This is a genomic window from Labilibaculum manganireducens (assembly GCF_963665805.2).
GTDB classification, from domain to species: domain Bacteria; phylum Bacteroidota; class Bacteroidia; order Bacteroidales; family Marinifilaceae; genus Labilibaculum; species Labilibaculum manganireducens.
On sequence record NZ_CAXXEE010000003.1, the window covers coordinates 2,768,236 to 2,998,921 of the forward strand.

The window sequence follows — 230,686 nt, forward strand, 5'->3', positions numbered from 1 at the left end:
TTTCTGAAAAAACAGGCATCAAGGTCCAAAAGGGTGGATTTGTAAATGTTACCCCTTCTACCCTTACATTGGTACAATTATATGGCATAAATAAAGGTGGTCGCAAAAAACTCCCCATGCTTTGCAGATATTCATTCGTTTTAAGCATCTCTGCATTTTCCTTTTTAAATATTGCTTCCCATTTGGTATTGGTTTTCTCTCCTTCTCTTATGCGTGACCATAAATCCCACCATTTCTTACCATTGCCATCTATCAGGCCCCGTCCCTTAATTGTAACATTATTTGCATTATGAGAATAAATACAGGATTTAAAATTCCTCACCCGAACTCCTTCCCATCTTGAATCAATCATTGGAAGGTACGCATCAAAATCATCTGAAAATTTAAGAACAGCTCCCGATCCTATATTAAGGGTTATATTACTTTTTAATTCTATTGGCCCGCTTAAATAAACTCCTGATGGAATATAAACCTCTCCACCTCCCTGTTCACTCAATTCTGCAACAATTTTATTAATAATAGGCGAGCAGTTTACCAAACCCTTACTATCCGCACCTGCATCTTTTAAATCCACAACACTATTCTGCCCAAAAGTTAATTGAGAAACGAAAAGAAGAAAAACACAAAATAATTTCATACTTATTAATTTAATACTTACTAATTTCAAATACAATTTATAAACGACCTGCAATAGTCAGCTTTAACTTTTTCCTCTCTATCAGAGCGACTAAACATTGGGCATTTACAACGTTTGCAAAATATGTTCTTTTATTTAAACTTATAGATTACATTTTATCTAAAATACGGTGTCAAATCATCAGACTGCAACGGAGACAAATCATCTATACATTCACTATCAACCTATTATGAAATTGAAATTATTGCCTAAATCTTAAAAAATGTAAAAAAACTCATTAAATTATTATATTTGTATGAACAAGAAAAAACATATGCATCAACTAAGAATACTGACAATTATAATCCTCTCTCTTTTGCAAAGTCTTTGTGCTTTATCTCAAGATATTTATAGGTTTGAACATTTTAATTCAGAAAATGGACTTTCTCAAAATACCATATCCAGTTTACTATGCGACAGAAAAGGATTTTTATGGATTGGAACAATGAATGGTTTAAATCGTTATGATGGTTATCGATTTAAAATTTACAAGAGCAAGAAAGGGGATAGTAATGTTTTTACAAACAATAGGGTTATAGATCTATGGGAAGATTACCAAGGTTTTATCTGGATGAAAACCTATGATGGATACTATCATTACCTGAACCCGGAATTAGAATTATTTAAAACCATACCTGAATACGTTGAAATTAAAAGTACCAAAAAATCTATGGCAACTTGTTTTTTACAGTATTCTCCTGAAGAAATTTGGGTAGGTACCACAAACGAAGGTGTCCTTTATTTAAAATACAATTCCAAATTAAATAATTACACTCAATCAAAACACAGCGATAAAGGAAGATACAGCATTACAAACAAAGAAGTTCGCTTCATTGTTTCGGGTAAGGATTCTTCAGTTTGGGTGGGCACAAAAAAGGGGGTTAATCTTCTTACAAAAAAGGATCTTAATGCCGGAATATTTAATTTTCAACATCTTTTTATCAATTATTCCTTTAATTCGGCTATCGAACTAAATGATGAGATTTGGCTTGGTACCGATAATCACGGCATAATCAAGTACAACAAAAATGAATCATCGTTCAGATTTCTGGACATGTCCAACACCTCTAGCTTTGAGTCAAATCAAATTTCCAATCTATATCAATCAAAAGATGGAATAATCTTAGCGACTTTCGTAAATAAGGGTGTATTAGCATTTAACCCTGACTCTAATAAATGGACCAAACTAAAAATTCATGGCGATGAAATTTTGAATGTTTATTTTGATAAAAAAAACAATGCCTGGATAACAGCAACAGAATTTGGAATTACCAAAATTGAACTAAGCACACTTAAGTCGAAATATTACGAACTGACAACTAAAAACCAGAGAGTTATAACAGATCTGGAGCGACATGTGTTTTATGAAGATCTGGATTCAAATTTATGGATTGGGCTGCACGGAGGAGCTTTAACATATTATAATAGTGAAAAAGACAAGTTTATTCACTATCAAAACAATCCTTCAAATCCCAATTCCATCTCGTCGAGTATTGTACACTGCATAGCGGAAGATTTATCCGGGCAAATGTGGCTTGGAACCGGTCAATACAAAGGTGGTCTTGAAAAAATAATTAAACGGGATCCTGCTTTCACACAAATTCTACCAATTCCTGAATTTAATCAAATTACTGATAATGTTGTCCGTTCCATTTGTCAGGATAAAAACGGTTATATTTGGTTTGGTACCAAAGCTGGTGATTTGCATATCTACTCACCTAGTTTAAAAAAACTGAGCACAATTCAGTCCTTTCACCCAACAAAAAATGATCCTTATAAGGATAATATATATAGCATTTTTATCGACCATCAGAATTATTTATGGTTGGGAACTAAAGGAAAAGGTTTATTAATAAGCCAAACTCCAATTCCAAATAATCCGGCAGAGTATACTAAAATCAAGTTCAATTCATATCTGAATAATCCAAAGGATTCTACCTCATTAGCAGGCAATAATATTTATTCGATTTCTCAGGATCAAAGGGGAAATATATGGATTGGTACATTTGGAAATGGAATCTGCAAAACCAATACCGATCATTCCAGGCCTTTAGTCTTCCAATCCTATTCAACAAGCAACAGTCAATTATCAAGCGATTTAGTAAGATGTATCTACAGTGATTCTGATTCCAACCTTTGGGTCGCCACCTCGTTTGGTTTGAATCTGGTAAAAGCCAATGACCTGAAACAAAACAATATCATCTTTCAAAACTTTTATTATTCAGCCGAGAAACCAAACAGTATTAATTACAATGATGTAGTTGAGGTTTTTGAAGATTCTAAAAAACAAGTATGGTTTGGCACTTTTGGCGGAGGTGTTAATAAACTAAGCTTACCCATTGTTGATACAATTCAATTTTCATCCGTAACATCAGAGTCAGGACTCTCAAATGATGTGATATTTGGAATTAAAGAAGACAATTCAAACCATTTGTGGTTTAGTTCTGAAAACGGATTAAGCCGCTACGACGAATCAAATAAAAGCATTCAAATCTATAATGAATCGAATGGACTGGCTTTCAATAATTTCGCAGAAAATACTTGTTATACATTAGCCGATGGAAGAATTCTATTTGGCGGTTCAAACGGAATAGAAGTTGTTCGGCCCGGGTTAATAAAACCATCTAAACAGACCAACTTTATCGAACTTACTAATTTTCAGCTGTTTAATAAAGATGTAATTGTTGGCGCACCAAAATCTCCATTAAAAAAGAATATCTCATATACGAACGATATAACATTACTAAGCAGTCAATCAAGTTTCAGTATTGAATATTCAGCTCTTAACCTATCCGATCCGAAAAAAAATCAATACGCCTATCTACTGGAGAATTTTGATACTGATTGGAATTATGTTGGCAATCAAACCAAAGCAACTTATACAAACCTCGCTCCCGGGGAATATAAGTTTAAGGTGAAAAGCACAACCAGAACCGGTTTTTGGAATGAAAATGAACGTGTATTAAGAATAACCATTTCACCGGCTTGGTGGCAAACCAAACTCGCATTTTTTGCTTATTTGTTATTCTCTATTGGTTTAATCATTTTCAGTAGATATATAATTAAACGAATGAATAAGTTTCGCAATGATTTAACCATTGAAAAAACTATTAATGAACTAAAACTAAGGTTCTTCACAAATATTTCACACGAAATACGAACTCCTCTCACACTAATTCTAGGACCTATTGAAGACCTGCTGCAGCAAGACAATCTGGATGCCGCTCCAACAAAAAAGCTGCGGATTATTCGTAAAAATGCAAAACGCATGTTGCAGCTTGTCAATCAATTACTAGACTTCAGAAAAGTTCAGAACAATAAAATGCAATTAAAAATACAGGAAGTAGACCTGAACGAATTCACAAAAGACATTTTTGAAAGTTTCATCCCCTTAGCAAATCACAAACAAATTTTTTATTCATTTCAAAATTCAAGCACACCAATTAACATTTGGGGAGACCGGTCAAAATTAGATTCAATAATTTACAATCTAATTTCAAATGCTATCAAATTTACACCAAAAGGGAAAAAAGTAATTGTTAGTGTGAAAATTAATTCATCCAAAAATAAAGCTGAAGTTTTTGTTACTGATGAAGGCCCTGGAATTCCGGAAAAGAACATCTCCGAAATATTTAATCGATACACTATACTCAGCAACCACGATTTCGCGGGTACAGGAATAGGATTGTCATTAGCTCACGAATTGGCTATTCTGCATCATGGAAGTATTGAACTGTCATCTACAGTAGGAGAAGGCAGCGTTTTTTGTTTTTCAATGCCTTTGGATAAAGAAAAATTAATGCAGTCGCCTAACATACAGGCAATAAGCGACGAATCCCAGCAACCAATTTATCATCATGTAGAAATAGAAGATGATAATAATGTTACAGAAACCAGTGCTGATAATACAAATGATCAGGTGATACTTATTGTTGAAGATAATGAAGAGATTTTGGCATATACCAAAGATTCTCTGTCTTCACTGTATTCATGTATTGTTGCAAATAACGGAAAAGAAGGGCTTCGATTGGCACAAATTCATAATCCTGATGTTATTATTACGGATATCATGATGCCGGAAATGGATGGCATTGAGATGACACGACTGTTAAAAGAAAATTTTACTACTTGTCACATACCAATTGTTATGATGACCGCAAAAGTAGATGTACAAGATAAAATTACTGGTTTTGAAACGGGAGCAGAAGCTTACATCACAAAACCGCTTCAAATGGCTTACTTAAAGGCTGTTCTAAAAACATTGATTACTCAAAGAAAATTGGTTATTTCAAAATACCGGGATAATAAAACCATTGATCCAAAAACATTAAAGGTTAACTCAAAAGACGAAGACTTTTTGAAACAGTTAGTTACATACATAGAGACAAATTACGCAACAGAATTAAGTGTTGACAGTCTCTCTGGCTTTTGTTGTGTAAGCCGAACTGTATTTTACAATAAAATTAAAGGTTTAACAGGACTAAGTCCTCTGGAATTTATTAGGGAAATTAAACTGAAAATTGCCATGCAGTTTTTAGAAAAAGGCTTTTCGGTTTCCGAAGTTGCCCATAAAATAGGCTATACTGATGTAAAATATTTCTCGAAACAATTTAGCTCTCAATATGGTTATCCGCCAAGTAAACTAAAGAAAATTAATAAATCCAAATCAGAAGGGACAGAATAATTCATAATTCAAAACAGAACTAAGATGGATTATAAACTTACTTAAAAAACTCGCCCAATTCTTTTTCCAATTGAAAGAAGGTTTGAGGTACAGCTGCAGTTTTTAAGGATGGATCGATTAGAAACATGCTGGGTGTAACGTAAATATTAAACAGATTTGCAGTTGTACCGTTTAATCCATCGGTATCGCAGGCATTTATCCAAGGGTAATAGTTTTGCGAAACCATTTCGTTCCAAAAGCCAAGGTTACTATCTAAGGATACGGCAACAACCTCTAAACCCAACTCATGATATTCAGGATACAAATCCTTAATGCGTTCCAACATTTCTCTGCTGTGAACACAACTCCCCGACCAAATTATCAGCAGCGTTAAATCACTGTTAACATCAGATAATGATTGTATTTTGCCATCAAGGCAATGATTTAATTCTACATCGGGAACCAACCAACCTGTGTTATTTGCATGCGAATTTTGCATTCGGTTTTGTATGATTTTATTCCCCATTACATATTCGCAGGTATTCAGAACCTTATATGCATCAACAATCAAATGATATATTTCAGGAAGCTTTTGTTCCGGGTATCGGTTCATTAAATAGTTCGCCAGATATTTTTGTGAGCTTGGATCCAGTTCTGTTAGCCAAAACAGATTACTTATCACATCATTTATCTTCGTATAATTTTCCGCTTTTATCAGATCTTCAATATAATTAGCTTTTAAGTATTTCCCTATTTTTTCATAATAGACAGGTGTAGCTTGCAATACTGAATCTGAAAAGGCAAAATAATCAAAAAAATGCTTTTGATAATAGTCATCGTAATTCTTCCCTTTTAATTTTAAATCCGGTTCCAACTCTTGTTTGGCCAGAGCCATGCGCGCCGGCCATGAATCAATATGAGATCTCCATAATTCTTTCAATAATATCTTCTTCTCTTTTTGCACCAGCTTAAATTGAGCGTGCAATTCTTTATAGGAAGAATCTTTCTCATTTAAATTCACCAGAGTTTCCCTCAAAGTTCCAATTTTTTGATTCAATACATTAAATTCTGAGAGGTAATAATGGAACTGATTATTTTCATCCTTATCCGGAAAACGAAGCTCTCCAAGCACTGGCTTGCCATCCAGCGAAAAATGAAAGTCAGGATTTGAAATCAGAAAATCAATATTTCCTAATTCACCGGCAAGTCTGTAAAAACCGTAATTACCTTCCCACGAAAAAGAAAGGATTCCATTATCACCTACTTTTGCCTGTCCCACTACAAATGAACCACCTTCATCGCCTCTCACCAGCAGAAATTGTTCCTGCTTACAATCGGGCATCTGCACAGTTAATTTAAGTTGTATTTGTCCAAATACAGTCTGCGAAATCAACAAAAATACAAATGCAAGAATTTTATTATTCATGAATCTCATGCTCCTGTTTATATGATATAAGTACCAAAGTGTGTCGTAAAGGTACATATTCTTGTTATGGATAGCCAAACCCATCCATTTAATTAACAAATTTGATTAACCATTGAATTAAAATGAATTTTTCCCGTTCTAAAATTTTATTGTAAATTTAATATCCTAAATAAAAAGATTCCTTAGCTCAGCTGGTAGAGCACATCACTTTTAATGATGGGGTCCTGGGTTCGAGCCCCAGAGGGATCACAAATAAACCGTCAAATAAGTTTGATGGTTTTTCTATTTTACAGCGATAAACAAAAGCCTGCTTTCTTTAAACATTTTGCTTATATTTAATGGAATAATTTCAATATACATGCAACGCATGATTTCCGCATTCGTCATTAGAATAGAAATTGATTAATGAGCTCATTGTACAAGAACATTCACCAGGACCTAATTGAGCTTTGCGGAAAAAATGACCCCAAAGCCCAATTCAAAATCTACAAGTTATACTACAAAGCAATGTATAACTCATCTTTACGGATAGTAAAGGATGTTGCGGAAGCTGAAGATATCATGCAGGAATCATTTCTTGCTGCATTCCGAAACATTAAAAAATACAAGGGAGAGGTTAGTTTTGGTGCATGGTTAAAAAGAATAGTGGTAAACCGTTCTTTGGATAGTTTAAAAAAGAAAAAAGTGGAATTATTTCCTATCGACAGTGAGCTGTATAAATTATCAGAGGAAGTAGATAACCATAACATTGAATATTCAGAAGAACAAATTGCTATATTAAAAAAAGGAATAGACCTGCTGCCAACAGGCTATCGAATTATCCTGAACCTGTATTTAATTGAAGGCTACGATCATGAAGAAATAGGAAGTATTCTTAACATTACCTCCTCCACTTCCCGATCACAATTCCTAAGAGCAAAGAAAAAACTGATTCAGATAATTTCGGAAAAAGAAAACCAAAAAATGCTATGAACCCTTCTCTTACTTTTATAAACATTAATAGCTCTCAATTTTTGAGCTTAATTAATTGAAGAAGATAAAAATGAAAAGAAGGTTACATACTACAATCAATGAAAATTTGTAAGTATGAAAGACTTAGAAAAAATTTTACGAGATCATAAAGATCAATTCGATGATTATGAACCACAGGATGGTCATTTCGAAAATTTTCTTGAAAAACTAAACCATCAAAAGAAAAGAAATGCATTCGAAAGCATCCCAAACTTTTTAAAAGTGGCTGTAATAATTACTTTTGTAATCTTTTCGGGACTGGTTGGATATCAGATTCGAAATATTCAGGGCGATCGTTTAGGCTTGGGAGCAGTATCACCTGAATACAAGGAAGTTGAAGCATTTTACACTGCAAACATCAACAATCAGCTAGGTATGCTTAAACAACTTGGCAGTTTTGATAAGAAACAGCACCAAAGCATACTGAGTGAAGAATTAAAAGATATGGATGAACGATATTCACAGCTAAAAAAGGAACTTAAATTGCATCCCGATGACGATAGAATTATTCAGGCAATGATTGAATATTATCAGGTGAAGACGAGTATTTTAAATCGTATAATCGAACAATTATATCTGATTAAAAAACAAAACAGAAACAACCTGAATACAGCAGTATAATTAAGACAATATCACAAAATACAAAAAAATACACCCTAAATAAAAAGACTATGAAGACATTAAAATTCAAATTTTCCGCTCTCTTATTTGTTGTACTTCTTGCTTTTACAACAAATGCCTTTGCATTAGATGACTTCGAGAAACAGATTAAAGAAGTATTCTCTGCTGCAGAAGGCACAGAATTCAGCATCAATAACAAATACGGCGATGTTAACATTAAAAATTGGGATCGTGATTCCGTATCCATTAATGTTGTCATCACATTAGAAACCTCGAGTGAAGAAAAAGCCAAATTACTCTTTAAGAGTATCGACATAAAACTTAATAAAACGGGGAATGAAATAACCGCCGTAACCGAAATGTCGCATCAATTCAAAACAGGTAACAAATTCAGTATCGATTACGAAATATTTATGCCTGCATATGTCAAGCTGGATATTTCAAATAAGTTTGGTAACATTTACATCAATACTTTGCGTGCGAAAGCAAATATTAATTTAAGCTACGGAAACCTTCAAGGCGAAAGTTTTCTTTATCCGGAAGATAAACCTGTTAGTACTATTAATCTGAGTTATGCTAAAGCAACAATAAATGAGTGCAACCGAACCAAATTAACTCTTAAGTATTCGAAAATGAATATTGGTACAAGTAAGGCTTTGGTTGTGGTTAGCCGTTACTCAAAATTACATCTTGATAACAATGAAACCGTTCTTGCTGATAGTAAATACGATGCTTTCGATATTGTAAACACCAATACTTTTATAGTTACAATGGGACAATATTCCGATTTCAAAATTGAAAATGTAAATCGGGATTTGGAATTGAATCTTCGTTACGGAAATTGTAAAATTGAAAATGTTTCTAAAGAATTTGAATCAATTAAAGTTGACAATCAATATGTTGCCAGCAAAATTGCGATTGAAGAAGGAGCAAACTACACACTGGACGCTGAAACAAAATATTGTGGCATAAGCTATCCTGAAGATGCTCAAGTGATTCAAAAAATTGTTAATAACTCAGAAACTTCACTAAAAGTTGTTGTAGGAAAGTCTGCATCACCAAAAGGAAAAGTTATCATTAACAGCCAGTACGGCAATGTGAGTCTTAAATAGTTAACCAACAAGTCATACATCGTCCCTCTTTGCCAGGCAAAGAGGGATTTTTTCATTAAAAGAACCTAAAACAGTAAAAAATATACCTGATTTTCACCCGATATAATTCATAATATTGTAATTTTAGCGTGTAAACAACTATAAACCCAAAAATGACTGTTGCTGAGAGAGTAAGCGCTTTGCGTTCTTTATTGCATGAAAAAAATATTCATGCCTATATTATTACCAGTACCGATCCTCATATGAGTGAATACGTTCCAGACAGATGGACAACCCGTCAATGGTTATCTGGATTTACCGGCTCGGCAGGAACACTTATCATCACCCAGGAAAAAGCTGGACTTTGGACAGATTCCAGATATTTTCTGCAAGCGGAGACCCAATTAGCAGGAAGTGGAATTGAGCTTTTTAAAATGGGAACGGCAGGAACTCCTACTCAAAACGAATGGTTATCCGGCGAACTACCTATTAATCCGAATGTTGGATTTGACGGAACTTGTTTTTCTGTGGCACAAACCAGAGAATTAAAAAACAAATTAGGTGATTTGGGCATTAATATCATTGAAGAATTCGATCTGGTTAATGAAATCTGGGAAAGTCGTCCCAAATTGCCAAACCAATCAATTTTCGATCATGAAGTTTCCTACTCCGGCCAAACCAGATATAGTAAATTGCTGCAAATCCGCAAAAAAATGAAAGGATGCGAATGCAATTTTCATTTTGTGGGCAGCTTGGATGACGTGGCCTGGATCTTCAATATCAGAGGAAATGATATAGATTACAATCCCCTTGCCTTGGCCTATGCCGTAATAGGAATCGAATCGGCAACTCTTTATTTGGGCGAAGATCAAATCTCCAATGATTTGATTCAAAAATTAACCGAAGATGAGATTTACATTGCAGATTACGGTCAGATATTTAACGACTTGGATAAAATTCCGGGATCTGCAAGTGTTCTGCTTGATGTAAACCGAACCAATTTAAATGCATTTTACTCGATAAGTGCCAATATCGTTGAAAGAGAAAACCCTTCTCAACTGCTGAAAAGTATAAAAAATGACGTTGAAATAGACGGAATGAAAAATGCCATGAAGAAGGATGGAGTTGCCCTTACTCAATTCTACTATTGGCTCGAAGAAAATATTGGCAAAACTAAAATTACCGAATTTACGGTAATGGGTAAACTGAAAGAATTCAGATCTCTTCAGAAAAATTTTAAAGGAGAAAGCTTTGGAAGTATTGTTGGGTACAAAGATCACGGTGCTCATCCTCACTATTCTACCACACCCGAATCGGATGTGGAGATTAAAGCTGAAGGGCTGCTTCTTATTGATTCGGGCGGACAATATTTGGATGGTACTACAGACATAACCCGAACCATTCCGATGGGCGAGCTAAACGAAGAGGAAAAAACTGATTTCACTTTGGTTTTAAAAGGAATGATTCAATTGGCAATGGCTAAATTTCCGAAAGGAACGCGCGGCTGCAATCTGGATATTTTAGCTCGTCAGGCATTATGGAACAGAGGTAAAAATTACGGCCACGGAACCGGGCATGGTGTTGGATGTTTTATGAATGTTCACGAAGGGCCGCAAAGTATCCGACAGGAAATTAAAGATCAGGCCTTATTACCTGGAATGATAACTTCTGATGAACCAGGATTTTATCGCGAAGGATTCTACGGCATCAGACATGAAAATCTTATTCTATGCTGTCAGGAAGAAACAACTCAATTTGGTGAGTTTCTAAGCTTTGAAACGATCACTTTGTGCCATTTCGAAACGAAAGGAATTATCTGCGAACTTCTTACTCCGGAAGAAAAACAATGGTTGAATAATTATCATCAGAAAGTTTACGATATATTGTCTCCCGAACTGGATGAAAGTCATCAGAACTGGTTAAAAGAAAAAACCAAAGCGATATAAAATAAGGAACGCCTCAATTATGAGGCGTTTTTCATTTACGAATATATAGTAACAACCAACTTTCTTCTGCCACCTCTATTTCTAAACTCGCAAAGATAAATCCCTTGCCAGGTTCCCATGTTTAACTGATGATTCGTGATTGGAATTGTAAGTTCCGGACCAATTAGCGAGGTTTTCACATGTGCAGGCATATCGTCTGAGCCTTCCAAAGTATGAGTATAGAAAGATTGGTTTTCGGGCACAATTTTGTTCATGATTGATTCAAAATCATCGCGGACCGAAGGATCGGCATTTTCATTTATACTTAAGGCCGCTGAGGTATGTTTCAGAAATAAATGAAGGATTCCTGTTTTTGGCAAATTGCTTAAGTGCCCGGCAATCTCAGAATCGATAAGGTGATATCCCCTGCCATAAGCCGGTAATGTGATTTCTAATTGTTGAATCATAGATTTGCTATTGTACCAAATTAATATCAAAACCTTTAAACTATTCGTTTTTATAAAGATACTGCCGATATTAAATTGGCAACTGTAATTTAACACAAGATAGTGTATTCAGCACAATCCTCAAAAAAAGCAGATTCCTATAACCGGAGCTCTAAACGATCCAATTACAGGAACTGCCTAATAATTCTTATACTAAATAACTAATGACGAATACGAACATTCACCTTAATAGGCTTCTGATCGAACACTTTTTTAACGCAGGCAATCATTTGTTTTTCAGATATATGATCTTCCGACTCGATTTTACGAATGCGGTCTTTAAGAACCGGCTCTTTGCTTATGTGTTTAGCAAGATGCACCTTAGTTTCGGCTGGACCAAACAGATAAATTTCTTCTGCGTCGGATAAATGATCGGTAATACTTTCAAAATAATGTTTCAATTGATGACGTCTTTTATGTGTTATTTTGGTTGCAGGATTGATAAACTGATTGCCCATACGGGAATAAGCTTTTGTTTCTCCCTTGAAACGCAATCGGGATTCAATTTCTGATTCAATTTTATCAACTCTGGCTCCATTATCCTCAATGGTAATAATGTAGGCTTTTTCGGTATCTAACCAAACTCCAATGTTTTTTTTCATTTTCGTTTTCTTTTAATAAATAGAATTTAAACTAGTTTGAAACAGTTCGTAAAGGGCAGGTATAAGAGAAGTGTGATCTGAATTGATGGAACAAGGTTCTTACCATATTATAAATATGAACTATCATATCACGTTTAGGATTAACAAGCGTATGTTCTTCTTATTTGATCTTATCTAAATTTACGAAATTTACAGTCTCTTGTCAAGATTAAAGATTAGTCACCACCACTATTCATACAATACCAAATCAACAACTTACACGTATACTACTCATTAATAATCTCATCAAAAACTACAATCAACAAATGAAAAATAAAGTTGAGATGAAACCAAACCTGCCAAAACAGGGAGGCCTGAAAACAAAAACGGGATTCATTTCTGAATCCCGTTGTATATTTAAATCTGCGTTAAGCTTTCTCTATTCAAAAAAACTACACTCTTATCACTTATCAATAAAATGTCATATTCTATTCTACAATCTGAAAATTATCCTGAACAAAACTAAAACAGATATCATCTACAGCATTGCAAACTGCATTATAGGCTTGTAATCTGACATTTTCCTCTCCTTCCACATTCGCTGGATCAGGCAGTTCAAACAACAAAACTTTAGGATTTCCATTGAGTACAGGAACTTTATTTTCAACTTCTTTATCGAAACACAACACAAAATCAAAAGTATTCTGATTAAGTTCATCAAGTGCTTTCGACTTATATTCAGGGATATCCATTATTGCTTCGGCCATTGCTTTTTGAGCCAATACCTGAATAGATCCTTTTTCAAGTCCTGCACTCCATACCTCTATATGTCTTTTACCATAATAGTTCAGCCACTTTTCAGCCATTTGCGAGCGGGCCACATTTTTATCGCTTAACACCAATACTTTCTTCACCATTCAATTTTTTAATATTTTCATGACAAATTTAAAAATTTGTGCACAAATAGAATAAGCTGCATAACAGCAGGAGATCTAATTCAATGCCATTTTATTATTCCCGGCATATTCCTCTACCTCCTTAAAAACACGCATAAAGTTTCCACCCCAAATTTTAGCAATTTCTTCTTCGGAATAGTTTCTCCTCAACAGTTCTTTCGTAATATTCATCATTTGGCTCACATCGGCACAATCTTTTAGGCCTCCTCCACCATCAAAATCAGTGCCTATTCCTACATAATCAATTCCAATTAAATTCACGATATGATCGATATGATCAACAGCATCAGCCACAGTAGGTTTATCCTTGGGATAATCAATTTGAATCTGACGCCATTCATTCCAGATTTTATTTTCTTCCTCTATCGATCTTTTTCCTGAATTTTTATGCCTGACACGTAGTTCCATCTCCTTTTTATAGCCGATAGTAGTAGTATCCGGAGCCTTAACGTAATCATCCAAAATGCACATTTGTATTACACCACCATTTTTAGCCAAAGCCTTAAGCATCTTATCCGATAAGTTTCTTGGATTATCGCATACTGCTCTTGCACAGGAATGTGATGCGATAACCGGAGTTTTAGAAAGTTTCAAAACATCAAAAAATGAACTGTCCGAAATGTGCGATACATCAATTATTATTCCCAAATCATTCATTTTGGGAACCACTTGCTCTCCAAAAGCACTCAATCCGTTAAATTCAGCTCCATTTTTGTCGGTAGATGAATCGCAAATATCATTATTGGATGTGTGGCACAAAGTAATGTAACGAACTCCTTTTTCAAAATACCTTTCTACTTCAGAAATTTCATTTCCCAAAGGAAAACCATTCTCCATTCCAATATAGATAGCTCTTTTTCCTTCCTTCTCTAATCGATAACCATCCTCAACACTCAATGCCACCTCAGCGATATTCTCATTTTTCTGACATACAGAATAAACAGAATCTATCAATTCATCTGCTTTGGCACGGGCAGCAAGTATATTCTCCGGAGTTCTTTCTCTTTGCAAAGTAAAAGCAGCAAAAAAGATTCCATCCAAACCACCTTCTTTCATTCTCGGAAAATCAACACAACTTCCTCCATTTACATAAGGATGAGCAACCGCAATATCAAAATCTTTTTCCAACAACTGATACGGCGTATCCACATGGGTATCAACAGTAAATGCATGATTGTGAATCCTGGCGGCTTTTTGATCCAGACTTTCGCAGGATGACAAAACTGTTATTAGGGTAATAAACAGACCTGTCCAACAAATATTTTTCATATTTTATTCAATTTTGGGTTAGATAATCTGTAAAGATAAACTCATAATCTATAAAAAAGTAGAATATTGATTTTTTTATATTTTATGGAAACTATTCCTTTATTTAGAATTGCTTTGTATCTTGGTGTTTTAGTAATTCTCAATATTTTATCTGACATCAGAACTTAACAGGCTGTATACCATTATGGTTCAATCAACGTATCGATTAATTCTTTTACTTTGCTTATTGCTTCCCTTACAATTAAAAGCGCAGCAGAATGCTGTTATTAAAGGAAAAATTACTGACAACAAGCGGAACGAAATTGCAGGCGCACATATTCAAATTGAACCGATTTCACTATATACAATCAGCGATACAAATGGAAATTACTCCATTAAAGTCCCCTCAAATAGTACATTTACCTTAAAAATATCACACATTAGTTACCAAAACAGTGAGGTAAATTTCCAATTACAGCCTGGGGAAATAAAATTGTTCAATCCTATATTAATGATAAAACAGGAACAGTTAAGAGAGGTTACTGTCGATTCAAAAAAAGCCATAACAGATAAAAACATTAGTATCAGCACCAAGCAACTGGAACAACTTCCTGTAACAGGAAATGGTGCTGTAGAACAAATAATTAAAACCCTGCCCGGTGTAAGTTCCAATAACGAATTAAGCTCTCAGTATTCGGTTCGAGGGGGTAATTTCGATGAAAATCTTGTATACATTAACGAGGTAGAAATTTACCGTCCTAATTTGGTTCGGTCAGGTCAGCAGGAAGGATTGAGTGTTATTAATCCCGATTTAGTCTCATCCATTCAGTTTTCTTCAGGAGGATATGATGCAAAATACGGAGATAAGCTTTCTTCCGTTTTGGATGTAAAATACAAAACACCAAATAAATTTGAAGCTTCTGCTGAAGCTAGTTTGCTGGGGAGTTCTTTTCACTTTGCCAACAGCAGTAAAAACAACAAGCTAACCTATTTAGCTGGTATCCGATACAAAACAAATGCATATCTGCTAAATTCTTTGGACACAAAAGGGGAATACAAACCAAATTACACAGATGTTCAGGCAATGGTAAATTATCGTTTTTCCTCATCGTTCAGCATGCATCTGTGGGGAAGTTTAAGCCGGAACAATTACAATTTTAAGCCGGAAACCAGAAATACATCTTTTGGAACAATCAGTGAGGCACTGCAACTTAAAATCTATTTCGATGGCAAGGAGAAGGACAAATACGAAACTAATATTCAGGCACTCACATTAAAATTCCATCCGAACAGCAAGTCTTTGTACCGTGTTATAGCCAGCAGATACGAAACTACAGAAAAAGAAACTTTCGATATCATGGGACAATATTATCTCAGCGATTTATTTGTATCGCAAGGTGGAAGTTCATCGGAAAGCTTAGAGAATCTGGGTGTAGGAACTTTTATCGATCACGCAAGAAATAAACTGAGTAAAAAAGTGAGCACAATTGATATAAAGGGTGATCACAAAAAAAATAATTTATTTATTCAATGGGGAATTGGCGGAAAACATGAAGGAGTCGATGATCAGATTAACGAATGGCAATATCAGGATTCAGCAGGTTATTCAATTCCCGTTTCAGATTCTGAAGTATCGCTTGCATACACGAAAAATGCAATTAATAAAATCAGCAGCAATCACATCACTTCATTTGCCCAAGGCACCTATGTTTTTCAAAACAACAAAGGAGAGTTTCAGATAACCGGAGGGCTGAGGTATCATTTTTGGGATTACAATACTGAAAGCTTCTGCTCTCCCCGGGCATCTGTCAACTACATTCCCAACTGGGAAAAGAAAGTTAAATTTCGTTTTGCCACCGGTTACTACCAGCAAACGCCGTCGTACCGCGAAATGCTGACTAACAATGGTCAGATTAGCACCAATGTGAATCTGCAAAAATCAATTCATTATGTTTTAGGTCAGGAATATTACTTTAAAGCTTGGAACCGCCCGTTCAAATTCTCAAGCGAATTGTACTATAAAGATCTTAAATCATTAACCCCTTATGACATTGAAAATGTTCGGATTCGATACTATGGTGACAAAAAATCTAAAGGCTATGCCACTGGTCTGGATGTAAGAATTAATGGTGAATTTGTTCCGGGAACTGAATCATGGGCGAGTTTATCAATAATGAAAACGGAAGAAGATATTATAGGTGATGAACTTGGTTATTTACCCAGACCAACAGACGAACGGGTAAATTTCTCGATGTTTTTTCAAGATTATTTACCAAACAACCCATCCTATAAAATGCATTTAAGTCTATTCTACGGAGGAAAACTACCAGTTTGGACTCCTAAAAAAGGAAAGAATGGTGAGAGTTTTAGAATGCCTAATTACAGAAGGATTGATTTGGGTTTTTCGAAAATATTGCTCGATGAGAATACCAAATACAAAACTGGTTTATTAAAATATTTTAAATCGATGTGGATAAGTCTGGAAGTTTTCAATGTTTTGGATATAAATAATACAATATCCTATTTATGGATTAACGATGTATCGGGGAATCAATATGCAATTCCAAATTACCTTACATCAAGAAAAATTAACTTGAAGCTTACTGCTAAATTCTAGCCAATAGCTTATCATCAATCAGTAATTTAGTGTAACGATAAAAACAAAGCTTAAATATGTTTCATTTTTTACATCCAGAGGTTCTTTGGGCTCTATTAGCCCTTCTACTTCCTATTATTATACATCTTTTTAATTTCAAGAGATTTAAGAAAATATATTTCAGCAATTTAAAGTTTCTTAAAAACCTGAATATTGAAAATAAGCGCCGGTCGAAAGTGAAAAAATGGTTACTTCTCCTGCTTAGACTTCTTGCCTTGGCCTGCATTATTATTGCCTTTTCACAACCTTACATCCCCAACGAAAACAATCAAAATAAGGGACTGCAGCAAAACGAATACTTTACGATTTATATCGACAATTCATTTAGTATGAATGCCGAAACAGAAAGTGGCAATGCTTTAGAGGCAGCAAAAAATAAAGCTGTCGAATTAATTAACAGCTACCCCAACTATTCTAAAATTAGAATTTACAGTAATAATTTTTTCCCCTTCACTTCAAATTTAAACAAGCAACAAGCGATAGCCAGGGTTATGGACATAAACCCTTCGCCAATCCCCGTTTTACTTTCAGAACAAATTAAGAAGATACAAATTAATAATGCCGGTAATAATTACCACCTCTACGTGTTCTCCGATTTTCAAAAAACGCAAAGCGATATTGAAAACATAAAAGTTGACAGTACAAATTCTATCACCTTCCTACCTCTTTCGGTACAGCGATCAAATAATTTACTAATTGATTCCTGTTGGTTTGACAAGCCTTATCATCAAATAAAGCAAAGTCAGGAACTCTTTATCAGAGTTGTAAATACTTCGAATCAAAACTATCAAAAAATACCTGTTAAACTAAGTATCAACGACAGTACAAAATCGGTTTCCAGTTTTGATATTGATAAAAATTCAAAGAAAATTATCAGCCTGAAATATGTAAATCACAAATCAGGAATTTATCAGGGAATGGTTGAAATCAGTGACTTTCCTATCACCTACGACAACAAATTCTATTTCTCTTATTCAATTAATGATAAGATTCAAATCGTATCTATAAATCAGAATGACCCCAACAAATATCTGAACAAATTATTTTCAGGCGCAGAAATATTTGAATTTAAAAACCATGACAAATCCAGTATTTTCAATGAAAATCTGGATAATTATCAACTGCTTATTTTGAATGAAATTCAAGAAATTGAAAGTGGTTTCAGTCAAACCATCAAAAATTACCTGTCTAACGGAGGACATGTCCTGTTTATTCCAAGCAGTGAGCCTGATCAGTCAGTAAATGCATTCCTTGATGAAATTTCGGCTCCTCAATTAATAGAAATTGATTCAAGCAAACAAAAGCTGTCAATTATTGAACTAAACTCTGAGCTTTACCAAAATGTATTCAAAGAAATTAAGACTGATGCCAGACTACCGGATATTTACAAGCATTACAAATTAGGTCAGTCAAAAAATAATTTAGCGGAGAATATTTGGCGGACTCAGGCCGGCGACAATCTATTACTAAAAATAAAATATGGAAACGGTTATTTCTATCAGCTTACCATGCAGTTAAACCCAGAATGGACCAATTTAATTACACATCCAATTTTCGTACCTACAGTTATTAATTTAACCCGTAACAGTAGTAACAATCATTCTTTGTACTACACTTTGGGCAACAAAACGCCTGTCAGAATCAATTCATTTGAGCATAACTTATCCAACGAATCGTTTCATATCATCAATAAAAAGAATCAGACAGATATCATCCCCGATCAAGAAAATAACTTTGATAAAGGAACGCTTCTCTACACACGTGAACAAATTACTCTGGCCGATAACTATTTGATATCCAGAAATGATTCAATAATATATTCCTGCTCTTTTAATTACTCAAGAACAGAATCAGATCCTGAATATTTCACACCAGATGAACTAAAATCACAAATAAAGTCACAATTATTGCCCATTTCGCTTAATTTTCCCGAAAAAATGAAACTATCTGACATTTATAACGAACAAAGTAATGGAAAGCAATATTGGAAACATTTTGTTCTGCTTTGTATTTTACTTATTGTTTCAGAAAGCTTGTTGCATCGAATAAATTTAACACAACAATCATAACCTTTCAGCAAAACACATCGTAACAAACAACTACAAAACACAATACCAGCACAAACATTGACATAATTACTAAATTAATTTAATCAGCATGAAACTTGATACTTCTATACAAATTAGGCAACTAGAAAAAATTCATCGGATTGCAGGTATTGGCTATTGGATCTACACTTATAACTCAAATGAAATGTGGTGGTCAAACATCACCTATTCTATTTTAGGCTACGATACCTCAAACTTTACACCTAACAGACAAAATTTAATTAAACACATCCATCCTGAAGATCTCGAGTTCTTTTTAGTCTCACTGCAGCAAATGGCAAAGCAAACAATAGAGATTGAATTTCGATTTTTTAAAAATGGAGAACTAAGACTTGGTAAAATAACCGGAGAAGTATATAATGACAATCTGGAAGGCCTAATAGAAGAAGTTCTTTTCCAAGATATTACCGAAACTAAAATAAAAGAGTTTGAAATTGCAAAAGCCTGGAGCAAAGCTCTTGATGCCGAAAATCTAAAAAATTCTTTTTTGGCAAATATGAGCCATGAACTAAGAACACCTTTAAACTCGATTATTGGTTTTTCTGAACTATTGGAAACAAGCAATGAAAAGGACAACGTTAGTAAATTTGCAACCGCAATAAAAACATCAGGCTTACAACTGCTGCGCATTATTGAAGACCTATTAAAAGTATCGATGCTTGAAAGTCGTGTATCAAAACCAATTAAGAGAAATTTTCATCTCAACCAAATGCTTTTGGACATAAAAGAGAACAGCCTAAACCTGCTGAAAGAAAACAACAAAGAACATATTGACCTAATTTTTAATTTTGATCTTGATTCCACAAACGATGTGATAAAGTCAGATCAGATTAAAATCAGAAGTATATTTAAAAACCTAATACACAACGCAATAAAGTTTACAGAAACAGGAAGCATTACATGTTCCTACAAAATAATAAAAGACACAATTCACTTTTCGGTTACCGATACCGGAGTTGGTATTCCTTCCAAATATGAAAACCGCGTATTTAAAAGATTCAGACAAGTTGATGAATCAGGACAAAAATATTATGGCGGCACTGGTTTAGGCATGTATATTTCACGATTGGAACTGGAATTGCTAGGCGGAAAGATTTGGTTTGTTTCTGAAAACAATTTAGGAACAACAATTAACTTTACAATTCCAAACATCTTAACTTCTGACAACCAGCACGAAGAAGATCACTCTCTGGAGTCTTACAACTGGGAAAACTACACCGTTATTATTGCCGAAGATCAAACCACTAATTTTAAAATACTTGAAGCTTATCTTCAAAGAACAAACATTAATATTCTATGGGCAAAAAACGGACAGGAAGTAATTAATTCGTGCCTGCAAAATCCTGAGATAAACATTGTATTAATGGACATTAACCTACCACAAATAAATGGATTAGAGGCCACTGCAATCATCAAAGAAAAAAGACCTAACCTAATTGTTATTGCACAAACAGCCTACGCACTTATTGGGGACAAAGAAAAATCAATTCAAGCAGGCTGTTCCGACCACCTATCAAAACCGATTAAAAAAGGAGATTTACTGGAATCAATGGCAAAATTCCTCCCATAAATCAAACTGACTGTTTTCATTGGGAGAACAGCTCTAACTCCTAATCATAAAATCAGACGCATTTTAATAAATGGCCTTATGATAAGAGTATTCTTTCAAATTAATTTTATTGGAGAGATTAAAAAACATCTCAAAAGTATTGGTTTATAAAAAAATAATTGCAAATTTGGCATGCTGGATTGCGAGAACTCAATCCAAACAAACAAATCTTTTAAACATTGTAATTATGACAAATGCAACAACATCCATGACTGCGAAAGATTACATGGAGAAGGAATCCAAATTTGGTGCTCACAACTATCATCCACTTCCAGTAGTTCTTGAACGTGGAGAAGGTGTTTATGTTTGGGATACTGACGGGAAAAGATATTTTGATTTTTTGTCTGCATATTCTGCCGTTAATCAAGGTCACTGTCATCCAAAGATTGTGAACGCTTTAATTGAACAAGCTCAAAAACTGACTCTTACCTCCCGCGCTTTTTACAGCAACAACTTAGGTAAATACGAAGAATTTGTAACTAAATATTTTGGATACGACAAGGTATTGCCAATGAATACCGGTGCCGAAGCCGACGAAACTGCACTTAAATTAGTGCGTCGCTGGGGATATGATGTAAAAGGTATTCCTGACAACGAAGCAAAAATTATTGTATGCGACGGGAACTTCCACGGACGTACAATTACTATAATTTCAATGTCGACCGATCCGGATTCATACAAAGGTTTCGGGCCTTTTACGCCGGGTTTTGTTGTAATTCCTTACAACGACATTGAAGCTCTTGAAAAAGAATTGAAAGATCCAAATGTATGTGCATTCCTTGTTGAACCAATTCAAGGCGAAGCCGGAGTTTACGTTCCTGAGGATGGTTTCTTGAAAAAAGCATCAGATCTTTGTAAAGCAAATAATGTACTATTTGTTGCCGATGAAGTTCAAACCGGTATTGCCAGAACAGGTAAATTATTAGCGGTTGATCATGAAGGTGTTCGTCCTGATGTATTAATTCTAGGAAAAGCAATCTCAGGTGGTGTTGTGCCGGTATCTGCGGTATTGGCTGATGATGAAATCATGCTATGCATCAAACCAGGTGAGCACGGTTCTACATTTGGTGGTAACCCAATCGCCTGCGAAGTAGCAATGGCGGCATTAACCGTTGTTAAAGAAGAAAAATTAGCTGAAAATGCTGAAGCAATGGGTAAAATCTTCCGTGAAGAACTGCAAGCGGTTAAATCGGATATGATTGAACTTGTTCGTGGTAAAGGATTACTTAACGCAGTTGTTATTAAACCTAAAGATGGAAAAACCGCTTGGGATGTTTGCATTCGCTTACGCGACAACGGTATGCTTGCAAAACCAACTCATGGTCATATTATCCGTTTTGCTCCTCCATTGACAATTAACGAAGAACAATTGAGAGAAGCTATTGATATCATTAAGAAAACAATGGCTGAATTCGAATAAGCAATTTGACCTATTAGTTTTCTATGCATTACTCCGATCACCGGACAAGTAGTAGTCCGATCACCGGACAAGCAGTAGTCCGATCACCGGACAAGCAGTAGTCCGATCACTGGACAAGCAGTAGTCCGATCACTGGACTAGTAGTGGTCCGATCACTGGACAAGCAGTAGTCCGATTGTTAGATTTTAAAAAACGGGCTTTCCAAATTGGAAAGCCCGTTTCTATTTTATTGAATAATCAGTTTCGTTCGTACAACTTTATCAGGATACTGAATGGTTAAGAAATAGATACCTCCCGTCAGATTTTTCAGATCGAAAGCCATTCTATTTGCACGAAGGCCATTCTCAATATTGCGGACAGCAACCAATTTCCCCGCCTGATCGAATATTCTCAAAATTCCATCCTGATCAGAATTTGAAATCTCGATGAAAAATTCTCCCCGACTTGGATTTGGATAAACCACCACTCCGGTTTCTGCTATTAAATCCTCAATGCCAGTTGTAATGAACACCTGCTGCGATTTTTTACTATCAGGACATGCATCGTTGGAGGCCGTTAGGCTCACCACGTATCCCGATCCATTTGCATTATCCAAAACAAAGGAATGGCTTGGCTCAAACTCACTGCTAATGGTTCCGTCACCAAAGTCCCAAACTATATTTGTTGCATTAACACTTAAGTTTGTAAAATCAACCCGATTGTAATCAATATTGAATGTGAAATCGGCTAAAGGCGGCTCAATTGGACTCACACTTACAGAATTAGAGTATTGAGTTGTAAAACCATCTTTCGAAACCATTGCTCTGTATCTGGCATTCTGAACCACTTCATCGGATATGAAAATCTCAGAAGTTTCGCCGGCAACATCTTCGTAAATATCATTCAATTCATCGTACTTTTGCCACTGAATAAGGCCATCAAAACCAACAAGTGTGATACTTGAACTGGTACCATAACAAACCAATTCAGGATTTGCTTTGGCTTCGCCAGCCCTATTGACCTGCGGTTCCGGAATTGTAAACGACTGAGATAATTTAGGAATTATTCCCGTACCTTCAAACTCCAAACGCGCTCCTTCCACCTCCCTTTCACTTGTTGCAGCTAGATCTGTAAATTTAACAAGACCATCAACAGCAATTTGAGTAAAAGTTCCCGCCAGTGACCAATCTCCATTGTCACCTTTTTTAACAGCTACAGGCGTTTCATTATCGGTAACACAATTATTTCGAAACTGATCCTGCAACTTAAGCTGTGGTTGTCTGAGCAACAACTCTCCATTTTTGAGTGGCGCAGATGGCTCTTTCACAATTACCAGGTATTTCGATTTCCCATGATGTATGGTTTGTTCAAACCGCACAGTGTCATAGTTACCCGAATAAATATACATCGAATCAACTCCTGATTTTTGAAGGATAGAAGTCACGGTTGGATCAAAAATAATTTTCCCTGGTTCAGAGATATTGTAATTTCCCTCCAAACTTCTTATTCCGTATCGGATATCAAAAATCAGCGACCGCCATGTTTTGTTATCGGTAAATTCCACAAAGAAACTTCCATCAATAGTAGCATCAACAGCTCCCACAATAGCCGGCGGTGGTGGAATTACAATATCAAAACTATCAGAAACAACATTCGGCAATGCATCGGAAGTAAACAGCAATCGCGCTCCTTCTACCCGATTTTCACTGGTTGCAGTTAAATTCAGATAAGTTACCAAACCTCCAACAGCAGTTATGGTTTTGGTTCCACCTAAATCCCACAAATCCACTACGTCTGTCTCTGAACCATCGGAATATTTAGAAGCCAAAATTTGAGTTGCATTGTCTTTTTCACAATTGTTTTTATATTGATCCATCAACTGCAGTTTGGGTTGTCTGGCGAGAGTATCTCCATTATTCTCAGGACCAATAGGTTGATCAACAATTACCATCTCCGTGGATATTCCATGTCCAATTTCCTGTTCAATTATAGCGTTGGCATATCCATTGGCAATTACAATTAATGTGTCTGTTCTTGCAATCTGTAATATCGAATCCCTATCTGGATAGAAAGTAATACCTCCGGCTTCGATCAAGTAAGAAGTATCAACTAAAGTTTCACCTGCAAATGATATGGCCGATATTGAATCTCTCCAACTGGCGTTGTCACTTGCTTGTATTGTGAATTCATTATCCACTGTCACATTTACTGCTGCAGTCAGCTCAATAACCGGAACAGGAATTTTAAACAAAGCAGAAATCACCGTGTCTTTATCAAATGAAAACTGAAGGTAAGCTGAGTCGATGGCAATTTCACTTGTCGCAGTTAAATCAGTAAAACTAACCACACCACTTACCGATTGAGCTTGAAGAGTGCCTGATAAAGTCCAGGCTTTCTGATCATATTTAGCCACATTTACCTGCGTAAGATTATCTGCAGTACAATTATTTAGGTATTGATCACTTAATTGTAATACAGGTTGCTGCGATAATAATTCACCATTATTGGCAGGATCTGATGGCTGAGTTGTGATCTGTAAACTATCTGCTATACCGTGATTGATCTCCTGCTGAACTGTATCGTGAGCAAACCCACGGGATTGCACAATAACCTGGAACGATCCGTTTTTTTGCAGAAACTCCGATTCAGAAGGAATCAACTCCAACGCTCCGGCCTGACCCGCATTATAACTCGCAGCACTCAATACACTGTCGTTAACAGTCACTACATTAATACGGCTTCTCCAAACAGAATCCTCAGTAAAAGTAATTTTAAACGGATTATCAACAGTTGCACCAATAGCAGCACTTAGAACCGGAGAACTACTAACATCAGGAATATCAAAAGGTGCAGAAACAACTGCAGTTAAATCCGCAGCAATAAATTTCAATTCAGCACCACTTACCGGAGCCGTGCTGTAGGCCGATAAATCAGTAAATGTAACAATTCCATTTGTTGCTGTTTGCTCAACAGTTCCAGCCAAATTCCAGTCTCCTGTATCATTCTTTTCAACAGCAATACTCTTTTGAATTTCTGATGTGCATACATTGGCATACTGATCCAAAAATTGCAAAACAGGCTGCTGATCAAGAGCATCACCATTGGTTAATGGAGCTAATGGTTGCTGGGTTATCTCCATACCTGCAACTGCTCCGTGCCCAACCTCCTGTTCTACTATTACATTCGTATAACCCAAAGAATGGATAGCAATAGTGAATGTTCCTGCTTTTTGCAGCAATGCTTCCTGTGAAATATGAAAAGTAATTGATTCCGTATCTATCGCATAAGCCGAAGAAGGTAAGGTATCTCCCTCGTAGGTGATGGTCGTAATGCTGTTTTTCCAGGCATCATCAATGGCAAAAAAGTTTAATGTAAAATCAGCATCAACAGTTACAAGAAATGCAGGATTAATAGTAGGCGGATTTAACAGCTCTACAATATCGAAAGGATCTGAGTTCACTGAAGCCACTCCTGCACCGGAAAATTTCAGAAAAGCTCCGGTAATTGCAGTCACACTTGAAGCACTTAAATCGCTAAAAGTAAGCACACCTGATGAAACAGTTTGAGTTAAAGTTCCTCTTAATGTCCAGGCCTGTGCATCTCCATTTTCGACAGAAATCTCAAATGTACTGTTGCTTGAACAACTATTGTTGTACTGATCCCGAAGTGAAACCCTTGGCTGTGTATCTAAATTACCACCATTCACTAAGGGTGCTGTTGGCTGTCTGTCAATAAAAACAGTATCCGGAATACCATGTTTAATTTCCTGATTGACTGCTGTATTTTGATATCCTCTTGAATAAACTAAAACTTCTTTCGTTCCAGTCACTTGCAATTCAGTACTTTTTGAAGGATCAAAAATTAGTTTCCCTGCTTGACTTTTGTCATAAACATCAGTTGCCAGCAAGTTTCCTCCATAAGAAATTGAATCAATTTCTCCCTGCCAGGCGGCATTTTCCGAGAAAGTAACATCAAACAATGAATCAACAGTTGCAGTTGTTGAGGCAATAAGAGATGGAGCAATAAGAGGTGCTGGAATAATAAATGTCGCCGACTCCTGGCTTGTTAGTCCTGTGCCAGAAAAAGTGATTGTTGCATCAGTTACCAGATCCGTACTTCTGGCGGTTAAATCGGTAAAATCAACAATCCCATTAGTTACCATTAACGAAGTAGTTCCCTCTACTACCCAGCTTCCTCCTGTTGCATTTGCATTAATTGTTTGTACACTGTTCGTAGTACAATCGTTTAAATATTGATCTTGTATTTTAATTCCTGGTTGAGTTTGCAGCAAACCGGCATTTCTCGCAGGTTGTTGTGGTTGAGTTGTTATTGCAATAGATTTTGCTGCACCATGTCCAATTGCCTGCAGAACAGAATCTTTCAGGAATGATGTAGAAGTAATAAAAATATATTCACTGGCTGCAGTCTGCAAAACAGCCGACTCAGCGGGCTTAAATGTTATTACTCCTGCTGTTGAAGTATCGTATGCTCCTGCCGGCAACACTTGAGTTCCGTATCTAATTTCAGTAATCTGACTTCTCCAGGCCGCATTATCAGTAAAAGTAATGTCGAAATCTGAATCAACGGTAACAGCATCTGCAGCAGTTAATACCGGTGAAGCACTTAAATCAGGAATGTTAAAAGTGTTTGAATTTACGGTTGCTAATCCGGTTGTTGAAAAAGCAATAAAGGCTCCTGTAACAGCTGCATTACTTGATGCTGTCAGATCAGTAAAACTAACTGAACCATTGGTTACTTTTTTCACCAACGTTCCTCCTAAAGTCCAAACATTTGCATCCCCTTTTGCCACAGTTATTTCAATTGTATTTTCACTCGTACAATCATTCGCATACTGATCCCGAAGTGTTAACACTGGTTGATTCGCCAATAAAGCTCCATTTTCAACCGGAGCTGATGGTTGAAGCACTACGACTATTTCATTGGCAACACCGTGTTTAATTTCTTGAGATACGCCGGCATTTTCATATCCTCCGGCATAAACTATCATATCAGCTGTTCCCGAAATCTGTAAATCAGAATCTAATGCCGGATCGAAAATAATCTTCCCGGATTGAGTTTTATCATAAGCACTTGCTGCTATTAAATTCCCATTGTACTTAATCGAATCAATGGCAAGCTGCCAAGTGGCATTTGCACCAAAACTTATTTCAAAAACTGCATCTACTGTTGCTGTTGAAGAAGCAAGCAGTGTTGGTGATGAATCCAAAGAGGGAATTGTAAATGCAGCAGATACAACATCGGTTAAAGCTCCTGATGAAAAAGTAATACTGGCTGTAGTCAGTTCAACACTACTACCTGCAGTTAAATCTGTATAAGTAAATACTCCTGAACCGGCAGTTAATCCCGTTGTTCCTCCCAACGTCCAGGTTCCACCGCTGGTTGTTTCCGAAATAGTACTTGTATTATCCGTAGTACAAATATTTGCGTATTGATCCCGCAATTGAACTACCGGCTGGACAGTAAGCTGACCTCCATTGCCCGAAGGACCAACTGGCTGTGTAAACATGAAAAGCTCATCAGCAACTCCATGCCCAAGCATCTGACTTAAAGTATCATTAGCAAATCCACTGGAAATTACAATGATTTCTTTTGTGCCTGCAGTTTGTAATATATTTGATTCAACAGGCTTAAAAATAATTCGGGTAGCATTCGTGGCATCATAGGCTGCTGCCGGAATAGAATTACCATCAAATGTAATATCAGTTATACTTCCCCTCCATGTTGCATCATCTGTAAAAGTGATCTGAAATTCTCCATCAACCGTAGCATTATTTGCGGGAGAAAGAGCAGGTGAAGCATTTACAGGAATATCGAAAGTTGCCGAATTAACATCCGCAAAACTACCAGATGAAAAAGATAAATAGGCTCCAATAACCGGTGCATCACTTGTAGCCGACAAATCTGTATATGTAAATGATCCTCCCGCTAATGTATGATTGGGTGAGCCACCCAATGACCAGCTTCCCGCATCACCCTTCACAACAGATATTGCTGTTGCATTATCCGAAGTGCATGAATTAAGATATTGATCCTGACTAATAACAACTGGTTGCTGTACCAATAAACCACCATTGCTTGTTGGTGATGTTGGTTCAACATTCACTTTAATTGATGTAGGTACACCATGACCGATCGTTTGTGATAAAGCTGCATTTGAGAATCCTGCAGCAATAAAAACAAAATCTTGTGTTCCTGCAGTTTGCAATGCTGGTGATAAGGACGGATCAAATATTATTTGTCCACTTGTTAGTTTATTGTAGGCCGAAGCATCAATCTCAACACCATCATAGCTAATACTACTGATTTTACTTTGCCAACTGTTTTCATCCACAAAAGTTACCGTAAATGCACCATCAACGGTCACACCTGCAGCTGCTGATAATACAGGAGGTGAATTTAATCCCAGATCGAATGTTGCCGAAGCTACTCCTGTTAAACCGGATGCTGTAAAAGAAATATAAGCTCCTGTAACTACAGCATCGCTGCCGGCAGATAAGTCGGTGTAATTTAATACTCCAGACGAAACAGTGCCCGTTGGAGTTCCACCCAAAGTCCAGTTAACAGGATCATTTTCACCAGCAGTAATGGAAACAGTACTATTCGAAGTACAGATGTTATTGTATTGATCCTGAATAGCAACAACAGGCTGTGTTGTAAATAAGCTTCCATTCACACCGGACGGTACAGGTTCTGTTTGTACAACAATATTGGTTGCTGCACCATGTCCTATATTTTGAGTTACACTGGCAGGACTGTAAGTGTCAACAAAAATTTCCAAGCTGGCAGATACAGCAGTTTGCAGTGAAACATCTGCCGAAGGTGTAAAAACAATTTTATTCGTTGTTGAATTTAAAGAATATGCACTTGCAGAAATGGTTGTTCCATTAAATTGAATCGAATCAATACTTGATTCCCAGCCTGAGTCATCTGAATATGAAATTTCAAAAACATCATCAACAGTTGCTCCTGTTGCTGCTGTAAGTGTTGGAGGAGCATTCACAGGAATATCAAAAGAAGCAGAATTAAGCGTTGGTAAAATCCCTGATGAAAAAACCAAATATGCCCCACTAACAACCAAATTACTACTTCCCGTAAGTCCGGAAAACGCAGCAGTTCCTCCTACCGAAGTAACAGTAGTACCTATCCCTCCCAAAATCCAATCTCCGGAAGCATCAGCGGCAGCAGTTACCTGTGTTGCACCATCACCCGTACAGTCATTACCATACTGATCCTGCAATTTAACCACAGGCTGTGTTCCCAATAAACCTCCATTGGAAGCCGGAGCTGTTGGTTGAGTAACCATTACAATATTGGCTGCAGCGCCGTGCTTCATCTCCAAAGATTCAACAGCATCTGCATATCCACTGGATACAATGGTCAGATTCTTTGTTCCGGGAGTTTGCAAAAATCCTGACTGAGACGGCTTAATGGTGATCGCATCCGCACTTGTCTTATCATAGGCTCCAGCAGGAAGAACATCGGTGCCATATCGAATTTCCGTAATGCCGTTTCGCCAGACTGCATCATCTGTAAAAGTAATGTTAAAATCAGAATCAACAGTAGCATCTGTTGGTACTGAAAGTGCTGGATGAGCATTTACAGGAATATCAAATGAATTGGAGACCAGGGAAAATCCATCCAACGAAAAAGTGATTGCAGCTCCGGTAACAGCAACAGCACTGCTTCCTGTTAAACCAGAAAAAGTCACGACTCCCGATGATGCTGTTTGAGGCGTTGTTCCGCCCAATATCCAACTTGCCCCACTGGCGACAACTCCCACAGAACTTGTTCCATCGCTTGTACAAGTATTGCTATACTGATCCTGCAGGCTTACTGCAGGCTGTGTTCCCAAAACTCCGCCATTGGAAGCCGGAGCAGCCGGCTGAGTAGTTATGACAAATTTTGTGGCAGCGCCGTGCTTAATTTCCAAAGACTCAACAGCATCTGCATATCCACTGGATACAATGGTCAGATTCTTTGTACCTGAAACCTGCAAAAATCCTGACTGAGATGGCTTAATGGTGATCGCATCCGCACTTGTCTTATCATAGGCTCCAGCAGGAAGAACATCGGTGCCATATCGAATTTCGCTGATGCCGGTTCGCCATGTTGCATCATCCGTAAAAGTAATATCAAAATCAGAATCAACAGTAGCATCTGTTGGCACTGAAAGTGCTGGATGAGCATTTACAGGAATATCAAATGAATTGGAAACCAAGGAAAATCCATCCAACGAAAAAGTGATTGCAGCTCCAGTAACAGCTACAGCACTACTTCCTGTTAAACCAGAAAAAGTCACGACTCCCGATGATGCTGTTTGAGACGTTGTTCCGCCCAAAATCCAACTTGCCCCACTGGCGACAACTCCCACAGAACTTGTTCCATCGCTTGTACATGCATTACTAAACTGATCCTGCAGGCTTACTACAGGCTGAGTTCCCAAAACTCCGCCATTGGAAGCCGGAGCAGCCGGCTGAGTAGTTATGACAAATTTTGTGGCAGCGCCATGGCCTATCGTTTGTGAAAATACACCATCAAAGTAAGTTCCATCTGTTACAATAGTAATATTTAAGGTTGTGTCATTTTGAAAATAAACACTTGCCGAAGGAGTAAAAACAATTTCTCCCGAAGTTGTACCTGCATCGTACGCAGACGGATCAACAACATCATCTCCATATCGTATTTCAGAAATCAGACTTTGCCATGTACCATCATCAGTAAATAACAAAGTAAAAGGATTATCAACCGTAACTCCCGATACTGAATTTAAGATTGGCGGTGCAGTTTGAGCTTGTACAATAATGACTGAGGTAACCCATAGGAATCCCAAGAGTAGATATTTTTTCATAATTACAGGACTTTAGATAACTAACACATAGTTAGAACCAAAGTGCGTACCACAGCCCTCAACAAGCTCACATCCTGACTTATACGACAAATCTGCAAATTCTCACATACCTACGATATTGGATAAAAGCTCAAACAAATAAAAAAAAGTCAGTAAATACACGACTTTTCTCCCTATTAAAAAAAGACATCCTATTGTGGATGATTTATCCGTATTCGGATAAAAAAAGCCGAATCTAAGTGATTCGGCTCCCAATTTTAAATTTAATTACCCTATTCGGATACGTTAAAAGTATTTTGAAATTTAGGAATGGAATGTCTTATCTTAAAATCCCGCGAATAATTTACAAGATGAACACCCTGATTTTCGAGTCCTCCAAACGCATTTACTCTTTTAAAATGGTAATTTGATTGTAACAAATCCAATTTCAGTTCATTCAAATGATCAGGAAAACTATGCCCATACCTACTTACAGCCTTGGAGAAATATCGACACAAATCAAATGCCCGAAAACTAAAATCATTCGGTTCACATTTAAATTTCTCTCTAAAATCTGAAACAAACAAATCAACTTTAGCCTCCTTATAATCAATATTGTATGGAGTTATTACACTTAGATTTAAATTGTAGAACAGCTCGGCATCCAAACTATTAAATCGCTGCCATACAGGAAAACCCATTAAGCGAATATCAAAGCGCTGACTTAAAACATTTAAATTGGAAATGATATTTTCAACATATGGCTGTTTGGTAGAAGGCACCAGAATTACATTTTCGCATGTATCACTCAGCATACGTTCAATTCCAAAAAGTCCATATTCATCAAATGAAATCTTCTTATAAGTCATATCACCATTTTCCCAGTACTTTCCTTTTTCAAACATATTCCGTTCTATGTCTGTAACCAACTGGAATTCATTTAAATGTTCATAACGATCAGGATGAACAACGACTAAATTTCTTGTATCCAATTCGAAGCAAACAAAATCGGATATCTTCCCACAAATCGACTGGATAGAAGTATTCAATTGAATCACGAACGGATTTGTTGTGAGCTCTGAATTCTTTGGCGAAAGAGGTGAAATAACAGGGATTCGTCTTTTTTGGGCAAAATCTGCCACAATCGAGAATGTATTTTGATATACCGGTCCTATCATAAAATCCAGTTCAGTATACTGCAGTCCAGCTATAATTCGTTGAACTCGTTCAGGACTTTTTTCGGTATCAAAAACATGAAGATCTACCGATAAGCCCTCTTTTTGGAGAGAATCAACAGCCAAAATAATACCTTGGTAGAAACGAATGAAATCATGGGATTTACTGTATAAAATCCGTGGATTTCTCTCCGTAATAATTTCAATAGTATCCTTATAGGAAATACTTCTGTTTATGGAATCATTCGCATCCAAATACAAAGGCAAAAACAATGCTATCCGTATTTTATTCTGACTTAGAGGTTTTAAATCAACTGTAGGAACAACAGTATCTACAACCTGATATTTTTTTGCGATTGTATCCTTTTGTTCTTCCTTCTCCACAAAATATTCCGGAGGAACCAAATACCTTGGAATCCGAACCCAATCGCCAATCTTTAAAGCCGTACTTTTCAGTTTTGGATTTAACTTTTTGAATTTTCGCAGATTCATAAAAAACTGACGAGATATAGAAGACTCCGTATCCCCCTGTTTTATCACATAATAGTAATAATTCTTATCGTGTTTAGGAACAGTATTAAGCTGTGGCTTTTTAACAATCTTAGGAATTTTAACAATTGTACCCAAACGTAAACTGTCCCCCATCTCTGGATTTGAGGCCTTTATTAAAGCCATCTCAACAGCATATTTTTTATACAAAGAAAATAATGTGTCTCCCTTTTTTACTATGTGATAAAAGAATTTCTCATCTTCCTTTTTCACTAAAACAGGAGAAAGGACAGTTTCTGAATCTACAACCGGAATTCTTAAAACCTCACCAACATTAACTGTTGCTTCCGTTTTTCGATTCACCTGCAAAATAACAGCAAGGTCAACACCATATGCCCTACTAATAGAAAATAAGGTTTGCTTTTCTTTTACAAGATGTAAAAAACAGGTTTGACCACCTACAACAACCTTATTATTAGACAACTCAACATTTGCAGTTTGAGCTTTCGTAAAATTTACTGCTCCAATAAGGAGACATATCAGAAGGATACTTCGAAAAAAATAATGCATTAATTATCTGTATTTCAAACATTTATAGTTCACTAACAATAGCTAACAAAAATACTAAAGTCCGCTTGGAAAACAAAATATCTACAATAATTGAACCGTAAAAAAGCAAAATCGAAATTCTTCTCCTGAATTTCGATTTTATCATACGTCAAAATAACAATTCCTCATTACTGTTTTTTGAATCAATTCTCTACTAAAATATGTTCGTCATATTCTATTTCAAATTTCAATTTTTGTCGTGCCTCATCATTAGCCAAAGCCAAAAAAGCTTCTCTACACTCCGCATTAACCGCACTCTCCGCCATATTCAAGTAAAATTTAAATTTTGCTTTTTCTTTTTTCATAGCAATAATCAGTGCGTCCTGATAGGTCAAATCATTTCTGGTGTGATCTACATCCTCAAGACTACCAGTAATTTTCATATCCTTAATTTCATCCAGGTTCAATTCCGGTTTCGCATCCTTCATCTTCTCCAGTCGAAGCATTCTGGCTGTTTTCTCTAAAGCAATATCCCAAAAAAGTCCCTTCACATGTTTCCTGTCCATTCGACTTGCAACCTCTGAGTAAAACTCAACTTCATCCATCTCCTTATCGATTGCATAATCAATAATTTCTTCAAATGTCCTAAAAATTTTCATCCTTTATTTTTTGTTAATTTATAATCTCATACGAATCAAAAACCAATTTTAAATTGGTGCGTTTTTTCTTTTCAGCTTGACCATATAAGTTACAAAATAGTAACAATCAATGCAAATGAATTTTTAAGCACAGACTTTGATTTTCCTCGTTGGATGTGTTAAAGACTTCACCATCCAAACATTTTTGCCTTTCAGTTTTCATTTCATTCGTTTTTGAAATTCAAAAATAGAGAAGAACAGCCGATTATTTTTTCATCTATCTTAAAATCATCCATTCGCCCGTATGGTACTTAAATGTTGTTGGGTCATTCCCAAATAAGAAGCAATATATCCCAAATTTACCCGGCTAAATAGATCAGGATTTTCGTTGTAAAACTTTTCGTAGCGTGCTTTTGATGATAAGCTTAACCGGTCGATACGCAGGTTCTGCATTTTCAGCAATACTTCCTGATGAATGGTCCGGGACCAATTGGCAATGTCGATGTTCGTTTTGTACAAATCATTTAAAGCGTCAATCGGCAGGCTAAATACGCACGAATCTTCCAGAAGCTCCACAAAATCGAATCCCGGGGTTCGGTGATACATTGAATTTGAAGAAAAGGTAATATCACCTTCCCGGCTAAACCAATTGGTAATTTCTTTCCCGTCAACCAAAAAGTAAGTCCGCATACACCCTTGTTCAATAAAGTATACAAAATTGTCTTTAACCCCTGCTTTGGTCAGTAAATGATGTTTGGGCAGATGCGTTTCGGTTAATAAACCAGCCAGTGTTTCAATCGAATCATCAGATACGGGATAATACCGTCTGATCCCTTTAATAATATTTTCAATTTTATTTAGTTCCATTTATTTCATAAAAAAAGCATCGGACAATAGCCGGTTACGCGCATTGTGCCCACCGATAATTTACATCTAATTAATTGTTGGGATAAGGACTCCAGCCATCAAGAACAAAAAGTGGATTGGAATAGTTTTCAATCAATTCTTTATCTGTATCCAAACGTAACTGATGCGAAAAATCAGCCCGCTGAGAAAGGTCAACTGGTTTTCCATCATCTATATTGGTGCTGTTATATTCCCAGTAATGCATATTTTTTGTTTCTTCGCCAACTGTACCCCAGCCTTTAGGCAGAATGTTTTTAAGAGAACAGTTAATGAACACGCATTCGCTGTATGGATAACCAAAACCTTTATTAACAGGAGCCCTGGCCAATGTACTTCCATTAGGATTTGTACCGGTGAAACGGCAATTCAGAAATACATTCCCATGATTGGCTTTGGTATTTCTTGTCCACATAAAAGGTCCGGGAGAATAAAAATCGCAATCTTTAAAAAATGCAGGCCCCCGTCCAAGTATCATATCACCGCCACCGTCAATCCTCACATCATCGAAGCAGGCCGAACCATTGGTTTGTAATGCATCTCCTGAGCCCACAATATGTACTCCTTTAACAAATATTTCACTTCCATTAATCAGTAATCCTTCCGCCTGCCCTTGCAGTAAAGTTTTAACTGTTAAATTTAACAACTGAATATTTGTACAGTTATCAATCGCAAAAGCGGCTCTTCTTGAAGGAAAAGTACCCGGCCATTCATTGGTTTTTACATTCCAGGGATGGGGATTGAACACTTCATTGTTTGCATATTGAATTACTGTTTTTTCCTTGTCTTCACCTTTGATGATGATATTCGATTTATTCCTGAAATAGATCAGCTCTTCATACAAACCGTTCCTGATGAAAATCTCAACTGTGTCTTTGTAATTATTGGGAATGTAATCAAGGGCTCCCTGCAAAGTAGAAAAGTCACCATTCCCTTTATTGTCCACTATAATTTTTTTAGACCTTAAGTCAGGAGGATTCTTACTAGTGCTGAACCGCCACACATTTTTGTTATAAATCCCTTTAAAGCTTCCCTTAGCCGAAGAGACCACACTACTGTCAATTAAAACATAGTAGTCTTTATTGTACTCCAAAAGATTATGGTGCAAAGAAATAATGGCAGTGTTTTCATGAACAATTATGGGATAAAAATGAAAAGCATCAGTAAAACTGCCAATAATGGTCAACTGAAATGTATCTGCAGTTGGTAAGGCTGTTCCTGAAGGTGTGCCCGGTTTGGTATTGGCATTGGTAAACTTACCGGGCAAATATTGATAAGGGATGCTTGTATAAGTCGCTTCCGGGTTTTTGACAGATTTGGTCGGCCCTGCCGGAATACTCATATCAATTAGATCGACCAAAGAATCGGTCTGACTTTCAAATACCCATATTTTACCCGTACTTCCAACAATAGGTTGGCTGGCAAATGTAATTTTAAGATGAGTATCCGGATGAATGTCTTTTTCTTGGTTTTCAGGATAAATTGTATAATTGCCTGATATTTCTGCTGATGTACAGGATGCCAACAAGGCAATGCCTGCACAGCACAAATAATTTTTTACTATTTTATGTTTCTCCATTGTTAATAAGTTTTATATTATTTGCTCTGCAACAAGTTCATAATAACACCCAATTACATTTTGTCCCCGAATCTACGAAACAATAATTACGTAACAAAAAAATAATCGGGATGAAACAAAAATGCCAAAACGTTTACGGGTCTTCAACACTGTCAGGATGTGGCAAATCACCAAAAGAATATTTCTGTACTCATCCGCAATAACTTAATTGCCCGTAGTTTTCCGTCTGCCTATCAGCGATGTGAAAATTCCGATCACACACAAAACTGTAAAGCTGATTACAATCACTCTCATGCTTAGTATGAATGAATCAAGATTGCCGGCATGAATTTTAGCATCGCCTAAAAACACATGTACCGAAAGAGCTGCAACAGCCATGCTGAACATCATACCAGTGGTTCGCATGGTAGCAACTGTTGCCGATGCAAGTCCTAAAAAGCGTTTTTCTACCGAACTCATAACTGAATTTGTATTGGGTGATGAAAACAATCCAAATCCAAATCCTAAAATCAGTAAAGCAAAAACAATATAGGCATAGGGCGTTTCCTTGCTGATAAAAGTGAGCAGCAACAGCCCCGCTGCACTTATTCCCATTCCTATTGATGCCAAAATCCGCGGGTCTTTTGTATCCGACAATTTCCCCGAGAAGGATGCAACTACAGCCATCACTACAGGTTGTGCAATTAAAACAAAACCAGCCTCTTTGGGCGATAAACCTTTCACATATTGCAGATACAAACTAAAAACGAATGTGATGGCAAAGGTGGCTGCATAGTTAATAAAAGCCGATAAATTGGAGAAAGCAAACAACTTGTTTTTGAAGAACAGCTGCATTTCGAAAACCGGGTTTTGGTGTTTTAACTCGTATCTGACAAAAATAAGCAAGCCGGTAATTCCCAATAAAGTGAATACAATTGCTTCCGTTTTTGGTAGATGCGAAAACCCATACATCAATCCCGAAACGGAAAACATATAAATTAAAGTTCCCTTATAGTCGAATTTCGCCTTGTCTGGAACTGCCCATTCGGCCTTAATTTTTGTGAGTATTGCCATTATTATCAGCAAGACTGCTCCTGCATTAATAAAGAACAAGGAACGCCAACCTAAAGATTCTGTTAGAATGCCGCCCAAAACCGGAGCAATGGATAAGCCTACGTAAACGGCCATCACGTTTAATCCAATCATTTTACCTCTTTCGTGTGGTTCGAAAGCCGATATTACAATGGCCATGTTCGAGGCAAATATGCCTGCAGCGCCTATCCCCTGCAACAAACGCCCCATTAGTAATGTTTCGGACGAAAAAGAAAAGGCGCAGAATAAAGTGGCAAAACCAAATAATACATTGCTGTACAGGAACATTTTTACACGTCCCCAATTGTCGCTTATTTTACCAAAAGGGACTAAAAATACCGACGAAGCCAGCAAAAAGGACATACTCACCCAACTTAAACCCACGGCCGACATCGATAATTCTTCCCCAATTCGGGGTAAAGCCACATTAACGGCCGCTCCCATTAAGGGATTCAGAAAATTGGATGCCATGGTAACAGCCAGCAGAATCGTTTTATTCAAATTTGGATTTGTTTCTATCATCATTCTCTTTCTTGTGTGTGCAGCAACCTAAATTTAGCTGTTTTTTGCGGAATCGGTACTTTTGTTTTTCTACCGTTTTTTAGGAGGATAAAATAGTGTGCCTATAGAATTAAGTCATACCCTGACAAGTTGATATTTTAAGCAGGATTTTGAAATTAAATGGGTATAAGTACTATATGGACTGCACCAAGTTTAAGATTGTTTTACATCTCAGAATACAAGCAAAATACTTCAGACTGTATTATCTTATCTTTTATCGCTTATGCAACGATTGGATACTTGTAAAAACAATTGCCGATAATGTAATCCCAAAGAAGTTTGCATCCAAACCAAAAGGCAATGTGGCTTCGGTTAAAATAAGAATTAAAGTAGTTCCTCCTCCCAAAAGCATAGCATACATTGCGGCCTTTGCCGATGGATTTTTCAAAAACAGAAACCCCAAAACAGGAACAAACAATCCGGAAACCATAAAGGCATACGAGTATAACATTAAATCGAGTACATTCTGCATTTTGGTAGCCAGAAAAATTGCCAGTATCCCAATCACTAATGTTGCCAATTGCGAATAGCGTATACTCTTGATGTTTTGCTTTGAAAGCCGTAAAATATCGGTTGTGAAATTACCTGATGCTGCCATTAAACAAGAATCGGCCGTTGACATGATGGCCGAAAAATAAGACGACATGAGCAGTCCCATCAAGCCAATTGGGAAAATGTGCGTTAAGAGCAAAGGCAAACCAATTTCCGGATCGATAACACTTCCCGGAGCATATCCAAATTCGGTAAACATGCCTTGTTCGAAGGCAACCCGGCCTAATAATCCAAGAATAATTCCCATAAATGCCATTACAGGCCATTCGAACAAGCCAGCTATGAACCAAGCTTTTTTTGCTGTTTTCTCATCTTTCGAAGCATAAATTCGTTGGTACAGAGTCATGCCAACAAACCAAATGGGAACAATTGTAATCAGCCAGTTAATAAATTGAACAAAACCAACATTGGTGAGACTTTGAAAGTTATCCGGCAAATAAATGCGAAGAGCTTCCCAGCCTCCCACTTTTACAAAACCCAATGGAATACCGATTACGATCAGGCCAAACATGAGTATGATCCATTGAATGGTATCAGTAAAAATAACAGCCTTCAACCCGCCCAGTACGGTATAACCGATCACCACAATTCCCATTAGTAATACGGCATCGACAATGGTGATGGAAGGAAAAGTTGCTGCCGCTAATTTGGCTCCTGCCAATACCTGCGAACTGGTAAATCCGATATAACCAATCAGAGAGATTATGCCTGCAATAATGGCCACTTTTCGATCGTAGAAGTGATTTAGAATTTCGGGGAAACTCAAAAAATTGTGTTTCCGTGCCAGAGGATAGATAATCGGAATCAGAAAAACAGCACTGATCCACGCTCCAATAATGCCTGTAAACAGCATCCAACTACCCGAAAGACCAATTAAAAAGCCCAAACCACCTAATCCTATGGAAAATCCACCACCAACATCTGTAGCAACAACCGATAAGCCTATGTGAAAGGAAGTCATTTCCCGACCTCCCACATAGTAGTCTTCCTGCGATTTATTGCGTTTCATAAAATAGAGGCCGACACCAAGCATGCCGAGCATATAGATTACAAATATTAAAATGTCGATAATGTGCATAATTTGATTTTTTGTTACAGAAATAAATTTCGCAGCCTACGAAATCATTTTTATTGAGGGATGAAAATCTTATTTTTCAAATGGAAAGCAAACTCAGTTTGGCTAAAACCCGATTAAAATACTCAATTGAATTTTAAAGATAAAAACTTTAAGCACAGATAAAAAATGAATGCAAAATAGATAGACAAAAATGTATATCTGCCGGATTTACAAAACAAACATTGATTATCAAAAGAAATTGTCAAATCTGGTCAGCGCAGAAAATCGGTAAGAATTTTGGAAGTGAAATGGATAGGAAGTCTGTTCAGATATTAGCGTGCATAGAGCGTGCGGATTCATTTGAAAGCTCTCATTTCATATAGGGAGGCACTCTTCAATCATTTGATGACTTAGTGAAGTTCAGGAACGACTTTGTAATTTCATTTGATGACTTGGTGAAGTTCTAGAACGACTTGGTGAAATCATTTTAATGCTTGGTGAAGTTCAAGGACGACTTGATGAAGTCATTTTAATGCTTGGTGAAGTTCAAGGACGACTTGGTGAAGTCATTTTACTGCTTGATGAAGTTCAGGAACGACTTTGTAATTTCATTTGACGACTTGATGAAGTTCAGGAACGACTTGGTGAAGTCATTTTAATGCTTGGTGAAGTTCAGGAATGACTTTGTAATTTCATTTGATGACTTGATGAAGTTCAGGAACGACTGACAGTGTTGTCTTTTAAAAAGCAGGAAGGAATTTGTATTAATTAGCTAAACAATTGGCAGATTAGTCCAAAGCTTAGTTTGCATAGTATTCTATTTTATGTGGCTAAAGCCTATTTACTAAGTTCATGTTATCAGTTGGCTAAAGCCAAACTGCAATAAATGTTTTGCTAAGTAGCAGTTTATTTCTTCAATCATTTTAATTTCTTGTTGTCTATTGATTAAAAGCAAAGCAATAGATACTCAGCCTTGCTCCTTGCATCAGGAAATGCTTTGTGGTTTTTTATTCATTGCAGTTCGGCTTTAGCCAACTGAATTTAAAAGATGATAAACTACTTGGTCTATTTCTCTTTAATGAAATTCCATCCATATTTTTTCATAAATACATCTATTTCGTCCGTAAAAGACTGCTTCGAATGATGTGCTTCTTGATTGTGAATATACTTCCTGACCGAGTCAAGATGACTTTCGCTTACACCGACAACCCAGTAATCATCTTGCCAAATAAATTTTTCTGTTGTCAATTTTTGTTGATTGATCCAAAATGATGATTCTCCTTTTATTAGCTGTGCAACTTTACTAATGCTTTGCTCTTTACCAAGAGAAAGTAAGCAATGAACATGATCTTGATGTCCATTTACACTGTCAAGCCAAATTTCCTTTTCTTCTGCATTTTTTTTGATGTGCTGAAATAAATTTTTCCTTAATTCTGATGAATTCAAAAAAGGCTCTCTGTTTTTTGTAGAGAATACCATGTGCATATATACTCTTACCCAACTCATATTATTTGTTTTATGTGGCTAAAGCCTATTTTACTAAGTTCATGTTATCAGTTGGCTAAAGCCGAACTGCAATAAATGTTTTGCTAAGTATCATTTGGTTTCTTCAATCATTCTAATTTCTTGTTACCTGTTGTTTGAAAAACAACAGCAATAGCTACTCAGCCTTGCTCCTTGCATCAGGAAATGCTCTGTGTTTTTTATCCATTGCAGTTCGGCTTTAGCCAACTGAATTTGAAATATTTCAATCTTTTGCTTTAGCATCATTTTCATTTCTGATAATTCAGAAAATGAATCTACAAAACAATAAATCCTCAACAAAAAAATATTATAGTTATTTTACATGCCATTATAAAATAGGATTAAAAAATATTGTTGCCTTTTAAAAAGCAGGAAGAAATTTGTATTGGTAAACTAAGCAATTGGCAAATTAGTCCAAACCTTATTTTGCCTATTACTCTCATTATATTTTATGTGGCTAAAGCCTATATTACTAAGTTCATGTTATCAGTTGGCTAAAGCCGAACTGCAATAGATGTTTTGCTAAGTATCATTTGGTTTCTTCAATCATTTTAATTTCTTGTTATCTGTTGTTTTGAAAAACAACAGCAATAGCTACTCAGCCTTGCTCCTTACATCAGTGACTACTTTGTTTTTTTATCCATTGCAGTTTGGCTTTAGCCAACTGAATTTAGAAGTTTCTAGTCTTTGCTTTAGCATCATTTTCATTTCTGATAATTCAGAAAATGAAATTTTTATTAGTTAGCTAACTAATTGGCAGATTAGTCCAAACCTTAGTTCGCATATTGCTCCCATTATATTTTATGCGGCTAAAGCCTATTTTAGTAATATAATGTTATCAGTTGCTTAAAAGCAACTGCAATAGATGCTCAGCCTTGCTCCTTGCATCAGTAACTACTTTGTTTTTATCCATTGCAGTTCGGCTTTAGCCAACTGAATTTAGAAGTTTCTAGTCTTTTGCTTTAGCATCATTTTCATTTCTGATAATTCAGAAAATGAATCTACAAAACAATAAAGCCTCAACAAAAAAATATTATAGTTATTTTACATGCCATTATAAAATAGGATTAAAAAATATTGTTGCCTTTTAAAAAGCAGGAAGGAATTTGTATTAATTAGCTAACTAATTGGCAGATTAGTCCAAACCTTAGTTCGCATATTGCTCCTATTGTATTTTATGCGGCTAAAGCCAATTTATTAGTTGCCTGTTATCAGTTGCTTAAAAGCAACTGCAATAGATGCTCAACTTTTCTCCTTACATCAGTAACTACTTTGTTTTTTTATCCATTGCAGTTTGGCTTTAGCCAACTGAATTTAGAAGTTTCTAGTCTTTTGCTTTAGCATCATTTTCATTTCTGATAATTCAGAAAATGAAATTTTTATTAGTTAACTAACTAATTGGCAGATTAGTCCAAACCTTAGTTCGCATATTGCTCCCATTATATTTTATGCGGCTAAAGCCTATTTTAGTAATATAATGTTATCAGTTGCTTAAAAGCAACTGCAATAGATGCTCAGCCTTGCTCCTTGCATCAGTAACTACTTTGTTTTTATCCATTGCAGTTTGGCTTTAGCCAACTGAATTTAGAAGTTTCTAGTCTTTTGCTTTAGCATCATTTTCATTTCTTATAATTCAGAAAATGAATCTACAAAACAATAAAGCCTCAACAAAAAAATATTATAGTTATTTTACATGCCATTATAAAATAGGATTAAAAAATATTGTTGCCTTTTAAAAAGCAGGAAGGAATTTGTATTGGTAAACTAAGCAATTGGCAGATTAGTCCAAAGCTTATAATGTTATCTGCTGGCAATTCCATCCCTTTTTTTATTAAAGCGGAAACAATAAAAAAAGTGGAAGAATCTCTACTCCCACTTTTATAGTTTATCCTAAAACCAGGCTATTTGTATTCTTTGGCAATAAAAGGTTCTTCTGCCCGTACATATCTACCAATAAAAATAATCCCATTCGTCTTATTGTCAACAATCATAAAAGTAAATGGATGGTCAGCTTTAAATTTCTTAGGTTTGGGCATTGAGCCTCCAGTTGAACCATCCATCATCTCAACAATTGTTGCTGCCCCCGCCTCTGTTTTTTCTTCGTTAATCTCAATATAAGCTTTATGATTTACTTTATTTATCAGTAAAGGTACTTCACTTGTGATCCCGGAAAAATCTGCATGACGAGTGAAGGCTTTTTCAAGTCCGAGTTTTATTAACGGCTCTTTGAGTGAATACGTTGTTTCCAATTTAAATTTTGGAATGGATAGCTTTACTTCCAAATAACCCGTATTGTGCAGTATAGTATCTAATGTTGAGTTGGTAAAAATATTCTCTATGTCAATCAATCCGTATCTGCTTTTGGGAAGAAGAATACAGAATGATTTATCATTGCCTTCATATGGCTTTGAAATAAACTGAAAATCCTTGTTCTCATAATACTGCAAGTATTCCGTTTTATTCATGAAATCAACGTCTGATTTTTCTTTATTTATTGAATAAAAATAATCAGAGTTGGTCAATCCCTTGTTGAATTCATCCCGCCATTTCCCAATAAAACATATTGTATTTAAGATGATTAACCGAGTATCTGTATTTATTTCTTTAGGGCAAATAATGTCTTTAATAAGTCCATTTGTTTTATTTGTCACCCAATTATTTATTTCGTTTGAAGCACTAATCTTTTGCTTGAAATCAACCGTTTTTAAATCGGAAGAATATTTTTCAATGATTTGATTTTTATAATCCTCTATCACTGAAAAATCTTTTTGTATCCAAATGGCATTAGAAATATTCAAATAGTTTGAACTGTCTCTCAAAGAAATTAAATTCTCAGAAAAGTCTTTACAATTTGTGAGGCTCTCAGAATTATCAATATGCAGCACTTTCTCAAATTCCGCCTTTGTCTCATTTTTTGCTCCTTCATGCGCAACCAGCAAAGCATAATAAGTACTTAGTGGAGAAACGAATAGATTTTCATTGTCAGTCTTAATCTGACCGTACAAATCAAACGAATAAGCATTTAATGACTTTGTTAATCTATCAACCTGTGAATAAGTTGAGAAAGTTGTTAAGAGTAATATTATCAAGAATGTATAATGCTTCATATCTTTGGTTTTGTACTGACTAACGTTTTATAGTATCAAGGCTCTTTACATGTACATGGTGCATTCATGTTGTTTTCGCCCCCGAATCTACTAAACAATACGCTCCACACAAAGCATTCAAACTGATATTTTACAAGGCTTTATAGAAAATCATATCCAATATTTCATCATTTTCATAATTAACTAATTCTGTTTCGTTCATTTTGCGACAATAAAGTATTATTTTTGAAGTTTAATTTGAGTAACAAACTGGTGTATTTAATAAACAAATAAAACTAGCCTGCCAAAGTGATTTTGCCCCACAAAGGCATGATTATTGATGATGGTAAGCTTCTCCCGAAACAAGTTTGGGACAGGCCATATAACAACTGAAAAAACAAATAATAAGCATATGAAACGACCCTGCAAACAATATTACACACAGGAAAATAAGTGTAATTGGGGAGTTCTCCCGATAAATTCGGGACAGGCTATATAGCAACTAAAAAACAAATAATAAGCATATGAAACGGATCACATTACTTTTTTTAACCATTGCTTCAGCAGCACTTTTCTCAACCTCATGTACTGAAGAAGAAGTTCACCCCAGTTTTGATCAGTCATTAATTATTGGCACATGGGAAAGTGGTACATGGCAAAGTAGTACATGGCAAAGTGATTCAATATTTGAAAGATACGACCGTGGCAATACAGGTGCTACTTGGGATGTTAAGGATGATGTTACAGAGGCAGAAGCTCAGAAATTTACCTGGACCATAGAAAAAGATGTGTTGGAGCAAATTCACATCATCGAAAATGGTGGTGTATCACCAAGAGTTTATACTATTACTGTGCTAACGGCATCAACATTAGAGTATAAAGATGAAAAATCAGGTACAACAACATCATTTATCAAACAATAGTAAAATGCGGATAGTAAAAAAGGTTGGAATAGCTTTACTGGTATTAATTTTTGTAGTAACAATAGCTGCGGCAATAGCCTTGTGGACTATTTTTACGCCGGAAAAATTAACACCAATAGTTAATAAACAGGCAAAAAATTATTTAGCCTGCCATACGGTCATCGAAAAAGTTGAACCCACTTTTTTTAGTACCTATCCGTTTTTTGGCATTGAGCTAACGAATCTCTGTTTAACCGGGAATAATAATTCTGTAAAAACAGATACCCTCTTATACGCTCAAAAATGCTTTGCCTCGCTAAATGTTAAGTCGTATTTATTCGACGGCAATATAAAGCTTAACCCGTTTTTGGTTGAAAATGGGTATTTGAATTTTAAAACAGACTCATCCGGGCAGTCTAATTTCGATATTTTTAAAAGCAGTTCCGATGCTGCAGATGCTGATTCTGAAGCCTCTTCATTGGGTGATATCGACATCAGCAATGTAGAATTTACAAATTTTAATGCCGATTATGCGGATGAGACTACATTTAGAAAGGCTGCTGTTATCAACGGAAATGCTGCGCTCGGGTTTGTATATACCAAGGGGAAACAATCTTTTGATTTGGACCTGCAAGTCAACCGATTGCTGTTTACAACATCCGACTCGATGGCTCTTCGTATTGATGCCAAAAACTGTGATCTGAAAATGACAGGGAAGGCAACGGACAAAAACCGTTTCAATTCTGATGCAAAACTTGTTTGTAAGGAATTGTCTCTTGCTATGGCTGGCGATACTATTTTATCTAAGCTAAAATTGGACACTCACCTGCCTTGTACTGTAAACATCGCCGAAAACAGTTTTGATTTAAAAGAGGCAAAACTGATTGTGAACAATGAGCAGGAAGTATCATGCAATGGGATTGTAAAAATACAGTCTGATAATTCGATTGCCACCAACCTAAACTACGCAACCAACGAATTGGATGTAGAAAAAATTATGGCTCTCGTTCCCAAAGCCTATTCGGCTCCCTTAAAAGATATCAGGGCTAAAGGTTATGCACAACTATCCGGATCGGTTACAGGTCTGTATTCGGACACAAGCTATCCTCTTGTAAGCACAAACATAGAGTACAATAAGGGAGAAATTAACTATGCCGCTTATCCAAAAGTGAAGGATATCAAATTATCGATGTCGGCGAAGGTGGATGTAAATAAAAACCAGACTTCAGATATTACTGTACACAGCAGTTCGTCCAAAATACTAAACAGCAGAATTTCTGTTACAGGAAATATCTCGGACATTTTGGAAATACCCCGCTACGACATCTATTCGAAGGGTGATGTTAACCTGTCCGATTTTCAGTCGTTTGTACCCAAAGGTCAGAATGTAATTGTTCGGGGTTGGGTAAATGGAAATCTGCATACCCGGTTTTCTCAGGCTGATTTGGATCAGGAGGCATATCACCGTATCTATTTAACCGGCGATTTCAATACCCGCGATTTTGATGCCGTTTATAACGACACAACAAAGGTAAACCTCCCTTCGGCAAAAATTAAGCTTACTTTACCGAGCCAAGCCAGAGCAGATAAAAACCTTCTGTTTGCAAACATCAAAATGAATGCACCAAACTTTACCATGCACCTATCTCCTGCCATGAGTGCGGTGACTGAGAATCTTGAGCTTTCTGTGTCCATCAATCATCCGGCAAAAGGAGCCCCGGCACCCATAACGTCGTGTATTTTTAAATTGGGCAGTCTTACTGCTGTGTCCGATACTTTATCGGTTAGCGCAAGCAATGCAAACGGACGATTCGAATACGTTCCAGGCCTTAACGGAAAACAAGAGATTGCGTTGATTAATTCTACAATTTACAGTGATGAAATTGCAGCTGCCGGCAAAGACTCTATTCTGTTTGATGCTAAAAACCTATATGCAAAAACGAATCTGAAGTACGACGACTCGCAAAATAATATCATTCTTAAATGGCAGCCCGAAATGGCAATCAGTTTCTCCGATGCAATTTATAATTTGAGTGAACAGCTAAAGGGTAAAATTCCCAACATCTCGTTTACACTTAATCAAGACAGTATGGAGATTCAAAAAGCGGCTTTAACTTTGGGTAATTCCGACTTTAGCCTTACGGGTCAGCTTACCAACATCTCCAACTATCTAAACGATCAGGCATTGCTGAAAGGAAACTTTAATTTGGTCTCTAAAAATACCGATGTATATCAGCTGATGGACATTTTTAACGGCGTGGGCAGTCAGGATTCTACTCTTGCCGGCAATAAAGATGTTTCGCCCGAAGACGATCCGTTTATGGTGCCAAAAGGTGTCGAAATTCGATTGAACACAACAATTGCCAAAACTGTAGTAAATAATAATGTAATCGAAAACATTAAAGGAGGACTTACTGTAAAAGATGGTACCCTTATTCTCGATCAGATGGGTTTCACCAGCCGGGCTGCCAACATGCAGTTAACGGCAATGTACCGTTCCGACAGAAAAAACCACCTCTTTAGCGGCATCGACTTTCATCTTTTAGATATTGATATTGCTGAATTAATTGCTCTGATTCCTTCTGTTGACTCAATGATTCCCATGCTGAAATCATTCAAAGGGAAAGGCGAATTTCATTTGGCCGGAGAAACCTATCTTAAGAGCGATTATTCTCTTAAACAATCTACAATTCGTGGTGCGGCAGCTTTCCAGGGACAGGAACTAACCCTTATGGATACCGAAACATTCGACATGATTGCCAAAAAATTACTGTTTAAGAAAAAAACAGCAAATGTGATAGACAGCCTTAGTGTTGAAATGACTCTGTTTAAAGACGAAATTGATCTGTATCCTTTCCTTATTGTAATGGACAAGTACAAAGCAGTTATTTCGGGACGTCATAATATGGATAACAGCTTTAACTATCACATATCGGTAACAGATACTCCTCTACCCGTTCGATTGGGACTAAATGTGACCGGAACAATAGATAACCTGAAATACGACCTTGTGGAGTGCAAGTACAAACACTTGTACAATCCACAAAAACAAGGGGCACTGGAGGAGCAAACCTTACGTTTGAAAAAGCTGATTTCGGAATCGCTTAAAGAAAATGTTAAGGAGATTAAATAGAGTGTTACAAGGAGAAAAAGGAACAAGGAACAAGGAACAAGAAACAAGGAAAAAGGAGAAAAGAACAAGGAGAAAGGAACAAGGAGAAAGGAACAAGGAGAAAGGAGAAAGGAACAAGAAAACCAGCAAACAGCCAGCCGTGATCAATTCGTTGACTTTATTGATTACACAATCGTAATTTAGGGCTTAGTTTACAGAGAAATATAAAAATCCTGACAGTAGAAATGCTTGTCAGGTTTTTTTTATTGTAGAATACAATTAGGTCCGGCAGAATACATTGATGCATCCTGCCGGACCTTGTTTGTGTGTTGCTGTATAAATTATAAACTGTTTATTTTAATGAATTTTTCGGAGCCGGTCATTGAAATACCACAACGTTCAGAAGGTGTTTGGTCGTAGGTGTTTCCGCAGGTAGGACATATATAGTAAACCTTGGGTAATTCATTCACGGTGTTGTTATTAAGTGCGAGTAAAGCATTCCTGTACATTGCCTGATGTTTTTTCTCCACCTCGAAGGCGTAATTAAAACTTATTTGTGCCAATTGGGTTTTCGAGTTGGCCGCATCCTGCAAAAAATCAGGATACATAGTGGTCACCTCATACGATTCCCCTTCAATAGCATCCTGCAGATTCTCGCCGGTTGTTTTTACCGTAAATTCAGGTGTGATGTTTGGAACTGCTCCTCCTAATTCCACGATAACAGATTTATGATTATTGGCATGTACCTTTTCGGCCTTCGATGCGGCTGCAAACAGCAAAGCGATGTTATGATTTCCCTCCTGCTCCGCTTTTTTAGAATAAGCTGCATATTTGGCTGATGCCGTGGTTTCCCCTTTAAATGCATCCTGCAGATCTGCCATTGTTTTTGCCTTGGCTTCGTTAGGTGCTATCTGCTTTTCTTTACTTTCGGCAGCTACGGGGTTTTGTAATTTTGCTTCTTTTTTGTTTCCTGTGTTACATGAACTGAGGATGCCGATAACTACGGCTAATGCTGATAAGGATAAAAGCTTTTTCATTTTTATTCTTTTTTTTGTTTTAATTAATAATATACAATGCAAATATGGCACGTATACCATTAAAGCTTCCTTTAGCCTTTCTTAAAATCAGCTTAAAAATTATCCATTAAAATGGAGATGGAATTGAGTTCCCCGGTTTATCTGACTGTCTGCCTGTATTTGTATTCCCTGAATACCGGCGAGCATTTTAACAATGTACAATCCCAATCCGGTACTTTGCACCAAAGTACTTCCGGGAACGTCTACCCGGTAAAAACGATTAAAAATATGGGGCAAATGTTCCTGAGGAATACCAGGTCCGTTGTCGCTAATCGATAAAATTCCGGTATCGGCCTGCCAGTTACAAACCAACTGCCCCTGTTTGTATCCGTATTTAACAGCATTGCTAACCAGGTTCTCCATAATCATTTCAAGCAATCCAAAATCCGCTTGAACCACTGTGTCCTCCGGAATATCCAATTTCAGAATCATCTGCTTGCTGTTCATCTGCAGGCGCCATCTGTTTTTAACAGCAAGCAACATATCATACAGATTAACAGGTTTCTTAACAATTGAAAGATTTCCCGAATCCAACCGGGCTAAATAAAGCAACTGGTTAATAATATGATTTATAGAATCAACTTCGTGAATTACCTGCCTCACTTTTTCCTCGTATTGCTGCGGCTCCCGTGTTTTGCGAATAAGTACTTCCAGGGTTCCTTTAATACTGGTAAGCGGCGTGCGCAGTTCGTGCGAAATATCTGCTGTAATCTGCTTCTCACGGCTGCGTCCGGTTTCAATTCGTTCCAACAGGGCATTAATAGTGGTCGTAAGATGGTAAATTTCGTCGTGATGAACCGGCAAAGGTAAACGTGGATCAATATTGTTATAATTCATTTTTTCAGCGTAAGCAATCAACTGCTTAACAGGAGCTATACTTCGAGATGCCACCAGCGATGTTACCCCGTAAAAAAACAATAACATCAGCGGAAACGCTGCAAAAAAGGTATTCCGCAGATTGGTAAGAATTAATATGGAATCGACCTGGGAAATTCCAATATCTAGTTGTCCGATTATTTTACCACCTTCAGTTTTGATGGGAAATTGTCCTTGTCGGATCTTTTTCCCATTGAACTCTACATTAAAAAACAACTCCTCAGTCAGGGAATCAGCAAACTGTAACTTATCGTTCTCTAAATTCCGCGAATGAAAGATCACAGTTCCCCGGTCATCCACCATCTGTAAAAAAATGGGATCCACTTCTGCTCTATTGTGTTCCATCTCTTCCCACTCGGCATTCAGACTAAACACCAGAGAATCACCAACAGTGCTTATCTGCGAAAACAATTCCCCCTTTTCTTCCAGGATATTACTATCGAGGTGCCGGTACGTAGTAATGTAAACCACAGCATACACGGCAGCGAATACCACCAACATGGTAATGGCTGCTGCAACGGTATTAAAAAGGGCTATTCGGTTTTTAAAATGCAGGTTCATGCTTCCTCATTTATACGGTATCCAACTCCCCGAATGGTTTCAATAAACGATTCGCTGTTTTTATCATCGAGTTTTTTGCGGAGTGCATTGATGTACACATCAATTACCGAGGTATCATAATCGAAATGTATATCCCACACTTTCTCGATGATGCGGGTGCGCCGACTTACTTTTCCCTTGTTGCGCAGTAAAAATTCAAGCAAGGCAAATTCCTTTTGAGTCAGTTCCACATTTTCATCGGCTTTACTTACACGGTGCGAATCTACATCGAGAATGATCTCCTTGTATCGAAAGACCGAATTTTCTCCGCTTTTTCCGCGCATCAGTACCCGAATTCGGGCTAGTAATTCGTCAAAAGCAAAAGGTTTCCGAATGTAATCATTGGCTCCGGCTTCAAGCCCAAAAACAGCATCGTCGGTGGTATCACGCGCGGTAAGAAAAATAACCGGTACCGCGTGACTCTCTTTACGAATATTCCGGCATATTTCTATTCCGCTCATACCTGGCAGCATCCAATCAAGAATTATGGTATCATATTCTTCCAGATTATCCAGAGCTAATTGCAGACCTGTTTTTCCATTATCGGCCACATCAACGGCAAAACCCTCCTCTTCCAACCCATCTTTAAGGAAATTGGAAATGGAGGTTTCGTCTTCGACTAATAAAATTCGCATATGTTTTGTTTAAATATTACACATTATTCTTCATTTTCATCAACGTGTTCTACCAAAATGACCTAATCATCATCCTCATCGTTCTGTAAGGAATCAAAATTACCAATACCTAATTCCACACCTGCGGCATGTTTAAACACCAGCTGACCTCCCAAATAACCTGTACGGGCAACACTACCGGCAGAGGCGAACAACAAAGTAAAAGCCAGAATTTTTAGCCAGCGCATTTCATTTTTAATATAATAGAGAACAATTTTTACTCCCGCCGCTGCCATGGTTAACCATAGAGTAAAGGCTGCAGATTCTTCATGAGCCTCCAGTGCCCGTTGTAAAGAACCTCCATCCATACCATCGCCGGCAGCATCGCCCGTAAGATAGGCTGCAACAGCCCCTAAGCCTGCCAATACTATAATATAAAACGAAACCTGAAGATAAAATTGTTTCTTAAATATAATTCCAATTAGTTCCGATACAAATGCCACCAATACCAAGGCAACCGGAAAATGAACAATCATTGCATGTAAATGTGTCGCTGTAAACATCGTTTCAGTTTTTAAAAGTTTATACAAATATTAGTACTTCCCCTTTTAAATTGGCTTAAGCAAAACTTAAAATCAGCTTAAAATTTCAGTTTAGAATCTACCATTGTCTGTTTAATTGGGCGGACAACGGCAGATTACACAGTCATTTTCCTTCAATCTGCAATGAAATCCAGACGAACTGCAAAGATTGACATTCCACGCTTCCTACACCATTCCTTACACAAAATGTCAGGCTAAGTTTTTATTAACCTGTTCGTTAAAAAAGTCTTTTAATTTGTGTTTCCCGTATTGTGGTGCCTGCATATCCATTCCCATTACTGTCATAAAAAATTCAATAGGCCCGTATGTTTTTGAGTTAGTAACTGCTCGAACAGCACAAAGAGCAAATTTTCTTATCCAATCTGAAAGATGGACGATTTTTACCGGCTTCGAATAAGCTTTCAGCGCCAATTCTGCAATTTCATTTTGTGAAAGTATATCGGGACCTCCAACATTAATTTCTTTTGTTGCCTGATTTATTGCACCCACCACTATTTTTGCTAAATCCTCACCGTGAATTGGATTTAGTTTTAGTTTCCCATTGCCAAAGAGATAAACCTTTCCTCCTTTTGCCATTTTTAAAAAATCACCCATATCAGAGAAAAATCCGTTTGGTCTGATGATGCAAAAATCCAATCCCGAAGATTTCAAATAATCGCCTAATTTTTCTTTGGCTTCACAAATTTTTAAGTTCCTAAGCTTTTCTCCGTTTAAAACCGATATATAAATGAATTTTTTTGCTCCGCTTTTTTTGGCTTCATCAATTAAGTTTGCATTTGCCTGGTAATCGACATCCATATAGGTAAGGCCATCTTTTTGACGGGTAATTCCAACAGCACTAATTACAATATCTATGTCGTTACAAATACCTTTTAATGTTTCAGAATTAGTTATTTGGGCCTCTACTATTTTCAAATTATCATGCTCCAATTGAATCTTTGTCTTATCGCGAACAATAATGCTTGTATCATATCCATCTGATACTAATTTTTTGGTTATGTATTGCCCCAGATAGCCTGTTGCTCCAGCTAATAATATTCTTTGCTTTTCCATAATTTATTTTTTTCAAAAATATAGAATGAGCATTTTTTTGCTCTTGACATTCGTCAAGAATTTCCTTTAGATAGTACTCTTTTTTTTATCCTGCTTAACGTTTCAGGTGAAACGCCCAAAAAAGAAGCGATGTATTGCTGCGGAACACGTTGAAATAATTCCCCATTAGTCTCCAAAAGTTCAATATACCTTTCTTCGGCCGATTTTGTAACAAATGATGCAATAATCCGTTGACAGACTATCAATTCATTTTCAGTGGCAATTCGGGCAATTAACTCAAATTTTGAAGATACTTCCAATAATTTTTCAATATTGGCTTTATCGAAAACATAGATCTCAGTTTTTTCTATTGCCTGATAATTTTCTCTTGCCGGAACATTGTATGTATAACTCTCTCCTGCACAAATAAATTGACCATCGGTGTAAAAGAAAGCAGTCCGGTCTTTCCCATCAACATTATAAAATAAACGAACACAGCCTTTGGTTACAAAGTATATTTCATTTGCTATTTTTCCTTCGGTAAACATTATTTCGTTTTTCTCAAAATGTCTCTTTTTTACGAAAAGCAGCATGTTTTCTTTTTCATACTCGCTTAACTTGGCGTAATCTTCAATATGTCTGATTAAATATTCCATTAATTGTTCGTATCTGCTAAAATTTTGCCTAACGGTAAATTAAGTGCTGCGTTGCGGATTGCGTGGTACTTTCCTTTCATGTTACGAAAAACAAAGCCGACTGCTACCGTTGAATTTACAGCTATTTCGATTATTGTTTCGATATATTGATTACGAGCTTTTTTTACTTTTCACTATTTTTACAATACGATTGTATACAATTTCCGCTAAATTCCAGTCGTATCCATCAAAGTTGGTTGTATTATTAAACTGAATGACAACTGTATCAATGTCTTTGTAGTATTTGGCAATACTCTGATAGCCAACAAGCAGACCTGTATGTTCGTACACGTAAATGGAGGAATAGATTTCCTGTTCCCCTTCATTAAACACTGAACCATCATTTAAAGCTCTTAAAAATTTACCCACATCCTCTGCAGTTGCCAGCATTAAACCTGTATATTCTGTTTTTAGATCCTCTTCAACTCCAACATAATAGCCACTCATCACATCGTCTATATCCACATCATGAAGCGAACCGAAGGTATTGTTAAGTTTGAGAGGAATCAAAATTTCTTCCTTTATATATTGCTGATGACTATAACCAAGCACTTTATCAATAAGATCCTCAATCAACATATAGTTGGTATTTGAATAACCATAATCTTCACCCGGTTCAAAGTCTGCGGGTAAATCCAGTGCGTATTCAAGTGTTTCCTGTCTGTTTTTGGGCGGTTTTTTCCAATAATCAGGATGGTCTACAAAATTGGGAATGCCACTTCGATGCTGCACCATCATTCTCAAAGTAATTTTATCAGCATTTTCAATTCTTCCCGCAAGTTCCGGAAAATAATCAGCGAGTGTTTTATCCAAGGACAAACGTCCTGCTTTAACTAATTTAGCAACAGCAACTGCGACATATAGCTTGGTAATGCTGGCAATCTTGAATAATGCCTGCGGGTAGGCAGGAATTTTGTTTTTTCGGTCATGCCAGCCTGCGGCATAAAATTCAGGTGGCTTCCCGGCTTGATCTACATAAACAATCATTCCATCAAATCCATGATCAATGGCTTCATTTATTTGTTCCTGAACCGTATCAGGCAATGGCAAAATCCAAGCCTTTACCAAAATCCATGGTACGAACCACAATGAGGATATGCTTGCAAGAATAAATGCAATTCTGAGTATTCTTTTTATTTGTTTCTTCGTCATAATATCATATTTTTCAGAACAATGCTCTTCATATCATTTATCTGTTGTTATTCGTTACTAATTCCACATAAATGACTTTTGATTTTTACATGAGATCTTTCACTTCTTCAAGCGTAAATTCTAATTAAAGGTGATAATTAGTTTCGTCTTCTTCTACTGTTCCAGTAGTTGATGTAATGATCTTGTGAAATTAAGCCAATGGAACCGGTATAGATTCCGCCTCCCTGTGTGGCGTCGTAAACACGCACAACAATTCTGTTAGCTCCTTTTTTAATCAGATTTACAGGCAGATAATAACCTCTTAGCTGCTGATAAGTATTTGAATAATGCTGCACCGTTGAAGGATCAAATTCACCGGATTGGCCAACCAACACTCCGTTTACAATTACCTGATCGAGATCATCAATTTTGCCCAAAACAAGAACCATTCTCTCTGCCAAAAACTTATCATTGGCATTAAAATCGAGAACGTAACAGGCATATCCATCGTAATTTTTATAACCCTGATTCTCCCAAAATCCAGGAACAATAATGTCATCCCAATTTACTACATTTTGCAGATCTTCATGGGCATAACGCCCCGTTTTAAACTTCCATTTGCCTTGTAAATCAATATCAACAGGTATTGCACTTCGGTCGATAACTACTGAAATATCACCACGGATGATGCCTCCTTCTCCCAAATCATCGTAAACACGAACGGCTACCACATTCTTTTCGCGCAGGTAGGCCGAAGGAATATTGTACACCCGGTTCGAATTGTAAGCTGTAGAATAATGGGGAGGAAAACTGCCCGATTGTCCGATTCGTATTCCATTCACAAAAACTTCATCCACATCATCAATATTTCCCAATTTAAGAAACAGACTCTGACCTTTTAACGAAGCTGAATAGCTAAAACTGGTTCTGTACCATGCAAATCCATCGTAACCATGAAATCCCTGATTCTCCCATGCCGAGGGAACATCAACCCGTTCCCAGTTGGAGTCATCATAATTAGGATCGGCCCATTTCGAATTGTCTCCAATTGAGAATTCCCAACGACCGTTTAAGTCAACCACTTTTTGATAATCCTGCGCTGAAATTTCACTGCCAAATACACAAACACACAGCATTACAAAAAGAAACTTCATCCATTGAATTATATGCTCACCCATTCTTATCATATCTTCTATATTGCACATTTACAAAACAGTTAGGGCTGTAAGTACAGCCCAGGAATTATTGCGGTAACTAATCAAACCAATAATCAATAAACTTTTCAAAACCCGAACGGTTGTCCTTGTACTCTCTTTTCACCATTTCCTCAGCCAGTTCGATATCGGCAATGCCGATTGGCCCCCGATAAATTCCACCTGGTCCGGTATAATCTTTAACCATCACCTCTATTACATTTACACCACTACTTTTCAGTAAGCCCTTTGGAATTTCGTAGGCCCGAAAAGTCAAATGATACGCATTATCATACCAATTACTACCTCTTTTGTACCCCATCCATATGATTCTCTCTCCATTTAAATACACCTCGTCCTCATCATCAATCACTCCAAGAATTAAAGCTTTTCCTGAAGTGTTCAAATCCGACGGATAGTTGAATTCTTTGGTATATTTGGCTTTTCCGTCTAAATCATTATAACCCCGGGCTTCCCAAAATCCGGGAACAAATATTTTTCCTTTTCGATAAGTTACACACTTTAAATTTCCTTGATCAACAGAGTTTCCGCATTCAAAATCCCAATAGCCCGTTAGGTCTATATCCATTCTCTCCTGATCTTTATCAATAAAAATACCTACTGGTCCTTGTGTAATTCCTCCATTTTGAATTTCATCATAGACTCTCACTGCAATTATGTTAGCGCCTCCTTTACGAAGCAAATTTGCTGGCACAGGATACATTCTTGGGATATCGTATGCTGTTCTCATTCTTGGCGGAAAATTACCCGATGCGCCTATTAGTTTCCCGTTCAGGTACACCTCATCCACATCATCAATATAACCCATGTATAAATAAAGGTACTCTCGGTTAAAAGCCTCCCTTATTTGAAAACTTTTACGATACCAGGCAAAACCATTGTAATCTTCATAGCCATTATCCTCCCAACTGTTAGGAACAAATACATTTTGCCAATCGGAATCATCGTAATCAGGGATGGCCCTTGCAGGGTCATCCCCAATTGAAAATTTCCAGTTTCCTTCCAGATTCACCAAACTTTTCAGATTCTCGGATTGTATCTTACCCACTTGAAAAATCAAGTACAAAAGTAGAATACTTACCTTCCAAGTTTGGTTTTTACAGATCACTCTATTCATTTCTTATCTCCTCTAATTTATACAAACACTTCCGGTCTACCATCTCAGCATTTTAAATTTAACCTTAAGGGCTAATTCTTCTCCAACCAGACCGGGAATCGCCTTAATTTTTGCATCCTCCATTGTTTTGCGAACGGCTTTTTTCAGTTCTTCATTAAAACCAATTACTTTACTCACCACAACCCGGTTATTTTCATTTATTGTACAACGCAAAACTATTAGTTCAGATTCTCCAAGATCAATAATATCTGCAAAATTTGTTTGCGATACTGATTTGTGGATTTTATCCAGTAAAATACTTTTCTCTTTCTCTATTTTTTGTTGATCGGGAGTTGTTGCCATTCCCAAATTTGCAGCTAACAGTAAACATACCAATGCGAAAAATGCTGTTCTTATTGTTTTCATCATCCTAATTTTTAAGTTACCAATCAATTTTAAGTTTTTAAAAGAGAATGGAGTCGTACGCCCACCATTCAATCTATCTTAACTTTCTATTGGTAAAATTAGGCTACTGAAAAATCATTTGTGTCACCCCCAGGTTATAAGATGTCATCAATTGTCACCTACCTAAGTAAAAAGCTCAAAGTAATAAGGATAAAGGTTTTGATGATTAAATCAATAGTAACTTCTCAAACTCCCATTCCCTGTCGAATCCGAGAAATCTACCGGAATCCATAAAAATGGGAAATCTTAAACTAAACCCCGAGCTAAAGCACAGGCAATGAATTTTTTCACTTGATACTTGATTCTTGTTACTTTGTACTTGTTCCTTTCGACTTTCAGCTTTTTGACCTTTCCAGACCTTTCGACCTTTCAAGACCTTTCCAGACCCTTCCAGACTTTCTATACCACCAAGCGATAACCAACACCATGCACGGTTAATATTATTTTTGCATGATTTGGATCCTGCTCAATCTTGTGTCTTAGCTTCAAAATAAAATTATCTATTGTTCGGGATGTTGGCTGATATTCCGTTCCCCAGATATGATCCAAAAGATCATCGCGACTAACAATCGTATTCTTGTTGTTCCACAGATAATTCAATATTTCAACCTCTTTGTGCGACATTTTCACTTCCTGCTGATCGACAAATCCTTCGAAAGAAGAAAAATTGATAGACAAATTTCCGATCTCAACTGAAGTATCGGCTTTGCCTTCTGTCCTGTTTTCTGTACGCCTTAACACTGCACGTATTCGGGCTAATAATTCGCGCAAGCTAAATGGTTTGGTTATGTAATCATCAGCGCCAAACTCCAATCCCAATACTTTATCGATCTCCTCGCCTCTTGCCGTCAGCAAAATTATTGGAGTAGAGATTCCCTTTTTGCGAGCTTGCTTACAAATATCAAATCCAGAAATTTTCGGAAGCATTACATCCAAGAGTACCAGAGAATATGCATTTCCCAAGATTTTATCCAGTCCAATTTCGCCATCCTCTGCAACATCCACCTGATATCCCTCAAACTCCAGATTATCTTTTAGTCCCATTAACATGCCGGGCTCGTCTTCCACAATTAGTATTGGTTTCATCTTTTATAATTTTATATCTCTTTTGTTTTTCTATTTCAGAGGAAAACTTAGCGTAAAACAAGTTCCGTTCTCTTTTGAGCTTTGAACAGTTATCCTTCCATTGTGCGCATCCATAATGTGCCTTACAATGCTCAAACCAATTCCCGAACCTTTTACTTTGTTTGCCAAATCACCCGAGCTTACTCTATAGAATTTATCGAAAATCAAGGGCTGATCTTTTTTAGAAATCCCTATTCCAAAATCGATCACATTGATGTTGGCAAACTCCAAGTCGGTATTGCATGCAATCTCAATCCTCCTGGTCTCCCCACTGTATTTCACGGCATTATCAATCAAGTTGATAATTGCTTCGGAAACAGCTTCTTTGTCAATAATTAGCTTTGGCAACTCATCAAAAGCTTCAAATTTAATTTCAAAGCCTTTTTTATGAAGGTGCTGTCCGTAATTTTCGAGAATTGTTTCTATTTCCGCATTAATATCCGCTTCCTTAAAATGGTATTCCCGTTTACCGCTTTCAATTTTACTGAAATTAAGGATATTATTCACCATGTTCGACAAACGGTTGGCTTCGGTGTTAATCACCTTATAATATTCCTTCTTTTTTTCTTCGGATGGCAGGCGTCCCATTTCCAAGGTCTCCGAATACATATTTATCAGTGCCAACGGCGTTCTTATTTCGTGCGATACATTCGATATGAAATCCGATTTTAATTGGGTCAGCTTCATTTGTTGTCGGATGTTCCGATAAACAAACCAGGCGCCCAACAAAAGAATCAGATCCATCACAATCAGCATAATTATATTGGTATTTGTTCTTTCCCGCACCAAATCCTCAATGGTATTTCCTTTCATCTGAATACCTAAATCGTAAGCAGGGAACAGCCAAATCTGTCTGCGTTGCTGAATATTCTTTTCACCTTCATCGAAAACAACATTGGAATAAATTTCAGCATTTAACTTTTTATCAATCACCGAAATAAAAAACTGATCTTGTGCAATTCCCTGAATTTTCGGGCCCAAATTTTCTTTAATAAACTTCTTGGTATCTATAAGCAGTAGAACCGTTTCCACGGATAAAGAATCAACAGTTCGTGCAAATGCAAACAGACTTTTCCCTTTCCTGTTAAAGTCCAGAACCTCTATTTTCTGATAACCGCTTTTAATGTATTCTTGTAATCTTTCAATATTGCCCGCATTATTGGTAAAAGCATTTTCCAGATTCCTTTTGAGAATCGTGATGCTGTCTTCAGGAATTTTTTCTTTCGCGAAGAGTTGATGTTTTAAAGAATCGATCAGAAAAAAAGCATCTATCGAATAATTTTTAGACACTAATAATTTTATTTCTGTTTCGACACCATATTTTCCTTTATCGAGCTGATTGGCCCAACCACTGATAACATCGTCGGAATACTGATTGACAGAAAACAGAATGGACTCTAACTGACTGGAATAAACAGAATCAATAACTGCCTCATTTTGATTGATGTTACTGATCTCGTATGCAGAGAAAAACAAGGAAGGCAAAACCAATATAAGGGTAAGGAGTATGCCGATTTTCAATCCAGGCTTAATCATATAATTGTTTTTTGTATTTCAAATATAAGGAATATTACTCATTGTATTCAATATGATCAAAGCATAAAAAAAGTCACGGTTCCATACGAGCCGTGACTTTTTTTTATTGATAAGATTTTGTTAATTATCAGCACACTTAACAACATCTATTTTCCCTTTATAGTACTTATCTTTTAATCTCAGCGAAACATTTACCAAGGCGATTAATACAGGCACCTCAACCAGCGGCCCAATAACTGCGGCAAATGCAACACCCGAATCTATCCCAAAAACGGCAATAGCTACTGCGATGGCCAATTCAAAATTGTTACTGGCTGCTGTAAACGATAAACTAGCTGTTTTGGCATATCCTGCTTTAAATTTCTTTCCCATAAAAAAGGAAATTACAAACATGATCACAAAATAAATCACCAGCGGAATTGCAATCCGAACCACATCAAACGGCAGCTGAACAATGTATTCTCCTTTTAACGAGAACATCACAAAAATGGTAAACAACAAAGCAAATAAGGTAAGAGGACTTATTTTAGGTATAAATTTCTTCTGATACCAATCCTTGCCTTTTGCTTTAATTCCAAAGTATCGGGTAATCATTCCGGCGAAAAATGGAATTCCCAGATAAATCATTACGCTTTCCGCAATATCTCCCATGGAAACATCAACAACAGAACCTTCCAAACCAAAATATCCAGGCAATACAGTAATGAACACATAGGCATAAACAGAGAAAAACAATACCTGAAAGATGCTGTTAAAGGCGACTAAACCGGCGGCATATTCAGGATCTCCTTTTGCCAAATCATTCCAGACAATTACCATCGCAATACATCTGGCCAAACCTATCAATATCAATCCTGTCATGTATTCCGGATAATCCTGAAGAAAAATAATAGCCAAAGCAAACATCAAAGTTGGTCCCAAGATCCAATTCTGTACTAAAGAGAGAATCAATATCTTCCGGTTTTTGAAAACATCCTTTAGTTCTTCATATTTTACTTTTGCAAGTGGTGGATACATCATGATTACCAATCCGATGGCAATTGGAACATTTGTGGTTCCAACCGATAATTTGTTCCAAAATCCAGACATGGCAGGAAAAAAATACCCCATTCCAACACCAATTGCCATCGCCGCAAATATCCATACGGTAAGATATCTGTCTAAAAACGATAATTTCTTATTTAAAGCTCCCATGTTTTATTTTTTTAGGATGTATTCCTCATTAAATTTTGCGAAATCCCTGCGGATTTCATCACGCACTCTTCTAAATACATTGAAAATTTCTTCTTCAGTTCCCTCTGCATAAGCCGGATCGTCGAATCCAATGTGTAACCGGGTTCCAACTGGTCCAGTAAATGCAGGACAAGCATCTTTTGCTCCACCACACACTGAGATTAAAAAATCAACTCCATCTTTCAAGAATTCATCGACCATTTTTGGGCGAAATGAGCTAATATCAACTCCAATTTCAGCCATAGCTTTCACTGCCAAAGGATGTACCCGATCTGCAATTTTAGTACCTGCCGAAACAACTTCCAATTCAGGGTTAATTTCACGTAAAATTGCTTCACCCATTTGACTTCTGCACGAATTTCCGGTACACAAAACCAATACTTTCATATAATTTGTTTTTTAGTTGCTATATAGCCTGTCCCGAATTTATCGGGAGAACTCCCAAATTACACTCACTCTCCTGTGTGCAACTCTTATATAAGGTCGTTTCATTTTTCTTCTTTAAATATGAAATGCGAAGACTTAGTTATGGGCACATTGCAGCACTCCACCTGCTCTTTTCACATTCTGATTTATATTACTTATTTATAAACAATTATTTTCTTCTTCAGGAGTTATTTCCTCCAAAAGATCACCAAATAATTGCTTCATTTTTTCAATCCCTTTTTTGTTCAAACAATACTTGATTTTTAAACCTTCAACTTCTCCCTTTATTAAACCGGCATGTTTTAAGTCTTTTAAATGCTGAGAAACAGTAGTTCTGCTCAGCGGTAGAAAGTCAGAAATATCACCTGAGATACAAGTTGGTGTTGCAGCTAAAAACTGCAGAATTGCAATTCGTGCCGGATGTGACATTACTTTTGCAATTGCAGCTATTTCTTGCTGGCCTTTTTCGAATAAATCTAATTTCCTCATAGTTTCAATATTTCTAATGACGCAAACATACGACATAGACTTACAAATAAAAAATTAATGAAAAAAAATTAATGTTTTAATAACATTAAAAGCTGAAAAAACGCGGAATAGATCTCAATTCAAAATTGAACACTTCATATAGTGCGATATTCAATTTTAGAATAGATGATTATTTATGTTTATATCGGGGTGAAAAACTTAAACCGATATTATATGCTGATTTTTAATTATGCGTTCTCTGTATTTTCAAGTCAAAAACCGCATACATACTTTAATTATTATCTTTAAGCAGAACTACTACCTTCAACAAGTGCCCCGGTTCTGATTCTTTTCATTTTATAAAGCTTCTAAAAAAATCAACAACTTCAATTCATTAAAATATTATCAATTGTTTTGCTTATTTTTCCATCTACATCACCTTCTGTCACTTGTGATTTTAAACTTAATAATTCCTCTACAATTTGCTTCTTATCCATAACTGATTGTTCTTTCTTTTTAATTTCAGATGTTTTATCATCTTCCTCTTTAGAAGTTTGACCAACCAATAAAGTTTCAACAGTAACTACCATTCTATTCATTATTCGATAGAAAAGAGATGCAGAAAAACCTCCAAGCATTGCAATTAGAGGTACCGTAAAGAAACGCATATCTGAATTTTGCTGCGTTTCCAAAGTTACAAAATCAGGAAATAAAATGGCCAACATTAAACCTGCTATAAGTCCTAAAACAAAACGAATCCAATATGAACTTTCATATTTCGGATCATAATTTCCTTGAATGATGTATTTATTGGCCTGAAATAGATTGCTAAAACATGCGCCAAGCGCTGCCGCTGATAGAAAAAAAATAATATTAAGCAACAACTCCCATCCATGATCATCTAAAATTCCCTTTAGAACAGAATCAGAATTAACACTTGGTGATAAACCTACAATAATGAAACAAGCCAAAGATAATATTGTAGTTAACATCAAACGTCTTATGAGCCCCACAGGACCAAACAAACGGAACAAACTCTTTTTTTGAGCTTCACGATAAAGCAGACTAATTGCTTTTGGTTGAGCGGGATATACTTTTGCCGATAAATGATTGTGCAATTCCAAAATCTCCTTATTTTCCAGTTTAAGACTCTTGCCATTTTCTGAATTTTGATTCATTAATTTTGTTACATCTGATGGCATTAATAATCCTTCACCTGCAAGATACTTTACCATTGCTGCACATTCTTCCAAGAGAAAATTTTCGATGTTTTCAAAGTTATTTGTTTCCATTATCCCTTTAATTTTAACGGTAGATTATTTTTCTTTCGACATGTCTCAATATTCACAACACTCACTTAATCATTTAATTTACAACATTCACATAAAAAAACAATACAATTGTCAATATTCATATATTAAAACTTACTCATCTCATTTTTTTCTAGAAACAAAGATATAGCCGCAGAGCCATCGAAATAAATCACAAACTTAGAACCTCCAAAGAGAATCTGATGAATGATAAACATCTAAAACACAGGAACAAAAGACTTGAAAAACCTAAAGCTGTATTTGGATAAATAAAATAAGGGTTTTTATAAACTTGCAATGAAAGGATGAAATAGTGTAAACCTTGAATTTGGCTTATATGCAACAGGCTTCTGTTTGACTAAAATTGCCGGAAAAATCAAGACTCCTTATAAAAATAAAATTTTCACTCATGAGGTAAAGCAATTTTTGACTTGTTTAAATCATTGTAAATTTGAATTAGCAGTAGTCTGCTAAAAAAAATCTTTTTGAACTTATAAACCAAAAAGAGGATGTCCTTAATTTGGACACCCTCTTACTCATATTTATAATATTGCTTTAAACCATACAATGTGAATTATATGGAGTTATTATAATCTAGATACAAGAATTTCAGCAACATCCTTTACCTCAACATCAGGAAGCATGCCAACAAAACCTCTTTCTTCGAAACGGTTGGCAATAACATCAATACTATCCTGTCCCACATTGTGTTCGTTCAAACGGGTTTTAATTCCAACCTGATTGAAGAATGCCTCTGTTTTATCAATTGCCAGAGTCTTTTTCTCCTCATCAGAACCTTCGGTAATGTTCCAAACCCTTTCGGCATACTGAAGCAATTTTTCACTTCGCTTTTCTTTTAATTGAGTCAGTAATCCCGGCAAAACAATAGCCAAAGTCACGGCATGATCAATACCATGGAAAGCGGTCAGCTCATGACCAATCATATGAGTTGCCCAATCGCTTTTCACACCCATTCCAATCAAACCATTTAAAGCCATAGTAGCAGCCCACATTAAATTAGCTCTATTCTCATAATCAGGAGTATCCGAGGCCAATGCTTTTGGTCCTTCTTCCAACAAAGTGAGAAGTATTCCCTCTGCAAAGCGATCCTGAACAGGAGAATTTACCGGATAAGTGAGATATTGCTCCATTACATGAACATAGGCATCTACAATACCATTAGTGACTTGTCTCTTCGGCAATGAATAAGTTGTTTCAGGGTCTAAAACTGAAAATTTTGGAAACAGCAATGTATTTCCAAATGCCTTTTTTTCCTTTGTTGCTGCCTTTGTAACAACACCACCATTATTCATTTCGGAACCTGTTGCGGCCAATGTTAAAACTGCACCTAACTCAACAGCCTTGGCAATTGGTGCCCGCTTGGCCAAAATATCCCATGCATCGCCTTCAAAGTAGGTCGCAGCCGCAATAAATTTTGTTCCATCCAAAACAGATCCGCCACCAACGGCAAGAAGAAAATCTATCTTTTCAGATTTTACGATTTCAACAGCTTTCATTAAAGTTTCGAAATGAGGATTAGGTTCAATCCCTCCAAATTCTATAATCTCATACCCTTTTAAGGCGTTCACAACCTGATCGTAAACACCATTTTTCTTAATGCTGCCACCACCATAAGTCATTAAAATCTTAGCACCTTTAGAAATGTGCTTGTTTATTTCTGCAATTTTTCCTTTTCCAAAAAGGATGTTTACCGGATTGTAAAAATCAAAATTTTCCATCTTATTTTGTTGTATTAGTTAATCTATTTTTTCCTTTAATAATTTCACCAGTTCTTTCGCCATTTCTAAGTCAGAAGCAGGGTTTTGTCCTGTGATTAATCTGCCGTCAACCACCACATATTGCTGCCAATTTGCAGCACAAGAATAATTAGCGCCCTTTTCAACCAAGGCTGTCTCTAATAGAAAAGGCACTTTTTGATCCGTTCCTATTGCTTCCTCTTCTTTATTGCTAAAAGCAGTCAGGTTTTTACCATCAATCAAAAAAGAACCATCGGCTAACTTTACATTGAGTAATCCTGCTCCACCATGACAAACCGCACAGACAACCCCGCCTTTATCGTAGATTTCTCCGGCTATTTTTGCAATTGTTTCGCAATTTGGCAAATCAAAAGCAACGCCATGTCCTCCCGGAAAATAAATCGCATCATAGTCATTTGAGTCAATTTCCTCAGGAACTTTTGAAGAGTAAAATTTTTCGCTTGCTGTTTTATCTGCAAAAAAAGATTTCACTTTAGCGGCATCCAAATCGCATTGCTTTGCAGGAACAACTCCTCCTTTAGGAGAAACAAAATCAATTTCCACTCCATTTTTCAGCAAATAAAAATACGGAACTGCAACTTCCAATACATAGCAACCGGATTCCCAACCGGAAGCATCTTTAAAATGGCTGGTTACTGCGAATAAAACTCTACTCATGGTTCTTATTTATTATTTAGACAAAGTTAAAGTCTGTTCTTCTATAAAAAAAGTTATTCTTTTTATACATTTATATAAAATAATTTATATCATATGTTGAATCTGGAATGGTACCGAACCTTTAAAGCAATCTATGAACGCGGCACCTTAACCGGCGCCGCAGAAAGTTTGCTGATTACCCAACCAGGTGTTAGTCAGCAACTTTCTTCGCTGGAAGCTTATATGGGAGTTAAGCTGTTTGAGCGAAAACCACGAAGAATGCTTCCTACCCCCAATGGAATTCAATTGTATAATCAGATTGAAGAGGCAATTATTCAACTTGAAAAAACCGAAGAGAATTTTAAGCGAAAAACCCTGTTAAACAGACCTAAAATAAAGGTTGGAATGTACTTGGAAGTATTCCACTATGCCTTTGCCCCAATTTTAAACCAACTTGAAATGGATGTAGAATTTCTTTTTGGTGAAACAGAAGAATTGCAGGATAAATTGTTTCGAAAACAACTTGATTTACTCATCACTACAGATCAAAGTAATTATAAGGATATAAGATACGCTCCATTCTGCAAAGAAGAATTACTTCTTATCAGCAGTAAAAATTTAGATACCATTCCTTTTAATCAATTCGTATATGAAAGAAAGATGGATGAAGCCGAAAAGTGGCTCTCCGAGCAAGATTGGTATTCTTATTCTCACAAAATGGAAACCATAAAATCATTTTGGGCTGATAATTTTAAGAAGCATCCTTATTTCAGACCAAGATACGTAATCCCTAATTTGAATGCCATTCTCGATGCCATTCAACACAACAATGGATTGTGTTTACTGCCTTTTAGTATGTGTAAAGATTTAATTGAGAAAAAAGAAATTAAAGAAGTGTGGCAGGGAGTAAAAACGACTTATTCCACAAAATACTTTGCCTTACAAATGCAAAGTAAAAACCTAAAGCAGGCAGAAGAAATAATTCAGATTATTACCAATAACACAAATCAGTAACAATATAAACTAAGACTATGAGAAAAATATACCATCTATCAAGTTGTTCAACTTGTAAGAGAATCATTAAAGAACTAAATCCGGATGCCGGTTTTATACTACAGGATATAAAAACAGAAAAAATAACTGAAGAACAGCTAAATCTGATGGCCGAATTATCCGGCAGTTACGAAAGCTTGTTCAGTCGCAGGGCAATTAAATACAAAGAACTCAATTTAAAAGATAAGAATCTAAGCGAAGAAGAATACAAAAATTATATATTGAACGAGTACACATTTTTAAAAAGACCAGTTCTAATTATTGGAAAGAAAATTTTTGTAGGAAACTCTAAAAAAGTAGTAGAAAGTGCTGAAAAAGAGCTGCAAAAAAAATAGAAAAGCATTTCCCTAATTTTGTAATTCTCTTATTTAATAATAACTTAAGCGTCCCAACCAAGTTTTTTTTCTTGATAAATTAATACTCATCAGTTATTATTCACGAGTAATTTTAATCTTAAAACTTTTAGCTATGCCTTATTTAAAAGTTCAGACAAACAAGAGCTTTTCAAGCAAAAAACAACAAATTTTCCTAAAAGAATGCTCAACTTTAATATCGATGGAATTAAGTAAACCTGAGAAATATGTAATGACTGCATTTGCTCCAAAAGTTGAAATGACTCTTGGCGGAAGTGAAGAACCTTCTCTGTTTCTGCAATTAAAAAGTATTGGTTTGCCGGATACTAAAACAAAAGATCTATCCAATAAGTTTGCTTGTTTGGCTGCCGAAAAGTTAGAGATAGCAAAAGACCGGGTTTATATTGAATTTATGGATGTTCCCAGAGGTTTCTGGGGCTGGAATGGGATCTTGTTTTAGTGTAATTATTTCTTTATTAGTTAATATTTTAACAAATTGAATAATTTCAATTGGATTAATAAATAATTTTACACAACTTTACCCCGTCAAATAAAAAAAGAAATAAATGATGGCAATTGCATTAAAATACAAGAAGCATTATAAACGCAATAAACGTTTTTGACGTTGTATGATGTGAATTGATGTAAAGCTATCGGATAAGAGATATAAGCCTGCAGAAATTCTGCAGGCTTTTTTTGAGAAAAATAAAAGAACCACAAGCTGAAAGTATTGTCTTTAGCTTAAACATCATCCATTTCCGAAAGAAATGGCAAAACTAAAATTATTAATCAATGAAAGTTTTAAAATTTGGTGGTACCTCGGTAGGATCGCCCGAAAGAATTAAAAATCTTGCGCAACTGGTTCAAAGTGATGAATCCAGAATCATAGTTCTGTCAGCCATGGCCGGAACAACAAATTCTCTGGTTGAGATAGCCGATCTTTTGTATAAACGCGAGATGGAACAGGCAGATGAAAAAATCACGGAGCTGGAAGCAAAATACAGAGTGCGAATTGAGGAACTATTCACAAGCAAAAATGGAAAAGACAAGGGAAATGAGCTAATCACATCTCATTTCAATTACATTCGCAACTTTGTTTACCGCAGTTTTACGGCACTTCAGGAAAAAGCAATTCTTGCACAAGGTGAATTAATTTCAACCGCATTTTTTCATTACTATTTAACTGAAATTGGTGTTAATTCAGTATTTCTTCCTGCACTTAATTTCATGCGGATTGATAAGGACGGAGAACCTGATTCATACTATATCAAAGAAAATCTGGAACGTGAACTCGCTCAATATCCCAATCAAAAACTTTTTATTACTCAAGGCTTTATCTGTAGAAATACGTATGGTGAAGTTGATAATTTAAAGCGTGGAGGAAGTGATTATTCTGCCTCTTTAATTGGTGCTGCCCTGCAATCGGAAGAGGTTCAAATATGGACCGATATAGATGGTTTTCACAATAACGATCCCCGCTTTGTTGAAAATACCAGAGCTCTTAAACAATTGTCTTTTGACGAAGCTGCCGAGCTTGCTTATTTTGGGGCTAAAATTATGCACCCTTCAAGCATCATGCCATGCAAGCAATTTAGTATTCCTGTTCGTTTAAAAAACACACTGAGTCCATCGGACGAAGGAACTCTAATTACCGACGATTTGGTTGGAAAAGGAATTAAGGCAATTGCTGCAAAAGATGGGATTACGGCAGTAAAAATTAAATCGGGAAGGATGCTTTTAGCTTATGGATTTTTGCGTAAAGTGTTCGAGATATTCGAGATATACAAGACTCCAATTGACATGATTACAACCTCGGAGGTAGCCATTTCTCTCACAATAGATGATGATGCTCATCTCTCTGAAATAGAATCGGAATTATTGAAGTTTGGTATTGTAGAGATAGATCAGGATCAATCGATAATTTGTATTGTTGGTGATTTTATATCCGAATCGGCAGGCAGTGCTAAAAAAGTACTGGAAGCACTTGAGTCTATCCCATTGCGAATGATTTCCTACGGAGGCAGCAAACACAATATTTCCGTTTTGGTAGATCAAAAGAATAAAGTAGCAGCCCTTCAGGCATTAAGTAATCATTTATTTTAGTTGTTGTTTCCACAATTTTTTTATCATGTTTAACAGCTCAAGAATCAACGAATTCTCAAACATACCTACTCCGTTCTACTATTACGATATGGAGATTCTTCAAAACACTTTGGAGATTGTTAAAAGAGAGTCATCCAAATATGGATATCATGTTCATTATGCAGTAAAAGCGAATGCTAATCCGAAAATTATGACCAAAATTCAGTCGTATGGATTTGGTGCCGATTGCGTAAGTGGAAATGAAATAAAGAGATCTTTGGAATCAGGATATCCACAGAATAAAATTGTATATGCCGGTGTTGGTAAATCCGATCAGGAAATTCAAACCGCATTAGATTCCGATATTTTCTGTTTTAACTGCGAATCGATTCCCGAAATGGAATTGATTAATGAAATGGCTGCAAAAGCCAATAAAATTGCAAAAATTGCAATTCGTATCAACCCAAATGTTAATGCAAATACGCATCATTACATCACAACAGGGGTTGAAGAGAATAAATTTGGTATCAGCCGATGGGAATTTGACAGTGTTCTGGAAGGTCTGGCATCCTATAAAAACATAGAGTTAATTGGCCTGCACTTTCACATTGGATCTCAAATTACCGATTTGAGTGTATTCAAAGGCTTATGTCTTCGTATCAATGAAATTAAGCAGTGGTTTTCGGACCGACAAATTTTTGTAGAACACATCAATGTGGGAGGTGGTTTTGGTGTAGACTACAAGCATCCTGATGAGAATCCGATACCTGATTTTGTTGCCTTTTTCGGCATTTTCGATGAGTTTCTAGATCTGGAAGCAAATCAGGAACTTCATTTTGAATTGGGAAGATCAATGGTAGCACAATGCGGCAGCTTAATTTCCAAAGTTTTATACGTTAAAAATGGTGTAAAAACCAAATTTGCAATTTTAGATGCCGGTATGACTGAATTGCTGCGCCCGGCTCTTTATCAGGCTTATCACAAAATCGAAAACTTAAGTTCGAATGGTGAAACTGAAAATTATGATGTGGTTGGACCTATTTGTGAATCATCCGATTGCTTTGGTAAATTAGTCAGCTTGCCGGCTACAAAAAGAAACGATTTAATTGCAATTCGCACCACCGGTGCTTATGGAGAAGCAATGGCATCCAGATATAATTTAAGAGATATCGCACCATCGATATTTTCGAATGAACTAAACTAAACGATGAGGGCGGTATTTTTACTAATTTTAGACCTGGCAGAAAGAATGCCGCCCTTTAGTTTTCTATATTCCCTTATTTTAAGCCAAGACGTTTCAGAAGTGTTTTTGAGGGCACGATAAATACTGAGAAATTGTAAAAAACTCCTCCTCCAACGGATGAATCTATGATACTGTTCTTATTGGTCAATTTGCTTCCAGACAGACTAAATCCATGATTACTATTGGTAACATCAAAATTAATATTGGTTCGGTAACCACATTCAAAAGAAGTCCACAACCAGTCTGCAATTCCCTTTTCTATTTCCAGTGAAAAGTTCAAATCAGCTCTTCTTAATTCCAATGTCTTAAAATCATTCAATTCAGGATCGTTAAAATGAATGCTGTAACTACCACCCTGCAATCTTGCTTTTGCATTGATAAAACAAAGTTTTGATGGTTGATACCGCAATTTTATCCTGGCAGGAAGTAAAGCTTCAACACCCCATTTATCAGCAAAAGAATGATTGTAAACAAAAACAGGAAACAGCAATGGATCGCCAAAAGTATAGGAATAAGCCAAACCAACACCCCATGATTTTTTAGAATTCACTTTCCACCCAATTATAGGCGACACCTCCATTTTCAGAAAAGTATACTTACTCACATCACCAATGTGTTCTTTCCAGTAATCACCTTTTAATCTGGCATTGAAACGAAACATGAAAAACATATTCCTTTTTAATTGTGCAGTAAGATAAAGACTGCCTCCAACACTCTTCAGATTTTTATCATTCAGACTTTTATACAAAGGGTAATCATTATTAGAAATATCATCAAAATGGAATTCTTCATCACTATACTCTATACTACCGGCAATTTTCAATTTCTGATTAAGAAATATCGGAAAGCGTAACTTTGCTGTGAAAACACGATTGTAATCAATTTCAGATTTCCCGTTTCCATATACATCTGAAGACGATCGGATGTTATAATTTGTATTTGCATGATAAGACATTTCCAGACCACGAACCGGACCCGCTCCTATTATTCCAGGATTCCAGCCACACTTTAAAGTATCACCCATATTCTGACCAAACACTTCAATTGAAGTACTGCAAAAAAGAACCGCTAAAAACAAAATACTTTTATTCATAAAATCAGGTTTACCAGTCAGTAAAGTAATAAGATTGAACTTATAAAACCTTAAAATTAAGGCTGATGATCGATTAAAACCAAAAGCCTAAATTCACATAGTTTGAAATACCATTTTTCTTATCAGAATACATCAACGAAAATTCTATCGGGCCAATTAAACTATTGTACGAATATGTTAATCCTATTCCTCTAATCCATTCTCCTTGGGTTAATGCATCATTGACATCTTCAACCAATTTACCGGCATTGGTTTTAAGAATTAAATAATTATTCCGAAATAATTCATATTGAAAATCGGCTCGGAAAACAAAAGAATTTATTGACGCCAACTCCATACGTTCCAAACCAACAAAAGGCATTTGAATATCAAAATAATCTGTTTGATCGATTCCTCCCGTATATGACATATAAAAATTAGGTATATTTTTACCCCATACTACCCTGCCATAAAATTTTGGATAAACCGTAAATGCAGAACTTACACTAATTGCCTTTTGAAATTTAAGATAAGCCACCGACGCCGGTCGGTTCATACCATCAAGTTTAAATCCATTATTTGTCACTAACTTATACTCTCCATAAAGACTCATTCCGGTCTTTGGATAATAAGCCTTATCATGGGAATCCAGATTTAGAAATGCATAATAAGTAAAGTAATAATCTTCATCTCTGGAATCCAGTAAATCAAGAGTCGTGAATTCTGAATTAATGTTGTAATATTCAATCTTCCCTCCTAAACCAAAAGAATATGATTCCCGAAATATAGAATGTGTATTTACATCAAATTTCAGATAATTAAAGTCATAACTTGCAAGTTTTTTACCATCCTCAAAAGCATCTACCTGAGAATCATTAAATTCAGCTTCCACATTCAAGCCCGGCTTCAAACCATTATCAACAGTATAAGTCGTTTTAAATCTCGGATTTTCTGCTAGTTTTAAATCAAACGATAAACGGGATCCACTTTTTAGTTTATTCCGAAATGTTGTATTTAGTAATACGGCAGCATTATTATCGCTGTCGTAATGAAGTCCGACATTAAATCTCTTGGTGGTTCGCTCCTTCACATTTACAATAAGAGTCTTTTCTTCCTCTCCTTTCATTTGAAAATCTACACGATCGAAGTACCGGCTGCCATACACACGATTAATCCCATCCTGTAATTTGTATAAACTAACATTACTATTCATCTCCAAATTCAGCTTACCATACAACAACGAATAACTCACTTCATTTAACCCATTAACCTCCACATCTTTAATGAAATAAGTGGATGAATCACATGGAGGCACATATGCTTTCAATTTTTTCTTTTCCAGATTATATTTCTTCTTTAAATCGAGTAAAGTTGGAATAAATGTTTGTGCAATTGCTTCTCCTCTATGAATTAATGAATCCGCATCCTGAAAACTCCCAACTGTGTATTCATCTATTTTAGGTTTAATATAGATATCGCAGTATTTCAGATTGTCTTTAAAATTATTCAATGCCATTAATGAAACCGTCTGATTCATTATATCCAAAATAGACTTTAATTCTTTTTTGGATTTAACACCAGACTGTACATCTACTCCAATAATAATATCGGCGCCCATATTAATTAATTCCTTTACCGGAAAATTATTAATCATTCCCCCATCAGCTAATAATTTGCCATCTATCTCTACCGGAGAGAAAAAGGTTGGAATAGCCATACTGGCTCGCATAGCCAGAGGCAGATAGCCTTTATCCAGAACTACAGCCTTCCCTGTTTCCAAATCAGTAGCAATACATAGGAAAGGAATGGGTAATTTATTAAAATCCGTCTGGTCATGATATTCTATCGTTAACCGTTCAAATAAATTGATCACGTTTTGTCCCCCAACAATACCACTAGGCAATTGAATTCCTTTCGGTTTAATCGGAAATGACAGGATATATCTTTCAAAATCCTTTTTCTCATAAATAGGTACAAATTTTCGTGAAACATTATCTGAGAGGAGATTTTCCCAATTCTGACTCAAGATCATTTTCTCAATATCAACAGCGGAATATCCAATTGCATAAAAACCACCTATAAGGCCTCCCATACTAGTACCCGCGATATAGTCAATCGGAATACCCAATTCGTCAATAACCTTAAGAACACCAACATGAGCAAATCCTTTTGCACCACCACCGCTTAAAACAAGTCCTATTTTTGGACGAGCCTTATCGGGCAAACTATCTGTTGCCAATTGAGCAAAATTCAAGAAACTTATTGTGGATAAAACCAGGCTAAGACATAAAGATTTAAATTGCATAAATTTATTCTACTTGTATTCTATTTTAATTTTTTTAAGATTATTGGCAACATAAACTATTCATTCAGCTTCAATTCCTTAGCAACAGTAAGCACTTCATTCTGTTCTTCACCGTTCTTAATTTGAACTCTTAGCGCTCTTAAGCCATACACTCCTTGTAAATCTTCCAACTCCAAATGTTCAATATTGTTCTCGAAGTAGCCCTTCGCTGCCAAATACTCCAAATACCTCTGATACTCTGCCATTTCAGATTCCTGACTAAATATTACGGCTAATTTTTCAGGCTGAGTAAGGCGCTCACTGGTTCCTTTTATTACTGCCTTATCAATCCTTTTTTTAACAATCTCATAACGAATATTGTAAGCTCCATCTACATCAAATTTTTTCTCATCTTGTCTGAACCTTATTGCCAAAGGTTGGCTATGTACTAAAATTAAACCTGTGGTTTCCAGTTCAATTGGCAATGAACTTTTTAAAGCACCTGTTTTCCGGGCTAATTCAGCACTTACAATTAACTGCCACAAGCGAAGATTCTTTAAATAGATTCGATCAAATGTTTTTTGTGCTGAAATACTTTGTCCGATATAAATATTATGCTCTACGCCATCTGTACGGTATTTTTCAAAATAATGAGGGAACATCTTCTGCGCTTTTTCTTCCTCTTTTTCAAGATAAGAGATAACGCAATCATTAATCATCGCTAAACTATCCTCAAAATCTTTTCTCTGCTTGTAAACGATATTTAAGTCTGGATCAATATTTTTATTGTATTCTGCAATCGCAGCATTTATTGCAGATCCATTCTCTTTAAAATGTGGAAAAAGGGATTCTACATCATGGCGGATAAAACGAAGAACGTTCATTTCATCACCCGAAGAAAGTCCTTTCTCAATTGCGTCAATAAAATAATCAATTTTGTATATTAACTGATCGTATACTGGCATTTTACAATCCAAAAATGCCTCTCTCAAAACCTCTCGTGCCAATTGCAATTGCTCTACCAAATCATCTTGAATTGTCCGGTTTCGAATCACCGAAGAATGACGAATATCAATCGCTCCGTACAATGGATATACTTCCCGAAAAACGATTTCTTCCATTTGCACCTGATCATCCAAATCTCTTTTGGCTAACAAATTGCTGGCCGCCTGCTGAAACCTCCACTCCACACTTGGATGTATTGCTGTACATTCTTCTTTAATTGTAGCCTCTATTCTATTTTTTAATTCCTCGCTCGTCCGCTGAACTGCAATAGAAAATACTGGAATGATGTCTTTTATCACACGCAGTTTTGTGAAATTGATATCAAAAGCCTTTGTTGAACCCAATTCCATCATCCCCACCAACTCCCCTTCGTAATAAAGAGGAATGATACTAATATTCTTAATACCCTGATTTAACAACTCTTGTTCCACAGGTTTTAAATTCTCTATTCTCGTAAGGTCATTAATCAAAACAGGATAACCGGATAACCCCGCCTCTTGATATATTGTTCCCTGATATGCATCGCACTTGTATTTATTAGGATCAATGAATCCATGCCAAAAATTAGAAGGATTTTCAACATTTCCCTTAATCATGCTCAAAGCAAGTACACCTAAATTCAAATTTGGCAATGCTAATAATGAGCGAATATTCTGTTCGAGAGCATTAAAATTATTCCGGTTAATTATTGAAGATTTTTCCAGCAATTGAGACTTTAATGATGAGATTACTTCAATCTGAGTAACATCTACATATTTGAATGACATAAATCCACAAAAAGTAAAATTATCCAAAGGAATCGTCTTCATCCAAAAATCCATATTCATTGGATCGTTAATCATTTCTCTAATGTCCTCCTCCGAGGCTTCCGGCGGCTTCCCATTAGAAGTAACTTCTATACATGACTCATCATACTCCAATTTATAATACTTCACCAAACCATTCAATTTATCTGTCATACGATACAAAAACAGATAATCCATATCCAATTGAAAATTATAGAATTTGGGAAGAATCATTAGATAAGCATATATTAACTTCGTAAAAGTCTGATAACAATCATCCTGATTCTTCTGCTCAACATGTTCAATTTCAATATTCTGATCATTATAAATTTTTAAATAATTTGGAGTGAAATAAAAATTCTGATCGTCGAACGGACTTGCTGCAACAGCTATATCTTTTTTGTATTGAGATGGTGTGAAAAAATACGACATTATTGTATGAATCTCATCCTCATACTTACTGACATCCTCAATATTAAAATCGGTTTTTGCTAAATCAGGATTCCTTTTAACTACATCCAAAATAATTTTGGCAAGAGAATCATTTCCGGCTCCATTTCTTTGTTCACTCTTTAATTTATTAATTAAAGGAAGAAAACTCAATGATTTTTTGAATGGAATATGATCTATATTTAATTTCAACTGATCCAACTTCATATATTTGTTTTTAGCCATGTACTGTTAAGAACTACTAAAGTAGTTGTTTTTAAATCTACATAAAAATTAAAGCGTGCCAGATAGCTGACAATTAAAGGAATTTTAACAAAATTATCCGATTTACGATACGAAAGTGCGGGAAGACATTCCCAAAGGATGATCAACCCGCACACAATTCAAGTAAAATTTCTTGAAATTCTATTTTTTCAATGATACAATTAGAATTCAGACACGAATTCAATCGCCTTTTCTTTTGCTAATTTTTCAATCTCAGGAATATCCAGTCCCATTGCAATTCCTTCAACAGGAACAAATTTCAATTCTGATATTCCAATAAATCCCAAAACTGATTTTAAATAACGATGCGAAAAATCCATTTCACTTCCCGCCCCATTTGAATAAACTCCTCCTGATGCTTGAATGTGAACAGCCTTCTTTCCTTTCATTAATCCTTCCGGACCATTTTCTGTATAGTGAAATGTTTTTCCTGCCTGCAATATGACATCAATATAGGCTTTAAGTACGGGAGGAATAGAAAAATTCCACATCGGGTTAACAAACGCATAGGCATCAGCTTCCATAAATTGTTCCAAAAGTTGATTTAGATTTTCAATCTGCTGCATCTGCTCTTGATCCAAATCGTTTAAACTGCCACCATTCTGCAACTTCGAAAAACCATCAAAAACCAGAGCATTTAAATAGGGAACATCTGTTTTAAACAAATTAAGTTCTGTAACCTGGTGATTGGGATTTTGCTTTTTGTATTGCTCAATAAAAGCTCTCCCTACCTTTAAGCTATATGAATCCTTTTCTTCTTTTGGGTTTGCGCTAACATATAAAAATTTCTTACTCATATCTTTTTACTATTAATTCAACACATTTACTATTTCTTATTCAACAAAGCTAGGAAAGCAAAACTCATTCATAAATGGATAAAACAAAGGTATTCTTGTACTTTTTATTTTTTATACCTGCGACTAAAATTGATGAGAAAAAATAAAAACTGGAAGTGAATCAAAAAGATTCTCTGAGATTTTAGATCTGAAAAATATAGCTAAGGCATTCATTAACGGATCATTCAACTAATCTGTTGAATAAAATAACTGGTATAGCAAGACAGAATCTCTTCGCTCAAAGTGCAGGAAATAGATGAAAGCGAAATCTATTTCCTACTTTTACGCAATGATCTCAACACAACATATTCTGCTTTGTATATTTCTATTGTTATGGTGCTTTTTTCACAGCAGTTTAATTTCGAATCAGTTCATCAGCTATATAAAACCTAAACTTGGCAGACAATTCAGAACCTACCGGATTCTCTACAATCTATTTTCGCTAATTACATTCTTACCACTGATTTGGTATTCCAATTCAATAAAAAGCGAGGTGATTTTTATCTGGCCCGGTAATTTTATGATTGTGCGTGTTTTGATTCTCCTATTCAGCTTTTACTTGTTTTTTGCCGGTTCCCGTACATACGATCTATCGTCCTTTTTAGGCTTTCGCCAGATTCAGCAAAAAGAACATCACAAAACCATATCTGATGATGGAAATATAAATACTTCCGGAATTCTTGGTGTAATCCGCCATCCTTGGTATACTGCAACTTTCTTATTTATATGGGCAGGAAATTTAAATACCAGCTCATTGATCGTGAATGTAATTCTTAGTATTTATTTGGTTATTGGCTGTCTTTTAGAAGAAAAAAAACTAGTTTTAGAATACGGTGAGCAGTACCGGATTTATCAAAAAAATGTATCAATACTGTTCCCATGGAAATGGTTGAAAACAAAACTAAAAGGATAAGACATGGATTATCGGGACGAAGTATTTATTGCTGTGGCAGAAAACCTAAATTTCTCGAAAGCCGCCGAAGAACTGTTCATCAGCCAGCCTGCAGTTACCAAACACATTAAAGAATTGGAAAGTAAATTAAATACCGCGCTTTTCGAACGAAAAGGAAACAAAGTTTATTTAACCAAGTCCGGTAAATTGGTGTATCGCAGTCTTAAACAAATCAAACAGCAGTATCGTGATTTGGAATATGAATTGGGCAGATTAAATGAGGCTTTTAATGGTTCTTTGCGAATTGGTGCCAGTTCTACCATTTCCCAATACCTTATTCCATCGGTAATTGCATCCTTTCATAAACGATATCCCAAAATCAAACTCGATTTATTCAACGGCAATTCTTTTGAAATGGAGCAAAAACTGCTCGATAATGAAATAGATTTGGCTCTGGTAGAAAATGAAGCGTCCAATTCCAACATCAAATACATGGATTTTCTGGATGATGAAATTATTGCCGTTACAGGAACACAAAGTGTATATGCAAAACGCAAAAACATTAAACTAACCGACATTCTGGAAATACCATTGGTGCTGCGGGAAAAAGGTTCCGGAACATTGCAGGTTATTCAGAAAACACTCGCTAAGCAAAATATAGATCTGGAAAAACTAAACATTCTGATTCATCTGGGAAGTACCGAAGCAATTAAAAATTTTCTTTGTGATTTTGATGGTATTGCCCTGATATCCGAAAAGTCTGTTAAGAAGGAAATGCAACTGAAAAGTCTTTGCAAACTAAATGTAAGTGAATTAAATATTCATAGGAAACTAAGACTGGCATCGCGTCAGGGCTCTGAGTTAAAAATCCCCGGTTTATTTATAGACCTACTTCATCATTATAACTTTTAGTTATATATAATAATAATTTACAATTTCCATAAGCTATTCATACATCGTATTTTTGTTCCTGAAATCAAAGAACAAAACAAATGTATCAATTCTCTAAAAAAACCAGCTACTTATTTTTCATCGGCATTGCACTTTGCTTTATGCCCGGCTTTTCACCAGCTATTGCTCTAATCACCGGACTCTTCTTTTCTATGTTTGGGATTAAAACCGCCCGGTTTACCAAATACACATCTTCTGTTTTACAGGCATCCATCATTCTAATGGGTTTTGGCATGAATCTGACTCTGGTAATAGAAGCTTCTAAATCAGGTTTTGGTTTTACGGCCATGTCGGTAATATCAACCATCAGTATTGGTTTGTTACTCGGTAAACTTTTTAAGGTGGAAAAAGCCACAAGCATATTAATTGCTGCAGGAACTGCTATTTGCGGAGGCAGTGCCATTGCTGCTGTTGCACCGGTTATTAATGCAAAAAACAAGCAGGTTTTGTTTGCAATGGCTGTTGTTTTTGTGCTAAACTCTGTCGCATTGATCTTATTTCCTATCATCGGACATTATTTTGAAATGAGTCAGGAAACATTTGGTTTTTGGTCGGCAATCGCGATTCACGATACCAGTTCTGTAGTGGGTGCTTCATCTGCATATGGTGAAAAAGCTTTGGAAATTGCGACTACGGTTAAACTAACCCGAGCCCTTTGGATCATTCCTGTTTCAATTGTATTTGCAATTTTCAACAAAAACACAGAATCCGGTAAAATAAAAATACCTTGGTTCATCGGCGTATTTGTATTGGCAATTATTACAGCTCACTTAGTTCCACAATGGCACGATGGTTTTGCAATCTTAAATTGGTTGGGCAAAAAAGGAATGATCATCGCCCTACTATTTATAGGTTCAAGTATTTTTGTTTCTGAAATCAGGGAAACCGGCAGCAATGCTTTTATCATGGGAATTCTACTTTGGATTTTCATTGGAACAACATCGCTGTATTTACTACTAACTCATGTTTAGTTATTCAGCTCAATAAATCAAATTCTGAACAAACACTAATCTCTAATTTTTCCAAAGAGACAAGTACAAGTAATGAATGTAAAATAATAGGAAGCATCCTGTTAAAGATTTTTAGTGCTGTCTCCTAATTTATCATGAGGGTGTCCAAAAAGCATAGTTCCATTGTCATTCTGATCCCGATGAATCGGGACGAAGAATCTTTCACTTAGAAAAACAGATGTTTCGACTTCAACATGACAATCCATTACAAAATATTCCTTTTTGGACACTCTCTTTTAATTTATTAATGTCAGCTTATCTGAAATAAATCACAACATACAATATTGCTTTCTGACATTTTGAAATTATCATAAAATTTCGTAATTTAGATGGAACTATCCGAATTGGGTATAAATACGATGATTTTGATGATAAAAAAATTGCTATGAAAACAGACATCACACATACAAATGAACGGTTTAGCGAACTGAGCAAATCGAGTGAATTTTTAAATCTGATTCTAAATAACATTAGTTCGTGTATTATGCTATTGGATAAGGATCTTAAATTACGGGCTTATAACGATCCATTGCTAAGCATATTTTCCAATAAAAAAAATGAAAATTTACTATATCGAAAATGTGGTGAAGTAATAGGCTGTGCATATCAAATAGACGAACAGGAACTATGTGGTAATACGAGCATGTGCAGAGCCTGTGAATTACGAATCTCGGCACTTAAATCTTATGCAAGTAATGAGGCTGTTTTCAACGAAAAAATTACGAAACCATTTTTTAATTTTGAAGGTGTAAAGGTTGACAAACATTTACAGTTTTCAACACGCCTGTTTCCCTATCAAAAAGAAAAATACATCATTATGATTCTGGAAGACATAACAGAATTAGTTTGTATCAAAGAAGAGATAAATCATCTCACAGAAAATCATGCATAAAAGTAAAAACTACTCCTACCAAATAAACACAGACTAATTTCAATTGAAAAAAGGAACATCACAATGGTGTTCCTTTTTCGTATTTTGAATTATCTAGATCAATTCAATTCCCAATAAACCACAGGCCAATTGTAGTTTCTCAAGCTGATTCCCTTGTAAAATCAGATGATGATTTCCTAAAGGATTTTCTTTTAATTTAGTGATTGCTGCTTGTGGAAGCTTTACCTCAATTTGCGTGCGGCATGCTGTTGCATATCCCGGACGATCCAAAACTTCACCTGTGGTGATAAAAGCCTTGTTTAATTCGCTGTTGAAACGAAAAACAGTAATGTCATTGTAACGGTACATTCCCTGAATCGCAGTTCCCAAACCTGTTTCAAAATGGGTCGTTACTTTATAATCCGACAATAAATTGGTTCCGATTGTACAATGAGCAAATAAAGCAGCTTCTTCAGATATTTTAGCAACATTTGCCATCCACGGAATTGAACCGGAAATTTCTTTGGCAAACATCATTCCCACAATACTGGCCAAATCGCCTTCGCAGCCCGCAGGTATTTGCTGATCGTTAAAAAGAGACAACGCCAGACAGGCAGTTACCGATTTTTGACGGACCAAAGGAAAACACTCAACGGTTAAGGCATCCAATTTCTCATTTTCAACGCAATCTTTCAGGATATTGTAAATTTTCGAAGCATTCAGTTTCTCCTGATGATCTGTATATTCAAATTTGCTTAAAAAATCATTGTTAATTTCAGCATCCTCGAAGCTGCAAAGGCTTTTCCAATCAATTTGTTTCAAATTGATTCCCAACTTACTCATCAAGACATTCTTCTCAACACTTGAAGCAATCAGCCAATCGGAAACATTGCCAATTAAACCCAGCTGCTTTCCCTTTAGAGCTTCAATAGCCGAAGTTACTTCTATGTACTTTGACATATACGCTTTCATTTCCTCCGGATTCGAAAGCAATACAGAACTTATCCCTTCGCGATTCATCCACGCTTTAATTTCCAGAGCCGCTGCATTCGAATTGTCCAATTCATTCGACAGAATAATATAAAATCTGTTTTTTTCTGCCAATAATTTAGCGGCTTGTTCGCTCCCGCCACTCAAAATAAATAAAATATCCGCATCATCTTCAACAAATTGAATATTTGCTTCAAGATCGGGAAGCATGTCCGAAAATCTTTTCTTGCCCAGTTCAATGTATTTGGCCTCAGCCTCCTTAAAGGCCATAATTTTTACTCGTAATTGAATCATTAGAATTGTTTAAAGTTTTGATTTGTTTCAACGGACTTGAATGGCATTCAAAAATACAAAATATATGATCTTCTCAAAGATTCCGCATTCTAAAATAGTTCCGCCATACAAATTTCAGGGACTTAAAACTCAAAATAAAAACATGGAAGGGCTTCTGTTTCAAAAGACAAAAAATCCCTATCTTGCGTAGCTAATTAGCATTGAAATGCACATATCAAACCAGACAAAATGAAGAATTCAGATACTAAAATAATACGTTGGGGAATATTGGGTTGCGGTGATGTAACCGAAGTTAAAAGCGGCCCGGCTTATCAAAAAACAGACGGATTCGAAATTAGGGCTGTTATGCGCCGCGATGCAGACAAAGTGCAGGATTATGCAAAAAGACATCATATTACTAAGTTCTATACCAATGCTGACGAATTAATTAATGACAATGAAATTGATGCTATATATATTGCTACACCTCCTGATTCGCACAAATATTACGCTCTAAAAGTTGCTGAAGCAGGGAAAATTTGCTGCATAGAAAAACCACTGGCTCCAAGTCATCAGGACTGTCTGGAAATCTGTGAAGCATTTAAAATAAAAAGTCTCCCCTTATTTGCAGCTTACTACCGCCGTTCCCTGCCTCGTTTTCAGCAAGTAAAAACATGGCTTGAAAATGATTCAATTGGAGAAGTAAGACATATCCGATGGCATTTGAGTAAGCCGGCAAACGAAATGGATTTGTCTGGCAAATACAATTGGCGAACCGATTCGAAAATAGCACCAGGTGGCTACTTCGACGATTTAGCCAGCCATGGAATCGACTTGTTTATTTATTTGCTGGGAAATATAAAAACAGTAGCTGGCCTCAGTACGAACCAGCAAGGCCTGTATGATGCAAAAGATGCTGTAACAGCTTGTTGGCTGCACGAAAATGGCATTGCCGGAACAGGAAGCTGGAATTTTGGCTGCAGCCAAAGAGAAGATCGAGTGGAAATATTTGGCAGCAGAGGTAAAATTGAATTTTCTATTTTCGACGATGCCCCACTCTTGCTGACAAACGAAAATGGCACAAAGGAACTATTCATCGAAAATCCGGAAAACATTCAGATTTATCATGTTGAAAATATGAAAGAAGATCTTTTAGGCTACAGCAAACACCCATCTACCGGAGAAACTGCAGCCCATACCAGTTGGGTTATGGATAAAATACTTGGTAATTTGTAAACCGTATCGGTAAGCTGTCCTAATACACCTCAACCACACGATTTTATCAAAGCCTGTGAAATCTCTCTCGGATTGCAAAATTTATAATTACGGCTCGTACCCGCATTTATTATTTTACTTATCATACGGTACAAGAGTGAGGTAGCGGGGATAAAACAAATTTGTTTCAATTCATAGTCTGAAACCCTAGTTGATAACAATCAGAAAAGTGATAGCCGGTAATTGGTAACCGATTTTTGCTGTCGAAAATGCTAATCGAATCTTCTCACAACCTAATCCCGATCATTCGGGACTGTATATGCAGGGGAAAGCCTTCAAAAATACCTGATGTTAAAAATTATTTATATACAAACCCACATAGCCTATGTAAATCTTGTGAAGTGTCTGGTGTGAGAAATTTTCTACTAAACTAATAGCTTAGTGCAACCTACGATTGTATACTGGCCGTTTATCAATCCATCAATTATGAATTTTATTTTGCAGTCTCATCATTCTTTCCTGTCTTGGAACGCAACGAACTAAAGGCTCTTTCCAAAAATGTGGTTTGCGTGCTGGTATAGAGCGTTTACAGCATGTGCCTAGATGCGAAGGGATAATGTGCTAAAATTAATATTTTTTCTTATCGTTTTTTCAATATTTCTTTTTACATTTGCATCATTGTTGCAATTAAAACACATCTGCATTTATGAAAGCTGTTGATATACTAAACAGGTACAATCTAAAACGAACAAGTTGCCGAGAGGGAATTATTGATGTAATAACAGCAGCTAACCAAGCTCTGTCTGAAAATGAAATCAGAGAACAATTGGTTGGTAATTACGACCGAACTACTTTTTACCGCTCTTTCAAAACACTTGAAGAGCATAAAATAATCCATAAAATTATTGTAGATAATCAATTGGTCAAGTATGCTCTGGATAATACTGTAACACAAAAAGATGAACATGCCCATTTTTATTGCAATGAATGTAATACTGTAAAATGTATGAATGATGTTCCTGTACAAAAATATCAATTACCAGATGGTTATTCTGATGTTGAAACAGAGGTTTTAATAAAAGGGATTTGTTCAAATTGTAAAAATCAAAAAAACAATTGATAAAGCTTAGAAAACATATTGCTTTCATATTGTTTGTAATTTTCTTTTTTCCAATTACATTTCAATCGGTTCATATCGTATGGCATCATGCGCATGGTTATAAATGCGAACATCACCTTTGTCATGCAGAATCATCTGATAAGAATTCCCATACGAGTACTGAAAATTTATCGGAAAAAGAAAACGCATGTCCAATATGTGAATATCAATTTTCAATAAATAATTTACCTGAACTTTCCGTTATAAAATCAGAAATTCCTGTATTGGCCTACTCTTACAATCAAGTAGCTGCAGTACAGCAATACGTACAAGTATTCACCAATAAAACTCCAAGAGCACCACCCATTCTTGTCTCATAGAATAATTTTCTTCTAATTTTCAGGTGGTTAAACTCTCAATAAATTTTATATGAGCAAATTTTTCATGCTTTTTTTGAGCATGAGCATGTTATGTAGTTTTTTGTATGGGCAAACATTTTTTGAACTTAAAGGTATCGTTGTTGATGAAAACAATGAACCATTAACAGGTGCTTCTTTGTTTCTATTTCCTATAAAAAAAGGTACGGTAACTGATGCTAAAGGTAATTTTACCATTGATAATTTATCAAAAGGTAAATATGAACTGGAAATCTCATTTGTTGGTTACAAAACTCTTGTTGATACTATTTCTCTAACAGGAAATAAAACATACAATGTACAATTAAATGTTTCTGCACTTAACCTGCAAGAGGTCGTCGTAACCAATAATTATTCCGAAACACGTAAAAAAGAAGAATCACTCAATATTGAAATTGTAAATGACGATTATCTGAAACAAAACCTTGGCGGTAGTCTTATGAACTCGCTTGAAAGGTTGCCGGGTATAACAAGCATTGATATTGGTTCAGGACAATCGAAGCCTGTAATTCGCGGGCTTGGGTTTAACCGTGTTGTGGTGGTTGAAAACAATATCAAGCATGAAGCTCAGCAATGGGGCGCAGACCATGGGCTTGAAATTGACCAATATGCTGTTGATAATATTGAGGTAATAAAAGGCCCTGCTTCCCTTATGTATGGCTCTGATGCTATTGGTGGTGTTATAGACATGAAAAACAGAAAAATACCTGTTAATAATTCCTTTGGCGGAACAATTGATTTGTCAGGCAAAGCGAATAATGATTTTCTGGGAACATCCATTTCATTATATGGCAGAAAAAAATGGTTCTATGCAGATGTGCGTGCAACCATACTTGATTACGGTGATTATAAAGTTCCTGCTGACAGTGTGGATATTTATTCATATCGGGCAGCATTGTATAAAAACCATTTGCGGAATACAGCTGGTAATGAAAAAGACATCCATTTATTTTTTGGGATTCTGCAAAAAAGGTATCAAAGCAAATTTTATGTAAGCAGTGTAAATAGTAAAAATGGATTTTTTGCCAACGCACATGGTTTGGAACCCCGCAATGTAGATGCCGAATTGCATGATAAGTCAAACAGGGATATTCATTACCCATATCAGACAGTAAATCATTTAAAGGTCACGAATTCAAGTAATTTCCAGTGGAAACAATTGAAATTTGATCTGGATTTGGGTTTTCAGCGTAATTTCAGGAAGGAATGGAGTCAATACGTTAATCATGGTTATATGCCACCAATTTTCCCTGACACATTAAATTTTAATCCCGACCTTGAACGACAATTTGAAAAATATGTGTATTCGGGGAATCTAAAGTTATCCTATCAATGGAGTGATAAAACACAATTTAATTTTGGAATAAACAGTGAACATCAGGACAACCGTATTGATGGCCGTGGTTTTATAATTCCGGCTTATCAGCTGATGCAAATAGGTGGTTTTGTTTTTGCAAAACATTCAATTTCAGACAAAAGTATGGTTCAATTGGGTATTCGTTATGACCATGGTCATATAATTACCGACGAATATTTTGATTGGTTTCCATCCCCGGTTGTTGAAAGTGGTAGTACGAGCATGCCGTATTTGCAAAGAGCAGGAAATATTCACCGTAGTTTTTCAAATCTAACATGGTCTGTTGGGTATAATTACAATTCCGGGAAGTGGTCATATAAAACCAATATTGGTAAAAGTTTCCGCATGCCAATTGCTAAAGAATTGGCTGCAAATGGTGTCAATTACCATCATTTTAGTTACGAGGTGGGTAAGGCTGATTTATCTCCTGAAATATCATATCAACTTGATGCAGGCATAGAATATAGTTCAGAGAAATTTGCAGTTGAAACCACACCTTTTCTAAATTATTTTTCCAATTACATTTATTTGAACCCTAGTTCGGAACACGACAGACTTTACGGCAACGGAAACCAGATTTATTTTTACACCCAGGCTAAGGTTTTTAGATATGGTGCCGAAATACATGCACACTACGAATTATTTAAATCCCTGCAATTCGGCATTATCGGCGAATATGTTTATTCAGAGCAGCTTTCAGGTGAAAAAAAAGGCTTTACCCTGCCTTTTTCACCACCTCCTTCTGGTATTTTCAATATCAAATATCACAGGGATAAAATAAAGTTTGTTGAACAAGCCTATTTATCCATTGATTACAGGATTACAGCAGCTCAAAATAATATTGTGCCACCAGAAAAAACTACCGATGGGTATCAGGTAGTTAATATTGGATTTGGGGGAGATATTGCAATAAAAAAACAAAAAGTAACTATTTCATTACAGATTCAAAACTTATTAAACACTAAGTATTTTAATCACACCAGCTATTATCGGCTGATAAATGTGCCTGAACCAGGAAGAAATTTTATTGCGAATATTTCCATTCCCTTTTCAGGAAAAATAAAAAACAAATAGATATGTTAAACACATTTAGAATTATGAACACAAGAGTATTTTTGATTGTAATTGCTTTCGCGGCAGGTTTATTTTTTACCTCATGTGAAAAAGATGATGATGTAGCTCCAAAACCTATTATCAATAATTTAGAATTAGGTATCGGTAACAGCCATGTAGCATACATTGGCGCTGATTTACATATTGAAGCAGAAATTGTTGCTGAAGGGAAAATAGACAAAATAACAGTCGAAATTCATCAGGAGGAAGGCAGCACCGATGAAATTGTAGTTGGATATGATGAGTTTGCCGGGCTCAAAAACACTACGTTTCATAAGCATGTTGATATTCCTGCCACAACGGTTGCCGGCACATACCATTGCCACATTACTGTAACCGACATGGATGGCAACTCGACAACGGTAGAAGAAGAAGTATCAATTGAGGCAATGGTTGATGATAAAGCTCCGGTAATAACCATTTCATCATCACCGGAAAATGGAAAGAACTTTGCTAATGGTGAAACAATTTCCATTTCAGGTTCAATTACCGATAATATTTCATTGGCTGGTTTGGTAGTAGCTTTGGTTTATGAAACAGACAATATTGCTGATACTGATGTTTCAGGCATCACCAATACTAAGGCAATTGTAATGCTTCATACCCATGATTTTGAAGATCCTGATGAAACTGATTTCTCAGCCAGTATCAAAGTGGGTGCCGTAAACGACAACAATATGACTCCTGTTGCCATTCAGGGAGATAATGCATGGAAATCCGGCAACTACTATATCCTTGTAAAAAGCAAAGATGCAATGGGAAACTGGGCATTTTCAAATCATTATCCAATAGTAATAAATCTTTAAAATTATTAGAGGGTGTCCAAAAAGTATCATTCTATTGTCATTCTGAGCTGGTCGAAGAATCTTTCACTTTGAAAAACGGATGTTTCGACTTCGCGCAATATGACAATCCAATACAAATTATTCCTTTTTGGACACCCTCTTTACTATAAATCCGGCATGAAAAATTTAACAACTATATTTATCCTTCTTTTTCTGCTCATGATTTTTAACTCTTGTGAGAAAGATGAAGAAATAGACAAAGAAAAACCAACAATTAATTTGACAATTCAGGATGCATTTCCGTTAAGTTGTGATACCATCTATTTTGGAGAATCGTTTGAGCTGAAAGCTTTATTCTCCGATAATGTTGAATTGGGTTCATTCAGTATTGACATACATAACAATTTCGACCACCATTCGCATAGCACCGAAGTTACGGAATGCAATCTTGACCCAATCAAAAGTCCGGTTACTCCATTTTTATTTATTAATGATTATGATATTCCAACAGGCTTAAAACAATATGAAACCAACTTAGAAATAAATATTCCATTGAGTAATGAAAATGGAATATTTGACGATGGTGATTATCATTTTTTTATAAGTCTTACCGACAAAGAAGGATGGTCAGAACAAAAAGGACTAAGTATCAAAATGCTACATCATTAATCAGGGTGTGTATATTGGCAAAAAGTAATGTGTGTGGCTGCAAATGGATGTTTTACAGCCACACACTCCTGCTTTTGCAGGCTGGATTTTCCTTTTTTCAAATATGCAATCATGTTACTGCTGTGTTGTTTATTCCTCTTGAATACAAAGCAAAAGTATTTTATCCTTTTGTTTTTTAAAATTAACAAAACATTATTTATAAAACTGATTTCAGATTCTGAGAATAATTCTAAAAGAAAAATTAGGTCTAAATGACTTGTTTTTCACCTTAGTTCTTTGCTAGCTGTAGTTTTCATTCCAAATATTTTTCTGTGTCAACAATTTTTATTGTCGGGTGTACTTCCAAATAATTCTTTAGTGCTTTTATATGTCCAACTCCAATTAAAACTAAAACACGTTTGGGCTTAGTTTTCAGAATATCTTGAATTATATTTTGATAAATATTCACATTTCTAATCATATTATTTTGACTCCAAAACACATTCATATTATACTTGTCTATATCTAAAAATGATGTGATATTGGTGTAAAACATTTCGTTTAAATAACTTTTAGAATTTAGTTTGCGATAAACATCAATTAATTCCAAATCAGCCATACTTTTAGTAAAGTCTTTTACTTTTTGAATAATTTCTTTTTCATATTTTGATTGCGGTTCGTCATCGGGGATGTTATTTTGCGAGTAGTAGTTATTCATAGAATCAAACAGTTTTATATATTCTTTTTCCGCAAAAGTTTTTTCTGGTTTAATGTGCCAATCAACACAAGTCGCTCCGTGATTGAGGTTTAATTTCACAGCTAATTTTGTTGCAATTTGAAAAAGTTCATTTTTTATTTTAATATCTGTTCCGTTTTTATATTCGGTAAAAATACTATCCCAAAATACCTGTTGAATAGGTTCGTTTTCTATATAAATTTCATCTGGTTTAAATTTTTCCAATTTATTTAAGACAATATCAATTTCTTTCTGTTTCTTTTTTCCAAGGATATTATCATTTATTACTTTCACGGAATCAGTAGTATTTCCTCCAAAATGGTAAGTTCCCAACAATAAAACTTCTGTTTTTTCTTGTGCTTGCCCGTAAAAACAAAATGTTAATAGAAAAATCGTCAAAAGTATTTTGTTCATATTTCGTTTTTTTCAAATTACAGCTAACAGCAGTTTGTCTAAAAACCAATCAAACTGCTCAATTCGATTTTAAATATAGCGGTTTTATGGATATCTGAAAATTGAAAATCCTTTTATTTGGAAATAGAATTGAGGTTCTTATTTGAGGCACTTTTAACTCTAACTGTCCCCACTGCCCCACGATTTTATCATCTGCTTACTACATCAACACAATCACGCACAGGAAACACACCCAGGCGCTGGGTGGTGAGAGAGCTTTTTCCGCTAAGCTAATAACCTAGTGGCTGGCTACCAGATCACATCCACACACTGCATTTTCAACAGATTAATTGTTAATCTATATGGATTCATTTCGCAAAATACGATTGAACTAATGATAATAATATATTTGGATTGATGGGTTTTGAAATATAATTGTTACAACCTGAGCCTATGGCTTTTTCCTTATCTCCTTCAAGGGCAAAAGCCGTTTGGGCAATAATAATTACTTCTTTATTAAACTCCCTTATTTCCCGGGCAGCTTCATAGCCGTTCATGTCAGGTATTTGAATATCCATTAACACCAAATCAATGTCAGGATTAATGAGGCAGGTTTCAACGGCATGTCTTCCCGTGTTTACCTTCAGTATTTCCCTGCTAAATTTCTCCAGCTCTATCGAAATTAACATTTCAGAGGCCTTATCGTCTTCGGCAATTAATACTTTTAATCCCAAATTTTCAGGAATTACATTCTTTTCTTCGGCAGCAGGATGAACAACAGCAGTGATTTTGACTTTTTTATCTATATCAATATTACAGGGAAGTGTAAAAAAGAAAGTTGAGCCCTTGGATTCTTCGCTATCTACCCAGATTTTACCACCCAACATTTCTACGTAAGCCTTTGAAATGGCTAATCCTAATCCTGCTCCTTGCCGTGCCATTTTATCGGCAATATCAGCTTGAATAAAACGTTCAAAAATGATTTCAACCTTTTCTTTTGGAATTCCTATCCCTGTATCCTTTACATAGAATTCCATTTTTTCTCCTTTTACTGCATATCCAAACTCTACCGTTCCCTTGTCGGTATATTTTATGGCATTTTTAACCAGGTTTGAAAGTACCCCATAGAACTTTTCACTATCAGTGACTGTAATAGATTTATATTCAGGTAATTCACAAACAAAGGAGAGTTTGAGTTTTTTATGATAGGCATCGAGTTTTAAAGAATCGTAAACAAATTGCAACTGGTTGTTTATGTTTGTTTCGGAAAGGTGAATGTCAATTATTCCTGATTCTATTTTGGAAATATTAATAATGTCGTTTAATATGTTGAGCATGCGCTCACCACTTTCCTCGATAATTCGAATGTACTCTTTTTGTTTCTCACCAGATAATTCCGGCTCTTTAAGCAGGCCGGCGAAGCCTAAAATACCGTTCATAGGTGTACGGATTTCATGACTCATATTGGCCAGGAAGGCTGATTTTAACCGGTCGCTTTCTTCGGCTTTTTCTTTGGCTTTTAGTAATTCAGACTCTGCTTTCTTTCGGTCAGTAATATCTAACCCAACCCCTACAATACCAGCCCGGTTATCAGACATTGACATAGGATTAACTATGCTCAAATAGTGTACTTCGTTAACATCTAATTCAAAAATAGCAGACTCACCTGACAACGCTTTATTTATTGCTTCTATTGTTTTGGGAGAGTCTTTGTATAAATCAAAAACAGATTGCCCAACTACCTGATTGGGCAACAAGCCCAGACCTTTAAGACCTGCCCCAATGGAAAGATTGAAGATGCCATCTTTGTCTATCAAATAAAATACAATTGGCAGATTGTCAACAGCAGCACTAATTAAAGCTTCGTTCCTGATTAATTCCTGTTGTGCTTTTTTACGCTGGGTAATATCCCTGCCAATTCCTAATACACCCATAAATGTTCCATCATTCTCGTATATAGGTGTTTTTATTGTTTCTAATATTTCCTTATGTCCATCGGCAAAAGTCAATTCTTCCTCATTTATGCTTGGTTTACCTGCAACAGCGGCTTCGTTATCCTTTTGCCTGAAAAAGTCGGCCAATTCTTTGTTCACGAAGTGATAATCAGTTTTTCCTACAATTTCTTTTTCTGCAGCTCCATATAATTGCTCAAACCGATGATTGCATTGCAAATAAACTCCATGTGGATCCTTTACCCAAACAAGATCGGGGAGAGTATCGATTAGTGCCCGTAAACGACTTTTACTTATTTTAAGTTCTTCTTCAGTCTGTTTAAAGTCAGTAATATCCTTTCTTATGCCAACCATACGTTTAATTCTGCCTTGGTTGTCTTTTTCAATAATATGACCTATAACCTGGAGCCATCGGTAACTTCCATCAGCGTGTAATATCCGGGCTTCATAAATATAACGATCTTCTTTATAAGCCAACACATCCTTTATTTTAGCCCGAACATATTCCCTGTCATCGGGATGTATTCTGGCAAGCCAAACCCTTCGGTCCGATGGTTCGGCTACCGGCTCATATCCAAGCATCGTATAATATATGGGCGAGGCATACCAAATATCATTTTTTACATCCCAATCCCAATTTCCAATCTCTGTAGCTTCCAGAGTTACACGGAAGCGTTCCTCTCCAATATACAATGCTTCTTCAACCAATTTGCGATCCGTAAAATCAATAAGTGTTCCGCTAATGGCAGGCTTTCCTTTATAGGATATTAAATTTCCAAGAGCTTTTATCCATACTATACTTCCGTCTTTCTTTACTCCACGAAACTCATACTCCATCGATTTTGATTCTTTGGAAATTAGTTTTCTAATATTTTCTTTCACAATATTTTTATCACTTCCGAAAGCAAAAGATACAGGGCTTCTTTTTTCCACAATATCCTTGTATGAGTATCCGAAAATCTCACAGAATTTTTTATTACCGTATCTAAAATAATCATCCTGAATGATATATACTCCAACAAGTGAATGTTCTACTATTTCACGATATTTTACTTCGGAATCCAAACAGGGCTGGTCTTTCTTCTTTTTGAAAAGAAAGTGTAGGTTTCGCAATGAATTGAAATTAACCATATTTCGATTTTTTTAGTTATCTCCTATACCCCTGAAGTTCAATGCGCAATAAAAATAACGAAAATAGGATAGCTTTAATTTTTTTTACTGAAAGTAAAATTTATTTAAAATATTCAAATAAATATTAATTAGTTATCCCATAATTCGCATAGTATATCGTCTAATTGTAAAAATCTATCAATAGAGCAAGTGCAGTTAGATATTTGTTTTTATGTTTCCAGTCAAATTAGCTGCATCATATTGTTGTTTGGTCAAATCCATTTTTGATTCTTACTGTCGAATTATTTGCAACCTCTCAGCAGTGGCTATAACGTCAGTTTATCTAAAAACTTATCAATCTGCTCAACTCAATTTTAAATATAGCTGTTTTATGGATACATAAAAATTGAAAATCCTTTTATTTGGAAATAGAATTGAGGTTCTTGTTTGGGACACTTTTAACTCTAACTGTCCCCACTACCCCACAATTTTATCATCTGCTTACTACATCACCACAATCACGCCTGGGAAACACATCCAGGCATTCTATACAGAAAACCAACGAAATAAACTCTCCGCAGACCTGTAATTCAATTTTAATTACTAAAACTTATTGTTTTGATTACTTACCACCCAATAAAAATGTGCGGCAGTGGGATTCAATGTTCAGAAGTAAAAAACTCCTGCATTACAGTTCTAGGCTTAAGCCTGAAACTGTAATGCAGGAGCAGAAAAAAGAATCTTTGACAGTAAAGAACAGGAAGAAGATTCTAATAACTTTGTTTAATCGCAGATAGATTAAAAAACAATACGACGATCAAAAATTAAGTAATAATCTGTCAAGTTATTTCAAGACAAGATATAATTATTTTCTGCACAACTCATATTCCTCATCTGTCACCTTTTCGTACCAAATAACACCTCCTTTACTTAGTTGGGTACTCACACCTAAATGTGCAAATTCCAATTTTGGTGCTGCACCATGCCAATGCACAATATTTGGCTTTATTTCAACCACATGGCCGGCCTTTAAATGCTGAACAGGCTTTCCTTTTTCCTGATAGCAACCTTCACCCGATGTACAATACAATATTTGGCCACCCGGATGTGAATGCCAATAGGTTCGGCTTCCCGGAGCAAATGTTACATTGTAACTCATGGCATCAAAGTTTGCACCATCCACAGTCAGCATCTGTACATGGGTTTCGCCTGTGAAATTCTCTGTTGCTTTTTGTCCTTTCGGAAATATTATATTTTCGTTCATAGTATTGTTTTTTGTATTACACGACATTAAAGTTAATGCCACACCAACCGCTATTAATTGCCATTTCATTGCCAAACTATTTTAAATTCTCTTTAAAAAATGTCTCTAACTTTTCAAATGGTATGATATCTACCTTGTCATACAAATCCACATGAACGGCATTCGGAATAATCATTAATTCTTTGGGTTCATTCGCTGCTTTGTACGCGTCTTCGCTGAAATAACGCGAGTGTGCGTTTTCTCCAGCAATTATCAAAACCGGACGAGGCGAAATTTCACTGATGTATGTAAGCAAAGGCATGTTCATAAATGAAATTGAATTAGTTGCTGTCCATGCGCCATTTGAATTGATGGAACGTTCGTGAAAACCTCTTTTCGTTTTGTAATAATCGTAATATTCTTTTACAAATTGGGGTGAGTCTTCGTTGGTCTGTCCCAATCCATTTTCGGGGTATTTTGGTGTTCCGTTCTCTGCATCAACCCAGCGTTGTGCGCTCAATTGTTCTAACATTTGTGTGCGTTGCTCAAGTGTCATACTATCAAAATAGCCTTTTGATGTAACACGAGACATATCATACATACTTAGAACAGCAACAGCTTTTACACGCTTATCCACTGCCGTTGCATTTAGAGCAAAACCGCCAAAACCACAAATACCGATGATGCCAAGTTTATTTCGGTCAACTTTTTTGTGTAAGCCAAGAAAATCTATTGCAGCGCTGAAATCTTCGGTATTGATGTCAGGCGATGCCACATTTCTTGGTTCGCCACTACTTTCGCCCGTGTATGAAGGGTCGAATGCCAAAGCTATAAAACCGCGTTCTGCCATTTGGTTGGCGTACAATCCCGACGATTGTTCTTTTACTGCTCCAAAAGGCCCGCTAATGGCAATGGCGGCTAACGTTTCTTCGCCTACATTTTTGGGAATGTATAAATCTCCCGTAAGGGTAATACCATATCGGTTTTTGAATGTAACCTTTTCACGGGTAACTTTATTGCTTAATTCAAAAGTATAGTGTTCTGTATTGTTCATTGTTTCATGCTCTTTCGTTTGCACATCTGTTTTTGTATTACAAGCTTGCCCTATAAACATTAGGACTGTACCCGCCAATATAATTGCTCTTTTCATTTTATTTCAGTTTTAAATTGTTTTAATAATTTTTGCAGGAATTCCTCCTACCACCGTATTATCAGGCACATCTTTCGAAACTACCGCACCCGCTGCCACTACCGCATTTTCACCAATAGTAACCCCTTGTAATATTGTGGCGCTTGCACCAATCCATGCATTTTGTTTGATGTGAATAGCTTGTGGCACAAGCGAATGTCTTTCTTGGGGCGAAATGGGATGCCCTTCCGAAAGCAAGCTGACTTTTGGCCCAATCAGTACATTATCCTCTATGGTGATACCCCCTAAATCAAGGAAAACACAATCAAAATTGATGAACACATTTCTACCGATTTTGGTAAACTTACCGTAGTTGATGTGCAAAGGCGTAAAGATTGCTACACTTTCATCAATTTCTGATGCAGTGATTTGACTCAACAAACCCCTTACTTCAGAAGGGTCAGAAGTGCTGTTCATCTGTAACAGCAGTTTTTTCGTGCTGTAAGATGCCTCACGCATTTTATAGGCCTGTGGGTCGCTGGGTGAAATGATTTCGCCTGCTTGCAATCGTTTAAAAATATCGCTTGCCATCAGATTACTTTGCTTTTTCAAGAACTGACAATACCATCTCTTTCGTATAATACTCACTACCCAACCAAAACTTTGCAATAGCCATTAACTTTTCTACAAGCACAGGAATATCTCCTTCAGGTATGTTACCTTCTTTTAACGTTACCGGCGTACCTATTTTCTGATACCAGTTAATCAAAGCTTCAATTCCTGAATCGGCACTTTTCAAGCCAAAAACTTTATCTGCAAAACGTTCAAAACGCTCAGGTAGAAATTGTTTTTGATATTTCATCCATGCCGGAACAATAATAGATAATCCTGCGCCATGCGGAATGTTGTATTCTGCCGAAAGGGTGTGTTCTAAAAAGTGGGTATCGTATCGGTTTCCTTCGATACCGGTAAATGTGCTTTGGTTCAATGCCTGCGTTGCTGCCCATGCAAACTCACCTCTTGCATTATAATCATCGGGATTGTCAAGTAAAACTTCGGTTGTACGAATTACGGTAGTAAGGATATTTTCGGTATGCGCTGCGATAAACTCCGGTAAATAAGAAGCTGAGAAATACATATCCAAACTGTGTGCAAAAATATCGGAAGCTGAATATGCGAGATAATCGGAAGTTACCGTAGCCTGTAATTCAGGATTAATCACCGAAACCGTTGGGAATGTAGTTAAACCACCCATACCCAGTTTTTCTTTCGTTTTTTCATTAGTAACTACGCCACTTGGATTCATTTCGCTACCCGTTGCAGCTAAAGTGATGATATCGAAAATCTTAAGCGCTTTAGTAACCGATGCTTTTCCTATAAATAAATCCCAGGCATCGCCTTCATACAATGTTCCGGCAGCAATGGCTTTTGTTGAATCGAGTACAGAACCACCGCCCACGGCTAAAACTGCATCTACTTTGCTTGCTTTTGCCAGTTCAATACCATCATAAACCTTACTCATTACAGGATTGCTCACAATGCCACCCAGTTGCTCATATGCAATACCTTTGTCGGTAAGCGATTTTGCAACCGTATCAAACAGTCCACTTTTTTTGATGCGTTCAGAACCGTAAATGATGAGTACTTTCTTTACACCATATTCAGCGATGTATTGACCTATGTTTTTTTCTTTTCCTGCTCCGAATTCTATTCGTGTCGGATTATAATAACTGAAATTTTTCATTGCATCGTTTTTTAATTACGATACAAAGATAGAATGTCATTAGACGTGCTAAATAATAACAATCAAACCAAAACTTATAAAATTCAAACTTTTCTTACAATCGAAACGAAGTTGGTGTTTTTCCGGTGTGTTTTTTAAAGAAGTTGTTAAAGTAGGTTGGGTATTCAAAACCTAATGCAAAGGCCACTTCCGATATATTCCAATCGGAATGTTGCAAGATAGCTTTTGCTTCGCCGGCAATTCGTTCTGAAATATGAATGCTGGTTGGTTTCCCCGTTACTTCCTTTATTGTTCTGTTCAGATAATTAACATGAACCGCCAGGTAATCGGCATAATCTTTTGCGCTTTTCATTTGCAATGGCCTATCCGGACTTTCAATGGGAAATTGTCGCTCCAATAACTCTAAAAACACAGAAGTTAGACGTGAAGCTGCATTTTTATCCTGATTGTATTTTTCGGAAGGCCTCAGTTTTATTGACTCATGCAAAATCAGGTTGATGTAATTGCGAATCAAGTCGTCTTTAAATTGATAATCTGACTGTTGCTCTTCAATCATTTTGCCAAAAATCTGGTTCAGAAAATCACGTTGTTTCGTATCAATTTCAAGTATTGGCGTGCCGCTTAGTTTAAACAATGGCGATTGTTGCAAACTCTCGGAACGGTTATGTGGGTCGAGAAAATCCTCAGAAAAAAGGCATGTGTAACCCACATAGGTGCTCGATAAGGTTTCCCATGAATAAGGAATATGCGGATTTCCAAAAAACAAAATTGTCCCATCAGCTTCAAATGTCCGGTCAGCATAATGAATTTTGCTTTTACCTGTAGTCAGACAAATTTTATAGAATTCCTTTCGGCTGTATATTTTTGTTGCATTTCCATCTTCCTCTATTTGAAATGCATTAAATCCTTTCAGTTTGAGTTCTGAATTAAAATCAGAAACCGACCTTCTTATTTTTTCTTTCATGCGGCGAAGTTAAGAAAATCAAACCATTCCAGCAATAAGACGTTTTTTAAAGCTCTTAATTTCAACGAAGCTGGTGCGCTGGCAATAAAACAACTCTTTTGCAAACATTGGTTTGTGGAGTTTGCAAATGTGCTGTTTTGTGCGGTGGGGGCTCAATTGGTTGTGCAACGGTTACTTTTGTTAACAGCTGATTTATATAAACTATTTTTTCAGAACTCCATTTTTTACGCTTTCGTTTATGAGTCCCTCAGCAAATCCCCAAATTGACTTAGAGCCTTCTTTTATAAGCTTCTTTTTGTCGTAAACACTTTCATATTTAACATTAAATTCAGACCAAGTCCCACCATTGTTAGAGGTGTTTTGTAATAGTGGCTCAAATCTATCCATTGCCCTTGCAAATTTGGCTTCATTGGTTTCGCCTTCTTCAAATTCCACCCAAATCGCCATAAACTCTTGTGCTTGTTTAGTGGGCAGCATCCCAAAAATTCTTTTCGCCGCTTTCAGTTCTTCTTTTGTGTTAGAGTGATTCTTAACAGAATCATAAATAAAGGTATCTCCAGCATCTATTTCAACAATATCATGGATCAAAACCATTTTTAATACTTTCAATACGTCTATTTGCTCATTTGCATACTCCGACAGAACAATAGTCATCATAGCCAGATGCCAACTATGCTCAGCGTCATTTTCATGTCTGTCGCTATTGAATAGTTTTGTTTTTCGTTGGATGTATTTGATCTTATCAATTTCTTTAATGAATTCGACTTGCTTAAGTAGGTTATCAATTTTCATAATTATTTGATGTCTTCTATTTTGTGAACGTTAAATTGTATAAGCAGTGGCATATTTGCAGGCTGCTTTCCAATCAAACCGCTATTCAGTTTGAGCTCTGTCGTGCATTACTTGTTATTGTGTAGGTTAATAGTATTTGTCAATACCTCCAAAGCCTGAAATAAGTTTGTTGTCCTGTGTTTTTTGAATAAAATTTGTCAGTCGTTTGGTAAATTCTTCAGGCCGCTTTCTTGCACTATCAATGTATGCAATTCGTATTCGTTTGTAGCAGTCTGAAAAATCTCTAAAGTTTTCCCAAGCTGTTTTGTCTTTTTTTATTTCATCTAAAATATCCAAAGGAAAAACATACTCTTTTGAAATAATTTCCTGAACCGTTTTAAGAAAGGAATGATGAATCAGATTTTTTTCAGCCAACCATTTCAGCCGTTCTTTATTGGGCTGTGAATAACTGCTCTTTGATTGTCTGGGAGTAAACCGCTGAATTGTGTGGTCTTTGTCAAGGGTTTTATTTGTACTGTCAATCCAACCAAAACAGAGAGCTTCTTCAACCGCATCATTGTATTGAATGCGTTGTTCACCGGTTGACTTTTTAGCGTAAACCAACCAAACTTCGTTCTCTATGTTGAAATTTTGCTGAAGCCAATTTCTCCATTCAGTCCTTGTTTTTATGTGTAGTATCTTGTCTGCTTTCAAGTTGCTGATTTATTTCATTTACAAAGTTATTCAAAATTTCACTCAATTCTTTCGGTTTACTTATCAAGGGCAAATGTCCACTATCGAGTGTTACTGCTTTTTGTGTGTTTAAATTTCTTATCATTTTGCCTTGTAACTGCACAGTTGACGCTCGTCTTCAGTCAGTTTTATATTCAGCGTTTTTGTGGATATCTGAGAATTCTTTTATTTGAAAATAGAATAGAGGCTTTTGTTTGGGGAACTTTTAACGACTAAAACTTATTGTTTTTATTACTTACCACCCGATAAAATTGCGCGGCAGCGGAATCAAATTTTCAGAACAACTATTACTCAGGAAAGGTTGCGGAAACGCGGTTATGAATCGATGCTCGACATCTACAAACAAATCACGCCAAATAGACGTGATTCCTTATTCCATAACTTAATCCCGATTTTTCGGGACCGTATACGAGACCCGTACGTACTGTGTGAGAGGTGTATCCCGGCTATTCTAGTCGGGACCATCTACTCGATTGGCAACTGGGCTTTTTACAAACGAACACCATTTAATACTACAAACAGAATTTATTAGTGTAAAAATAATTATCATGTTATAATTAACAAGAAGTATAAAAACTCACATGACATAATCAAGAACAGTTTGCTTAACAGTGCTATAATAATTGATTAACCTTCACACCCATTCTTGCCAATTTAGAACGATAATGTTGATATAAAATATCATATACCACTAATTCATGAATTCTTTGCTTTGATTTAAACAACCTATTATTTAACATATGCAAATAACTCCACATTAACTCATTTAATGGTTTTTCCAATTTATTATCGTTTTTAATTTTTAATATTTCTTCAATTATTGATTTGTTCATAAATGAACGATATTTTAATAAATCAAATAATGAATATAATTCGTTAGAGTTTTCACGTTCACAATTTAACATATTCTCAATGAACAATTTATTTTTTCGGTATTTATCACTTAATTGCGTTCTTAAATTATGTTCAACATTAAATTCTTTCACGAAACTGTCTCTCATATATGATAACAATTTAAATTTTTCCTCTAATGAATAATTAAAATCATTAATAAATTCATCAATCGAACGTAACCCAATACCCCATCTAATTATCTCACCTGAGTCACCTTCAATCATTGAAAGAATATTTAATGATAGCACACTGTCATTAAAAAACAAACTTTCAGATAAATGAATTGTATTAATTCCATATCTTTCAATTTCTCTTTTGTATGTATCTATCATTACATTCCATACCAAACCAGAAGAAACAAATCGTTGAAGATTTTCATTCATTAATTTTATTAATGTATAAATATAATCTGGTTTTGTTAATAAGAAACGAACCCGTAAATGATTTTCGGGATCACCATATCTTATAAAAAACCATTTCTCTATTATTTCTTTCTCTAACATATCATCAGATACAAATTTAATAACTTCGACTAAAATTTTATCTGATGTTTTATATCCACAATATATTTTATAATAGAGCCACCTGTCTCCGATAAAAAAATCTCGCTTTAAATCCATTGTATTTATTAATTTTCTTCTTTATAAAATGAAAAGACAAACTCATTACAAAAAACTTTCTCTTTTTCATCTTTTACTATACCATTCTTGCTTGAAAATAGAAACTCCTTCAATCTAAAATGCGACTTGTTTTTTATTAAGGATAATAACATCTTAATACTCATAATGTTTTTAAAATCAACATATATCTTGTTGTCGCCTTCAACTAATATCACTTCGTCAGGAAGATTTCTGTGTGTTTTAAACTTTGTGAATTCATCAAATACTTCATTATCATATATCAATTCTAATATATCTTTTATTTCCTCCTTGCTAACTAGCCATGTTGCTGTCGACAAAATTATATTCTTATATACAACTCTGGGGAAATAATCAAATCCTGACAAAAGTGAGCCAAGTGAAAACTTTATACCTTTACGTTTTAGATTAGAAATTTGAATATTAGTTAAGAATTGATATATAGGTAAAGAATTATAGGAGAAATTATGAGCACAACTTAAACGAGGAACTACTTCTTTATTTAATTTTTTTGACCGTAAGACAATTCTATCATTTTTAACTGATACTAATAAATCTTCAATTGGAATTTGATTTTCATATTGAAGGGATGATGAAGCTAAATATGGAATTTCAAATTTTCTAAAATTCGGGCGGATTAGAATATTCCCTACTCTACCTTCTGGCAAATGAACAATTTCAGCATAAATCACATTTTTTTCTTGAGCTTCTTCTTTTTCTATTATTTCCTCAATAAATTTATGTATACTAGTATCAGCATATGCAAAACGCCCCAACAAATTAACAGCACTTGACCCTCCAGTACTATCCATTACTATTTTAAAATCCCCTTCCAAATAAACAACTTCTGTTATCACAGATAGTGTATTTGGCAAATCTTTCCAATTTTCTTCAAAATTCTTAACATCTTCATCAGTTATTTCTATATAAGATTTTTTTTCTTCATTATTTGCAATATACTTCTTCAATAAAAGACTTTGTTTGTCATCCCATTCAATATTACGTGAAATATTTGTCCTTTTAAATACAGGCATTGATAAATCATCAACTAATGGAGTATTATCATTGGCAGAACCATAATTATTTTGCAAAAAACCAATACCCGCTTCGGTATCTAGTGCCAGAAATAAAGATATTTCTCTATCTCCATACCTCTTGCAGAAAGAATCTTTAAACTTATCTAAATTTGTTTCACTTGGATGAACAGTAAGTTTATTTATAATTGACAAACCCATTTTCACCTCATTTACGAGCTTTTGGTCTATTGTGTTTTTCTTTGTTTGAAATATAGTGTCAGTTTGAAGAAAATCCTTCCCGTTAAATTCAAAAGGAATTTCTTTCATTTTATTTGAAATTATTGAATAATAATCAACACCAGTACCTATAGGCATTTTATCTATCTCAACAATTAGATTACTAATATCAATTAATATATCTTTCAATTTTTCATTGAAAGATATATTTTTAATTTTTTCAATTAACGAGTTAAACAATTCTTCTCCAGTAAGAATTGGAGCAATTGAAGATGTAAGAACCTGATTATCTATCAATTGATTAATGTATGTATTGGCTTGTTCAAAACTAATGTCATCAGAGGTTAGCTCATTAATAAGTTCATTTATTGTAGCACCATACTTTGCTTTATTTAAAACGTTTTGTATATAAATATTATACTGCGATCCTGTTATTTGATGTTTTCTTTTGCCATCTTGAATATAAAATTCCACAAATCTTATTTTATCATCAAGAACGTATAAACTATTATTTGTAAAATAAGTTAGCTGGCATCTAATTTCTGGTATTTTTTCCAAATATTGAATTAATGAACATACAAAATCCATATCTAAACGTGAATGCGGATGGTGTTTTGATTTATCCGACAAAATCACATTACTTTCATCAGATATATCTCCAACACATAAACCTGCAAATAGGCCATAAGGAGTACATCTCATGCACGAACGCGTATAATATTTTAACATTGAATAATATAAGCGTTCTTCATCTTTTTTATTTTTTAATTCATTATTACTCCACTTTAGATAGGTATTATACAAGGAAGGTGAAGCCAAAGCAATTGACTGCATTAGTTCATTATGTTTGCCAAAAAAACTCAAATCAATTTTAATGTTTTTTATTCCTTCAAGAGGATTTATTGGTGCTCTTAAAATTATTGTAATTCATCTTTTTCTTTGAATATCTTGAATACTAAAATAGAAGTCAAATAACCTAATATAATTGCAATTATATCTAATATATCAAATGTGCGATCAGTCCAATATTGTTCCATTTCATATATTAATAAACCCAAAACAACAAATCCCATGGTTTTAATATGTTGTTTTTTTACTATAATCAAAGGAAGCATGCATAATCCTGTTGTGGCAAAAAAACTGGGCAAACAATTAAGCAAATCACTTATTATATCCATTTGGAAAAGTGAACATTGACTAAATCTCAATATTTTTATTAATACACCAAAAATAACTGACAATAAAAATATTATTATGTGATACTTAGATTTATTTAACATGCTATTTTCTTTTATTTTTTTCTAACCATTCAAATATTGTTGTTGCAAGTGCTATTCTTTTATCAGAAAATGAATGGTCACTAGATTCAATAAGATGACAACTATTGTGATTTTGCATTTCACAATCATTCTGGAAATTAACATTATCTGTATTATTACTAAAAATGTGTATGATTGGAAGTTGATATTTATTTAAAACATTTTTTAAATCCAAATCGGCATCGTTTAAAATATCAGAAACAAATTTTTCTATGGATGCGATTTTTATACATGGACGTTGTTTTAACTCATTTATATATGAAGCCAAGTCTTTTTCATTTTTATGCTTAAGTGTTGAGTATCCATTCCAAGGATCTATAGAAATAACACCTCTAAAATCTTTATCATTGAAACCACCAAATATTGCAATATCAGCTCCCATACTAAAACCCAACAAATAAATTTGTTCTGGGTCAACCATATATTGTTTTGAATTATCAATAATAAACTTCTTTATAGAAAGAACATCATTGAGGCTTTTCTTATAACTAAAATCTCCCTCATTTCCCCATGTACCTGAATATGAAAAAAAGACAGTATTATACCCACCTCTTCTTAACATTTGTCCCAAATCCTCATTTTTCTCAAAGCCTGGGTTTCCATGTAGAAAAATTATTGTTGGTTTTAATTCGTTGCCATGAGCCATTAATATTCTTCCTGCTAACATATTGCTATCAGAATAAAAGATAAATGGCTTACTTTGCGGTGTTTTTCCAAAACGACTAACGGATTGATCAGTATTTAATATTTTATTAATACCATTATCAACCGTTCTATTTTTACTACACCCATAAAAGATGTAAATAAAAAGCAACAACAAATAGATATATTTTTTCTCCATAGTTTACGAATTATTTCTTGTTAATAGTATTATCAAGATATAAATTGAATGATAATTAATGCAGTAAAAAAACGAAAAAGAGAACCTTTAATGAGTTGTATTACAAACATACATCATCAAAGATTCTCAGTTAAGTTAGCTACGACATACCTCCTGTAGTTCCTTCCGCTATACATACATCAGAAAAATGCTCTATAATTACATCGACAAGTTTGCCAGTAAGATAACCTGTTAGAGCCCAGCAAAAATTAGAAGAGCCTCCTTTTACATTGTTAAGTTCTTCAACATTTAATTTTGAAAATGTTTCCTTTTGGAAACTTAATTCAAAGCTTTTGTTTTTCATTATCATAAAAATTTACACCAACTTTATTATTAGGTGTTGGAAAACCCGAAAAACTAATTATTGGTTTTTCGGTACAAACATAATCTGCTTCAATGTCATTATATGACAACGCAAATATTTTTTCCAAAAAACCTCCCTTAATCTTGTGAAGTTCTGACTTATCAATAGGATCAAACTTAATAAGTAGTTTACCGGGGTATTCGTAACTATAACTACGATAATCTTTATTAAATATTATTGGACATCCTATCTCCTTTAAATCTTTTATAGTTCTACTTATTGTACTTTTGGATGCACCAAATTTTTCCGCTAACTCTTCAAGATTACCAGTTGCTTTTAATCTAATTAATTGATCTAATCTTTCTAATTTTTCTTTGTCATCAATAAAACTCATATCTGTGTATTTTTCTTGCCTTGTTGCCAACGTTTGATGGGTCGAGTAGGCAAAGGGAGTCTCACCCTAAGCCTCTCACAGAACCGTGCTTGATAGTCTCCCACCATACGGCTCTTGTCGTATATAAATCGAATTACAAGTTAAATAGAAAAATTCAGTTTCCAATGATAAAACAAATAGGGAAACTGTATTTTTATCCGTTTAAGCCAAGCATAAACACGGCAGATACTCGTTTTGTAACATTTGTACTTTCGTCGCATAACATACTTTGCGACTTTTGACAGAATATTGCCACTTCCCGACACCTCTTCAGTGGTTCACTGGATGTTTAGCCTGAGCTTGACGAAGGGTTCATCTCTTCTATTAATACCTGCTATACTCTTGGTATAGATTTTACTCACAAAAATTAACACGGGTGTTCGTGATTGCTTCGCAATTCCTAAACGCTCAATACCATGGCTCTTTACCACAGCACCTTTAAGTGGTTTAGTTCGTAAATTGTTTATTTCAAAAGCACTCATGATTTACGCTTCGCTTCAATTGATGCCCCTTCCTGTAAAACGACATCGGTGGGTCAAGCTTACAATTGCTTTCCACCATCTCAAATAAAGCATGCTGCACGGTTTTATGCCAATGTGCAGCTTCTTGGCACACTATGAGTAGTGGCAGGTTGCGTGGTAATTTCCTGTCAAACCGCTACGCTGTTTGAGCGGGATACAAACCTTGATATTTAGCACTTTGCCTGCCATTACTTATACAAAATGTTGGCAAACGTTTTTTTTATTCTTACCTTTGAATACAGTTTGACTTAAATGAAATTAAAAATACAGGTCAGGTCAGACCAATGATATTGTTAAGTCTTTGACTTGCATGTTTGTCGGCGGTGCCTGATCTTTTTATTGTTTAAAATATTTATTCTTATTTTTTACAAAATTCAAATACTCTGTGAATAAACTTTTTTGAATCTTAGTATTACTTTTTTCACTTAACTTATTCAAATAAATTTCTCTCTTTCTAACTATTTTGTATTTAGGATCATAATGTTCGATTAAGCACGCTACAATTATTCCGAAAACTAAAAACCTTTGTCTTATCACTTTATCCGAACTGCTATTGAGTTTATCTTCTAAAAGTTTAATCCATTTATTTAAGTTCGAATCTTTCTTTTGTGTCTCATTGGCAAATGTAGATAAACTCATTATTTTAAAAGTTCCACCAGAGTCTTCAATGAGAGTTTCTCCAATAATTCTTTGTATAGATCTATCTAAAAGTCTAAATTCCCTTGATTCGTATGTTTCAATAAAACGCAACAACTGTTTTCCTTTTTTTATTCGTGCTAAGGAATAGTATTGACTACTCATTCTGATATATTCTATTTGAGCCCAAAACTGCGAAAAAAGATAACAAACATATAATCGATTTTGGCTAACATCTGATGCAATTGAATTATTCTCATTTATAAAAGTTGAAAAATCCTCTTTTGCAAGAGATATAATCTTACCAAATAGCTCATCTGATGCTTTTAACATAGGGTCAAGATTGTCGTAAAGATTTTTCTTAGCCTTATAATAATTATCTAAAAACCTCTTAAGTTCAGGATATATAAATTTGAAACCTTCCCATAGCACTCCGCCTGTTATTGCTGCTATAATACTTTTAATCAAGTCATCCATATTCCTTAATATTATTGAAAACTCTCAGGCTTCCAATTAGTTGTTAAATGTTTGCCAACGTTAAGTATATGAAAAGTAGGCGACTCAGTCGCACTTTCCTATCAAGTTACACAAAAGTTGAAGCGGGCTACAATCCTTGAACTTACTGCTATCTCGGCTATTATTTTTATACATTGTTACCAGCTTTTTGTTAAGCTCTATTTCGAGTAATAAAATCCTGAATTCCTGCAATTAATAAATCTACTTGCTCTTTAGTATATTCTTCATAATTGCCATGAGCAGCCTTATTTCTCAAATCTAACCATGCAGTAATATTCTTCTGATCTAAAAGCCCATAAACGTCTGACTTTGTTAAGTCTGCATTTAGTTTATTAGCTTTTATTGGCCTATCATCTTTTTCAACTTCTATTGAATTCTTTAAAGCCAATTTTCTTAAATGACTTTCTAATGTCGAACCAGCAAGAACAGCAGATGAATCTTTGTATCCACTATTATTTAAATGTCTTGCCATATCTAAGAAATCTGAAAATATTTCCGAATGAACAATTTCAACCAAACTTTGAATGTAACCAAGTTCTAAGTCTTCCTTTAAAGCTTGTGTAATACCAATAATGGATGAAGTATGTTTGTGAATACTTGGCAAGGCTTCTAGTATTCTTTCAATTTCTTTACTATAAGTAGAATTTACGCCTGTAACTCGATGAATTGAAGCTATTGCCCTAGTTACCAAACTTTGTCTATCTGCTTTCGGTAAATCACTTAAATCATCATATTGTGAATTTTGAACCATCAATTTGTGAGATGCAATAATTGCTTCTAATTGAGCTATATATAGTTTAATATCCATAAAATGTAATTACCAAGGTAAGTTTACTTCAATCGGTGTTCTATCTGGAAACCGTTCTCCAACTAATGGGTTTAATGTATCTGCAAGATATTTCTCAACACCCTCCATCTGATTCCCATTAACTTGAGCCCAAGTAACCATCAAGTTATTGTAAGCTAATATTTCAGGATTTTCACGATGTTCTTTTAATCTATTTTGAATAATTCCACTGCCAATTCTAACAGTTTTATCTCCAGACCAGATAATATACACTCCTTTTAATTCACTAAAAACTTCATGATCTAAATTTAGATTTAGTAATCCACACCAAGAATTGTTTGGATTGCATTTTCCCCAATTTATGTTTATTGCCATAATTATTTTATTAAAGATTTATAATTTTATTCTCAGTTGTCTATGTCTTTTTTTAATTGCTGGTAACGTAAAAGTGTTTTATCCTTTCGTTTTTTAAAATTAACAAAACATTATTTAGAACACTGATTTTTACTTCTCAGAATAGTTCCAAATAAAGGATAAAACATAGTTGGACAATGCCGCCGGAGCTATGGGTATTTAATTGTTTTGTTTTTTCGCAAGAGGTTTCGGACCTTCTGTTTGCTGTGTAAGTTAGGAAACCAGAGTGTTTCATAAGGATTTTTTGCTTTGAATAATGCATAGTTTACCCTTTTAGCTAATGCTATTAAATTTACTTTTTAAAATTCAAAGAACTTTTTGATCACCCAATCGATCAGGTTTCTGGTTTTGGCAAAGCTCTGCATAAAATTCTGCCTTTTTTACATTTTGGGCAATGGCTTACGTCTTTCCCTGTGAGTAAAGAGTAAACTTCAATGGCTGATAATCCTTCGTATTCCGGGATTGGCACACAGGTTTCCATAAGAGCAGCAATCTGCTCTTTTTTGGTTTTGGAATTTGCCGATGAAAGGATTCCGTAATACCTGATTTTGTAAAAGTTGTGGGGCAGAACATGAAGCATAAACCTTCGGATAAATTCCATGGTGTTGAGCTGCATTGTTTTTGAAACAAGTCTTTTTCTGTCTTTATACCTGAAGTAAACTTTTCCATTTTCAACACTTGTAATTCGGGAATTGCTGATTGCCACCCTATTGGTATATCCACCCAGATATTTTACAACTGCCTGAATTCCTGCCATTGGTTTTTCAATATTCACATTCCAGCTTGTTTTATAGAGAACATTCTTAATCCTGTTCCATTGAAAATGCTCAGGAATATTAAGCTGTTTTTGTTCTATCGCCTGATTTATACTCTGGCACAGTATGCCCCGAAACAAACTGCTGATTACCTTTTTGGGAGCTAAGAAGTTGTTCTTACATGGCACCCATTCCATCTGATCATCAGATAATCCACCTGAAGGGATGATCATATGAATGTGCGGATGCTGATTCAGTGTTTGTGTCCAGGTATGCAGAACAGCAACAGCTCCAGTCTGAGCTCCTAAAAATTTTGGATTGCCTGAGGCCTTACTCACAGCCTGCCATGCAGCTTGAAATAGTGCATCATACAATTTCTTTTGGTTCAGATAAACCAGCCCGTTCAACTGATGTGGAATGGTCAGCACCAAATGAAAGTGTTTGCAATCCAGTAGCTTTGATTGTAATTTATCTACCCACTTTGCCTGTTTGGTAAACTGGCACTTGGGACAATGTTTGTTTCTGCACGAGTTGTAGGCCTGCCTCTGATAATTGCAGGAATTACAGCAGCAGCTGTGCCCGCCCAGTTCACTTGTTCTGCATGCGCAGATATCCCGGAAAGCCTTTCTTTGCTGCTCAAACAGGTTGTAAGTGTTTAAGTATTGCCTGTTCTCCCTTAAAATAGCTGCCAGCTCGTACCGGGTTCTTCTATTTTCGATTTTATCCATGAGTTTCGTTTGTTTTGATTTCCAGTAAATCAGGTACAGGTATTGAGCAGGTATCGGCAACATGCAGGTAAATGGAAGTTGTTTTCATGGCATTATGCCCTAAGATCAACTGCAGCTGTTTCAGGTTTATCCCCTGTTCCAACATGTGAGTGGCAAAACTGTGCCGAAGAGTATGGGGAGTGACTCTTTTGTTTACTTTACTCTTTAGAGCCGCTTTACGCAGAATATTACGAAATGAGGTAGGTGAGTACTGCATATCAGGCCTGTAACCTTCAAATAAAAACCTGGCAGGCCTGTACTTTTTATAGTATTTCCGCAGAATGTTGAGAAGTGAGTTTTTTATGGGGATTTGTCTCTGTTTGCCGCCTTTTCCTTGACGTACGATGATAACACTCCTGGCTGAATCGATATCTTCAATCTTGAGCCCTAAAATTTCATTCCTTCTCATTCCTGTCGCGTAAGCCAATGCGATTAAAGCATGGTGCTTAACATTGGAAATAGATGATAATAAGGCTGAAACCTGAGATGGAGAGAGTACTTCCGGTATTTTTTTCTTACTTCTGGGGCGCTTTACCTTAAAGTCCGTCCATTCATGCCTTAGAATATCACATTGCAGAATGCGCCATGCACCTATGGCTTGGTTGATTGTAGAATTGGAAATCTTATCTGCAGCAATTCTTTCCGACAAATAATCTTTAAACTGCTCAAGGCTGAGCAAATCCGGGGATAAGTGATAATGTAAACTAAGGCGTGTTAGGCTGGAGATGTAACTGCTGATGGTTCGTGGACTGTAATTGCGAATCTGCATCTCCGCAATCATCCGTTCTCTAAGACTTTTTTTTCATGACTAAATTTTTAATGAATAAATATTCAATCAAGTTACGAGCTTATTTCTTAACTACCGCCATAGGCGGTTTTTGTTCAACTCCTAAATAAAGCAATGGGCTTTATTTCGTTTATATTTTTTAAAAAAAATGTATTTACCGACCCATATCGGGCAGTAACGTACACATATTATTTTTTAATCTTAATTTGCCGGTTTTATCCATCTTTCCGAAAACACAGGCAGTAAGGCCTATTTTAATTGAACTCATTTTTCAATAGTCTGAATAGATGTTTAGGCCTAAAATACATCCTAAATTAGTTTCCAGTAAGAATATGGTTCTTACACCTCCAAACAGCAACACAAGTTTGTAATTATTTATAATTACTAGAAACCGAATGTAGCCATCTTTTTTTAATTGTAACAGACAATCATAAAAAAAAGGTTTACACTATTTTGTATTTTGATGTTTCAGGGAAATTCCATCAGAAACGATCCATTGCATTTTAATCTGGCTCTCAGGAAACTTTCAAATGACATGTTGGGAGTTTCAAATGACATGTTGGGAGTTTCAAAATGCATTTTGCGATTTGTCCTTGACAAAAATGGGCACAATTTGGCTCATTTGAAACACCAAAAATGCCAAAATTAACTTCTAAAACGTCTTTTGCAAATTGCAACGGGTCATTTGAAACTCCCAACGGGTCATTTGCAAATTGCTGCATGATACAATTTGTTCGAAAAATTACTTACACGCCATAATTTTCACAAAAACAAAATTTACAGCAAACAGGCAATAAACACAGGCATTTCAAATCAAACACTACACGCATAATAACTAACAAAACAAATTAAATACAGCAAAACGTCATTTTTTTAGTCTTTTGCTGAAAGCATAGATAACAACCTGTTTATTAAATGGTAACAATTCAAAATAAAAGCGGTTATTTTTTGCACTTCGCCCTGTTTAGGTTTTTTGGAAACTTAACCATATATTATTTTGCTTTTTGGTTTATAAAAAAACATTCAAAATTCAGTAGCAAACACTCTGTCAATACAATAAATTTTCATCCTGCAAGTCCAGTATTTTGGGGATGTTAAGTAGTCTGCACAAAAAAAATCATAAAAAATATATTTATACAAAAAAATCTTTCCTAGCTTTAGTTCAGGATCCTGAAGAATATGTTTAATCATAAAAAATTAGCAGCATGGTACAGATAATCATTTAAAAAAATATGGAATACAATGAGACTGGTTTTGCCCGAAAAAAGAGACAATTTTTTGGCCAAAGTGCCTCAGTTGAGATGAAAAAAACTGTGTTTTAGCAATAAAAAACGGGCTTTGCAATTTCAATTCACCTTAAGCCTCTCACAGCAAGCATTTCACCATTTTTCGCCTCCTCATTTGTTTTTTGTTTCGCGTTCGAATCTTATTTAACTTTAGTTGATCATATTATCAATCAAAAGCAACAGAACCCACACCGAAAGATTTACGGGAACAATTGGCTTCGCTTTATCCTTAATATGGGAACAGATTGCCGAAAGTGTTTGGGGAGTCGTTAGGCAGATAGGTGCTCTTTTTTAAGCTTACTATTCTAAAAGTTAAAAAACTCAACAATCAAAAAAATAAAATTCGTAATAAATTCAATTTCGATTTGGAATAGCTTATTGAACTTAGGATAATAAAAGCAATAAAAGCCAATGAATACCCTTTAACCGGCCTCGTAAGAATTTATAGCCTCTTTGCTTCAGGGTTTTTACTGTATTCACAGAAACACCTAAATCTGCAGCAATTTCTGGATTGGTCAAGCCATTCATGGTCATAACAATCACTTTTCTTGATTGTGGTGATAAATCTTTAATGGCCTCGTAAATTTGAGAATGAACTTCCTCCTCAATAATAGAATCTTCCAAATACCATTGGGAAGATAAAGCAATAATATCTGCTTCACTTTTATCTTTTACAGATTGGTGGCGCAAATAATTTAAACAAGCATTTCGAACAGAAGAATACAAATAACTTTTTATCGCATTAATGTTGGAAATTTCAGCTCTTTTTTTCCATAGGCAAAAAAAAGATTCCTGCACAATATCATCACAAACATCACTGTCTGTAATAAATTTTCTGGCAAATCCACACAATGGATGATAGTGATTCTCGAATATGCTCTTGAATACCGATCGATTTCCTTCCGCAAATTGCTTTATCAACAGACTGTTATTTCCCATTGAGAATCAAAATTAGAAATAGAAATGGGATTTCCAAAAAAGAAAGAGGATTCACAAAAAACAAGTCTGCCCTTTTCTATTGCGCAGCAAGAATCATAAAAACATAAAAAACAACACCCTTGTTTATTACCTGATATTGTTTCAATAAATACCTATACTAAATATTGGCCATTACACTTTTCTTCATCTCTCATGCTTTTTTACTTGGATTGCTTAGGGAAACATATTAACCGGCTAAAATCTATTTCTTTTACTCATAAAAAAGCACCTCCAAAATGGAGGTGCTTTAAACGTATTGCCTACGTATTGGTAAAAAATAAGTCTGCTTACTGAAAAAGTTCTTCCAGTTTCTGATCCAATGCTTCTCCTCTCAGTTTATCATCCATTACTTTTCCGGTTGATGCATCCACTAAAAATATGGCAGGAATTGTTTTCACAAAATAAAGATCATCTACTCCCTTTTCGTTCAATAAATTTGGCCATGCCATTTTTTCTTTGTCTAAAGCTTTTAGCCAGGCAGCTCTGTCTTCATCTCTGGAAATACTAATAATTTGCAGCCCTTTCGAAGCATACAATTCGTACATGTGTTTCAAATTTGGGATCTCTCTTCGGCAAGGACCACACCACGATGCCCAAAAATCAATCAAGATGTATTTTTTGCCTTCTATTAATTCTGAGGAGTTAAAAGTTTTTCCTTCCCGGTCGGCCAAGGTAAACTCCGGAGCTTGTTTATTTACAACTCTTTCCGGATAAAGTTCCTTTTTCACCAATTGCCCGTAGTAAGAATTTTTAGCGGCCTCCGAAAATTGTTCATACAAGGGAATTTGTTCATCAGTAAAATAACTCATCGACTCCAACATCACCAAAGGTCCCCACCAAGAATCTTTGTTTGCCAAAATAGCCTCATTACTAGTTTTCTCTACACTAGTAAAAAAGTCTTTTTCTGCTTGAGCAAAAGCTTTGTAATCATCTGTATTTCTTAACGAATCTGCAATAGCTTTACTTTTAGCATTTCTTACGGCGGCTAATATCGCATCATGATCTTTGTAATATTTTTCGTGTAGTGCACCGAATTTACTTTTAAATGCCAATTTCTCCATATAAAAATCATTTGCCTTTGAACCACTTACCTGAACATCAGAAAAATCAACAAAAATTCCATTATTACTTTCCTCGAAAACAGCCTTTGCTTTTAAGCTGATCTTTGAATTTTCAAGCATAATGCTTAAACTACCATAATGATCAGCTACTTTAAGATAAAATAAACGAGGTTCTTCCAGTTTACCTGAAAATTCAAATTTTCCGTTGGTCGCAATTGCACTGGCAACAGGTTCTTCTTCATTATGTGTTGCAGCAGGTACCAATTCTACTTTTGTTCCCTCTTTCAGTCCGCTTATTTCACCACTTAAGGTATAGTTTGCATCAGTTTGCGCACAGGCTGTGGTCATTAAAACACACAGAACAACAATTACTCCCAAAATACTTCGTTTCATTTGTTTTTATTTAAATTATTTAAATACTAAAGCTGATCCTTAATTTCAAAACCATTACAAATTATCTATGATTTGTAAGCTTAATCAATCAGCAAATTTAAAACCTATTGTCTTAAGGTTTTAAATTTATTCTTAGTGTTTTTTTGTAGAAAGTCCAATCATACCAGAGGGTGTCCAAAAAGGAATATTTTGTATTGGATTGTCATGTTGAGCGAAGTCGAAACATCTGTTTTTCAAAATGAAAGATTCTTCGTCCCGATTCATCGGGATCAGAATGACATTAAAATTCTGCTTTTAGGACACCCTCAGGTTAGATACTACCTATTTTAACGGGGAGTGTTTTGCACCAATGTTCCATTTCCCGGATTACTGGTAGCTCCCATTGGGAAAGGCATTATCCACATGTGCGAATCAGGTGACAATTCCAAACTTTGATTGTTGAAAACTTTGGTTAAAGTTTGTGCATAATTCACATCCTTATTAAAACGTCTCATGTCCCAAAATGGGATGGCTGTCTGCACGTATTCATTTGCTTTATCTTTGCGGATATAAGCGATTGCCTCAGCTGTTGAGGAAGCTGTTAAATCAGCATATTTATCGCCGAAAATTCTGGTTTTACGAACTGTATTTAAGCTTAGCATGGCTTCATCCAAATTGGCTTGTCCGCCTTTACGGGCCAAACACTCTGCTTTGATGTAGTACATTTCGGGAGTTGTAATTCCCCCGGCATTAAATTTATCGGATCGTATGCCAATGTAAATGCTATCCGGAGCCTGATACTTTTTCTTCCACTTTGAGGCAAAACGGGCATCACCATCTTCAAATTGTGCCGCTCTCACTATGGTAAGCGCTGCATTTGTTCCCGATTGTCCAGAATTTTTATAGGTACTGGAACCATATCTGAAAATGTAATTCTCAGGACTGTTCATGGTTTTGGAAGGATAACTTGTTGACCAATCGCCTTCTTTTTCAATCTGCTCTTTGTTTTCAGCGTAGTATTCCTTCCAATTAAACAATTGATTGTTTTGATCCAAAGCATTCTGTGCATACTTCAGAGCACTATCATAGTCTCCCATCTGCAAATAAACCCTTGCCAGCATTGCATACCCACAAGCTAAATTCGGGTGCAGCAAAGTTGCACTCTCAATAGGTAGATTGGCAATTGCATCTGTTAAATCGGTCAAAATGAATTCGTACATTTTTGCAATGCTAATCTGCTCCGAAGGTGCTCCCATTTCGGCACTGGTAATTAAGGGAACAGATAATTTTGTTGCAGCCGATGCTTCATCATACTGTTCTGAATAATAATTGGTCAGATGAAAGTAATTCATTGCCCGCAACACCTTAGCCTGAGCAATCAATTCCAGCTTTTCGGCATCGCTTGCCTCGGTTGCATCAGGAACATTATTGATAATTAAATTCCAATATGAAATGGCCTCGTAAGAATAATAGTAAGCAGCTTCATCCGAATTGTTCTGAATAATACGATCCTCATTTCCCAACCAATTGTAATTGATGGAAGTCAAAGAAATGTAACTCAAATCACTTGGCCGCTTGTAGACATCATTCAACAGATTAATGGCTTGTGCCGCATCATTTAAATGATTGTATTCATTACGAATAAATGCCTCATAATCAGCTAAACTTGTGGGTATTTTCTCTCCTTTGGGCAACACGTCCAGGTAATTGTCGCAAGACGAGAACAGCATGGATACTAAAAGGCTGACAATTGCGATGTATGATATTTTAAATTTCATAATTCTCTTGTTTTAACTGTTAAAAACTTAAATACACTCCTCCTACAAATGTGGGTCTTTCCTTAGCACCCAACATATATTCGGCTTTCTTCTCGAAAGCAAAAGTCTTTAGATTTTCTACATTAAACTGAACTCTTGCACTCCCTAATTTTAATTTATTGCACCATTCTGAAGGCAGGTGATAAGCCAATGAGATGTTGTTTATCTTCACATAAGAGGCATCCAACACATGAATATCAGAATAATTGTATAACGACTCGCGATAATAATTATAGTCCGTATGATTGCCTGAAAAAAGCAAACGGGGAACATCGGTACTGTTTTCATCTCCTGCTTGTTTCCATCTGTTGCGAATGTCTTTGCTGGTTACTCCCATTCCATTGTTAATTGTAGGTACATTTGTATTGCGAAGCTTATGTCCTCCAGCGTAAAGTAACAAAACAGAAAGATCAAAATTCTTGTACGAAAAACGATTCATGATGGAACCACTATACTTAGGAACTGTGGTTCCACTGAAATGAATGTTATCCATATTGGTGTAATCGGTAGACGTTTTATTTCCCTCTGCATCGTAAATCTGAGGCTCTCCCTGTTCATTCAATCCTGCCCATTTGTAGGCATAAATTCCATTATAAGCAAAATCTACTTTTGGGAAAGCCTGAGGGTAATCCAGTTGCAAAAAATAAACAGGTGCTTCCACATTAATTTTGGTCACCTTGTTTTTATTGTATCCCAAAAGAAAACCTGCATTCCAGCTAAAATCTTTTCCTTGTATGATATCTCCCTGTAAATTTACTTCGAATCCCTTATTCTCCATTGATCCATTGTTAAAGGCAAGTGTACTGTATCCAAAACCTTCGGTAGGTATTCCTTGCTGATTGGCTAACAAATCCACACTCTTCTTTTTATAAACATCAACAGAACCCGATAATCGATTGTTCAACAATGAAAAATCAACCCCGGCATTAATCGTTGTGGTTTTTTCCCATCGCAAATTTGGGTTTGGCGGTGAGGAAATGTTACCATAAATACCCCCAACTAAAGAACTGGTATAATAATTTGCAGTTAGGTAAGGTGCAGCATCTTTTGCAATGTTCCCTCCAATACCATACGAGGTTCTTAGTTTCAGCATGTTTACCCATTCTACATCAAAGAAATCTTCTTTGTTCACGTTCCAATTGGCTCCAACCGACCACAATGGTTTGTTCTGGTACTTGGAGTTGGTTCCCCATAGATTGGAACGGTCCCAACGAATACTACCCGATAAGGTATATTTATTATTGTAGCTGTAGGCTGCATTCGAATAAAAAGAAACAAACCGGTTAACCAACTCTTGTTGGCTGGCCAGATCACTATTATTTAAATAAGCCCATGAATTCATCAGACCGGAAAAGCCGCCTGTCAGTAAAGGTTGGTTCAAATACTGAGAAGTCAGCATATCTGAGTCATAACCATAACGCGTTTGATCACTATATTCCAGTTTGCTGTGTCTTGTCTCCGATCCTACAATCCATGTAATTTGATGTTGTTCCTGAAAAGTTTTGTTCAAATTCAATTGTTGTCTGAAATTGTATGAATTTGAGAAATGATTGCGATCGTAGTAAATGTCTCCTTTGGGTAGGTTATAAACAGCAGTTCCATTTGAATTGCTTGCAAATTTATTAATGGTTGTGCGGGTTGAATAGGATTCCAGTTCATTTAAACGATGATAACGACTTACTCCATATTCGTACTGAAACATCGTGTTATAACTTAACCAAGGTGTTAATTTCACATCTAATTTGGCGTAGGTTCTGTTGCTAAACTCTTTTCTTTTCCCAAGCTTTCTACCCAATTCATCAAGTGGAGTCAAGTCCAAACTGTATAACCCGTAATTCGCAACATTATCTCGAACGGTTTTATTCACTTGCGAAGTTACTGTTGCAGGATTTCCATTATCGTCAACCAAACGATCATAAGGAGAAGCTGTGAATCCAGCATAATAGGATGAAAATAAATCGTATGTTTGCTCGGTCGCATTTTTGTAATTGATATAGACACCAACATCTGCTTTCAGCCATGAAGTAATTTGTAAAGAATTCATGATGTTTAATCCGAGCTGATCACTTTTGGAATAAATATCCTCTTCTCTGTTCTTTTTATAAGTTGCCGAAAGTTTAAAATTATTCTTTTCTGTAGCTTTACCTACACTTAAGTTGTACTGCTGATAGAACATATCGCATTTAGCGTATTTGGCAACATCGTCGTAGAACTGAAAGCCTCTTGATGCAAGTTCTGATAACTTCGCATTGGCATCACTTTCTGAAATTGCACCTGAATACATATCCAACAGAACATCTACCCCTGCACTTGGCCATTTGTAATTGTTCCGACGATTGTCAGCTTCTGCCTGAGCGCGAGCCAGCCCATTATTTAATTCCGGATTAGAGGCTGCCCATTCTTTTTCCAACTCAATAACATCAGCCGAATTGGTTAAATTTCCAGTATAATAATCGTAAGGTTTCCAAGTAACTGTACTGGAAAAATCAACCTGAACTTTTCCTTTTTGAGCTTTTTTGGTTACAATAACCACCACTCCATTGGCAGCTCTGGCTCCGTAAATCGAAGCTGCTGCTGCATCCTTCAAAATGGTAATGCTCTCAATATCTTCAATATTAAGGTCTGGTGTATTTTCTGTAACATTTCCATAATTATCAATGCTTGTATTCTCAACGGGAAAACCATCAATTACATATAAGGGAGAAGCCATAGCATTCATGGTCGATACACCACGAATAATTCCATCGGAATACCCAGCGATCTGACCTTCCAAAACATCAGCCAGGCTATTCAATCTTCTACTCTCAAGAGTTTTACTGGTCACCTTTGCAAAAGATCCTGTAGAGCGCTCTTTGGAAATGGTTTGATAACCTGTTACTACAACTTCATCCATTTGCTCTGAGTCTGCCTGAAGTGTAATATTCAGTAATACTTGTCCATTGTAAGCAAGCTCCTGTGGAAGCATTCCTACAAAAGAATATACCAAAACAACATCCTCATTATCAAAAGAAATTGTATAGTTACCATCAATATCAGTAGCTGCACCAATTGTGGTTCCTTTGATAACAACAGATACTCCTGGTAGAGGAGTGCCATTTTCATCGGTAACAGTACCATGTACCTCCTTCTCCTGCGCAGATTCATCAAGATTGGGTTTTGGAGGTGCCGGCATCAGAAGAATTACTTTATCTTCAATTTTGTAAGTAATTTTCGTTCCTTTCAAACATTCGTTTAGAATTTCTTCTACATGCGATCCGTAAAATTCAGTATTGTTAATTTTAACGCCTTCAATTTCATCATCCGAATAAAGAAAATCAAATTCACTGTTGTTTTTAACTTCCTGCATCATATCATAAATGTCCGCATCTTTAAACTCAACCGTAAAAGTAGTTTGCTGAGAATATACACTTGCAGAAATCTGCAAACTGGCTGTTAAAATTAAAAAACCGGTGATTTTCATAATGCGAATTAATTTCCGAAGCTCTTCCCCGAGAGGAAAAACTTTGTACAAGACTAATTTTTTCATAAATTTGTTTTGGTTAGATTAAACATTGTATTCCAATGGAATACTTTATTTGATTTTAAGACAGGGGATGTTGCCGCACTCCCTGTTTTTTTTTCATTTCGGGTTTTAGGGTTTACTTCTTTTTAATTTGAATAATATTATTTTTTATATCAAAGTTAATATTTGTTGTTTGCTGCATTTTCTCCAAAATATCATTGATATTGCCGTATCTGTCAATTCTGGCGCTAAAACGCATATTTTTCAGCTCATTACTTTGGAAGAACACTTTAATATCATACCAGCGCTCTAACTTTCTCATAATATCGTTTAAACTCTCTTTTTCGAAAACAAACTTTCCGTTTTTCCAGGCAATAAACCTGTCAACATCTACTTCTCTGGTTTCAACACTTTTTGAAAAGCGATCGTAATCGGCCTGCCGGCCAGGACTCAAACCCACTGATGTGGTTTTTCCAGATAATTCTTTTGCTTTTAGGCTTACAGCACCTTCAACAAGGGTCGTTTGTATGCTTCTCTCGTCGGGATAGGCCATAATATTGAATTGTGTTCCTAAAACTTTTACCTCAACATCGTTTGCATCAACAATAAAAGGTTTTCCTGCATCTTTAGCCACCTTAAAGTACACCTCCCCCGAAATTTTCACTTTTCTGGTATTGCCAATAAACCGAACAGGATAACGAATTTCAGACTTTGCATTCATCCAGACTTTTGTTCCGTCGGACAGGGTTAACTGATATTCACCTCCTACCGGAGTTACTACCACATTTTCAGCAATACTTTCCGGTTCGGTATCAAGAGTATTGGTCTGATAATTTAAACCCAGACTGTCTTTTTCGATTACAGAACCGTCAGTCTCTCTTATTAAGTCCTTCTGCTGCTTCTCTAAATCTACAATTCTTCCATCTGAAAGATACAACTGAGCCTTTGTTTCTCCTGGTTTAATTTCAATAGCTGCCTGCCCCAGTCCATCTGGTTGGGTAACATCAGTTAAATACAACATGTATACTGCAAGAGCTAACGGCAAAGCTAGTATGGCGGCATAACGAAGTATTGTTGTGAAATTTATTTTCTTGCTTTTTTGTCTGAATTGAATCTTCCAGTCTACCTTTTTACGGGCTTCTTCCAAATTAAAAGTCTGATACCTCTCCAAGCGGTTAAAATCAATTCCTTTTTCTCTTACCGATGAAAGGATCTCATTTTTATCTTCCTCTTTTTCGAAAAGTATCAATTGTTTTATTTCAGCATCAGACAATTCACCGACAAATTGTTTTGCAAGTAGTTGAGCTAGTTTAATATGTTCCTGTGTGTTCTTCATTTCTTCTTCTTGTATAAATTAGAACACCCAACTTAAAAAAGAGGGTGAAGAATGATTAAGAAAAAGATACAAAAATTTACATCCACATGATATACATTACGATATCGAAGATATTTTGAAGTTTGGAACGGAGTGTTTTGTAAGCAATACGTTTTTGTGTTTTTACCGAATTTACAGAAATCCCAAGGTCATCAGCAATTTCCTGATTTTTTAAACCCTGCATGCTTAATTGTAATATTTTCTTACACTGCGGAGGAAGCTCATCAATAGAATTGGCAATAATACGACTTGTCTCTTCTTCTACCACCTGCTTCAAAAAATAGGTTTCCGATTCAACTTGATGAACCTGCTCGGCCTCGTACTTTCGTTTTACCTTTTCGTGACGTATGGAATTCAAGCAAGCATTTCTGGTAGCCTGATATAAATATGCTTTAATGGCATTTAAGGAATCAAAATCATCAAATTTAGCCCACAATTTCACAAATACTTCCTGAACCAAATCTTCTCCTTCACTCGAAACTATCAAAAACCGCTCGGAGAATAAACAAAGCCCGGCGTACATTTCATTAAATAATGAATTGTAGCTTAGTGATTCATTATTATCGATAATAATAATTTTATCAGGGGATTGGTTCATTGTGTGGTTATTTTAGCAACAAATTAATATTAATTTTTTAGTCTTTCCAAGTCCCCTTCTTCTTTTCCCATTTGCAAACACCTGTTTATGTTCTGTTTTTATATACATAACACAAACATCACATATCCTAATAATTATATAAAAAAGCGAGCTTGTTTACCCGTTTCACAGGCAAAGAAAAAGGATCGTCAACTGGGTGGTTTTCGCTGCAATTTAAAATATGATTCAGCTAAAATTATTTACATAAGAGAACTACCTTTCACCCTGATATCCCGGAGTATTATTCATCTCTTTAATTTCAAAATAAATTCGAAAAAGGAGAACAAACTTATCATTCTTTAAAAATCTATAACAAAACCAATGGTGGGAATTGGCCGCCCATCTTTCTTTCCAACCTGAACCAGATGATGAGGCTCAGTTACATTTCCCATATCATTTCTTTGAAGAACGTATTCGGGAGCCTCCGGTGAATTACGCATCAGCAGGTTTTGTATTTCAAAAAACAACTCCAACGAAAGTTCTTTAAAATTCCACTTTTTATCGATTCGCACATCCAGCTGACTGAATACGCCCAATTTTTCTTCCCCCAACCGGTTGTAATCCAAAACAATATCCGGGTAACGGACAGTCGTTTCCTCGATATTTGTTGGAACAATTGGGGTTTCGCCTGCGAATCGATAACGAGCACTTACTTCCCAGTTTTTCCTGAGTTTGTATCCTCCTGTAAAAGAAACCAAATGCCGGCTGTCCCACACCGATGGTAAATACTTACTTCTATCGAAGCCGGTAAATTCGCTGTAGAAAAAAGTATAGGAGAAAATACCATAAAAACGATGGCTCAACTTCTGCTGAAACAAAAACTCCAGACCATAACTTCTCCCTTTACCAACTGATTTTACCTCTTCGTTTCCCAGCACATTAAAATCGGCTCCTTTATTTGCCAATGAAACCTGATCGCGAACTGAAACGGGATAATCTTCGTAACGTTTGTAAAATCCTTCCACACTAATATTTGAAGAAGGCCCAAAAATTCGCTCGAAACCCAACACATAATGATCGCTTCGGGTATAATCAATATCCTTATTTGAGAATACTTCATTTTGCTTATAGCCTAAAATGGTATAGGGTGGTAACTTGAAATAACGGCCTGCACTTGCCTTGATCTTCCAATCGTCGGCAAATTCGAAGGACAAAGCCAAACGAGGCGAAAATGTGGAAAGCAAATCATTGTCCTGCGTAAAACTATCACCATCGGTTCTAAAACCAAATGAGAAATCAAGTTTCTGATCGAAAAACGATTTAGTGGCATTGGCAAACAAACCGTACTTCAAAAAATCAATTTTGGAATTGTATTGAAAACCTTCATTACTATCGATGGTCTTATTTTCGTAATCGCTTCTCTGCACATTAAAACCACCACTTAGTCTCCATTCCTTAATATAATAGGTTAAACTGTAACGCAGTTTGGTTTCCATTTCGCGCGAATCATTCTTAAAATACAAATCCTTCTGATTTTCATTGTCCTTGTATCTTGAAAAATCATTGACCAATAAGTTGTTGCTTATGGTAGTTTGCATGAAACCTTTCCTACTCTTAAAGCGATTCTTCCAGCTAATTCCTATTGTATTGGTACGTTGTTCAATGAAAGGTGTTTGGTCTAATGAAGACTGTTCATTTTCATCAATAGTTCCGGAGGCATCAATTGCAAAATCGTCAATAGAGCCCAAGCCAATTAAATTAACTGTATTATACTGATCTATTTTATGAGTGATTTTGTACTGATAATCCCAATAATCGGGACGAATAGGAAGACCGATGAGCTTAAATAAAAATTGTAAATACGATCGGCGTGCAGAAATTAGATAACTCGTTTTGCTCTCCTTGTTTTTTCCTTTAAAAAGAGGCCCTTCGTGAGTTAAAGCGGCCTCGCTGGCACTCAAGCGAAAGTTAGTATTGTGTTTTAGGTTGTTTCCCTCCCGTTGTTCAAACTGAAGCACCCCTGAAAGCGGATTATCATATTGACTGCCAAAAGCAGATGTTGCCAAATTTACATTATCAATAAAGGATACATTTAAAATCCCCACCGGACCACCTGAACTACCTTGAGTGCTAAAGTGATTGATATTGGGAATCTCTACTCCATCCAAATAGTAAACTGATTCGTTGGGTGCGCCTCCGCGAATAATTAAATCGTTGCGAAAACCACCTGGTGAGGGTGAAATTCCAGGAAGCGACTGCGCAACACGAACAACATCGTTATTTCCTCCGGGATAAGTTGCAATTTCTACTGCACTAAGCGTTTGAGTAGAAAGCGGTGTTTCGCGGGGTCGTGTTACTTTATTTTTATTGGATATAATTACTTCGGATAAATTTTGACTTTGTTCCAAAAGGGTAAAATTGTACAATTGATTTCCTACCGATTTCACTTCAATATTATAGCGGGTTTGACTATCATAACCCAGATAGCTTACCACCAAATTATAAGTACCCGGTTTTATATTCTCGATTTTATAGTACCCGTTGACATCGGAAGTAGCTCCATTGGTAGTATTTTCGAGATACACCGAAGCTCCAATCAAAGGAAAATCCATTTTGTCTTTTACGTATCCGGTGATTTCAGTTGTAACTTGCGCTTGAACTGAAATGGCCAATAAAACCAGGTAAAGTATAATAAGTTTCTTCATTAAATCATTGTTCGTGACATCATCTGAAATATCAAATAAAAATAACATCCCAAATAAAAAATTAATTTCATCCTTAGAAGATAAGTACTTTTATTGTTTTTCTATATTCGCCTACACCATAAAACCAGATAATGCTAAATATTTAGACGTATAATCACATACAATTCCTTACCTTAGTCGTACTATTAATTACAAAAAATTATGAACGAAACTAATGATTTGAACCTTGCGGTTCTGATTGATGCCGATAATATTCCCTATTCGAACATTAAAGGAATGCTTGATGAAATAGCCAAATTAGGCACTCCAAGCATCAAACGCATTTACGGCGATTGGACAAAACCTACTGTTGCGGGCTGGAAACCTGCCTTACTGGAACATGCAATTACTCCTATTCAGCAATACTCCTACACCACCGGAAAAAATGCCACCGATTCGGCAATGATTATTGATGCCATGGACATTTTGCACAATGGCAAAGTAGACGGTTTTTGTCTGGTATCAAGCGATAGTGATTTTACCCGGCTGGCTACAAGGCTCAGAGAATCCAGAATGCTTGTTATTGGCATTGGCGAAAAGAAAACGCCAAATCCTTTTATTGTTGCCTGCGATAAATTCATTTATATCGAAATTATTAGTGGCAAAAAGATTCGCGAGAAGAAAAAAGAAGCCGCTGCAAGTCCTGCCGAAACTCAGAAATTTGATAAAATAGACAAGCAGTTTCTTAACCTTCTGATCAATTCGATTGAAGACATTGCCGACGACGATGGCTGGGCTTTTCTTGCAGAACTTGGTTCTTTAATTAACAAGAAGAAACCTGATTTTGATCCCAGGAACTACGGATTCAACAAACTCACCCCTTTGCTTAAATCGATGCAGCAACAGTTCGAAATTGACGAACGGGATAGTGGCAAACGAAATATCAAACATATTTTCGTGCGGATTAGAGAGTAATAATTCTTATAGAAGATTTACAGCGAATTGAATCATAAGCTATTCTGAAAACGAAATGAACATTAAAAAAAACTCCTTTGACCAAATCAAAGGAGTTTTTTAATAATATTGTACTAATGGATGTTATCATTAGTCATAGTTACTTTTTCTCATTTTAAGCCCTTCTACTCTTTTCTTATAATAATCACTGCCACTTAATTCAAAAGCTTTGGTTACATATTTTACCGCATTGGTTAAGTCCCCTTTTGTCTCATAATATTCAGCCATAGAATCGAAGGCATTCGCACTTTCGGGATAATATTCTATGGCAAGTTCAAAATACATTTTTGTTTTTTCGAGCTGTTCCATCTCCATATTCATATAGCCTGACATATTTAAAAGTTCTTCCGGATAAGGAGGTTCAAAATATCCAAAATGGTCTTTGAGCTTCTTTTCCCTGTATTTTATTATGCTGAGAAGCTCTTCTTTTGACGTGTCAAATGAGTTTATTTTATCGGTATTTTCCATTTGGTACCATTCAAAAAGCGAAATCAAACCATCCATAATAGAGGGAAAGGGAATTGTGCCATGCAAATCTCCGGGATAAAATTTCCATTCGAAAGACAGTCCGTTTTTAGCATTTTGCCTTAGCTCGTTTGAAAAGGCAATATTCGAACGGGCAAACAAAGTGAATTCTGTTGTGTCTTGCATTACATTGTCCAAAGTAATCTTTGAATTTTGCATGTGCAATTGTCCCCCTAAAGACATAAATAAAGATTTGTTTTTATATGTCTGAGTGGCAAGTAATCCTTGTGCTTCTTTCAATAGTTTTTGATCGTCCCAATCCAGGCTTGGGTCTATGGCTAAGTAGTTGGTAAACAAATTTGGATGATGAATTAGTGCATTAATGGCAAACAAACCTCCATACGAATGACCAATTAATGTTCTAAAATTGGTAACAGGATATTTATTCTCGATAAAAGGAATAAGTTCCTTTTCAAAAAACTCGACAAAATGATCAGCCTCTCCATTTTCATCGTTAAACGGCATTCCATATTTTGTTGATATAGTTGAGGTCGTTAAATCTCTTATCCTGTTTTTAGCATTGGAAATTCCTATTAGTACCATTTCAGGTGTAAAGCCTCCGCTATAATAGTTTTGCACATCACTAAGCGTAGGTAGAAATATTTCTCCGTCTAAAATAAAAACTACGGGATATTTTTGATTTTTCTCAGGATTGTAACTGACTGGTAGTTGTATGTAAATCGTTCTCGACTCGTTTAGTATTTGGGAATAAAGACTATCTACAACACCTACTTGCTGTAAAAACTGTTGATTTTGATTTGCCTGAGCTTTTACAAATTGTTGAAAGAAAACAACGAATCCTACTGCCAATCCTATTTTTAATCCACTTATCATTTTGTTGTTCTTAATCATTCCTATTTTTTTTTAATTGAGATTAATAGCTGATGTGAATTTTTGCAGCGGACTCTCCATACGACTTTTTGTCCGATAGTACCGGAAATCTGATGCGGGACTCTGTCCTCCGAAAACCACGATACACGCTATGAAATTTACACATTATTGGCTGTAGTTTTTAATTTTTCATTTCTAAATTCCAAGCAATATTCTTTTCCGTTATTTTCAATAATTGCTTCAAAAGGCTCAGGTTTTATTATTATTGAAGTAGGAAACCAAATTTCTTTTAATTTGTAATTGGGTAATAAGAAAATTCCTTCTTGAGAACCGTTGGTCCCGAATCTCTTTAAATCACCTTTCCAAAATTTTGTTCCTAACTCTGTTTTAAGTTGGTGGTTTATTTCCTGAACATCTTTAGTAGCTACACCTATTTCATTAATTCCTAAAACTTTCGAAATATCAAATTCAGACTCGTCATTATTTTTTAAATCATATCTGACTATAAATTCGGCAACGTTTCCACTTGCATCATAGAAATAGAATGAATCAGCATTCCAACTTTTAAAATTTTCAATTTTTCTACCATCTTCTATATCTATAACCTTAGTTCTTCTTTCCATCCATTCCAGTGCTTGATTCAATTTATTAGCTGGAATTAAGAAACAATAATGATATTTGTGTTCTATTTCAGATTGTTCGAACGATAATTCACTCCAACCAATTTCTAAAGAAAAAAAATTAGAATTTTCGTCTAAAATCTTAAATCCTAAAATCTCCGAATAGAACCTCTTCTCTAATTCAAGCTTATTTGTGTAAAGTTTTAATTTCTTAAATTTCATTTTAATACTTTTTTGGTTTAAATAACGCTAACGGCAGTCTGTCTAATAACCTCAAGCAACTCACTTAGATTCTAATATTTCTTCACTTTTAGAGACAACTACCAAAATAAATGACCGCCTGTTATCATCTATTAAACTATTAACACTACTCATAATCGATCACTTAAGCTTTGATGTAAAAATAATTGATCTTAAAACATACCCAATACATCCTCATATTAGTGTATTGGGTAGCTTTTCTCAGAATAGCTCCCCTAATCTACCAAATCTCAATTAAAATTACTTCCTGAAAATAATTTAATGTTCAAAAAAACTGTCCGGAATGGAAATGAAAATCCTCGAAAGAGAAAAAGCTTTGCAGAAAGTTATTTTTTATTCACATATCAATATAACAGCACTTTAGGACGGATCAATTCCTAAATTCATCTGCAAATTTAATACTCAGTTACAGCGTTCTAAAACATTTATTTTTTAATTCCAAAGAGAAGCACATATTCTCAATTTTGTTATATTTAATCTTTCTAAACAGAAAGATTTGTGCGCTGTTGCACATACTTCTCTGTGAATAACATTCAAATGCAGGAAATAGAAAACATTGAATTATCCTTCTTAAGTTTAGATGATTATCAGGAACTTAAAAAAGCCATGATTGAGTCGTACACAAGTATGCCCAATTCATATTGGAGAGAACATCAAATCAAAACATTAATTGATAATTTCCCTGACGGTCAGGTTGTGATTAAAGTCAATAATCACATAGCAGGATGCGCTTTATCGATTATTGTTGACTATAGTAAGTTTGACGATAAGCATACCTACAAAGAAATAACGGGAAACTATACTTTCTCGACACACAATACGGATGGAGATGTTTTGTACGGAATCGATGTTTTTATTAAACCGGAGTTTCGTGGCTTACGATTGGGCCGGCGATTGTACGATTACCGAAAAGAATTGAGTGAGCGTTTGAATCTAAAAGGAGTTGCTTTTGGCGGACGAATACCAAACTATCACAAATATGCCGATCAATTATCACCGAAAGAATACATTGAAAAGGTTAGAAGAAAAGAAATTCACGATCCTGTTTTGAATTTTCAGGTTTCGAATGATTTTCATCCGGCCAAAATTCTGAAAAACTATTTGGAAGGTGATGAAGATTCTAACGACTATGCAGTACTTCTTGAATGGGATAATATTTACTATGAGAAAAAGAACAAGAAACCCAGCACTATAAAAAAAGTGGTTCGTCTTGGCCTGATTCAATGGCAAATGCGTTCCTATAATAATTTGGATGAGTTAATGCATCAGGCCGAGTATTTTGTGGATGCTGTTTCGGGTTACCGATCGGATTTTGCCTTGTTTCCGGAATTTTTTAATGCTCCTCTCATGGCCAAAGACAATCATTTATCGGAACCTGAGGCAATCAGAAAATTGGCAGAGCATACCGAAACCATCGTTCAAAAGTTTTCGGAACTGGCCATTTCTTACAACATCAATATTATTAGTGGCAGTCTGCCTGAAATTAAGGATGATCGATTGTATAATGCCGGTTATCTGTGCAAACGTGATGGAAGTGTTGAGCGTTATGAGAAACTTCACGTAACACCGGACGAGGCGAAAGTTTGGGGGATGCAAAAAGGATCGGAACTGAAAGTTTTTGATACCGATTGCGGAAAAATTGGCATCCTGATTTGTTACGATGTTGAATTTCCTGAATTGAGCCGTTTGCTTGCCGACGAAGGAATGGATATTTTGTTTGTACCCTTCTTAACGGATACACAAAACGGCTATTCCCGGGTTCGGAATTGTGCTCAGGCCAGAGCCATCGAAAATGAATGCTACGTTGCCATTGCTGGTAGTGTTGGCAACTTGCCTAAGGTACACAACATGGATATTCAGTATGCTCAATCGATGGTATTTACCCCCTGCGACTTTGCTTTTCCGGCCAATGGAATTAAAGCCGAAGCAACGCCAAATACCGAAATGATTCTAATTGCTGATGTAGATATCGACCTACTTCGCGAATTGAATCAGTTTGGCAGCGTACGAAATTTGCGAGACCGTAGAAATGACATATATGAATTAAAAAAGATGTAATTAAATTCGGGAGTCTTACCTGAAGTAAGGCTTCCGAATTAATTTTATTACCTGCCAAAGTCTGATAAGTACAGCCTTTACTCGAATATCCAATTAACATCAAAGCTTTCCTTGCTATTCAATTTACGGTTCCTATTTTCGTGAATTATCAGACTACCATTGATCCGGTATCCGGACTACTGTTAGTCCAATGTCAGAACCACTACTAGTCCGCAAGCAAGACTGGTAGTAGTCTGATTTCATTCAAAACATTTCCACAATATCTAATAGAAAACATGGCTAATACCGAAAAGGATTTCAGTAAAAAAAATACACTTTTTATTGCATGAAAATTACTCAGAATGGCGAATAAAAGATCATTTTTTCGTAAATTCAGAATCGATTTAAATGAACGAAATAAACTTCCATGATAGATAAACTTCTCATCACCCCATTCCAGAAATTTGTTAAAATAGAAAGCTTTAGCGGAATTCTGCTTTTTATTGCCACCCTGCTTGCACTAATTTGGGCAAACTCTCCTCTGGCTCATTTATACGATTCATTATGGCAATATAAAATTGGGATAACAACATCTGATTTCGAACTGAATAAACCAATAATACTTTGGATTAATGATGGCTTAATGGCTGTTTTCTTTTTCCTGATTGGACTGGAAATTAAACGTGAACTTTTAATAGGCGAACTAAATACGGTTCGAAAAGCAAGTTTTCCATTTTTTGCGGCTTTGGGTGGAATGTTGGTTCCTGTGGCGATGTTCTTTTTACTCAATAACAATCAAAGCACATCAAATGCATGGGGAGTTCCTATGGCAACCGATATTGCATTTTCTTTAGCTATTCTTAAACTTCTTGGTAAAAGAATTCCTTTGGGCTTGAAAGTATTCCTAACCGCCTTTGCCATTGTCGATGATTTGATTGCGGTATTGGTAATCGCAATATTTTATAGTGGAAATATCGAGTGGATATTATTAGGATATGCTGCCATTCCTATCCTAATATTAGTCTTTTTATCTTATCGGAAAATCTATTTTCCTTATTTCGTTTTTATTATGGGCGTACTTGTTTGGTATCTGTTTTTAAAATCAGGAATACATCCCACTGTTGCCGGTGTGTTAATGGCATTTACCATTCCAATCAGGCAAAAAATTGATATTAAAACGTATTCTCGCAAATTAATGGGCATTGCTAAGGATATTGAAGAAACATGCGAAAAACCAATCCTCTCCGATCGTCAGATTGAACAAATCGACAATTTGGAAGATTGGACCAGTCAGGTACAATCCCCATTGCAGCATTTAGAACACAAGCTGCACAACTGGGTTGCTTTTTTTATTATGCCGGTATTTGCCCTATCCAATGCAGGAATCAAGTTTGGTGCAGATATAAATCTGGAAATGCCTTTGGTCATCAACATTGCACTTTGTTTAATCATTGGAAATAGTGTTGGCGTATCCTTGATATCCTTTATCGGCATTAAACTAAAATTGGCTGAATTGCCGCAAGGAGTGAAAGCCATTCAGGTGGTAGGAATATCATTTCTGGCTGGAATAGGATTTACAATGGCAATATTTATTGCCAATCTGGCTTTTATTACCAATCCTGAATTTATCGATTCGGCTAAAATTGGTATCTTGATTGGCTCGTTTACTTCTGGAATTATTGGCTATTTGGTTCTAAGAATTGGGAGTAAAGCAAATTTAGCGCATCAAAGCTAAGAACTATTCCTTACTTCGAAAGCAATGAAAACCAATCTTAGGAAATCTTTCAAAATCAGCGATTCTTAAGATACAATCTCATATTTTTCGAGTAATTTAGGTGTTCTTATAAATAATTCATCAAACATGGAACCTATACTATTAAAAAATACAATATGCACTGAAGATATCGACCATTTGATTCTGAAAGGTGTACATGATATGGATATCAATCAGGATAAAAGAGATGAAATAGAATCGGAATCTAAAAAACTATCCGACAATTTTGTAAAAATAATAGATTACCATATGCACAATGGTGAAAATCCTGACGCTTCCTATACTTTCCGAATCGCAGTTAATTTCAATAATTTCACAGAGCAATACCGACAGGCATTTGTCGAAAATTACAAAAAGGATGTTTTGATTGGCTTTGGTATAAGTGCAATTTGGATGGGTATTTTAAATGGTCTGGATGCCGAGAGTGGAATTATGCCCAATCATCCGTTAAAAAGAGAAATTGCAGCCTGCCTGCGGACAATTAGTGAAATTTTAGACAATAAAGGATAAAAACAAGTGTAAAGGCGAAAGAAATAAGGTGAAAGTAATATCACTTCTTTAATAGAGAAATTGACTCAAACTTCACAAAATTTACAGTTTAATTATTTTTGATCTCCTTGTCACAAATGATGATAAAAAATCCCCGTTTGGAATTATTTTCAAACGGGGATTTTGATGTATAATAACTGAGTTTTGACTATCTGTTTTCTTGCGAGAACTTACGTCCTGCATGAAGTGCCTTAATATTCATATCTACTACTTCTTCTCCTTTTCTCGCGAAAATTTTACGAATTCCTTCTTCCAAATATTCGAATGGAACATCGATAAAAGGAGATGCCGCCCCCAACATTACAAAGTTAAAAGCACGTGCAGAACCAACTTCTTCCTTTGCGATTCTATCTGCATCAATCAATACATAATTAGGCAAAGCTTTAATGGTTGCTTCCAATTTTTCCTGCTCAGGATAATCAGTAATATTGATAAAAGGAGTTGAATTAGTTACCACATAACCACCTTTTTTTAAGTAAGGAAGGTAACGCAATGCTTCCATAGGCTCAACTGATAAAATAATATCAGCACCACCTTTAGGAATTAAATCGGAATAAATTGGCTTATCAGAAATTCTCATAAATGACTGAACATCACCACCTCGCTGACTCATGCCATGAGTTTCAGCTTGTTTCATATATAAATCGTTGTCTAGTGCAGCAGAACCTAAAGCAGCAGCAATGGATAAAATCCCTTGACCACCAACACCTGCTATAACCATATCTGTTTTCATCTGTTTACTTTTTTCAGGTTAGTATTTGATTAAGCTTTAGCTGCTTTTGCCATACTTGCTTTCTTTATTTTTTGATCACGAACATTCTTCTGTACACATACTCTTCGGGGAATAATTACAGAAACTCCTTTGTATTCAAACTCCTTACGGAAGATTTCCTTAATCTCATCATGTTTCTTAGGCACAGGAAGTAATACATGAATGTGCTCCTTCTCTACTCCTAAACCTTCGCAAATTGATTCCAACTTGCCTTTGGCAGATGATTTCTGACCTCCGGTCATTGAGATCGATTCATTATCAGAAATGATTACTGTAATTGGAGTCTTTTCATTAACAGCATCCAATAAACCAGTCATGCCCGAGTGTGTAAAAGTTGAATCCCCAATAACGGCTACCGAAGGAATTAATCCGGCATCAGCAGCACCTTTAGCCATAGTGATTGATGCTCCCATATCCACGCAAGAGTTAATTGCATTAAAAGGAGGCAAAGCACCCAAAGTATAACAACCTATATCAGCAAACACACGACCTTCGCCATATTCAGCAATCACCTCATTCAATGCTTTGTACACATCAATATGACTGCACCCAACACACAATGCAGGCGGACGGGCAGCTACAATATCTGGTATTTCAAGACTTTCTTCAATTTTAAATCCAAGAGCTCTGCCAACCATATCCGGAGTTAACTCACCATCACGGGAAAGAGTTCCATCCAAACGGCCAATAACAGCTTCCTTTTCCAAATATCCTTTCAGGATTTCCTCAATCACAGGATAACCTTCTTCCAAAACCAATACTTTACTGCACTCGCCGGTGATTTTTTTAATCATGGTACGGGGAATTGGGTACTGGCTGATCTTAACAACAGGATATGGACAATCTCCATCAGGATAATTTTCCATTAAGTAATTATATCCTAAACCACAAGCAATGATACCCATTGACTTATCTGCAGCATCGGTATATGCATTATAAGCAGAATCTTCTGATGCGGCTTCGAATTTCTCCTGATTACTTAACAATTTCTTATAACGCTTACGCGCGATAGCTGGAAGTAATACGAATTGAACCTTATCTTCAGGAAGTTTCAATTCATTTTGTACCATTACCTCAGCAGATCTTGCAACACCGGCACGGGAATGAGCCAAACGAGTCGTAATTCTCATTAAAACAGGAATCTCAAATGCTTCTGACAATTCGAAACCGAAACGAGCCATATCGTATGCTTCCTGTTGGTTTGACGGCTCTAAAACCGGCATCATGGCGAACTTACCGTATACCCGGGAATCCTGCTCATTTTGAGAAGAGTGCATAGATGGATCATCTGCAACTACGATCAACATTCCTCCGTTTGCTCCTGTAATGGCAGCATTCATAAAACAATCGGCAGCTACGTTCAATCCAACGTGCTTCATACAAACCATTGCTCTTTTTCCTGCATAAGACATACCGAGAGCTGATTCCATGGCTGTTTTTTCATTCGCAGCCCAATCGCTGTGAATGTTTAATTCTTTTGCTTGTTTCGAATGTTGTATGTATTCGGTAATTTCAGTAGACGGAGTTCCCGGGTACGCATAAACTCCGGACATTCCACCATCAATTGCCCCTTGAGCAATGGCTTCAACGCCTAATAATAAAGACTTTTGCATGTTGTATTTGTTTAACTATTTTGATTAATCTATAAGTTACAACACTTAGAAAAAAAAAGTGCCTAATTATAAAATTATTGATGCACTAAAACATCAATTACATTTACTCAAAAAATAGAATAGAAAATTGATCACAAGGATCGAGGTAGGGAATGGATTTTATAGTCCGCCAAACATTTCAAGGTAACTTACCAAGTAGGCGCAAACGTAAAAATAAATTTCAAGAAAATCCATATTTTTGCTTGTGAATTGGAATTAAAACAAGTCTTGTTTTTAATATTCGGCACTAAAATACCAATATTTGGTTTAAAATCAACAAAAGAGAAACCAAAGCAGGAAGTTTAGAATTATTTCAAATAACGAAAACGGTTGCGCAAAAACAAACTACGAAGCTTATGTATTGATATTAAACACAATAACAAAAACACCTTACAAACTGGCGGGGGATACTATTTCTTAAATAAATTGGCTTTAATTCGTCCAAAAGAGTCGAATGCAAAACGATTTGCCAGAAGAATACTAAGCATTAGATTTATAGAACAACCAACAAATATGGCAAGCATAATTAATATCTGATATTTTATGGCGACCATAGGAGAACTTCCACCTAAAATCTGTCCTGTCATCATCCCGGGTAAGGAGATTAAACCAATAACAGACATGGTAGCTATTAACGGATTTAAACCACTTTTTATGGCCGAGCGGATAAATGGTGCCAGTGAATTCTTTCTGCTATCTCCGTTCACCAAAAGAAAATAATACAAATCCTGTTCCTTAGCTAACCTGCCAAAATAATTGCTGATACCAACAATGTTATGATTTAAAGCATTTCCCAACACCATCCCCGATATAGGAATAAAATAACGGGCATCAAAAACATAGTCGAGATGAATAACAAAACCTAGAAAGAAAGCATCCAAAATTAGAATACTTATAAATCCTGAAATTGCAAACGGAAGGATGAAAAACCGATAGGTAAGCCCTGCCCTCTTAATTGTTGTAAAAGCACCAACCAAAATCATTACACAAACCCAAATTACATTTACCCAGGCATTGTTCCATGCAAAAATATATTCCAGATAAAAGGCGACCAAAGAAAGTTGTATCACCATCCGAATTAAAGCAATAACAGTTTCCTTAACAATTTTCACTTTAAAATAGATGAAGCCTGCAATGGGAATAATCATGAGCAAAAATCCCAAGGCCAAACTCCCTATTCCTATGTCAACAATTTCTTTCATAACTCAATTGTTCTGTTGCAATAGTCAATCCATTTCTTGTTATGGGAAGTTGAAACTATTGTTTTGTTAGGCAAAGAATTCAATGTAGCAAAGAGAAGATCGATGGAATAATCATCAAGAGCGGAAACTGGTTCATCTAAAAGGATAATTGATCTATCAAGACTTAAACATGCAGCCAAAACTATCCTTTGCTTTTGGCCACCGCTAATTTCTGCAAAACTTTTATCGTCGCCGCATTCCCTAACTCCCAACTGATCCTGAAACTGTTGAAATCTTTCTACTTGTTTTGCATTCATTTGAAGTAAATCAGATAGCTCATTGGCTGAATCAACAGGTAAATTACTATTTTGCGGCAACCAGATCATTTTGTTTCGAATCGCTGCAATCGTATCACTATTCAACTCTAAACCGTCAATTTGAATATTCCCGGATTGTGGTGTAATAAATCCCATTAATACTTTTAATAATGAAGATTTGCCCTTACCCGATGGTCCGCTAAAACATATTGACTCACCTGCAAAAACCTCGAAACTAAGATCTTTGCATATGAATTGCTTAGGAAAACTTAAATTAATTTTTTCACATTTTATCATATTCCACATCTATACTATAAAGAAAATAATATTATCTCAATTGTTCCCAATGCTAATCACATTTCTTTAGCAGAGATGAATAATGTTTGTTAAACGACTCTTATAATGAGAATATTCTCTCATAATTGTTTTCAATATCATCACAAACAATTTATTAAGTACTCTTTATCAGACAGTTTAATCAATGCAATCGATTTAATATGCTGAGCAACATATTAAAAACCCACATTGCATTAGTGATAAATTTTTCTGAAAGATTACTTTTGTATGATAGATATGTGGATATCTACATATGATGATTACAATAAAATAACTTTTAGAATATATAACAATGGCAAAATACTTAATAGTTGGTGGTGTAGCAGGAGGAGCAACAACTGCGGCTCGTTTACGCAGAATGGATGAATCGGCAGAGATAATCATGTTCGAAAGAGGCGAACATATTTCGTATGCAAATTGTGGTTTACCATACTATGTTGGTGATGTTATTACAGAGAGGGAAAATCTATTGCTGCAAACTCCTGAAAGCTTCAAAAAAAGATTAAATGTTGATGTTCGGATTAAAAACGAAGTCGTTCGAATTGACCGCGAAAATAAATTAGTAGAAATCAACGACCTCATCAATAATACAAGCTATACTGAAACATTTGATAAATTGGTTGTTTCGCCAGGTGCAGAACCAATAAAACCACCAATTCCCGGCATAAAAGACAAAGCAATTTTCACAGTTCGAAATGTAAACGACACAGACAAAATTAAAGCTTACATCAACGAAAAAAAGCCAAAGAAAGCTGTAGTTGTTGGAGCGGGATTTATTGGTTTGGAAATGGCTGAAAACCTTCATCACCTAGGTATGATGGTTACAATTATTGAAATGGCCGAACAAGTAATGACGCCTCTTGATTACGAAATGGCAGCTGTTGTACATCAACATTTGAAGACAAAAAATGTTGAATTTTATCTAAACGACGGCGTTAGCCAGTTCAAAAGAGATGCCGATCATCTTGAGATTCATTTGCAATCGGGCAGAAAAGTGGACGCTGATATGGTTATTCTTTCTATCGGTGTTAAACCGGAAACTAAATTAATTAAAGAAGCGGGTATTGAATTGGCTCCCAACGGAGGAATTAAAGTAAACGAATACCTTCAAACCAGCGATCCTAATGTATATGCCTTAGGCGATGCTATCGCTTTTCCACATCCTATTACCGGTAAATACACCAATGCATACCTTGCAGGCCCGGCGAACAAGCAAGGTAGAATTTTAGCAAACAATTTGGTTCTGGGACACAAACAAACTTATAAAGGTTCAATTGCAACTGCCATAGCCAAAGTATTTGATCTCACCATTGGATCGACAGGATTGGCCGAAAAGGTTCTTAAAAAGGAAGGCATTTCTTTTGTCTCTAATATTACTCATGGAGGATCGCATGCAGGATATTATCCCGGAGCAATGCCTACAAGCATAAAAATCACTTTCGATCCAAAAAATGGAAAATTATATGGTGCTCAAATAATTGGATATGCAGGTGTAGATAAGAGAACCGATTTAATTGCAACAGTTCTTAAAAAAGGTGGAACAATTTACGATTTACAGGAAATCGAACATGCTTATGCTCCCCCCTACTCATCGGCGAAAGATCCTGTAAATCAGGCAGGATTTACTGCAGGAAATATTATTGAAGGTTTAGTGAATATTATTCATTGGGATGAATTGAACCAATTGCATGCAGCCAACAATTTTATATTAGATGTTCGTACTCCTGACGAATTTGAACTGGGTCAAATTGAAGATGCTGTAAATATTGAAGTAGATCAGATCAGAAATCGCCTGGACGAAATACCGAGAGATAAAAAAATAATTATCTATTGCGGAGTTGGTTTACGCGGCTATTTTGCTGCAAGAATATTAATGCAAAACGGGTTTTCGGACGTTTTCAATTTAAGTGGTGGTTATAAAACCTACGAACACGCAACCTGCAAACAAAGTAACGAGGATATTTTTGAATCCAGTTATGTGGCCAAAGACAGTCATATCTATAGAAAAAAAACAAGCTCCGAAGAAAAAGAAATTCAGTCTGAGAAAAAAATCATTGAGGTAGATGCTTGTGGATTACAATGTCCGGGACCAATCATCAAACTAAAAAAGGAAATTGACAAATTAGAGAACGGTGACCGATTGCTACAAAAAGTTACTGACCAGGGATTTATGAAAGATGTTGCATCATGGTGTAACATGACGGGAAATAAATTAATTTCTCTTGATTCTGATAAAGGAATTATATCTGCAGTTATCGAAAAACAGAAAAAAGATGAACAATGTTCTGTTTTAAACAATGGCATAGCCAAGAATAAAACCATGGTTATTTTTTCTGATGAATTGGATCGGGCTTTGGCATCACTCGTTATTGCCAATGGAGCTGCTGCCACTGGAAATAAAGTAACCCTCTTCTTTACTTTTTGGGGCTTGAATGTGATTAAAAAAGCAAACAAACCAAAAGTTCAAAAAGATTTGATGGGCAAGATGTTTAGCAAAATGATGGCAAACAGCGCAGATGATTTAAAACTGTCAAAAATGAACATGATGGGTTTAGGTTCTAAAATGATGAAAAAAAGAATGATGGCGAAAAAAGTAGACTCTCTTGAGGATTTACTAAAAACCGCTATGGAGAATGGTGTTGAAATGATTGCTTGTCAAATGTCAATGGATGTAATGGGAGTTGATAAGGATGAATTACTTGAAGGTGTTTCTATTGGAGGCGTAGCAACCTATCTTGAAGAAGCTGAAAAATCCAATATTAATCTATTCATATAAAACAGTAGTGTCACTGTAAAACAAAAGGGTTGTTTCAGTATGGAAACAACCCTTTTTTTGTATCCTGAGATGTAGGAATTCCAACAACAGGTTTCATTGTAAATAACAAAAGAAATTTTTTGGATTAGTATTCCTTAAACCTCACATTTTTCCAGATAAAACTTCCTAATTTACTGGACATTGCTTCTTTAATTTTGTAATTTGAATACTCAATTAACACAAAGGAAATTCTATTCCAAAACGATCCTCACCCTCTCAAATTTCAAAAGAAAATTGATTCAATATTCCCCTCAACCGAATTCAACAAATTTAGACCCAATGATGCTAATTGATTAAATTAGAAAAAACTAAGTTGGTTTCTCTCTGGAAGTAGAGAAAAACCATTAGTGGTTAGTGGTTGACTGAAATAGCAGGATTCCGTATAGTCCCTTAATTTATAGAATTCTGCTATTTCTTTCAACATTGGAGAATGAGAATACATTCAATTCAAAAAAGGCGGTAAAATCAAAATACATGATTTTACCGCCTTCTGTAATTATTTTATTTCTGGCAGAAATAAACGGCTAAACGTCTATTCATCATCCATATCATCGTCATCATCGGCAATGTTATCCACTTCCTCATCATCGTCTGACATTAAAAAATCGGAATCAGAATCGGAGTATTTATCTTCATACGATTCCTTCTTGCTATCCAGCAGATTTCCATCATCGTCAAAATCGTCATCATCTTCGATAAGTTCCTGAGCTTTACGAATTGACATACGAACCATGTAGATTTTATCCTCAGTCTCAAATGGCAAGGCACTTACTAATTCATTTTTATGATTTCTGAACTCAATCAAATTATCCATATATCCCTCAGGATAATACAATTTTATTTGTTCCTGTATCTCCTGGCTAAGCTTTTCATAGCTCTGGATTACTCTCGGTTTATTGCTGCTCTTCATACAATAATATGTTTATCGAAAAAATGGAAATATATTTGGCTTATTATTAATTACCAACCTAGTAGATATGCAAAAACCAAGGGCGCCACAATTGTAGCATCTGATTCAATAATGAATTTAGGCGTTTCAATACCTAACTTACCCCAAGTGATTTTCTCGTTCGGAACAGCGCCCGAATACGATCCGTAACTTGTCGTAGAATCAGAAATTTGACAGAAATAACTCCAAAAAGGAGTGTTTGTTCTTTCCATATCCTGATACAACATAGGAACTACACATATTGGGAAATCTCCTGATATACCACCACCAATCTGGAAAAATCCGATGCCTTGGTCTCCTGCGGTATTGGTATAATAATCAGCCAGCCAAGTCATGTATTCAATTCCAGATTTCATAGTTGACGCCTTCAATTCTCCTTTTAAGCAGTAGGACGCAAAAATATTTCCCATGGTAGAATCTTCCCAGCCAGGAACTACAATCGGAAGGTTTTTCTTTGCCGCTTCCAACATCCAGCTGTTTTTAGGATCAATTTCATAATATTGTTCCAACACTCCTGAAAGTAACAGTTTATACATAAACTCGTGTGGAAAATATCTTTCACCCTTATCTTCAGCGTCTTTCCAAATATTATAAACGTGTTTCTGTAATCTTCTAAAAGCTTCCTCTTCCGGAATACATGTATCTGTTACTCTGTTTAAACCTTTCTCCAGCAAAGCCCATTCGTCATGTGGCGTTAAGTCTCTGTAATTAGGTACTCTTTCGTAATGTGAATGAGCAACCAAATTCATGATATCTTCCTCAAGATTTGCTCCGGTACAAGTGATAATATGAACTTTATCCTGACGAATCATTTCAGCCAAAGACCGACCTAACTCAGCAGTACTCATAGCACCTCCAAGGGTAATCATCATCTTCTTCCCTTCCGCTAAATGCTTTTCGTAAGCAACGGCAGCATCTACCAAAGCAGCTGAGTTGAAATGTCTGTAATGTTCCAATATAAATTTAGTAACGGGTCCTTTAGTTTGCATGATTTTATAATTTATAGCAAAGCATTTTAATAATACTATCTGGCAATTAAAAATTTGAGATTTTCGTCTCTCTTGCAGTGCCAATTCTGCAATTTTATTTGTAATACAATTACTTCTTTACTTTTTGTATCCTAAAAGTTTAAACATCTCATCGGCAGATTGTTCGTTTCGGTAAACGTAATCGAAAAAATTGCCTTTTTCATCTCTGTCAATTATTACATGTTTTGGAGATGGAATCAAACAATGCTTAATGCCTCCATATCCGCTGATTGCATCCTGATAAGCTCCGGTATGGAAAAAACCAATATACAATGGTTCCTTTTCATCATTGGAATAACTCGGCAGCAAAACCTCTTGATTTAAATCTTCAGAATTGTAATAATCCGAGTGATCGCAGCTAATTCCGCCAATATTTACACGTTTGTATTCATTTTTCCATTTGTTGATTGGCAATAGAATAAATTTTTCGTGAATAGACCATGCATCAGGAATGGTATTCATTAAACTATTATCAATCAAATACCAAGACTCTGTGTCATTTTGTTGTTTCTGTTCCAGCACTTTAAATATGATTGCACCACTTTCTCCAACTGTATATTTACCAAATTCAGTATAGATGTTTGGCTCTGGAATTTCATCCTTAATGCAGGCATCCTTAATGTTGGAAATAATTTCATTAATCATGTATTCATATTGGTATTCGAACCCCAGATGATTACGTATTGGAAAACCACCACCTAAATTAAATGAATCAAGAGTTTCACTATCCTTTTTTAATTCGGAATAAACCTTTAATGCCTTCTGAAATTCACCCCAATAATACAAACTATCCTTAATTCCTGAATCTACAAAAAAATGAAGCATTTTAAGCTCAAACTTAGGATTATTCTTGATTCTATCGTGATAAAAATTAATGATTTCATTACTGCGAATACCCATTCTTGAAGTGTAATAGGCAGATTGAGATTCCTCATTAATAGCCATTCGCAAACCAATTTTCACTACCCGATCCTTTGCCAGTATTTCCAAACGATCCAATTCCTGTACACTATCAAAAATGATGATGCTGTTCTTGAATCCAACCTCCTGCATATCCAGAATTTTTTTCAAATATTCATCCGTTTTGTAACCATTATGAATAATAATTCTGTTGAAATCAATTTTTTTATCTCTGTAAAGATTCAAAATCAAATCAATATCAAAAGCTGAAGAAGTCTCAAGATTAACATTGTGTTTTAATGCTTCGCCAATTACATGCGCAAAGTGATTGCACTTTGTACAATAACAATACTCATAAGAACCTGCGTAATTATTTTTCTTGATTGCCTTGTTAAAAAGATTCCGGGCTTTTTTTATTTGATCTCCTATTCGGGGAAGGTAAAAGAATCTAAACGGAGTACCATGCTTTTCTATAAGATACTTCATAGAGATCCCCTGAAAAGTAAGGTAATCATCGCGTAAGTCAAAGCCTTCCTGTGGAAAATAATAGCTCTGCTCAATCAAATCAAAATAGGTGTTTTTCATTTACGTAATCATAAAATATTTTTGTTGTTATTAACTGCCTCAATTTGCAAATAAAACCATTTTTTCAAAGAAATATCCACTTCATAAAAAAAAAATCACACAAGAACTTATTTTTTTTGCATAATCTTCCGAAACCCCAACAAAATCAACCAGTTCAAGATTCTTGCCCGTTCCATAACAGTCACAAAAATCATTGTATAACTTCATTCTCTGCATCTTGATCTTCGGGTTTAGCTTTTTTAAATCCTTCAACCAACGTATAAACCAGCCCCATTACACTTATAAAGCCCAACAACTTAATGTATTGTTTAAGTATTGACTTTGATTCTACAGTCCAATCATAAGTTAGATCAGGGAAGCCATTAATAACCAAAACACTACTAACCGAGAGAAATAAAATTACTGACAGGACAACAACCACAATTGTTTTTTTATTCATTATCAACTTCTTATATTACAAATTAAAAACTCTTCTAAGTTAAGAGCCACGTTAAATATACATGGTAATATAATAAAATATCATTCCAATCAAGACTACTTCTCTTTTTCCTTTGTCTGTTTTTTTAATTGAGAAATTTCAAAAAACAAATATTGGGCAATGAATACAGAATTTCATATATTGAGATATGTAGATTTAAACTTTAACCAAATTTTACAGCACATGATAGATAAGATTAGTACTCTGGGCGGATACATCCATGAATATCAGAAGAGTGTGACTAAACCGGAAGAATTCTGGAGTCGAATTGCAGAGAGTTTTTTTTGGAGAAAAAAATGGAATAAAATATTGGACTGGAATTTTTCTGAGCCAAAAATTAATTGGTTCGTTAATGGAAAAGTGAATATTACTGAAAATATTTTTGAGCGGCATCTTTTCACCCGGGGAAATCAACCGGCAATAATTTGGGAACCTAATGAACCAAATGATGAAAATAGGGTTCTAACCTATAATGAACTGTTTAAAGAGGTAAAGAAATTTTCCAATGTTCTTCTTCAACACGGAATTAAAAAGGGCGATCGCATTGCCTTTTATATGCCTATGATTCCTGAATTAGCAATTGCCATGTTGGCATGTGCCAGAATTGGTGCGATCCACTCCATCGTATTTGCAGGATTCTCTGCGAATTCTCTCACTGACAGAATTATTGATGCTGAAGCTAAGATGGTTATAACTTCGGATGGTAGCTATCGGGGCAGTAAAATTATCCCTGTTAAGGAAATTGTAGATGAAGCAGTATCAACTTGTTCAACGGTAGAAAAGGTGATAGTGGTTCAACGAACTAATTCAGAAATTGCTTTCGACGATAAAATAGATTTATGGTGGCACGAATGCATGGCTGGTGCTGAAGAGTATCATGAAGCCGAAACAATGGATGCTGAAGACACCTTATTCATTCTGTACACTTCGGGTTCGACCGATAAACCAAAAGGAATTGTTCACACTTGTGGCGGCTACATGGTTTACACCGCTTATACGTTTAAAAATGTTTTCCAGTACAGCGATGGTGATATCTATTTTTGTTCTGCTGATATTGGTTGGATTACCGGGCACTCTTACATTGTTTACGGCCCTTTGCTAAATGGTGCTACCACAATGATGTTCGAAGGAATACCAACTTACCCTGATGCAGGCAGATATTGGGACATTGTAAGTAAATATAACATTTCGCAATTTTACACCGCCCCTACGGCCATTCGATCGTTGATGTCGAAGGGTCAGGAATATGTTGAAAACAAAGATCTCTCGTCATTAAAAGTTCTTGGAACGGTTGGAGAACCAATTAACGAAGAAGCCTGGCACTGGTATCACGATCATATTGGTAAAAACCGATGTCCTATTGTTGATACCTGGTGGCAGACTGAAACCGGTGGAATTGCAATCAGCCCGATTGCAGGAATCATACCAACAAAACCTTCCTTTGCAACTTTACCTCTGCCAGGCATTCAACCCATAATTGTTGATGCCGAAGGAAAAGAATTATCAGAAAAGAGCGTGGAAGGAAATTTGTGCATTAAATATCCCTGGCCCGGAATGCTTAGAACAATTTGGGGCGATCATGAACGATTTAAAAAAACCTATTTCAGCACTTACGAAAATCTATATTTTACGGGAGATGGTGTTAAACGTGATGAAGATGGCTACTATAGAATATTAGGGCGCGTTGATGATGTTATTAATGTATCGGGGCACCGAATGGGAACTGCCGAAGTAGAAAATGCAATTAATGAACATCCACTGGTAAACGAATCGGCTGTTGTTGGCTTCCCTCACGATATTAAAGGACAAGGCATCTATGCTTTTGTTGTTTGCGGAGAGCTGTCAACCGGTGGTGAAGAAGGGATCAAAACCAGTATCCGAAAAGGCGTTACCAAAATTATTGGCCCAATTGCAAAACCAGACCGAATACAACTTGTGAGAAGCTTACCTAAAACCCGGTCGGGCAAAATCATGCGACGCATTCTTCGAAAAATTGCTGAAGGAGACTATTCCAATTTTGGCGATATTTCTACTCTTCTTGATACCTCGGTTGTTGATGAAATAATAAAGGGAGCCTTAGAAAATGTAAACAAGTAACAGGCAGAGAGCTTATCAAAATCGATAAGCTCTCTTTTTAAATAAAAAAACGAAATTAAAATAGATAAATCAGAATCAAATGAGTAATTTATGGATTGATAAATTCAGTTCTGAAACACGATATTCTTAACACACTATTTTAGGCGTAATCAATCGATATGAAAAAACAATTTTTAGGTCTGCGAACTACTATTTACAAAACAAATGAGCTTTCAAAAGCAAAACTTTGGTACTCCAGAGCTTTTGAGACTTCTCCATATTTTGATGAGGATTTCTACGTTGGATTCAATATCGGCGGATTTGAATTAGGCCTTTTGCCTGAGACAGATTCAAACGCTTCAAAAACAGATAATGTTTTATCATACTGGGGAGTTGATGATATTAACAAAACATTTTCACATTTAATAGAAGTGGGTGCTGCAGTTCACGAACAGCCTACAAATGTAGGAGGAGAACTTTGGGTAGCAAGTGTAAAAGATCCATGGGGAAATGTTATTGGTATCATATACAATCCGGAATTTAAAGCCCAGTAATTAATGAGAATAGGAATAGCATTAGGTGGTGGCGGCGTTCGGGGCTTCGCTCATATTGGAGTATTAAAAGCACTCGAGGAAAAAGGAATTCGTCCTGATATAATTTCTGGTGTTAGTGCAGGAGCAATAGTTGGTGCCTTTATAGCCTCCGGCTATACCTATGAAAAAACGCTGAAGATTCTAAAAAACAAGAGTCTAATGGCCTACTCAAAATTGCATTATCCCAAATATGGATTATTTGGCTTGAATGGCTTAAAAGAAGACATTCAAAAACACATTAAAATCAAGGAAATTGAAAATTTAAAAATTCCGTTATTTATTACAGTATCGAATTTAAACGATGGCAGGGTTGAATATATTAAGGAAGGAGATTTAAGCACTTATCTTTTAGCATCGGCTAGTATTCCTGTACTCTTTGCTCCTGTTCTGATTGATGGCAAAATGTATTCTGATGGTGGACTATTCGACAACCTTCCCATCTCTCCCTTATTGCAAAAATGTGATGTGATTATTGCTGTAAATGTGAGCCCTGTTCATAAAATTGAAAAGTTTGACAACCTGGTTCAGGTGGCATCCCGAACTTTTCAGTTAGGAGTTCACTCAAATATTATTCGTCACAAAGAAAAATGCTCTTTATTTATAGAGCCAACCGGCTTACGTGAATATGAAATACTAAATGGAAATCACGCTCAGGAGATTTTTGAATTGGGATACAATTACACAAAAAATTTAGAAATAGCTCCATTTGAATGAATGACAAATAGAGATTGTTCCAAAATAATAATTTAATTACATTTAAGCTCCAACAAAGAAAATATTGCATTGCAAATTCAATCAAAACCACTCTCATGAATTCAAAAGCAACTCAGGCTTTAGAGGCTTTTCAATCGGGAATGAATTGTGCCCAATCGGTGCTGTTACCATATTCTACCGACTATAATTTTGACGATAATTTAGCTTACCAAATCTCAAGCGGATTTGGTGGCGGTATGGGACGACTTCAAAAAACCTGCGGTGCTGTTACCGGTGCATTTATGGTTTTGGGAATTCATAACTGCAAAAAATACAGCAATCATCAACTCCAAACAGACAACAATCGAATTTTAATTCAGGAATTTAACCGCAAATTTGTACTAGAGCACAATTCTACAAATTGTGATGAACTAATAACATGTAATCTGAATACAGAAGAAGGACAAGCTTATGCTGAAAAAAATAAAGTGAAAGAGAAGATTTGTGAAAAATGCATCATCGATGCGATCGAAATTATAGAATCACTAATAAAATAGGCACCGATAAAATACCAATAAAAAAGCAGGCTTTTAGCCTGCTTTTTTTTATATTATTTCTGAAGATTCTATTTTAAAGAGCTTCTCCAACACCTCTTTTAGCGAATCAAGTTCAGGATTAATGTCGAAGACATGAGATGGTTTCAGATAGCAAACCTCTTTTTCTCTTTTAAAACGTTCTTCTCCTCCTCCGGTTATATTCAGCATGATGCAAGCTTTTTTATTAATATTTCCTTCCTGCACATATTTAATTAAACTAGCTACAGCAACAGCAGAAGCAGGGTGAATATCATTTCCTTCAGTCTCTTCAAATATTTTGGACGCTTCCATTGCTTCATCGTTGGTCGCTTTCAAAACATCACCACCGGCATCCTTTATCGCATCAAACATTCCTCCAACAATTGAATAAGGAGGTTTGCGATTCGACAACACCTTAGCTACGATTTCTTCCACTTGCTTTCTCGCCAAATTATCGTCTAGCGGCAATATTTCTCTCGAATCTGCTTTCCATGCATCATACATTGGCAGGAATGGCGTATTCTGAGACACCATCAATTTCATTTTGTTGGAACCAAAACGGCCATCTTCAATAAAACGAAGATTAGCTTCCCATGCCGCAATTGCACCTGTTCCACTGCCAACAGCCTGAAAATAGTAATCAGGAATTTTACCAATCTCTGTTACCGCAGAAAGAACTGTAGTTCCCATTCCATCTCTTCGTGCAACATTTTTAGCTCCGCCTTCTGCAATGAAACCGTCTAACTGACAGGCCAGATTCGATAAATGAATGGCGTCAAAATAATCGCTTCCCGATTTTGTTGCAATCAATCTAACATTCTCTTTAATCGGTTCATCGAACCAAAGAGCATTAATATTATCCTCGGGAACACAAAGTAACAAAGGAATATTATTATCGGAACACACTCTTGCAAATGCACGTGCAGTATTTCCTGCAGATGCAACCACAAGGATCTGTCCTGTATCACTCAATCTGCCACTTACCGAAAAAGCCTCAGTTTCTTTGAACGAACAGGTTCTGAAATTTGCTCCCTTCTCAGGCCAGTACCCGCTAAATGTGATATATAAATTTTCTAATCCCAAATATTTAGACAACCCTTCACTTTTATATGTTGCCGGAGCAGATGATCCTTCCAATGTTCTGTGAATAGGTAACCAATCGGCAAACTTATAAATCCCCATAGAACTATCCTTAAGCTCAAGCTGCTTTTTTTGATATTTCGTTCTTATTAAACAAGCTTTTTCTTCAGCAGGAGCATCCAAAGTCCACCCTTCATCTTCAAATTTCTTTCCTGTCTGTAAAGACTCAAGAATATATTCAGTAGCTCGAAAATCTATAGCCATTCTTTTATGTTTTGATTTTGAAAGCGTAAAAATAGACATTTTGAATGGCTTGGTAAACTTTTTTCAGCTATTTAGAAACATTTCCTCTAAGTTTCCCAATCAATTTACTAAGAACAGAAAGAGGCAAGAGAATATAATTAGAGATGATATTCAACAGGTTAGTAAAAAAAAACAGAATACTCAACTCCGACCTGCAATTGATTTTATTATTAAAAAACACATTCAAACAATACTGCTTTTCATTTCACTTTTTGGAACAAAAGCTTATATTTAACAATCAGAAAATTTATATCCGAATCCTGTTTTTTCAAAAGAATTCGTTTTTATATTCTTTTGAATAAAACATCAGGTAAACACATGTTTTTATGACTATTAAATGGGGAATTTTAGGTGCAGGCAGAATTGCGAAGAAATTTGCAGAAGATTTTAAAGTTGTGAACAATGGGACAATTATTGCTGTTGCCTCAAGATCGCAAGACAGATCCACAGAATTTGCTCATGAATTTGAAATTCCGAAGGCATATTCTTCTTACGAAGAAATGGTGAAAAATTCAGATATTGATGTTGTGTACATTGCTACGCCTCACAATTTTCATTTGGAGCATGCCAGACTTTGTCTGAACAATGGAAAATCTGTTTTGTGCGAAAAACCGGTTACTGTAAACTCTGCAGAGTTTGAACTTCTTCAAAATCTGGCCAAAGAAAAGAATTTATTTTTCATGGAAGCGCTGTGGACCTATTACCTGCCGGCCATTATCGAAGCCATGAATTGGATTCGGGAAGGTAAAATAGGCGAAGTTAAACAAGTACAGGTAAGTTTTGGCTATGCTGGTAATATGGATGAAAAAATTCGTTTGGCAAATCCGGATTTGGCGGGTGGCGCTTTATTGGATATTGGAGTATATGGTATTGCAATGGCTGAATTGGTGTTTGGTGAAGAAATTGAAGACATACAGGCAATGGCTCATTTTTCTAAAACAGGAATTGATGATTACAACAGCATCCAATTAAAATATATAAGTGGCGGAATGGCACAAATTTCAAGTTCTTTGGTTTCCGAACTTAAAAATGAGGCCGTAATTTGTGGTACCAAAGGACGCATAGAAATCCCTCAATTTTGGATGGCTAAAAAAGCATTTTTAATAAGTCCTGATGAAAAATTAGAGTTTATCAATAAAGAATTGCAACTTGGGTATAATCATGAAGCTTTTGCTGTAAATGAATTGCTGAAAAAAGGAGCAGTTGAAAGTTCTGTAATACCTTTACTAAAAAGCAAAAAAATATTATCAATAATGGATCAAGTAAGAGAACAAATAGGTTTAAAATATCCATTCGAAAAGTAATTGTATGAATAAAAACGACATCATATTGGGTAAAGGTATCTTAGGAATTAAATTTGGCATGCAACCTGCCGAAGTTGAAAAAATACTTGGAAACGCAGATGATGTTGGAGAATACTCCCTTTCTCCGGATGAAGTAAGTGTCACACTTTTATACATTGACAAAGGACTTAGCTTTACATTCGAATCTATTGATCAGAACAGACTCAGCTACATTTCGGTTCTGAATGAGCAATACAGTATTTTTCAATTCATTAAGGTTGGTTTAAGTAAAAAAATGCTGCTGGCTGAACTTGAACTTTTTCAACTTGGAAAACCGGAATTTGAGGACGTTGGTTCAGAGGAATTTCCAACTCATGAATTGATATTTTTTCCAAACGAAAATCTGCATCTTTGGCTTGACAACAATCAAATTTCAGAAATTCAATTTGGCCCCTTTTTTGATGATTTTAAAACAATTGTATGGGAAGATTAATAATCTTCCTTTTTTTTGCTGATCATTTTATAGAATTAAACCGAAACTGTTTTAAGGTGAAATACTTAATTCAATATCCCGGGAATAGGTTCTATTATCCCGGTTATATTTGTTGTCCGCTAAAATATTTTTTATAAATTGCGCCCATATTAAAACAAGGAGCTACGGCTCCATCACAACTTTTATTACTTCCTAATCAAAAAAGTTTAGCCGGTTCCGGTTAACTGCAGAAAGATGGTTTTCAATTGTTAATTGATGTATTACAGATAATCACATCACGGGTTAATTGTGTTCAATTGGCTCATTTATACATAAAAGAATGAACAAACTATCTTACGAGCACGGAAGCTCGAATTTGCCTCTTTTAGGCGAAACAATTATTGAACGACTTCGCAAAACGGTTGAATTATTTGGCGATAGAGATGCCTTAATTGTTCCTTATCAAAATTACAAAGCAACATATCTTGAATTTTGGCAACAGATTGAAGAAGTAGCAAAAGGATTACTTGCATTTGGAGTTGGAAAAGGAGATCGGGTTGGAATATGGTCGCCGAACAGACACGAATGGGTAATTGTTCAATTTGCCACAGCTCGAATAGGTGCTATTTTGGTAAATGTTAATCCGGCCTATAAATCAGCAGAACTTAAATTTGCCCTTCGTCAATCAGAAATTAGTCTTTTAATTATGTCGGAAGGATTTCGAAAAACCAACTACTTCGAAATTATTCAGGAGGTAAGACAATCCTGCATTCATCTAAAACAAATTGTAATTTTAGATCGGGACTGGCATGCATTAATTGAGGCAGGCAAGAGAATTTCTACATCTCAAATAGAAGAAATAGAATCTCAGCTTCAGTTTGATGATCCGATCAATATTCAATACACTTCGGGAACAACAGGTTTTCCAAAGGGAGCAACCCTAACCCATCACAACATTTTGAACAACGGTTACTTTATTGGTGAGCGTTTGCATTACAATGAAACAGACCGGGTTTGTATTCCGGTGCCGTTTTATCACTGCTTTGGTATGGTATTGGGCAATTTGGCATGCATTACACATGGATCTGCAATGGTGATTCCAGGTGAAGCTTTCGAAGCTGAAACTGTACTAAAAACTGTTCAAGATGAGAAATGCACTTCACTTTACGGAGTGCCTTTGATGTTTATTGCTGAATTGGAACATCCTAATTTTGAAAAATACGATTTAAGCAGTTTACGTACCGGAATTATGGCAGGCGCATCTTGCCCTGAGAAAGCGATGCTTGAGGTTCAGGAAAAAATGAACATGAAAGAAGTAGCCATTTGCTATGGCATGACAGAAACCTCTCCTGTTTCAACTCAAACTTTTGTAAACGACGAACTTAGTAAACGGGTAGGAACGGTTGGCCGGGTTCATCCTCATCAGGAAATTAAGATTATTGATCCGGAAACGGGAAAGATTGTTGCACGTGGCGAAGGTGGTGAATTTTGTACCCGAGGATACTCTGTAATGCTTAAATACTGGAACAATGAAGAAGCTACCAAATCGGTTATTGATAATGCCGGATGGATGCATACAGGTGATTTGGCCAGCATGGACGAGGAGGGTTACGTTACTATAACGGGTAGAATAAAAGATCTGATTATTCGCGGCGGCGAAAATATTTCTCCATTCGAAATTGAAGAATTCTTCCATTCTCACAAAAGCATCAGCGAAGTATATGTAATTGGTGTGCCCGACTACAAATACGGCGAAGTTGTAATGGCCTGGATAAAATTTAAAGAAGGAAAATCGGCCACCGAAGAAGAACTTAGAGATTATTGCAAAGGACAAATCGCTACTTACAAAATTCCTAAGTATTTTAAATTCACAAGCGAATTTCCAACCACGGTAACCGGGAAAATCCGTAAAGTTGAAATGAGAGATATTTCGAGTAAAGAATTGGAGTTGATTGGACGATAAAATATTCCCAATTGCAAAAAAAGAAACAATCCTTATGCCTTTAATTGCATAAGGATTGTTTTTTGGAGCCTTCCCTCCTCTTTTTCAGACCTTTTAATATCATTTCCGCACAATCAAAATTCTATTTTCCCTGCAAAAAAGTTTCTTATCTCTTAATTATCACAAGCTTACAGATTTCAAAACAAAAACACAACCTAAAAGCATGTTTTATAACTACTTAGATAGAGTACTGGTCTCTTGATCTAATTGCTAGTTTTGCGATCTGAAAAATCAGAATAAATATATAAAGATGAGCAACGTAAAATTAGGTAATCCGGCTGTAGTCGGACTTGGTGGGTTTGGATTGACAACCCTTTTATTGCAGTTTCATAACATCGGATTGTGTGGATTAGGTCCTGTTGTTGCAATGGGATTTGTTTTTGGTGGACTGGCACAGCTTATGGCTGGTATGCTCGAGCACAAAAACGGCAACAATTTCGGCTTTGCAGCATTCTCCGGTTACGGTTCATTTTGGATTGGTTTAGGTGTTATCTGGCTGATGAATTTTTACGGGGTATACAAATCATCGACCACTGATGTTGGATATTACCTTGTTGCATGGACATTGTTTACTGCTATTTTATGGATAGCATCATTCTTTATTCATGCTGCAATGGCTACCACTTTTACTACATTACTTATTGGTTTCATCCTTCTGGACTTAGGGCACTTCGGATTTCCAATTTTAGATGAGGTAGCTGGATACGAATTGATTATTTGTGCATTATGCGCCTGGTACATGATGGCTGCTATCATTATTAACGACGTTGCTGGTCGTACAATTTTGAAAGTGGGTCAGCCATGGATCAAAGCGAATTAATATTCTCTTAAATTCAACTCTTTTCGAGTAGAGTTTAACTGAACTAAAAAGAGGTAAACCGAAATTTTCTCAAATCAGATCGGTTTGCCTCTTTTTCTTTTTCTTTTTCTGCAACAAATTTTTACCACAAAGAACAGCAAGAACTTCACAAAGTTTACTTCTTTCCTTTTTTTACTTTGTGGTTAAACCATGCTACTTTAATATCTCCTTGTGCAGGCTCACATCAAACTCCTTTACGTGATCTGGTTTGCCATCATTAAAAAAGTCAGTAATATATTTTTGACTGCAATGCTCATCGAAGGTTTTCTGATCGTAAAACTTCTCTACAAAAGTAATTACATGCGGATTATCGATGCTCTGATTTAGTTCGTAACGAATGCAGCCACCTTCCTGATGTGTCGGCAATAATAAAGCATGTAAATTTTTGATTAACTGATCGGCCTCGCCCTCATTCGCAATAAATCTGGCAATACAAACCAACTGAGTTTCATTTTTTCTAATTTCCATATCTGTTTTTTATGTTTTGATTCTTTCGAAATTCAAACTTAAGGAAAATTTCAGAAACGATCATCACCTCTGCCAAGGGATTGTGAGGGAATAAATTGACTGATTAAAGCGACGTGATTTTGTTCTTTAAGAAGTTGCAAAAATTGCCAATAGCGGGCTATTAAATGTTTTTGCAAGGAACTTAATGGGCAAAAGGGCAAGCTTAAAGCGTCAAGTTATTTCGAAACATTTCCTAAGAACAAAAGGCCATTGATATTGCATCAACAGCCTTTATTTTCGGGATTACCCTACAATCTTTCTAAACCCGGAAAATCAATTCCATCCATTTCCGTTCCCTTTACGGTTTCTGTATTTATTTTGATAATCATTCAAACAACCATTACCGCGTTCGGTATCCGAATTAATGATCTCATTAAAATGATCATCACTTAAAACTGTTGGCTGATAAACTACTCCATAAGTACTTAACACCCGAACAAAAGCCCGTAAATGATTTCGTGAACCTCTCTGCAAATTATCATACACCAAAAGAATATCCTCATTCTCAGTTTCAGCCATCAAATCCTCTAAATCTTTAATATCCGCTTCCTCGATGAATGCACCGGCCTTTAAGGCTTCTTCTACTGATAATTTCCCTTTTTCGCTTACTTCATCATACAAAGCCTGCAGTGTCTCATTATTGTATTCCCCCGCAATTCCGGTTGCCTGATCCTCAATTCCGAACAAATCCAACAAAGTTAATACTGCTGCAGCATGAGTTGATTCCGAACGGGTAATATTGCTGAAAATCCTTACATCATACAAATCAGCAAACAAACTGTATGTATCATGAGCCAGCAACTCTTCTTCGCGCATTAGCAGCAATCCCTCCTGCTCACTTTCAGCCGCAACTGTTGTATCTATACTCAATACCGTTTTTAAGTTCGCCGTAATGATATCGGTGTATCCATCGGCCGAAACTTCAACCAAGGGCAAATTTGCCAAAGCTTCCGTTCCTCCATCCTCACTGTCGCAGGCAAAAAAGCCAAAACTCAGTGCAAAAGCGATTAAAAATTTTGTCATTCTATTTTTCATCTGTTTATAATTTTAAGTTTTTGTCCGATGGAACTTACCATATAATCATTTCCCTGTGTATAGAAAGCTTTATACATGGACGTTTCATGATTTCTGAATTTTGTTTTCAATTTTAAAATTCCTTACCTGTTTCCACGACCTTGTCCACCTCTGCCTCTTCGACCTTGTCCACAACCATTACCACAAGCTCTTCCTCTTCTGCCTTTTTTCGCAAAAGACTGTGCATTCGAATTTTTGTTTTGCAGATATTGCTCACGCTGTTCAGTAGTAAGCACTGCACTTACTGCATTGGTATGTTTGCTCAGCTCTGTCTGCATTTTTTCTCTCACATTTGCTCTGTCGCTGTCACTTACAGCAGCCCTTCTTTCGGCACGTAAAGCGTCCATCACTTTCAAATGATCTGCTCTCAAATCATTCAATTGTTTGTTCTGTTCAACCGTTAAATTTGAAATTTGACTGCAATCATTCCTACTGCGTCTGTTTTGTGCCTGGCTATCGGCGGCAGGAATTGCAAACACGATTACCATTAGCAGTAATCCAAAGTTTTTCAATAATTTTTGTGTTTTCATGATCTCTTTTTTAATTATTTTTTTGACATACTTCTCCCGGGATGCAATACAAATCACTTCCTAAAAAGAATATTTACAATAAAACGCTATTGATTTCTACCGCCGGGACCATTGCCGTGTCCCCAGCCTCTTCTTCTGCCTTTTGGTGTTTTCGCCTCATCATCATTTTGCAGCAAACGGCTAAACAAATCGTATAGTTTGGCCTGCTGCTCTTCGTTCAATTCACTCTTCATATCCAAATAAAACTGAACGGTTGCCAATTTCAACTCCTTATGCATCTCGCCTATTTCACCGGCAATATTTTTCAGTTCCAGAGTATCGCAATTCTTGTTTCCCAATTGCTGCACCATCTCGCTTCGCAAAGCACTCAACCGATTCATAATCTGGTTTGCATCCTGATTGTAGTTCCTGTTTAATGATCGGAATATCATCTTCTCCTCTTCATTTAAGCCCAATTGATCTTTCAGAAACCTGGTTCTGAATTCATCCGGCATCTCCACCTTATTTTCTTCCACGATTCTTTCCTGCTGCATATGATACCAAAACGAGCCAATCGTTGACAAATTAACTGCCAATAAAATTAAAGCAAGCCACATCCAAATTTTATTCGCTTTATTCATGATATCCATCGTTTAAAAAGAACAATTCAATGGTTTCGTTATCTATTTCGTTAAAATAGGGATCGATTAAATTCGATTGCTGAATATTTTCAGTATCCGAAGCAAAATTTGCTCCCATAAAAATGCCCGATCCAATAGCCAGTACAAACAGGATACTCACAAATACAGGGATTAACAGTCTGGTAAAAACCGGCTGATTGGCTGTTCTTTGCTCTTCCTTAAAACGATTCATCGTTTTTGAGACAAAATATGGATTCGGCTGCAGCGATTTCTCCTTCTCGATAACACCCATAGCCGACTGAAGTAAAACCAAACGATTGGAACATGAACTGCACTCCGACAAATGATTCTCCATCTGCAGCATTTCATCCTTCAAGAGTTCCTTTTCCAGATAAAAAATTAATTTGCTATTTACCTCGTTGCATTTCATTTGTATTGTTTTTTGTATTGGACACCACTTTGAATAAAAACTTGCGCTACTTCTTAAAATTTTTATAATACCCGATGAGTTTTTTCTGCAAATTCGATTTTGCCCTAAACAGCAGCGACTCTACCGACGATTTCGAAATCTGCATCAACTCAGCAATTTCTGCATAGCTCAACTCCTCATACTTACTCAATGCAAAAGCAATTTTCTGATTTTCGGGCAAAGAATCCAATGCAGCACGAATCGCATTGGCATGATCTTTTTCTTCGAGAGCCTTATCGGGATTTACAAAACCTGCCTTCTCCTGAACCTCTTCCTTTTTTCCCTGAAAAAAATCTTCGATACAACTAAAAAACTTTCTCCTTTTATTGGCCCGAATTGCATTTAAACTGCGTGTTATTGTAATTCTATACAACCAGGTTTTCAGGCTCGACTCATTTCTAAAATCGCTTATCGAATGATAAACCTGAATAAAAACATCCTGGGCAATATCTTCAGCATCTGTCTGATTGTGAATCATCCCCATAGCCGTATTCACCACCATCGACTGATAGGTCTCTACAAGCTGGCGAAATGCTGTTTCGTTTCCGGATTTGAGTTGTTCAACTAACTCCTTTTCAATCATGGTAAAAATACTTCGATGCTGATTATGTGAATTTAAATGCTTAGACACCCATTCGCAAATAAACTTGCGTTCTTTCACCAAAAAAATTGAAATAAGTAAATCTAAAAACTTCGATAAAGCAGGTATTTATTTATCTTTTTAGTATGTTAAGCAAAATGATTTTCATAAATTAGCGCTTTTTTATTTTAAAAATAAAACTTAACTGTGGAATCAAACACCACTATAAAAATAGGGCGTATCCGAAAAGCCAAACGAGTAGGATTATAATATATAATTTAGCAAAATGGATTCACAGAAAGTGGACATGTTTATCATGACCTATGGAAAGTTTTTTGAAAGTAACCAAATTATTGGGGTAAGAGAAAGCTTAAAAAATGCCGATGAATCAAAATGGGCAATTGTTCAATCTATCTCATTTAAAGATCCAACAACAAGTTTAATCGTTTCCTTACTTGGCGGCCCCTTTGGCATCGATCGTTTCTTTTTAGGCGATACAGGATTGGGAATTGGCAAATTGGTAACATGTGGTGGCTTTGGAATCTGGACTCTTATCGATTGGTTTCTGATTATGGGCGCAGCAAAAGAAAAAAACATGTCGAAACTTATGCAGGCACTGGCTTAATGGCAGGAAGCAGGAATCGGCTTTATATGCTGCTGATTGGAGCATGTTTAGTGGGGTATCTATGGTTATTTATCAACCTAAATAAAGAAACTTCAATATTTCCGAATGAAGTAAATGTTTGTTTGTTTAAAAAAATAAGCACAATTCCCTGTCCTTCCTGCGGCTCTACAAGGTCTGTTTTATCTTTGCTTCATGGCAGGATAGAACAGGCTTTTCTTTTAAATCCTATAGGCCTTCTTCTATTTTTAATAATGACGGTAAGTCCGATTTGGATCTGTATTGATTTTCTGTTTAAAAAGGATAGCTTTTTTATTTTTTACAACAAAGCAGAGCACATCCTAAAACAAAAAACCATTGCCATACCTCTTATCGTGTTGGTTCTCTTGAATTGGATTTGGAACATTTATAAAGACATATGATATCAACTGGTAAGTTTGCTTACGAACCAAAAGATGATGAAGCTGAAAAAGCTTCGAACAGCTATGTGATGTCGCTTGCTGCGCTGACAGCAGGATTACCTCTCCCTATAATAAATTTGATTGCAACTTTCTTTTTTTTTATCGCCAATAGAAAAGGAAGCTACTTTGTTCGCTGGCACTGCACACAGGCATTGTTATCGCAATTCTCTTTGCTATTCATAAACAGCTTTGGCTTTTGGTGGACCACAGCAATCCTGTTCGATTCCGAACCCATTACAAACAGATACTTTTCCTATCTGATTACTGCTTTTATTTTCAATCTGGCCGAATTTATAACAACAATATATACAGCAGTGCACACACGAAAAGGAATTCATGTATCGTGGTGGTTCTATGGCCGCTTAACCGATCTACTTTGTCATCCGAAAACAGAAATACCCAAGAAATTATTTTAACCAAGCTTATTTCAGATTGAAAATATGAAGATCTTATTATTTCAGGCTATTATATCCATCAGTTTATTCTTTGGAATTTGGGGTTTACTTACTAACGTTAATTGGATTTCTATTTTTCAGATGGAACGAATTCAAGAAAATACGGAAGAAAAACCGGGAGAGCTCTACTGGAAGCTTTTTAATGAATATGAGGGAGTGATAAAAAACATTGAAGTTCTCGCTCCTCTGGATAGTATTCTTTCCAAAATTTGTACTTCTAATAACATTGACAGGACGCAAATTAAAGTCCACATTATTGAGAGTGACGAAATATCTACCAAGAATCAAAATCCAGGAATATCTGAAAAAGATGCAATGGAAAATCAGGAATTAAATTGAAACTGTAATACAGAAGCAGAAGAAAGAATCTTTGACAGTAAAGAAAACAGAAAGAAGATTTGAATAATTTTGTGCAAACGCAGATCAATTAAAAAACAATACGACTATTAAAAATTAAGTAATAATCTGTCAAGCTATTTCAGGAGAAGACACTTTCCCTTGCCCAAAAGTGCTTCCCGAGGCTAAAAAGTGCTTTCCCCTGCCAAAAAGTAAGTTCCCGATACTTAAAAGTGAATTCCCAATGCTAAAAAGCGACAATTTGTCGGAAAAAGCGTACTCCCGATCGTAAAAAGTGAATTCCTTATGTACAAAAGTGCTTTCCCTGTCCTAAAAAGCTTTCTCCCAATGGTAAAAAGTTCCTTCCCTGAATAAAAAAGTAAATTTTTAGTTTAAAAAATGAATTCCTAATCATAAAAAGTAAAATACCCTGACACATTGGTTTTTTTACAGCCTACCAATCCATTTCCAGCCTTATTAACATATCCACCTTGGCATTAAAACATAATTTTAGCTTCTTATGTTTTTGTTTTTTGAAATATTATACTTACTTTCAATATCGATTTAAAAAAAACATATAGATAAACAGAATAATTGACCCTGAAAAAGACATTATCATGCCAAAAAGTTTACAAAAATCATTAGAAGAATGTAGAATACTCGTATATGGTTTATCGGGTAACGAAGCTATTAAAACACGAATTGCAGCGATTTATCCGGAAGATCGAATTTTGACTGGAGTAAAGCTTTACGAAAATGCCAAATCGGCTTTCGAAAGCCAATCGACAGAAAAAATTGAATCGACAGAAGCAAATCGTGAATTTAAAATTGTTTACGACAAGATATACGGGCAATTGGTGAAGATCCGTAAAGCCAGTCGTTACTTCTTCAAGAATAATGCTGAACTAAGCACTCTTCTTCGTTTAAACAAGGAAATACCCGGCAATTATGCTGACTGGAAAAACCTATGTGAGGAAACTACAAATGCAGTTCTTCAGCACATTGTAATTCAGGATAAATTAGCATTGGTTGAGTTAGGCTCTGAAGAAATTACTGAAATGGTACAGCAATTGGAAAAAATTGATGAGTTAAAAATAAAAGCGCAAAAAGAGGATGGTGAAGCTCAGGTTGCCACGGTTCGAAAACAAGAAACCTTTAACAAATTAATGGCATACTGCAACGATTTACGCGCCTGTCTGGATCTGTTTTACGAAAGGTCGGAACGCCAAACCTTGGAACAGCTTGGAATATTGGTTAAATAGAGACTACTACCACATATATATTTTGAAATGTACCCCCAATTGCTTTACAGCGGTTGGGGTTTTTCGCAATAAAAAAGACGCGGTAAAAACCGCGTCTTTCTGATATCTCATTGATTCGGTTTTCCCGAACATGAACTGTGGAGCAATAGCTAAAATTTAGATTCGCAGCATCTTTTTATGATTGCAAGAGTTGTAGAATCTTTATCATACACTCCATACCATCCCTGCAGTTCGTGAGGAGGATCTCCTAAATAAGTATCGCCTTTTTCCCAGAATTCTCCCGGATGTGGTGGTCTTCCTTCTCCTGAATAGGACCAAAAATTTACACCTCTCACCATTCCATTGTTCTTTATGGATTCATCTACTTTGCTGAAAATAAATTCGAAAAAACGATCGCGGCAATTGGTTGTTGTGTCGGGAGAAAATGATGAACCATCGCGGGCAATTCCAAATTCTTCGAGCACTATTGGCTTTTGAAGCTTTTTAGCTGCATCTACATGAACATCCCAATAAGAATTTACCTTTTGAAGCATTTCAGTGTATACCGAATCGCTTTGTTCGGGACTATACCAGCCCCAGTTTTGTGCCCAGATATGCATGGTTATGTAATCGATATTCGAATCGTCGTTATCAATTAAAACATTAACACCGGAAACCAAATCGGCCGTATTTCCTTCGGTACCCAAACATACTAAATGATTTGAATCAAGACTTTTGATATAGCCTGAAGTGGCACGCGTCCATTTCTGCAGTTGCTTAGGCACATCGTAACCACGTGGTTCGTTCGCCAATTGCCAGGCCATAATCACAGCATCATCTTTATAGGCTTTTCCGGTAATCGAATTAATTCTGCCAATAATGGTTTTAATATGATTCTTCATCATCTCCTGCGCCGAATCGTTGCTAAAAAACTGTTTGGAATAGTCGGTGAACTGCTGCCACGAAGTTGGGGGCTCCTGAGGATAGGGAACTTCACCCATACCTGCCCAACGCAGATACTGAGGAAATCCCCCACTCCAGGTCCAGAAATTACCAAGCACCATAACCGCTTTCATCTCTCTTTTTCCCATTTCGGCAAGCAGGAAATCCAATCCTTGCCATATATCATTGTTGTACACTCCCGGAGCCGTTTGCAAGGCTGGATGGATACAGTAGCGCATAGCAGAGTCCGCTTCACTTGCAGCCAATATCCGCAAATTGGTAATCCCTAATTCCTGCATCTCATCCAATTCCCTTACTAATCGCTGCTGATCGCCCGATTGAGGCGCTCCCAGATTCATTCCCTGCCAATAATTGGCTCCTTTAAAGCTATATTCCTTTCCGTTTAGTGTGAATCCATTGTTAGCCACTTTAACAAAGTTGGCTTCATTTTTTTGCTGACAAGCAGAAAAAACAATGAGTATGCCGGCTAATAAAAAGAGTAGAGTCTTGTTCATAGTTTTTATAAGTTTATGCACCAATATTTTTTAGGTGCTGTAGTTTTTCTTACTCGGAAATTTGCTGCAAATGCCTTATTTGCAAATCGCTTTGCTGCGGCACATCATTTCCTGTCAATTCTATTGTTCGTTTTTCGCCCGGCAGCAAATCAAAGTAATTATCGGAACATCTGATATCTGAATCCTTAAAATTCAGGTACAAATCGCGAACTAATTTATCGGCTGAAACTTGAATAAAGTGCCTGTCTTCTTTTTCAATCAATTGTACGTCAATCTTAGCTTCGGGCAAAAGCATATCTTTTGGTTTGGCAAAATAGTACTTGCCGTCAGCCAGGAGCTGATTCCCTTCTCTTACTTCCATTTGCAGCACAACCGAATTTTTATCGAATTTACCAAGTAGATCAGCAAGACTGCTTGTGAAAAGTACCGAACTGGTATTGGCTTCCAAATCAACAAAAAGCTCTTTCTCAAACAATTGTTCTCCTTTAAAACTGATCAGATTCAGACTCAAACCCCCCTTCTTCCCAACCAATAAATCTGAAACACCATAAATAGCCAGAGTATCATTTTTTGCAAAAGCAGACAGCAAAACGGGTTGATATGCTTTTCGAACCATGTAATGCATGGCTTTCCATTTGTGGTAATAATCGGTACTGCTCCAACTGGCAACCGGCCAGCAATCGTTAATCTGCCAGTAAAGAGTTCCCATGCAATAAGGTCTGGCCCGTCGGTGTGCTTCAACCGCGGTTTTTATTCCCCTTGCCTGCAATACCTGACTCATGTATAGAAATTTCTCAAAATCAGTGGGTACTTTGTAATCCCAACCCATGTATTCTTTAATGCGCAAATTACCTATTCCGCTTCGCTGATGAGAAGCCATCACTTCTGATTCGATGTTGTAATCTTCGGGTAAGGTGTACTTTTTCACCGTTTCGAAATCGGGGAAAGATTGAAAACCGTATTCGCTCATAAAACGAGCTTTGTATTTGTCAAAATCCTCGAACGGATGCAATCCGTGCCACACGCCCCAATAGTGCATATCTCCGCTCCTGCTATCGTAATCAGCATGCTTTTCGGGTTCGAATCCTGCCTGAGGCGACGATGGCCAATAGTCATCTCCATCGGTATATTCCGCAACTGCATCCGGTAAAATGTCATGGAAAATATCCATGTATGCCTTTTGAATTTCTTCGCGTTGTTCCTCGTTATATAGTTCTTTCCAACCCCAACCCGATTTGGAAAAATAACTCCAGGCAGTATTTATTTCGTTGTTCCCGCACCAAAGGGCAATGGATGGATGGTTGCGCAAACGCACAATATTGTCTTTGGCTTCCTGTTTCACATTTTCTAAAAATTCCTCGTTGCCCGGATACATGGAGCAGGCAAACATGAAATCCTGCCAAACCATAATGCCGTTTTTATCGCACAGATCATAGAAAATATCGTTCTCGTATGTGCCGCCTCCCCAAACACGAAGCATGTTCATGTTGGCATCTTTTGCATCGGCAATTACTTTTTCGTAATCGGCTTTGCTAACCCGCGGCAAAAAATTATCATTGGGAATGTAATTTGCTCCTTTTGTAAAAACAGCAACTCCATTCAGTTCAAAATAGAACGACTCCCCTGCCTCATCTTTTTCCCGAACCAGTTTCAGACTTCTTAATCCTGTATTTACAACATATTTAGCCATTACAGAATTGTCCTTTACCAATTGAGCTTCGAATTTGTACCTATTCGGCTCACCCAATCCGTTCGACCACCACAATTTTGGGTTTTCGATATTGAATGGAACAGAAATCAAATTGCTTCCTTCTTCAATTTCAACCTGCTTATTCAGCAATTCCTTACCTGTAGATTGATCTTTTACGATTACTTTTCCTGTAAAAGCTTCGTTTGCTTCCACTGCAAAATCAGCAGTCAGTTTTGCCTGCTCTTTCTTTACCGATTTTTGCTGAATGAACACATCTTTAATACGAACTTCATTCCAGGCTTTAAGCTCAATTGGCCGCCAAATACCGGAGGTCACAAAACGCGGTCCCCAATCCCAGCCATAATGATAACCGGCTTTGCGTGTAAAAACCGACACTTTTTTGTCGCCCAACCCGCCATTCTCCGATTGATCATTGCTTGCTGGGAATGTATAGGCTGATGCGTTCAATAATTCCAATCCTTTTTTAACAGGAGAATGAAAATAGATGTGCAGTTGATTCTCGCCTGCTTTTGCCAGCTTTTTGATATCTATTTCCCATTCCCGAAACATATTATCTGCTTTCAACACCAACGAACCGTTAACATACACATCGGCATAGGTATCCAATCCTTTAAAACCGAGATGCAGATTTTGCCTGCTGATTTCCTTTTCGGATAATTGAAAAGAACTGCTGTATTCCCAATCCTCTTTATCAATCCATTGCTGATTTTTCTCGTTTGTACGATAAAACGGATCTTCAATCTGATTATTTGCCAGCAAATCGGTATGAATGGTTCCGGGTACTGCCGCGTTTCCTGCAAGCTCACCATTTACCTGATGATAAGTCCAGTTGGAGTTTAATTCCCTTGTTTCCATGTTTTTAATTTCATTGGGTTGACATGCATTAAATAGTCCTGTAAAAAATAGTAATGCCATTAAATTCAACCTGTAATTGTTCATGAGATTGTTGTGGTTTTGACAAAGTTTGTTTTGATATAAATCTATTAGTTCATCCGAATCTACAATTTCGCTTCAAAAGGACCCGCAGGCAATTTGGCAGAATTGATTAAGTTACAATCGGGATTGGAACTCCATGCGTAACGCACCGAAACAGGTTCTGCCACCTGATCCGAACTTAGAATGATTGTATTCTTATCGATTTTAGCCTTTGCCCAATGGTAAACTCCATCTTTTCCGGCAATGGCAAAACCTGTTACTTCCCTGTTATCCGAAACTGTGAGCCCTTTGTAACAATGATCAAATTCTACAACAAGAGAAGAGTTTTTAGCAAGCATCGCTTTATAAGTGGGACCGCAATAAGGGATATTCCCGCCATAAACTTTGTTTCGAGCCCACAAAGCCAAACGTTTTCCAACATCCTGTTTGTTGCCCGGGTGAATGTTTTTAGCATCTCCTATATCAACAGCTACGGCCATTCCTGTATTTGGTAATTTAAGGGTTAACCGCTGCGCCTCGCGAAGTTCGGCCCAACTATCGTTCACGGGTTCTGTATTTCGCTTCAGATAAGAAGCGAGCTGCACGAAAATAAACGGAAAATCTTCTCCTCCCCATTTGCTTCTCCAGTCGTTAATCATAGCAGGAAATAATACTTCGTACTGCTTTGCTCTGCCGGCATTGCTTTCTCCCTGATACCAAATTACACCACGAAAACTGTATGGAATTAAAGGATTAATCATGGCATTAAACAATACTGTTGGTTGATTGGGATCGTTTATTTCTATTGGAATTGTTTTGATGTCTTTTAAATTATATCCGACTTTGCATTTCCAGTTTTTAGCCAATTCCATTCTAAATCCATCTTCTGATGTTAAAGCAAAATGAAAAGCTTCTCCCATAAAACCTCCGGCACCACGATAGTCGGATAAACGAATTGCAATTACATTTTTACCGGGTTTTACCAGATTTGAGGCCAGCTTGTATTGTCTGGGAACATCCCATTCGGTGCTCTCTCCCACTTTTATACCATTAAACCATGTTTCATCAGCATCGTCAGGCGCGGCAATGTGCAAAGTCATTTCTTTATTTGCAATTTCATCAGAAATGCTGATGGTTTTTCTGAACCAAATACTTCCGTCAACAGATCCAATTTTAGTGCTTTCTACCATACCCGGCAGATTCATTGGCATCCAATCTGCATCATTCAAATCAACCGAAGCAAAAATGGTATCCTTACCATTAATTCCTTTGTCGGCCTCGCCTGTTTCCTGAATAAAAGCGGCAAGGTCTTTTTTGTATTTTAGTTCCAACTCTTCTTTGGATGCTGGATTTTTTTCAATTTGAAGTACTTTCTCCCGAAAATCAGCTATGCTTTTTAATGTTGAAGCACTCGTCCAGGCTTCGGCCACAGTACCTCCCCACGCAGACTGAATCAATCCAATAGGCATATTTAAATTTTCAAGTAAATCGCGACCAAAAAAGTAAGCAACTGCCGAAAATTCTTTACAGCTCTCGGGAGTGCATGTTTTCCATCCTTTCGATTCTATTTCTGTTTCAGGTTGAAAAGATGTGTTTCGGTCAACCATAAAAAGGTGGAGGTTTGGAAGATCGGCATTGGCAACCTCCTCTTCAGCATTGTTAACATGAGCCCAATTGCCTAAAAGAGGCATTTCCATATTCGATTGACCGGAACAGATCCAAACTTCGCCCACATAAACATCTTTAATTTCCAATGTTTCATTTTTGGTTTTCACCGTCAGGTTATTCGGACCACCATAAACTTCAGAATCAAGTTCAATTTTCCATTTTCCATTTTCATCTGAGACTGCTTGTTTATGCTGATCTCTGAAGAGAACAGTAATTTTTTCGTTAGCCGGAGCTTCACCAAATACGGAAACAGGCTTATCGCGCTGAAGAACCATACCATCACCAAATAGCGGAGACAGACTTATTTCCTGAGCAAAACAGTTCGCGCCTGAAAATATTAGTGTGAACAAAAAAATGACATATTTATAGCGTTTCATATGTTTATTATTTGTTTTTATTTGCCATATAGCCTGTCCCGAACTTGTTTCGGGAGAACTTACCACGCCGGGAATAATCATCTCCCTGTGTGTAGAAAGCTTTATACATGGACGTTTCATATGTTTTTTAAATTTTATTATGAATTCAAAACCATGAACAAATTCCTTGAATCCATACTATTTCTATTTACTGATGGCGTCATCTACAATTTCAGCCATTCGTTTGTATCCAATTTTATTCGGATGAATTTTGTCCGGAAACAAATCTTCATTATTGTACATCGCAGAATGCAAATCAATCAATTTAACATCTCTTTGGGTTAAAATGGAATCGACAACAGGAAGAACGCCATTTACAATAACTGAATCACGAATTCCCCAAACCTGAGCAAATGCACGCGGTGGATAACAAACAAAAATCTGCATTTTCGGATTGGTGGTTTTTAGAGTATCAATCATACTCAAATAATTGGAATAGAATTCATTGCCATATTGATCCCAATTCTGAGGCTTTGAATCATTGGTTCCCAATAAAATTACTGCAACATCTGCCTTGTACTGAAGAGCTTCGGTAAATGCACTTTCTTTCCAAAGTGGATAATCTCCTTTTTTCAACATGGTTCTGCCTCCAACACCAAAGTTTCTCACCTCTTTGTTTTCACCCAACATTGCGTTCATCTGATTTGGATAAGAATCCTGATTATCTCTTCCAAATCCTTGTGTAATACTATCGCCAATACATGCAATTTTAACAACCCGCTCCTGACAGCCAAACAAACAGAAGCAACTTAGAAGACTTACAATTAGAAATTTTCTCATTTTATCTTATTTAAATTAATTTATATCAAAAATATAAATCCATTTGGGCTTACCAACACATTAGTTTTCTAAGTTCTATTTCCAATTCGTCAGCAATCAAAGCATGATCATCAATATTGGGATGAGTACCACAACCTCTGATGTACCTTTTTTTAAAGAAATATTTACTCACTTTGTTATCTCCTTCACTCTTTCTTCTTTCTACTACGCTGTTGATGTATTTTTTCAGCACATCATTTAAAGTTTTATCGCCCATTGGACTTGTTAAACATACAATTTGTGTTTCCGGATAATAAGTTCTAATCAGCTTTATAAAATTTACGTAGGCATTACAAAACAAGGTAGAATCCTGAATCCCATCATTCTGACCCAGGCAAATGGTCAGCACATCTGGAATGTATTTGTCAAAATCCCAATTTTTGCCATCAATACCCAAACTTGTCCGGTGAAATACTTCAGGTATTTCCGTTGATGATCCGCAACAACTATGAACCAGTCCAATTCCCGAAACAGAAGTCAAATGCCATTGTGCATTTAATCTTCTGGCCGTTCTCAAACCATAAGCCATATACGCATTGTGTTGATCGTACCATTCTGAAGTGCCGCATTTTTTATAGGATTCGTCACTACCCATACCGCATGTAATTGAATTTCCGATGCACTCAATCTTTCTTTCGGAAGATAATTTGCCGGGCATAATCGCTGCACAGTGAATCTCTTTTATTTTTATGTATCCGATACCAGCTTCGGTATCCTTGCAGATTAAAACCGTATGTTCGCCGGAATCTAAATTTGTCGGAAGAGAGATTGTATCCAACTTTCCACTAAGTCTGATGCGGTTCTCAATTGAATTATCAATTACCAATTCTATAAAATTATGATTTCCCCATAGGTTTTCATCCTCAATAATAAACCAGCAGGAATTCCCCTTAAAACGAAACCGGAGATAAGCCCCAGGAGCCCACACCTTTGGGCATTGACCGCTAAAGTCCCAGCGACCTATGTATTCTATATTTTCATTCGAAAGATTCACTGATGCTAAATCAGATTCGCAATTCTGATTTTGAGAAGCAGCAGACGAAATAAAATTAGAATTCCCATTTTGTCCCAATGCTGAAAAATGCATGCCTATTACCAATCCTAATATGTATAAATATTTTGTCCTCATTACTATTCTCTAATTTACTTCAACAAGATGTTTTTAACTGCTTTCAATTCCATAGGTGTCTTTTCCTGTAAAAGACACTTCAACTTATATTATTGACGCTTTTCAGCCAATTCGGAAATTACCTGTTTCATATATTTATCGCTCAATTTATACAGCAATAAAAACAGAGCAGAAAGCGCGGCACCAATGGCTGGATAAATACTAATCATCAAGCGAATTCCTTTTAATGATTCGAAAGATTGTTCAGCATTGGCCTCGAAACCATAAGCGGCCAACAGCCAACCTGTAACGGCACCTCCAAGTGTCCATCCCATTTTTTGCGACATTGAGGAAGATGAAAACACCAATCCAGTAGCACGTCGTCCGGTTTTCCATTCCGAATAATCGGCAATATCAGCATACATCGACCAGATTAACGGCAATACAATTCCTGCGGTAATTCCGATAAAGATATTGAGTAGGAAGATCAGACCAATTTGTTCTGGTTGCAGCCAATATAGGGCAATACTGAAGAATGATGCCAAAACCATTGCTCCAATAAAGGTTTTCTTCTTTCCTATTCTTGCTGAAACGGGTTTCGCCAGCAAAACTCCTATCATATTTGTTACCAACCAAATGGTCATATATGCACCCGCCAGCTTATCCCACTTCATTTCTCCAAGTAAAGGAATGGTTTGATCTTTGATAAAATACTTGAAATAATACATGATACTTCCATCGCGAAGAGAATTGAAGATCAGCACAGCAATACCGGCGCCAAGCATAATAAACCACTGTGCATTTTTCCCCAAATCTTTTACATCTTTCCAAATCGAATTTTTCACTTCCAATGGCTTTACTCTCTCTTTTGTCCACAAATAGGTCATGATGAAAAAGAAAGCTGCAACAACAGCATAAATTGCAACAGAATATTGATAGCTACCCGCTTCACTTGAACCTATTTCCCTAAAAAAATCCAATAAATATGGAATGGAAGCAGTCATGAAGATTCCGCCGGAATAGGCACCAATAAATCTGAAGGAAGCCAAAGATGTTCTTTCATCCGAATTATCAGTCATTACTCCCATTAAGGAAGAATAAGGAACATTAATTGCCGTGTACACCATCATCATTAAGGTGTAAGTTACATAGGCGTATATCAATTTCCCTGACGGACCAAATTCCGGAGTGGAAAAGGTTAAAACCCCAATAATTCCAAACGGAATGGCAACCCATAAAAGGTAGGGTCTGAATTTTCCTTTCGAAGTACTGGTTCTATCTGCAACAATTCCCATAATCGGGTCATTCAATCCATCCCACAAACGAGTCAACAACAACATTGTACCCACTGATGCAGGAGATAACTCAACCACATCAGTATAAAAAATCATGAGAAACATGGAGAAGATCTTCCAAAACATAGAAGATGCAAAATCGCCAAAACTATATCCAATTTTTTCTTTTAAACAGATTTTCTGATCCATTCTATTCGCTTTTAGTGGAGCTGCGTATAAATACTCCAGATAGGTTCTTACTTGCAAAAGCCATTCAACACAGCTTCCCGTTTGCTGGTTTTATTATTTCTGAGGACTAAGTTTTAGCAGTAAAACATCATGCCCTTTAATTTTTGATTCAAGATTTTTATTGGTTAACCCGATATTTTTGGATGCATACAGATCATACATGGAGTAATTTTTGTATTTCTTTTCCAATTGTTTGTGAGTTAGCTGATCGTTTATTGGATGTTTCCACCAATCATAAGAAAGTTGTAATTCCTCTTTGCTCATGTTAACAAAAGCCACAGCCCATTCTTCATTGGCGAGAGGTTTTACCCATATTTCCAAATCAGGACTTTTCAGATGGCAATAAGCTTGAATTCCCAAAACATCCTGATTAACAGCTATAACATTTTTGTTTTCGATTGTTTTCAAAGTTTCACCAGACATAGTACGAAGGTCGTTTCCTAAAATCAGAGGTGAGGTTAACAAACTCCACATGGCAAAATGTACACGATCTTCCGAATCGGTCATGCCATTCCCCACCTCCATCATATCCAAATCGTTCCAATGCCCCGGGCCTGCATATTTCCGGAGATCTTTACGAAGATTAATAATTGGCCAGATTCCTCGCGATGACCAGTTTCCATGACCGACTTCACAATCCCAGCAATTGGTAATATCGCCGGTAACGCGCCATAAATGTCCCATTTCTTCGCCCCATTTCCATGGCTCGTTATCTCCCCATTCGCAAATACTGAAAACAATTGGACGGCCTGCTGCATACAAGGCATCCCGCATGGTTTGGTATGCTCCTTTTGCATTTATGTTCTCGGTATTGCACCAGTCGTATTTCAAAAAATCCACTCCCCATTCTGCATAAAGTTTGGCATCCTGATATTCAAAACCACGGCTACCAGGATAGCCAGCACAGGTTTGATTTCCGGCACATTCGTACAAACCAAATTTTAAACCTTTTGAATGCACATAATCAACAATGGATTTTATTCCTCCAGGAAATTTCTTTGGATCCGGAACGAGATTATTATTTTCATCTCTTTCCTTAGCCATCCAGCCGTCATCCAATACAATATATTCGTATCCAACATCTTTTAATCCTAATTCAACAAAAGCATCAGCGGTTTGCATCACCAACTGCTCATTTATATCTGTACCAAAAGTATTCCAGCTATTCCAACCCATGGGAGGAGTTAAGGCCAATTTTTTTGCTTTCTGAGCATTCGCGCAAATGCTGAACGCAATCATTATTAGTAATAGAAACGATTTTCTCATTCTGATTATTCTTTTAGTCTGCTATAACTTTCAATTAGTGCTCTGGTATTATGGTACGGGCATTTCCAAAATCCTACTTTGCAATCACCGGCTACAGGTTTTCCTGATGCATCAACCCGCCAAAACCATTCTCCACCCTTACCATCTTTAATATTGGCTTTAACAAATGTCCATATTTGAATGGCTCTGTCTAAATACTTTTTATTTTCTGTTATTTTGTAAGTATCCACCAAGCCTATAATCGCCTCGGCTTGAACCCACCAGTGCTTATCTTTATCAATAACCCCATCAATTTTCTCGTAAAAAACACTGCCATCACGATCCATTCCGTCATGAATAACTTTATCGGTTACCTGAACGGCTATTGTTTCCATTTTCTCAATCCATTTCTCATCATGAATCACTCTTGCCGCATCACTAAGCAACCATGCTGATTCAATATCATGTCCAAATGATATTTCATTGGATTTTACTGTCCAATCCATATCAAAAAACAATTGAAACTGAAAAGTTTGTTGATTAAGAATCCGATCGTAAAATATCGACAACAAATCTTTAATACTGTTCTTCACTTCAGCATTATTCCAAACCCGATAAAGATTGGTATAGGGTTCAATAATATGAAGATTTGTATTCATTGACTTTGGCTCATTTGCATCTTTTTCACTCAAGCGCATATCATCCAACATCTGCCAGTCTCTGCCCAAAGCCTCAATATAACCACCAAATTCATTGTCTTTGTATTTATTTTCCAGCAAATGAAAAAGATTTATTGCCTGTTTAAGACTGTTTTCGTCATTGGAAGCTTTATAATATTCCGAAAAAGCATAAATACCAAATCCTTGCGCATAGGCTTGTTTTCTGTCATTCACAACCTCTCCTGCTGCATCAACAGCCCAAAACAAACCACCATTCTCATGATCCAAAAAACAGGCAAGAATATAATCAAAAGCCCGCTTGGCTATTTCAAGATATCTCTCATTTTTACTATGGTTATATGCGGATGAAAATGTCCATAAAATTCTTGTGTTTAGTACAACTCCCTTTGCAATCCCATTATTGACTTCACTGGTATTGGAAATCTCACTATAAAAACCACCATTATATTTATCAATTGTACTTTCTGCCCAATAATCAAGTATATCGAACCATTCTTGTTTAATCTCACATAGGAATTGCTCCAGTGAATTATTTTTTTCTCTCATCATCAATCTATTAATCCGTTTGGGGATTCACATTAAAATAAAACATCCTTTAAACATTCTACTTTAAATCAGGCATTTGATCTCGTGTAATCACATAAGTATTGCTAAAAGCATTCGTCCACCAAGCAGCATTGGCATGTTCATGATCGGTACCCGCAAAATCTGATTCATTTGTATCATTTGTTCTTTCGTAATCGTACCAAGGCATAAAATAAGACCATTTAGCTCCGGCATTCCATTGTTCAGAAACATCAGCCGTGTTGCCACATTCACTTAGAGTGATCATTTTAGTAGGATAAGTTTGCTGAATTGTATTGAATTCATCAGCAATAGAAGCCGCTTCAGCATTATTATAAATGTCTCTTCCCACAATATCAACATAGTTGTCACCAGGATAGAAGGCGTTGTCTTTTGTTTGTGTAGTCCACACCCATATCAAATTATTTAGTCCTTGAGCTTTAAAATAATCGAACATAAAAACCCAAAGTTCTTTGTAGGTATCTGCACCGTCAGTACCCCACCAAAACCAAGCTTCACCATTCGTATATTCATATGTATTACCTGCAGCTTCGTGCAATGGCCGCCAAATAACAGGGATGTTTTTAGCCTGAAGCAACTTTAAGTATCCAACTATTTCTTCTAAATCAGCTTTGGCAGCCGTATTTTCCCAGGTGCCATCTATTGTAACATTTGAAGCCTTAAAAGTTGTTTCTTCCGGTTTATAAGTATAATCTGCAGAACCTTGGTAGGTAGGAACAATCCAGTGCCATCCAGCACTTATGATCCCATTGTTGTTCCACCAATCCTCAACAACAGAAATGTCAGAATAATCAACCCAATCGGCAGGAGAATAAGGCAAATGAACGTAATCAAAAGTTGCAATTGCAGGATATTTCCCTGTATGCTGTTTCACCCATTCGGCCTCGTTGATGTTCCAGTTCACATTGGCCATTGCAGAGGAAATTATTTTTTCCCCATAGTTCTCCTTTAAAAAGGAATACAGATTTGTGGCTTCCGGGGAAGGATTATCAACAGCAAGCTTATTTGTAATATCTACAGCCTGGCCTGCAGCAGTTGTAAAACTTATTGAAATTTGGGCTGAATTTACTGCCCCGTTTACTACTTTTAAAGCCAAGGCATCAATGAGCAGGGTATATTCTGTTTCAGGCTGAAGAGTTGAAAAAGTTACCGTTAAAACATTTTCTTCAGCAGTTACAGTGCTTACAACATTATTATTTAAGTGAAATTTGGATTCTGAAACAACAATAAGGTTGCTTTCGAACACTAATTGCATAGCGGTTGTTTTTGTATCTACCTCTGCAGCTCCATCTGCAGGAATTGAACTTACCAAATGTGGAGGTTCAAGTACATCAGGCTCATCCGGGCTGCTTTCTGCACCGCACGAAAAAATAAAAAGTACAGATAAAGCAAGCAACATACTTTTCACTACTTGATTATATAAGAATCTTTTTTGCAGCATTATTGTTTATTTTAACCTTATTGCCAATTTTCTCTTTCGAGAAAAAGGCAATAAGGTTTATTGAAAAAATAAATTCAAAATTGTGTTATAATTTAATTATGACCTGATAGAAACCTCGGTCGCAGTATAATCATGGCCACTAATTATCAATCCTCCCGATTGTAATGATGTTAAAATATCAGCAGTAATGGTTAATTCAAAATCTCCCGTTATGTCGAAGTAATCCGTTCCGGCAGCTATTTCTGTCCATGAGCCATTTTTAAACGAACCTTGCGCCCCAGTCTGAACATCTGAGGATTTTACGTGAATTACATCGCCCACATTAGCAGAAGCAAAGAGATCTGCGGATAATTGAATATTCCCAGACCAATCACCAGGCATAACTTGTGAGCCTGTCCATATTGTTTCAGAAGCAGAAGCCTCGAAAGTAATAACAGTCACCTTAGAAATAACCAAATTTTGCCCTTGTATTGCTGCAGCGGTTTCAGACCATCCATCACTTGTATTTAATATCTGATCCAGAAATCCTTGTGTCAACTCCATCTCGTAAGATGTTTGTGCTTCATCAGTAAACTCAAGCATAGCCTGTTGTCCCCAATTCGCATCATTTATCTGCATTCGTCCGGGAGTACCTGAAACTGTAAAATAAAATTTCAATATCGAACCGGCTTTCACTCCATTAAAAGAAGGTTTGTAAAGACGAAATGCTCCACCAGCATCTTCATTTGCCCATGATCCTAAATCATGAGTCTCATTCATAATCACAGTTTCGATACTACTTACGCCAATTACCGAAATTGTATATGAAATACTTCCTGTTGCAGAAATCAAAGTTAACTCGGTTTTGCCACTAGCCTTACTTGGAATAAACACATACATATTGGTTCCTTCAACAAAAGAACTAGTTGTATTGCCATCCACTTTTACTTCTGTTAATGCACCACCATTTACTACATCAATTGAGAATACTTTACCCGAATTAATCTCTGTTTCGGAATCAGGTAGTACCGGAATGTAGCAATAATCAGGACTATTTACAGTTACAGAAGAAGTGTTAACGACAGCTCCATTAATCATTGTCAGGATCAGCTCACCCGTTGTGGCCTCCATAGGAACAGTAACAGTGATACTTGTGCTGGATTCGGGAGTTATATCAACCGTTAAATCATTCCCAAAAGTAACCGACTTCACCAAATCTAAATCAGTACCGGTAATCGTGATGTCGTTATTTGCATCAACCGGGTTTGGAGTCACATCTGCTGCGATTGGCTTTACCAACACAATAGCATCAGTTGAAGCACTTTTACCTGAAGCGGTATTAAGAACAACAACTCCGTCCATTGCATCATTCGGTATAACAACAGTAATACCGGTTCCATTATAGGTGAAATCTGTAATTGCAGTTCCTCCTGTAAACTGTACCGAAGTTGTTAAATCAAGGTCAGATCCGGTAATAAGCACTTCAAGTCCTGCTCTGTAACGACTTACTGCAGCAATAGTAAGTGCTGATGGAATAACTGTTGTTACGGATTCCGAACTAATTACTTCCACACCGGAATATGCCTTCAAGGTAATAGGTCCATCCTGAATATAAGCAGAGCTTACAATCTCTATTGAGGTTGAGCTAACGGATACAAAATCTTTAGCCACAACTGAAGAATCTCCGGAAAAAATTATTTCTGATACCAAATCAAGATTTGCTCCACTAATCATTACGTTTTCACCAGCCTTAACAAGCGTTGGCGAGAAACTCGTTAGAGTTGGCTGTGAAATGCTTAGTTCCAAATCTGAATAAAGTTGATTCTCGTGAATATCTTCCACGATGATTTTACCGGAAACAGCCTCTTTTGGGACTTTTACAACAATTTCTTTACGAGACTGTGACACAAAATCAGCTGAATCAACACTTGCATTTCCCTGAAAAACGACCTTTACAATATTATTAAGGTAATCACCACTAATTGTTACCTCTTCTCCTTCCCGAACAGCTGTTTCTACCGGCAAAATTGAAGTGATCGAATAAGGTTCTGTATACCCAATTCTTGATTTGGTTGTAATAGATCCTCCTTTATATTTTAAAGTTACAAAACCAGGTTCAGCCTCTTGCGGCACTGTAATGGTTATTTCAGAACTACTAACTACAGTGATATTGCTTACCTCGATATTATCCGGTAAAACTACAGAGGTAACTAAGTCCAGATCCTGTCCGATAAAATGAATATCACTACCACGTAAAACCGGGCTTGGACCAAACGAATACAGCTCAACACTTCCCCCATTATCATCGTCTTTGTCGCAGGAAACAACAAAGATGCCAGCCAATAGTGTAAAGCATATTAATGCTGTACGTAATCGATTATATATATTATTTTTCATAACTAAAATTCGTTTTTGTTCGATTTTTACTCTTTACTATTCACAAGGCGAACATTATCAATCCACATTTTCAACCCGAATTCGGTAGTTGATTCATTAACAGCTCCAAACCACATTATATTTAAATTCTGAAGTTCACCCAGACTTGTTATAGCACGATCTGCTTCTGATTCATCTTTGCTATATATAAAATCGGAAATTGGCATGACTACAGTAATCCAATCATCGGTAACATAATTCTCAGAAACGCCGTTATTGTTGTATGGTTTCCAGTGATATTGAGCATTGGAACCATCTACATTGTGGCTGCCGTCATTATCAAACCAAATTAACATTGGAGTATCATGCCACTCATGACAATAACATTCAAATTTCAACACATAATCACTTGCATCCCCCTCTGAAACAAGAGGCTGTGCATTAGGATTAATGTATAATAATTGAATTGCATTTGCAGGCCATGCCCAGGAACCAGTTGTTCCTTCAAAATTCACATAACTGCCCGAAATTCCATTTTCAGAGGCAAAATCAGATAATCCCCAACTATTCCATGCTGTTGGATTTTCTCCATCAATAAAAATATCAGCGTCATCTCTAAAAACAAAAGATGTGCGCTCTGTCCCATAATCATTTGTTACAGTAATGTAACCTTTCATCGTTCCGTTTGGCACGACAGCGGTAATATATTCGTCGGTAAACTCAAGCACTTCAGCCTGCAAATTACCTGGAAATAAAACTTTAATATCACCATTTGCGGTTGGGAAAAAGTATGAACCATAAATCGTAATTTCGGCAGCATCTTTTGCCCATTCGCAGCTTACTGATTTAATCTTTGGAGGAGTAATTTTAGTTGTGAAATTATAAACCAAACTTTTACCCGAAGAAGTATTTAATGTAATCGTATTTGTTACTTCATCAGGAATAGATCCAGGTACTGTAACAACTATTGAATGTGATGTTACAAAGTTTGGATTTAATTTAGCTTGTTGATCATTAAAATAAACCGATACAACACCTTGCAAATCCTTTCCTATTATTGCAATGGTTTGCCCCATTGAAGCACTTACAAGTAAAGAGTCCGAAGCCGCTGCATCGGTAGGGCGTACGTATTGAATGGAAGGTGTACCTCCATCACTATCATCATCATTACAGGCAGTAACACCAAGTATTACTACAAATAGTAATGATAATATTTTTAGTATGTTTTTCATATGATTATAATTTTAAACTTTTGCCATATGGAACTTTCCAAGCTGGAATAATCATCTACCTGTGTGTCAAAATTACTTGGCATGGACGTTTCATATGATTATAATTTGTTTTTGATTTGCCATATGGAACTTGCCATGCAGGAATAATCATCTTCCTGTTTGTCAAAATCGCTTTGGCATGGACGTTTCATATGTTTATTTTTTTCTTATCCTTAATGATAAGGAGTTTACTATAGTCACAATACATGCTATTCACTATAATAGTCAACAGCACCTTCAAGCAAGATAGGAGCTTTAGTAGTTACCTCTGCTGGTAAACTAATATACATTGAAGAACTATTGAAAACGATATTATTAACTCGTTCTCCATCCCATTCTCCATTGTCAGTAGTTTCCCATCCTATTATATAAGAGTTTCGATCGTTCTCCAGAACATATTTGTCTGCAGTAGATAATCCTTCCTGATCAATACTATTGTAATCGAATACATACAACTGATCTCTTTTCATGCTATTTAAATATTCTATAGCTGCAGTGTTGTTTCTATAGTAGTAACGTTTTATATCGTACCATGAATTGGCCTCAAAAGCAAATTCCTTACGACGCTCTTTAATCAAATCAATGTAAGTTAAAGGAGCAGAAACATTGTAACCGGCACCATGAGTATCCAATACCTTATTGATGTACCCAACAGCGGCTGCATCAGAGGTTGTTTCGCTTAAACCCATTGATGCTTCGGCATAAAGAAAGTAAACATCAGAAAGGCGTTGAACGTAGATATTGTTCCCTGCATCCTGATTTGTTCCAACCTGTCCTCCTGTATCAGCAGATTTTCCGATAACATACTTTTTAATGTGTGCCAACATCCCATTAGTGGATTCTACCTGCGTATCTAAATCTTCAGGATCGCGGTATGAGAATTGGTATGTATATCCGCCATTGGCCTTGTCCATATTCTCATAGTTATCTCCATAGGTCATATAAGTCCATTTACGGCGGGCATCATTAGGGTGTTCTTCAAAAAGTTCCTGAAGAGAAATGGTTGGGCCCTTACCTGCTCCCCATGTTTGGTCGGCAATACGAGATCCCCGGCTCCAATTCACATTTCGTGAATTCCCATCGCCATAATTTCCTACCATACATTGAATAGAAAAAAGAGATTCAGAACAGTTATTCGCTTCCACATCAAACATTGTAGAAAAGTTATCATACAAAGCAAGGTTCGAATCTTCAATCACCTGGCGGGCATATTCCTTGGCTAAGGTAAAGTATTCACTATTCCCTTCATAAGCTCCTCTTGTTACATAAACTTTTGCCAACATCCCTAAGGCCGACCATTTTGTTACGCGACCTTCTTCATCTGTTTTCGGAAGAATACCTGCCGCAAACTCCAGATCTTCACACATAAACCTATATAGGCTTGATTGTGTATGTTTATTTACATAAATATCAGCAACGTTTCCCGAAGTAATTAACTCTGTGGCATTTTCAATAATTGGCGCTTCCCCCCAGTTTTCAGCTATAAAATAATAAGCAACAGCTCTCATATAACGGGCTTCGCCAAGCGCTTTCTGTATTACGTCTTCTGAAACACCGTTTTCGCGTGCAGACGATGGCATATCATTTATAATCGAGTTAGAAAAAGAAACTACCCGATACAAACCTTCCCAACCAGTATTATTAAATTTATTACCAGCTCCTACTTTGTTATAATAAAACTGACCTTCGGCATCATAGGTATAATACAAATCACCTGCTAATTCGTCTCCGGCAAGCCACATAAACTGAGAATGAAAATCCCACCAAACACTACCATAAAGCGATGCGGTATTGGCCCGAACATTAGCTTCAGAAGTATAATAATTTTCTGCTACAAGCGAATCCTGTGGCACCACAGTCAGAAAATCATCACAACCACTCATTGTCATTACAACAATCAAAAAATATATGATTTTAAATAAATTCTTCATTTTCTTCATTTTTTAGTTTAAAATCCAACATTAATACCAAAAGTATAAGTACGAGGAGTTGGATAACGTCCCATATCAATATTTTGATACAATGCAGATTGGTTGTAAGCTCCAACTTCAGGGTCGTAACCAGAATAATTTGTCCACGTAAAGACATTTTGCACAGTTCCATAAATTTTAGCACTATTCAAACCCACCAACTTAAGAGCCGATTTTGGGATGCTGTATCCAAGTGTAATATTGGATATCCTTAAATAACTGCCATCTTCAATCCAACGATCACTCATTCTGGTGTTCCTGTTAAAATCGTTGGTTGACGGACGAGGAATATTTGCTTCCGGGTTTAAAAGATATGCATTACCAGAACCATCGGAACCAACCTGAGCACGATTAACAACAGCCTTTGACTGATTGTCCCAAATTGAGGTCATTCCCTCTGTTCTTACGCGTGAAAAATTTAAAACATCACCTCCATAAACACCGTTTATCCCAACGGCTAATTCAAAGTTTTTATAGCTGAAAGTATTAGTAAATCCGAATGTAAATTCAGGATTAGGATCTCCTATTACAGTTTGGTCGTTATCATCGATAACTCCATCAGAATTTAAATCCTGGAATTTGATATCACCTACATAAACACCTGTTTTCTGATTGTATAAATTCAGATCAGAATTTCCTGGATCTTCGACTTGAACAGGTGAGTTTAATATATCTTCTTCATTGGTAAATAAACGATCAGTTTTGTATCCATAATACACTCCCATCGGTTGACCAACCATAATAGCTGTTGCTGTTTGAAATTCACTCCACCAATCCAAATTTCCATAAAGTACCTGAGAATCATCATTCAAGGCAAGTACCTTATTTCTGTTTACTGAAACAACAACATCAGAAGTCCATTTAAAACTATCATTCGATATATTTACAGTATTTAAAGATATCTCAACACCTTGGTTTCGGGTCTCTCCAATATTAACATAAGGAGCTGCAATTCCTGAATATTCATCTTTATCCCCCAAATAGGAAGGAATTGAAACCTGCATCAATAGGTCTTTTGTTGATTTCCGATACATATCAACAGTTAGAGAAATTCTGTTTTGAATAATTCCCATGTCAATACCAGCATTGTATTGTTGAGATGCTTCCCATTTTAGTTTTGGATTGGATACATTGGCCAATCGGTAAGCTGTTCCCAAAGGAGTAGTCATAGTATGCATAGCAGAACCGTATTTATAGGTTCCAATATTGCTGTTACCTACCATACCGTAACCTAATCTTAATTTCAAGTTGCTGACTAATTCAAAATCCTTAAGAAATGATTCCTGCGAAACTCTCCATGCAACAGCAGCAGAAGGGAAATACCCCCATTTGTTATCTCCTCCAAACTTAGAAGATCCATCCGCACGCATTGTTGCAGTTAATAAGTATCTGTTGTCATAATTATAGTTAAGTCGACCAAACACAGAAGAACTGGTTGCTTCGTCTTTCCATCCATCATTAGACACAAAATCGCCGTCTTCTGTCATTACAAAAATATCATCCGTTGTAAAACCTTGTTTAATAAACTGAGTACCTTCCCATGCACTTTTAGACATCTCAACACCAGCCATGATATTAAAACCATGTTTTTCGAGCTTGAAATTGTAAGTGGCGTAATTTTTCCACAACCAGTAAACAGAGTTGTCTTCGCGCTGCATCATCTTATTCAGGTTGGATTCAATCAGACCGAAATCGTAGGTTGGAATAAAACTTTTATTTTTATTACTTGATATATCATAACCAAACTCACTTCGGATGTTCAGATTTTTCACCGGATCGATTGACAAATACACATTCCCCATTGCACGATTTCGAGCCAATGTATTGTTTTGCATTTTGGCTAACCAAACCGGATTGTACTGAGAGGCGCCGTTAATATCACCAGGACCAGCCCAAGTACCATCAAAGTTGAATACAGGTACCGATGGCTGCATGGTTAAAGCCTGCATAATTACACCATCGGTACCATCCTGACGCGTTATTGTTTCATCGGTATGTGTAACGGCAAGAGACGCGCCCATTTTAAGCCATTTACGAACCTCTCCATCAACATTAAGACGTGAATTATATCGTTCAAAACCAGAACCAAATATGATACCATCCTGATTCATATATCCAACACTGGCGGCAAGTTTGAATTTTTCTGATCCTGCGGTTAATGATAACTGATGCGATTGCAATGGTGCAGTTCTAAAAATTGCATCCTGCCAATCTGTACCTTCGCCCAAAATAGAGGGATCTTTGTATGCCTCATCAACCGGTTGTTGTATAAATTCCCCAAGTTCAACCTGATATTGTGCATAATCTCTCAGATTCATCATATCAATCGTTTTGGCAACTTTTTGAAATGCCATATAGCCTTCGTAGCTAATCTTTGCCTCACCGGATTGCCCCCTTCGGGTTTGAATAATTACAACACCATTGGCTCCTGCAGCACCATATATTGCTGTTGCTGATGCATCTTTTAAAACATCCATGGATACGATATCTGATGGCGAAATAGTAGATAAAGGATTCACCTTTGTTTGTCCACCAGTTCCACCAGCCCAAGCAAAACCACCAATTTCTGATCCTTCACCGCTAAATGGAATACCATCAATAACATAAAGTGGTTCGTTGGAATTGTTGATTGATGAAGCCCCACGTATTCGAATAGATGCAGCTCCACCAGGAGCTCCGGAGTTTTGAGTAACCTGAACACCAGCCAGTCTTCCTTTAAGCATTTGGTCGGCATTCGAAATGGTCATTCCCTTAAGCTCGTCTGTTTTTACAGAACTAACAGCTCCTGTCAAATCACTTTTTTTCATCTTACCATACCCAACCACTACGACTTCATCCAAACCTTCTGTTTCAACTTCCATTTTCACATTCAACGAAGTAAGTTTAGATGCATCGATAATTTTGTCTTTAAAACCAATAAACGAAAATACAAGAACTGTTTTTCCCTCTGGAATAGAGAAACTATAATTTCCGTCAACATCGCTGATTGTACCTTGTGTAGTACCTTTAATTACGATGGAAACTCCCGGTAATGGGAGCATTTGATCATCTGTTATTGTCCCGGTTATTGTTTTATTTTGTCCGTAAGCCAATTGCTGTGAACAAAACAAAAAAACAATAACCAAGATTTGTAGACTCTTGTTCATAAAATATAGATTTAAATTTAAATGGTTAAATTTATTTACACATTACACTCTGTAATTGTATTTTACTCATCATTATTTAACAGTTACAAAAACAATATAAGTGATGAAACAGCGCATTATTTTGTCTTTAAACATTAGTAGGCCGGCATGGAATATAGCCTTTGGGCAGATTACCTTATCATTTTAACATATTTGTGAAATTTAGATTTTTATCAATCAATTCATTAATTGTATTTACAGATTGATGTGAGTGAAATTTATCTTGCGGTGAATTAATGCAATAGTCAACTAATTGATCAATAGTTGAGGTTGCCACATGCATACGCGTATCCGAAGAAGCATAATAGATTTTTACACTGCCATCTTCATCAGCAATCCATCCATTCGAAAAAACTACATTCGAAACATCACCTACACGCTCAGATTGCAAGGGAGCAATAAAATGACCATGCGGTTTGTGAGTAATCACCCATGGCTTTTCCAGATCCGTCATGAACATGTATAAGGTATATCTTAATCCTGCCGCAGTATTCCGAACTCCGTGTGCCAGATGCAACCACCCATCTTTTGTTCTTATTGGTGCCGGGCCTAATCCGTTTTTCACTTCGTAAATGGTGTGATAGGTTTTGGCATCTACAATGATTTCATTTTTCACTTCTGCATCTTCAATTGTTTCTGACAAACCAAAACCAATTCCCCCGCCTTTACCTGTATCAATAAAACCATCCTGCGGACGGGTAAAAAATGCATACTTTCCCTCAATTAAGTGAGGAAATAACACAACATTGCGCTGCTGTCCTGAAGTTGATTTTAAATCAGCCAAACGTTCCCAACTCACTAAATCTTTTGTTCTGGCAATACCAGCCGAAGCTACTGCGCTTGAAGTGTCACCATCCGGTGCGTTTGGATCTTTTCTTTCAGTACAAAACACGCCATAAATCCATCCATCATCATGTTGAGTCAAACGCATATCGTAAACATTTGTATCCTCATCTTCAGTTTGAGGCATGCTTATTGGGCGATCCCAAAATTTAAAATTATCCACTCCATTTGGACTTTCAGCAATTGCGAAAAACGACTTTCTATCGTTTCCTTCAACACGAACCACAAGAAGGTATTTACCTTCAATTTTCACAGCACCCGCATTAAATGCTGCATTAAACCCGATACGCTCCATAAAAAACGGATTGGTATCAGGATTAAAATCAAACCGCCACTGCAATGGCAAATGATCTCTTGTTACAATAGGGTTTGCATACCGATTGTATATGCCATTGGTACTAAACAGTTTTTCATTCCTTCTTCCCAACAATTCTTCATGTTTTTCACGAATCAATTTTATTCGTTCTGCAAACAACTCTTTATTCATACCAAAAGTTTAATTATTTATTTTTTTCAGTTTATTAAAATCGTTCAGTAAAAGCATTTCAGGTTGATCTAAAAAGTTCCTGGCATCAGTGGCTGACGAATGATTTTCGTATGAAAAAAAGAAATGAACCTTTGGGTCATTCCTCCAAACCATTACATAACTTAATTCTTTGCTGATTAATGAATCACCAAGCACTTTGCCCAGTTTTTTAGTAAACCACAAAGAATCCGTCACATTCTCCAAGCCTGTTTCTGTAAGCGCTGCCAATTTGTGCTTCTCTTTTGCATAAGCAATTAGCAAGTGTAATTTTTTAACAGCCTCTTTTTCGCCATCCTGTATTTTTAAATCGTAATAATTGTCCATTCCGATAATATCAACAATATCATCACCAGGATACCATGTAAGGTATTCGTCCAATGTTGTAAAATTTCGATCGGGAGAGTAAGCAACCAACATTTGAGTCAGTCCTTTCTTGTTTTTTAAATAGTTTATGGTGAACCTAAATAACTCCTTAACTTCTTTTGCAGTACAGTTTTTTGTTCCCCACCAAAACCAAGTGCCATCCATTTCGTGCCACGGACGAAAAATAAAAGGCATTGCGATTCCATCATCTGTTTTCAAGGATTTGAAGAAATCAGCAACTCTATCCAATTGAATCAAAAACTCCTTGTGATGTGATCCATTTGGTAACATATGCTTCACGACATCGTTTTCGGTATTCCATGAACTTTCTCCATTAACAACCGAAAAAGGATGCCAGCTAAACGTATTGATTCCACCCATTAAATACCCTTTTATTGCCAATCGCTTCATGTCCGAAAAAGGAACACTATCCAAATTGTGCGTGCGTTGAAGTTCTATACCACCTAATTCCCAGCCGAACATGGCTGGATAATCTCCGGCAACCCGTTTCACATCCGACTCTCCATCCACATAACTCCAATTCTTTCCATATGCCAAATCATCCTGATGTCCGAAAAGAATTCCTTTTCCTTTCACAGATTTCAATTGTTCTGCAATTGAATTGGTGATTTTCTCAACTGGTTTTTGGGAGCAAGCCATCAACACAGACAGACCTAAAACAGCTGTTATTTTCGGTATTATCATTACATTATTATTTTTAAATACTCTTTTTAATGGCAACTTTCTCATCTGTACAAAATCCTCTAAATAATTACATTTCAAAATTATATCGTTTGCATACTTCAGCCAAGTATTTTTCAATCGTAAGATGATACTTTATTATCATTTCTGATAAAAATGATGCACAACACCAAAAAATGAACAAAAACCACTCTTATTCAACCGAATAACAAAACAAATAAATGATACAAAACCCGAAAATACAGCTAAAACACTCAATATATTTACCAAAACTTAACTCTATAATCCAAATATTCATCTTAAATAGTACAATTCAATCACTATTTATTGTACTATCACATCATTTTAAGTAGTTTTGCATAAAATAACAAGCTATGAAAGACCATATTCACAGAGAAATTACCCCTCTGCAAGAGAACGATTGTTTCCTAATATTTGATAGAGAAAGAAATGCTTTTAACTTTCCAATTCACTTCCATCCTGAATTCGAAATTAACTACATACATAAAGCTAAAGGAGGAAAAAGAATCATTGGAGATCACATTGGGGAAATCCAAAACAAAGAATTAGTTATGGTTGGTCCTAATCTTTATCATGGATGGGAAAATTACAAAAACGACAGTAAAGAACTTCTGCACGAAATAACAATACAATTCCCCAGAGAATTATTTGATGATAACACTCTGAATAGAAATATGCTTAAACCCATACGGGAATTGCTCAACAATGCCAACAGAGGTATTTTGTTCTCAGAGGATACGACAAGAATGGTAGAACCAAAACTGATTGCTCTTAGCCAGAAAAGAGGTTTCGACAGTTATTTAGCATTTCAGTCCTTATTATATGATCTGGCCATTTCCAGAGAACAACATTTGCTTACGAATATGTCATTCCACCGCCAAAATGATTTTCACAATAGTGAAAGAATTGAACGGATCTACAAATACATACAAGACAATTTCCAGCAAAAAATTAAGCTTGAGGATGCGGCTGCACTAGTAAACATGTCAGTAATATCATTTAGTCGCTTGATAAAGCAACGGACAGGGAAATCCTTTGTTGAATTTGTTATCGAAATTCGTTTGGGAATAGCTACCCGGCTATTAATTGAAACCAACAAGAGCATCGCGGAAATTTGTTTCGATTGCGGTTTCAACAACATTTCCAACTTCAATCGAATATTCAAGAAAAAACAAGACTGTACTCCATCTGAATTTAGAATGAACTTTAACGGGACTAAAAATGTGTATTAAAATAGCAGTAGTTAAGGTTTACTGCAATTTTATGACTGTGAAATAATCTTATAAAAAAAGAGATCCTGCTGGCAGGATCTCTTCGATATATTTTTATGAACAATAGATATTTATTTTCTAGGTCTGATTTGATTGAAAGCAATGTTTAACGTTTTTTGGAAATAACGAAGGTTTTTAAGCTCCTTATTATTCACCAATGCCAGAGAAACACCTTCTTTACCTGCGCGGGCAGTTCGTCCGCTTCTGTGTGTGTAGTACTCTTCTTTATCGGGCAATTCATAATGTACCACAAACGAAAGATCGACAATATCGATACCCCGGGCTGCAATATCTGTTGCCACCAAAATTCGCAGGCTTTCGTTTTTAAAAGCACGCATTACCTTATCACGTTCTATTTGCTTTAAATCGCCGTGAATGGCATCAGTTGGAATGTTTTTTGCAATTAACTGCTTGGCCAAAACCTGTGCCGAAGCCTTGGTTTTGCAAAACACCACTCCCCTGTTTGATTGTTCCGATTTTAAGAACTGAATTAGTATGTTCAATTTTTCATTGTCTTCGCAGATCAGGAACTGATGCTGAATGTTTTTGTTCACCACATTTCGCCCACTCACCTCAATTTTATGCGCACCTGGAGAAAAATGTCTTTTAATTATCTGCATAATTTCCTGAGGCATGGTAGCCGAAAACAACCATCGGTTTTCTACTCGCGACAGATGAGTTAAAATCTCATCCAACTGGGTTTTAAAACCCATGCTCATCATTTCATCGGCCTCATCCAAAATTACCGTCTTTACATGGCTCAAATCAACCGCTTTTCTCTTCACCAAGTCAATTAACCGACCTGGAGTCGCAACTATAATATGAGTTGGCCGACGCAAAGCACTAATTTGTCGGTCAATTTGTTCTCCTCCATAAACCGATTCAGTAAAAATCTTATCGGTGTACTTGGTAAACTTGAACAATTGCTTGGCAATTTGCTGTCCCAATTCACGGGTCGGACAAAGAATCAAACCTTGCACCTTGTCTGATTTGGTATTGATTCTGTGCAGCAAAGGGATTCCGAAGGCTGCTGTTTTACCTGTACCAGTTTGAGCCTGACCAATTAAATCGGTGTTAGCCTGAAGAAGTACCGATATCACTTCTGCTTGTATTTGAGTAGGCTTAATAATATTAAGATCGTTTAATCCCTTAATAATATCTTTATTTACACCTAATTCCTTAAAGTTTTCCACAACAAATAATTTAAATAGTCCGCAAAGATAGCTTAATCAATTCAGAATTAAGAATGATGGCTAAAAATACTGGGACACAAAGAATATGAAGAGTGGCATTAAGGTCACAAAATTATTTTTGCGTTTAATTACCAGTTAAAATAAACCTCATCCCCTGCACTCATCATAGAATACAAGATTGATTCATCTTAGAATAACTCCCTGTCTTCTTCATTTTCTATTTGCATGGCATGTACCAATGTCCACTTAAACGGGAAGGACTTACTCAGGGTGTACAATGCCATGATCCATGGTAAAAACCAAATCAAATTTTCAGTTAGAGAATAGGCCAGCATTGCTACAATTCCTGTTAAAGCTCCAAATAACATTTTAAAAGAAAATGCTTTTCTGAAATATTTTAGTTTTTCTTCCAAAGTCTCAAATAAGCCCACATATTCCAATTTCTTTTTATACATCATTTCCGAAATAATAATCTCTACAATAATCAAAGAAATTCCCAATATGTTCTTCCATATAGATATATTCAAACTTTTATGAATACTTAAAATTGAATATTCTCCACTAATAGCCACAACTCCCAAAGCAAGTTCAACAATAAGAACAATAAAAAATGCTGAAACCAATCCAAATCTTGTCCACTGAACCAATTGTTGTAAATTCTTCATAATAATAAATTGAGCAATTAATAATAGATTTAATCTTTAGTAGGAGGATGGCAATCTTAATGAATAATCGCTTCACTTAGAACCATACTGATTAAAAAAACAAGTTTTTTTAAACTTTTTTAACACACAAACGATTACAACTCATTGGTAAGAATCAACAGAGGAATTCAAATTACCCCGAAACAAATGGATTTAAAAAATATCCAGTTTGCAGCTGGATGCTTCGTGTTTCTGAAAAAGCAAAAGCCGTAATGAACTTAATTCCCATTGTAAATACAGAAAACAACAAAATGGGATGTTTTCTTTTAATTGGATGTACACAATATCAAATGATTTTGGAAACTCTCCTACTATTACTATTAACTGAGGAATTGAGGAATATATGTAGAATAATTCCACGTAATTTGTCAATATTTAAAATATCGTATCTATTTTAGTTTTCATCATCTCACTGATAACATACCCCTTACTGTGTTAAGGCTACATCTGGCATACTTATTGGCTTTCATAAAATGTTCGAATAAAACAAAATCTATTTTCACCGTTTTATCCGAACACCTTTATTTAATTAAAATTTAAAACACAATGAGATTTTTAAAACCATTCAGTACAATTGCACTTGCCGCGCTTGCATTTATCTTCATTCAATGCTCCAGCGATAATGTAAAACTAACCACTCCTGTTAAAATTCGATTAACAGATGCTCCCGCACAATACGATAAGGTTAATATTGATATTCAGGCTATTCAATTTCATTCATCAAACGATGAAAACACAGAAGATGGATGGCAGGAAATGGAGTTGCTAAACGCAGGTGTATATGATCTTTTACAATTTAATAATGGTTTGGACACGCTTTTGGTTGATCAGGAAATGCCAAGTGGTTCTGTTTCGCAAATGCGCTTGATTCTTGGCACAAATAACTCGGTAGTTATTGATGGTGTTCCTTATGATTTAGATACTCCATCAGCTCAGACTTCCGGTTTGAAATTTCAGATTCACGATGATTTCTTAGCAGGAATTGAATACAAATTATGGATAGATTTTGATGCAGCCCGTTCTATTGTTGCAACTGGGAATGGCAAATACAAACTAAAACCTGTAATCAGAACTTTTAACGAAGCAACAAGCGGCGCCATCTCTGGAACTATATCTCCAGCTGAAGCACTTCCAACCATTCATGCAATAATCGGTTTGGACACCATCTCGACCATTGCCGAAGAAAACGGAAGCTTCCTTATTAAAGGACTGCAAGAAGGCACATACAAGATTGATTTAATGCCTGTTGATGGATTCGCTGAAAAAGAAATTGAAGATATTGCAGTAAGCAATGGTGCAGTTACCGATGCTGGAATCATAGAAATTTCAGCTAATTAAAAATAAACACTACTACTACAATTAAAAGTTGCTCTTTTTAGGGCAACTTTTTTTTATTTATAAAAACCCTACAGCCAATGTTCCTTCCTTATTTTTGCTCAACTAAATTGATCTTCCTATATTTAATTGAAAAGAAATAGGAATGAAATTCAAATACAAAATATCTCCGGACTTAAAACTGATCAATGAATACTATTACGGTTATTTCAAATGGAATGATCTAATTCGTCATACATTATGCACTCGTGAAGATTCTTTATTTGATGAAACCTACAATGTGATTGCCGATTTTACACAAGCAAAAGTCATACTGAATATCAAAGATTTGGATGACTATATTGAGGAATATCAAAAGTACAGTTTAATAGCAAATAAATGCGCCATTATTGTAAGCGAATCGTATGACACCTCAATGGCGATGCTGTTCGAAATTCAAGTCCGAATTCAAAATGCGAAAGTTTTTCATTCCCATGAGGAAGCATACGAGTGGCTTGAAATAGATCCTGTTCTAATCGTAAAAGAATAACCCACCCTGTTTAAACTTATTCAAACTGATTTAAAATTACCTCTCCATCAGTCATTTAACTTGACATCCGCCATTCAATGAGTTAACTTTAATTCTACAGCTGGGGATGAATGAAAATTTGTCCAAGCACCTAAGATTCCCTCCTGAGGAATCGGAAGTATTGGCTTATCTCCCATACCTAACTTAGTTCGTTAATTTATAGTATGGATTGGTAAGATATTTTTTTTTGGAACAAATCTTCAGCTTGTAATGCAAGTTGCAGGTCTTCCAATTTCAGTGCAATATCAAAAAAACAGTCACCCTTTAAATCTTGAATCATGGAAGAAAAGAATGAAAGAAGTGTAATTTCAATGCCACGTATCGGTGATAAAGCTCCCGAATTTAGAGCAGTTAGTACACAGGGGAATATCCATTTCCCAAATGACTACAGTGGCTCGTGGGTCATCCTGTTTAGCCATCCTGCCGACTTCACTCCTGTATGTACTTCAGAATTCATGACTTTTGCAAACATGGAAAGTCAATTTCAAGAAGCAAATTGTGAGTTAGTAGGCTTGTCAATCGATGGTTTGTACAGCCATATTGCCTGGCTGAGAACAATTAAGGAGAAAATTGAATACAAAGGGATGAAAAACATAGAAGTCAAGTTTCCTTTAATTGAAGACATTACCATGGAAGTGGCAAATAAATACGGCATGATTCAACCTGGCGAGGACAGTACAAAAGCTGTTCGTGCTGTATTTTTCATCGACCCACATGGAATTATCCGTACAATTATTTACTATCCTTTAAGCTTAGGACGAAATTTTGATGAAATCTATCGTGTAGTTATTGCACTGCAAACCGCCGACAAATTTTCAGTTGCAACCCCGGCAGATTGGCGCCCGGGCGATGAAGTGATTGTTCCTCCTGCCGGATCTTGCGGCATTGCTAAAGACCGAATGGAAAATACTGATGAAAATGTGCACTGCTACGATTGGTTCTTCTGCACAAAAAAAATTGAAGAGGAAGAAATTCTGAATGCTATTCTAAAAAAAGAAGAGCATACCCATTAAATAAAAAACGATGACTGCACAAGTATTTTTCTTCTGCAGTCATAACTTTTATTGACACATAAGAATATCTAAATTTGGAGCTTCAAATTAATATGAATTATTTCAGAACAAAAACCGCTTTAATATATATATTTAAATATCTTAAGGTTAAAATATATTTAGAGAAGTTAAGATGAAGAATGATTTGCATCACGAAATAATTAAATCATTACCCTACCCGTATTATGTAATCGAAGTGGGTACGTATAGAGTAATAGACTCAAATGATCCAAATTTTATTGTGAATCAAAATTGCAGCAATCTTATTTTCTCCAATCCAAATAATTACACCACAAAAAACCATTGCAAATGTTTTGTGAATATGGTTTTGGAGAAAAAAAAATCCATAAGAACAAAACTCAATAATGTCAGAATTAAGGGCGAAACCAAGAGTGTTTGGGTTCATACCAGTCCAATTTTCAATTCCAATCAAGAAATTACTCATGTGATTGAATATTTTATTGATATAACCGAACAGAAAATTTTACATGATAAAGTTGAGACCAAAACACGTGATCTTGAAGCCGCCATCTCTGATCTTTCAAAGCTTAACTCCGAATTAAGCGAGACAACGAACAAGTACAAAGCCTTATTTGAAAACTCCCCGGAGTCTCTTTGGGAGGAGGATTTCACAATTTTAATATTAACTATAGAGGATCTTAAAGCTAAAGGAGTAACTGATTTCAAAAATTATTTTGATGAGCACCAAGAATTATTAATTGAATTAGCTCAGCAGGTTATTATTGTTGATGTTAACCAAGCAACAGTGAATTTATACAAAGCTAAATCAAAAGAAGATCTGATAGGAAATTTAGCACTGACATTTCTACCGGAATCCCTTACCGTTTTTAAAGAGGAATTATTGGCTATTATCAATGGTGAAAACTCATTTGAAAAAGAGGCGAAAGTAAAAACCCTTGAAGGAGAAGTTGTTGAGGTGATCATTAAACTTTTCTACACCAAACATAATGACAAATTTATTGCATATGTTTCAACAACAGATATAACATCGCGTAAGAAAACAGATCATGCGCTAAAACAAAAAAATGAAGAGTTCTTAAGATTAAATGCAGAACTTGAGAGTACAAATAAAGAATATGAGCTGCTAAATCTAGAATATAAAACAATTAATTCTGAGATTCTTAAAACCAATATAGAGCTTGAAAAAGCGAAAGAAAAAGCCATAGAAAGCGATCATCTAAAATCAGCTTTTTTAGCAAATATGAGTCATGAAATACGAACTCCAATGAATACAATTATTGGTTTCTCGGATTTATTAGGTCAACCAAGTCTTACTCTTGAAAGAAGACAGAAATTTTTAAAATTGGTTCAGTCGAGCAGTGAACACTTACTTCGAATTATTGATGATATTATTGATGTTTCAAAACTTGAATCGAACCAACTAAAAGTGAATAAGAAATCGTGTCTTTTGAACGAATTGCTTTATGAAATTAAGGAGTCTCAAAGCATGATTAAGATTGTGAAAAATAAAAATGATGTTACACTTCAATTAAACATCCCCCCAAACACTGAAAATCTAAATATAACCTGTGATCCTACACGATTTAGACAAATTGTTTACAATCTGGTTTCCAATGCTTTTAAATACACTGAAAAAGGCTTTGTGGAAATTGGTTATTCGATATCGCATGTTGATTCGATGGTTCATTTATATGTGAAGGATACAGGTTTCGGTATTCAAGCAGAAATGTTTCAGATGATTTTTGAGCGGTTCAGGCAAATTGAGAATCAAAATTTACAAGAAGGAACAGGTATTGGCCTTAGTATTGTAAAAGGTTTAGTGCATCTTTTAGGAGGAGAAATCTGGATTGAATCGAAGGTTAACGAAGGCAGTACATTTCATTTTACAATACCAATATCAGAACAAAACAAACCTGTCATCGAAAAAAAAGTGACTCCTCAGATCACAAATAGTATAAACCTTTCAGAATGTCTTGTTTACATTGCTGAAGATGATATTTCATCTTTTCTTTTACTTGAAGAGTTGCTGCAGGCTACAGAGGTTAAATTAATACATGCTGTGAATGGTGAAGAATTAATAAATCTTATTACTTCACACACACCCGATTTGATACTTCTTGATATTAATATGCCGGTAATGAATGGTTTTGAGGCAATGAACAAAATCAGAAAAACTCATCCATCCATTCCTGTTATTGCCCAAACAGCATATGCTATGGCTGAAGAAAGAGAAAAATGTATTGCTGCTGGTTGTACTGATTATATTTCCAAACCAATTAACGCAACTCTGCTATTGGAAAAAATAAGAAAATATCTGACCTGCCACAGTAATCATCAATAGTATTGATTCATAAAAAAGCATCCAAGCTATAATTCTATGGATCAATATTTGTGTTCATCCATATTCAATACGAATGCACCCAATAAAGAGCAAGACAAATAAGTAATATATATGCAGGCAATTCATGCAAAGCTAATTTCATATGTTTGCAACTGTATGTTTTTGCCATATAGCCTGTCCCGAACTTGTTTCGGGAGAACTTACCATGCTGAAATAATCATCCCCCTGTGTGTATAAAGCTTTATACATGGACGTTTCATATGATTATAACTGTATGTTTTTGCCATAGCCTGTCCCGAACTTGTTTCGGGAGAACTTACCATGCTTGGAATAATCATCCCTCTGTGTGTCAAAAAATGTTTTGGCATGGACGTTTCATATGATTATAATTCTAAGAATTTGCCATATAGAACTTGCCATGAACCAATAATCACCCCCCTGTGTTTAGAATGATTTAAACATGGTCGTTTCATTTTAAAAAAAGTTTTGTAATTTTCGCTTCCAATTATGCTTATCAACATTATAATGAAAATGAAGAAAAATTTTATTACTATTTTATGTGTGGGTATTTGCCTGCTATCCTCTGTTACAAGCAAAGCACAAAAATACAATATTGACGTTAACCTAATTGGCTGTACTGATAGTACTGCTTATTTAGCACACTATTTTGACGGCAGAATATTTGCTGATGATACTACGCAATTAGTTAATTGCAAAGGCTTATTTAGCAAAGCGAAACAATTGGATGAAGGCATTTATGTCATCTATCTTCCCTCCCAAAAGTATTTCGATCTGTTAATTGGTAAAGATCAGGAATTTGCCATATCAGCAGATCCGGTTAGTTTTATAGAAACGATTAAAATTACCGGTGCCAAAGAGAGTGAAGCATTTCACTCCTTTCAAAAATTCATGAAAGCCCAAAACGAGAATTCCAAAAAAATTCAGGAAGCATACAAGGCAAACAAGGACAATGAGAAAGAAAAAGAGAAATATCAGGAAGCTTATAAACAAGCAGATGAAGATGTACGTGCATACATTCAAAAACTGAATCAGGATTACCCCAACGGAAGCTTTGTTTCCAAATTTGCACAGTTGACTTTATCACCAAAAGTTCCCGATTTCTCAAAGGAAATTCCTGAATCTACTCCAGACAGAGATCAGGAGATCAAAAAAAAATCATACTTGTACAATAAAGATCATTACTTCGATTACGTAGATTTCACTGACAACCGTTTTTTAAGAACACCAATTCTTAAAAATAAACTGGAGTTTTTTTATGAGAAAATTTTGGTTCAAAGTCCGGATACAATTGTAAAAGAAGCCACTGCCATTATTGAAAAATCGCGATCTGATCAGGAATTCTTCCAATATCTGGTACAATACTCTCTCAACTACGCAGTTAAAAGCAAGATTATGGGAATGGATGCGGCTTTCGTTAGTCTGGCAAAAAAATACTATTTAAGCGGAGAAGCCAATTGGGCCGATTCAACTTTACTTGCCAATATTCGCGAGCGGGTAATAAAGCTTCAATACAATTTAATTGGAATGAAAGCCCAGGATCTTAAAATGGAAACGCCCGAAGGAGAGTTTGTTCGTTTGCACGAAGTAGAAGCTCCGTTCACCATTTTATATTTTTGGGAACCCGAATGTGGTCATTGTAAAACATCAACTCCAAAATTAAAGACTGATATTTTAGATAAGTACAAACAAATGGGTGTAAAGGTGTTTGCAGTCTGCACTCAAAACGAAAAAGAAGAATGGGAAAATTTTATTGCTGATAAAAACTTATTTGATTTTATCAATTGTTACGATCCCCACTATCAGACCAATTTCAGAATTTATTATGATGTTTTTAGCACTCCAACCATATACCTGCTTGACAAGGATAAAAAAATTATAGCCAAACGGCTGGATATTGATACTCTTAAAACCTTTCTCGATCACGAACTTGAAAATAAAACAAATTAAGCATGAGGGCACTTCAAAAGGTGTCCTTTTTTGTTATTACCATGTTAATTTCCTCCTTCACCCCCGATAATAATCACGCCATTCAATAAACAGCCTTTATTTTCGAATCGTTCGAAAAAATAATCTTTTCTACCTATACACAAAAGATATAGAGCTTAAAACATAGTAGAAACTAAATTGAAAATCGTATTTTTGACAACTAATACCAAGATTAAACAGCTTAACCATATTTTTACAGGCTGATAAAATAACTATTAAACAATTTTTTATGTGTGGATTTGTTGGAGTTTTTGATTTGAAGATGGATGCTCAAGAGCTGCGCCCTCAAATTTTAGAAATGTCAAAAAAGATTCGTCATAGAGGTCCGGATTGGTCTGGAATATTTTGTGATGAAAAAGCGATTATGTCTCATGAGAGACTATCGATAGTAGATCCTCAATCGGGAGGACAACCACTTTACAGCAAAGACGGTAATCTGGCTTTGGCTGTTAATGGTGAAATTTATAATCATCTGGAAATTCGAAATCAGATGAAAGACTCTTACGAGTTCCTGACAAAATCAGATTGTGAAGTAATTCTTGCCCTATATCAACAAAAAGGCATCGATTTCATCGATGATTTAAATGGTATTTTTGCATTTGCCTTATACGACAAAAAGAACAATTGCTACCTTATTGGACGGGATCATATGGGAATAATTCCATTGTATCAGGGATGGGACAAGTATGGTAACTACTACGTGGCATCGGAACTAAAAGCATTAGAAGGGTATTGCAATAAAATTGAAGAATTTCTTCCTGGAAAATTTTTATACAGCAAAGACGGCGTTGTTAAAGATTGGTATCAGCGTGACTGGAAAGATTACGAAAATGTAAAAGACAACAAAACAGATATGGCTGCCCTGCGCAAAGGATTAGAAGATGCTGTTCATCGTCAGTTGATGTCTGATGTACCTTATGGGGTATTACTTTCAGGAGGTTTGGATTCATCTGTAATTTCGGCTATTGCGAAAAAATATTCCGGTAAGCGTGTTGAATCAGGTGATCAGAAGGATGCCTGGTATCCACAATTGCACTCATTTGCAATTGGATTGGTAGGTTCACCTGATTTGGCAGCCTCTCGTTTAGTAGCTGATCATATCGATACAATTCACCATGAAGTAACTTTTACTGTTCAGGAAGGATTGGATGCTATCCGTGATGTGATCTATCATCTGGAAACTTACGATGTAACTACGGTTCGTGCTTCTACCCCAATGTATTTAATGTCTAGAGTGATTAAATCGATGGGAATTAAGATGGTGCTTTCCGGCGAAGGTGCGGACGAAATGTTCGGTGGCTATTTGTATTTCCATAAGGCTCCAAATGCGGAAGAATTTCACAAAGAATGCATCCGAAAATTAGATAAACTTCACCTTTACGATTGTTTACGTTCGAATAAATCGATGTGTTCATGGGGTGTTGAAAGCCGTGTGCCGTTTCTGGACAAAGAATTCCTTGATATTGCAATGAGAATTAACCCGGAGGATAAAATGGCTAAAGATGGAAAAATGGAAAAATGGGTGCTGCGTAAAGCATTCGAAGACTATTTGCCTGAAAGTGTAGCCTGGAGACAAAAAGAACAATTCTCTGATGGTGTGGGTTACAGTTGGATTGATACTTTGAAAGAAGTTGCAGAGAAAAAGGTTTCTGATGAACAATTGGCCAATGCCAAATTTCGTTTTTCTGTGAATCCTCCAATGTCGAAAGAAGAATATTACTACAGAACAATATTTGCAGAACATTTCCCTTCGGATACTGCTGCAGCATGTGTACCATCTGTACCATCTATTGCCTGCAGTACTCCTGAAGCTTTAGCCTGGGATGCATCGTTCCGTAACAATGCCGATCCTTCGGGAAGAGCAATTAACGCCGTTCACAACGACGCATACAAAATGAAATAAATATTGTATCAGATAATTAAATGAGGTTGTTCCAAAAGGACAGCCTCTTTTTTATGCCTCAAAACCTGTCAATTGAGTATCGAAGCATCATAATCATGGGTCAAGACTCCTTAAGCATGCATTGAAGCATCAAAATCAAAGATCAAGACTTCAATATCAAGCATCGAGACAGCTCAATCGAGTATCGAAGCACCTCAGTCGAGTATCGAGACACAGTTTGCATTAAAAAAACCACGGCTCAGCGTGCCTCGATACTCGATTGATGCCAAAAATACCACACCTCATCGTGGTTCAAACCACCCTTTTGGTCAAAAAAGACACGGTACACCGTGGTTCGAAGCTCGATTGAACCTAAAAGTTTTGGCTTCGGGGTCAAAAAATTATTGTTAGTAACAAGAAGAAAATCACCGTTACCCGAAGCATCACCAAGCTTCTTCCAGTAAGAACTTATTGTTTTACTATTGATCTGCTTTCCATTCATAATGGTCTGCATTGTCCTTATTAGTCTGCCTTACAAAAATGTCAAGTTATGAATCAGATTCAATATCTAATTTCCAGTCTTAAAAGTTCTTTTGTTGACGCAATTAAAAAAATGGTTTTTCATTACTAGAATAAAGACGACTTTCTTCCATTAATGTTCTAATTTAGCAGATTCAAATTAGAGAATTACATCTATGCCAGATAAGAAGAAAAAACACCCAAAAGAGAAACCCAGTTTGCATCCCAGAAATAAAAACCGTAACCGCTACGATTTTAAACAACTGGTGGAAACTTGTCCGGAATTAGCTCCATTTGTTATTCTGAACAAGTACGAGGATGAATCGATTGATTTTGCGAACCCAGATGCGGTAAAAATGTTGAACAAAGCATTGCTCATGCATCATTATGGGCTTAGTGACTGGGATATTCCTGAAAACTACTTGTGTCCTCCGATTCCCGGTAGAGCAGATTACATTCATCATATAGCTGATTTACTGCAACAGAACAACTATGGTAAAATTCCTGCAGGCAATAAATTTACTTGTGTAGATATTGGTGTTGGAGCCAACTGCATTTATCCTATAATCGGAAACAATGAGTACGGATGGTCGTTTATTGGTTCGGATATTGATCCTGCTGCAATTGATTCTGCTGAAAAGATTATTGCTTCGAATCCGTCACTGCAAGGAAATGTGAAATGTGTACTTCAAGAGAATCCCAAAGATTATTTTTACGGTGTTATTCCAAAGGATGAACTGGTTGATTTATCGATTTGCAACCCACCATTTCATGCATCAGCTAAAGATGCATTGGAAGGAACCATGCGCAAAACAAGAAACCTTTCTACCGAAAAAGTGACCAAACCAAATCTTAATTTTGCAGGACAAAGCAACGAATTGTGGTGCGATGGCGGCGAAGAACGCTTTGTTCGAAACATGATTAATCAGAGTAAGAAATTTGCGAAATCGTGTTTTTGGTTTTCTACACTCGTCTCGAAAGAATCGAATCTGAAAAGTGTTTACCAAGCTCTTACTGCAGCCGAAGCTGTTAAAGTAGAAACCTTACCAATGGGACAAGGAAACAAAAAGAGCCGGATTGTTGCCTGGACATTCCTATCAAAAGAAGAACAACAGAAATGGAAAAATGTAAGGTGGAACAATCAAGCTGAGAAAAAAAAGAAGATTTAATAGTTCAGACCTGACTGGTTTTCAAAAACAGTCAGGTCTAAAAAGAACCCAATATGCTCAGTCAGCTTTTTATTGGGGCTGCGGTGCGCTGCACCTTTTGCTTTTTTGATGATTTATTTCTACAAATACCATGGTGCTCTGCACCTGAATAAATGGCAACAGACGTTGTCTCCATGATTAAACTTTTGATTCTTTAATTGTAATTGTGGCTACTTGAATTGTAGGCTGCGGTGCTCTGCACCTTTTGCTTTTTTGATGATTTATTTCTACAAATACTATGGTGCTCTGCACCTGAATAAATGGCAACAGACGTTGTCTCCATGATTAAACTTTTGATTCTTTAATTGTAATTGTGGCTACTTGAATTGTAGGCTGCGGTGCGTTGCACCTTTTTCTATTTGATGATTTGTTGCTGCAAATACTGCTTACTACGTACCTGAATAAATAGCAACGGGCTTTGCCAAACTCCGCGATTAAATACTACATCCCTGAAAGAATAGTTAGCAACAGAGTTGCGCAGTCTTTGTAGGTTAATTTATACGATAGTGAATTAGGTACAGAGTACCGAAGCTCTTTCTGAATTTACTGTCTAATATTTAGATTTTGGATCAAGTCATACTCTGACATGTTTGGTTTGTTTAGAGTCAATGACGGGGATTTTTGTTTTGGGAATGCGTTAGGGATTGAAATGAAAACCCCACAGCGAGAAACGAGCGATACCGATTAGTATCTAAAATTACTCATTCATTTCACTTCGTTTATGATTGAGTTTTAGATATCTATCGGCATTATACGAGTATGTAATTTTGTATCTAAAATCGTATAAGGAGTTGTAATAGAAAGCCCGCCCGAAGGGAACGCAAAAAAAAGGCCAGTATCTGGAAATACTGACCCTTTAAAATCAAAACTAACTTAACTATAATGAGTTCTTCTTAATAAAATCGATTACTTCATCGATGTAGGCGAAACTCATGCCAACTACCGTATCGGCAGCTCCGTAATAAACGGCAACTTTATTTCCTTCGGTTAATGCGGCACATGGGAATACCACATTAGGCACATCGCCAACCAACTCGTAAGGTGCTGCCGGAGCCAATAAATAGGGTTGCGAACGGTACAAGACCTTATCGGGATTTTCGAGGTCGAGAAGGGCTGCTCCCATCGAATAACGGAATCCATTGCAGGTATTGATTACCCCATGGTAAAACATCAACCACCCTTCGTTGGTGCGAACAGGAACTGAACCGGCTCCAATTTTGGTACACTGCCATGCACTATCGGTGAAATTTGATACCTTCATTACGCAACGGTGCTCTCCCCAATATTTCATATCGGGACTGTAAGAGATATAAATATCACCGAAAGGTGTGTGTCCATTATCGCTTGGGCGGCTTAGCATTGCGTATTTTCCGTCAATTTTCTCAGGAAACAAAACACCGTTACGGTTGAATGGTAAAAATGCATTTTCGCACTGGTGAAAGGTCTTAAAATCGAAGGTGTAAGCGATCCCGATTGTTGGTCCATGGTAACCGTTGCACCAGGTAATCCAATAGCGGTCTTCGATCCAGCAAACACGAGGGTCGTATTTGTAATCGGAATCGATCATGTCGGTGTTGCCGGCTACCATTTCGATTGGATCGTGATTGATGTCCCAATTGATTCCATCTTTACTGAAACCGGCAAAAATATTCATTTGCACCGATTTGTTATCGCAACGGAATACTCCGGCAAAGCCATCCCCGAAAGGAACTACTGCGCTATTAAAAATACTGTTGGATGTTGGTATGTCGTACCTTCCAATAACAGGATTCTGAGAAAATCTCCACATCACGTCCTTACATCCTTCCGGCCTGTCTTCCCAAGGCATATTTACTTTACTAGTCATTTTTTATTGTTTATGAATTTAATTCTATTCAATATCGTTTTAGTCTTCGTTGATTTCTTTTTTGCAATACTTATAATCAGCAGGATAATCTTCGAGCTTTTTGTACCATGTAAAATAGAGAATAATGCTCGTTATTATAAATAATGCCACAACCCATGACAATGAGGTGTATTTTCCAATCACAAAATAAATTGGGATGAGTGGCAACATCATTTGCCAGCCTGCTCCAATGGTACAGTTAAACATGTCTTTTAAGAAATCGTTATTCGGTTTTGCTTCCGGATTTTGTGCTTTCAATTTTAAATAAACCGGCTTCCAAAATCCCCATGGACGAACACTTTCGTAAAATTTAATTAATACCTCATCGGATTCAGGTTTGGTTAGCAAACTGCCGATAACCGATGCGGCAAAAGAGAATAGGAAAATATACGGGAAGGCATAAATTGGAGACACTTCGGGAAACACAAGAGGTGCCACCAACGAGGCTGTTAAACCGGCAAGCATTCCATAAAAATAGCCATAGCCATTAAATCTCCACCACACCCATTTTAAAAGATTTGATGCGGTATATCCGCCAAACAAAGCTCCTACCAACCACTTCATAACAGTATCGATACTTTCGGCAAAAAAGCCAAAGAATATTCCTACAATTACAACTGTGAATGATGACAAATAACTCATTCGAATGTATTTCTTTTGAGAAGCATTCGGATTGATGAACTTTTTATAGATATCGTTTACAATGTAGGCCGGTCCGGCATTTACATTTGCAGCAAAAGTAGACATGAAGGCCGCGATTAGTCCTGCCAGTAATAATCCTTTTGCTCCATCGGGAATAAAATTATTTAAGGCATATGGCAAGACCATCTCAAAATCGATGTTGTTACCCATCTTATTGAATTCGGGAGCCAGATAAACCAATGCCAATACTGCCAGCCCCGCAATCATCAAATAACGGGGAACGAATAGTACCAAAGATACAATCCCACTCATTTTAGCAGCATCTTTAGGTGTTTCGGTAGAAAGAATCCGCTGCATATCGTAACTGGGAACCGGTCCGGCAATACTCACCAATACCCCTTTAAAAATCATCATCATCATTAAAACCGAGAACAAATTATAGCCGTCGATATCAATTTTGTGGTTTACTGCAGGTATTAGATTGCTCCAATCTAAATTCAGATTCCAGCCAAAGGAAATATCAGCCCAACCTGCAGGCACGGCTGCAGCAATCTGCTCCGGAGTAACTAAGGATACCGCAATTACACCTACCATGATACAGGCAATCGTCATAATTACAAACTGAAGAACTTCGGTAAAAACTACGGAATACATTCCCCCTTTTACAACATACAAAGTGGTTAATCCCATAATGATAATGGCGTACATATTCTCCGACTTGATTCCTAGTCCGAAAACAGAGGTGTGTAAATCCCAGGGAAAAAATGTTTGTGCGAATTTACCAACGCCGACAAATCCGTAGGTTATAAAGCCAATTACACTAATAATAGCAAATAGTACAACAATTAAATGCGAAAGTTGTGATCCTCTGCCATCACCGAAACGGGTTTTCAACCACTCAGCTCCTGTCATTACATTCGAACGCCGTAACCAAATAGCCATGAACATCATCAGGAAAATTTGATTCCAAACCGGCCACAACCATGGAATCCATACCGATTTTAAACCATACACAAACAAAATGGTAACAGTCCACATGGTACCTGTGATATCGAACATACCCGACGCATTCGAAATTCCAAGCATGTACCATGGTATTTTGTTTCCGCCCAAAAAGTAGTTGGAAAGGTTTTTGGATGCTTTCGTTGATAAAAAGTAACCAATGAATATGGTTAAAATAATGTATCCTACAATTATGGATAAATCGAGTACAGATAAGTTCATTTAATAGATATTAGACTTTATTTTCATCTGCTTCGCTTTCCTCTGAATGAACAAAAGGAACAAATCTTGCTGCCAACAGAGATGGAATTATAACAACAAGTATGCATATAAAAAACAACTTATAGCCTAACCAATCGCTCATAAAACCACTTAACATACCCGGCAGCATAATGCCCAGATTCATGATTCCTGTAGCAAATGCATAATGAGCCATTTTATATTTACCAGGAGCAACTTGCTGCATCATAAACAACATTAACCCCACAAAGCCAAAACCATATACAAAATATTCAACCACAACTGCTGATCCAATTAGAAATATACTTTCCGGGCGGTAAACGGCCAATAGAGCGTAAATTATAAATTGAACATTAAAAATACAAACAAGAGTGAACAAAGATTTTTTTAATCCCCGTGCTGAAATATAATAGCCTGCTAAAATTGACCCCAGAACAAAAGCTGCAGAACCAAATACACCATAAATAAGTCCTATTTGCGAAGTGCTAAGTCCCAAACCGCCATCTTCAATTGTGGCTTTAAAAAATAAAGGAGCTATTTTAATGGCAAAGCCTTCGGTAAATCGGTACAAGATGATAAAGACAATAAACCAACCAATGTGTTTTTTCTGGAAAAAGGTTTTTATAACATCCCACAAGGTTTTAAATCCCTCATTTAACGATGCAACTTCACTGCTTGCATTTCCTCCTGATGGTAACATTTTAATATGATACAAAGCCAATGAAATCATTATTATTGAGTAGGTGAGCATAACAGCCATCCAAGCATGCAATACACCAAAACGTTCTTCGAGAATACCTGCTAAATAAACAAAAGCACCAGCAGTTAAAATTTTTGCAATATTATACGAAGCACCTTGCCATCCAATATATTTTGCTTGTTCTTTTCCTGATAAAACACTTAGGTAAACTCCATCGGCAGCAATATCGTGGGTTGCACCACTAAAGGCGATAACAGCTAATAAAGCAATAGAATAGGTAAAGAAACTATCTAATGGCAAGGCCAATGCGACCAGAGCAAATGTAAATCCTGTTACGAGTTGTGTTGCAACAACAAAATGCTTTTTTGTTTTAAACATTTCCAATATTGGACTCCATAGTGGTTTTAATGTCCAAGGCAACATGATGAGCGAGGTCCAGAATGCAATTAACGAATCGGAAATCCCGAAACTCTTAAACATAAGCACGGATGCCTGAGCAATAGCAACAAATGGTAAACCCATCGCAAAATATGCAGTGGGAATCCAAGTAGCCGGGTGTTTTGGTTTGTTATTGGTTTTTGACATTAGTATTTAACAAGTGTTATTAGGTTGTATTTTTATTTTTTGATAAAAAATTCCAGTTTTCCCCCTTCGCTTATTGCTTTGTGAGTAATGAAATAAGAGTTTTGTTTCTTTCCATTAATCATCATTTTATCAATAAACAAATCCCCTTTATTCTTACGATGTGTGATGATTTCAAAAGTTTTTCCTGAATAAAATTCGGGATCGAGTTGAATGGTTATTCTATCGAAAACAGGACTTGTAATTGCATAATCGGTATTTCCAGGACAAACAGGGTATATTCCCATCATGCTGTAGATTACCCATGCCGATAAGGTGCCGCAATCATCATTACCCGGAATGCCGTCAGGAGCATTTTTGTAATAAGTATCGATTAACCGGCGAACTTCTTTTTGCGTTCTCCACTCCTCTCCTTTGGCATAATTGAAAAGAAAAGGATAATGAATATCAGGCTCGTTGGCCATATCGAACAATCCTTTGTCAAAAACCATCTGCAATTTGTTTACGAACTTCTTTTCGCCTCCCATCAGTTTTGTTAATCCATTTACATCGTGCGGAACACAAAAAGTATATTGCCATGCAGTTCCTTCGTGAAAACCTGGACTTGGTTCAAAATTTTCGCCTTGCTTTGGATCAAAACTTTGTAAGAAATCACCATTCGCCAAGCGTGGACGAATCATGCCAAATTCCTGATCGAAATATTCTTTGTATCGGAGCGATTGATTCAGGAATTTCCTGTAATCCTCCTTTTTACCCAAAGCTTGGGCGAATTGTGCCAAATTCCAATCGGCAATGTAGTATTCCAAAGCATGAGAAACCGAGTTATCAAACTCCTCAACCAAAGGCACGTACCCTTCTGCTAAATAATGATCAATATCCGGTCGCAGCTTGTTGTTTTTTCCTTGAGTAGTTGCAGACTTCACCATTGCAGAATATGCTGCATCTACATCAAAATCAGTTAATCCACGCAAGTATGAATCTACAATTACAGGAATTGCCGGATCGCCTTCCATAACGTGGGTTTCTTTGCTGTTTAGCTCCCATTTTGGCAACCATCCGCTTTCCTTGTACATGTCCACCATAGATCGAACCATGTCTTGCTGCTCCTGAGGATACAGCAAGGCCATTAATGGATGGAAATTTCGGTATGTATCCCACAGAGAAAAAACGGTATATCGATTGCAATCTTTGGTCTCGCGAATTTCGAAAGATTCCATTGCCGGATATTGTCCGTTTACATCGTTTATGATGTTTGGATGAATTTGCGTGTGATACAATGCTGTATAGAAAATGGTTTTCTGATCATCGGTTCCGCCTTCCACTTTTACTCGGCTCAAAGTACTGTTCCATTCCTGTGCAGCCTGCAATCTTGTTTTGTCAAAATCAAACTGATTCGATTCAGCATCCAAATTCATTCTTGCATTGGCAATACTTACGTATGATACGCCAACTTCTGCAATTATTTGTTCGTTCGTGTTGGTATCGAAAGTGAAATAAGCTCCAATTTCGTCACCAAATAACTCCTGAGTGTAGTTTTTGTAATATTTGAACTGACCATCGGTATCGCTCCAGGCAGATTCGGCCTGCATTTCGGGCATTTTTTTCCAAACACCAAATTCTTCTGCTTTTTTACTGAAGCGGGCCACAAAATAAACCGGACGCTCTGAACCATCATTGTAACAGAAACTTCCCGTCATGCGGGAACCTTCTATTTCCTGATTGTTTACAATCCGAACATTTGCACCCGTTTCATTGGTTAAACCCAAACCTAAATTTAAAAGTATATTCGATTTCCCTTTTGGAAAAGTATAGCGACTGATACCTGTTCTTTTGGTTGAGCTCAGCTCTGCTTTAATTCCATATTTTTCCAAATCGGTGGCGTAATATCCTGGACTTGCCTCCTGATTTGTCATGATAGATCCGTATGCTTTATGATCTGCATTGACTTCACCGGCAGTCGGCATCAATAAAATAACGCCCAAATCGGGACAACCTACACCACTTAGGTTTACATGTGAAAATCCGGTAAGAAAAGAATTATCCCAGGAATAGGGTGTTGACCACCATCGGGCATCTTTATCGTAGGTATTCAAATCGGATCCGGAAACATTAAACGGACTTACTGAGACCATTCCCCGTGGTACAATTGCTCCTGGATTTGTAGTGCCAAAATTAGTAGTCCCAATAAATGGATTTACGTAATCGACAAATTGAGCAAAACCATTTATGCTTAGAAAAAAAAGAATCAAAATTCCTGATAAGCGCTTCATCAAGTTGAGTTTTATTGGGGTGCAATTCAAAATAAAAACAATACCGAACGGGAACTGGGCCAGCCAAGCTCTTCCCCGAACGGTTACTAATTTCTAATCTATATAGTCAAATAAAAGCTTTATGGATTAAAAGCAGATTAATTTTAAGATTAATCACTCGTTACATTCATTAATCCTTCTAAAAATAACAAATAACCAAAGAGTTACTATCGTAGCTTTTAGCTAATAATTACTCTTGCTTATTTTTCAGCTTCTCTGATTTCGATAGCCTGTCCTCCACTATTCTGCATTTTCACATGCAATTTTGTTTTGCTATCGACTGCTTTTTTAAAGATTTTTATTTCAGTAGGATTTTCATTCAAGGATGTATTTTCTGTGTCTGAATAAATGGTCGCAACATACTTTTTATCAGCATCCAAAAAGCCTAAATCCAAATCAATTTCTCTGGCATTTTCGTCGGTAATGGCACCAATGTACCAATTCGAAGCTTTCCGACGGGCAACAGCGTATACCTCTCCGATTTCTGCAACCAACACTTTAGATTCTTCGAAATCTGCCGGCAGATTCACAAAAAACTGAAAAGCCGGCTGATCTTCGTAATTACTGATCATATCAGAAGCCATTTGCAAAGGACTGTACAAACAAACCCACAAAGCCAATTGCTTCGCTAAGGTGGTATTTACGCGGCTATTGCCTTTGTCGTTGCTGTTCCATTTAATGTAATTCTTTCGGTTTTTGTACAAAATATCAAAAGTTCCGGGCGTGTAATCAATTGGTCCACCCAAACAACGGGTAAATGGCAAAATCACATGATGCTCCGGCGGATTTCCTTCACTCCATCCATTCCACTCCATGCCTCTCGCACCTTCCCTTGTCATCATATTTGGATAAGTCCGGCTGATTCCTGTTGCTTTTATTGGCTCATGTGCATCCACCATCAAGTGATATTTGGCTGCAGTTTCCACTACTTTTCGATAATGTTGTACCATTTTTTGTCCGTGATGAAACTGACCGTTAGGAATTGGTCCGGCATATCCTGTTTTTACAACCCGAATGCCATTATCATGCAATTTTGAAAAGGCTTTATCCATACTTTCTTCATAAAAAATATAATCTCCACCTGTTTCGTGATGTCCTATCAGTTCAACTCCTTTTGACTTTGCATAGCTCACAATTTCATCAAAATCGAAATCGGGATAAGGTGTTACCTGATCGAATGCCTTTGGTTTCCCCCAATTTTCCCAGCCTGTGTTCCAACCTTCGGCCAAAACTGCCTGAATATTGTTATCCGAAGCGAAATCAATGTATTTTTTCATATTATCAGTAGTCGCACCATGAATTGGTCCCGGGATCCATGTTTCAACCCCCAAATGCATTCCCCACCAAATACCAACATATTTCATGGGTTGAATCCATTTCGTATCTGGAATTGCACAAGCCTCATTCAAATTCTGAATTAAATTCGATTCAACTAAGTCTGCCGCATTTTTGCAAAGCATTACTGTTCTCCATGGAGACTGCAAAGAACCTTTTACTTTTACTTTCACTCCATCGGGCCAAGGAACCAAATTCGCCTGAAAATTAGTACTACCCGTATTCTTTAAAGTCATTCCTGCATAATTCGTCAGGTTTGCCTCGTGAATACTCACGTAATACCCTGATTCCATTTTTACAGTAATTGGTGTATTTGCATCTGGCACTTCGCTTAATTGGGTAGTTCGGTAAAGCATTTCGTAAGAATCAAAATTTGCAGGAATCGACCATGCTGTTCCATTTTGGGCAAAATTAAATTCTGTTAATTCCTTAATAATGTTAATACTATCGATGCCATTTTGCTGAGGGATTTCATATCTGAAACCTAATCCATCGTCGAATAAACGCACGTATAACTTCAAATCGTTATTTTCATGATTTTTTAAGGAAACTATTAGCTCATTGTACTTTTCGGGTATTGTTTCATTTGGTCCCCAAACTGGTTTCCAATTCTCATTCTTTTCATTTCTTACTACATTAATAATTCGCAAGCCATCCGTAAACAAAGAATCTTCATGCAATTCCATCCCTAATCTTGAATCGGAGAATATTTGATTTTTATTGGTTTGAAGCTTATAAAACGCCTGTCCATTCTCATTCACTTCCAGGTTGAAAGCAATTTCACCATTGGGTGATAACAAGTCAACACTTTTACTCGATCCGCATGCAGAAAACAGCAAGACTGACAGCAATACTACAATTGTCATTTTACTCATAATTACTCAATCACATAAGTTGTTAATTCGGGGCCAACACCCTTTATGGTTAATTTTTTCCATTGTTTTGGCAAACATGGATTTTTTTGTTCTATTCCATTCTCTGTAAAATGTAAACCTCCAAATCCGAAAAGAACTGTTTGCAGCATGCCGCCGGCTCCTGTCGCGAAATATGGATTATTACTATAAGCAGATTCGGAAAGTGCTCCGAATGGGAGTCGTTTATTAGGCACATAAGCTTTCTTAAAAAGTTCAAAAGCTTTTTCCGGCTCACCCAATCGTGCATACAATACGCCTAAAACAGAATAAGACATGGCCGGACCTTCCGGAGCAATCTTAGACTCATAGTATTCCAAATCTCTTCTTATTTCTTTAGGTTCGGTAACAATTTCCAAAGGATAGGCCAATAAATTAACATCTGCCTGTTTAATAATCTCCCCATTGTATTCCGAATTCTCTTTGGTAACGCCATCCCCGAAATAATGAAACTTTAAACCTTTGGCTGCATTAGCCCAACGAGGATTGCTTTCTTTTTTGAGAATTTTTCCCGCCTCATTTGCAAACTGCAAAGCGGTTTTCGCCGATCCGTTGGTAAAGGCATTATCATTGGCATGATGATAGAATTCATTCGCACCAACTACATTGTTAATGGAAAAACTACCATCATGATTCTGATCAGAACGACTTACCCAAAAATCAGCAACTTCTTTCAAAACGGGAAATCCTCTTTCCTTCAACCATTCCTTATCTCCTGTAGTTCTGTAATAATTCCAAAAAGCAATAGCAATATCTGCTGTAATATGATGCTCGAAGGTTCCCGTTAAAGCCCAGGTTGGTGTCGCCTCTTCTCCTGTATCATCCGATTCCCATGGAAACATAGCGCCTGTATAGCCATAATTCTGTGCCTTTTTCCTGGCCATTTCCAGTCTGTCAAATCTGTAATTCAGTAAAGATTTTGCAATTTTCTGATTGAAAACCAAAAGAGGTGGGAACATCCATAATTCAGTATCCCAAAACACATGTCCGTTATAAGCTTGAGATGATAAACCCATTGGAGCAATGCTCAAATTAGAGTCATCTCTGGCAAAAGAATACAAATGATACAATGCCAAACGGATATCCTGCTGAGACTCCGGATCTCCCTCAATTTCAATATCGCCCTTCCACAATTCAGACCAAAGTTCTTTATGACGATTAATCACGGCTTGTTTATTTCCCAAAAGTTGAAAAATAACCATTCTCTCCGATTCGCTTTTCGGATCTGTAAAATTCTGCGATGTACAAACCGATCCGCACCATGCAAATTTATATTCTTCATCGTTTTTCAAAGATTTAGAAAAGCCCAGTTCATTAGTAAAAAGATCTTTCAAGTTGTGCTTTAAATCGGGTGTTTCTCCTTCAAATATAAATGCTGCACTGGTTGCCAAATCGTGTTTCCCAAACGGACTCTTTGCTACAGTCTGCAATATTGGCATTCGTGCATCCAAATCTTGTAAAATCCTAAAATCAGAAGTCACATCTTTATATTCACTTGGACAAATAATTTGTCCATTCACCACTATATTCAATTTCTTTTGCAGAGATTTTATTTTCACATCTACCAATCCGGAATAAGGCATTCCTCTTAATGCGTAAAGTGTAAAAGATATCTCGGCATATTCTTTAAACCGATATGATGTTGTAAAAGTAGCTGATTTCATATTCAGCACTTGTTTCCAATTGGAACAATCTGCAAAAGAAAGTGTGTCTTGATCAACAACAATCTGAAGGTTTGCAAAGTTAATTCCCAGCAACACTTTACTGACTCCAAATTCAGATTCCTTGTCATAAACATTATTAAGAATGATCGATTTGGTTTTTCCTGGCTCGGCCGAAGGAAGAATTCCTATTCGTCCATTTGCAACTGATATTCCTGTATAGTTGGTATAATCATTTGCTTCAATCATCCAAGCTGAATTCTCCTGTGCAAACAAGCAGTTTCCAAAAAATCCAAAAAGAATAGATAACAGTAACAATTGTGTCCTAACTCGTATCATATCACTTGTTTTTAGTTTGATTTATCTTTTTCACATAAGAAAGGCCTACAAACTCATGTTTGCAAGCCTTCCGTTATATTTGATATGCTACTATCATTCTTTCTTATTTACTCATAGAATATGGAAAACTTTCTTTAGTAGTTCCTCTCTCCTTATTTGGTTCTGCCGACATATTAAATTCAAGATTTCCCCCGTTTAAAATATCCTTGTGTTTAATGAAATTAGCTCCATAAGACTTACCGTTTAATTGGATATCATCCACAAAAACATGATCTGATGAATTATCAGTACCTGAAATTGTAAAGGTTTTTCCATTTTCGAGACTCAAAGTAATTTTATCGAAAAGCGGAGCACCAAAAACATACTCATCGGTTCCGGGACACACGGGATAAAAGCCCATTGAACTGAATACATACCAGGCAGAAGTTTGTCCGTTATCCTCATCCCCACAATAACCGTCGGCCTGCGGAGTGTAGAGCTTATCCATAACCTCACGAACTCTTGCCTGCGCTTTCCATGGCTGGCCTGCAAAATTGTACAAGTAGATCATGTGTTGAATCGGCTGATTTCCATGTGCATAATTCCCCATATTTGCAATCTGCATTTCACGAATCTCGTGAATTACTCCACCATAATATGAATCATCAAATTTAGGAGGCATCTCAAAAACACCATCCAAAGTAGAAATGAACTTTTCCTTTCCTCCCATCAAATCAATTAAGCCATTCACATCCTGAAATACCGACCAAGTGTAATGCAAGCTGTTTCCTTCGGTAAATGCATCGCCCCATTTTAACGCGTTAAAAGGAGTCTGAAAAGAACCATCCTCATTTTTTCCTCTCATCAAGCCAGATTCTTTATCGAATACATTCTTATAATTCTGAGCTCTTTTGGCAAACAAATCAATTTCCTCTTGTGGACGACCCAATTCTTTAGCAAGCTTCCAAACACAGAAATCATCATAAGCATACTCTAATGTTCTGGCTGCATTCTCGTTGATATTCACATCGTAAGGAACATAACCCAACTCGTTGTAATAATCTGCTCCATAACGTCCAACGGATGTTATCTCTTCATTGTATCCTTTCGTATTTTTAAGAATTGCTTCATACAATGTTTCAATATCATATCCGCGAATTCCTTTTAGGTAAGAATCTGCTATTAAAGAAGCCGAATTCGAACCAATCATGCATCCTCTGTGACCAGGACTCGCCCACTCGGGCAACCAGCCACTCTCTTTGTAAGTGTTGGCTAATCCTTCCATAATCTGAGCGTTAATATCAGGATACATTAGTGTGAAAAATGGAAAGACTGCCCGGAATGTATCCCAAAAGCCATTATCTGTAAACATATAGCCGGGCAGTACCTTACCATTGTAAGGGCTGTAATGAATTACTTCATTATTATCGTTAATTTCATGAAACTTGCGGGGGAATAACAGTACCCTGTACAAGCAGGAATAAAATGTCTTTAATTGATCATCGGTTCCACCTTCCACTTTAATTCGGGAAAGCTCCTTTTCCCATGCCGATTCAGCATCGGTTAATACCTTATCAAAATTTTTCGTTCCAATTTCCCGGTCCAAATTCAATTGTGCCTGTTCCGGACTTACAAAAGATGAAGCTACCTTTACATGAACGACTTCCCCTTTTTGAGTTTTAAATCCAATAACAGCACCAACATGCTCTCCGCTTGCTTTCTTTGAATTTTCGGTTAACTGATCTCCATTCCAAGTATGTGTTACCTCAAATTCTTTATCGAATTCGGCAACAAAATAGTTGTGGAAGTTATCAGGAACACCACCGCTGTTATTTCTGCAGTAACCAATTATTTTTCTTTCCTTCGGAAGAATTGTCACTTCAGATCCTTTAAAAAATCCGTCCAACAAAATATAAGAAGACTCATTTTCCGGAAACGTAAAACGAAAAACAGCCGCTCGTTCTGTAGGTGTTATTTCTGCGGTGACATCATAATCAGCCAGATAAACTTTATAGTAGTTTGGTTTCGAAACTTCAGCTTTATGTGAAAACCAAGATGCTCTTTCATCCTCTTTAAATTTTAAATCACCGGTAACGGCCATTAATGAAAATGCAGCGTAGTCGTTTATCCACGGACTTGGTTGATGGGTTTGTTTTATTCCTCTGATTTTTTTGGCATCATAGGCATAACACCAGCCATTTCCCATTTCACCGGTTTGTGGTGTCCAAAAATTCATTCCCCACGGCAATGCAACAGCCGGATATGTATTTCCATTTGACAAAGAATAGTCGGAATCGGTTCCCATTAATGGATTTACAAAATCAACAAGGTTTTTTTCAGTATTCATTACTTTCTCACCTCCACAGGCTGATAAAACAGTAACAAATAACAATAATAATACGTTTGCTTTCTTCATCTTAGTACTAGTAAACAATTGATTTAGGTCGATCTTGAATTGATTTTCCAAAATTTGGATTTGGTGTAGCTCCCATCTCAAGTGTCAGCACTCCACCGTTTAAAATATCTTTGTGTGTGATAAATGATTTTGTATACTCCAATCCGTTTAAGGTCGCAGACTGAATGTAAATATTTTTATCACTGTTGTTGTTTGCTTTGATGGTAAACTTCTTATTTTCAGGAAGATTAATACTTGCTTCACCGAACAAAGGACTGCCAAAAACATAAGCACCATTGCTTGGATTAACAGGATAGAATCCCATGGAAGACATTACATACCAGGCAGACATCTGTCCACAATCTTCATTCCCGCATAAACCATCTGGTTGATCGGTATACAATTCATTCATGATGTAACGAACCTTATCGGCCGTTTTAAACTGCTCACCGGCATATGCATACAAATAAGTGATGTGATGACTTGGCTCGTTTCCGTGTGCATACTGACCAATTAATCCTGAAATATCAGATGACGCTCCTTCTTCCAGTTCCGAAGAAATTGAGAAAAGACTGTCCAGCTTATTCAAAAATGGTTTCTCGCCTCCCAAAAGAGCAATTAATCCTTCCGGATCTTGTGGAACCAACCATAAATATTGCCATGCGTTGCCTTCACAATAATCATTTACACGATGCTGTGCTGAGTAAGGATTAAAAGGTGTTCTCCAGGAACCATCTTTCATTTTTCCTTTCATAAACCGATCTTTCGGATCGAAATATTTAGTATATGCTTTAGCTCTCTCCTCAAAATATTTTGCATCTTCAGTTTTTCCCAGTTTTTCAGCTAGTTTGCTAATTGCCCAATCACTAATCGCATATTCCATAGCACTTGCCACAGATTCATGCATCATATCACACGGAATGAAACCGTATTCCTGTAACTCTTTAACTCCTGGTTCAAAATCGCCCATGGCCGTTGCTTTTACCGCTTCGTAAGCTAATTCATAATCTATCCCTTCAAATCCTTTTAAACAAGCATCAACAACAACCGGAACGGCACTGTATCCAACCATGGTATTGGTTTCATTTCCTCGCAGATGCCAAACCGGTAATTTTCCTTGTTGCTTGTAAATTGTCAACATAGAGTTGATCATATCCGGAACACGTTCCTGTTGTGTCAAAGTATATAAAGGATGTGCTGTACGGTAGGTATCCCATAAAGAAAATAAGGTGTAATTTGTAAAATCTGCATTCGCGTATACTTTTTTATCAACTCCTCGGTAATCGCCATTAGAATCATTAAATAAATTAGGCGCTATAAGTGTGTGATACATTGCAGTGTAGAAAACCTTTTTCTTTGTTAGGTCTTTCGTTTTGATTTCAATTTTAGCCAGTTCCTTATTCCATTTTGCTTGATTTTCAGTAAGGATTTTAGAAAAATTCCATGATTTCATTTCAGCTTGAATATTTGCCAAAGCATTTTCCATACTTACTGGCGACATTCCAAACTTAACTTGTATCTCTTCAGAAATTTCTGTCTCAAATTCCAGACAAGCCTTTACTGCAAGTCCTTTTGCAGCATCTCCCTCCACTAATTTATCGCCATTATAAACTGCAATATCTTTAACCGGCTTAGAGAGTACCATTGCAAAATATTCTCTTTGATCTTCAGCCCAACCTGTTGAAAAACGATAGCCGGCTACAATTGTATCATTTACTTTATGAAAAAATGTCTCGGTAGCGTTATCACCGTTTCCCTCCTGCAAATCAAGAATTATTTTTGACTGATCTGATTTTGGGAATGTTATTTTATGAAGAGCCACACGTTCACTTGTGGTCATTTCAATATCTACATTATAAGTATCCAAATGTACTTTATAGTAGCCAGGCTCAACCTTCTCGGTTTTATGATCGTAGTAGGAAGCATAACCTTCCTCAGGATTTTCCTGTGAACCTGGATTCATTTTCACATCTCCAACAGCAGGCATAATTAAAAAATCGCCTAAATCGGCACAACCTGTTCCACTCAAATGCAAATGAGAAAAACCTTTGACGATGCTATCTGAATAATGGTACGATGAACACCAATCCCAACCTTTATGAAAATTGCTAGGGCCAGCCTGAATGGCACCAAAAGGCACACTTGCTCCAACAAAAACATGTCCATGTCCCGCCGATCCAATTAAAGGATCAACGAATTGAATGTAATCTCCTTCGGCTTCTTTGTGGTCTTTATTACTACAAGAAAATAAAGTAGTAATTGCCAGAGATAGTAAAATTAATGATTTAAGAGAATTTTGGTATAGCATCTGGTTTTTGTTCTTAAGTTTTATAATCTGCTGATATATGTTGTAGCTCAAGGCTATTTTAATCTTCTATGGAATACACCTTTTTTTACAAAAAGGCTATAAAAAAATCCTTCCTTTATATGCAGGCGGAAGAAAACCTTATTACAGAAAACAATATTTGTTAATTTCTGTTGCAAACAAAAATAACAATTCACGCAAGTACGAAATTTATCACTAATTGCAATTTAACTACTTATTTTAAGCAGGAATAATAGAGCCGCCCTCATAAGGGCAGCTCCAATCAAAATATTTTTTTCTAAAAATTACTGTTCATTAATCCACCTGATTTGGCTTTTGTATTTTCAACATCCCACCAAAGTTTGATATCCATACGGTCTGTTTCGATCGTATTTAATGCCGATGGCATTGAAACTTCATTTAAATTGTGTTGATTATCAGGGTAACGAACTCGCTTCACATAAGTATCGGCAGCTACAGAAGCGTTTCCGCTTACTCCATCGTATGGCAGAGTTAAGTCAGGATAATCTGTTCTTCTAAAATCAGCCCAGGATTCAATCCCATTTGGAAAGTTTGCAATCCATTTCTGAGTAATGATTTGCTTCAACTGAGCTTCATTACTTCCCGTTAAATCATTTAATCCGGCAACATAAGCATCACCATCAACTGCATTCACTCCAACAAAATCCATTGATGCCTCAACAGCTTGTTTGTATAATGCATTCGCATTGCCAGAAGTCCACCCACGAAGAGCTGCTTCAGCCTGAAGAAATAGAACCTCCGAATAATACATTACCGGACAAAACATTGCATTTTTATCTCCATCACCTGAGAATTCCACGAATCCATTTTCCAAACGAATAGTCGCTTTACCTGTTACTTCAGCCGATGATGATGGCATACTTGCATCTAAGCCATTCTCCAAGCCTTCATAAGTTGCTTTTCCAGCTGCTTCTTTAGTTAACGGTTTTCCGTCTACTTTATAAGACAACCAACGTGGTGCTCTAGGATCTTCTCCAACACTTGACTGACCATATAAATAATTAGTAAATGTTTTAGCTACACGAATATTATCCCAATACCATGCCATCTGATGAAGATAATCATACCATCCATTGCTCCACATCGGAACGTGTGCAATATCATCATTGCTTGCCATCACTCCACCGGCAATCGCTGCTTGAGCCTCAGCCTGTGCTTTAGCTGGAGCAATATTTGAAATACGCATTGCAAGTCTTAAACGAAGTGAATTACCAAAGCGTATCCATTTTGCCACATCTCCCTTATAAACTAAATCGTATTCGCCATAAAGTGCTTGTGTTTCATCATTTTTAATGCTCTTAATTGCCTCATCAAGTTTCAGAAACAAATCATTGTAAATAGCCTCCTGAGAATCGTACGCGTTAGTTTCGGCATTACTAACACCAAAATATGGAATGTCTCCATAAGTATCAGTCATACGCGACCACCAATACACCATCCAAATATTTTTAATGGCAATCTGATCATTATAGGCAGGTTTATCGCCAAATTGTGCATCAATAGTATTCGACTCTAAATTAAATTGGGTATAATGTTCTTTCCATTGATTTCCAATCCAACCATCGATGTATTCATATCGATCAGAACTAGCCCAAGAACCAGTAGATGCCCAGTATTGCGCATAAAAGTCAGGATATAAATTAACGTTTCTCTGGTAGTTTGCAAAAACTCCCTGAACCATATCCGAAAAGAAAAATCGAGGTTCTACTTCCGTTACGGAATCTTTGGGCGTATTCATCTCCTCAAAATCATCGGTACAACCGAAGCCGATGAATATCAAGCCCAATAATAGTAATGAATTATATATTCTTTTCATCTGTATATTTTTAATTTTCAACAGGCACATGAATCTCGTAATTTGAATAACACTTCTGTTTTATCAAGGTATTTTCATTAATTCGATTCATAATCATTAATACTTATAATTCTTAGAATCCCAGATTAAGTGAGAAACCATATGTTCTGGTCGCTGGAACCGGAGAAAAATCAAATGCCGAAGCCTCAAATCTAGAGCTGTAAGCACTTGCATCAGGAGCAGTCCCAGGTGTGTCTTTATAGAAATAGAACAAGTTTCGTCCCACTATTGAAATTCTTGCGGTTTTAATCGGATTCTTACCAATTTTACTCAAGAAACTTTGAGGTATTGAATAACCAACAGCCACTTCTTTTAGTTTCATATAGGATGCGTCATACACAAACTCTTCATCGATACTGGAAATTCGACCCCAATATTTTTCAGCTGTTGCCGACTTAGCATTTGCAACTCCACCTTCGGTGAAACCGTTAACAGTATAAGGATTTCTATTGTTCTCAGCTGTTCTTTTTGCAGTACCTGCTCCAACAGCTCCTTTTTCGGTAATAGAAACAATATCGCCTCCTTGCTGAATGGAAAGTAGCGCAGACACATACAATCCTTTATAATCAGCCTTTAAACCAATAGATCCTGTCCAGTCTGCTTGTAAATTTCCAATCACCTCAAGCTGTTCTGTTCTCATTGGCAGTCCTTCCGAGTCTACTAATATTGCACCAGCATCATTTCTGCGATATTTATACCCTTTAATATCACCCAGTTTTTCTCCCTCAATACCAACAACCATTGGGCTTCCATTAATATCCCCAAATCTATATTCTTTTAGATCAGCATCAAGCTCTTTTACTTTTGTGGTATTAGCAGCAAAATTGAAGTTTAGATCCAAAGTGAAATCCTTGGTCTTAATTGGAGTTGTTGACAACATGATTTCAACTCCTTTATTTGAGATTTTACCAGCATTAATCAATTTCTGCTGATAACCAGCACTTTGATCCATATCAACCGGCATAATCTGATTTTGAGTATTTTCATCATACAAGGTAAAATCAATTCCGATGCGGTTATTAAACATTCTTACATCAAAACCAAATTCTGTAGAAGAAGAAATTTCAGGTTTTAAATCTGGATTAACTAAAATACTCGGTACAGAACCTTTTAGTAAATTAAAATTACCCGTTCCAATTGTATACAACATACTAGTCTTGTATGGATCAGTCGCTTTTCCAACCTGAGCCCATGACCCTCTTAGTTTAGCGTATGTAATCCAACTTGGCATCTCAACCATTTCAGATAAAACCCCACTAACACTAACCGATGGATAAAAATAAGAGTTGTTATCATCTGGAAGTGTTGATGACCAATCGTTACGTGCTGTAAAATCAAGAAATAACATATTTTTATAGGCTACCTGACCAAATCCGTAAATAGACTGAACTTCTTCTTCAGAAATTGACTCACTTGAAGAAATGTTGGTACCATATCCTAAAAAATAGTTTCCTTCAGAAGGCAACTTGCCCGACTTGCTTGATAAATTCTCTGTAGTAGTATACATTTTATTACCACCTACATTTAAACTAACAGCAAAATCTTCACTTAAATCTTTATTGTAACTCAACAAAAACTCATAATTCTCTTCTTTAAAAAATCGCTCCATCGTATTGTAATCAGGGTGATTACTATATACATTATCAGCATATTTATACATAGATTGAGCATCTTCACGATAGTAATCCAAACCGTACTTTAATCTAAGTTTTAGATCAGAAGTCAATTTCATATTGGCTGCAAAATATCCAAAAGTACGATACCTCTCATCCTGATAACTTTGCTGATCTTGCAAGAAATATGGATTACGAAAACTTGCATTCGAAGTTGTATACAACTTCTCAACATGGTTACCTCCTACCATATCATATCCAGGTTTTAAATCCTGAGTTCGGATATTCATAGGCATTTGATTAAAATATGACATATAACTATAGAATCCCATCTCAGGTCTTTCCTTACCTTTGGTATTCATATAGGACACTTTTGTGTCAATATTTAACCATGGATTAATATTGTAGTCAGCTCTTAAATCAAAATTCATTTTTTCTACCTTGTGTCCATCATAAATTCCATTGGAAATATCTTTCCCCATTGATGCACGATAGGATCCATCTTCGTTTCCACCTGTAAATGAAAGGTTGTGTTTTTGACTCACACCTGTTCTGGTAAAATCTTCTATCCGATTAGTTTGAGCCTCATAAGGAATCATTTCTCCAGTCCAGGATTCAAGCATTTGTCCCTTCATTTCCGGTCCCCACGAAGAGGTTCCGTTTTTATCGTAAACACCTTCGGTTCCCTGACCAAATTTATCCTGCATATCAAGAAAGTAAGCTGCCTCGGAAATAGTTACACTTCCAGAATAGGCAATTCCCAGACCTGCATTTTTCTTCCCTTTTTTGGTTGTCACCAAAATAACACCATTACCGGCACGAGAGCCATAAAGAGCTGCTGCATTTGGTCCTTTCAATACAGAAACAGATTCTATATCATCTGGATTAATATCAAAAGCTGCACCTGATTTATCAACACCACCAAAAACTCCGGCATCTTCGCCTTCTCTGGAATCATTAAAAGGAACTCCATCTACAACCCAAAGCGGAGCATTGTTACCTGTAAGGGAGCTAGCACCACGAATTTCAATTCTTGAACTACCTCCAACACCACCACCAGACTGATTAATCTGAACTCCTGCAATTTTTCCTTCCAAAGCACTTGCTAAATTAGCATCAGCTCCTTGTGTTATTTCATCAGATTTAATATCCTGAACAGAATAACCAAGAGCCTTCTTTTCTCTTTTAATACCTAAAGCTGTTACTACAACTTCTGCCACTTCTAATGCATTCACAGTCATCACAACATTAATTACAGATTGAGAACCAACTGTAATTTCCTGTGTTTGCATACCAACAAAACTAAAAACCAAAATACTGGTTGACTCAGGAACTGTGATCTCGAATTTTCCATCGATATCAGTTACTGTTCCAGTTGTAGTACCCTTAACAACAACTGATACTCCAGGAAGTGACATTCCTGAGTCTTCAGTAACAGCACCTGTAACAACTTGCTGTGTTGCTGAAACAGATGAATTGTCATTAGTTAATGTGTTAACGTTTGCATTTGCCGAAAATGGAAGAACCATCATCGCGCAAAGCAAAGCAAAAATCCCAATCTTACTTCCAAGTCCTAATGGGTTAGTCAGGCTTGAATGAAGATTTCGTAAATAGCATTTCTTCATAGTTAGAATTATTAATTATACAATGAACAAAAAAAATGTTGTTTTTTTCTGAAACCAATATTAGCGCAAACGTATTAATTCACGATTAATATTGAATTAACAAGGCACATAAAATCATTAATCAAACGTTTTATATCTGATTTACAAAACCTTACCAAAAGTGACTTGTCGGGCACAATTAATAAGGATTTTTAGCAATTCCTTATTTGTTCCAACCATTGAATGAAGTCAATTTTAGAAACAACTTATACCTATCACAATTCCACCACCTATTTACTGTTTTTTCTATTATCGAAATGAATAAATCAATTTGATTGATATCAAGCTGAAATAAGTTCACCAATTCTTCTTCTGTTTTGTGCAACGACCTTAGTCTTTTTAGGCTTTTATCTTTAAAGTCTTGGTATATTTCGATATATTTGGAAATTAACAAACGCCATAAATAATAATGAAATTTCTACTTGCATTATTTGCCTTAATTATATCTTCCCCTTCTCTTTATGCTGACCATGGTATTTATTTTAAATCCAACGAGGTTTCGAAAGAGAATCGGACTGGAATTGATATTACACACAAGAATAATATTTCATATACCAAAAGCTTCACCATTGCTTTTATGATTTCTTTACGGGAAACGGAAACTCATTATGGGGAAATCCTATCTTTAAAGGAGGAACATGGTAAAAACTTAATTCAGGTTACCTATAGAGAACCGGATTTATATGTAATCCTCAATAAAAAAGAAACTAAATTTCATTGTAATTTTAATTCATTAAACCTTCTTCGAAACAGATGGATTCCATTTCAACTTAAAATTGATAGTGAAAATGGAGAGATTTCCTTAACTCTTGGGGAAAATCACTTTAAAAATTCAATTCAATTCCCCAAATCTTCCGAGTTTTCCTTATCATTAGGTGTAATAAACAAGTATGGCTTTTTTATCGATGAAGTTCCCTCAATGTCTGTAAAAGATTTGGCCATTCATATTGATGGAACACCAAAACATTTATGGCCATTTCGAAAAGTTGCCAACAATGAACTTAAAGACATTTTATCAAGCAGAACTGCAAAACTATATAATCCGGATTGGGTAATTGATTACCACAATCGCTGGACTAAAATAAAAACCTTATCATTTCCTTCACTGCCATCTATGGCATATGATAAAAAAAATGAGGCTATTCATTTTGTTCTTAAAAATGGTACTGCAAGCACCTACTCAATTAAAACAGGTACTTTGGTTACAAACAATAAAAATTCCGGTTACCCTGTTTTTGAAAAATCACAACAGCTTATTATTGACAGCAACAATCAATTAGTTTCGTATAGTTTAAACCAAAATGATCTTTCAACTTACAATTCAGTCAATCAAAGCTGGAGTCATGCCGACAGTGTAACTAACGATCTTCCAAAGTGGTGGCATCACAACAAGCTGATTCATCCAATTAATCACCAAATAACTACTTTGTGCGGATACGGTTACTATTCCTATTCCAATTCAATTAAATCATTCAACGAGAAAAGCAAAGTATGGACAGAGCTCAAACTTAAAGGTGATGTAATCGAACCTCGGTATTGCAGTTCGCTTGGATTTTCGGCTGAAAACAGTAATGTTGTTTACTTATTTGGAGGACTGGGAAATTCGCTTGGAAAACAAATTTTAGGAAAAGAATTTTACTACGACCTTTATCGAATTGATTTCAAAACAAATGAAATAAAAAAATTATGGGAACTACAGCAAAATGATCAATTTCAATACCTGCCCGTAAATTCATTAAAAGTAACTGAAAAAGACAGTGCCTTTTATACATTACTATTTCCTTGTCAAAAAAGCAGTACTCACCTTCGAATAGCAAAAGGATTTATTAATGATCCAAAACTATATTTTATTGGCGATAGTATACCGTATGAATTTGTTGACATTAAATCTTTTGCCGATCTGTATTATTGGGAAAGTGAAAATAAATTGATTGCACTTACATCGCAGGAAGTGGATGCGGATGCTGAAACATATGAGGTATCTATGTATTCGATAAGCTATGAGCCTGGAGCAGATACTGAATTGAATATGAATAATGATTCACTTCCGTTCGCCATAAAATTATTCTACGTTTTTTTAGCCGCAACACTTTTGTTCCTGATATTTTTTGTGAGGAGAAAAATAAGAACTAAAATAAAAATTGAAAAATTAGAAAATGATTCCATTTTAACCTTTCAGGAAAAACTACCGACTTTTGAAATTCCACAAGTAAACTCTATCCTGTTGTTTGGAGGATTTCAGGTTTTTGATAAGAAAAACAAAGATATCACCTACCGCTTTAGTCCTACTCTTAAAGAATTGTTTCTTTTGATATTATTGTATTCTCTTGAAGATGGAAAAGGAATTTCATCAAGAAGAATTCAGGAATTTCTTTGGCCGGATAAACCGGAAGACAAGGCAAAAAACAACAGAGGTGTTAATATTAAAAAGTTACGTGGCATCATAGAAGATATTCAAGGAATTGAAATTACTTTCGACAATAATTATTGGAAGATGATACTCGAAGAGAACATTTTCTGCGATTTAGCACACATTCAAAAATGTATTGATACTCAAATAACCAATTTAGATAGTGATAAAATAGAGGAAATAATTCAGATATTACACAGAGGCACTCTGCTTCGCGATATTATTCCTGAATGGCTGGATTCTTTTAAAGACAAAACAACCGGTACAATTGTAAGTACTCTGGAGGAATTATTAACAAAATTCGATTTTGAACCAAGCATACGCCTGGCCATTTCAAATGTTATTTTTGGATTCGACCAAATGAATGAAACCGCTCTTCGCGTAAAATGCAATCTCCTTTCCATACAAGGAAAACATAGCTTGGCTATGGAGACGTACGAAAACTACATTAAACTCTATGTGAAATTATACAATGAAAAATATCAATTCACATTTAAAGAAATCGTTTCAGAAAATACAACAGTTTAATCCATAAAAAAAACCAGGTGTGAACCTGGTTTTTAAACTAATCTAACTATATCCTTCTTATGAAAAAGGTTCGGATTGAGAAACAAATTTGCTTCTCAATCCGAAGCACAGCACACTACTACTGCAAAATCTTACTATATGTTGTTCCATTTTACAAACTACTAATCATGAAACAGCATTATATTTTATTACATTTCAACCTATATAATTCCTAAAATAGCTGGTCTCTCATGAAACAACTTAACTATTAATTCCCCAAATAATGTATTTGCCCAGGCAAACCATGATCTCGTGAAATTTTCAGGATTATTTTTATGAAATGTTTCATGCATAAAACCAGTTTCTGCATGAGTATCAATCAGCATTTGCATGCAGCTAATAATTTCCTGTTCATCATCAGAAGTCATCGCCCGCATCACAATACTCATGGGCCAAATCATATCCGCACCAACATGTGGCCCTCCGATTCCTTCCGCATATTTCCCTTTGTAAAACCACGGATTATTTGCGCTCAAAACAAACTTTCGGGTGTTTTGATAAAGAGAATCAGTCGTTTCCATTGCTCCCAAATAAGGAAGAGACAGCAAACTTGGAATATTTGCATCATCCATAAACAGCTTATTTCCAAAACCATCAACCTCAAATGCCAATATATTACCATAATTTAAATGATCCGAAACAGCATACTTTGCAAGCGCTTCGTCTACTTCATTTGCAAGCTTCAAGGTCTCTTCAGCCAATTTAGTTTGCAAACCTAAATGAGTTGCAATCTCAGCCAATTGTTTCAACGAAACTACAGCAAAATAATTAGAAGGAATCAAAAACGGCAAAAGGGTTGCATCATCAGATGGTCGGAATGAAGAAACAATTAATCCAACAGGATTCACAGGATTACCATAGCCTCCACCCGGTAATGTGTCATAAGGCTTTCTTGTTTTTCTTTGAAAAGAGTACGGACCTCTATCCTCTTTTCGTTGCTGCTCTTTAAATGTTTTAACAATTAATTCAGCAGCCTCTTCCCATTTCGCATCAAAACAGCTGTCATCACCCGAAGTTTTCCAATAGTGATACGCTAAACGAATAGTATAACAAAGAGAATCTATTTCCCATTTTCGTTCGTGCAGCTCAGCTTTCATTTCTGTACAATCACTTTCCCAGTGACTCCCTTCAGCTCCCTTGTTAAAAGCATTCGCATATGGATCAATCAAAACACATTTTGTTTGTCGGTTGATTAAACCTTTAAACAAGTTTTTTAATTTTTCATCTTCGGGAACCAATGATAAATACGGCCATACCTGAGCTGTTGAATCCCGCAGCCACATGGCATTTATATCGCCCGTAATTACAAAAGTATCCGGTTTACCCGATTCTTCAGAATACTGAACTGTAGTGTCCAATGTATTTGGAAAACAATTTTCAAACATCCACGACAATTCCGGATTCGAAATTTTCTCCTTTATTTGATCAATCATCTCATCGACAGAAGAACTAACAAAATTCCTTTTATTTTTTGCTGGTCGATTTGAAACGTAACTTAAGCCTTTAGGGGATGCAACTGCACCAAACCCTGTCAGTGCAATTCCTCCGGAAAACAAAATTGAATTTCTTAAAAAAGTTCTTCTCTCCATGATTTCAATGAAAATTATTATTTCAAATTTTTCAATGCAAATGCATATGCTCCAATTGCAATCGCTTTACTTGCTCCAAGCTTACTGAAACAAACTGCTAAACGAGGATTTGGATCGTATTTAATCGTTTTATCTGTTCCAGGTATTTGTATATCTACTGAACAATCCGAAGCAAATTCTTTAAATTCTGCATCGTTATCGATATTATACACTTTTTGAACCAAACGAGGAAGAGATTCTCCACCTGCAGTGAAGCAATTTCCATTCATCTCTTTCAAAGCTGCAGGCATATATAAATCATGAGCGCCGGTTAAACCTCCTCCAATTACAGCAATACCATCGGTAATGGTTAAAAGATTAGCCAAACTATCTCCCAAACATCTGCCAAACAGTTCAAATGCTTCTAGAGCTGCTTTTTGATCTGGATGACTAGTATCAACTGCCACATCATAAACATCTTTTGGCATCAATTCATCAGAATACTTACCTTTTGCATTTTCCAGAAATGTTCTTTGAATAGCCCGGGTGCTTATTCCCTCTTCAGCAAAACGATCAGGAAAAACTCTTGAACTGGTTAACCAAACCTCAGTTGCAATCGAATTATCGCCAGTAAATAATTCATTATTGTGCACTAATCCGCCTCCAAATCCGGTACCAAGTGTAACTCCAATTAAATTGCAATAACGCTTAGGACTATTTTCTTCTTCCAAACGTTTATTGATAGCTGGCAATACGCCTCCCAAGGCTTCGCCATAAGCAAATAAATCACCGTCATTATTAATAAAAACCGGTATTGAGAATTTCTCTTCAAGCATCGGTCCTAAAGCAACGCCTCCTCTAAATGCAGGAAGATTTGGCAAATCACCAATAATTCCATTTTTGTAATCGGCTGGTCCCGGAAATGCAAAACTAATTGCAACAGGTTTCTCTGCAAGCAGATTCATAACTTCCTGAAATCCGTCAACAATTGTTTTCAGACACAAATCAAGCTGATCTGCATTTGATGACTTTCGAATTGGTTCAACTATTTCTTCCCCGCTTTTCATTGCCGAAAAAACAAAATTTGTTCCTCCTGCATCAAGAGTCATCACAACCCTTTTATCATTCCAAATATTCATATGCTTTCTTACTTTCTTTTGTAAAACGACAATCCAAAAATGTAACCAATACACACCAGCGTAACAACAAAACCACCCATAAGTGAGAAAACATCTGCTACAGCTCCAAATATTACAGGTACAATTGCACCTCCAATAATAGCCGTCACCATCAAACCTGAAATTTCGTTGCTTCTTTCCGGCATTGCATCAATTGCTATTGAAAATACCAATGGGAAAATATTAGCAAATCCCAATCCAATTAAAAATATTGCAGCAAATCCCATTATCGAACTTGATGCTATATAAAGTCCGGCAATCCCAATTAAAGACAAAAGAGTTGTAATTTTCAAAAATCTTGAAGGAGACATCCAATTCAAAATTACACCTCCCAAAAAGCGACCGGTCATTAAAGCAATGAAGAAAAATAAGGTTCCCCACAAGCCTAACTCTTTAATATCATAGCTAAATTTTTCAGATAAATAGTTTGGAAGTTTAGCACTCATACTTACCTCTGAACCAACGTATAAGAAAATAGCTAAAACCATAAAGAAAACATATGGATTTTTCAACAAAGCGAAAACTGAACCAAACGAAGCTGGAGATGCTGAATCATCTTTTTTCTCTTCAATAGTAACAACATATAAATAAATTGCTGCAACTAAAAGAATACCGGAATAAATTGGGAACAAAAGTTTCCAGTCCAATCCCCAATACTTAGCCGCCAACAATGGAATTAAAGCACCCGACAAAGAACCGATTGCCTTAATAAACTGTCCGAACGATAAATTTCTTGAATATTTTCCTTCAGGTGATACATCTCTCATAATTGGATTGCCTGCAACCTGCAGCAAAGCAGCACCTGTTCCTAACAGTAATAATGATCCTAATAACAATCCAAATGATGAGAAATTGCCTAATATAGGCAAGACTAAACCTACCAGCGCTGCCAGCATACCAAGAAGCAACACTCGTTTTTTTCCTTTTCTATCCTGATACAATCCCATTGGAACGGAAAGTAAACCAAACATGATAAACCCCATAAAGGTTACCAATCCAGCCAAAACGTTACTCAACTCATACTCGCTTTGTAACTGACTTGTAAGCGGCCCTACAACATCACCAAATCCCATGCACAAGAATGCCAAAAAAATTGGCCCTGATTTTAGATAATTATTCTTCATTGTTGATTCTTATTATTAACGTTCTATTAATTTAGGTTTCAATTCTATTCTTGCATTCTTACTTTCTTTGCTTTTAATTACTTCCTCCAGAATATCGACAGATTGCCTGGCAATGCTCATTATAGGTTGTGCAATAGAAATTACTCTAGGCATCGAATAATCAAAAATGTCCAGATTATCGAAACTCACAAAGGTGATTTCTTTTACCTTTTCAGGATAATGCATATTCATTAACCAAATAGCCGTAGCAGTAATCTGATTATTAGTAAAAACAACTACATCAACCCCAGCTTCAATCAAATATTTCAATTCCTTTTGAGCACTTTCTTTAATATGATTGTGATCTACAATTCGAAGTAAATTTTCATCATATTCCAAAGCATTATCTGTTAATGCCTGCTTGTACCCATCTATCCTTAATTTTAAGGAATAAACATCCGGTGTAATTGACAACAGACCAATTCTTTTTGCTCCTTTGTCTATTGTTTTCTGAATGGCTTCCTTCATCGGATTTTTGTTTTCAACCAAAATATAATTGGCTAAAAAATCAGGGTCTTCCCGATCGAAAAAAACCATTGGGAAATTTTGCCTGGAAAGAGATTTTAAAACATCTCCTTTTATAAAACAAGACGCAATAATTAATCCATCAACCTGCCTGTTTACAAACATATTAATCAATAACTCCTCTTTCTCTTTTTTCTCATCGGTACTGCCAATTAGTAAATGATATCCTTTTTCCCAAAGCAAATCTTCAATCATTCGTCCAATTTTAGCATAAAATGGATTCGAAATATCAGGAACCAGATAACCAATAGTATTCGTCGTCCCATTTTTTAAACTCTTGGCAATTTGATTCGGCTGATAGCCTACCTCTTTAATGTAATCCAAAATTACTTTTTGAGTTTTTTTACTGATGTTCTTTTCATCTCCTTTTTTATTTAAAACAAATGAGACAGTAGTTTTTGAAACTCCTAAATCCTGGGCAATATCTTTAATTGATTTCTTTTTCAAAGGTTTTCGGCTTTACTAAATCGGTTTACTAAATCGTTTTAGCAAAAATATGGTTTATTTTTAAAATTCAAAACAAATATCCAAAAAGAAAATAGCGGTCAACAGGTTATTGACATTAACGCATTAAAAATAAACACACAAACACCTGTTAATAATAAGATTAATACAACAATACACTGCTATAGTAAATAAGTAACTGATGAAATTTTTATTCTCCTGATTTCAAAAAAAATTGTACTTTTATGCACTGATAAAAATTATACACACCTCCTTATTTTCTTGCAAATATTTTAAGCCCGATTTCATATAGTTTTAATTAACTTATATTTAAATCGTGTTATCAGACAAATATGAATGAATATGAAAAATCAAAAAATTTGTGTTATTGGTTGTGGTAATTTAGGTCGTTCGATTGTTAAAGGACTTTTAAATAATGATGTCTTTAGTCCGAACCATGTAACTGCAACAAGAAGAAATATTGATTTAATAGCAGATTTAGCAACAGAGGGAGCAACAGTCACATCAGATAACTGTGAAGCTGTTAAAAATTCCAATATTATTTTAATTGCTGTTAAGCCATACAATGTTGGAAAAATAATTAAAGAGATTAAGGGCGAAATTATTGAAGGAAAACATGTACTTGTTTCTCTTGCAACCGGACTGACAACCGAAGAAATTTCAGAAATGCTGGATCATAAAATACCGGTTTTTAGAGCTATGCCTAATATTGCAGCCAATATATCTGAATCAACAACCTGTATTTGCAGCAAAAATGCTTCTCTGGAAGAAACAAAAAACATTAAAGCTGTTTTCGATTGTGTTGGAGAAAGCCTGATTATTAATGAAGAACTAATGGAGGCGGCCACCATTTTAGGTGCTTGTGGAATTGCTTTTGTGTTCCGTTTTATCCGTGCAATGATTCAAGGTGGAATTCAAATTGGTTTTGATGCCAATACCGCCAAACAAATAGTATCTCAAACAGTAAAAGGCGCTGCCGAAATGCTCCAGATTAATAATGATCATCCCGAATCGGAAATTGACAAGGTTACTACACCAAAAGGCTGTACTATTGTTGGATTAAACGAGATGGAACATCAAGGTTTTTCGTCTGCATTAATCAAAGGAATTGTAACTTCATTTCAAAAAATTGAAAAATAACAACATTAGTTCTCATTCTATTTGCTTAAAAAAATAGAATGAGACTATTTATTAATTTGTCAGCAGGAGTTTTCTTTTCAAATCAACACCGTCAATATTCAAGTTTAAGATATAGACTCCTGAAGACAATCCATTCAGATTAAAATTAATCATACTTTCATAGCTGGAAACAACTCCTGAGCGAATCTGAGCTCCTTTTGTATCATATACCGTCCAAGTGGTCCGCAAATAAATTATCTGGCTTAAATCAACAGTAAAAGCACCATCGGATGGATTTGGATAAATCCTTACTAAATCATTATAGGTGGTCGTTATTTCTTTTGATGTTGAATTTACACCACACAAATTTTCAGCACTAAGTTTTATCGTATATTTTCCTGTTCCGGCATAAGTATGACTTGGATTTTCCTCCTCTGAAACTGCTCCGTCACCAAAATTCCAATTGTAAGTCATCCCTTCAACCGATGTATTAGTCATTTGCACCTTATTCAAATCAACCGTATAATTAAAATTAGTCACAGGAACATCCATGGCCAAAACAGAACGAACAACACTGTCAGCAACCCCATTCCTTCTCACAATTAATTTAACCTGCTTACGACCCGGACTACTGTAACTCACAACATGAGGTCCTTTTTCTATTGAAGTTTGAGGAATAGCTCCATCACCAAAACTCCAATAAAATTCATCTGGTTCACCTAATGAAACATCCGCGAAGGTAACCTGAGATTCATAACAGATACTATCCTGAGAAACTGTAATAACTGCTCTTAATCCTTTGTATGGATCAACACCATCAATTGTTTCCACACCTAAATTCAATGGATCCAACCAAAATTTCAATTGCTGATTCGCTTCGGAATAATTGGCCCAACTTTCTGAAAACTTCGCAAAGTAATCGTATTCCGGATCTTCACAATCAGCCGCTCCTCCTGTTAAATCTCCAATTAAGCGATGATTTTCATCAAATAAAGGTGATCCGGAAGATCCACCTTCTGTAGTTCCTAAATCCCATTCTAAAATTAACCAATGTGTGTTGGGATCGAATGTAAATTTT

The 230,686-nt window shown here is 36.2% G+C and carries 169 protein-coding genes and 1 tRNA gene (2 of these 170 running past the window's edge); 55 read left to right on the forward strand and 115 right to left on the reverse strand.

Going from position 1 to position 230,686, the window contains the following annotated elements:
- A protein-coding gene (locus ACHZAX_RS10780; protein WP_320019113.1) for a glycoside hydrolase family 28 protein crosses the window boundary here: on the reverse strand, positions 1–637 show its beginning. The gene continues 962 nt to the left of window position 1, outside the view; 637 of the gene's 1,599 nt are visible here — the first part of the coding sequence; its start codon is at positions 635–637; its stop codon lies beyond the left edge, outside the window.
- Positions 638–932: 295 nt separating this feature from the next.
- On the opposite strand from ACHZAX_RS10780, the gene ACHZAX_RS10785 reads away from it, so the two are divergent.
- Positions 933–5,360, forward strand: coding sequence for a hybrid sensor histidine kinase/response regulator transcription factor (locus ACHZAX_RS10785; protein WP_320019114.1), 4,428 nt, complete (start codon positions 933–935; stop codon positions 5,358–5,360).
- Between the two features lie 37 nt (positions 5,361–5,397).
- Here ACHZAX_RS10785 and ACHZAX_RS10790 read toward each other — a convergent pair whose 3' ends face one another.
- Positions 5,398–6,765 carry a peroxiredoxin family protein gene (locus ACHZAX_RS10790; protein ID WP_320019115.1) on the reverse strand — a complete coding sequence of 456 codons (1,368 nt, stop codon included), beginning with the start codon at positions 6,763–6,765 and terminating at the stop codon, positions 5,398–5,400.
- Positions 6,766–6,941: 176 nt separating this feature from the next.
- Here ACHZAX_RS10790 and ACHZAX_RS10795 point away from each other — a divergent pair.
- From ACHZAX_RS10795 to ACHZAX_RS10815, 5 genes are all read left to right on the forward strand, one after another.
- Positions 6,942–7,014 (forward strand) — tRNA-Lys (locus tag ACHZAX_RS10795).
- A gap of 156 nt (positions 7,015–7,170) precedes the next feature.
- A complete protein-coding gene (locus ACHZAX_RS10800; protein WP_101310608.1) occupies positions 7,171–7,737 on the forward strand; it encodes an RNA polymerase sigma factor in 567 nt (188 codons plus the stop codon).
- A gap of 114 nt (positions 7,738–7,851) precedes the next feature.
- On the forward strand, positions 7,852–8,397 hold the full coding sequence (locus ACHZAX_RS10805) for a hypothetical protein (protein WP_101310609.1): 546 nt from the start codon (positions 7,852–7,854) through the stop codon (positions 8,395–8,397).
- A 50-nt stretch (positions 8,398–8,447) separates the two neighbouring features.
- Positions 8,448–9,509, forward strand: a complete 1,062-nt coding sequence (locus tag ACHZAX_RS10810; RefSeq protein ID WP_101310610.1) for a hypothetical protein — start codon at positions 8,448–8,450, stop codon at positions 9,507–9,509.
- A gap of 152 nt (positions 9,510–9,661) precedes the next feature.
- The gene (locus ACHZAX_RS10815) at positions 9,662–11,434 is read left to right on the forward strand and encodes an aminopeptidase P family protein (protein WP_320019116.1); all 1,773 of its coding nucleotides are present in this window, start codon (positions 9,662–9,664) and stop codon (positions 11,432–11,434) included.
- 35 nt (positions 11,435–11,469) lie between these two features.
- Here ACHZAX_RS10815 and ACHZAX_RS10820 read toward each other — a convergent pair whose 3' ends face one another.
- From ACHZAX_RS10820 to ACHZAX_RS10835, 4 genes are all read right to left on the reverse strand, one after another.
- Positions 11,470–11,880 (reverse strand): secondary thiamine-phosphate synthase enzyme YjbQ, encoded by a 411-nt coding sequence (locus ACHZAX_RS10820; RefSeq protein WP_320019117.1) that lies wholly within the window; start codon positions 11,878–11,880, stop codon positions 11,470–11,472.
- 200 nt (positions 11,881–12,080) lie between these two features.
- Positions 12,081–12,521, reverse strand: a complete 441-nt coding sequence (locus ACHZAX_RS10825; RefSeq protein WP_156196365.1) for a hypothetical protein — start codon at positions 12,519–12,521, stop codon at positions 12,081–12,083.
- Positions 12,522–12,988: 467 nt separating this feature from the next.
- Complete coding sequence (locus ACHZAX_RS10830; RefSeq protein WP_101310614.1) at positions 12,989–13,417, reverse strand: arsenate reductase/protein-tyrosine-phosphatase family protein; 429 nt, start codon at positions 13,415–13,417, stop codon at positions 12,989–12,991.
- Positions 13,418–13,492: 75 nt separating this feature from the next.
- Positions 13,493–14,725: a dipeptidase gene (locus ACHZAX_RS10835; protein ID WP_320019118.1), complete on the reverse strand. Its 1,233-nt coding sequence runs from the start codon at positions 14,723–14,725 to the stop codon at positions 13,493–13,495.
- Between the two features lie 184 nt (positions 14,726–14,909).
- Between ACHZAX_RS10835 and ACHZAX_RS10840 the strand changes: the two genes are divergently transcribed.
- The 4 genes from ACHZAX_RS10840 to rocD all read left to right on the forward strand — a co-directional run bounded on the left by ACHZAX_RS10840 (position 14,910) and on the right by rocD (position 22,497).
- Positions 14,910–17,321, forward strand: coding sequence for a TonB-dependent receptor (locus ACHZAX_RS10840; RefSeq protein ID WP_320019119.1), 2,412 nt, complete (start codon positions 14,910–14,912; stop codon positions 17,319–17,321).
- A 56-nt stretch (positions 17,322–17,377) separates the two neighbouring features.
- Positions 17,378–19,429, forward strand: coding sequence for a vWA domain-containing protein (locus ACHZAX_RS10845; protein ID WP_320019120.1), 2,052 nt, complete (start codon positions 17,378–17,380; stop codon positions 19,427–19,429).
- A gap of 88 nt (positions 19,430–19,517) precedes the next feature.
- Positions 19,518–21,038, forward strand: a complete 1,521-nt coding sequence (locus tag ACHZAX_RS10850) for a PAS domain-containing hybrid sensor histidine kinase/response regulator (RefSeq protein ID WP_101310618.1) — start codon at positions 19,518–19,520, stop codon at positions 21,036–21,038.
- Between the two features lie 226 nt (positions 21,039–21,264).
- The gene (gene rocD, locus ACHZAX_RS10855) at positions 21,265–22,497 is read left to right on the forward strand and encodes an ornithine--oxo-acid transaminase (protein ID WP_320019121.1); all 1,233 of its coding nucleotides are present in this window, start codon (positions 21,265–21,267) and stop codon (positions 22,495–22,497) included.
- A 226-nt stretch (positions 22,498–22,723) separates the two neighbouring features.
- Here rocD and ACHZAX_RS10860 read toward each other — a convergent pair whose 3' ends face one another.
- The 9 genes from ACHZAX_RS10860 to ACHZAX_RS10900 all read right to left on the reverse strand — a co-directional run bounded on the left by ACHZAX_RS10860 (position 22,724) and on the right by ACHZAX_RS10900 (position 44,529).
- The gene (locus ACHZAX_RS10860) at positions 22,724–31,345 is read right to left on the reverse strand and encodes a hemoblobin-interacting domain-containing protein (protein WP_320019122.1); all 8,622 of its coding nucleotides are present in this window, start codon (positions 31,343–31,345) and stop codon (positions 22,724–22,726) included.
- Between the two features lie 272 nt (positions 31,346–31,617).
- Positions 31,618–33,558, reverse strand: coding sequence for a PBP1 and LysM peptidoglycan-binding domain-containing protein (locus tag ACHZAX_RS10865; protein ID WP_320019123.1), 1,941 nt, complete (start codon positions 33,556–33,558; stop codon positions 31,618–31,620).
- A gap of 182 nt (positions 33,559–33,740) precedes the next feature.
- Positions 33,741–34,196 carry a ferritin-like domain-containing protein gene (locus ACHZAX_RS10870; protein ID WP_101310621.1) on the reverse strand — a complete coding sequence of 152 codons (456 nt, stop codon included), beginning with the start codon at positions 34,194–34,196 and terminating at the stop codon, positions 33,741–33,743.
- 267 nt (positions 34,197–34,463) lie between these two features.
- Positions 34,464–35,042 (reverse strand): Crp/Fnr family transcriptional regulator, encoded by a 579-nt coding sequence (locus tag ACHZAX_RS10875; RefSeq protein WP_320019124.1) that lies wholly within the window; start codon positions 35,040–35,042, stop codon positions 34,464–34,466.
- 70 nt (positions 35,043–35,112) lie between these two features.
- Positions 35,113–36,657, reverse strand: a complete 1,545-nt coding sequence (locus tag ACHZAX_RS10880; protein WP_320019125.1) for a pectinesterase family protein — start codon at positions 36,655–36,657, stop codon at positions 35,113–35,115.
- A 204-nt stretch (positions 36,658–36,861) separates the two neighbouring features.
- Positions 36,862–38,253, reverse strand: coding sequence for an MFS transporter (locus ACHZAX_RS10885; RefSeq protein WP_320019126.1), 1,392 nt, complete (start codon positions 38,251–38,253; stop codon positions 36,862–36,864).
- Between the two features lie 250 nt (positions 38,254–38,503).
- Positions 38,504–39,919 (reverse strand): sodium:solute symporter family protein, encoded by a 1,416-nt coding sequence (locus ACHZAX_RS10890; protein WP_320019127.1) that lies wholly within the window; start codon positions 39,917–39,919, stop codon positions 38,504–38,506.
- Positions 39,920–40,963: 1,044 nt separating this feature from the next.
- Positions 40,964–41,404: an IS200/IS605 family transposase gene (tnpA, locus tag ACHZAX_RS10895; RefSeq protein ID WP_320019128.1), complete on the reverse strand. Its 441-nt coding sequence runs from the start codon at positions 41,402–41,404 to the stop codon at positions 40,964–40,966.
- A gap of 1,919 nt (positions 41,405–43,323) precedes the next feature.
- The gene (locus ACHZAX_RS10900) at positions 43,324–44,529 is read right to left on the reverse strand and encodes a serpin family protein (RefSeq protein WP_320019129.1); all 1,206 of its coding nucleotides are present in this window, start codon (positions 44,527–44,529) and stop codon (positions 43,324–43,326) included.
- 503 nt (positions 44,530–45,032) lie between these two features.
- On the opposite strand from ACHZAX_RS10900, the gene ACHZAX_RS10905 reads away from it, so the two are divergent.
- Both ACHZAX_RS10905 and ACHZAX_RS10910 read left to right on the forward strand, forming a co-directional pair.
- Positions 45,033–45,431 (forward strand): lipocalin family protein, encoded by a 399-nt coding sequence (locus ACHZAX_RS10905; RefSeq protein WP_320019130.1) that lies wholly within the window; start codon positions 45,033–45,035, stop codon positions 45,429–45,431.
- A 4-nt stretch (positions 45,432–45,435) separates the two neighbouring features.
- Positions 45,436–48,543: an AsmA-like C-terminal region-containing protein gene (locus ACHZAX_RS10910; RefSeq protein ID WP_320019131.1), complete on the forward strand. Its 3,108-nt coding sequence runs from the start codon at positions 45,436–45,438 to the stop codon at positions 48,541–48,543.
- Positions 48,544–48,863: 320 nt separating this feature from the next.
- On the opposite strand, the gene ACHZAX_RS10915 is transcribed toward ACHZAX_RS10910, so the two are convergent.
- From ACHZAX_RS10915 to ACHZAX_RS11000, 18 genes are all read right to left on the reverse strand, one after another.
- Entirely contained in the window at positions 48,864–49,559 is a 696-nt protein-coding gene (locus tag ACHZAX_RS10915; RefSeq protein ID WP_320019132.1) for a rubrerythrin family protein, read from the reverse strand.
- 99 nt (positions 49,560–49,658) lie between these two features.
- Positions 49,659–51,035, reverse strand: a complete 1,377-nt coding sequence (locus ACHZAX_RS10920) for a sensor histidine kinase (protein WP_320019133.1) — start codon at positions 51,033–51,035, stop codon at positions 49,659–49,661.
- Positions 51,032–51,709 carry a response regulator transcription factor gene (locus tag ACHZAX_RS10925; RefSeq protein WP_320019134.1) on the reverse strand — a complete coding sequence of 226 codons (678 nt, stop codon included), beginning with the start codon at positions 51,707–51,709 and terminating at the stop codon, positions 51,032–51,034. The genes ACHZAX_RS10920 and ACHZAX_RS10925 overlap by 4 nt, the downstream gene beginning before the upstream one ends.
- A gap of 62 nt (positions 51,710–51,771) precedes the next feature.
- Complete coding sequence (locus ACHZAX_RS10930) at positions 51,772–52,251, reverse strand: DUF2231 domain-containing protein (protein WP_320019135.1); 480 nt, start codon at positions 52,249–52,251, stop codon at positions 51,772–51,774.
- Positions 52,252–52,479: 228 nt separating this feature from the next.
- Positions 52,480–53,343, reverse strand: a complete 864-nt coding sequence (locus tag ACHZAX_RS10935) for an SDR family oxidoreductase (protein WP_320019136.1) — start codon at positions 53,341–53,343, stop codon at positions 52,480–52,482.
- A 53-nt stretch (positions 53,344–53,396) separates the two neighbouring features.
- The gene (locus ACHZAX_RS10940; RefSeq protein WP_320019137.1) at positions 53,397–53,978 is read right to left on the reverse strand and encodes a Crp/Fnr family transcriptional regulator; all 582 of its coding nucleotides are present in this window, start codon (positions 53,976–53,978) and stop codon (positions 53,397–53,399) included.
- 150 nt (positions 53,979–54,128) lie between these two features.
- Positions 54,129–55,169: a serine hydrolase domain-containing protein gene (locus tag ACHZAX_RS10945; protein WP_320019138.1), complete on the reverse strand. Its 1,041-nt coding sequence runs from the start codon at positions 55,167–55,169 to the stop codon at positions 54,129–54,131.
- Positions 55,170–55,306: 137 nt separating this feature from the next.
- Complete coding sequence (locus ACHZAX_RS10950) at positions 55,307–56,353, reverse strand: beta galactosidase jelly roll domain-containing protein (RefSeq protein WP_320019139.1); 1,047 nt, start codon at positions 56,351–56,353, stop codon at positions 55,307–55,309.
- Between the two features lie 49 nt (positions 56,354–56,402).
- The gene (locus tag ACHZAX_RS10955) at positions 56,403–57,479 is read right to left on the reverse strand and encodes a glycoside hydrolase (RefSeq protein WP_320019140.1); all 1,077 of its coding nucleotides are present in this window, start codon (positions 57,477–57,479) and stop codon (positions 56,403–56,405) included.
- A gap of 36 nt (positions 57,480–57,515) precedes the next feature.
- A complete protein-coding gene (locus tag ACHZAX_RS10960; RefSeq protein ID WP_320019141.1) occupies positions 57,516–57,884 on the reverse strand; it encodes a hypothetical protein in 369 nt (122 codons plus the stop codon).
- Between the two features lie 438 nt (positions 57,885–58,322).
- Positions 58,323–59,009 (reverse strand): response regulator transcription factor, encoded by a 687-nt coding sequence (locus ACHZAX_RS10965; protein ID WP_320019142.1) that lies wholly within the window; start codon positions 59,007–59,009, stop codon positions 58,323–58,325.
- Positions 59,010–59,039: 30 nt separating this feature from the next.
- Positions 59,040–60,584: a sensor histidine kinase gene (locus ACHZAX_RS10970; RefSeq protein WP_320019143.1), complete on the reverse strand. Its 1,545-nt coding sequence runs from the start codon at positions 60,582–60,584 to the stop codon at positions 59,040–59,042.
- A gap of 120 nt (positions 60,585–60,704) precedes the next feature.
- On the reverse strand, positions 60,705–61,778 hold the full coding sequence (gene arsB / locus ACHZAX_RS10975) for an ACR3 family arsenite efflux transporter (protein WP_320019144.1): 1,074 nt from the start codon (positions 61,776–61,778) through the stop codon (positions 60,705–60,707).
- 3 nt (positions 61,779–61,781) lie between these two features.
- Positions 61,782–62,204, reverse strand: coding sequence for an arsenate reductase ArsC (locus ACHZAX_RS10980; RefSeq protein WP_101311327.1), 423 nt, complete (start codon positions 62,202–62,204; stop codon positions 61,782–61,784).
- Between the two features lie 198 nt (positions 62,205–62,402).
- Positions 62,403–62,732 carry an ArsR/SmtB family transcription factor gene (locus tag ACHZAX_RS10985; RefSeq protein WP_101311326.1) on the reverse strand — a complete coding sequence of 110 codons (330 nt, stop codon included), beginning with the start codon at positions 62,730–62,732 and terminating at the stop codon, positions 62,403–62,405.
- Positions 62,733–63,097: 365 nt separating this feature from the next.
- Complete coding sequence (locus ACHZAX_RS10990; RefSeq protein WP_320019145.1) at positions 63,098–64,003, reverse strand: hypothetical protein; 906 nt, start codon at positions 64,001–64,003, stop codon at positions 63,098–63,100.
- A 605-nt stretch (positions 64,004–64,608) separates the two neighbouring features.
- Positions 64,609–65,760, reverse strand: a complete 1,152-nt coding sequence (locus ACHZAX_RS10995) for an iron-containing alcohol dehydrogenase (RefSeq protein WP_320019146.1) — start codon at positions 65,758–65,760, stop codon at positions 64,609–64,611.
- Between the two features lie 18 nt (positions 65,761–65,778).
- Positions 65,779–66,456, reverse strand: coding sequence for a type 1 glutamine amidotransferase domain-containing protein (locus tag ACHZAX_RS11000; protein ID WP_320019147.1), 678 nt, complete (start codon positions 66,454–66,456; stop codon positions 65,779–65,781).
- A gap of 93 nt (positions 66,457–66,549) precedes the next feature.
- Between ACHZAX_RS11000 and ACHZAX_RS11005 the strand changes: the two genes are divergently transcribed.
- From ACHZAX_RS11005 to lysA, 5 genes are all read left to right on the forward strand, one after another.
- Positions 66,550–67,449 carry a LysR family transcriptional regulator gene (locus ACHZAX_RS11005; RefSeq protein WP_320019148.1) on the forward strand — a complete coding sequence of 300 codons (900 nt, stop codon included), beginning with the start codon at positions 66,550–66,552 and terminating at the stop codon, positions 67,447–67,449.
- Positions 67,450–67,466: 17 nt separating this feature from the next.
- Positions 67,467–67,823: an arsenate reductase family protein gene (locus tag ACHZAX_RS11010; protein WP_320019149.1), complete on the forward strand. Its 357-nt coding sequence runs from the start codon at positions 67,467–67,469 to the stop codon at positions 67,821–67,823.
- Between the two features lie 133 nt (positions 67,824–67,956).
- On the forward strand, positions 67,957–68,301 hold the full coding sequence (locus tag ACHZAX_RS11015) for a phenylpyruvate tautomerase MIF-related protein (RefSeq protein ID WP_101311321.1): 345 nt from the start codon (positions 67,957–67,959) through the stop codon (positions 68,299–68,301).
- 332 nt (positions 68,302–68,633) lie between these two features.
- Positions 68,634–69,944: an aspartate kinase gene (locus ACHZAX_RS11020; protein WP_320019150.1), complete on the forward strand. Its 1,311-nt coding sequence runs from the start codon at positions 68,634–68,636 to the stop codon at positions 69,942–69,944.
- A gap of 25 nt (positions 69,945–69,969) precedes the next feature.
- On the forward strand, positions 69,970–71,127 hold the full coding sequence (lysA, locus tag ACHZAX_RS11025; RefSeq protein WP_320019151.1) for a diaminopimelate decarboxylase: 1,158 nt from the start codon (positions 69,970–69,972) through the stop codon (positions 71,125–71,127).
- Positions 71,128–71,200: 73 nt separating this feature from the next.
- On the opposite strand, the gene ACHZAX_RS11030 is transcribed toward lysA, so the two are convergent.
- From ACHZAX_RS11030 to ACHZAX_RS11045, 4 genes are all read right to left on the reverse strand, one after another.
- Entirely contained in the window at positions 71,201–72,259 is a 1,059-nt protein-coding gene (locus tag ACHZAX_RS11030) for a DUF6268 family outer membrane beta-barrel protein (RefSeq protein WP_320019152.1), read from the reverse strand.
- Between the two features lie 73 nt (positions 72,260–72,332).
- A complete protein-coding gene (locus tag ACHZAX_RS11035) occupies positions 72,333–74,492 on the reverse strand; it encodes a patatin-like phospholipase family protein (protein ID WP_180327387.1) in 2,160 nt (719 codons plus the stop codon).
- Between the two features lie 107 nt (positions 74,493–74,599).
- Entirely contained in the window at positions 74,600–76,987 is a 2,388-nt protein-coding gene (locus ACHZAX_RS11040; RefSeq protein ID WP_320019153.1) for a GAF domain-containing protein, read from the reverse strand.
- 200 nt (positions 76,988–77,187) lie between these two features.
- Complete coding sequence (locus ACHZAX_RS11045; protein ID WP_320019154.1) at positions 77,188–77,823, reverse strand: FMN-dependent NADH-azoreductase; 636 nt, start codon at positions 77,821–77,823, stop codon at positions 77,188–77,190.
- Between the two features lie 295 nt (positions 77,824–78,118).
- Here ACHZAX_RS11045 and ACHZAX_RS11050 point away from each other — a divergent pair, with 295 nt between their 5' ends.
- From ACHZAX_RS11050 to ACHZAX_RS11060, 3 genes are all read left to right on the forward strand, one after another.
- Entirely contained in the window at positions 78,119–78,775 is a 657-nt protein-coding gene (locus ACHZAX_RS11050; protein ID WP_101311314.1) for a methyltransferase family protein, read from the forward strand.
- A 3-nt stretch (positions 78,776–78,778) separates the two neighbouring features.
- Positions 78,779–79,666, forward strand: coding sequence for a LysR substrate-binding domain-containing protein (locus tag ACHZAX_RS11055; protein ID WP_320019155.1), 888 nt, complete (start codon positions 78,779–78,781; stop codon positions 79,664–79,666).
- Positions 79,667–79,746: 80 nt separating this feature from the next.
- A complete protein-coding gene (locus ACHZAX_RS11060; RefSeq protein ID WP_320019156.1) occupies positions 79,747–80,676 on the forward strand; it encodes a YeiH family protein in 930 nt (309 codons plus the stop codon).
- A gap of 101 nt (positions 80,677–80,777) precedes the next feature.
- Here the strand turns inward: ACHZAX_RS11060 and ACHZAX_RS11065 are convergent, their stop codons facing one another.
- Positions 80,778–80,945 carry a hypothetical protein gene (locus ACHZAX_RS11065; RefSeq protein WP_320019157.1) on the reverse strand — a complete coding sequence of 56 codons (168 nt, stop codon included), beginning with the start codon at positions 80,943–80,945 and terminating at the stop codon, positions 80,778–80,780.
- A 155-nt stretch (positions 80,946–81,100) separates the two neighbouring features.
- Here ACHZAX_RS11065 and ACHZAX_RS11070 point away from each other — a divergent pair, with 155 nt between their 5' ends.
- Positions 81,101–81,607 (forward strand): nitrogen regulation protein NR(II), encoded by a 507-nt coding sequence (locus tag ACHZAX_RS11070; protein WP_101311311.1) that lies wholly within the window; start codon positions 81,101–81,103, stop codon positions 81,605–81,607.
- 93 nt (positions 81,608–81,700) lie between these two features.
- Here ACHZAX_RS11070 and ACHZAX_RS11075 read toward each other — a convergent pair whose 3' ends face one another.
- Complete coding sequence (locus ACHZAX_RS11075) at positions 81,701–82,870, reverse strand: hypothetical protein (RefSeq protein ID WP_320019158.1); 1,170 nt, start codon at positions 82,868–82,870, stop codon at positions 81,701–81,703.
- 228 nt (positions 82,871–83,098) lie between these two features.
- Here ACHZAX_RS11075 and ACHZAX_RS11080 point away from each other — a divergent pair, with 228 nt between their 5' ends.
- The 6 genes from ACHZAX_RS11080 (at position 83,099) to ACHZAX_RS11105 (ending at position 89,503) form a co-directional block, all read left to right on the forward strand.
- Positions 83,099–84,085, forward strand: a complete 987-nt coding sequence (locus tag ACHZAX_RS11080) for a Gfo/Idh/MocA family protein (RefSeq protein WP_320019159.1) — start codon at positions 83,099–83,101, stop codon at positions 84,083–84,085.
- 685 nt (positions 84,086–84,770) lie between these two features.
- Complete coding sequence (locus ACHZAX_RS11085; RefSeq protein WP_320019160.1) at positions 84,771–85,184, forward strand: Fur family transcriptional regulator; 414 nt, start codon at positions 84,771–84,773, stop codon at positions 85,182–85,184.
- A complete protein-coding gene (locus ACHZAX_RS11090; RefSeq protein WP_320019161.1) occupies positions 85,181–85,543 on the forward strand; it encodes a hypothetical protein in 363 nt (120 codons plus the stop codon). Before ACHZAX_RS11085 ends, ACHZAX_RS11090 begins: the two co-directional genes overlap by 4 nt.
- Before the next feature lie 49 nt (positions 85,544–85,592).
- Positions 85,593–88,010 (forward strand): TonB-dependent receptor, encoded by a 2,418-nt coding sequence (locus tag ACHZAX_RS11095; RefSeq protein ID WP_320019162.1) that lies wholly within the window; start codon positions 85,593–85,595, stop codon positions 88,008–88,010.
- A gap of 23 nt (positions 88,011–88,033) precedes the next feature.
- Positions 88,034–88,855 carry a DUF4625 domain-containing protein gene (locus ACHZAX_RS11100; protein ID WP_320019163.1) on the forward strand — a complete coding sequence of 274 codons (822 nt, stop codon included), beginning with the start codon at positions 88,034–88,036 and terminating at the stop codon, positions 88,853–88,855.
- A 156-nt stretch (positions 88,856–89,011) separates the two neighbouring features.
- Complete coding sequence (locus tag ACHZAX_RS11105; RefSeq protein WP_320019164.1) at positions 89,012–89,503, forward strand: DUF4625 domain-containing protein; 492 nt, start codon at positions 89,012–89,014, stop codon at positions 89,501–89,503.
- Between the two features lie 292 nt (positions 89,504–89,795).
- Here the strand turns inward: ACHZAX_RS11105 and ACHZAX_RS11110 are convergent, their stop codons facing one another.
- The 27 genes from ACHZAX_RS11110 to ACHZAX_RS11240 all read right to left on the reverse strand — a co-directional run bounded on the left by ACHZAX_RS11110 (position 89,796) and on the right by ACHZAX_RS11240 (position 124,854).
- Positions 89,796–90,632, reverse strand: coding sequence for a DUF5694 domain-containing protein (locus ACHZAX_RS11110; RefSeq protein WP_101311727.1), 837 nt, complete (start codon positions 90,630–90,632; stop codon positions 89,796–89,798).
- Positions 90,633–90,979: 347 nt separating this feature from the next.
- Complete coding sequence (locus ACHZAX_RS11115) at positions 90,980–93,694, reverse strand: PAS domain-containing hybrid sensor histidine kinase/response regulator (protein ID WP_320019165.1); 2,715 nt, start codon at positions 93,692–93,694, stop codon at positions 90,980–90,982.
- Positions 93,695–94,538: 844 nt separating this feature from the next.
- Entirely contained in the window at positions 94,539–95,006 is a 468-nt protein-coding gene (locus ACHZAX_RS11120; RefSeq protein ID WP_320019166.1) for a cupin domain-containing protein, read from the reverse strand.
- A 7-nt stretch (positions 95,007–95,013) separates the two neighbouring features.
- The gene (locus ACHZAX_RS11125; protein ID WP_320019167.1) at positions 95,014–96,066 is read right to left on the reverse strand and encodes an alpha/beta hydrolase; all 1,053 of its coding nucleotides are present in this window, start codon (positions 96,064–96,066) and stop codon (positions 95,014–95,016) included.
- Between the two features lie 12 nt (positions 96,067–96,078).
- A complete protein-coding gene (locus ACHZAX_RS11130) occupies positions 96,079–96,636 on the reverse strand; it encodes a DapH/DapD/GlmU-related protein (protein ID WP_320019168.1) in 558 nt (185 codons plus the stop codon).
- A 4-nt stretch (positions 96,637–96,640) separates the two neighbouring features.
- The gene (locus ACHZAX_RS11135; protein WP_320019169.1) at positions 96,641–97,789 is read right to left on the reverse strand and encodes an iron-containing alcohol dehydrogenase; all 1,149 of its coding nucleotides are present in this window, start codon (positions 97,787–97,789) and stop codon (positions 96,641–96,643) included.
- A 94-nt stretch (positions 97,790–97,883) separates the two neighbouring features.
- Complete coding sequence (locus tag ACHZAX_RS11140; RefSeq protein WP_320019170.1) at positions 97,884–98,753, reverse strand: helix-turn-helix domain-containing protein; 870 nt, start codon at positions 98,751–98,753, stop codon at positions 97,884–97,886.
- A gap of 201 nt (positions 98,754–98,954) precedes the next feature.
- Positions 98,955–99,545, reverse strand: a complete 591-nt coding sequence (locus tag ACHZAX_RS11145) for an HD domain-containing protein (protein WP_320019171.1) — start codon at positions 99,543–99,545, stop codon at positions 98,955–98,957.
- Positions 99,546–99,671: 126 nt separating this feature from the next.
- Complete coding sequence (locus ACHZAX_RS11150; RefSeq protein ID WP_320019172.1) at positions 99,672–100,238, reverse strand: YdeI/OmpD-associated family protein; 567 nt, start codon at positions 100,236–100,238, stop codon at positions 99,672–99,674.
- A 653-nt stretch (positions 100,239–100,891) separates the two neighbouring features.
- On the reverse strand, positions 100,892–101,791 hold the full coding sequence (locus ACHZAX_RS11155) for a thiopeptide-type bacteriocin biosynthesis protein (RefSeq protein WP_320019173.1): 900 nt from the start codon (positions 101,789–101,791) through the stop codon (positions 100,892–100,894).
- An 8-nt stretch (positions 101,792–101,799) separates the two neighbouring features.
- Positions 101,800–103,896 (reverse strand): lantibiotic dehydratase family protein, encoded by a 2,097-nt coding sequence (locus ACHZAX_RS11160; protein WP_320019174.1) that lies wholly within the window; start codon positions 103,894–103,896, stop codon positions 101,800–101,802.
- Between the two features lie 83 nt (positions 103,897–103,979).
- Positions 103,980–104,342 carry a hypothetical protein gene (locus ACHZAX_RS11165; RefSeq protein WP_320019175.1) on the reverse strand — a complete coding sequence of 121 codons (363 nt, stop codon included), beginning with the start codon at positions 104,340–104,342 and terminating at the stop codon, positions 103,980–103,982.
- Position 104,343: 1 nt separating this feature from the next.
- Positions 104,344–105,222, reverse strand: a complete 879-nt coding sequence (locus ACHZAX_RS11170) for an alpha/beta hydrolase family protein (RefSeq protein WP_320019176.1) — start codon at positions 105,220–105,222, stop codon at positions 104,344–104,346.
- 139 nt (positions 105,223–105,361) lie between these two features.
- Positions 105,362–105,565, reverse strand: a complete 204-nt coding sequence (locus tag ACHZAX_RS11175) for a class I lanthipeptide (RefSeq protein WP_320019177.1) — start codon at positions 105,563–105,565, stop codon at positions 105,362–105,364.
- Positions 105,546–105,959 carry a helix-turn-helix domain-containing protein gene (locus ACHZAX_RS11180; protein ID WP_320019178.1) on the reverse strand — a complete coding sequence of 138 codons (414 nt, stop codon included), beginning with the start codon at positions 105,957–105,959 and terminating at the stop codon, positions 105,546–105,548. Before ACHZAX_RS11180 ends, ACHZAX_RS11175 begins: the two co-directional genes overlap by 20 nt.
- 896 nt (positions 105,960–106,855) lie before the next feature.
- Positions 106,856–107,632 carry a hypothetical protein gene (locus ACHZAX_RS11185; RefSeq protein ID WP_320019179.1) on the reverse strand — a complete coding sequence of 259 codons (777 nt, stop codon included), beginning with the start codon at positions 107,630–107,632 and terminating at the stop codon, positions 106,856–106,858.
- Between the two features lie 190 nt (positions 107,633–107,822).
- On the reverse strand, positions 107,823–108,479 hold the full coding sequence (locus ACHZAX_RS11190) for a hypothetical protein (RefSeq protein WP_320019180.1): 657 nt from the start codon (positions 108,477–108,479) through the stop codon (positions 107,823–107,825).
- A gap of 9 nt (positions 108,480–108,488) precedes the next feature.
- A complete protein-coding gene (locus ACHZAX_RS11195) occupies positions 108,489–108,833 on the reverse strand; it encodes a hypothetical protein (protein ID WP_320019181.1) in 345 nt (114 codons plus the stop codon).
- Between the two features lie 373 nt (positions 108,834–109,206).
- Positions 109,207–110,355 (reverse strand): IS91 family transposase, encoded by a 1,149-nt coding sequence (locus ACHZAX_RS11200; RefSeq protein WP_320019182.1) that lies wholly within the window; start codon positions 110,353–110,355, stop codon positions 109,207–109,209.
- Positions 110,348–111,175 carry a tyrosine-type recombinase/integrase gene (locus tag ACHZAX_RS11205; protein WP_320019183.1) on the reverse strand — a complete coding sequence of 276 codons (828 nt, stop codon included), beginning with the start codon at positions 111,173–111,175 and terminating at the stop codon, positions 110,348–110,350. Before ACHZAX_RS11205 ends, ACHZAX_RS11200 begins: the two co-directional genes overlap by 8 nt.
- Before the next feature lie 1,676 nt (positions 111,176–112,851).
- Positions 112,852–113,406, reverse strand: a complete 555-nt coding sequence (locus tag ACHZAX_RS11210) for an RNA polymerase sigma factor (protein WP_320019184.1) — start codon at positions 113,404–113,406, stop codon at positions 112,852–112,854.
- Positions 113,407–113,732: 326 nt separating this feature from the next.
- On the reverse strand, positions 113,733–114,899 hold the full coding sequence (locus ACHZAX_RS11215) for a redoxin domain-containing protein (protein WP_320019185.1): 1,167 nt from the start codon (positions 114,897–114,899) through the stop codon (positions 113,733–113,735).
- Between the two features lie 326 nt (positions 114,900–115,225).
- Positions 115,226–116,656: a RagB/SusD family nutrient uptake outer membrane protein gene (locus ACHZAX_RS11220; RefSeq protein ID WP_320019186.1), complete on the reverse strand. Its 1,431-nt coding sequence runs from the start codon at positions 116,654–116,656 to the stop codon at positions 115,226–115,228.
- 19 nt (positions 116,657–116,675) lie between these two features.
- A complete protein-coding gene (locus ACHZAX_RS11225; protein ID WP_320019187.1) occupies positions 116,676–120,221 on the reverse strand; it encodes a SusC/RagA family TonB-linked outer membrane protein in 3,546 nt (1,181 codons plus the stop codon).
- Between the two features lie 112 nt (positions 120,222–120,333).
- On the reverse strand, positions 120,334–121,533 hold the full coding sequence (locus ACHZAX_RS11230) for a FecR family protein (RefSeq protein ID WP_320019188.1): 1,200 nt from the start codon (positions 121,531–121,533) through the stop codon (positions 120,334–120,336).
- Between the two features lie 76 nt (positions 121,534–121,609).
- Entirely contained in the window at positions 121,610–122,170 is a 561-nt protein-coding gene (locus tag ACHZAX_RS11235) for an RNA polymerase sigma-70 factor (RefSeq protein ID WP_101307818.1), read from the reverse strand.
- Between the two features lie 338 nt (positions 122,171–122,508).
- Positions 122,509–124,854, reverse strand: a complete 2,346-nt coding sequence (locus tag ACHZAX_RS11240) for a TonB-dependent receptor (protein WP_320019189.1) — start codon at positions 124,852–124,854, stop codon at positions 122,509–122,511.
- Positions 124,855–125,055: 201 nt separating this feature from the next.
- Between ACHZAX_RS11240 and ACHZAX_RS11245 the strand changes: the two genes are divergently transcribed.
- Positions 125,056–125,808, forward strand: a complete 753-nt coding sequence (locus tag ACHZAX_RS11245) for an NYN domain-containing protein (protein WP_101307820.1) — start codon at positions 125,056–125,058, stop codon at positions 125,806–125,808.
- Positions 125,809–125,937: 129 nt separating this feature from the next.
- Here ACHZAX_RS11245 and ACHZAX_RS11250 read toward each other — a convergent pair whose 3' ends face one another.
- Positions 125,938–127,224, reverse strand: a complete 1,287-nt coding sequence (locus ACHZAX_RS11250; RefSeq protein ID WP_320019190.1) for an alpha/beta hydrolase-fold protein — start codon at positions 127,222–127,224, stop codon at positions 125,938–125,940.
- A gap of 137 nt (positions 127,225–127,361) precedes the next feature.
- Positions 127,362–128,045, reverse strand: coding sequence for a VOC family protein (locus ACHZAX_RS11255; RefSeq protein ID WP_320019191.1), 684 nt, complete (start codon positions 128,043–128,045; stop codon positions 127,362–127,364).
- Positions 128,046–128,621: 576 nt separating this feature from the next.
- On the opposite strand from ACHZAX_RS11255, the gene ACHZAX_RS11260 reads away from it, so the two are divergent.
- The 3 genes from ACHZAX_RS11260 to ACHZAX_RS11270 all read left to right on the forward strand — a co-directional run bounded on the left by ACHZAX_RS11260 (position 128,622) and on the right by ACHZAX_RS11270 (position 132,405).
- Entirely contained in the window at positions 128,622–130,142 is a 1,521-nt protein-coding gene (locus ACHZAX_RS11260) for a bifunctional GNAT family N-acetyltransferase/carbon-nitrogen hydrolase family protein (protein ID WP_320019192.1), read from the forward strand.
- 406 nt (positions 130,143–130,548) lie between these two features.
- Positions 130,549–131,856 carry a Na+/H+ antiporter NhaA gene (gene nhaA, locus ACHZAX_RS11265; RefSeq protein ID WP_320019193.1) on the forward strand — a complete coding sequence of 436 codons (1,308 nt, stop codon included), beginning with the start codon at positions 130,549–130,551 and terminating at the stop codon, positions 131,854–131,856.
- Between the two features lie 126 nt (positions 131,857–131,982).
- The gene (locus ACHZAX_RS11270; protein WP_101307824.1) at positions 131,983–132,405 is read left to right on the forward strand and encodes a hypothetical protein; all 423 of its coding nucleotides are present in this window, start codon (positions 131,983–131,985) and stop codon (positions 132,403–132,405) included.
- A 187-nt stretch (positions 132,406–132,592) separates the two neighbouring features.
- On the opposite strand, the gene ACHZAX_RS11275 is transcribed toward ACHZAX_RS11270, so the two are convergent.
- From ACHZAX_RS11275 to ACHZAX_RS11290, 4 genes are all read right to left on the reverse strand, one after another.
- Positions 132,593–133,177, reverse strand: coding sequence for an indolepyruvate oxidoreductase subunit beta (locus tag ACHZAX_RS11275; RefSeq protein ID WP_101307825.1), 585 nt, complete (start codon positions 133,175–133,177; stop codon positions 132,593–132,595).
- A gap of 29 nt (positions 133,178–133,206) precedes the next feature.
- Positions 133,207–134,829 carry a thiamine pyrophosphate-dependent enzyme gene (locus tag ACHZAX_RS11280; RefSeq protein ID WP_101307826.1) on the reverse strand — a complete coding sequence of 541 codons (1,623 nt, stop codon included), beginning with the start codon at positions 134,827–134,829 and terminating at the stop codon, positions 133,207–133,209.
- 449 nt (positions 134,830–135,278) lie between these two features.
- Complete coding sequence (locus ACHZAX_RS11285; protein WP_101307827.1) at positions 135,279–136,070, reverse strand: ABC transporter permease; 792 nt, start codon at positions 136,068–136,070, stop codon at positions 135,279–135,281.
- Positions 136,067–136,663 (reverse strand): ATP-binding cassette domain-containing protein, encoded by a 597-nt coding sequence (locus ACHZAX_RS11290; protein ID WP_180327150.1) that lies wholly within the window; start codon positions 136,661–136,663, stop codon positions 136,067–136,069. The genes ACHZAX_RS11285 and ACHZAX_RS11290 overlap by 4 nt, the downstream gene beginning before the upstream one ends.
- Before the next feature lie 331 nt (positions 136,664–136,994).
- On the opposite strand from ACHZAX_RS11290, the gene ACHZAX_RS11295 reads away from it, so the two are divergent.
- Entirely contained in the window at positions 136,995–139,478 is a 2,484-nt protein-coding gene (locus ACHZAX_RS11295; RefSeq protein ID WP_101307829.1) for a CoA-disulfide reductase, read from the forward strand.
- Positions 139,479–140,049: 571 nt separating this feature from the next.
- Here ACHZAX_RS11295 and ACHZAX_RS11300 read toward each other — a convergent pair.
- From ACHZAX_RS11300 to ACHZAX_RS11315, 4 genes are all read right to left on the reverse strand, one after another.
- Positions 140,050–140,427, reverse strand: a complete 378-nt coding sequence (locus ACHZAX_RS11300; RefSeq protein WP_101307830.1) for a hypothetical protein — start codon at positions 140,425–140,427, stop codon at positions 140,050–140,052.
- 50 nt (positions 140,428–140,477) lie between these two features.
- Complete coding sequence (locus tag ACHZAX_RS11305) at positions 140,478–141,455, reverse strand: deoxyhypusine synthase family protein (RefSeq protein WP_101307831.1); 978 nt, start codon at positions 141,453–141,455, stop codon at positions 140,478–140,480.
- Between the two features lie 117 nt (positions 141,456–141,572).
- Positions 141,573–142,979 (reverse strand): type III PLP-dependent enzyme domain-containing protein, encoded by a 1,407-nt coding sequence (locus ACHZAX_RS11310; RefSeq protein ID WP_101307832.1) that lies wholly within the window; start codon positions 142,977–142,979, stop codon positions 141,573–141,575.
- A 190-nt stretch (positions 142,980–143,169) separates the two neighbouring features.
- Positions 143,170–143,418, reverse strand: a complete 249-nt coding sequence (locus ACHZAX_RS11315) for a hypothetical protein (protein ID WP_101307833.1) — start codon at positions 143,416–143,418, stop codon at positions 143,170–143,172.
- A gap of 222 nt (positions 143,419–143,640) precedes the next feature.
- Between ACHZAX_RS11315 and acs the strand changes: the two genes are divergently transcribed.
- The 4 genes from acs to ACHZAX_RS11335 all read left to right on the forward strand — a co-directional run bounded on the left by acs (position 143,641) and on the right by ACHZAX_RS11335 (position 147,376).
- Positions 143,641–145,554 (forward strand): acetate--CoA ligase, encoded by a 1,914-nt coding sequence (acs, locus tag ACHZAX_RS11320; protein WP_320019194.1) that lies wholly within the window; start codon positions 143,641–143,643, stop codon positions 145,552–145,554.
- Positions 145,555–145,712: 158 nt separating this feature from the next.
- Entirely contained in the window at positions 145,713–146,087 is a 375-nt protein-coding gene (locus tag ACHZAX_RS11325) for a VOC family protein (RefSeq protein WP_101307834.1), read from the forward strand.
- Between the two features lie 3 nt (positions 146,088–146,090).
- Positions 146,091–146,840, forward strand: coding sequence for a patatin-like phospholipase family protein (locus ACHZAX_RS11330; protein WP_101307835.1), 750 nt, complete (start codon positions 146,091–146,093; stop codon positions 146,838–146,840).
- Between the two features lie 95 nt (positions 146,841–146,935).
- A complete protein-coding gene (locus ACHZAX_RS11335) occupies positions 146,936–147,376 on the forward strand; it encodes a C-GCAxxG-C-C family protein (protein ID WP_320019195.1) in 441 nt (146 codons plus the stop codon).
- Positions 147,377–147,424: 48 nt separating this feature from the next.
- Here ACHZAX_RS11335 and ACHZAX_RS11340 read toward each other — a convergent pair whose 3' ends face one another.
- Complete coding sequence (locus tag ACHZAX_RS11340) at positions 147,425–148,738, reverse strand: cysteate synthase (RefSeq protein ID WP_320019196.1); 1,314 nt, start codon at positions 148,736–148,738, stop codon at positions 147,425–147,427.
- A 365-nt stretch (positions 148,739–149,103) separates the two neighbouring features.
- Here ACHZAX_RS11340 and ACHZAX_RS11345 point away from each other — a divergent pair, with 365 nt between their 5' ends.
- From ACHZAX_RS11345 to ACHZAX_RS11360, 4 genes are all read left to right on the forward strand, one after another.
- The gene (locus tag ACHZAX_RS11345; protein ID WP_320019197.1) at positions 149,104–150,081 is read left to right on the forward strand and encodes a Gfo/Idh/MocA family protein; all 978 of its coding nucleotides are present in this window, start codon (positions 149,104–149,106) and stop codon (positions 150,079–150,081) included.
- A gap of 4 nt (positions 150,082–150,085) precedes the next feature.
- Positions 150,086–150,553 (forward strand): hypothetical protein, encoded by a 468-nt coding sequence (locus ACHZAX_RS11350; RefSeq protein ID WP_101307839.1) that lies wholly within the window; start codon positions 150,086–150,088, stop codon positions 150,551–150,553.
- Between the two features lie 319 nt (positions 150,554–150,872).
- Entirely contained in the window at positions 150,873–152,495 is a 1,623-nt protein-coding gene (locus ACHZAX_RS11355; RefSeq protein ID WP_320019198.1) for an AMP-binding protein, read from the forward strand.
- A gap of 283 nt (positions 152,496–152,778) precedes the next feature.
- Positions 152,779–153,354 (forward strand): acetate uptake transporter, encoded by a 576-nt coding sequence (locus ACHZAX_RS11360; protein ID WP_320020425.1) that lies wholly within the window; start codon positions 152,779–152,781, stop codon positions 153,352–153,354.
- Between the two features lie 192 nt (positions 153,355–153,546).
- Here the strand turns inward: ACHZAX_RS11360 and ACHZAX_RS11365 are convergent, their stop codons facing one another.
- From ACHZAX_RS11365 to ACHZAX_RS11390, 6 genes are all read right to left on the reverse strand, one after another.
- Positions 153,547–153,861: a putative quinol monooxygenase gene (locus ACHZAX_RS11365; protein ID WP_101307842.1), complete on the reverse strand. Its 315-nt coding sequence runs from the start codon at positions 153,859–153,861 to the stop codon at positions 153,547–153,549.
- A 312-nt stretch (positions 153,862–154,173) separates the two neighbouring features.
- Positions 154,174–154,935 carry a DUF2202 domain-containing protein gene (locus tag ACHZAX_RS11370; RefSeq protein ID WP_320019199.1) on the reverse strand — a complete coding sequence of 254 codons (762 nt, stop codon included), beginning with the start codon at positions 154,933–154,935 and terminating at the stop codon, positions 154,174–154,176.
- A gap of 122 nt (positions 154,936–155,057) precedes the next feature.
- On the reverse strand, positions 155,058–155,504 hold the full coding sequence (locus ACHZAX_RS11375; protein ID WP_320019200.1) for a hypothetical protein: 447 nt from the start codon (positions 155,502–155,504) through the stop codon (positions 155,058–155,060).
- Between the two features lie 86 nt (positions 155,505–155,590).
- Positions 155,591–156,124 (reverse strand): periplasmic heavy metal sensor, encoded by a 534-nt coding sequence (locus tag ACHZAX_RS11380; protein WP_180327151.1) that lies wholly within the window; start codon positions 156,122–156,124, stop codon positions 155,591–155,593.
- Positions 156,117–156,554, reverse strand: a complete 438-nt coding sequence (locus ACHZAX_RS11385) for a zf-HC2 domain-containing protein (RefSeq protein WP_320019201.1) — start codon at positions 156,552–156,554, stop codon at positions 156,117–156,119. Before ACHZAX_RS11385 ends, ACHZAX_RS11380 begins: the two co-directional genes overlap by 8 nt.
- Positions 156,555–156,600: 46 nt before the next feature.
- Positions 156,601–157,176: an RNA polymerase sigma factor gene (locus ACHZAX_RS11390; RefSeq protein WP_320019202.1), complete on the reverse strand. Its 576-nt coding sequence runs from the start codon at positions 157,174–157,176 to the stop codon at positions 156,601–156,603.
- Between the two features lie 283 nt (positions 157,177–157,459).
- Between ACHZAX_RS11390 and ACHZAX_RS11395 the strand changes: the two genes are divergently transcribed.
- From ACHZAX_RS11395 to ACHZAX_RS11415, 5 genes are all read left to right on the forward strand, one after another.
- Positions 157,460–157,798 carry a TM2 domain-containing protein gene (locus tag ACHZAX_RS11395; RefSeq protein ID WP_320019203.1) on the forward strand — a complete coding sequence of 113 codons (339 nt, stop codon included), beginning with the start codon at positions 157,460–157,462 and terminating at the stop codon, positions 157,796–157,798.
- A 26-nt stretch (positions 157,799–157,824) separates the two neighbouring features.
- Positions 157,825–158,217: a DUF2752 domain-containing protein gene (locus tag ACHZAX_RS11400; protein WP_394698305.1), complete on the forward strand. Its 393-nt coding sequence runs from the start codon at positions 157,825–157,827 to the stop codon at positions 158,215–158,217.
- A complete protein-coding gene (locus ACHZAX_RS11405) occupies positions 158,214–158,672 on the forward strand; it encodes a magnetosome magnetite crystal formation protein family (protein WP_320019204.1) in 459 nt (152 codons plus the stop codon). Before ACHZAX_RS11400 ends, ACHZAX_RS11405 begins: the two co-directional genes overlap by 4 nt.
- A 24-nt stretch (positions 158,673–158,696) precedes the next feature.
- Positions 158,697–159,050, forward strand: coding sequence for a hypothetical protein (locus ACHZAX_RS11410; protein WP_320019205.1), 354 nt, complete (start codon positions 158,697–158,699; stop codon positions 159,048–159,050).
- A 614-nt stretch (positions 159,051–159,664) separates the two neighbouring features.
- The gene (locus ACHZAX_RS11415) at positions 159,665–160,309 is read left to right on the forward strand and encodes a PQLLE family protein (RefSeq protein WP_101307852.1); all 645 of its coding nucleotides are present in this window, start codon (positions 159,665–159,667) and stop codon (positions 160,307–160,309) included.
- 149 nt (positions 160,310–160,458) lie between these two features.
- Here the strand turns inward: ACHZAX_RS11415 and ACHZAX_RS11420 are convergent, their stop codons facing one another.
- The 15 genes from ACHZAX_RS11420 to ACHZAX_RS11490 all read right to left on the reverse strand — a co-directional run bounded on the left by ACHZAX_RS11420 (position 160,459) and on the right by ACHZAX_RS11490 (position 185,074).
- On the reverse strand, positions 160,459–161,745 hold the full coding sequence (locus ACHZAX_RS11420; protein ID WP_320019206.1) for a glycoside hydrolase 5 family protein: 1,287 nt from the start codon (positions 161,743–161,745) through the stop codon (positions 160,459–160,461).
- Between the two features lie 49 nt (positions 161,746–161,794).
- Positions 161,795–164,395: a beta-mannosidase gene (locus ACHZAX_RS11425; protein ID WP_320019207.1), complete on the reverse strand. Its 2,601-nt coding sequence runs from the start codon at positions 164,393–164,395 to the stop codon at positions 161,795–161,797.
- A gap of 59 nt (positions 164,396–164,454) precedes the next feature.
- Positions 164,455–166,536: a sialate O-acetylesterase gene (locus ACHZAX_RS11430; protein ID WP_320019208.1), complete on the reverse strand. Its 2,082-nt coding sequence runs from the start codon at positions 166,534–166,536 to the stop codon at positions 164,455–164,457.
- A 63-nt stretch (positions 166,537–166,599) separates the two neighbouring features.
- Positions 166,600–167,235, reverse strand: coding sequence for a GDSL-type esterase/lipase family protein (locus tag ACHZAX_RS11435; protein WP_320019209.1), 636 nt, complete (start codon positions 167,233–167,235; stop codon positions 166,600–166,602).
- Between the two features lie 49 nt (positions 167,236–167,284).
- Positions 167,285–168,403, reverse strand: a complete 1,119-nt coding sequence (locus tag ACHZAX_RS11440) for an SGNH/GDSL hydrolase family protein (RefSeq protein WP_320019210.1) — start codon at positions 168,401–168,403, stop codon at positions 167,285–167,287.
- A gap of 89 nt (positions 168,404–168,492) precedes the next feature.
- Positions 168,493–169,866 carry an MFS transporter gene (locus ACHZAX_RS11445; RefSeq protein ID WP_101307858.1) on the reverse strand — a complete coding sequence of 458 codons (1,374 nt, stop codon included), beginning with the start codon at positions 169,864–169,866 and terminating at the stop codon, positions 168,493–168,495.
- 93 nt (positions 169,867–169,959) lie between these two features.
- Complete coding sequence (locus ACHZAX_RS11450; RefSeq protein ID WP_320019211.1) at positions 169,960–171,171, reverse strand: glycoside hydrolase family 27 protein; 1,212 nt, start codon at positions 171,169–171,171, stop codon at positions 169,960–169,962.
- A 5-nt stretch (positions 171,172–171,176) separates the two neighbouring features.
- Positions 171,177–172,376 carry an AGE family epimerase/isomerase gene (locus tag ACHZAX_RS11455; protein WP_320019212.1) on the reverse strand — a complete coding sequence of 400 codons (1,200 nt, stop codon included), beginning with the start codon at positions 172,374–172,376 and terminating at the stop codon, positions 171,177–171,179.
- A 58-nt stretch (positions 172,377–172,434) separates the two neighbouring features.
- The gene (locus tag ACHZAX_RS11460) at positions 172,435–173,856 is read right to left on the reverse strand and encodes a glycosyl hydrolase (RefSeq protein ID WP_320019213.1); all 1,422 of its coding nucleotides are present in this window, start codon (positions 173,854–173,856) and stop codon (positions 172,435–172,437) included.
- A gap of 96 nt (positions 173,857–173,952) precedes the next feature.
- Positions 173,953–176,232, reverse strand: coding sequence for an IPT/TIG domain-containing protein (locus ACHZAX_RS11465; protein ID WP_320019214.1), 2,280 nt, complete (start codon positions 176,230–176,232; stop codon positions 173,953–173,955).
- Positions 176,233–176,258: 26 nt separating this feature from the next.
- Positions 176,259–177,443, reverse strand: coding sequence for a glycan-binding surface protein (locus ACHZAX_RS11470; protein ID WP_180327154.1), 1,185 nt, complete (start codon positions 177,441–177,443; stop codon positions 176,259–176,261).
- Positions 177,444–177,691: 248 nt separating this feature from the next.
- Positions 177,692–179,413, reverse strand: coding sequence for a RagB/SusD family nutrient uptake outer membrane protein (locus ACHZAX_RS11475; protein WP_320019215.1), 1,722 nt, complete (start codon positions 179,411–179,413; stop codon positions 177,692–177,694).
- 17 nt (positions 179,414–179,430) lie between these two features.
- Positions 179,431–182,598, reverse strand: a complete 3,168-nt coding sequence (locus ACHZAX_RS11480) for a SusC/RagA family TonB-linked outer membrane protein (protein WP_320019216.1) — start codon at positions 182,596–182,598, stop codon at positions 179,431–179,433.
- Between the two features lie 178 nt (positions 182,599–182,776).
- The gene (locus ACHZAX_RS11485; protein WP_320019217.1) at positions 182,777–183,967 is read right to left on the reverse strand and encodes a glycoside hydrolase family 130 protein; all 1,191 of its coding nucleotides are present in this window, start codon (positions 183,965–183,967) and stop codon (positions 182,777–182,779) included.
- Between the two features lie 9 nt (positions 183,968–183,976).
- Positions 183,977–185,074: a glycoside hydrolase family 26 protein gene (locus ACHZAX_RS11490; RefSeq protein WP_320019218.1), complete on the reverse strand. Its 1,098-nt coding sequence runs from the start codon at positions 185,072–185,074 to the stop codon at positions 183,977–183,979.
- A gap of 371 nt (positions 185,075–185,445) precedes the next feature.
- On the opposite strand from ACHZAX_RS11490, the gene ACHZAX_RS11495 reads away from it, so the two are divergent.
- Positions 185,446–186,324, forward strand: coding sequence for a helix-turn-helix domain-containing protein (locus ACHZAX_RS11495; protein ID WP_101307867.1), 879 nt, complete (start codon positions 185,446–185,448; stop codon positions 186,322–186,324).
- 110 nt (positions 186,325–186,434) lie between these two features.
- Here the strand turns inward: ACHZAX_RS11495 and ACHZAX_RS11500 are convergent, their stop codons facing one another.
- Complete coding sequence (locus ACHZAX_RS11500; protein ID WP_320019219.1) at positions 186,435–187,556, reverse strand: DEAD/DEAH box helicase; 1,122 nt, start codon at positions 187,554–187,556, stop codon at positions 186,435–186,437.
- Positions 187,557–187,744: 188 nt separating this feature from the next.
- Entirely contained in the window at positions 187,745–188,221 is a 477-nt protein-coding gene (locus ACHZAX_RS11505; RefSeq protein WP_124992824.1) for a hypothetical protein, read from the reverse strand.
- Positions 188,222–188,806: 585 nt separating this feature from the next.
- Between ACHZAX_RS11505 and ACHZAX_RS11510 the strand changes: the two genes are divergently transcribed.
- The 7 genes from ACHZAX_RS11510 (at position 188,807) to rlmF (ending at position 199,115) form a co-directional block, all read left to right on the forward strand.
- Positions 188,807–189,598, forward strand: coding sequence for a DUF4382 domain-containing protein (locus ACHZAX_RS11510; RefSeq protein WP_320019220.1), 792 nt, complete (start codon positions 188,807–188,809; stop codon positions 189,596–189,598).
- Positions 189,599–189,740: 142 nt separating this feature from the next.
- The gene (locus ACHZAX_RS11515; RefSeq protein ID WP_101307872.1) at positions 189,741–190,124 is read left to right on the forward strand and encodes a hypothetical protein; all 384 of its coding nucleotides are present in this window, start codon (positions 189,741–189,743) and stop codon (positions 190,122–190,124) included.
- A gap of 317 nt (positions 190,125–190,441) precedes the next feature.
- A complete protein-coding gene (locus ACHZAX_RS11520; protein ID WP_101307873.1) occupies positions 190,442–191,176 on the forward strand; it encodes a peroxiredoxin in 735 nt (244 codons plus the stop codon).
- Between the two features lie 172 nt (positions 191,177–191,348).
- A complete protein-coding gene (locus tag ACHZAX_RS11525; protein ID WP_320019221.1) occupies positions 191,349–193,538 on the forward strand; it encodes a hybrid sensor histidine kinase/response regulator in 2,190 nt (729 codons plus the stop codon).
- Between the two features lie 531 nt (positions 193,539–194,069).
- A complete protein-coding gene (locus ACHZAX_RS11530; protein WP_320019222.1) occupies positions 194,070–195,506 on the forward strand; it encodes a redoxin domain-containing protein in 1,437 nt (478 codons plus the stop codon).
- 268 nt (positions 195,507–195,774) lie between these two features.
- Positions 195,775–197,448, forward strand: a complete 1,674-nt coding sequence (gene asnB, locus ACHZAX_RS11535) for an asparagine synthase B (protein WP_320019223.1) — start codon at positions 195,775–195,777, stop codon at positions 197,446–197,448.
- Positions 197,449–198,122: 674 nt separating this feature from the next.
- The gene (rlmF, locus tag ACHZAX_RS11540; protein ID WP_320019224.1) at positions 198,123–199,115 is read left to right on the forward strand and encodes a 23S rRNA (adenine(1618)-N(6))-methyltransferase RlmF; all 993 of its coding nucleotides are present in this window, start codon (positions 198,123–198,125) and stop codon (positions 199,113–199,115) included.
- 916 nt (positions 199,116–200,031) lie between these two features.
- Here the strand turns inward: rlmF and ACHZAX_RS11545 are convergent.
- The 10 genes from ACHZAX_RS11545 to ACHZAX_RS11590 form a co-directional block, all read right to left on the reverse strand.
- Positions 200,032–201,000, reverse strand: a complete 969-nt coding sequence (locus ACHZAX_RS11545; protein ID WP_101307879.1) for a glycoside hydrolase family 130 protein — start codon at positions 200,998–201,000, stop codon at positions 200,032–200,034.
- 39 nt (positions 201,001–201,039) lie between these two features.
- On the reverse strand, positions 201,040–202,905 hold the full coding sequence (locus ACHZAX_RS11550) for a sodium:solute symporter family protein (RefSeq protein ID WP_320019225.1): 1,866 nt from the start codon (positions 202,903–202,905) through the stop codon (positions 201,040–201,042).
- A 10-nt stretch (positions 202,906–202,915) separates the two neighbouring features.
- Entirely contained in the window at positions 202,916–204,208 is a 1,293-nt protein-coding gene (locus ACHZAX_RS11555) for an MFS transporter (protein WP_320019226.1), read from the reverse strand.
- A 32-nt stretch (positions 204,209–204,240) separates the two neighbouring features.
- Positions 204,241–206,475 (reverse strand): GH92 family glycosyl hydrolase, encoded by a 2,235-nt coding sequence (locus ACHZAX_RS11560; RefSeq protein WP_320019227.1) that lies wholly within the window; start codon positions 206,473–206,475, stop codon positions 204,241–204,243.
- A 239-nt stretch (positions 206,476–206,714) separates the two neighbouring features.
- Positions 206,715–208,715 (reverse strand): glycoside hydrolase family 97 protein, encoded by a 2,001-nt coding sequence (locus ACHZAX_RS11565; protein WP_320019228.1) that lies wholly within the window; start codon positions 208,713–208,715, stop codon positions 206,715–206,717.
- An 11-nt stretch (positions 208,716–208,726) separates the two neighbouring features.
- Positions 208,727–210,760 (reverse strand): glycosyl hydrolase family 95 catalytic domain-containing protein, encoded by a 2,034-nt coding sequence (locus ACHZAX_RS11570; RefSeq protein ID WP_320019229.1) that lies wholly within the window; start codon positions 210,758–210,760, stop codon positions 208,727–208,729.
- A 103-nt stretch (positions 210,761–210,863) separates the two neighbouring features.
- On the reverse strand, positions 210,864–213,155 hold the full coding sequence (locus tag ACHZAX_RS11575) for a GH92 family glycosyl hydrolase (protein WP_320019230.1): 2,292 nt from the start codon (positions 213,153–213,155) through the stop codon (positions 210,864–210,866).
- Between the two features lie 7 nt (positions 213,156–213,162).
- Entirely contained in the window at positions 213,163–215,442 is a 2,280-nt protein-coding gene (locus ACHZAX_RS11580) for a GH92 family glycosyl hydrolase (RefSeq protein WP_320019231.1), read from the reverse strand.
- A gap of 295 nt (positions 215,443–215,737) precedes the next feature.
- On the reverse strand, positions 215,738–217,297 hold the full coding sequence (locus tag ACHZAX_RS11585; protein WP_320019232.1) for a SusD/RagB family nutrient-binding outer membrane lipoprotein: 1,560 nt from the start codon (positions 217,295–217,297) through the stop codon (positions 215,738–215,740).
- A gap of 112 nt (positions 217,298–217,409) precedes the next feature.
- On the reverse strand, positions 217,410–220,574 hold the full coding sequence (locus ACHZAX_RS11590) for a SusC/RagA family TonB-linked outer membrane protein (protein ID WP_320019233.1): 3,165 nt from the start codon (positions 220,572–220,574) through the stop codon (positions 217,410–217,412).
- Between the two features lie 448 nt (positions 220,575–221,022).
- Between ACHZAX_RS11590 and ACHZAX_RS11595 the strand changes: the two genes are divergently transcribed.
- Positions 221,023–223,551: a Kelch repeat-containing protein gene (locus tag ACHZAX_RS11595; protein ID WP_320019234.1), complete on the forward strand. Its 2,529-nt coding sequence runs from the start codon at positions 221,023–221,025 to the stop codon at positions 223,549–223,551.
- A gap of 200 nt (positions 223,552–223,751) precedes the next feature.
- Here ACHZAX_RS11595 and ACHZAX_RS11600 read toward each other — a convergent pair whose 3' ends face one another.
- From ACHZAX_RS11600 to ACHZAX_RS11615, 4 genes are read right to left on the reverse strand one after another with little or no spacing between them, the layout of a single operon-like run.
- Positions 223,752–225,179, reverse strand: a complete 1,428-nt coding sequence (locus ACHZAX_RS11600) for a glycoside hydrolase family 125 protein (protein ID WP_320019235.1) — start codon at positions 225,177–225,179, stop codon at positions 223,752–223,754.
- A 17-nt stretch (positions 225,180–225,196) separates the two neighbouring features.
- Positions 225,197–226,297 (reverse strand): ROK family protein, encoded by a 1,101-nt coding sequence (locus ACHZAX_RS11605; protein WP_320019236.1) that lies wholly within the window; start codon positions 226,295–226,297, stop codon positions 225,197–225,199.
- Positions 226,298–226,305: 8 nt separating this feature from the next.
- Positions 226,306–227,460, reverse strand: a complete 1,155-nt coding sequence (locus ACHZAX_RS11610) for an MFS transporter (RefSeq protein WP_101307893.1) — start codon at positions 227,458–227,460, stop codon at positions 226,306–226,308.
- Positions 227,461–227,475: 15 nt separating this feature from the next.
- Positions 227,476–228,471, reverse strand: coding sequence for a LacI family DNA-binding transcriptional regulator (locus tag ACHZAX_RS11615; protein WP_320019237.1), 996 nt, complete (start codon positions 228,469–228,471; stop codon positions 227,476–227,478).
- A 360-nt stretch (positions 228,472–228,831) separates the two neighbouring features.
- Here ACHZAX_RS11615 and proC point away from each other — a divergent pair, with 360 nt between their 5' ends.
- The gene (gene proC / locus ACHZAX_RS11620; RefSeq protein WP_320019238.1) at positions 228,832–229,629 is read left to right on the forward strand and encodes a pyrroline-5-carboxylate reductase; all 798 of its coding nucleotides are present in this window, start codon (positions 228,832–228,834) and stop codon (positions 229,627–229,629) included.
- 51 nt (positions 229,630–229,680) lie between these two features.
- Here the strand turns inward: proC and ACHZAX_RS11625 are convergent, their stop codons facing one another.
- Positions 229,681–230,686, reverse strand: partial view of a T9SS type A sorting domain-containing protein gene (locus ACHZAX_RS11625; protein ID WP_320019239.1) — the 3' portion only. 1,079 nt of this gene lie beyond the right edge of the window; 1,006 of the gene's 2,085 nt are visible here — the last part of the coding sequence; its start codon lies off the right edge, out of view — the gene reads right to left on this strand; the stop codon is at positions 229,681–229,683.

Bases quoted from the DNA above. Each gene is read 5' to 3' on its own strand.
- ACHZAX_RS10785 (WP_320019114.1), top strand. From the start codon at position 933: ATGAACAAGAAAAAACATATGCATCAACTAAGAATACTGACAATTATA.
- ACHZAX_RS10790 (WP_320019115.1), bottom strand. From the start codon at position 6,765: ATGAATAATAAAATTCTTGCATTTGTATTTTTGTTGATTTCGCAGACT.
- ACHZAX_RS10800 (WP_101310608.1), top strand. From the start codon at position 7,171: ATGAGCTCATTGTACAAGAACATTCACCAGGACCTAATTGAGCTTTGC.
- ACHZAX_RS10805 (WP_101310609.1), top strand. From the start codon at position 7,852: ATGAAAGACTTAGAAAAAATTTTACGAGATCATAAAGATCAATTCGAT.
- ACHZAX_RS10810 (WP_101310610.1), top strand. From the start codon at position 8,448: ATGAAGACATTAAAATTCAAATTTTCCGCTCTCTTATTTGTTGTACTT.
- ACHZAX_RS10815 (WP_320019116.1), top strand. From the start codon at position 9,662: ATGACTGTTGCTGAGAGAGTAAGCGCTTTGCGTTCTTTATTGCATGAA.
- ACHZAX_RS10820 (WP_320019117.1), bottom strand. From the start codon at position 11,880: ATGATTCAACAATTAGAAATCACATTACCGGCTTATGGCAGGGGATAT.
- ACHZAX_RS10825 (WP_156196365.1), bottom strand. From the start codon at position 12,521: ATGAAAAAAAACATTGGAGTTTGGTTAGATACCGAAAAAGCCTACATT.
- ACHZAX_RS10830 (WP_101310614.1), bottom strand. From the start codon at position 13,417: ATGGTGAAGAAAGTATTGGTGTTAAGCGATAAAAATGTGGCCCGCTCG.
- ACHZAX_RS10835 (WP_320019118.1), bottom strand. From the start codon at position 14,725: ATGAAAAATATTTGTTGGACAGGTCTGTTTATTACCCTAATAACAGTT.
- ACHZAX_RS10840 (WP_320019119.1), top strand. From the start codon at position 14,910: ATGGTTCAATCAACGTATCGATTAATTCTTTTACTTTGCTTATTGCTT.
- ACHZAX_RS10845 (WP_320019120.1), top strand. From the start codon at position 17,378: ATGTTTCATTTTTTACATCCAGAGGTTCTTTGGGCTCTATTAGCCCTT.
- ACHZAX_RS10850 (WP_101310618.1), top strand. From the start codon at position 19,518: ATGAAACTTGATACTTCTATACAAATTAGGCAACTAGAAAAAATTCAT.
- rocD (WP_320019121.1), top strand. From the start codon at position 21,265: ATGACAAATGCAACAACATCCATGACTGCGAAAGATTACATGGAGAAG.
- ACHZAX_RS10860 (WP_320019122.1), bottom strand. From the start codon at position 31,345: ATGAAAAAATATCTACTCTTGGGATTCCTATGGGTTACCTCAGTCATT.
- ACHZAX_RS10865 (WP_320019123.1), bottom strand. From the start codon at position 33,558: ATGCATTATTTTTTTCGAAGTATCCTTCTGATATGTCTCCTTATTGGA.
- ACHZAX_RS10870 (WP_101310621.1), bottom strand. From the start codon at position 34,196: ATGAAAATTTTTAGGACATTTGAAGAAATTATTGATTATGCAATCGAT.
- ACHZAX_RS10875 (WP_320019124.1), bottom strand. From the start codon at position 35,042: ATGGAACTAAATAAAATTGAAAATATTATTAAAGGGATCAGACGGTAT.
- ACHZAX_RS10880 (WP_320019125.1), bottom strand. From the start codon at position 36,657: ATGGAGAAACATAAAATAGTAAAAAATTATTTGTGCTGTGCAGGCATT.
- ACHZAX_RS10885 (WP_320019126.1), bottom strand. From the start codon at position 38,253: ATGATGATAGAAACAAATCCAAATTTGAATAAAACGATTCTGCTGGCT.
- ACHZAX_RS10890 (WP_320019127.1), bottom strand. From the start codon at position 39,919: ATGCACATTATCGACATTTTAATATTTGTAATCTATATGCTCGGCATG.
- tnpA (WP_320019128.1), bottom strand. From the start codon at position 41,404: ATGAGTTGGGTAAGAGTATATATGCACATGGTATTCTCTACAAAAAAC.
- ACHZAX_RS10900 (WP_320019129.1), bottom strand. From the start codon at position 44,529: ATGAAGCATTATACATTCTTGATAATATTACTCTTAACAACTTTCTCA.
- ACHZAX_RS10905 (WP_320019130.1), top strand. From the start codon at position 45,033: ATGAAACGGATCACATTACTTTTTTTAACCATTGCTTCAGCAGCACTT.
- ACHZAX_RS10910 (WP_320019131.1), top strand. From the start codon at position 45,436: ATGCGGATAGTAAAAAAGGTTGGAATAGCTTTACTGGTATTAATTTTT.
- ACHZAX_RS10915 (WP_320019132.1), bottom strand. From the start codon at position 49,559: ATGAAAAAGCTTTTATCCTTATCAGCATTAGCCGTAGTTATCGGCATC.
- ACHZAX_RS10920 (WP_320019133.1), bottom strand. From the start codon at position 51,035: ATGAACCTGCATTTTAAAAACCGAATAGCCCTTTTTAATACCGTTGCA.
- ACHZAX_RS10925 (WP_320019134.1), bottom strand. From the start codon at position 51,709: ATGCGAATTTTATTAGTCGAAGACGAAACCTCCATTTCCAATTTCCTT.
- ACHZAX_RS10930 (WP_320019135.1), bottom strand. From the start codon at position 52,251: ATGTTTACAGCGACACATTTACATGCAATGATTGTTCATTTTCCGGTT.
- ACHZAX_RS10935 (WP_320019136.1), bottom strand. From the start codon at position 53,343: ATGGAAAAGCAAAGAATATTATTAGCTGGAGCAACAGGCTATCTGGGG.
- ACHZAX_RS10940 (WP_320019137.1), bottom strand. From the start codon at position 53,978: ATGGAATATTTAATCAGACATATTGAAGATTACGCCAAGTTAAGCGAG.
- ACHZAX_RS10945 (WP_320019138.1), bottom strand. From the start codon at position 55,169: ATGACGAAGAAACAAATAAAAAGAATACTCAGAATTGCATTTATTCTT.
- ACHZAX_RS10950 (WP_320019139.1), bottom strand. From the start codon at position 56,353: ATGTGCAATATAGAAGATATGATAAGAATGGGTGAGCATATAATTCAA.
- ACHZAX_RS10955 (WP_320019140.1), bottom strand. From the start codon at position 57,479: ATGAATAGAGTGATCTGTAAAAACCAAACTTGGAAGGTAAGTATTCTA.
- ACHZAX_RS10960 (WP_320019141.1), bottom strand. From the start codon at position 57,884: ATGAAAACAATAAGAACAGCATTTTTCGCATTGGTATGTTTACTGTTA.
- ACHZAX_RS10965 (WP_320019142.1), bottom strand. From the start codon at position 59,009: ATGAAACCAATACTAATTGTGGAAGACGAGCCCGGCATGTTAATGGGA.
- ACHZAX_RS10970 (WP_320019143.1), bottom strand. From the start codon at position 60,584: ATGATTAAGCCTGGATTGAAAATCGGCATACTCCTTACCCTTATATTG.
- arsB (WP_320019144.1), bottom strand. From the start codon at position 61,778: ATGGGAGCTTTAAATAAGAAATTATCGTTTTTAGACAGATATCTTACC.
- ACHZAX_RS10980 (WP_101311327.1), bottom strand. From the start codon at position 62,204: ATGAAAGTATTGGTTTTGTGTACCGGAAATTCGTGCAGAAGTCAAATG.
- ACHZAX_RS10985 (WP_101311326.1), bottom strand. From the start codon at position 62,732: ATGAGGAAATTAGATTTATTCGAAAAAGGCCAGCAAGAAATAGCTGCA.
- ACHZAX_RS10990 (WP_320019145.1), bottom strand. From the start codon at position 64,003: ATGGAAACAAATAACTTTGAAAACATCGAAAATTTTCTCTTGGAAGAA.
- ACHZAX_RS10995 (WP_320019146.1), bottom strand. From the start codon at position 65,760: ATGGAAAATTTTGATTTTTACAATCCGGTAAACATCCTTTTTGGAAAA.
- ACHZAX_RS11000 (WP_320019147.1), bottom strand. From the start codon at position 66,456: ATGAGTAGAGTTTTATTCGCAGTAACCAGCCATTTTAAAGATGCTTCC.
- ACHZAX_RS11005 (WP_320019148.1), top strand. From the start codon at position 66,550: ATGTTGAATCTGGAATGGTACCGAACCTTTAAAGCAATCTATGAACGC.
- ACHZAX_RS11010 (WP_320019149.1), top strand. From the start codon at position 67,467: ATGAGAAAAATATACCATCTATCAAGTTGTTCAACTTGTAAGAGAATC.
- ACHZAX_RS11015 (WP_101311321.1), top strand. From the start codon at position 67,957: ATGCCTTATTTAAAAGTTCAGACAAACAAGAGCTTTTCAAGCAAAAAA.
- ACHZAX_RS11020 (WP_320019150.1), top strand. From the start codon at position 68,634: ATGAAAGTTTTAAAATTTGGTGGTACCTCGGTAGGATCGCCCGAAAGA.
- lysA (WP_320019151.1), top strand. From the start codon at position 69,970: ATGTTTAACAGCTCAAGAATCAACGAATTCTCAAACATACCTACTCCG.
- ACHZAX_RS11030 (WP_320019152.1), bottom strand. From the start codon at position 72,259: ATGAATAAAAGTATTTTGTTTTTAGCGGTTCTTTTTTGCAGTACTTCA.
- ACHZAX_RS11040 (WP_320019153.1), bottom strand. From the start codon at position 76,987: ATGGCTAAAAACAAATATATGAAGTTGGATCAGTTGAAATTAAATATA.
- ACHZAX_RS11045 (WP_320019154.1), bottom strand. From the start codon at position 77,823: ATGAGTAAGAAATTTTTATATGTTAGCGCAAACCCAAAAGAAGAAAAG.
- ACHZAX_RS11050 (WP_101311314.1), top strand. From the start codon at position 78,119: ATGAAAGCGAAATCTATTTCCTACTTTTACGCAATGATCTCAACACAA.
- ACHZAX_RS11055 (WP_320019155.1), top strand. From the start codon at position 78,779: ATGGATTATCGGGACGAAGTATTTATTGCTGTGGCAGAAAACCTAAAT.
- ACHZAX_RS11060 (WP_320019156.1), top strand. From the start codon at position 79,747: ATGTATCAATTCTCTAAAAAAACCAGCTACTTATTTTTCATCGGCATT.
- ACHZAX_RS11070 (WP_101311311.1), top strand. From the start codon at position 81,101: ATGAAAACAGACATCACACATACAAATGAACGGTTTAGCGAACTGAGC.
- ACHZAX_RS11075 (WP_320019158.1), bottom strand. From the start codon at position 82,870: ATGATTCAATTACGAGTAAAAATTATGGCCTTTAAGGAGGCTGAGGCC.
- ACHZAX_RS11080 (WP_320019159.1), top strand. From the start codon at position 83,099: ATGAAGAATTCAGATACTAAAATAATACGTTGGGGAATATTGGGTTGC.
- ACHZAX_RS11085 (WP_320019160.1), top strand. From the start codon at position 84,771: ATGAAAGCTGTTGATATACTAAACAGGTACAATCTAAAACGAACAAGT.
- ACHZAX_RS11095 (WP_320019162.1), top strand. From the start codon at position 85,593: ATGAGCAAATTTTTCATGCTTTTTTTGAGCATGAGCATGTTATGTAGT.
- ACHZAX_RS11100 (WP_320019163.1), top strand. From the start codon at position 88,034: ATGAACACAAGAGTATTTTTGATTGTAATTGCTTTCGCGGCAGGTTTA.
- ACHZAX_RS11105 (WP_320019164.1), top strand. From the start codon at position 89,012: ATGAAAAATTTAACAACTATATTTATCCTTCTTTTTCTGCTCATGATT.
- ACHZAX_RS11110 (WP_101311727.1), bottom strand. From the start codon at position 90,632: ATGAACAAAATACTTTTGACGATTTTTCTATTAACATTTTGTTTTTAC.
- ACHZAX_RS11115 (WP_320019165.1), bottom strand. From the start codon at position 93,694: ATGGTTAATTTCAATTCATTGCGAAACCTACACTTTCTTTTCAAAAAG.
- ACHZAX_RS11120 (WP_320019166.1), bottom strand. From the start codon at position 95,006: ATGAAATGGCAATTAATAGCGGTTGGTGTGGCATTAACTTTAATGTCG.
- ACHZAX_RS11125 (WP_320019167.1), bottom strand. From the start codon at position 96,066: ATGAAAAGAGCAATTATATTGGCGGGTACAGTCCTAATGTTTATAGGG.
- ACHZAX_RS11130 (WP_320019168.1), bottom strand. From the start codon at position 96,636: ATGGCAAGCGATATTTTTAAACGATTGCAAGCAGGCGAAATCATTTCA.
- ACHZAX_RS11135 (WP_320019169.1), bottom strand. From the start codon at position 97,789: ATGAAAAATTTCAGTTATTATAATCCGACACGAATAGAATTCGGAGCA.
- ACHZAX_RS11140 (WP_320019170.1), bottom strand. From the start codon at position 98,753: ATGAAAGAAAAAATAAGAAGGTCGGTTTCTGATTTTAATTCAGAACTC.
- ACHZAX_RS11145 (WP_320019171.1), bottom strand. From the start codon at position 99,545: ATGAAAATTGATAACCTACTTAAGCAAGTCGAATTCATTAAAGAAATT.
- ACHZAX_RS11155 (WP_320019173.1), bottom strand. From the start codon at position 101,791: ATGGATTTAAAGCGAGATTTTTTTATCGGAGACAGGTGGCTCTATTAT.
- ACHZAX_RS11160 (WP_320019174.1), bottom strand. From the start codon at position 103,896: ATGCAGTCAATTGCTTTGGCTTCACCTTCCTTGTATAATACCTATCTA.
- ACHZAX_RS11165 (WP_320019175.1), bottom strand. From the start codon at position 104,342: ATGTTAAATAAATCTAAGTATCACATAATAATATTTTTATTGTCAGTT.
- ACHZAX_RS11170 (WP_320019176.1), bottom strand. From the start codon at position 105,222: ATGGAGAAAAAATATATCTATTTGTTGTTGCTTTTTATTTACATCTTT.
- ACHZAX_RS11175 (WP_320019177.1), bottom strand. From the start codon at position 105,565: ATGAAAAACAAAAGCTTTGAATTAAGTTTCCAAAAGGAAACATTTTCA.
- ACHZAX_RS11180 (WP_320019178.1), bottom strand. From the start codon at position 105,959: ATGAGTTTTATTGATGACAAAGAAAAATTAGAAAGATTAGATCAATTA.
- ACHZAX_RS11185 (WP_320019179.1), bottom strand. From the start codon at position 107,632: ATGGATGACTTGATTAAAAGTATTATAGCAGCAATAACAGGCGGAGTG.
- ACHZAX_RS11190 (WP_320019180.1), bottom strand. From the start codon at position 108,479: ATGGATATTAAACTATATATAGCTCAATTAGAAGCAATTATTGCATCT.
- ACHZAX_RS11195 (WP_320019181.1), bottom strand. From the start codon at position 108,833: ATGGCAATAAACATAAATTGGGGAAAATGCAATCCAAACAATTCTTGG.
- ACHZAX_RS11200 (WP_320019182.1), bottom strand. From the start codon at position 110,355: ATGGATAAAATCGAAAATAGAAGAACCCGGTACGAGCTGGCAGCTATT.
- ACHZAX_RS11205 (WP_320019183.1), bottom strand. From the start codon at position 111,175: ATGATTGCGGAGATGCAGATTCGCAATTACAGTCCACGAACCATCAGC.
- ACHZAX_RS11210 (WP_320019184.1), bottom strand. From the start codon at position 113,406: ATGGGAAATAACAGTCTGTTGATAAAGCAATTTGCGGAAGGAAATCGA.
- ACHZAX_RS11215 (WP_320019185.1), bottom strand. From the start codon at position 114,899: ATGAAACGAAGTATTTTGGGAGTAATTGTTGTTCTGTGTGTTTTAATG.
- ACHZAX_RS11220 (WP_320019186.1), bottom strand. From the start codon at position 116,656: ATGAAATTTAAAATATCATACATCGCAATTGTCAGCCTTTTAGTATCC.
- ACHZAX_RS11225 (WP_320019187.1), bottom strand. From the start codon at position 120,221: ATGAAAAAATTAGTCTTGTACAAAGTTTTTCCTCTCGGGGAAGAGCTT.
- ACHZAX_RS11230 (WP_320019188.1), bottom strand. From the start codon at position 121,533: ATGAAGAACACACAGGAACATATTAAACTAGCTCAACTACTTGCAAAA.
- ACHZAX_RS11235 (WP_101307818.1), bottom strand. From the start codon at position 122,170: ATGAACCAATCCCCTGATAAAATTATTATTATCGATAATAATGAATCA.
- ACHZAX_RS11240 (WP_320019189.1), bottom strand. From the start codon at position 124,854: ATGAAGAAACTTATTATACTTTACCTGGTTTTATTGGCCATTTCAGTT.
- ACHZAX_RS11245 (WP_101307820.1), top strand. From the start codon at position 125,056: ATGAACGAAACTAATGATTTGAACCTTGCGGTTCTGATTGATGCCGAT.
- ACHZAX_RS11250 (WP_320019190.1), bottom strand. From the start codon at position 127,224: ATGATTAAGAACAACAAAATGATAAGTGGATTAAAAATAGGATTGGCA.
- ACHZAX_RS11255 (WP_320019191.1), bottom strand. From the start codon at position 128,045: ATGAAATTTAAGAAATTAAAACTTTACACAAATAAGCTTGAATTAGAG.
- ACHZAX_RS11260 (WP_320019192.1), top strand. From the start codon at position 128,622: ATGCAGGAAATAGAAAACATTGAATTATCCTTCTTAAGTTTAGATGAT.
- nhaA (WP_320019193.1), top strand. From the start codon at position 130,549: ATGATAGATAAACTTCTCATCACCCCATTCCAGAAATTTGTTAAAATA.
- ACHZAX_RS11270 (WP_101307824.1), top strand. From the start codon at position 131,983: ATGGAACCTATACTATTAAAAAATACAATATGCACTGAAGATATCGAC.
- ACHZAX_RS11275 (WP_101307825.1), bottom strand. From the start codon at position 133,177: ATGAAAACAGATATGGTTATAGCAGGTGTTGGTGGTCAAGGGATTTTA.
- ACHZAX_RS11280 (WP_101307826.1), bottom strand. From the start codon at position 134,829: ATGCAAAAGTCTTTATTATTAGGCGTTGAAGCCATTGCTCAAGGGGCA.
- ACHZAX_RS11285 (WP_101307827.1), bottom strand. From the start codon at position 136,070: ATGAAAGAAATTGTTGACATAGGAATAGGGAGTTTGGCCTTGGGATTT.
- ACHZAX_RS11290 (WP_180327150.1), bottom strand. From the start codon at position 136,663: ATGATAAAATGTGAAAAAATTAATTTAAGTTTTCCTAAGCAATTCATA.
- ACHZAX_RS11295 (WP_101307829.1), top strand. From the start codon at position 136,995: ATGGCAAAATACTTAATAGTTGGTGGTGTAGCAGGAGGAGCAACAACT.
- ACHZAX_RS11300 (WP_101307830.1), bottom strand. From the start codon at position 140,427: ATGAAGAGCAGCAATAAACCGAGAGTAATCCAGAGCTATGAAAAGCTT.
- ACHZAX_RS11305 (WP_101307831.1), bottom strand. From the start codon at position 141,455: ATGCAAACTAAAGGACCCGTTACTAAATTTATATTGGAACATTACAGA.
- ACHZAX_RS11310 (WP_101307832.1), bottom strand. From the start codon at position 142,979: ATGAAAAACACCTATTTTGATTTGATTGAGCAGAGCTATTATTTTCCA.
- ACHZAX_RS11315 (WP_101307833.1), bottom strand. From the start codon at position 143,418: ATGAATAAAAAAACAATTGTGGTTGTTGTCCTGTCAGTAATTTTATTT.
- acs (WP_320019194.1), top strand. From the start codon at position 143,641: ATGATAGATAAGATTAGTACTCTGGGCGGATACATCCATGAATATCAG.
- ACHZAX_RS11325 (WP_101307834.1), top strand. From the start codon at position 145,713: ATGAAAAAACAATTTTTAGGTCTGCGAACTACTATTTACAAAACAAAT.
- ACHZAX_RS11330 (WP_101307835.1), top strand. From the start codon at position 146,091: ATGAGAATAGGAATAGCATTAGGTGGTGGCGGCGTTCGGGGCTTCGCT.
- ACHZAX_RS11335 (WP_320019195.1), top strand. From the start codon at position 146,936: ATGAATTCAAAAGCAACTCAGGCTTTAGAGGCTTTTCAATCGGGAATG.
- ACHZAX_RS11340 (WP_320019196.1), bottom strand. From the start codon at position 148,738: ATGGCTATAGATTTTCGAGCTACTGAATATATTCTTGAGTCTTTACAG.
- ACHZAX_RS11345 (WP_320019197.1), top strand. From the start codon at position 149,104: ATGACTATTAAATGGGGAATTTTAGGTGCAGGCAGAATTGCGAAGAAA.
- ACHZAX_RS11350 (WP_101307839.1), top strand. From the start codon at position 150,086: ATGAATAAAAACGACATCATATTGGGTAAAGGTATCTTAGGAATTAAA.
- ACHZAX_RS11355 (WP_320019198.1), top strand. From the start codon at position 150,873: ATGAACAAACTATCTTACGAGCACGGAAGCTCGAATTTGCCTCTTTTA.
- ACHZAX_RS11365 (WP_101307842.1), bottom strand. From the start codon at position 153,861: ATGGAAATTAGAAAAAATGAAACTCAGTTGGTTTGTATTGCCAGATTT.
- ACHZAX_RS11370 (WP_320019199.1), bottom strand. From the start codon at position 154,935: ATGAAAAATAGAATGACAAAATTTTTAATCGCTTTTGCACTGAGTTTT.
- ACHZAX_RS11375 (WP_320019200.1), bottom strand. From the start codon at position 155,504: ATGAAAACACAAAAATTATTGAAAAACTTTGGATTACTGCTAATGGTA.
- ACHZAX_RS11380 (WP_180327151.1), bottom strand. From the start codon at position 156,124: ATGAATAAAGCGAATAAAATTTGGATGTGGCTTGCTTTAATTTTATTG.
- ACHZAX_RS11385 (WP_320019201.1), bottom strand. From the start codon at position 156,554: ATGAAATGCAACGAGGTAAATAGCAAATTAATTTTTTATCTGGAAAAG.
- ACHZAX_RS11390 (WP_320019202.1), bottom strand. From the start codon at position 157,176: ATGATTGAAAAGGAGTTAGTTGAACAACTCAAATCCGGAAACGAAACA.
- ACHZAX_RS11395 (WP_320019203.1), top strand. From the start codon at position 157,460: ATGGATTCACAGAAAGTGGACATGTTTATCATGACCTATGGAAAGTTT.
- ACHZAX_RS11400 (WP_394698305.1), top strand. From the start codon at position 157,825: ATGCTGCTGATTGGAGCATGTTTAGTGGGGTATCTATGGTTATTTATC.
- ACHZAX_RS11405 (WP_320019204.1), top strand. From the start codon at position 158,214: ATGATATCAACTGGTAAGTTTGCTTACGAACCAAAAGATGATGAAGCT.
- ACHZAX_RS11410 (WP_320019205.1), top strand. From the start codon at position 158,697: ATGAAGATCTTATTATTTCAGGCTATTATATCCATCAGTTTATTCTTT.
- ACHZAX_RS11415 (WP_101307852.1), top strand. From the start codon at position 159,665: ATGCCAAAAAGTTTACAAAAATCATTAGAAGAATGTAGAATACTCGTA.
- ACHZAX_RS11420 (WP_320019206.1), bottom strand. From the start codon at position 161,745: ATGAACAAGACTCTACTCTTTTTATTAGCCGGCATACTCATTGTTTTT.
- ACHZAX_RS11425 (WP_320019207.1), bottom strand. From the start codon at position 164,395: ATGAACAATTACAGGTTGAATTTAATGGCATTACTATTTTTTACAGGA.
- ACHZAX_RS11430 (WP_320019208.1), bottom strand. From the start codon at position 166,536: ATGAAACGTCCATGTATAAAGCTTTCTACACACAGGGAGATGATTATT.
- ACHZAX_RS11435 (WP_320019209.1), bottom strand. From the start codon at position 167,235: ATGAGAAAATTTCTAATTGTAAGTCTTCTAAGTTGCTTCTGTTTGTTT.
- ACHZAX_RS11440 (WP_320019210.1), bottom strand. From the start codon at position 168,403: ATGAGGACAAAATATTTATACATATTAGGATTGGTAATAGGCATGCAT.
- ACHZAX_RS11445 (WP_101307858.1), bottom strand. From the start codon at position 169,866: ATGGATCAGAAAATCTGTTTAAAAGAAAAAATTGGATATAGTTTTGGC.
- ACHZAX_RS11450 (WP_320019211.1), bottom strand. From the start codon at position 171,171: ATGAGAAAATCGTTTCTATTACTAATAATGATTGCGTTCAGCATTTGC.
- ACHZAX_RS11455 (WP_320019212.1), bottom strand. From the start codon at position 172,376: ATGAGAGAAAAAAATAATTCACTGGAGCAATTCCTATGTGAGATTAAA.
- ACHZAX_RS11460 (WP_320019213.1), bottom strand. From the start codon at position 173,856: ATGCTGCAAAAAAGATTCTTATATAATCAAGTAGTGAAAAGTATGTTG.
- ACHZAX_RS11465 (WP_320019214.1), bottom strand. From the start codon at position 176,232: ATGAAAAATAATATATATAATCGATTACGTACAGCATTAATATGCTTT.
- ACHZAX_RS11470 (WP_180327154.1), bottom strand. From the start codon at position 177,443: ATGAAAAACATACTAAAAATATTATCATTACTATTTGTAGTAATACTT.
- ACHZAX_RS11475 (WP_320019215.1), bottom strand. From the start codon at position 179,413: ATGAAGAATTTATTTAAAATCATATATTTTTTGATTGTTGTAATGACA.
- ACHZAX_RS11480 (WP_320019216.1), bottom strand. From the start codon at position 182,598: ATGAACAAGAGTCTACAAATCTTGGTTATTGTTTTTTTGTTTTGTTCA.
- ACHZAX_RS11485 (WP_320019217.1), bottom strand. From the start codon at position 183,967: ATGAATAAAGAGTTGTTTGCAGAACGAATAAAATTGATTCGTGAAAAA.
- ACHZAX_RS11490 (WP_320019218.1), bottom strand. From the start codon at position 185,074: ATGATAATACCGAAAATAACAGCTGTTTTAGGTCTGTCTGTGTTGATG.
- ACHZAX_RS11495 (WP_101307867.1), top strand. From the start codon at position 185,446: ATGAAAGACCATATTCACAGAGAAATTACCCCTCTGCAAGAGAACGAT.
- ACHZAX_RS11505 (WP_124992824.1), bottom strand. From the start codon at position 188,221: ATGAAGAATTTACAACAATTGGTTCAGTGGACAAGATTTGGATTGGTT.
- ACHZAX_RS11510 (WP_320019220.1), top strand. From the start codon at position 188,807: ATGAGATTTTTAAAACCATTCAGTACAATTGCACTTGCCGCGCTTGCA.
- ACHZAX_RS11515 (WP_101307872.1), top strand. From the start codon at position 189,741: ATGAAATTCAAATACAAAATATCTCCGGACTTAAAACTGATCAATGAA.
- ACHZAX_RS11520 (WP_101307873.1), top strand. From the start codon at position 190,442: ATGGAAGAAAAGAATGAAAGAAGTGTAATTTCAATGCCACGTATCGGT.
- ACHZAX_RS11525 (WP_320019221.1), top strand. From the start codon at position 191,349: ATGAAGAATGATTTGCATCACGAAATAATTAAATCATTACCCTACCCG.
- ACHZAX_RS11530 (WP_320019222.1), top strand. From the start codon at position 194,070: ATGAAGAAAAATTTTATTACTATTTTATGTGTGGGTATTTGCCTGCTA.
- asnB (WP_320019223.1), top strand. From the start codon at position 195,775: ATGTGTGGATTTGTTGGAGTTTTTGATTTGAAGATGGATGCTCAAGAG.
- rlmF (WP_320019224.1), top strand. From the start codon at position 198,123: ATGCCAGATAAGAAGAAAAAACACCCAAAAGAGAAACCCAGTTTGCAT.
- ACHZAX_RS11545 (WP_101307879.1), bottom strand. From the start codon at position 201,000: ATGACTAGTAAAGTAAATATGCCTTGGGAAGACAGGCCGGAAGGATGT.
- ACHZAX_RS11550 (WP_320019225.1), bottom strand. From the start codon at position 202,905: ATGAACTTATCTGTACTCGATTTATCCATAATTGTAGGATACATTATT.
- ACHZAX_RS11555 (WP_320019226.1), bottom strand. From the start codon at position 204,208: ATGTCAAAAACCAATAACAAACCAAAACACCCGGCTACTTGGATTCCC.
- ACHZAX_RS11560 (WP_320019227.1), bottom strand. From the start codon at position 206,475: ATGAAGCGCTTATCAGGAATTTTGATTCTTTTTTTTCTAAGCATAAAT.
- ACHZAX_RS11565 (WP_320019228.1), bottom strand. From the start codon at position 208,715: ATGACAATTGTAGTATTGCTGTCAGTCTTGCTGTTTTCTGCATGCGGA.
- ACHZAX_RS11570 (WP_320019229.1), bottom strand. From the start codon at position 210,760: ATGATACGAGTTAGGACACAATTGTTACTGTTATCTATTCTTTTTGGA.
- ACHZAX_RS11575 (WP_320019230.1), bottom strand. From the start codon at position 213,155: ATGAAGAAAGCAAACGTATTATTATTGTTATTTGTTACTGTTTTATCA.
- ACHZAX_RS11580 (WP_320019231.1), bottom strand. From the start codon at position 215,442: ATGCTATACCAAAATTCTCTTAAATCATTAATTTTACTATCTCTGGCA.
- ACHZAX_RS11585 (WP_320019232.1), bottom strand. From the start codon at position 217,297: ATGAAAAGAATATATAATTCATTACTATTATTGGGCTTGATATTCATC.
- ACHZAX_RS11590 (WP_320019233.1), bottom strand. From the start codon at position 220,574: ATGAAGAAATGCTATTTACGAAATCTTCATTCAAGCCTGACTAACCCA.
- ACHZAX_RS11595 (WP_320019234.1), top strand. From the start codon at position 221,023: ATGAAATTTCTACTTGCATTATTTGCCTTAATTATATCTTCCCCTTCT.
- ACHZAX_RS11600 (WP_320019235.1), bottom strand. From the start codon at position 225,179: ATGGAGAGAAGAACTTTTTTAAGAAATTCAATTTTGTTTTCCGGAGGA.
- ACHZAX_RS11605 (WP_320019236.1), bottom strand. From the start codon at position 226,297: ATGAATATTTGGAATGATAAAAGGGTTGTGATGACTCTTGATGCAGGA.
- ACHZAX_RS11610 (WP_101307893.1), bottom strand. From the start codon at position 227,460: ATGAAGAATAATTATCTAAAATCAGGGCCAATTTTTTTGGCATTCTTG.
- proC (WP_320019238.1), top strand. From the start codon at position 228,832: ATGAAAAATCAAAAAATTTGTGTTATTGGTTGTGGTAATTTAGGTCGT.